The organism is Larkinella insperata (assembly GCF_026248825.1).
In the GTDB taxonomy this organism is placed as follows: Bacteria; Bacteroidota; Bacteroidia; order Cytophagales; family Spirosomataceae; genus Larkinella; species Larkinella insperata.
Genome location: NZ_CP110973.1, coordinates 3,274,282 through 3,504,967 on the forward strand (window position 1 = coordinate 3,274,282; position 230,686 = coordinate 3,504,967).

157 protein-coding genes, 1 tRNA gene and 1 riboswitch (2 of these 159 running past the window's edge) are annotated in these 230,686 nt (G+C 53.0%); of the genes, 90 read left to right on the plus strand and 68 right to left on the minus strand.

The features are described from left to right. From OQ371_RS13250 to OQ371_RS13260, 3 genes are all read left to right on the plus strand, one after another. A protein-coding gene (locus tag OQ371_RS13250) for an ABC transporter permease (protein WP_265994250.1) crosses the window boundary here: on the plus strand, nt 1-1,378 show its 3' portion. Its footprint begins 1,073 nt before the window's first position; the window shows 1,378 of its 2,451 coding nt (coding positions 1,074-2,451); its start codon lies beyond the left edge, outside the window; it ends in the stop codon at nt 1,376-1,378. Nucleotides 1,379-1,423: 45 nt separating this feature from the next. After that, complete coding sequence (locus OQ371_RS13255) at nt 1,424-3,850, plus strand: FtsX-like permease family protein (RefSeq protein WP_265994251.1); 2,427 nt, start codon at nt 1,424-1,426, stop codon at nt 3,848-3,850. Nucleotides 3,851-3,923: 73 nt separating this feature from the next. Next, nucleotides 3,924-4,220: a hypothetical protein gene (locus OQ371_RS13260; RefSeq protein WP_265994253.1), complete on the plus strand. Its 297-nt coding sequence runs from the start codon at nt 3,924-3,926 to the stop codon at nt 4,218-4,220. Between the two features lie 124 nt (nt 4,221-4,344). On the opposite strand, the gene OQ371_RS13265 is transcribed toward OQ371_RS13260, so the two are convergent. Together OQ371_RS13265 and OQ371_RS13270 are read right to left on the minus strand one after the other, a co-directional pair. Next, nucleotides 4,345-5,922, minus strand: coding sequence for a SusD/RagB family nutrient-binding outer membrane lipoprotein (locus OQ371_RS13265; protein ID WP_265994254.1), 1,578 nt, complete (start codon nt 5,920-5,922; stop codon nt 4,345-4,347). 56 nt (nt 5,923-5,978) lie between these two features. Continuing rightward, nucleotides 5,979-8,957: a SusC/RagA family TonB-linked outer membrane protein gene (locus OQ371_RS13270; protein ID WP_265994255.1), complete on the minus strand. Its 2,979-nt coding sequence runs from the start codon at nt 8,955-8,957 to the stop codon at nt 5,979-5,981. A gap of 879 nt (nt 8,958-9,836) precedes the next feature. Here OQ371_RS13270 and OQ371_RS13275 point away from each other — a divergent pair. The 4 genes from OQ371_RS13275 to OQ371_RS13290 all read left to right on the plus strand — a co-directional run bounded on the left by OQ371_RS13275 (nt 9,837) and on the right by OQ371_RS13290 (nt 14,861). Continuing rightward, complete coding sequence (locus OQ371_RS13275) at nt 9,837-12,245, plus strand: ABC transporter permease (RefSeq protein WP_265988417.1); 2,409 nt, start codon at nt 9,837-9,839, stop codon at nt 12,243-12,245. 119 nt (nt 12,246-12,364) lie between these two features. Further along, on the plus strand, nt 12,365-13,522 hold the full coding sequence (gene lepB, locus OQ371_RS13280; protein ID WP_265988418.1) for a signal peptidase I: 1,158 nt from the start codon (nt 12,365-12,367) through the stop codon (nt 13,520-13,522). A gap of 113 nt (nt 13,523-13,635) precedes the next feature. Continuing rightward, complete coding sequence (locus OQ371_RS13285) at nt 13,636-13,857, plus strand: DUF1330 domain-containing protein (RefSeq protein ID WP_265988419.1); 222 nt, start codon at nt 13,636-13,638, stop codon at nt 13,855-13,857. Between the two features lie 143 nt (nt 13,858-14,000). Further along, nucleotides 14,001-14,861, plus strand: a complete 861-nt coding sequence (locus OQ371_RS13290; RefSeq protein WP_265988420.1) for an alpha/beta fold hydrolase — start codon at nt 14,001-14,003, stop codon at nt 14,859-14,861. Between the two features lie 19 nt (nt 14,862-14,880). Here the strand turns inward: OQ371_RS13290 and OQ371_RS13295 are convergent, their stop codons facing one another. The 5 genes from OQ371_RS13295 to OQ371_RS13315 form a co-directional block, all read right to left on the minus strand. Further along, entirely contained in the window at nt 14,881-16,179 is a 1,299-nt protein-coding gene (locus OQ371_RS13295) for a vanadium-dependent haloperoxidase (protein WP_265988421.1), read from the minus strand. Nucleotides 16,180-16,265: 86 nt separating this feature from the next. After that, a complete protein-coding gene (locus OQ371_RS13300) occupies nt 16,266-19,628 on the minus strand; it encodes a VCBS repeat-containing protein (protein WP_265988422.1) in 3,363 nt (1,120 codons plus the stop codon). A gap of 92 nt (nt 19,629-19,720) precedes the next feature. Next, nucleotides 19,721-20,431: a hypothetical protein gene (locus tag OQ371_RS13305; RefSeq protein ID WP_265988424.1), complete on the minus strand. Its 711-nt coding sequence runs from the start codon at nt 20,429-20,431 to the stop codon at nt 19,721-19,723. 88 nt (nt 20,432-20,519) lie between these two features. After that, the gene (locus OQ371_RS13310) at nt 20,520-22,382 is read right to left on the minus strand and encodes a RagB/SusD family nutrient uptake outer membrane protein (RefSeq protein ID WP_265988425.1); all 1,863 of its coding nucleotides are present in this window, start codon (nt 22,380-22,382) and stop codon (nt 20,520-20,522) included. Nucleotides 22,383-22,396: 14 nt separating this feature from the next. After that, complete coding sequence (locus OQ371_RS13315; protein WP_265988426.1) at nt 22,397-25,600, minus strand: SusC/RagA family TonB-linked outer membrane protein; 3,204 nt, start codon at nt 25,598-25,600, stop codon at nt 22,397-22,399. A 735-nt stretch (nt 25,601-26,335) separates the two neighbouring features. On the opposite strand from OQ371_RS13315, the gene OQ371_RS13320 reads away from it, so the two are divergent. Both OQ371_RS13320 and OQ371_RS13325 read left to right on the plus strand, forming a co-directional pair. Then, the gene (locus OQ371_RS13320) at nt 26,336-28,795 is read left to right on the plus strand and encodes an ABC transporter permease (RefSeq protein WP_265988427.1); all 2,460 of its coding nucleotides are present in this window, start codon (nt 26,336-26,338) and stop codon (nt 28,793-28,795) included. Nucleotides 28,796-28,912: 117 nt separating this feature from the next. Beyond that, nucleotides 28,913-31,318 carry an ABC transporter permease gene (locus OQ371_RS13325; protein ID WP_265988428.1) on the plus strand — a complete coding sequence of 802 codons (2,406 nt, stop codon included), beginning with the start codon at nt 28,913-28,915 and terminating at the stop codon, nt 31,316-31,318. A gap of 21 nt (nt 31,319-31,339) precedes the next feature. Here the strand turns inward: OQ371_RS13325 and OQ371_RS13330 are convergent, their stop codons facing one another. Further along, on the minus strand, nt 31,340-31,783 hold the full coding sequence (locus OQ371_RS13330) for a hypothetical protein (RefSeq protein WP_265988429.1): 444 nt from the start codon (nt 31,781-31,783) through the stop codon (nt 31,340-31,342). 38 nt (nt 31,784-31,821) lie between these two features. On the opposite strand from OQ371_RS13330, the gene OQ371_RS13335 reads away from it, so the two are divergent. The 3 genes from OQ371_RS13335 to OQ371_RS13345 all read left to right on the plus strand — a co-directional run bounded on the left by OQ371_RS13335 (nt 31,822) and on the right by OQ371_RS13345 (nt 37,559). Beyond that, nucleotides 31,822-34,191: an ABC transporter permease gene (locus OQ371_RS13335; protein WP_265988430.1), complete on the plus strand. Its 2,370-nt coding sequence runs from the start codon at nt 31,822-31,824 to the stop codon at nt 34,189-34,191. A gap of 138 nt (nt 34,192-34,329) precedes the next feature. Then, nucleotides 34,330-34,929 carry a hypothetical protein gene (locus tag OQ371_RS13340; protein WP_265988432.1) on the plus strand — a complete coding sequence of 200 codons (600 nt, stop codon included), beginning with the start codon at nt 34,330-34,332 and terminating at the stop codon, nt 34,927-34,929. A gap of 164 nt (nt 34,930-35,093) precedes the next feature. After that, a complete protein-coding gene (locus OQ371_RS13345) occupies nt 35,094-37,559 on the plus strand; it encodes an ABC transporter permease (protein ID WP_265988433.1) in 2,466 nt (821 codons plus the stop codon). A gap of 53 nt (nt 37,560-37,612) precedes the next feature. Here the strand turns inward: OQ371_RS13345 and OQ371_RS13350 are convergent, their stop codons facing one another. Next, nucleotides 37,613-38,911, minus strand: coding sequence for a M20/M25/M40 family metallo-hydrolase (locus OQ371_RS13350; protein ID WP_265988434.1), 1,299 nt, complete (start codon nt 38,909-38,911; stop codon nt 37,613-37,615). Between the two features lie 240 nt (nt 38,912-39,151). Between OQ371_RS13350 and OQ371_RS13355 the strand changes: the two genes are divergently transcribed. From OQ371_RS13355 to OQ371_RS13385, 7 genes are all read left to right on the plus strand, one after another. Beyond that, a complete protein-coding gene (locus tag OQ371_RS13355; protein WP_265988435.1) occupies nt 39,152-41,590 on the plus strand; it encodes an ABC transporter permease in 2,439 nt (812 codons plus the stop codon). 133 nt (nt 41,591-41,723) lie between these two features. Further along, a complete protein-coding gene (locus OQ371_RS13360; protein WP_265988437.1) occupies nt 41,724-44,102 on the plus strand; it encodes an ABC transporter permease in 2,379 nt (792 codons plus the stop codon). Between the two features lie 108 nt (nt 44,103-44,210). Then, on the plus strand, nt 44,211-45,248 hold the full coding sequence (locus OQ371_RS13365; protein WP_265988438.1) for an OmpA family protein: 1,038 nt from the start codon (nt 44,211-44,213) through the stop codon (nt 45,246-45,248). Nucleotides 45,249-45,408: 160 nt separating this feature from the next. After that, a complete protein-coding gene (locus OQ371_RS13370) occupies nt 45,409-47,760 on the plus strand; it encodes an ABC transporter permease (protein WP_265988439.1) in 2,352 nt (783 codons plus the stop codon). Between the two features lie 78 nt (nt 47,761-47,838). Further along, nucleotides 47,839-50,256 (plus strand): ABC transporter permease, encoded by a 2,418-nt coding sequence (locus tag OQ371_RS13375; protein ID WP_265988440.1) that lies wholly within the window; start codon nt 47,839-47,841, stop codon nt 50,254-50,256. A gap of 24 nt (nt 50,257-50,280) precedes the next feature. Next, a complete protein-coding gene (locus OQ371_RS13380) occupies nt 50,281-52,662 on the plus strand; it encodes an ABC transporter permease (protein WP_265988441.1) in 2,382 nt (793 codons plus the stop codon). Nucleotides 52,663-52,718: 56 nt separating this feature from the next. Continuing rightward, nucleotides 52,719-55,127, plus strand: a complete 2,409-nt coding sequence (locus OQ371_RS13385) for an ABC transporter permease (RefSeq protein ID WP_265988442.1) — start codon at nt 52,719-52,721, stop codon at nt 55,125-55,127. Nucleotides 55,128-55,185: 58 nt separating this feature from the next. Here the strand turns inward: OQ371_RS13385 and OQ371_RS13390 are convergent, their stop codons facing one another. Next, nucleotides 55,186-56,877 carry an alpha/beta hydrolase-fold protein gene (locus OQ371_RS13390; RefSeq protein WP_265988443.1) on the minus strand — a complete coding sequence of 564 codons (1,692 nt, stop codon included), beginning with the start codon at nt 56,875-56,877 and terminating at the stop codon, nt 55,186-55,188. Between the two features lie 192 nt (nt 56,878-57,069). On the opposite strand from OQ371_RS13390, the gene OQ371_RS13395 reads away from it, so the two are divergent. Beyond that, on the plus strand, nt 57,070-58,215 hold the full coding sequence (locus OQ371_RS13395; protein ID WP_265988444.1) for a mannonate dehydratase: 1,146 nt from the start codon (nt 57,070-57,072) through the stop codon (nt 58,213-58,215). A 203-nt stretch (nt 58,216-58,418) separates the two neighbouring features. Next, nucleotides 58,419-59,864, plus strand: a complete 1,446-nt coding sequence (gene treF, locus OQ371_RS13400) for an alpha,alpha-trehalase TreF (RefSeq protein ID WP_374761417.1) — start codon at nt 58,419-58,421, stop codon at nt 59,862-59,864. 15 nt (nt 59,865-59,879) lie between these two features. On the opposite strand, the gene OQ371_RS13405 is transcribed toward treF, so the two are convergent. Beyond that, nucleotides 59,880-61,115 carry an alpha/beta hydrolase family protein gene (locus OQ371_RS13405; protein ID WP_265988446.1) on the minus strand — a complete coding sequence of 412 codons (1,236 nt, stop codon included), beginning with the start codon at nt 61,113-61,115 and terminating at the stop codon, nt 59,880-59,882. 213 nt (nt 61,116-61,328) lie between these two features. Between OQ371_RS13405 and OQ371_RS13410 the strand changes: the two genes are divergently transcribed. The 7 genes from OQ371_RS13410 (at nt 61,329) to OQ371_RS13440 (ending at nt 75,648) form a co-directional block, all read left to right on the plus strand. Beyond that, a complete protein-coding gene (locus OQ371_RS13410; RefSeq protein ID WP_265988447.1) occupies nt 61,329-61,667 on the plus strand; it encodes a PadR family transcriptional regulator in 339 nt (112 codons plus the stop codon). A gap of 103 nt (nt 61,668-61,770) precedes the next feature. Then, complete coding sequence (locus tag OQ371_RS13415; protein ID WP_265988449.1) at nt 61,771-64,392, plus strand: ABC transporter permease; 2,622 nt, start codon at nt 61,771-61,773, stop codon at nt 64,390-64,392. A gap of 211 nt (nt 64,393-64,603) precedes the next feature. Continuing rightward, on the plus strand, nt 64,604-67,222 hold the full coding sequence (locus OQ371_RS13420) for an ABC transporter permease (protein WP_265988450.1): 2,619 nt from the start codon (nt 64,604-64,606) through the stop codon (nt 67,220-67,222). Between the two features lie 221 nt (nt 67,223-67,443). Beyond that, nucleotides 67,444-67,782 carry a PadR family transcriptional regulator gene (locus OQ371_RS13425; RefSeq protein ID WP_265988451.1) on the plus strand — a complete coding sequence of 113 codons (339 nt, stop codon included), beginning with the start codon at nt 67,444-67,446 and terminating at the stop codon, nt 67,780-67,782. 88 nt (nt 67,783-67,870) lie between these two features. After that, nucleotides 67,871-70,510 (plus strand): ABC transporter permease, encoded by a 2,640-nt coding sequence (locus tag OQ371_RS13430; protein WP_265988452.1) that lies wholly within the window; start codon nt 67,871-67,873, stop codon nt 70,508-70,510. Between the two features lie 274 nt (nt 70,511-70,784). Then, nucleotides 70,785-73,169, plus strand: a complete 2,385-nt coding sequence (locus tag OQ371_RS13435; RefSeq protein WP_265988453.1) for an ABC transporter permease — start codon at nt 70,785-70,787, stop codon at nt 73,167-73,169. 52 nt (nt 73,170-73,221) lie between these two features. Next, nucleotides 73,222-75,648, plus strand: coding sequence for an ABC transporter permease (locus OQ371_RS13440; protein ID WP_265988454.1), 2,427 nt, complete (start codon nt 73,222-73,224; stop codon nt 75,646-75,648). A gap of 163 nt (nt 75,649-75,811) precedes the next feature. Here the strand turns inward: OQ371_RS13440 and pfkA are convergent, their stop codons facing one another. The 3 genes from pfkA to OQ371_RS13455 form a co-directional block, all read right to left on the minus strand. Continuing rightward, the gene (pfkA, locus tag OQ371_RS13445; RefSeq protein WP_265988455.1) at nt 75,812-76,786 is read right to left on the minus strand and encodes a 6-phosphofructokinase; all 975 of its coding nucleotides are present in this window, start codon (nt 76,784-76,786) and stop codon (nt 75,812-75,814) included. A 213-nt stretch (nt 76,787-76,999) separates the two neighbouring features. Next, nucleotides 77,000-77,659: a phosphatase PAP2 family protein gene (locus tag OQ371_RS13450; RefSeq protein WP_265988456.1), complete on the minus strand. Its 660-nt coding sequence runs from the start codon at nt 77,657-77,659 to the stop codon at nt 77,000-77,002. 105 nt (nt 77,660-77,764) lie between these two features. Further along, nucleotides 77,765-78,514, minus strand: coding sequence for a glycosyltransferase family 2 protein (locus OQ371_RS13455; protein WP_265988457.1), 750 nt, complete (start codon nt 78,512-78,514; stop codon nt 77,765-77,767). A 58-nt stretch (nt 78,515-78,572) separates the two neighbouring features. On the opposite strand from OQ371_RS13455, the gene OQ371_RS13460 reads away from it, so the two are divergent. After that, the gene (locus tag OQ371_RS13460; protein WP_265988458.1) at nt 78,573-79,310 is read left to right on the plus strand and encodes a class I SAM-dependent methyltransferase; all 738 of its coding nucleotides are present in this window, start codon (nt 78,573-78,575) and stop codon (nt 79,308-79,310) included. On the opposite strand, the gene OQ371_RS13465 is transcribed toward OQ371_RS13460, so the two are convergent. The 3 genes from OQ371_RS13465 to OQ371_RS13475 all read right to left on the minus strand — a co-directional run bounded on the left by OQ371_RS13465 (nt 79,297) and on the right by OQ371_RS13475 (nt 82,324). Continuing rightward, entirely contained in the window at nt 79,297-80,565 is a 1,269-nt protein-coding gene (locus OQ371_RS13465) for a glycosyltransferase family 4 protein (RefSeq protein WP_265988459.1), read from the minus strand. The two genes, OQ371_RS13460 and OQ371_RS13465, sit on opposite strands and share 14 nt — an antisense overlap. Beyond that, nucleotides 80,562-81,302, minus strand: coding sequence for a class I SAM-dependent methyltransferase (locus OQ371_RS13470; RefSeq protein ID WP_265988461.1), 741 nt, complete (start codon nt 81,300-81,302; stop codon nt 80,562-80,564). The genes OQ371_RS13465 and OQ371_RS13470 overlap by 4 nt, the downstream gene beginning before the upstream one ends. A 125-nt stretch (nt 81,303-81,427) precedes the next feature. Further along, complete coding sequence (locus tag OQ371_RS13475; RefSeq protein ID WP_265988462.1) at nt 81,428-82,324, minus strand: glycosyltransferase; 897 nt, start codon at nt 82,322-82,324, stop codon at nt 81,428-81,430. Nucleotides 82,325-82,641: 317 nt separating this feature from the next. Here OQ371_RS13475 and OQ371_RS13480 point away from each other — a divergent pair, with 317 nt between their 5' ends. The 4 genes from OQ371_RS13480 to OQ371_RS13495 are packed head-to-tail and all read left to right on the plus strand — an operon-like array spanning nt 82,642 to nt 86,877. After that, the gene (locus tag OQ371_RS13480; RefSeq protein WP_265988463.1) at nt 82,642-83,367 is read left to right on the plus strand and encodes a class I SAM-dependent methyltransferase; all 726 of its coding nucleotides are present in this window, start codon (nt 82,642-82,644) and stop codon (nt 83,365-83,367) included. Continuing rightward, a complete protein-coding gene (locus tag OQ371_RS13485) occupies nt 83,364-84,464 on the plus strand; it encodes a glycosyltransferase (RefSeq protein ID WP_265988464.1) in 1,101 nt (366 codons plus the stop codon). The genes OQ371_RS13480 and OQ371_RS13485 overlap by 4 nt, the downstream gene beginning before the upstream one ends. Then, complete coding sequence (locus tag OQ371_RS13490; RefSeq protein ID WP_265988465.1) at nt 84,461-85,354, plus strand: class I SAM-dependent methyltransferase; 894 nt, start codon at nt 84,461-84,463, stop codon at nt 85,352-85,354. The genes OQ371_RS13485 and OQ371_RS13490 overlap by 4 nt, the downstream gene beginning before the upstream one ends. A 14-nt stretch (nt 85,355-85,368) precedes the next feature. After that, nucleotides 85,369-86,877, plus strand: coding sequence for a lipopolysaccharide biosynthesis protein (locus OQ371_RS13495; RefSeq protein ID WP_265988466.1), 1,509 nt, complete (start codon nt 85,369-85,371; stop codon nt 86,875-86,877). Here OQ371_RS13495 and OQ371_RS13500 read toward each other — a convergent pair whose 3' ends face one another. Both OQ371_RS13500 and OQ371_RS13505 read right to left on the minus strand, forming a co-directional pair. Next, on the minus strand, nt 86,878-87,840 hold the full coding sequence (locus OQ371_RS13500) for a GNAT family N-acetyltransferase (protein WP_265988468.1): 963 nt from the start codon (nt 87,838-87,840) through the stop codon (nt 86,878-86,880). 47 nt (nt 87,841-87,887) lie between these two features. After that, nucleotides 87,888-88,775, minus strand: coding sequence for a Ppx/GppA phosphatase family protein (locus OQ371_RS13505; protein WP_265988470.1), 888 nt, complete (start codon nt 88,773-88,775; stop codon nt 87,888-87,890). Between the two features lie 171 nt (nt 88,776-88,946). On the opposite strand from OQ371_RS13505, the gene OQ371_RS13510 reads away from it, so the two are divergent. The 6 genes from OQ371_RS13510 to OQ371_RS13535 all read left to right on the plus strand — a co-directional run bounded on the left by OQ371_RS13510 (nt 88,947) and on the right by OQ371_RS13535 (nt 97,906). Next, nucleotides 88,947-90,809: a carbamoyltransferase family protein gene (locus tag OQ371_RS13510; protein ID WP_265988472.1), complete on the plus strand. Its 1,863-nt coding sequence runs from the start codon at nt 88,947-88,949 to the stop codon at nt 90,807-90,809. Nucleotides 90,810-90,835: 26 nt separating this feature from the next. Continuing rightward, on the plus strand, nt 90,836-91,198 hold the full coding sequence (locus tag OQ371_RS13515; RefSeq protein ID WP_265988474.1) for an SxtJ family membrane protein: 363 nt from the start codon (nt 90,836-90,838) through the stop codon (nt 91,196-91,198). Between the two features lie 80 nt (nt 91,199-91,278). Then, a riboswitch (SAM riboswitch) is annotated at nt 91,279-91,385 on the plus strand. 164 nt (nt 91,386-91,549) lie between these two features. Continuing rightward, nucleotides 91,550-95,278 (plus strand): methionine synthase, encoded by a 3,729-nt coding sequence (gene metH, locus OQ371_RS13520; protein WP_374761450.1) that lies wholly within the window; start codon nt 91,550-91,552, stop codon nt 95,276-95,278. A 133-nt stretch (nt 95,279-95,411) separates the two neighbouring features. Continuing rightward, nucleotides 95,412-95,765 (plus strand): PadR family transcriptional regulator, encoded by a 354-nt coding sequence (locus OQ371_RS13525; protein WP_111627017.1) that lies wholly within the window; start codon nt 95,412-95,414, stop codon nt 95,763-95,765. 36 nt (nt 95,766-95,801) lie between these two features. Continuing rightward, nucleotides 95,802-96,326 carry a hypothetical protein gene (locus OQ371_RS13530; RefSeq protein ID WP_265988478.1) on the plus strand — a complete coding sequence of 175 codons (525 nt, stop codon included), beginning with the start codon at nt 95,802-95,804 and terminating at the stop codon, nt 96,324-96,326. A gap of 422 nt (nt 96,327-96,748) precedes the next feature. Further along, nucleotides 96,749-97,906: a zinc-dependent alcohol dehydrogenase gene (locus OQ371_RS13535; RefSeq protein WP_265988479.1), complete on the plus strand. Its 1,158-nt coding sequence runs from the start codon at nt 96,749-96,751 to the stop codon at nt 97,904-97,906. Between the two features lie 122 nt (nt 97,907-98,028). On the opposite strand, the gene OQ371_RS13540 is transcribed toward OQ371_RS13535, so the two are convergent. Next, nucleotides 98,029-100,761, minus strand: coding sequence for an FtsX-like permease family protein (locus tag OQ371_RS13540; protein WP_265988481.1), 2,733 nt, complete (start codon nt 100,759-100,761; stop codon nt 98,029-98,031). Between the two features lie 2 nt (nt 100,762-100,763). Then, nucleotides 100,764-101,090 (minus strand): PadR family transcriptional regulator, encoded by a 327-nt coding sequence (locus OQ371_RS13545; RefSeq protein WP_265988482.1) that lies wholly within the window; start codon nt 101,088-101,090, stop codon nt 100,764-100,766. A 283-nt stretch (nt 101,091-101,373) separates the two neighbouring features. On the opposite strand from OQ371_RS13545, the gene OQ371_RS13550 reads away from it, so the two are divergent. After that, nucleotides 101,374-102,372, plus strand: a complete 999-nt coding sequence (locus tag OQ371_RS13550) for a glycosyltransferase family 9 protein (RefSeq protein WP_265988483.1) — start codon at nt 101,374-101,376, stop codon at nt 102,370-102,372. Between the two features lie 56 nt (nt 102,373-102,428). Next, on the plus strand, nt 102,429-103,307 hold the full coding sequence (locus OQ371_RS13555) for a mechanosensitive ion channel family protein (RefSeq protein WP_265988485.1): 879 nt from the start codon (nt 102,429-102,431) through the stop codon (nt 103,305-103,307). Here the strand turns inward: OQ371_RS13555 and OQ371_RS13560 are convergent. The 3 genes from OQ371_RS13560 to OQ371_RS13570 all read right to left on the minus strand — a co-directional run bounded on the left by OQ371_RS13560 (nt 103,304) and on the right by OQ371_RS13570 (nt 106,857). Then, nucleotides 103,304-104,140: a hypothetical protein gene (locus OQ371_RS13560; protein ID WP_265988487.1), complete on the minus strand. Its 837-nt coding sequence runs from the start codon at nt 104,138-104,140 to the stop codon at nt 103,304-103,306. The two genes, OQ371_RS13555 and OQ371_RS13560, sit on opposite strands and share 4 nt — an antisense overlap. Before the next feature lie 101 nt (nt 104,141-104,241). Next, on the minus strand, nt 104,242-105,645 hold the full coding sequence (locus OQ371_RS13565; RefSeq protein ID WP_265994307.1) for a tetratricopeptide repeat protein: 1,404 nt from the start codon (nt 105,643-105,645) through the stop codon (nt 104,242-104,244). Between the two features lie 180 nt (nt 105,646-105,825). After that, complete coding sequence (locus OQ371_RS13570) at nt 105,826-106,857, minus strand: SDR family NAD(P)-dependent oxidoreductase (protein WP_265988488.1); 1,032 nt, start codon at nt 106,855-106,857, stop codon at nt 105,826-105,828. A gap of 250 nt (nt 106,858-107,107) precedes the next feature. Here OQ371_RS13570 and metG point away from each other — a divergent pair, with 250 nt between their 5' ends. Beyond that, nucleotides 107,108-109,189, plus strand: coding sequence for a methionine--tRNA ligase (metG, locus tag OQ371_RS13575; RefSeq protein ID WP_265988489.1), 2,082 nt, complete (start codon nt 107,108-107,110; stop codon nt 109,187-109,189). Between the two features lie 62 nt (nt 109,190-109,251). Here metG and OQ371_RS13580 read toward each other — a convergent pair whose 3' ends face one another. From OQ371_RS13580 to fdhD, 5 genes are all read right to left on the minus strand, one after another. Beyond that, complete coding sequence (locus OQ371_RS13580) at nt 109,252-109,686, minus strand: nuclear transport factor 2 family protein (protein WP_265988490.1); 435 nt, start codon at nt 109,684-109,686, stop codon at nt 109,252-109,254. 98 nt (nt 109,687-109,784) lie between these two features. Beyond that, nucleotides 109,785-112,343: a glycoside hydrolase family 95 protein gene (locus tag OQ371_RS13585; protein WP_265988491.1), complete on the minus strand. Its 2,559-nt coding sequence runs from the start codon at nt 112,341-112,343 to the stop codon at nt 109,785-109,787. Nucleotides 112,344-112,409: 66 nt separating this feature from the next. Then, the gene (locus tag OQ371_RS13590; protein WP_265988493.1) at nt 112,410-113,096 is read right to left on the minus strand and encodes an SDR family NAD(P)-dependent oxidoreductase; all 687 of its coding nucleotides are present in this window, start codon (nt 113,094-113,096) and stop codon (nt 112,410-112,412) included. Between the two features lie 159 nt (nt 113,097-113,255). Beyond that, the gene (locus OQ371_RS13595; protein ID WP_265988495.1) at nt 113,256-114,446 is read right to left on the minus strand and encodes a M48 family metalloprotease; all 1,191 of its coding nucleotides are present in this window, start codon (nt 114,444-114,446) and stop codon (nt 113,256-113,258) included. Between the two features lie 250 nt (nt 114,447-114,696). Next, nucleotides 114,697-115,533 carry a formate dehydrogenase accessory sulfurtransferase FdhD gene (gene fdhD / locus OQ371_RS13600; protein WP_265988497.1) on the minus strand — a complete coding sequence of 279 codons (837 nt, stop codon included), beginning with the start codon at nt 115,531-115,533 and terminating at the stop codon, nt 114,697-114,699. A 256-nt stretch (nt 115,534-115,789) separates the two neighbouring features. On the opposite strand from fdhD, the gene OQ371_RS13605 reads away from it, so the two are divergent. The 8 genes from OQ371_RS13605 to OQ371_RS13640 all read left to right on the plus strand — a co-directional run bounded on the left by OQ371_RS13605 (nt 115,790) and on the right by OQ371_RS13640 (nt 127,840). Then, nucleotides 115,790-117,925 carry a bifunctional aldolase/short-chain dehydrogenase gene (locus tag OQ371_RS13605; RefSeq protein ID WP_265988499.1) on the plus strand — a complete coding sequence of 712 codons (2,136 nt, stop codon included), beginning with the start codon at nt 115,790-115,792 and terminating at the stop codon, nt 117,923-117,925. A 77-nt stretch (nt 117,926-118,002) separates the two neighbouring features. After that, entirely contained in the window at nt 118,003-119,292 is a 1,290-nt protein-coding gene (locus OQ371_RS13610; RefSeq protein ID WP_265988501.1) for a sugar isomerase, read from the plus strand. 114 nt (nt 119,293-119,406) lie between these two features. Continuing rightward, the gene (locus tag OQ371_RS13615; protein ID WP_265988503.1) at nt 119,407-120,804 is read left to right on the plus strand and encodes an FGGY-family carbohydrate kinase; all 1,398 of its coding nucleotides are present in this window, start codon (nt 119,407-119,409) and stop codon (nt 120,802-120,804) included. Between the two features lie 174 nt (nt 120,805-120,978). Beyond that, a complete protein-coding gene (locus tag OQ371_RS13620; protein WP_265988504.1) occupies nt 120,979-121,455 on the plus strand; it encodes a MarR family winged helix-turn-helix transcriptional regulator in 477 nt (158 codons plus the stop codon). Nucleotides 121,456-121,532: 77 nt separating this feature from the next. Then, nucleotides 121,533-122,861: a TolC family protein gene (locus tag OQ371_RS13625; RefSeq protein WP_265988505.1), complete on the plus strand. Its 1,329-nt coding sequence runs from the start codon at nt 121,533-121,535 to the stop codon at nt 122,859-122,861. 38 nt (nt 122,862-122,899) lie between these two features. Then, nucleotides 122,900-123,955: an efflux RND transporter periplasmic adaptor subunit gene (locus OQ371_RS13630; RefSeq protein ID WP_265988506.1), complete on the plus strand. Its 1,056-nt coding sequence runs from the start codon at nt 122,900-122,902 to the stop codon at nt 123,953-123,955. 11 nt (nt 123,956-123,966) lie between these two features. After that, nucleotides 123,967-127,098, plus strand: coding sequence for an efflux RND transporter permease subunit (locus tag OQ371_RS13635; protein WP_265988507.1), 3,132 nt, complete (start codon nt 123,967-123,969; stop codon nt 127,096-127,098). Nucleotides 127,099-127,300: 202 nt separating this feature from the next. Then, nucleotides 127,301-127,840 carry a DUF3267 domain-containing protein gene (locus tag OQ371_RS13640; protein ID WP_265988508.1) on the plus strand — a complete coding sequence of 180 codons (540 nt, stop codon included), beginning with the start codon at nt 127,301-127,303 and terminating at the stop codon, nt 127,838-127,840. Nucleotides 127,841-127,930: 90 nt separating this feature from the next. Here OQ371_RS13640 and OQ371_RS13645 read toward each other — a convergent pair whose 3' ends face one another. Further along, entirely contained in the window at nt 127,931-128,641 is a 711-nt protein-coding gene (locus OQ371_RS13645) for a head GIN domain-containing protein (RefSeq protein ID WP_265988510.1), read from the minus strand. A gap of 474 nt (nt 128,642-129,115) precedes the next feature. On the opposite strand from OQ371_RS13645, the gene OQ371_RS13650 reads away from it, so the two are divergent. After that, complete coding sequence (locus tag OQ371_RS13650) at nt 129,116-129,391, plus strand: hypothetical protein (RefSeq protein ID WP_265988511.1); 276 nt, start codon at nt 129,116-129,118, stop codon at nt 129,389-129,391. 6 nt (nt 129,392-129,397) lie between these two features. Here OQ371_RS13650 and pyrR read toward each other — a convergent pair whose 3' ends face one another. Further along, entirely contained in the window at nt 129,398-129,937 is a 540-nt protein-coding gene (gene pyrR / locus OQ371_RS13655) for a bifunctional pyr operon transcriptional regulator/uracil phosphoribosyltransferase PyrR (protein ID WP_265988513.1), read from the minus strand. A gap of 117 nt (nt 129,938-130,054) precedes the next feature. Here pyrR and pth point away from each other — a divergent pair, with 117 nt between their 5' ends. The 11 genes from pth (at nt 130,055) to OQ371_RS13710 (ending at nt 145,253) form a co-directional block, all read left to right on the plus strand. After that, nucleotides 130,055-130,615 carry an aminoacyl-tRNA hydrolase gene (pth, locus tag OQ371_RS13660; protein WP_265988515.1) on the plus strand — a complete coding sequence of 187 codons (561 nt, stop codon included), beginning with the start codon at nt 130,055-130,057 and terminating at the stop codon, nt 130,613-130,615. Nucleotides 130,616-131,178: 563 nt separating this feature from the next. Further along, entirely contained in the window at nt 131,179-132,381 is a 1,203-nt protein-coding gene (locus tag OQ371_RS13665; RefSeq protein ID WP_265988517.1) for a sensor histidine kinase, read from the plus strand. Then, nucleotides 132,360-133,082 carry a LytR/AlgR family response regulator transcription factor gene (locus OQ371_RS13670; RefSeq protein WP_265988519.1) on the plus strand — a complete coding sequence of 241 codons (723 nt, stop codon included), beginning with the start codon at nt 132,360-132,362 and terminating at the stop codon, nt 133,080-133,082. The genes OQ371_RS13665 and OQ371_RS13670 overlap by 22 nt, the downstream gene beginning before the upstream one ends. Before the next feature lie 156 nt (nt 133,083-133,238). Continuing rightward, complete coding sequence (locus tag OQ371_RS13675; RefSeq protein ID WP_265988520.1) at nt 133,239-134,354, plus strand: DUF3500 domain-containing protein; 1,116 nt, start codon at nt 133,239-133,241, stop codon at nt 134,352-134,354. A 16-nt stretch (nt 134,355-134,370) separates the two neighbouring features. After that, entirely contained in the window at nt 134,371-135,735 is a 1,365-nt protein-coding gene (locus OQ371_RS13680) for a HupE/UreJ family protein (protein WP_265988522.1), read from the plus strand. Nucleotides 135,736-135,904: 169 nt separating this feature from the next. Beyond that, complete coding sequence (locus OQ371_RS13685; protein ID WP_265988523.1) at nt 135,905-138,163, plus strand: TonB-dependent receptor; 2,259 nt, start codon at nt 135,905-135,907, stop codon at nt 138,161-138,163. A gap of 37 nt (nt 138,164-138,200) precedes the next feature. Continuing rightward, entirely contained in the window at nt 138,201-139,694 is a 1,494-nt protein-coding gene (locus tag OQ371_RS13690) for a capsule assembly Wzi family protein (RefSeq protein WP_265988525.1), read from the plus strand. Between the two features lie 165 nt (nt 139,695-139,859). After that, complete coding sequence (locus tag OQ371_RS13695; RefSeq protein WP_265988527.1) at nt 139,860-140,006, plus strand: hypothetical protein; 147 nt, start codon at nt 139,860-139,862, stop codon at nt 140,004-140,006. Nucleotides 140,007-140,034: 28 nt separating this feature from the next. Next, nucleotides 140,035-143,991, plus strand: a complete 3,957-nt coding sequence (locus tag OQ371_RS13700; RefSeq protein ID WP_265988529.1) for a S8 family serine peptidase — start codon at nt 140,035-140,037, stop codon at nt 143,989-143,991. 291 nt (nt 143,992-144,282) lie between these two features. Next, a complete protein-coding gene (locus tag OQ371_RS13705) occupies nt 144,283-144,552 on the plus strand; it encodes a hypothetical protein (protein WP_265988530.1) in 270 nt (89 codons plus the stop codon). 269 nt (nt 144,553-144,821) lie between these two features. Continuing rightward, entirely contained in the window at nt 144,822-145,253 is a 432-nt protein-coding gene (locus tag OQ371_RS13710; protein ID WP_265988531.1) for a chemotaxis protein CheB, read from the plus strand. 128 nt (nt 145,254-145,381) lie between these two features. Here OQ371_RS13710 and OQ371_RS13715 read toward each other — a convergent pair whose 3' ends face one another. The 3 genes from OQ371_RS13715 to OQ371_RS13725 all read right to left on the minus strand — a co-directional run bounded on the left by OQ371_RS13715 (nt 145,382) and on the right by OQ371_RS13725 (nt 152,453). Then, the gene (locus OQ371_RS13715) at nt 145,382-149,095 is read right to left on the minus strand and encodes a T9SS type A sorting domain-containing protein (protein ID WP_265988533.1); all 3,714 of its coding nucleotides are present in this window, start codon (nt 149,093-149,095) and stop codon (nt 145,382-145,384) included. A 97-nt stretch (nt 149,096-149,192) separates the two neighbouring features. Further along, the gene (locus OQ371_RS13720; RefSeq protein ID WP_265988534.1) at nt 149,193-150,713 is read right to left on the minus strand and encodes a DUF1501 domain-containing protein; all 1,521 of its coding nucleotides are present in this window, start codon (nt 150,711-150,713) and stop codon (nt 149,193-149,195) included. 102 nt (nt 150,714-150,815) lie between these two features. Further along, nucleotides 150,816-152,453 carry a DUF1800 domain-containing protein gene (locus OQ371_RS13725; protein ID WP_265988536.1) on the minus strand — a complete coding sequence of 546 codons (1,638 nt, stop codon included), beginning with the start codon at nt 152,451-152,453 and terminating at the stop codon, nt 150,816-150,818. Between the two features lie 868 nt (nt 152,454-153,321). On the opposite strand from OQ371_RS13725, the gene OQ371_RS13730 reads away from it, so the two are divergent. Next, the gene (locus OQ371_RS13730; protein ID WP_265988537.1) at nt 153,322-154,689 is read left to right on the plus strand and encodes a site-specific integrase; all 1,368 of its coding nucleotides are present in this window, start codon (nt 153,322-153,324) and stop codon (nt 154,687-154,689) included. Between the two features lie 179 nt (nt 154,690-154,868). Here OQ371_RS13730 and OQ371_RS13735 read toward each other — a convergent pair whose 3' ends face one another. After that, nucleotides 154,869-155,816, minus strand: a complete 948-nt coding sequence (locus OQ371_RS13735; RefSeq protein WP_265988539.1) for a hypothetical protein — start codon at nt 155,814-155,816, stop codon at nt 154,869-154,871. Nucleotides 155,817-155,820: 4 nt separating this feature from the next. Continuing rightward, nucleotides 155,821-156,126, minus strand: a complete 306-nt coding sequence (locus OQ371_RS13740) for a hypothetical protein (RefSeq protein ID WP_265988541.1) — start codon at nt 156,124-156,126, stop codon at nt 155,821-155,823. A gap of 557 nt (nt 156,127-156,683) precedes the next feature. Here OQ371_RS13740 and OQ371_RS13745 point away from each other — a divergent pair. The 15 genes from OQ371_RS13745 to OQ371_RS13815 all read left to right on the plus strand — a co-directional run bounded on the left by OQ371_RS13745 (nt 156,684) and on the right by OQ371_RS13815 (nt 171,486). After that, entirely contained in the window at nt 156,684-158,183 is a 1,500-nt protein-coding gene (locus OQ371_RS13745) for a hypothetical protein (RefSeq protein WP_265988542.1), read from the plus strand. Between the two features lie 66 nt (nt 158,184-158,249). Next, nucleotides 158,250-158,540 carry a helix-turn-helix domain-containing protein gene (locus OQ371_RS13750; RefSeq protein ID WP_265988543.1) on the plus strand — a complete coding sequence of 97 codons (291 nt, stop codon included), beginning with the start codon at nt 158,250-158,252 and terminating at the stop codon, nt 158,538-158,540. After that, a complete protein-coding gene (locus tag OQ371_RS13755; protein WP_265988545.1) occupies nt 158,537-158,968 on the plus strand; it encodes a VRR-NUC domain-containing protein in 432 nt (143 codons plus the stop codon). Before OQ371_RS13750 ends, OQ371_RS13755 begins: the two co-directional genes overlap by 4 nt. A gap of 64 nt (nt 158,969-159,032) precedes the next feature. Next, nucleotides 159,033-160,286, plus strand: coding sequence for a hypothetical protein (locus OQ371_RS13760; RefSeq protein WP_265988547.1), 1,254 nt, complete (start codon nt 159,033-159,035; stop codon nt 160,284-160,286). A gap of 102 nt (nt 160,287-160,388) precedes the next feature. Next, nucleotides 160,389-161,552, plus strand: coding sequence for a BT4734/BF3469 family protein (locus OQ371_RS13765; RefSeq protein ID WP_265988549.1), 1,164 nt, complete (start codon nt 160,389-160,391; stop codon nt 161,550-161,552). A gap of 114 nt (nt 161,553-161,666) precedes the next feature. Further along, nucleotides 161,667-164,456: a DEAD/DEAH box helicase gene (locus OQ371_RS13770; RefSeq protein WP_265988551.1), complete on the plus strand. Its 2,790-nt coding sequence runs from the start codon at nt 161,667-161,669 to the stop codon at nt 164,454-164,456. Then, nucleotides 164,453-164,818: a type II toxin-antitoxin system VapC family toxin gene (locus OQ371_RS13775; protein ID WP_265988553.1), complete on the plus strand. Its 366-nt coding sequence runs from the start codon at nt 164,453-164,455 to the stop codon at nt 164,816-164,818. Before OQ371_RS13770 ends, OQ371_RS13775 begins: the two co-directional genes overlap by 4 nt. After that, the gene (locus OQ371_RS13780) at nt 164,818-166,887 is read left to right on the plus strand and encodes a site-specific DNA-methyltransferase (RefSeq protein WP_265988555.1); all 2,070 of its coding nucleotides are present in this window, start codon (nt 164,818-164,820) and stop codon (nt 166,885-166,887) included. Before OQ371_RS13775 ends, OQ371_RS13780 begins: the two co-directional genes overlap by 1 nt. 287 nt (nt 166,888-167,174) lie before the next feature. Then, entirely contained in the window at nt 167,175-167,951 is a 777-nt protein-coding gene (locus OQ371_RS13785; RefSeq protein WP_265988557.1) for a PDDEXK family nuclease, read from the plus strand. A 172-nt stretch (nt 167,952-168,123) separates the two neighbouring features. Continuing rightward, complete coding sequence (locus OQ371_RS13790; RefSeq protein WP_265988559.1) at nt 168,124-168,408, plus strand: hypothetical protein; 285 nt, start codon at nt 168,124-168,126, stop codon at nt 168,406-168,408. Between the two features lie 243 nt (nt 168,409-168,651). Beyond that, nucleotides 168,652-168,921 (plus strand): hypothetical protein, encoded by a 270-nt coding sequence (locus tag OQ371_RS13795; protein ID WP_265988561.1) that lies wholly within the window; start codon nt 168,652-168,654, stop codon nt 168,919-168,921. 6 nt (nt 168,922-168,927) lie between these two features. Next, nucleotides 168,928-169,410, plus strand: coding sequence for a hypothetical protein (locus OQ371_RS13800; protein ID WP_265988563.1), 483 nt, complete (start codon nt 168,928-168,930; stop codon nt 169,408-169,410). 289 nt (nt 169,411-169,699) lie between these two features. Next, nucleotides 169,700-169,882: a hypothetical protein gene (locus tag OQ371_RS13805; protein ID WP_265988564.1), complete on the plus strand. Its 183-nt coding sequence runs from the start codon at nt 169,700-169,702 to the stop codon at nt 169,880-169,882. 87 nt (nt 169,883-169,969) lie between these two features. Beyond that, entirely contained in the window at nt 169,970-170,293 is a 324-nt protein-coding gene (locus tag OQ371_RS13810) for a hypothetical protein (RefSeq protein ID WP_265988565.1), read from the plus strand. A gap of 143 nt (nt 170,294-170,436) precedes the next feature. Continuing rightward, nucleotides 170,437-171,486: a hypothetical protein gene (locus OQ371_RS13815; protein WP_265988566.1), complete on the plus strand. Its 1,050-nt coding sequence runs from the start codon at nt 170,437-170,439 to the stop codon at nt 171,484-171,486. A 178-nt stretch (nt 171,487-171,664) separates the two neighbouring features. On the opposite strand, the gene OQ371_RS13820 is transcribed toward OQ371_RS13815, so the two are convergent. The 3 genes from OQ371_RS13820 to ubiE all read right to left on the minus strand — a co-directional run bounded on the left by OQ371_RS13820 (nt 171,665) and on the right by ubiE (nt 173,297). Next, nucleotides 171,665-171,739 (minus strand) — tRNA-Val (locus OQ371_RS13820). A gap of 146 nt (nt 171,740-171,885) precedes the next feature. Then, the gene (porT, locus tag OQ371_RS13825; RefSeq protein WP_310586576.1) at nt 171,886-172,560 is read right to left on the minus strand and encodes a type IX secretion/gliding motility protein PorT/SprT; all 675 of its coding nucleotides are present in this window, start codon (nt 172,558-172,560) and stop codon (nt 171,886-171,888) included. An 11-nt stretch (nt 172,561-172,571) separates the two neighbouring features. After that, nucleotides 172,572-173,297, minus strand: coding sequence for a bifunctional demethylmenaquinone methyltransferase/2-methoxy-6-polyprenyl-1,4-benzoquinol methylase UbiE (ubiE, locus tag OQ371_RS13830; protein ID WP_265988569.1), 726 nt, complete (start codon nt 173,295-173,297; stop codon nt 172,572-172,574). 278 nt (nt 173,298-173,575) lie between these two features. Between ubiE and OQ371_RS13835 the strand changes: the two genes are divergently transcribed. The 4 genes from OQ371_RS13835 (at nt 173,576) to OQ371_RS13850 (ending at nt 177,562) form a co-directional block, all read left to right on the plus strand. Continuing rightward, entirely contained in the window at nt 173,576-174,874 is a 1,299-nt protein-coding gene (locus OQ371_RS13835; RefSeq protein WP_265988570.1) for a Gfo/Idh/MocA family protein, read from the plus strand. 148 nt (nt 174,875-175,022) lie between these two features. Then, nucleotides 175,023-176,126, plus strand: coding sequence for an LBF_2804 family protein (locus tag OQ371_RS13840; RefSeq protein WP_265988572.1), 1,104 nt, complete (start codon nt 175,023-175,025; stop codon nt 176,124-176,126). 34 nt (nt 176,127-176,160) lie between these two features. After that, nucleotides 176,161-177,156, plus strand: coding sequence for a nucleoside hydrolase (locus OQ371_RS13845; RefSeq protein ID WP_265988573.1), 996 nt, complete (start codon nt 176,161-176,163; stop codon nt 177,154-177,156). A 79-nt stretch (nt 177,157-177,235) separates the two neighbouring features. Next, complete coding sequence (locus OQ371_RS13850) at nt 177,236-177,562, plus strand: hypothetical protein (RefSeq protein ID WP_265988574.1); 327 nt, start codon at nt 177,236-177,238, stop codon at nt 177,560-177,562. Nucleotides 177,563-177,593: 31 nt separating this feature from the next. On the opposite strand, the gene OQ371_RS13855 is transcribed toward OQ371_RS13850, so the two are convergent. From OQ371_RS13855 to mutY, 5 genes are all read right to left on the minus strand, one after another. Beyond that, nucleotides 177,594-179,144, minus strand: a complete 1,551-nt coding sequence (locus tag OQ371_RS13855) for a M20/M25/M40 family metallo-hydrolase (protein WP_265988576.1) — start codon at nt 179,142-179,144, stop codon at nt 177,594-177,596. A 104-nt stretch (nt 179,145-179,248) separates the two neighbouring features. Continuing rightward, nucleotides 179,249-179,611, minus strand: coding sequence for a hypothetical protein (locus OQ371_RS13860; protein ID WP_265988577.1), 363 nt, complete (start codon nt 179,609-179,611; stop codon nt 179,249-179,251). 50 nt (nt 179,612-179,661) lie between these two features. After that, entirely contained in the window at nt 179,662-180,990 is a 1,329-nt protein-coding gene (gene gldE / locus OQ371_RS13865; protein ID WP_265988578.1) for a gliding motility-associated protein GldE, read from the minus strand. A 31-nt stretch (nt 180,991-181,021) separates the two neighbouring features. Next, the gene (locus OQ371_RS13870; RefSeq protein WP_265988580.1) at nt 181,022-181,573 is read right to left on the minus strand and encodes a single-stranded DNA-binding protein; all 552 of its coding nucleotides are present in this window, start codon (nt 181,571-181,573) and stop codon (nt 181,022-181,024) included. Between the two features lie 51 nt (nt 181,574-181,624). Beyond that, a complete protein-coding gene (mutY, locus tag OQ371_RS13875; RefSeq protein WP_265988581.1) occupies nt 181,625-182,713 on the minus strand; it encodes an A/G-specific adenine glycosylase in 1,089 nt (362 codons plus the stop codon). 140 nt (nt 182,714-182,853) lie between these two features. Between mutY and OQ371_RS13880 the strand changes: the two genes are divergently transcribed. The 3 genes from OQ371_RS13880 to OQ371_RS13890 all read left to right on the plus strand — a co-directional run bounded on the left by OQ371_RS13880 (nt 182,854) and on the right by OQ371_RS13890 (nt 186,052). Next, nucleotides 182,854-183,159: an HU family DNA-binding protein gene (locus OQ371_RS13880; RefSeq protein WP_265988582.1), complete on the plus strand. Its 306-nt coding sequence runs from the start codon at nt 182,854-182,856 to the stop codon at nt 183,157-183,159. A gap of 82 nt (nt 183,160-183,241) precedes the next feature. Beyond that, nucleotides 183,242-184,084 carry a tetratricopeptide repeat protein gene (locus OQ371_RS13885; protein WP_265988584.1) on the plus strand — a complete coding sequence of 281 codons (843 nt, stop codon included), beginning with the start codon at nt 183,242-183,244 and terminating at the stop codon, nt 184,082-184,084. A gap of 405 nt (nt 184,085-184,489) precedes the next feature. Further along, nucleotides 184,490-186,052, plus strand: a complete 1,563-nt coding sequence (locus tag OQ371_RS13890) for an Rne/Rng family ribonuclease (protein ID WP_265988585.1) — start codon at nt 184,490-184,492, stop codon at nt 186,050-186,052. A 59-nt stretch (nt 186,053-186,111) separates the two neighbouring features. Here OQ371_RS13890 and OQ371_RS13895 read toward each other — a convergent pair whose 3' ends face one another. The 4 genes from OQ371_RS13895 to OQ371_RS13910 form a co-directional block, all read right to left on the minus strand. Then, nucleotides 186,112-186,591, minus strand: coding sequence for a YdeI/OmpD-associated family protein (locus tag OQ371_RS13895; protein WP_265988586.1), 480 nt, complete (start codon nt 186,589-186,591; stop codon nt 186,112-186,114). Nucleotides 186,592-186,663: 72 nt separating this feature from the next. Beyond that, on the minus strand, nt 186,664-186,795 hold the full coding sequence (locus OQ371_RS13900; RefSeq protein WP_265988588.1) for a hypothetical protein: 132 nt from the start codon (nt 186,793-186,795) through the stop codon (nt 186,664-186,666). A 257-nt stretch (nt 186,796-187,052) separates the two neighbouring features. Then, nucleotides 187,053-189,950 (minus strand): M16 family metallopeptidase, encoded by a 2,898-nt coding sequence (locus tag OQ371_RS13905; protein WP_265988589.1) that lies wholly within the window; start codon nt 189,948-189,950, stop codon nt 187,053-187,055. Nucleotides 189,951-190,093: 143 nt separating this feature from the next. Beyond that, a complete protein-coding gene (locus OQ371_RS13910) occupies nt 190,094-190,804 on the minus strand; it encodes an SDR family NAD(P)-dependent oxidoreductase (RefSeq protein WP_265988590.1) in 711 nt (236 codons plus the stop codon). A gap of 390 nt (nt 190,805-191,194) precedes the next feature. On the opposite strand from OQ371_RS13910, the gene rhaT reads away from it, so the two are divergent. The 4 genes from rhaT to OQ371_RS13930 all read left to right on the plus strand — a co-directional run bounded on the left by rhaT (nt 191,195) and on the right by OQ371_RS13930 (nt 194,935). Beyond that, complete coding sequence (rhaT, locus tag OQ371_RS13915; RefSeq protein ID WP_265988592.1) at nt 191,195-192,232, plus strand: L-rhamnose/proton symporter RhaT; 1,038 nt, start codon at nt 191,195-191,197, stop codon at nt 192,230-192,232. 141 nt (nt 192,233-192,373) lie between these two features. Next, on the plus strand, nt 192,374-192,628 hold the full coding sequence (locus OQ371_RS13920; RefSeq protein ID WP_265988594.1) for a CBU_0592 family membrane protein: 255 nt from the start codon (nt 192,374-192,376) through the stop codon (nt 192,626-192,628). Between the two features lie 169 nt (nt 192,629-192,797). Next, a complete protein-coding gene (locus tag OQ371_RS13925; RefSeq protein WP_265988595.1) occupies nt 192,798-193,676 on the plus strand; it encodes a metallophosphoesterase family protein in 879 nt (292 codons plus the stop codon). Nucleotides 193,677-193,681: 5 nt separating this feature from the next. Further along, complete coding sequence (locus tag OQ371_RS13930; RefSeq protein WP_265988596.1) at nt 193,682-194,935, plus strand: alkaline phosphatase family protein; 1,254 nt, start codon at nt 193,682-193,684, stop codon at nt 194,933-194,935. 20 nt (nt 194,936-194,955) lie between these two features. Here the strand turns inward: OQ371_RS13930 and OQ371_RS13935 are convergent, their stop codons facing one another. The 20 genes from OQ371_RS13935 to OQ371_RS14030 all read right to left on the minus strand — a co-directional run bounded on the left by OQ371_RS13935 (nt 194,956) and on the right by OQ371_RS14030 (nt 230,264). Next, nucleotides 194,956-197,727: a DUF1553 domain-containing protein gene (locus tag OQ371_RS13935; RefSeq protein ID WP_265988598.1), complete on the minus strand. Its 2,772-nt coding sequence runs from the start codon at nt 197,725-197,727 to the stop codon at nt 194,956-194,958. A 99-nt stretch (nt 197,728-197,826) separates the two neighbouring features. After that, nucleotides 197,827-200,001 (minus strand): c-type cytochrome domain-containing protein, encoded by a 2,175-nt coding sequence (locus tag OQ371_RS13940; protein WP_265994308.1) that lies wholly within the window; start codon nt 199,999-200,001, stop codon nt 197,827-197,829. A gap of 40 nt (nt 200,002-200,041) precedes the next feature. Beyond that, complete coding sequence (locus OQ371_RS13945) at nt 200,042-201,496, minus strand: DUF1501 domain-containing protein (protein WP_265988599.1); 1,455 nt, start codon at nt 201,494-201,496, stop codon at nt 200,042-200,044. A gap of 4 nt (nt 201,497-201,500) precedes the next feature. Then, nucleotides 201,501-203,822: a PSD1 and planctomycete cytochrome C domain-containing protein gene (locus OQ371_RS13950; protein WP_265988600.1), complete on the minus strand. Its 2,322-nt coding sequence runs from the start codon at nt 203,820-203,822 to the stop codon at nt 201,501-201,503. 120 nt (nt 203,823-203,942) lie between these two features. Further along, complete coding sequence (locus OQ371_RS13955; RefSeq protein ID WP_265988601.1) at nt 203,943-204,878, minus strand: sugar ABC transporter substrate-binding protein; 936 nt, start codon at nt 204,876-204,878, stop codon at nt 203,943-203,945. A 21-nt stretch (nt 204,879-204,899) separates the two neighbouring features. Further along, complete coding sequence (locus OQ371_RS13960; protein ID WP_265988602.1) at nt 204,900-205,886, minus strand: ABC transporter permease; 987 nt, start codon at nt 205,884-205,886, stop codon at nt 204,900-204,902. Between the two features lie 18 nt (nt 205,887-205,904). Further along, entirely contained in the window at nt 205,905-207,398 is a 1,494-nt protein-coding gene (locus OQ371_RS13965) for a sugar ABC transporter ATP-binding protein (RefSeq protein WP_265988603.1), read from the minus strand. A 79-nt stretch (nt 207,399-207,477) separates the two neighbouring features. Beyond that, entirely contained in the window at nt 207,478-208,641 is a 1,164-nt protein-coding gene (locus tag OQ371_RS13970; RefSeq protein ID WP_265988604.1) for a Gfo/Idh/MocA family protein, read from the minus strand. 103 nt (nt 208,642-208,744) lie between these two features. Next, the gene (locus OQ371_RS13975; RefSeq protein ID WP_265988606.1) at nt 208,745-209,776 is read right to left on the minus strand and encodes a sugar phosphate isomerase/epimerase family protein; all 1,032 of its coding nucleotides are present in this window, start codon (nt 209,774-209,776) and stop codon (nt 208,745-208,747) included. Nucleotides 209,777-209,861: 85 nt separating this feature from the next. Further along, nucleotides 209,862-211,085 carry a class I mannose-6-phosphate isomerase gene (locus tag OQ371_RS13980; RefSeq protein WP_265988607.1) on the minus strand — a complete coding sequence of 408 codons (1,224 nt, stop codon included), beginning with the start codon at nt 211,083-211,085 and terminating at the stop codon, nt 209,862-209,864. Between the two features lie 27 nt (nt 211,086-211,112). After that, the gene (locus OQ371_RS13985) at nt 211,113-212,168 is read right to left on the minus strand and encodes an aldose 1-epimerase family protein (RefSeq protein ID WP_265988608.1); all 1,056 of its coding nucleotides are present in this window, start codon (nt 212,166-212,168) and stop codon (nt 211,113-211,115) included. Nucleotides 212,169-212,180: 12 nt separating this feature from the next. Continuing rightward, entirely contained in the window at nt 212,181-212,972 is a 792-nt protein-coding gene (locus OQ371_RS13990; RefSeq protein WP_265988609.1) for a 3-keto-disaccharide hydrolase, read from the minus strand. A gap of 91 nt (nt 212,973-213,063) precedes the next feature. Beyond that, the gene (locus OQ371_RS13995; RefSeq protein WP_265988611.1) at nt 213,064-215,760 is read right to left on the minus strand and encodes a c-type cytochrome; all 2,697 of its coding nucleotides are present in this window, start codon (nt 215,758-215,760) and stop codon (nt 213,064-213,066) included. Nucleotides 215,761-216,121: 361 nt separating this feature from the next. Next, a complete protein-coding gene (locus OQ371_RS14000) occupies nt 216,122-217,630 on the minus strand; it encodes a RagB/SusD family nutrient uptake outer membrane protein (RefSeq protein ID WP_265988613.1) in 1,509 nt (502 codons plus the stop codon). 46 nt (nt 217,631-217,676) lie between these two features. Further along, nucleotides 217,677-220,883 (minus strand): SusC/RagA family TonB-linked outer membrane protein, encoded by a 3,207-nt coding sequence (locus tag OQ371_RS14005; RefSeq protein ID WP_265988614.1) that lies wholly within the window; start codon nt 220,881-220,883, stop codon nt 217,677-217,679. Between the two features lie 344 nt (nt 220,884-221,227). After that, complete coding sequence (locus OQ371_RS14010) at nt 221,228-222,661, minus strand: DUF1501 domain-containing protein (protein ID WP_265988615.1); 1,434 nt, start codon at nt 222,659-222,661, stop codon at nt 221,228-221,230. A 22-nt stretch (nt 222,662-222,683) separates the two neighbouring features. Further along, nucleotides 222,684-224,987, minus strand: coding sequence for a DUF1549 domain-containing protein (locus OQ371_RS14015; protein WP_265988617.1), 2,304 nt, complete (start codon nt 224,985-224,987; stop codon nt 222,684-222,686). Nucleotides 224,988-225,173: 186 nt separating this feature from the next. Beyond that, the gene (locus tag OQ371_RS14020) at nt 225,174-226,673 is read right to left on the minus strand and encodes a RagB/SusD family nutrient uptake outer membrane protein (RefSeq protein WP_265988618.1); all 1,500 of its coding nucleotides are present in this window, start codon (nt 226,671-226,673) and stop codon (nt 225,174-225,176) included. Nucleotides 226,674-226,684: 11 nt separating this feature from the next. Then, complete coding sequence (locus tag OQ371_RS14025; protein WP_265988620.1) at nt 226,685-229,813, minus strand: SusC/RagA family TonB-linked outer membrane protein; 3,129 nt, start codon at nt 229,811-229,813, stop codon at nt 226,685-226,687. Between the two features lie 208 nt (nt 229,814-230,021). After that, a complete protein-coding gene (locus OQ371_RS14030) occupies nt 230,022-230,264 on the minus strand; it encodes a hypothetical protein (protein WP_265988622.1) in 243 nt (80 codons plus the stop codon). A 395-nt stretch (nt 230,265-230,659) separates the two neighbouring features. Between OQ371_RS14030 and OQ371_RS14035 the strand changes: the two genes are divergently transcribed. Continuing rightward, a protein-coding gene (locus OQ371_RS14035; protein WP_265988623.1) for an RNA polymerase sigma-70 factor crosses the window boundary here: on the plus strand, nt 230,660-230,686 show its 5' portion. Its footprint extends 489 nt past the window's final position; only the first 27 of its 516 coding nucleotides appear in the window; the start codon lies at nt 230,660-230,662; its stop codon lies beyond the right edge, outside the window.

Genomic DNA, 230,686 nt, shown 5'->3' on the forward strand with positions numbered 1-230,686 from the left:
CGTTTTGATTGCCGCGCTAATTCCGGCGCTCAACAACCTGACGGGTAAAGAATTAACCTTCCGGTATTTCCTGTCCGACGCCGGGTTGATGCTGCTGTTTGTCGGAATTGCGCTCGCAACGGGCTTGCTGTCCGGCACGTACCCCGCTTTTTTCGTGTCTGGTTTTCAGCCCATTGCTACGCTCAAAGGCAGCTTCGTGAGTGGGAAAGCCAAAGGCGGACGGATGCGCCAGGTGTTGCTGGGGGCGCAGTTTGTCGCATCGATTGCCTTGATTATTGGTGCGCTGGTGGCGTTTCGGCAACTTCATTACATGCAAAACCAGCCGCTGGGTTTTGAAAAAGACTTTATCATTACCGCCAATACCCGCAACGAGAAAATTACCAATGTTTTTGCCGACCGGTCCGACAGCACGTATTTCCGGCTGCGGACGTTCCGGGAAATGCTGCTGAAGAACCCCCGTGTCCGGCAGGTGACGCTTTCGACCCAGCCCATGGGTTCGGGGTCGGTCCGGCGGAATGTCGTGGCGGAAGGCCACACGGCGGATGAAAATATCTTCATGGGAACGATGGGCGTCGATCACAATTTTGCCGCCACCTACGGCCTGAAATTCGTGGCCGGACGGGATTTTTCCGAGTCGTTTCCGACGGACCGGACGACGGCTTTTGTCATCAACGAAACGGGCGTGAAGCAACTCGGCTGGAAGTCGGCGGCCGTCGCCGTCGGCAAGTCGATCAATATGGAAGGAAAGCAGGGCAAAATCATTGGTGTTCTGAAGGATTTTCACAACCAGTCGCTGCAACGCCCCATCGAAGGAATGATCATGACCATCGACCAGCCTTTGCTGCGGCTGTTTTCCATCAAAATTCAGTCGCAGAACCGGGCGGAAACCCTGAAGTTTATTCAGCAGGAGTGGGACCGGTATTTCCCCGAAAAAGGCTTTGCCTACACGTTTCTGGACGAAAGTTTGTCCCGGTTATACGAAAGCGAGCAGCGGCTGAGCAAGCTGATCGGTTATTTTGCCGGGCTGGCGGTTCTGATTTCGTGCCTGGGTTTGTACGGGCTGGTGTCGCTCGTCACGCAGCAGAAAACCAAGGAGATTGGCATCCGCAAGGTGCTGGGCGCCACCGTCAGCAGCATCGTCGGGCTGTTATCGCGGGATTTTGTGATTCTGGTGGTGATTTCGCTGGTCATTGCTTCGCCGGTAGCGTGGTGGGCCATGAACAAATGGCTGTCCGAATTTGCGTACAAAATCGACATGGAGTGGTGGATGTTTGCCCTGGCGGGTATTCTGGCGGTGGCCGTAACCCTGTTGACGGTCAGCTTCCAGAGCATCAAAGCCGCCCTGATGAATCCGGTCAAGTCGTTACGCAGCGAATAAAACGTTCTAAACCTGAACCATCCCTGCTCTGATTATACCTTAACGATGAACGCTCTCAAAACCACCCTGCGCCATCTTTGGCGAAACCGTTTGTTTACGGCCCTGAACATCATTGGCCTGTCGATTGGTATCAGCGGCTGCTGGGTCATCTACCGGATTGTGAGTTACGAGTTTAGCTTTGATCAGCAACAACCCAACCGCGAACGGATTTACCGGGTGGTGAGCCGGTTCAAATACGACGGAACCGAGAGCGGTAACGCCGGGGTGCCCAAACCGTTGCCCGAAGCGATCCGGCGGCAGGTGCCGGGTGTAGAGCAGGTGGTGCCGGTGTGGGATCAATGGACGCAATCCGCGCGAATTCCGGGGGGCAAAACCGGTGCAGACCGGTTTTCGGAGCCGAAAAACCAGATTATGACCAACCGCCCGTATTTTGAGCTGGTGCCGTACCGCTGGCTGGCAGGGAGCGTGGCTACGGCCCTGGATGCGCCGGATAAGGTGGTGCTGACCCAAAGCCGGGCTGAGGAGTATTTTCCGGGTGTGGAAGCCGCGAACGTGCTGGGCCGGACCATCGTGTACGACGACACGGTGGCCGTGCGGGTTTCCGGGGTGGTGGCCGATCTGGATTTTCCGAGCAGTTTCAACGCCAAGGAAATTTTTCCGCTCGAACCGAAAGGCGATGTGGCCGCGCAGTGGGGGGGAGTTAGCTCCAACAACCGCCTGTATCTCCAGTTAGCCCCCAAGGCATCTTCCCCGACGGTGCTGAAACAAATCAATGCGATATCGTATCAGCACGGCCAGGAGAACATGAAGAAATACCACTTCGAGCGGTGGCACGCCCTGATGCCGCTGGCCGATGTTCACTTTTCGACGGAATACGGCGAGAACATGCGGAAAGCCAACCGGAACGTGCTGTACGGTTTGATGGGCATTGCGGCTTTTCTGCTGGTGCTGGCCTGCATCAATTACATCAACCTTACGACGGCGCAGGTGCCGCAGCGGGCCAAAGAAATCGGTATCCGGAAAACGCTCGGCAGTTCGCGCTGGCACCTGATCCGGCAGTTTCTGGGCGAAACGCTGGTGATCACGTTTCTGGCGGTTTTGCTGTCGTATCTGCTGTCGATCTGGGTGCTGGCAACGTTCCACGAACTGATTCCGGAGGGGATGGAAAACCACGTGAGTTACTGGAAAATTGCGGCTTTTCTGCTGGGATTGATGCTGGGCGTAACGGTCTTATCGGGCGTGTATCCCGGCTGGCTGATCACCCGGGTGCAGGCCGTGAGCATCATGCGTGGACAGGCCACGGGATCGGTCGGGAAAAACCGGCTGACACTCCGTAAAAGCTTGATTGTGTTTCAGTTTGTGGTGGCTCAACTGTTTGTTGTCGGGACCATGCTGGTGGGGCGGCAATTGCATTATCTGCTGAATAAAGACCTGGGGTTCAACCGGGAAGCGGTTGTGCTGGTTCAGGTGCCCTGGAAGTTGTGGAATGACCCGGCGTATCAGGGGCGGCAGTTTACGATGCAGCAGGAACTCGCCAGACAGCCCGGCATTGCCCGTGTTGCGCTGGGCGAATCGCCAATGAACACGTCGTTCAGCAGCGATAATTTTCAGTATAGAAATAGCCGGGGGCAGGTTACCGAGCGATCCGTGTTCTACAAGACCATCGATACAACGCTGCTTGCGCTGTATAAAATACCGTTGCTGGCCGGACGAAACCTGTCGGCCGCCGATACCGTTCGGGAGTATGTGCTCAACGAAGCCGCCCTGCACGCGTTCGGTTTCCGGTCTCCGCAGGAAGCCATCGGCAAATTCATTCAGAAGCTCGACGGCCGGGCGATTCCGGTGGTGGGCGTGGTGCGGGATTTTCATACCGGGACGTTTTACCAGAAGATTGAGCCGCTGATTCTGACGAGCGAAAAGCAAAGTATGCGAACGTTCAACATCAAATTGAAGTCGTCGAATCCCGAACAGTGGCAGGCGGCCCTCCGGCAAATCGAACCCGTCTGGAAAGCGTTTTACCCCACCGAACCCTTTAAATACAAATTTTACGACAGCACTCTGGAGGAAATGTACACCAGCGAGCGAAATACGGCCCGAATCATCAACCTGGCGACGGCCGTGGCGTTGGTGATTAGTTGTCTGGGTTTGTTTGGCCTTTCGACCCTGATTGCTTACCAGCGGGTGAAAGAGGTGGGCGTTCGGAAGGTGCTGGGCGCAACGGTCCTGAGTATTGTTGGCCTGCTGACCAAAGATTTCCTGAAGCTGGTGCTGGTGGCAATTCTGATTGCATCGCCGATTGCCTACTATTTCACCGACCGATGGTTGCAGAATTTTGCGTACAAGATCGATATCGAATGGTGGATTTTTGCCGCCGGAGCCGTTATGGCCATTCTGATTGCTTTCATCACGGTCAGCTTCCAGAGCATCAGGGCGGCTTTGGCCAATCCGGTGAACAGCTTAAAAGATTCTTGATCGAACGGTTTGAATCCTGCCGGTTCTTCCATTCAAAACGGTTTGAAGTTATCAAAACCAATCTTCCATAACTATGGCCCATATCGCTATTCCCATCCCAACGATGCCCGGCAAACAGGACATCGAGATTGAAGTGACCATCAACGGTAAACGGCAGGAATTGCATTACCGTGTTGAACTGTTTTACTGGGAAGACTGCAACATCCCGACTATCGACCGCGTGGACTGCATCCGGCAGATGCTGGCGGGCTACGATCAGGACTGGACGCTCTACTACATCGGTTCGCCCACCGAGCAGTTTGTTCCCATCACGTTCGTGAAACGGGAAGACCTGGCGAAGCAGCGCCGGTTGCTCGTGGAGGAATCATGAGAAAGGGTTGCTACAACCGGAGTTGATCCGAGATCATCCGAGGCACCCGGAGCGCTAACTCCGATAAACCCCGATGTGCTCGGATCAACTCGGTGTAACAACCCTTTTTTACGACTCTTTCCGCTTAGTTTTTATCCCACCACAACGGCGTCGAAGCCTTGTCCGGCCCGTTCAGCAAAGAAGCAGCGGCTTGAACGGCTTCGGTGTTGGATTGTTGTTCAAGCAGCAGGAACGGAATCCGGCGCGGATACGAGCTGGTCGGCACATCCGTATTCACCGAGTTAACGACGGAGTACAGTTTCGGGAAACGGCTCCGGCGAACTTCCGCCCAGGCTTCAATACCGTCGGGATACAGAGCCAGCCACTTTTGGGTGCCCACCTGTTCCCGCTGGATGGCTTCGGTAGCGCCCCACTTCACGGTAATGTTCGACAGCGGGGGTGATTTTTGCTGATCCTGCGGAGCAACGGGCGTTTTCGTGCTGGCGATGTAGGCGTCAACCGCTGCGCCCGTAATGCCCCAGCCTTCCATCGAAGCCCGGATGCCGTTTTCGTAAGCCTGCTGCGCCGTAACGCCCCCGGTGTTCCAGCCGTTCAGGGCTGCTTCGGCCAGCAGAAAGTGGGCTTCAGCCGTGTGCATGATGTCCTGCCGGACCGCCAGCTGACGGTCCCAGGCCGAACCCGCGCCGGTGTTGCGAATCCAGAGCGTACCAATGTTTGAATTGTTGTCGTTCGTGTTCAGGGGATCGGTCAGCTCCGTGGGGCCGAGACCGTTCCGCAAACCTTCGTACGTTTTCGTGTTGAAGGCCGGTTGGAAATAAATGCCAATCCGGGGATCTTCGAACCCTTTCAGAACGGACTCCATCGCGGCACTCATCCGGAATTCACCCCAGCCAGAAATCGTGGCCAGACCGTTGTTGTCGCCACCCGCCAGGTTTTTCACCATGTAGGCGTTGTCGGTAGTTGCCGTCAACAGGCCACCGGCAATGGCGGCTTCCGCTTCGGTTTTGGCCCGGGCCGGATCCACTTTCGAAATCCGGAGCGCCAGCCGCAGCCGCAGGGTGTTGGCAAACTTGATCCATTTGTTTACATCGCCCGCGTAGATGATGTCGTAGCTGCCGTACGGTTTTTCGGTTGTTTTACCTTTTAAAACCTGGGTAGCCGCTGCCAGACGCTTGAAGAAGTCGTCGTAAATTTTGTCCTGCGGATCGTACTTAACACTGTTAGCCGGAATCCCCGCATCGAAGTAAGGTACCGGACCGTAGTAGTCCGTCAGCCGGTGGAAAGCAAATACCCACCAGATGCTGGCCAGCGCGTACTGCGACGAAGCGGGGTCGGTTTGGTCAAACAGGGTTTTCAACTGCGGCACCACCTGCGTGTAGATCGGGTTCCAGTGGGAGTTGATCCAGGTGGGGTGCATGAAATACCGGTCCGACTGGAAGTTTGGCGTCGTGGTGGCGAAGTACTGAGCAAACAAGTCGGCGTACAGGTTCTGGGCGGTTTGGTACGTTCCGGCCGCATACGAAGCCTGCTGCTGGGCCCGGGCAAACAAGTACGGGAGTTCGGTGGGCGTCAGCGTGGTAATGGCGGTTTTGCTGGTATTGATTTCGTCAAAATCGCCGGTACAGCCGCTCCAGATTCCGGCCGAACCCGCAAGCAGCCCGACCATCGACATTTTAATGAATTTATTAACTGGCATTTTCATGATACTTTCTAGCGTGTTTTGATTCTAAAAATTGAGGTTTCTCAGGTGGGCTATTTTCAGAATCCTAATTTCAAATTAAGACCAACGGTGCGGGTTGAAGGCAATGCGCCGTATTCAGAACCCTGGTAGTTGGCAGCACTGATGTTAACATCCGGATCAAACGGCAACTTACGGGTTTTCAGACCAGGAATGTCCATCAGGGCATCGCCCCGGTAGAGGAAGAACAAGTTGCGGGCCGTCAGCGACAACCGGGCATTTTTGATGAAGAAGTTCTGCGGGAACGGAATGTTGTAGCCAAACGACAACTCGCGCAGCCGGACGTTGGTGGTTGAATACGCGAAGAATTCACCCCAGGTATACCGTCCCTGCGATACGGTTTGCCAGAATTGCTCGGCTGTAACCGCTTTGGTGTTGGTTTCGCCGGTAGCCGTTACGCCCGGCAGTACCCAGCCTCCTTCGCGGTGTTCGAGCGTGTATTCGGCCGTTCCGTCATACGCCAGGTTACCGTCCGTTCCGGATACCATAATGCCGCCCACCCGGCCATCAACCAGGAAGCTCAGCACGAAGTTTTTGTAGGAGAACGTGTTGTTAAGGCCGAGCGTCAGTTTGGGGTTGAAGTTGCCGATTGTCTGGAACGCGCTCACGACGGGCAGACCGTTGGCGTTTACCAGCCGACGTCCTTGTTCGTCTTTAGCCCAGCCATACGCCTGCAGATCACCGTATGATCCGCCAGGGGCCACGACAGCCGTAGTGGTCCGGGTGTTACCACCCAGCGTCGCCGATTTGATGCCCGGATACAGCTCGATAATCTTGTTGATGTTGCGGGCCATGTTAAACGACACATCCCAGGTCAGCGCGTTGCCTTTCAGCGGAGAAGCCGTCAGCGTCAGCTCAAACCCTTTGTTGTTGATCTTTCCGGCGTTTACAAACTGGGTGGCAAAACCCGATGCCGGGGCCAAGCCCAACGACAGCAACTGGTTGACCGTGTTGCTGTTGTAGTAAGTGAAGTCGACACCTAACCGGCCATTCAGGAAACGCAGGTCCGCGCCAATTTCGGTCGATGACGAAATCTCGGGCTTCAGGTTTTCCGCTGGGCGCTGGGTGCTGCGCGAAATGAAACCACCGGTTCCCCCTTGCGAGAAAACGTACGTTTGCGCCAGGCTGTACGGTGCGGCATCGTTACCCACCTGCGCCCACGAGCCCCGAACTTTGGCAAAACTGATCCAGCTAGGCAGCTTCACGGCGTCAGACAGAATGAAGTTGGCTCCGAACGACGAGTAAATATACGAATACGGTGGCGGCAGCGTGGATGACCAGTCGTTCCGAACCGATGCATCAACCGTCAGGTAGTCGCGGAACGAAACCGAAGCTGTTCCGAAAACGTATTGCAGTTCTTTCTGGCTGAAACCGGTAATCTGGGTCAGCGCGGAAGCAAAGGACAGGTCAAAGCGGTTGGCGACCGACAGGCCGTTGGTGCTGGCGCCGACCTGCGAAAAGCGGTTGTATGTCTGACCCGCTCCGGCGTTGTAGGTAATGGCGAAGTCGTTGCTGATCTTGTTGTTTCCGGAAATGATCACGTCCATGTTACGCTCCAGCTGGTCGAGCGAAAACTCCTGGTATGAACCACCCGCACCGGCAAACAGCAGCGTATTGTTGGAGTAAGACTGTGAGTTGCGGTCGGTGTACCAGTCGTAGCTGAGCCGTCCCTGCACGTTCAGCCAGTCGGTGATGTCATATTTGGCTGATCCGAGGGCCGTTACCCGGTTGCGGGTTTCCTGGGCAAACGTCCGGTTGAGGGTCCAGTACGGGTTCATGTAAATCCCGGAGCTGGTCCAGTAAGTGGGTTTTCCGTTTGCATCTTCAAACGCGCTGTACTGGCCGATCAGATCCACGCTGCGGGGCACTTTGTAGAGGTTCATCGTCACGGAGCTTTCCTCACCCGACCGCGGTTTGTTATCAACTTTCTGGTTGATGTAGGTAATCTTGGCGTCGGTTGTCAGGCGTTTTGTGATCTGCGAATTGAGCCGCAGGTTCAGCGTGTGACGCACCAGGTCGTTGTTCGGCAGAATGCCCTGGTTGTAGTTGTGGGTATACGAAGCGTAAGTTTGAACCTTGTCGGTACCCCCCGCGATTCCTACCGAATTGTTCGTTGAGATGGCATTCCGGAAGAAGTCCTTGACGTTGTTCGGATAGGTTGTGGCCGGTGCTCCCCAGCTTGCGGCTGCATTTTCGCTGGATTTACCGCCCGCTCCCTGTCCGTAGGTATTTTGCAGTTTTGGCAGCATGAAAGGGCTTTCGGTCTGTACGCCGGAGTTGACATCTACCGATACTTTTCCGGCTTTCCCTTTTTTGGTGGTGATCATAATGACCCCGTTGGCCGCGCGCGAACCGTACAGCGCCGAAGCCGCCGGGCCTTTCAGCACGTTCATGGATTCGATGTCGTCCGGGTTGATGTTGTTGGCGCCGTCGCTGCCGTTAATCCCCCCGAAGTCACTGCTTACCTGACCCCGAACGGTGTTGTCCACCGGCACGCCGTCAATCACGAACAGCGCGTTGTTGTTACCCGTAATGGAGCGGTTTCCGCGCAGCACCACCCGCGTGGCCGAACCCGGACCCGATGAGCCCTGCGTAACCACCATACCGGCCACTTTACCCGAGAGCGTGTTCACGAAGTTGGCATCCCGTACATCCACCAGCTTCTTACCATCAATCTGCTGGGTGGCATAAGTCAGCGTTTTAGCATTCCGCTCAATACCGAGGGCCGTTACGACGACCTCGTTCAACTGCTTGGAGTCTTCCTGGAGCATCACGTCGATCACCGAACGATCGCCCACGACAATTTCCTGCGTGATGGACCCGATGAACGAGAAAATCAAAACCGTCGCGTTGTTGTCAACCGTGAGGGAATACTGACCGGCGCTGTTGGTCGTCGTACCCTTGGTGGTTCCTTTGATCACAATGTTTACACCCGGAATGCCGGCGCCGTTTGCGTCTTTCACCGTTCCGGTAATGTCTTTGGCAAGTGGAGCGTTCACTTCGTCTCCCTTCAATTTAGCATGGGCGGGTGGTTGAGGAGTTAGAAATGCCGTGCAGGTAGCCGCAAGCGCCAAAAGCGTGCATCGGCGTAAACTGCGGGAAGTCGACATTTTCTGCGTTAGAAGATGTACTGGTTTTTGCATAAGGGTAATTGTGATTTAGAAATGGTAATTTACGGTTAAGTACATATTTTCGAAGAGGAGGTGTGGAAAGGATAATTGTTTTGTGGAAAAGTTATATTATATAATAATATTTCTTTTCAGTGGCTTAAAATAGCATTTACTTGGGTAAATGGTCGGGTTATTAGTAGAAAAATTTGTTTTTTAAAACTTTTCTAAAGAACGGGGCTTCTTCCAAAAACCGCAGAGCACGGGCAAAGTAGAGGTAAAATACATAAGCATAGTTTAGAGATGGTAGCAACCTAATGTAGGTTGTTTTATGGGAAAAGTAATAATTTTTGCAATTCATTTACAAAAACGCGCAGCGTTTTTTCTACTCTCAGAAACAGGGGCGCTCCCTTTGATTCATTATTCAGGCTTAAAATGAAGCTTCCCCTGCGTAATCGCTGGATGATCTTTACACGGCTGAGGATTTTAACGGTACTGCCCGGACAAAGAAGGCCCCATCTGCAACGGGCGCCGAAACCCGGCAGCAGGGTAGCCAGTAAGCAGAACCTCCGCTAACCTCTGATTTCCTCCGCTCAACTCTGTGATACAACTTTTTTCCCTGTCCGGCAGCGAACGAACGACCGTCCGCAATCGGACAAACAAGAAGTATGTATGCTTAATAAAGTTCTGATTATTAGAGGTTTAACTTTGTTGGTATACAGTTTGATCGATTGCAGCCGTACCTTGACTGGACAGTGAACGACGAATCTTATGCTGAGCAATTACCTGAAAATCGCTTTTCGGAACCTGCTGAAACACAAAACGTTCGGCTTTATCAACATTGTCGGTGTGGCCATCGGTCTGGCGTGTTTCCTGCTGATTGCGCTTTACGTGCGCGACGAAATCAGCTTCGACCGTTTTCACACCAAAGCCGACCGCACCTACCGGGTGTTGCGGACGTTCCTCAATGCCAACGACGGAACCGTGGAGCTGAAGCTGGGAACGGTGGCTCCTCCGTTCGGGCCGCTGATCAAACAGGAGTTTCCGGAAGCGGAGCAGGTTGTGCGGACGCGTAACAGTAGCGCTTTAATCAAATACGGCGAGCACACCTACAATGAAAGCCGGGTGTTGTATGCCGAGGAAACCATTTTCAAGGTGCTGGATTTTGAGGTAGCCAGCGGCAATCCGGATCAGGCGCTGGCGAACCCTTTTTCGATTATGCTGTCGCAACCGATGGCCGAAAAATACTTCGGTAAGGAGTCGCCGATGGGCAAAAGCGTTCGGCTGGACAACCAGTTTGATTTTTTGGTAACGGGCGTTTTCAAACCGTTGCCCACGCAGTCGCACATTCATCCGGATTTTCTGGTTTCGTTCAACACGCTCAACGACAACCGTATTTATGGAGCTGAAAGGTTGCGAACCAATTGGGGCAACAACTCCTTTTTGACGTACGTTCTGCTGGCCAAAGGGGCCGATCCGGCGAAGATGGTGAAGGCCTTTCCGGCGTTTCAGAACCGGCGCATCGAACCCAAAGCGTCGACTTACTCGGTCCTGAACCTGCAAAAACTGACGGACATTCACCTGCGTTCAGATACGGACGACGCCCTGGATGCCGACGGCGATATTCGCTACGTGTACCTTTTTTCGGCTATTGGTCTGTTTATTCTGCTGATTGCCTGCATCAATTACATGAACCTGGCAACGGCCCGTTCAGCCATGCGGGCCAAGGAGGTCGGGATGCGAAAGGTGGTGGGGGCCCACCGGGGGCAACTGATCGGGCAATTCCTGAGCGAATCGCTTTTGCTGGTCATCTTCGCGCTGGGGCTGGCCGTCGCGCTGGTCGTTACCTGTTTGCCCCTTCTGAACAATTTTACGCAGAAGCAATTGACGCTAAGTCAGTTGATTAGTCCGGGGTTTCTGAGCATTGTAGCGGGTATCACGCTGCTGACGGGTCTGGTGTCGGGCAGCTACCCGGCTTTTTTCCTGACTTCGTTTCAACCCGTTAGTGTGCTGAAAGGCAAGATTGCTTCGGCCATGCGGACGGGCCGGCTCCGGCAGGTGCTGGTCGTTAGCCAGTTTACCATTGCCGTAGCGCTGATCATCAGCACGGTGGTGGTCTACAACCAGATGGATTACATTCGCAATTACAAGCTGGGCTATCAGAAAGATCAGGTCGTGCTGCTGCGGGCGGTGGAAGATTCCACGGTCGATTATGAAGCGCTGAAACAGGAACTCAAGCGGAACAGTGCAGTGCTGGCAGTTGGGCAGTCATCCCGAATTCCATCGGGGCGGCTGCTGGACTCCTGGGAAGCTTACATGGCGAAGGGCGACAGCATGGCACCTGCCAGCGTAGTCCTGAAATCGCTGTCGGTTGATCACGACTTTATTCCGACGTACGGTATGAAAATGGCCGCCGGGCGCAACTTCTCCCGGTCGTATACCACAGACGATACGGCGGCTTTTATTCTGAATGAAACGGCCACCCGGACGCTGGGCTGGAAAAGCCCCGATCAGGCCATCGGCAAAGCATTTGGCTACGGGCACCGGCGCGGGCAGATCATCGGCGTAACGAAGGACTTTCACTTCGAATCCCTGAAACAATCAATCCCACCCATTGTCCTTTTTATCGAACCCGGGCACAACAACTGGCTTTCCGTTCAGGTAGCGGGCGGGGCGGGTCTGCAAAACGGGTTGGCCCATCTAGAAGCCGTCTGGAAACGGCGCTTTCCAGAGCGGCCGTTCTGGTACGAATTTCTGGATCAGCGGTTCGGACGGCTTTACACCACGGAACAAACACAGCAGACGTTGTTTGGCATCTTCGCCGGTGTCGCCATCCTGATTTCCTGCCTGGGGCTGTTTGGGCTGTCGATGTTCATGGCCGAGCAGCGAACCAAGGAAATCGGCATTCGCAAGGTGCTGGGGGCCACAACACCGGGTTTGGTGGCGCTGCTTTCCAAAGACCTGCTGAAGCTGGTTTTGATTGCCCTCGTGCTGGCGTCGCCGGTGGCGTGGTGGGCCATGAGCCAGTGGCTGGAAGGGTTCGTTTACCGCACCACCATCAGTCCCTGGGTGTTCATTATTACGGCGCTTATCGCGATGCTCATTGCTTTCCTCACGGTTTCATTTCAAAGCATCAAAGCGGCTTTAATGAACCCGGTGAAAAGCTTAAAAACGGAATAATCTTCGGGGAAACGCGGTTCGGAAACCGCTCAGCGCACGAGTTGACCAATCCTGTAAAATCGGTTCTCGGGATTGGGGCAAGGGCTTAATTTGGGTTGATTGCCAAAACCCCTTCCACCATGCGCAAAAATTATCCTTCTTCAACCCGTAAGAAAAAATCCTTCCTGCGGGAATGGTTTGATTCCGTTCTGTTTGCGGTCATTGCGGCCACCCTCATTCGGTTTCTGACGTTCGAAGCCTACGCCATTCCCACACCGTCGATGGAAAACAGCCTGATGGTGGGCGATTTTCTGTTTGTCAGCAAGCTGCACTACGGCATCCGGACGCCCAAAACGCCTTTGCAGATACCGCTTACTCACCAGACCATCTGGGGCACGAAACTACCGTCGTACACCAACCTCATCCAACTGCCTGCTTACCGGCTGCCCGGTTTTACGGAGGTGAAAAACGGAGATGTGGTGGTGTTTAACTTTCCTCCGCCGAAGCCCGGCGAGCCCGATCATCCGGTCGATCTGCGCACGAACCTGATCAAACGCTGCATCGGGATTCCGGGCGATAAGCTGGAAATCCGGCGGGAAATGGTGTACATCAACGGCAGGGCGTTTGCGGCCCCGGCCCGCTCCCAGACCAGTTATTTCATCCGAACGGCGGAGGTGCTGAACGAGCGGTTTTTCCGGAAATACAACATCGTCAACGATTACAAATCGGCGGAAGGGCCGTTCATCAACTGGCAACCCGTTGAGCAGTACAGCGAAGCAACCAGAACCTCGGAGCTGGTGGGGTATCAGGTGACCACTACGGCCGAAACCATCGCCAAAATCAAGGAGCTCGACTGGGTAAAAGCCGTTGAGCCGCTGACCGAACCCGCCGGGCAACCGGAATCTGGAATCTACGGCGGAACAGCTTTTTCGTGGAACCGCGACAATTTCGGGCCGCTCACGGTTCCGAAAGCAGGCCAGACCATCCCGATCAATCCGCAAACCATTGCCGTATACGGACCGATCATTAGCCGGTACGACGGTAATGAAAAAGTGGAAGTAACGCCAACCCGGATTAAAATTGACGGCCAACCCATTCAGTCTTACACCTTCCGGCAGGATTATTACTTCATGATGGGCGACAACCGCCACAACTCCGACGACTCCCGGTATTGGGGTTTCGTGCCGAAAGACCACATCGTCGGCAAAGCCGTTTTCGTCTGGATGTCGATCGACCCCGCGCCCGCGACGGTCTGGGCCAAAATTCGCTGGAACCGGCTGTTCCGGGTAATTGAGTAACGGTTTTCACCATTCGTAACCCATACAATCCGATGCTTTATTACACCCAGGTTTTGTTTGTAAAACCCGGTCAGGAAACGGTATTTCACTCGTTTGAAGATCGGGTGTAGCCGTTGCTTCAGCGCCACCATGGCGAATTGCTCTACCGGGTCAGGCCGCCGGCGTCTTCGGTTGTTGCGACGACGCTCGGCTATCCCTACGAAATCCATCTGGTCACGTTTGCGACCCGCGCCGATTTTGAAGCGTACCGCGATGACCCGGAACGGCAACGCCATCTGAGCCTGAAAGATCAATCCATCGAGCGGGTCCTGTTCATTGAAGGAGCGGCCTTATAACCGGACCCGTAGCCGCAAGCACACTTCAATTCCGATTTTCGACAAATCAACCGCTTAATCCGACGTGCTAGTCCGGCTTTATTTCCGGCTGCTCGTTCCCTTGCTTTGCTTTGTAAGGATAGAAGCAGATGAGCACTGAAAACATGGAAAAAGAAGGAGTTATTGACATCGACGGTTTTAAGCTGGGCTATAAAGTGGAAGGTGAAGGCATGCCGGCGCTGGTCATTGGCAGTACGGTTTACTACCCCCGGACGTTTGCGGGTGATCTCCGGCAGTCGTTGCAGCTGATCTTTATCGACCACCGGGGTTTTGTAGCCCCGCCCCCCGGCGATTGGAAGGATGAAGATTTCGAACTGGCGGTCCTGCTAAACGACATCGAAACCATCCGGAAGGCGTTGGGTCTGGAGCGGTTTGTGGTCGTTGGTCATTCCGGGCACGCCTTTCTGGCCCTCGAATACGCCAAAAACTATCCGCAATACGTTGCGCAGGTTGTTATGATCGGGGCCAGCCCGGACTACAGCGCGGCCACTACGCAGGCCCGCTGGACGTTTTTTGAACAGGATACCACCCCGGAACGCAAAGCGGCTTTCGAAGCCAGCATGGCCCAACTGCCGGAACGACTTGCCGCCGACCCCAACCGGCGGTTTGTGCACCTGTGCCTCAGCGCGGGGCCGGCCAGTTGGTACGATTACCGGTATGACGCCATGGCTTTGTGGGAGGGGGTGTACACCAATAGGCAGGTCTTCGACTATGTCTGGGGCGTGGTTTTTCGCGACATCGACATTACCGCCGGATTGGAGACGCTGGATGTTCCGGTGTTTCTGGCGCTGGGGCGTTATGACTACCTGACGGGGCTGCCGTTTCTGTGGGATGCGGTGCGGCACCAGTTCAAAAACCTGACCATCCGAATTTTTGAAAAAAGCGCCCACACGCCCCAACTCGAAGAACCCGACCGGTTCAATCAGGAACTTGTACGTTGGCTGCATACCGGACGGGCGGACTAATCTGGTTCCAAAGACCGCTTTACGGGAATTTCTTCACCACCCAGTTGCCCACGTTCAGGCCCTGCTCGCGCCCCTGCTCGATGGCGTCCATGAAATGAATCCCGCCGTAAAACCGCGAAAGTCCTGCTTCAACAGCGGCTTCCCGGAACGATTTGAACGAGCGTGCTTTCAGGCCGTAGCGTTCCTCGACGGTATCGGTATACCCAAAATTGTCGCCGAAAAAATGGGTCAGAATCACCTCCGATGCCGATGAAATGGTGGAGTGGCCGCTCAGGTATTCCGGGAACGGGGGCGTTTGCAGAAACGGCTTCCAGGCGGGGTCCATAAGCTGACGGATGGCGGTTTCGGGCCGGACGCGGTCGCTGCGGTATTTTTCGTCCCAGCAAGCCAGAAAGCCGTCCATCAGGCCGATGGCAACCGCCGTGTGAATTTTCAGCGACTCCGCAAAGCTTTTTTTTGCCTTGGCACAGGCAATGCCGGTAATGCCCATCCAGTGAGCGCCGGGGGAAATTTTCTTCAGACCCACCAGCATGTGGCCGTTGTTTTCGAGCGCAAACGGGTTGCAGTCCCAGAAAGCGGCAATCAGGCGGTGTTCGTCGCTGATCGTGCTGGCGCTTTCCCGCTGATTTTGCTGGAGCAGCCGGTAAAAAGCCGACGACTTGTCTTTGGAAAAAGCCACCGGCGGCACGGGTTTAAACTGGGCCGCCGAATCCAGCATAAAGGGCCGGACGGTATTGAAATACGGTTCGACGGGCGCGAAATAACCCGGCGGGGTGGGGTACCAGGTTCCTTCTTTGCCGGAAGGAGTATAGCGCGGGTAATTGCTGATTTTGTTATACCGGTCGGCTTTGGCGTATTTCAGAATTTGCTGGCTAACCTGCTGAGCGTACGCTACGGAACCCTCAATGGCGTCGTCGGAAAAACCCGCCGTCCGGCACGAATCCACCAGTTGCTTTTCCAGGGTTTCCAGCCGTTTGCCCGACGGTTGCATTTTCTGGGCGGTTTTGAGCATGGCCAGGACGGCGCTCAGGTCCGGGGAGTACTCGTCAACATCGCCGGGCTTTTCAATAACCGGGTACTCGTTCAGCACACCGTGCATACTCCGGTAGCCCTTGTCGTTCTGCGACACCACTTCGTAGCCCGCCAGGCAGGCGTAGGTGAAAAACCGGGCGGCCAGGGGCGGGTTGGTCACGTCGTGAATCATCACCTCGGTCATTTCATCCACGACTTTGGTTATCTCCCGACTGCTGAGTTCCGGCGTTTTTTCCGACCGGCACCCTATGAAGATGAAAAGGAAAAAGAAGGTAAACTTTCGCATAATCCCTTAAAATGCTATTTCGCGGAGTTGAGCGGAGCCTTTGCTAAACTCTTTTTTGCTCCGCTCAACTCCGCGAAATAAGTCTTTCAATATTGATACGCTTTTATGCCCAACTGGTTGATTCCGAACAAAACCGTATTGCCAAGCGGCAGAATACTCCGCACATCGCCTTTGAGCTGGAAGCCGGATTGCCGCTGCGGGACGTAGGAAAATTGCCCTTTGCCGTTGCCTTTCAGCAAAATACCGTAGTTGGCGTCGGATTTGCCAAACCGCAGCCGCGCCCGGTTGATGTTACCGCTCACCAGCAGGTCCTTCTTCCCGTCGTGGTCGTAATCAAAAGCCGTCAGTGCGTAAACCGGCGAAACCTGCACTTCCATCGGCAACGGTTTCTCCTGGAGTTTACCCTGGGCGTTGCTCTCGAAATAAGCGGTTTTCAGGTAATTGGCTTCCAGTCGGCTGGCGCCTTTGAGTTCTTCTTCCGTGAAAATATCCTTCATCGAAGCGTTGGCGTAGCTTTTGTAATCGGGGAAGCGCGTGCGCATGATGCTGAGCTGGTCAAGCAGTTCGTCGCGGGAAACGTACGGATACGTTTTGCCCTGGATGTAAAAGCACAGAATCGGGTCGATGGAGCCGTTGTCGTCAAAGTCTTTGTAAAACAACTCGGCGGGTTCCTGATCACTCACTTTGCACTGGGTGTTCAGCCCCTGATTGCCAACGACAAAATCCGGTTTGCCATCGCCGTTCAGGTCGTCCACCAGCAGTTTGTTCCACCAGCCGCGGTATGGCTTCTCAAAATAGGTTGGGGACTGATCTTCCCATTTACCGTCGTTGTTTCCGAAAACCGTCACCGGCATCCACTCGCCGACCACCACCAGGTCCGGCTTTTTGTCGCCGTTCAGGTCGGTCCAGGCGGCATCGGTTACCATCCCGATCCGTTGCAGTTGCGGGGCCAGATTGGCCGTCTGATCCTTGAAATTGCCCTTGCCGTCGTTGATCAGCAAAAAGCTCGGGGGCGTTTCGGGATAGCGCCCCGGAATGACCCGGCCCCCCACAAACAAATCCGGTTTGCCGTCGCCGTTGGCATCGGCCACCCGAACGCAGCTTTTGCTGGTGCGCATCACGGGCAGAGCCGCCGGGTTTTTGGTGAACTTACCCGTGCCGTCGTTCAGGTAAAGCCGGTCCTGCAACTTTGCATCGTCGGGCAGGAAGTTGGCGTATCCACCGCTGCACACGTACAAATCGGGTTTGCCATCGCCGTTGGCGTCGAAGAAAACCGCGTCGGCATCGTCGCTGGCTTTGTCGGCTTCGAGGGCGGGTTGCGGGTTCGGCCGAAATTGCTGGTTAGCCTGTTGCAGATAAAGCATTCCGGCCTGGCCGTTTTCCCCGCCCACAAATACATCTTCCAACCCGTCGCCGTTGACGTCGGCTTTCGCCAGGCAGGGGCCCACAAACGACTGCGGATTGACCAGCAGCGGCTGGCGTTTGAAATCATTGACGGTGTTTTTGACGGCCTGATACGCCACGGGCGACTGGATTTCCGTAAATACTTGCCGGGGGGCGGGTTGCGGGCGGTCCGAAGCCTGGGCATCTTTTTCCGAAAGCGTCAGCCGTTGGTTGGCTTTTACCCCCGTCAGCAATTGCTGTTGACCACTTGGCCAGACGATCCGCAGCGAGTCGATGGTCGGGTTTTTACCCAGGCCAAAATGCAGTACCGGCGACACGCTTGACTGGTAGCCCCGCGACGGCATTTGCTCCAGAAACTGTTTTTGCCCTTTCTGGTAGAGTGTTACTTTGGCACCAATCCCGAACCGGTTGACGCCTTTGCCGTCCAGCTTTAGGTCAAGGAAATTGTTTTTGAGTTGCTGGTTGGCCTCATTCTTGTAAATGAACGCTGGTTTGTTGAGGTTGCTAACCACCAGATCCAGGTCGCCGTCGTTGTCCAGATCGGCGTAGGCGGCCCCATTGCTGTTCGACGGCAGGTTCATGCCCCAGGCTTTGCTGACGTCCGAAAACGTCAGGTTTCCGTTGTTTCTGAAGATGTAATTGCTGACGTCCGACGACGGAATCTGGTACACCAGTTCGAGGATGTTCTGCCGCCGGACGTTGCTCTGGTTGTTCTGCAGGTAATCGTTCATGTACTTCATGAAGTCCATGTTGGTAAAATCCCGCACGAAGCCGTTGGTTACAAACAGGTCTTTCCAGCCATCGTTGTCGTAATCGGCTAACAGCGGAGCCCAGCTCCAGTCGGTATTGGACAGCCCGGCCAGTTGCCCGATCTCGCTGAACGTGCCGTCGCCGTTGTTGACCTGCAGCATGTTCCGCATGTACTGGTAGTGAAAACCGGTGCGGAGGTTGAGGTCAAATTTCTCGTAGTTGTCGGGGGCAAAGAGCAGTTTCTGCCGGCGGTTGTCTTCGGGCAGCATGTCCAGCACAAACACATCCGACAGGCCATCGTTGTTGATGTCGGCCACGTCGTTGCCCATTGAGAAGTGGGAGAAGTGGCCGAGGCTGGTTTGAATTTTATCCGAGAAATACGGCCCGCCTTTCCGGCCGTTGTTGATGTATAAATAATCCGGAATGGTGTAATCGTTGGAAACGTAGAGGTCCGGCCAGCCGTCGCTGTTAACGTCCGCAATACCGGCCCCCAAGCCGTATGAGAGCGAGGTGTTTCGCAGGCCGGCTTGGCGGGTGATGTCCTGAAAATACGGTTTTCCGGCTTTTAAATTGTTCCGGAAAAGCCGGATACCGGTTTCCAGACCCGGTTTTTTGAGCAGATCGGCCGTGCTGGCTTCGTCGAGAACGGGGAGTGATTTGGGGTTATGATTCAGCAGAAACAAATCCAGGTCGCCGTCTTTGTCGAAGTCGAAAAAGAAGCCCTGCGTGCCGTTGACGGGGTGGTTCAGGCCGTATTCCGCCGTTTTCTCGGTGAACCGGGGAATCCCACCCGCTTGGGCGCCCTCGTTGATAAACAACTGGTTAACCCGTTTTTCGGGTGACAGATTGCCCGAGTAGCAGACGTAAAGATCCAGTAAACCATCGCCGTTCACATCGGCCATCGTTACGCCGGTTTTCCACGGTCCCTCGCGTCCGGCCACACCCGCCGAGTCGGTAATGTCTTGAAATTTCAGGTTGCCCCGGTTGAGGTACAGCTTGTTCGGCACCATGTTTCCGGTAAAATACAAGTCGTCCAGGCCGTCGTTGTTGACATCCCCGACGGCCACGCCACCGCCGTTGTAGAAGTATTCGTACATCAGGACGTTGGTGTTCAGGCCCTCGGTCAGGTTGTTGGCAAAATCGACATGGGTTTCGTCCGACGACAGCAGCGTGAACAGGGGCGGGCCGGTGTTTTCCACGGCCGTTTGTTCTTCCCGGGAGGAAGAATCCCGGCAGCCGGTCAGAACAAACAGAAAAAAGAGGGGATAGAAGAGAGTGGCAAAGGGCAATTTCATACAATGGTACAACGAGACGGTATTGAAACAATCAGTTTACAGTGGGCGGTAACATTCGGTTGAATGCCTTATAAACTGTAAATGTAAGAAGGCTAACTACTTAATTCACTGCAAAATTGCAGCAATTTTCTCAGATCTCTTTCCTTTTTGAAATCGATCGATTCCGTTTTTAGATACGCTTCGATGGCGGATTTGTTTTTTGAGAATATTTTCAAAATGGTGCCCTTACTGAGTCGGTGGAAGCGATTGTTCTGATCGATCACCAGGTAAACGACATCCTTCTCCAGCAGCAGGTCGCCTTCCTGCCCAAGCCGGGCCAACTGACCGGTGCTCCCGACAAAAGACTTGTATTGGGTGATCGACGAGGTTCCGGACGATTGGTTGTATGCGCCATTCTTCTCGGCCCGGACGGTTTTGAAAATGGGTTTCATGGCCAGTTTAACGGGCAGGTACTCGGCGGTAACTTCCATAAAGCCGTATTTCTGATCATAAAGAAACGCCACTTCCGCGACCTGAACCGACCGGATCGTGGTTTCGTTGGCCAGGGCCAGCGTATCACCCCTGGGGTCGATGAACTGCATTTCCCCGATCAGGATGTTGTAGTTGAACCGCCCGGTTGCTGTCAATCCGTTGAGGTACGTTAGGGTACCGGTTCGGAAATCCGGGTACCGATACCGTTCCGGAAACGGTACGGATCGCTGCCAGTTGGGTCCACCTTTTACCCGGATCGTGGGCAAAGTTTGCGCCCACAGACGTACCGGATTGAAAAATCCCATTGCTACAATCAACAGAATCGTTTTCATGGTTTTGCGGTTCGGGTGCTTTCAAAAAATCTGTGCCAGCCCAAAATGAGCTGGCACAGGTCTATTGCGCGAATGGATGCACCGGTTCTTAGTAGCCCGGATTTTGCACCAGTTTGTTGTTCCGGTTCATTTCATCGCGGTGGATCGGCAGATAATACTGCTTATCGGCCCAGTTCCGGTTTTCCTTCCCGGGGTCAATCTCGGTTACTTTGTACGAGTAGTCGTAGCTCGTCGGGTCGTACTTATACAGTGTGACCGTTTTACCCGGCTTAAGCATTCCCGTGATCGTGATCCCGTTAGCTTTCCGGCCGAGTGTAGTCGGAGCGATCATCCAGCGACGGGCGTCGTGATAGCGGTGTTCTTCGAAGACCAGTTCAATCCGGCGCTCATTCCGATACCGCTCGCGCAGGGCTGCGCCTGATTCGGTGATGGCGGGCATACCGGCCCGGAAACGAATGCGGTTCAGCCAGAGTCTCGCTTCGGCATCCTGCCCCAGTTCGATACACGCTTCGGCGTAGTTCAAAGCGGCCTCCGTATAGCGGAAGAAAGGCCAGGGAATCTGCTGATACGTGTTCTGATCAACAATGGCCGGGTTCGGATCGATGAATTTGCGCATGTAATAACCCGTGTAGCTACCATTCCAGTCTTCCACCGAACTCTTCCGCGTATCCAGACCGGGAATCATTGCTTTGGCGCCGGATGCGTTTACAACTTCGTACGTTCCCGTTTGGATCTGGTTAACCGGATCTTTGGCAGCAACGTCGGCGGTCCGGGGTTTCCAGGTAGCGCCGTCGTACATGATGCTGGCGTAGAAACGGGGATCACGATTAGCGTAAGGCGTAGTGGCCTTGGCTGGATCACTCCAGCTAAACTTACTGCCATCCATCATTTCGTAGTCGTCGACCAGTAAGGAAATCGGCGTATTACCCGCCCAGTTGTGGTAGCCGTTCGGGCCGTTGTACAAGCCCTGTTGACCACCTGCTTCCTGCTTCTCGTTGATAAAGGAACGGGAGAAGAGTACATCCCGATCGCCACCGTTGCGCGACAGCGCAATGTTCATGTAGTTGGCCGTACCTTCTTCTTTGGTGGCCGGGGCCGTCATGTTGAACATAAAACCGTAGCTCGTCTGATCCAGGACGGCTTTGGAGGCAGCCTGGGCTTTCAGCCAGCGTTCGTTGCGGGTGCCGGTGGTGTAGCCGAGCAGCTCCGGTTTGGCGTAGGCCGCGTGCGTCGACGATTTGGCTTTGGCCGTCGGAACGTCGTACAGATCGCTGGCGGCATACGTCAGGATGCGAGCTTTCAGCGCCAGAGCCGCCACTTCGTTGGCCCGACCTTTCGCCATCGACATTCCTTTCAGCAGGGCCGCAGCATCTTCGCAATCTTTCACGATAAAGTTGATACACTCCTCCATGGTGTTCCGGGTAACCGTGTAATCGGCTTCACCCAGTTCATAAGGACGATCAACAATGGGAACTCCGCCGTAATATCGTACCAACTGGTGGTAGTAGTAGGCGCGCAGAAACTTAGCTTCTCCGGTTAGCCGCTCTACAATTTTGCCGGTATTGGCAAATTTGGGCTGAGCCAGGTTGGCCAGTGCGAGGTTGGCCGCCCGGATGCGCAGATACATCTGGTTCCACTCAATCGTTTCATTCACCCAGCCCGGATCAGCCGGGTTAGAACGGCCTTCGGTGATGGTGGTAATGTTCCGACCGGGGTGGGTAAAGATGGTTTCGTCGGTCAGCGAAGCCAGTTGCTGTTCGTTGAAACCGCCCTGTCCTAAGCCCGCATAGATTCCGGTTACAAAGGCTTCGGATAAAGCCGCGTCCGACCAGACAGCCTCTCCGGATACCTGATCCAGCGGCTGGGTGTTCACAAAATCGTCGTTACAACCCGTTACGGAAAAAGCTGCAATACCGACGGCTAATGTTATGGTTTTAAATTTTCGTAGCATGTTGAATTAAAAAATTAGAAACGAATCGACGCACCCACGTTGATAACCCGAGCCTGTGGATAGTATTGTCCAGTTGCGTTGTCAGCTTCCGGATCAAATGAGCCCAACTTGTTGAACAGAGTCGCCAGGTTTAAGGCATTGGCGTATAAACGCAAGCTGCTAACGCCTACTTTCTTGCCGATATTGTCCGGAATGGTGTAACCCACTTCCAGGTTTTTCAGACGGATATAATCCGCCGACCGCAACCAGTAGGTGTTGTTGTTTGAGTAATACTGGTCGCTCCGGTTGGCGATACGGGGGTGAACACTGCTCGGGTTTTCAACCGTCCAGCGATCCGTGTAGATCTCTTTCAGGAAGTTACCGATGTTACCTGATTCGCCCAGGCTGATGTATTGCTGCGCACCGGCAGAGCCCTGGAACAGAATCGTCAGGTCAAAGCTTTTGTACGTGGCCGAGATGTTCATACCACCCTGGAACAGCGGCAAATTGGTCCGTTTGTTCCGAACTTGATCTTCGGGGGTAATTTTTCCATCAGGACCTGAATTGTTCGGACCACCGATGTCTTTGTACTTCATGTCACCCGGGCGCAGCGTTTTCACGATGGCGGAGTAGTCGAGGGTGTTGGCATCAATTTCGGCCTGATCCTTGAACACCCCGTCGTACTGGTAAGCAATGTACGAGTTGATCGGCATACCCGTAGTCCGTTGCCAGGCCGGAGCACCCGGTGCTTCATCCCAGAAGATGATCTTGTTCTGAGCGTAACCACCATTGACGCTAACCGTAAACTTCAGATCCTTCACCTGACCGTTGTAGCCAATCTGACCATCGAAACCGCTGTTGCGAACTTTTCCGATGTTTTCCGGAGGCAGGACCAGACCCGTGGTACGGGGGATGGATGCATTCCGGGGGTAAAGAATCGAGGTCCGCAGGTTGTTGAAGTAGTCAAATTCAAAGTTAACCTTGCCGTTGAACAACTGACCTTCCAAGCCGATATCGGCGTTGTTGGCTACCTCCCACGTAATGGTCGGGTTCGGAATCCGGGCCTCCGTCAGCGTCTTCTGCTGCTGGTTGTTGATGATGTACGTGTTAAAGCCGTACGTTGCCAGGTACTGGTAGGTGGCCAGGTTGGTTGTGCCGGGCAGATAAATCTGGTCGTTACCCAACTGACCCCACGAACCGCGCAGTTTCAGGTAGTTGATGGCCGGGATGGAGTTTTTCAGGAAGTTTTCTTCTGAAATGACCCAACCTGCCAGGAAGCCGGGGAAGAAACCGTACCGGGTTGCCTGCGGGAAAATGTCGGAACCGTCATACCGCCACAGGAACTCCGCCAGGTATTTCTCTTTGTAGTTGTAGGCTACCCGACCGAAGTAGTTGATCCGGGCGCGTTCGTAAGCACTACCGTTGTTGTTTTTCTCCAGGTCACCACCGGCGAAAAGCTGATCGATGGCCGGAGAGATAAAGTACCGACGGTAGGCGTCAAAGCCCTCACCCGTGATCGTTTCGCGGTTAACCCCGGCCAGTACCGTCAGGCCATGATCTGTACCAAATTTGCGTTCGTAGTTCAGGATACCGCCCAACAGAATGTTCAACTGGTTTTCGCTGTAGAGGTTCAGACGGGGTTCGGCGGGTCCGCGTCGGCTGGCAATCAGGTTCGGGATACCGTTGGCATCAACTCCTGTTCCGCGCTCGTACAGCGTCCAGGGCGTCTGCCACAACCGACGGGTACGCAGTCTTTTATCAACAGCGGCTGTACCACTGAATTTCAAGCCTTCAATGCCCGGGATTTTGATGTCCAGCTGGCCATTGGTCTGGAAATAATCCTGTTTGTCTTTGTCGTAACCCGTATCGTTTGTGGTGATCACAACGGGGTTCTCACCGTTTTCGATGTCTGGGCCCGGACGACCGTCGGGCCAGAAAGCCGGTTGGTTCGGTTTACCGCGCATCTGCATCCGGAAGATCGCGCCAGCGCCCCGCGTCGGATAGAACCGGAACTCTTCGCGGCCCAGTAAGCCAACGGCTACGTGCACGTACTTGTTGATGTCGGCGTCGAGGTTTACGCGCAGGTCATACTGTTTGTAACCCGTTGCCGACCGTTTGTAGTACGCATCCTGATCCTGGTAGCCCAGCGAAGCTAGGTATTTAACCGATTCGGTACCGCCTGTGATTTGCAGGTTGTGCTGCTGCTGCGGAGACCAGGTTTTCAGCGTCGATTTATACCAGTCGGTGTTCGGGTGGCCCCAGGGGTCCGAACCGTCGTTGTATTTGGTAATGTCGTCCGGCTTGTAAGGCGCGGAGCGAACCGTTCCGTCGGGACGGGTATACGATCCGGTCGTTTTGTACGCCTGGGTAGCAGCCGCCCATTCGGATACCGGCAGTCCGTAGACATCCAGGTCGTTCAACATTTGGGCGTATTCAGCAGCGTTGGCCAGCTTCGGAATAACCGTCGGCTGCGAGAAACCCTGGTTGAAAGAATACGACAATTGTGGTTTACCCGTTTTGCCCCGCTTGGTGGTGATCAGGATAACCCCGTTGGCCGCCCGTGAACCGTAAATGGCTGCCGAGGCATCTTTCAACACCGAAATGTTTTCGATATCGTTCGGGTTGATCCGCTCCAGACCCCCTGAACGGGCCGGAACACCGTCGACAACGATCAGGGCGCTGTTGTTACCCAGTGTGTTCGTACCGCGAATCCGGATGGCTGAACCGTCGTAACCCGGTTCACCACTGCGGTTAACGGCAACTACACCCGGCAGACGGCCCGCGATGGAGTTGGACAGGTTCGTCGTTGGCGATTTGATCAGGTCGGTTCCTTTTACCGAAACAACCGAACCCGTTACGGTTTCTTTCTTCTGAACACCGTACCCAACGACCACAACTTCATTCAATTGGCTGACGTCATCGAGCAGTTTGACATCCAGGTTGGAGCGGCCGTTAAGAGCAACTTCCTGGGTAACGTACCCAATAAATGAAAACACCAGTGTAGCGCTCTTATTCGGAACGTTGAGCGTGTATGTGCCTTCCGAGGTTGTGGTTGTTCCCTGGGTGGTACCCTTGACAACAATGCTCACCCCCGGCAGGACATCACCGGCCGAACCCGTAACTTTTCCTTTTACGGTTGTTTGAGCCAGCGCACCAGTCACGGAAATAAGCATTAAATACAGCACTAACAGGTACCTTTTTTCGGGAGGCACCGGTACCTGATGAGTAGAATTTTTCATACAGATAAAGAAGGATTGGTTTTAATTAAGGAATTAACTAGGGACTAAGTACTCAAAACGTTTCAAGCGAAAGCGTGGATAGCAAGAGCGCAAGCGCAGTCAACTCCGGTTATCGGCTGATACCGGATGGCGCTTTTGAAAAACGAAAGGGAACTACTAACATGGGGAAGAAGCGTACTCGATTGTAGTAGTTTTCTGTCATAAGTGATAAAATTAATAGAGATGGTTTGATGGAAAGTTTACTCGTTTAAGGAAGTGCTGGTTCGGGACAATCGACCTGTTGGTGCATTTCTAGTAAAAGATTGCAACATTTTGTTACTGATAATTGGTCAACTAATTGGCCTGATACTAGCATTTATGGTTAAGGGTTTTATTTAAATAATACTATTTAATACTCGGGTACTTCCAAAATTATACTGTTAAATTAGTAAGAGAATAATAAATATTAAAATAATTTAACCTTGATAGTTAAAAAAAAGTAAAAATTGGTTAAAAAGTAGTCAATTCGACCGCAAATACCTGTGTTTACCGCAGACAGCTCTACCAAACAGGAGGGCGCCACGCTGCTCCGTCCGGTACCGTACGAAAACCGTCCGCAATCGGACATTAATAAAATGTAATACGTTTATACCGGTTTGTAAATCAATGCATTACCGATGTGGCACACGCTTGGTGGGTTTGCTGGTAGTGAGTTAGTGCGTACATGATAGGATAAAACCTCATTCCTTTATTCTGATGCTGCTGAATTACCTCAAAATTGCCATCCGAAACCTGCGGACGCACACGGTTTATTCGTTTATCAATCTTTTTGGTCTGGCGGTGGGCGTCGCAAGTTGTCTGCTCATCGTGCTCTTTGTGAACGATGAGCGGGCCTACGACCAGTTTCTACCCAACGCCAGCCGGATTTACCAACTCAACACCGCAGGAAACTTTGGCGGAAGCGATTTTACCGCCAGCGGCACCCCGCCCCCGCTGGGCAAAACGGTCATGCAGGAGCATCCGGAAGTGGAAGCCTATACGCGCCTGTTTAAAGTTATGGATGCGGTCGTGCAGCGGGAGCACAACGGAAAAGTCAATCGGTCATTTACTGAAGCACAAATTATGGCCGCCGACTCCAATTTTTTGCAGGTTCTGGGCTTCTCCACCCTTTTGGGCGATCCAGCCACCTGTCTGAAAGAGCCTAATTCCGTTGTTGTTACTGAAAAAATAGCCCGTAAATACTTCGGAAAACCGAATGTGGTGGGGCAGGTGCTAAAAATTAACAGCGACCCGTTCAAGATTACCGGTGTGCTGGCCGATTTGCCGTCGCAATCCTCGATTCAGTTCGACTTTCTGACGCCCATGAAAAACTACGGCGTGGTGCAGTATTTCGATTGGAGCTGGGTGTGGCTAAACGTTGCCACCTATATCCGGCTCAATGAGCGGGTTGCCAGCGATCCGGACCGCATTCAGGCGCTGGAAGCCCGATTCCCCGCGATGGTGAAAAAATACGCCGAACCGGCCTTTCAGCGCATTGGTCAGCCGGACTTCCTGAAAAACGGCGGGCGCTGGGCGTTTCTGATTCAGCCAATCACCGACATTCACCTCGGTTCGGGCGGAATGTCCACCCACTACCAGAATCTGGGCGACAGGCAGCAGGTCGATACGTTTACCGTGGTGGCGGTGTTTATTGTGGTGCTGGCCTGCGTCAACTTCATGAACCTGGCGACCGCCCGCTCCGTCAAGCGGGCCAGGGAGGTTGGAGTTCGGAAGGTTTTGGGATCCCACCGAAGCACGCTGATTGCGCAGTTTCTGACCGAGTCGCTGCTGTACAGCTTCATGGCTTCCCTGCTCGGATTGGGCCTGGTAACAGTGTTGCTACCGTTTTTTAATCAACTGGCGGGCAAAACATTTTCCGCCGACGTGCTGACATCCGCCGAGGTGTTGGCGGTTACGGGCGTGCTGGCCCTGCTGGTCGGGTTGCTGGCGGGCAGTTATCCGGCTTTTTACCTGACCTCTTTCAACCCGGTGCAGACGCTCAAGAACGGTATTCTCAAAACGTCGCTGGGTCAGCAACTAACCCGCAACGGCCTGGTTGTTTTCCAGTTTGTGGTTTCAACGGTCCTGATTGTTGGTACGATTGTGGTGTTTGCCCAACTGCGTTTTGCCCAGAATAAAGACCTGGGGTTGAATAAAGAAAACGTGCTCGTGGTCCGCAATGCCAACCGCCTGGGTCAGAACGAAGACGCTTTCCGGCAGGAGCTAACCCGGCTGGCCGAAGTTTCGAACGCCAGCATTTCGACCAGCGTGCCGTTGCAGGGCGGTTTCGGCGACTTTTATAACCCGGTTCAAACGGCGGAAAAACAGATTGCCAAAGACCTCCTGATGTATTCGTTCATGACGGATTATGATCTGGTGCCGACGCTAAACATCCGGCTGATCCAGGGCCGGAATTTTTCGCCGGAGTTTTCGGATTCGCTCTCGGTGATTTTGAATGAAACGGCGGTGAAGCAAATCGGCTGGAAAAATCCGATCGGGCAATCGCTGGTGTATCCGGGTGGGGTACGGCAAGCCTACAAAGTGATTGGCGTCATGAAGGATTTCGACATGGAATCGGTGCGGTCGGCCATGGTTCCGTTTGCCCTGTTTCATGAATCTTCCAAAAGTTTCGAGGAACTCAACTCGTACGTGGTGGCCCGCATCCGGCCGGGCAAGGTCGATGCGGCCGTCAAAAAAATTGAAGCCATCTGGAAACGGTTTAAGCCCGACACCCCATTTGATTACACATTTCTCGACAATGAATTTGCCAATGCCTACCGTACCGAGCAGCAAACCGGCCGGGTTTTCGGCGCTTTTACGGCGTTAGCCATTTTCATTGCCTGCCTGGGTTTATTCGGGCTGACCACCTTTGCCGCCGAGCAGCGGACCAAGGAAATCGGCGTTCGGAAAGTCCTGGGTGCATCCGTCGCCAGCATCGTGGGTCTGCTCTCCAAAGATTTTCTGAAGCTGGTCATCCTTTCCATTGTGATTGCCTCGCCGATTGCCTGGTACATCATGAACCAGTGGCTGGCCGATTTCAAATACAAAATTGACCTGGAATGGTGGATGTTCGTACTAGCCGGGGGGCTGGCCCTGGTGATTGCTTTTGCAACGGTGAGCTTTCAGAGCATCAAAGCCGCCCTGACCAATCCGACGAAATCACTGAAAAGTGAATAAAGCCGTTTTAAGCAACCGAATCTTTACTCGGATTAACTTTTATTAACAGGAGCCTAAAACGGTTCAATAGCGATTGCGAGTACCTTTGACGCAACACGAAACTTGCTGACGGAACGCATGTTAAAGAACTACTTTACAATCGCCTGGCGGAATTTAACGACGCAACGGAGCTACACGCTGCTCAACATCCTGGGCCTATCGGTCGGGATGGCGGGCGGCTTGTTGCTGTTTTTGTTTATCCGGTACCACCTGAGTACGGACCGGCACCACACCAAGTTTGACCGCATTTTCCGGGTCGTGACGGACATGCACCTCGACGACGGTTCGGTGGAATATTACCCCGAAGCCCCTTTGCCGATGGCGCTTGCCTTGCGAGCGGACTACCCGCAGGTTGAACAGGCGGCTTTTCTGATCATGAACCGCGAACTGGTCGTCAGCCAGCAGCAACCCGGTCGGACCGCTCCCCGGCGTTTTCAGGAGCACAGCGGCACGGGCCTGGCCGAACCCGAACTGTTCGAGATTCTGGATTATCAGTGGGTGCGCGGCAATCCGAAAACCGCCCTGCGCGAACCCAACACCGCCGTGATCACCGAATCGTGGGCTAAAAAATACTTCGGTGACGCCGACCCGATGGGGCAAACGCTGAACCTGAATCATAAGGTCGATGCCCGGGTTACGGGGGTTCTGGCCGATCCGCCCCGCACCACCGACGTAGACATCCAGTTGTTTATTTCGATGGCCACGCTCAAAACGCTGGACTCTCAGTTCAACCAGACCGATTGGGGACAGCTCAACTCCAACTACCGGCTTTTCTGCACGCTGAAGAATCCGGAAGCCGTTGGCAACCTGGAAGCGGCCATGCCGGCCTTGTCGAAAAAGCATTTTGGGGAAGGGGCTAAATACATTCAATTTCATTTTCAGCCGTTGCGGGAGGTGCATTTTGAGGTTCGGCGGCTGGCGACGGGCGTTACGGCCATTCGCCCGTCGTTGCTCTGGTCGCTGGGGCTGGTGGGCGTCTTTCTGGTGCTGACGGCCTGCATCAATTTTGTCAATCTGGCCACGGCGCAGGCCCTGCGTCGGAGCAAGGAAGTGGGCATTCGCAAGACGCTGGGCAGCACGCGGGCGCAGCTGGTCCGGCAATTTCTGCTCGAAACCGCCTTAATTGTCGTGACCGCGACGGTTTTTGCGCTGCTGCTGGCGTGGCTGAGTTTGCCGCTTTTCAATCGCTGGTCAGGCATTCCGCTGACGCTGCACCTCGACGGCCTGACGCTTGGTTTCGTTGCCTTGCTGCTGGGCGTTGTCATTTTGCTGGCGGGGGGCTATCCGGCGGGTGTTTTATCGGGTTTTAGCCCCTGGGCGGCTTTGAAAGGCAAATTGCCGGCCAGATCACCGGGGCAGCAGGTCGTTCGGCATTCCCTGGTGGTCACGCAGTTTGTGGTTTGTCAGGCGCTGATCATCGGGTCGCTGGTGGTGGCGATGCAGGTTCGCTACATTCAGAATGCCGATCTGGGGCTGGACAAAGAAAACGTGGTGGTGGTGCCGCTGCCGAAACCAGAAAAAGCCCTGCGCGAAACGCTCAAAAACGAGTTGCTTCACTATCCCGAAATCAAAACCGTCAGTGCCAGCTATCGTCCGCCGTCGGCCCAGGTGATGAACGGCGGGTCGTTCAAGTTTGGCGATCAGGCGGACTGGGCGGCTTTCCCGCTCCGGGAGCGCATTGGTGATGCCGGTTATGTGAAAACGTACGGTTTGCAGCTCGTGGCCGGTCGAAACATCTCGCCAAGCGACACGATTCGGGAATACCTGGTCAACGAAGCGTTCCTGCGCAAAATGAACATCCGGGACCCGCAGAAGGTCCTGGGCAAGACCATGCAGTATTACCTGTCGCCGGTTTCGTTGCCGATTGTGGGGGTGGTCAAAGACTTTCACCTGCGTTCGTTGCGGGACCCCATCGACCCCTGTTTCATTGCCAGCCACGGCGAATTTTACAAGCGCGTGGGCATCCGGATTGCGGGGCAGAACCCGGCGCAAACCGTACAGCGAATCCGGAAGGTATGGGAGAAAGTCTACCCGGATGAAGTGTTTGAATACGAGTTTCTGGACGATCAACTGGCGAAATTCTACGAAACCGAAAGCCTGCTTTTCCGGCTGGTCAACACGTTTGCCGGGATTGCCATGCTGATCTGCGGGCTGGGGCTCTACGGGCTGGTGTCGCTGGTGGTGGTGCAGCGGACGAAAGAAATCGGCGTGCGGAAAGTGCTGGGCGCATCGGTTGCCAGCATTGTGGCGCTGCTTTCCAAGGATTTCCTGAAACTGGTGATGGTTGCCCTGCTCATTGCCTCGCCGATTGCCTGGTACACGATGAACCAGTGGCTGACTGATTTTGCCTATAAGATTGCCATTCAGTGGTGGGTGTTTGCGCTGGCGGGTGGTTTGGCGATCGTGGTTGCGCTGGCAACGGTCTCGTTTCAAAGCATTCGGGCCGCTCTGGCGAATCCGGTCAATAGTTTACGGAGCGAATAAACGGGTTGTTGGTGGAGATACTCACAGGAAGTTGTTCAAATCCAACTGCAAAATGTCGGAATACGATGAGGGGGTAGCAATAGCCCCATCACCCCGGCGATACCGGTACCAGCGGCTGGCTTTATAATCATAAACGAAGCCTTCCAGAATACCGTACAAATCGTCATCAATGAGTTGAATCACTTTTTGCAGATCACCTTTCAGTCCTTTGGTATGACAGATTTCAATGATAATCGGCGTTTGGTCCGTCTCATCGTCCTGAAGTAAAATGTCGGGCACTGGACTGGCTTTCCCTTCGTCCAGCATCGCTTCGGGCAACGGTTCCAGCGAAATGGCGTGTTCACGATAAAAGAGCACACCCAGGCCAACGGTTAATTTAGCAATAACCCGTTGGTGCGCAGCAGGAGCCCAGACACCCCAGTCTTCATGGACAACCGATGGGGGATTGGTAGGAGGGAAGTACATAATTCATCGTGTTTTAATCAAACTTACTACAATAATCGATGCTTCGCAACTACGTCAAAATCGCCCTGCGTAACCTCTGGCGCAACCAATTATACACGGGTTTGAACGTCGGGGGGCTGGCCATTGGGTTAGCCGCCTGTCTGCTGATGGCGCTGTATGTAGCCCACGAATTTTCGTACGACGGTTTTCACGCCAACGCCGACCGGATCGTGCGCGTCACCAGCCTCATGACAACGCCCGAATCACCCCTGGTGCTGGCGTCGAGCCCCGTTCCACTGGCAACAACCTTAAAGCAGAATTATCCGGAAGTAGAAACGGCCGTGCGGCTGACGCCTTTTGAAGGGATCGTCCGGCACGGGGAAAAGCTGCTCAAAGAACCGGATGTGTATTTCGCTGACCGGGACATAGTTACGGTTTTTTCGTATCCGTTCCTGGCCGGGAATCCGGCAACGGCCCTGGCCAGCCCAAACAGCGTGGTTCTGACGGAACGGCTGGCTAAAAAATATTTCGGGAAGACCGACGTGCTGGGCCAGACCATCGAATTTGATAAACGGCTTTACCAGGTTACGGGGATCATGGCCGATGCGCCCAGCAACACCGACCTGCCCGTAAGCGCCCTGTTAGGACGCGAATTCAAGGGCGTCCGTTCGTGGGTAGACGACGATTTTCCGTGCTACACCTACGTCCTTTTCCGCCAGCAGCCCAATCTGGCCGATTTTAGCCGGAAACTGGCGCAGATCGCCGACAAATACGCCAATCCGGAACTGAAGAAAATGGGAGCGGAAGGCTATTCGCTCCGCTTCCCGGTGGAGCTTCTGAAAGACGTGCATTACAGCGAGGGCAAAATGGTCGATACGCCCAAAGGCAACAAACAGTACGGGTATCTATTCGCGTTTCTGGCCGTGTTTGTGCTGGTCATTGCGCTTCTGAACTACATCAATCTGCTCACCGCCAAAGCCACCGAACGGGCCCGGGAAGTGGGCGTGCGGAAGGCCAACGGAGCGCAACGGGGGCAGCTCATCCGGCAGTTTTTGTTAGAATCGTGGCTCCTGAGCGGGCTGGCGGTTGGCGTAGCGGTGTTTTTGGGGCTGGCGGCCGTGCCGTTTTTCAACGAACTGCTGAGTATGCGGCTGCAAATAGCGGCTCCGGATGCGGTTGCCCTGCTTTTCGTTACGTGGGGGCTCATCACGCTGGCGGGCGGTCTGTATCCGGCGTTTGTTCTGTCGAATTACCGGCCCGTCGAAGCGCTGAAAGGAAGCGGACCGGCGTTCCGGCTCGGAACCTACGGCAAAGGAGCCTGGCTGCGCAAATCGGTCATCGTTTTTCAGTTTGTCCTGGCCGTCGGCATGATCGCGGGGGTGCTGGTGATCCGGCAGCAGATGAACTTCCTGCAAAATCACGATTTGGGTTTCACGAAAGAACGCATTTTGATCGTCTACCTGCCCGACGATTCGACCGCCAGGGCGGGAGCCGTCGCTTTGGCCAACAGCCTGAAAAGCCGTACCGAAATAGACCGGGTCACGCTGGGGTCGGGTATGCAGGTGGGCGGTTTGTTGCCAATGGCTTCAACAAACATCGCCAGCAACGGACGGAAGCGCGAAATCATGACCAATTACCTGTTTGTCGACGACCAGTTTTTGCCCTTGCTGAACATCCGGCTAAAGGACGGCCGGAACCTTTCGTCGCAATCAAAAGCTGACCTGAACGGCGGCTTCATCGTCAACGAAGCGTTTGTCAAAATGGCGGGCTGGAAGCAGGGCGTCGGGCAGACCATCAGCGGTTTCGACCACAAAGGGAAAGTGATCGGCGTGGTCAAAAACTTTCACTACCGTTCCCTGCACAACCTGGTGGAGCCGCTGGTCATTGTTTACAACACATTCCCGGCCAGCAGCCTGATGATGAACATGCAGCCTGAGCACCTGGCGGTGGTCAAAGCAATCTGGCAGCGGCATTACCCGGCGCATCCGTTCGACTATAAATTCCTGGATGAATCGGTCGAAGCGCAATACGCGAAAGACCGGCTGATGACGACGGTTTTTAACGGTTTTGCGGCATTAACTGTGCTGGTTTCTTGCCTGGGACTGTTTGGTTTAGTTACCTTTACAACGGGACAGCGAACAAAAGAGATCGGGATACGCAAGATTTTGGGTGCCTCCGTCGTTAACGTGGTGTTATTGCTCTCCAAAGATTTTCTCAAGTTAGTTTTCATTGCCATTTTCATTGCTGCGCCGGTTGCCTGGTATGCGCTGGATCGCTGGTTGCAGGATTTCGCGTATCGTGTGGGATTGGAAGGATGGAGTTTCGCATGGGCGGGTGGTTTGGCCGTTCTGATTGCGCTGCTGACCGTCTCGTACCAGTCGGTGAAAGCCGCGTTGATGAATCCGGTGAATAGCCTGAAAGAGCCCTGACGCTGAAGGCTCCAGAAACCGGCTGAATGACGCTGAATAGAGGAGTAAAAGGTTATAAAAAATACGCGATTGCGCTGGCCGTTCCGGTTAGTCGTTTAAGCTTCCATCGTTCCACTTCAAGGTATAACAGTAAACACAATGAAAACAGCAATTACCCTCGCACTTTTGGGAATCAGTGTCGTGGCCGTCGGACAGGAGCGCTCGTCGGTCAGCCGGAGCATTAGCGATAATGGAAAAACTGTACGTATAAAGATCGATGTCGAACAGGCCGGCCGGGAGGTTCATTACGACGAAGAATTCGATGCGACGGGGATGAGCAAGGAGGAAAAAGACTATCTGGTGAGCCACATTCAGGATTCGCTGGGTGTGCATGTGGCCGTAAGCCCACCGCGCCCGCCGAAAGCCCCGGGCACCCTTCGCAGCACCCGGCCTCCCCGCTACGAATCGGGTGATGTCGCGGTCGTGAACCGAAACGCCAGCACCGCCAACCGTTCGAAAAATGACGACGGTAATTTGCCTAAAAACGTCATTGTGGCCCCGGACGGAACACCGTACACCAAAACCATCACCGAAGATTCGGAGAACAACCGGCTGAAACTCAAATACGAATACAAACTGGACGGGGAAGAACACGTCTTCGAGCGAACGCTCAACGTCCAGGGCAAATCCGAAGACGAGCGGCAGCGGCTCATTGCCGACACCGAGCGGAGCCTGGGTCTGTCGAACGCCCGGAAATAGGCAGTAATAAACTGACATTGGAAGAACCCCGTCGGGATGCCGTAGCGCTTTCGCCGGGGTTCTTGTTTTGCGCTACGTCGTGATGCAACGTCGCTCTGCGAAGTGTGTCTTTTCACCGTGTTGCCCTCCTGCAATTCTAACGTCCCTGCAAATATTCCTGAACCATGCTCCAAAATTATCTCAAAGTTTCTCTGCGCGGCCTCCGTCGCGACCCGGTTTATTCTGCCATCCACCTGGCCGGTTTGTCCGTTGCGCTAGCCTTTGGTCTGCTGACCTACGCGTTTGTCAATCACGAACGATCCTTCGACCGTTTTCATGCCGACGCCGACCGGATTTACCGGTTTGAATCGACCGATTTTTTTGATTTTGAAGGCAAACCGGCTTTACGCCCGCTGAACCTCCCTTTCTTTTCGGCCGAAGAAAACCACAGTTTTGTTTTTCCGGTGATTTTTGGGTTGGAAATCAAGCAGCAGCTGCCCGAATTTCAGGACGTTATCCGAATGACCCGGCCGTACGAAAGTGTGGTGAAATACGGGGTAACATCGGTTTATGAAAAGGCGATTCTGCACACGGACGCCAATTATTTCACGTTCTTTTCGCTTCCGCTCACCCTTGGCCGACCCGAACAGGTGCTGGCCGGATTGCACAATGCCGTCATTTCGGAAGGGCTGCGGCAAAAACTATTTGCGGGCGAAAATCCGATTGGAAAAGCCATTCACTACGACGGGCGGGTTTATACGGTGTCGGGCGTGATGCAGAATCCTCCGTCGAATACCACCCTGAATGCAGAACTGGTTGTGCGGCTGGAAAGTGATCCGTCGTACCGCGAGCAGCTCGAACGGCGCTACAATACCAGCAACGTTTACACCCTGGGCAAACTGAGAGCAACGGCGTCGCTGCCGCAAACCACGGCCAAACTGGCCGCCGTAGGCCCGCAGCTTTTCAAGGAAATGATTGATGACGTACAGAAATATGCTTCGCCCGAACAGAAAAGCCGTCTGGCCCATAAGCCGTTCCTGCTCACGATTCGTCCGCTGGTCGATACGCATTTTTCGTTCAACGAGCGCTGGAACTGCACGGTTTCGCCCACCAACGTCTACCTGCTGGTTTCCATCAGTGTTTTGATTCTGCTCGTTGCGGGACTTAATTATATCATTATCTCGCTGTCAAAACTGGCGGGTCGCCTGCAGGAGGTGGGCGTGCGGAAAGTGGTGGGGGCTTCTCCGCAGCAACTGGCGGTGCAGCTCTGGCTCGAAACCGTATTGGTGGTGGGGCTGGCTGCGGTAATCAGCCTTTTTCTGGCGCTGGTCCTGTTGCCCACGTTCAACGCCCTGACCGACCGCACGTTGTCGGTTTTTGACGTGCTGCAAATCGGTAACCTGCTGGGCCTGCTTGCCATGATCGGGGCGGTTAGCGTGCTGGCGGGAATTTACCCGGCGCTGTTATTTGCGCGGTTTCGCCCCACCTTGTTTCTGGGCCAGAACCGTACCTACAAAATCAATCCGCTGGTCATTCAGGGAATGATGGGCGTGCAGTTTGTGCTTTCCCTGATGCTCGTGATGGCAGGCATTACCATGCACCGGCAACTGACGTTCATCCAGGAAAAAGACCTGGGCCTGACCAAAGATCTGGTGCTTAAAATCAAGAATTTACAGCCGTTCGGGACCGACCGTGGTTCGTTGGTGTATGAACGGTTGTTGCGTTACCAGGCCACCAACCCGGATGTCGTAATGATCGCCAGCAGCGCCGGAGCCTACGGCGAAGACGGTTTTAACCGGAACGGAACCACCATCAAAGGCCAGAAATACTGGGCGCTGGAGCAGGCTATCGACTATCATTTCTTTGACCTGATGGGCATCAAGCTCCGGCAGGGGCGGCTTTTTTCGCCAAAAATTAGCTCAGACAGCGCCAAAAGTGTGAAAGCCGTGGTTGTCAACGAGACGCTGGCGAAGCTGCTGGGTGACGAACTGGTTTTTAACCAACCGCTGGAAGCGCTCAACGGGCGGACAATTATCGGGGTGGTGAACGACCACAACATCGAACCGCTCACCAAAGCCATTCTGCCCGCTTACTACAAAATTGCGCTTTGGTACCAGGGCGTATTTTACCTGAAACTGACCCCCGGCAACCTGCCCGACAAAGTGGCCCGCATCGCCCGGGACTGGCCGCAACTCTCCGACGGACAACCGTTTGAGTACTCTTTTCTGGATCAGGATCTGGCGGCCCGTTACCGCGACTATGAGCGCTGGACCACGCTGACGCAACTGGCTACTGGCATTGCCCTGCTGATTGCGGCTCTGGGCTTGTTCGGGCTGGCGGGCATTCAGGCCATCAACCGGATCAAAGAAGTGGGCATCCGGAAGATCATGGGCGCGACGGTTGGGCAGTTGTGGCTGCTTCTAAACCGCCGGACGTTGGCGCTGGTTGCCGTGTCGTTTGGTCTGGCTATCCCGCTATCCACCTGGCTGATGAACCGCTGGCTGGCTAATTTCGCCTACCGCATCGACTTAAACTGGACCATCTTTGCGCTGGCGGGCGGTCTGGGCTTTCTGGTGGCGCTGGCGGCTGTCAGTTACCACACCATCCGAACGGCGTTGATGAACCCGGTGGAAAGTTTGCGAACGGAGTAACCGCCAGGGGCTACGGACAACAATGTGCTTCTATTGTTATTCGCGGCCCCAGGTTATTTTATCCCCGCTTCGGCCAGCAGCACGAGCAGCACGTTTTGCAGTCCGAGATACCCTTTGTCATTCAGCCACCACTCCTTTAGGGAATGAACGTTGCCGCCCGTGCCCCCGCTGCCGATGGTGATGGCCGGAACGCCCAGCGAAATCGGCGTGTTGGCGTTGGTCGAGGAAACCTCCAGCCGGGGTTTCGCGCCCAGATACGTAGAAACCGCCATAGCCCGCTGAACGAGCGGAACCGTCGGTTCGATTTTGCCGGAAGGACGGTCGCCGATTTTTTTGATGTCTACCGTCAAATCCGGGCCGCTGCGCTTCAGGCCGTTTTCTTCTTTCAAGGCCCGCTGAACGGCTTTTTGCAGCAACTGGTCGATGCCGTTGAGCCGCTCGGGGCTTTCGGAGCGCATGTCAATTTCCATCCACGACTCAAACGGGATGGCGTTTACCGAAGTGCCCCCGCCAATCACGCTGACGCTGTAGGTGGTTTTGATTCCCTGGCGGGTAAATTTGTCGGCCTCGTCTGTGAAGTAATGAATCGCTTTACCCAGCGCGCTGTGCGGGTTCACAATCCCGAAGGCGCCGTACGAATGTCCGCCGGGACCCTTGAATGTAATCCGGTAGCGGTAGGAGCCTAGCCCCCGGTGCACAATTTCGCTGATGCCGTCGCCATCGACGGCGATGTAGGAATTGATTTTGGAACCAGCCGTTTTAAACAGGTGCTTGACGCCCCGCAAGTCGCCCAACCCTTCTTCGCCCACGGCCCCAACAAACCAGACATCGGCATCGGTCTCGATCTTTGCTTTTTCCAACCCCTTCAACACCGTCAGCAGGGCGACCAGGCCGCGGGTATCATCCCCGACGCCGGGCGCGTAGAGTGTGTCGCCTTTCTGCTTCACTTGCACGTCGGTGCCTTCCGGGAAAACCGTATCCAGGTGCGCTTCCACCACAACGGTGCGTTTGCCGGAGCGGCCTTTGCGCTTGCCAATCACGTTGCCCACGTCGTCGATCCAGACCGAATCAACCCCGGCTTCTTTCAGCATGGCGGCATATTTTCGGGCTTTCACTTCCTCTTTGAAGGGGGGAGCCGGTGTTTCGGTCAGCGTAATCAGGTCCTGTTTGGTTTGCGGTTCCAGGTCCATCAAGGTCTGAAAAGCCGCCTTCACCGCCGGACGATTCGCCAGTGCCTTGATTTCATCGGTGTAGCGTTTGTCGACCGGCACGGTTTCCTGAGCGCGGAGATTCGTAAAGCATAAGCCGAGAAGTACGAAATGGAAAGCCGTGGATCTGAGCAGTTGAATCATGGATTTTGATGAAGAGAATGGCGAATGTCGGCTAAAAATAGCGATTTCGGTCAAGAAATGAACACGGCGGGTTTAGCCTATATACGTTTCCGCCGGATTGTCCGAAAGTAAAATGATAACCGTCCGATTGCGGACATTTTAGATTTACGGTATCATTAACCGGTTGATTATCAGGGTAACTTTCTTTTTGGTGCATCGTTTGCGTTAATCCTTCTGTCTGTCTCTAGCTCTATAACCCGTATGCTCTACAATTACGTTAAAATTGCGTTTCGAAACCTCCTGAAAAACAAGCTTTTCTCGGGCGTAAACGTGGCGGGCCTGGCGCTCGGTATTGCTGCATTTCTGCTGATTCTGGAATACATCAGCTTTGAAAAAAGCGTCAACGGTTTTCACCGGAATTTACCGACGCTGTACCGCATGGTTTGGCAGAACAAGCAGGGCGATGTCTGGGCGGATATGGCTCCGGCGGTGGCTACGGTGATGAAGCAGGAGTTTCCGGAAGTCCGGCGCTTCTGCCGGATTGTCGATAACTCCATTTCCGGCATTGTCAGCACCACCAATTCGAAAAATCCGCAGGATACAAAGGCTTTCCGGGAAACCAGTCTGGCGTTGGCCGACGCCAGTTTTTTTGAACTTTTCACGTTTCCGTTGCTCGAGGGCGATGCCGCTACGGCCCTGACCCGCCCGAACACCGTAGCCCTGTCGGAATCCTACGCCCGGAAATATTTTGGAGCGGCAAAAGCCATCGGTCAGGTGTTGATGCTGAACAATCAGTTTGGGCAGACGCCCTATACCGTAACGGGGGTTTACGCCGACATGCCCCAGAACTCGGATTTGCAGTTTGGGCTGGTGTTTTCGTTGCAGACCCTGGCGAATCCGGCCAACCTCAACGGCAACGAGTGGGCGCGGCTCGACAGCTTCGATGGCGCTTATCTGACCACTTTTCTTCAGCTTCCGGAAGGCACAGATTACCGCTTACTGGAGGAGAAGTTTGATCAGTTGAAAAAGAAAATCCGGCCCCAGGACGAAAACCGGATGCACCTGCAACCGGCCGCGCAGTTGCACCTGGGCGCATCCCTTAGCGATCCGTACCCAACCACCGGCAACCTGGGCGTCATCTACCTGCTGGGCGGTATCGCCGGGCTGATTCTAATAATCGCCTGGTTTAATTACGTTAACTTATCGACCGCTGGCGCCTTGAAACGGGCCAAAGAAGTGGGCGTTCGGAAAGTGGTGGGAGCGGGCCGTGGGCAGTTAGTCGGGCAGTTTCTGGGCGAGTCCTTCTTGCTGAACCTGCTCGGTTTTGGGCTGGCCCTGCTGCTGGTGAGCGGTCTTCAGGCGGCTTTCAACGGGTTGGTCAACAAGGAGTTGTCGTTGCGTATGCTGCTGTCTAACCGGTTCTGGCTGGTGGGCTTGGGCCTGCTGATTTTCGGGGCGGTGGCGTCGGGCGGTTACACGGCTTTTGCGCTGTCATCGTTCCAGCCGCTTCAAACGCTGAAGGGAGCTTTCGGCAAGAGTGCCAAAGGCGGCTCGTTGCGTAAATCATTGGTTGTCTTTCAGTTTGGGGTTTCCTTGGTGCTGATGATTGGTACGTTTGTGTTGTACCAACAGTTGCAGTTCATGCAAAATCAGAAACTTGGATTTCAGTTGGAGCAACGGGTGGTGATTCAGGGGCCGGAGGTCGGAAAGGACGCGTCTTTTTCGTCGCGCATGGCGGCTTTTGAGCACGAACTGGAACAGCGTCCGTACGTAAAAAACTACTGCAATACAGGAACCGTGCCCGGCAATTATTACAACTTTTCGACCGACGGGATTACCCGGCAAAACCCGCAGCCCGGCGACGGCAAGAAAGTGTATTCGATGGGCTTTATCGACCACCGGTTTCTGGCTACCTACGGGATCAAACTGGCCGTTGGACGAAACTTTACCGCCCCGGAATCGGAAGTGGGCTGGGAGAAAAATACCAAACTGCTGGTGAACGAGACGGCGGCCCGGCACCTGGGGTTTGCTTCGGCGACTGACGCGCTGGGCAAGGTTGTGAGCTGGGGAAAACCGTTTGAAATCGTCGGCGTTGTGAAAGACTACCACCACCAGTCGCTGCGGGAAACCATCGCCCCCATTATTTTTCTGCCCCAGAATCACGGCAACTGGCTGACGATTCAGCTCACCACGGATCAGGTTCAGGCTAAAATGGCGGAACTCGAGCGGCTGTACAAAGCGGCTTATCCGGGTAACCCGTTCGAATTCTTTTTTGCGGACGAAAACTACAACCGGCAATACCAGGCGGAGCAGCAGTTCGGCGCGATTTTCATGGCGGCATCCCTGCTCGCGATCTTCATCGCCTGCCTGGGTTTGTTCGGGCTGGCCACCTTCATGACCGAGCAACGCACCAAAGAAATTGGCGTGCGGAAGGTCCTCGGCGCATCGGTGGGCAGCATCGTGGCGCTGCTTTCGACGGATTTTCTGAAGCTCGTTTTGATCGGCTTTTTGATTGCCTCGCCGATTGCCTGGTATGCGAGTCAATACTGGTTACAGCATTTTGCCTACAAAATGGACCTGACCTGGTGGATTTTTGCCAGTGCCGGTTTGCTGGCTACCCTGATCGCCCTGGTGACCATTTCCTTCCAAAGCATCAAAGCTGCTCTGGCCAACCCGGTGACTTCCCTGCGGGCGGAATGAGTTAGGAATGAAGAGTGATGAGTTAAGAGTTGGCTACCGCAGCGCTACTCTTGACTCTGCATTCTTAACTTTTTTTAACGGACTGAATTAGTGGGCTGTACGTACCTTGGGCTGCAAATCAAGACGGACAACCATGTTTCAAAATTACCTGAAAATCGCCTGGCGCAGTCTGCGGAAAAACCGTGGGTTCAGTTTTATCAACATCCTGGGGCTGGCGGTCGGGATGGCCGTGGCGACGCTGATCGGCCTGTGGGTGTGGGACGAACTGACTTTCGATCGGTTTTACGAAAACGAAGCCAATCTGTACCGAATCATGCAGAACCGGACGGCCAACGGCGCAACCACGACCCAGGCCAATGCAGCCTTGCCGCTGCGGGATGTTTTACGGACGGAAATGCCGGAAATCAAACGGGTGGTGGAAAGCTTGCCGTCGAGGATGCAGAGCGAAACGGCCTTGCAGGTCGGCGAACGGAAAGTGCTGCGGAAAGCGCAGAATGTCGGTGAGGAATTTCTGGCGATGTTTCGGTTGCCGATGCGGTCCGGTGACTGGAAGTCGGCCCTGCGCGACCCGAATTCGGTGGTGTTGACCGAGGAGACGGCCCGGGCGCTTTTTGACGAAGCCGATCCGGTTGGAAAAACGGTGCGGCTCGACAACCAGTTTGATCTGAAAGTGAGTGGCGTTCTGAAAAAACTACCGGCCAACACCGCCTGGGATTTTGATTTTCTGGTTCCTTTCCGGCACCTCGAACTGAATCTGCCCTGGGTGCAGACCGCCCGGACCGACTGGAACAACAACCTAATCGATTATCTGGTTGAACTGCACCCAAACGCCAGTCGGGCCGCAGTCGACGCCAAACTGAAAGGCATCATCAAGCGCCACAATCCGGAATCGATCTTCGAAGCGTTTCTGCACCCGGTGGCCCAATGGCATCTGTACGGCGAATTTCAGAACGGGCACAATACCGGCGGCTTCATCCGGTATGTGCGGCTTTTTGGCTTCGTGGGGCTGGCGGTCCTGCTGATTGCCTGCATCAATTTCATGAATCTGGCCACGGCCCGTTCCGAAAAACGCGCTAGGGAAGTGGGCGTACGGAAATCGGTGGGCTCGTTCCGGTCGCAGCTCATTGGGCAGTTTCTGAGCGAATCGCTGCTGGTGGCCGGGCTGGCGTTTGGGCTGTCCCTGGTGCTGGTGCTGCTCCTGCTGCCGGTCTTCAACGGGATTACGCAAAAACAACTCACCTTCCCGTGGTCCAAACCCGGTTTCTGGCTGCTGGCATTGAGCTTTACCTTCATCACAGGTCTTCTGGCGGGCAGCTATCCGGCTTTTTACCTGTCCGGGTTCAATGCCGTGCGGGTGCTGAAGGGCCGTGTTCACGCGGGTCGGACGGTCAACTGGCCGCGCAAAGTGCTGGTGGTGGTACAGTTTACGGCTTGCATTGCGTTTATCATCAGCGCTATTCTGGTTTACCAGCAAATTCAGTACGCAAAAAACCGTCCGATGGGTTATGATTCGGATCGGCTGCTGACGGTTTCGCTGAACGCCGATTTACAGCGGAATTACGAAGCCGTGCGGAATGCACTGCTTGGGTCAGGGGCGGTCGAAAGCGTTACCAAAGCGTCGAGCCCGGCCACGACCATTTCGAGCGATACGCGGGTGGACTGGTCCGGCAAAGCGCCCGACGAAATCATGCGGCTCAACCTGATCTCGGCTTCGCCGGAGTACCTGGCAACGATGGGCATCAAGCTCAAACGTGGGCGCAATTTCAGCCCTACCGGTGCCGATTCGTTGTCGGTGATTCTGAACGAAGCGGCCGTGCGGGCCATGCGGCTGAAAGAACCGCTGAATCAGGAAATGAGCCTGGTTTGGGACCCCGGCCGCAAGCTGCGCGTGGTGGGTGTGGTTGAAAACTCGATCATCGATTCGCCTTACCTGCCCGTTCATCCGCTCATGCTGCTGACGGGTCTTCCGTATGAGGAATACCTCATCTTCCGGCTGACCGCTCACGTCGGCACCGCCGAAGCCCTGTCGCGGATTGAACCGATTTTTCAAAAATTCAATCCGGCGTATCCGTTTGATTATCAGTTCGTCAATGATGAGTATAGCCGAAAGTTCGGGCAAGAGGAGCTACTTGGAAAACTTGCGGGCGTCTTTGCCATGCTGGCGGTTTTCATTGCCTGTCTGGGGCTGTTTGGGCTGGCGGCATCGCTGGCCGAGCAGCGAACCAAAGAGATTGGCATCCGGAAGGTATTGGGCGCCAGCGTGGTCAGTTTGTGGAGCTTGCTTTCCCGCGAGTTTGTCGGCCTGGTGGTGGTGGCCTGTGTGTTGGCATCGCCCCTGGCGGCCTATTTCCTGAACGACTGGCTTCAGCAATTCGACTACCGAATCAGTCTGCATTGGTGGGTGTTCGCGCTGGCGGGTGGGCTGGCCGTTGTCATTGCCTTGTTGACGGTTTCGTTCCAAAGCATCCGGGCCGCCCTGCTCAATCCGGTGACCTCGCTGCGGTCGGAATAAAGGACGTAGAGACGGAGAATAATGAGCGAAAAGTCGGGGCGTAAACGCTTCATTATTACCTCATAAAGTTTAACTTTACACTATCCTGAACCTGATAACGGATTGGCTATGATCACGTGGTGTTTGATAGGAGGAATGATGGGGCTGTTGATCATGCAAACCGCCAGCGGCCAGCCGAAATCAACGACGGTAAACGGGTTGAAAGGAGAGTATTTCGACGGAACCAACTACCAGCGGAAGGTCCTCACCCGGATGGATTCGCAAATCGATTTCGACTGGGAGTGGCGGTCAACGCCGGGGCCGGGAATCGGGCACTCCTTCTACTCCGTCCGTTGGACCGGAAAACTGTACGCACCCACAACCGGCGTCTACAGATTTACCGCGACGGTCGACGACGGTATTCGGCTTTGGGTGGGCGGTAAAATGGTCATGGATGTCTGGCGTCTGAACGACTCAAGAACGTTCCAGGGCGAAATTAGCCTGAAAGCGGGGCAGTATTACGACTTCCGGGTCGATTATTTCAACGATGTGCACGGGGGCAGCATCCGGCTATTCTGGGTACCGCCCAAACAGACCACCTATACGGTTCTTTCCAGTAACTTTTTATTCCGGCCCAACTACCAGCCACCCAAACCCGTCGTGGCCAAAGCGACTCCGAAGCCCGTTGCGGAGAAACCCAAACCCCGGCCCGTTATTGTCGCCCGGAGCCCGTTGGGGGCCGCAGCGGTTGCGGACAAAACACCGGCTGTGACTGCCAGTCTTCCGGCGCCGGTTATCACTCCAGAACGGTTTGAGGGCTTGAAAACGGGGGATAAGCTGGTGCTGAAGGAGGTGTTTTTCGAACAGAGCGAATACCGTCTGCTGCCCGAATCGTACGCGGAACTGAACCAGCTGGTCCGGGCCATGACCGGCAACTCTGCCCTCCAGATTGAGATCGGTGGGCACACCGATAACGTGGGTGACCCGCGGCTGAATCTGGCCTTATCCGAAAACCGCGCGAAGGTTATAGCTTCCTACCTGACCCAGAACGGTATTGCCAGCCAGCGGCTCGAAACCCGGGGGTACGGCGGCACCCGGCCCGTAGCCGACAATTCAACCGAAGCGGGCCGGTCGAAAAACCGCCGGGTTGAGTTTGTGGTGAAGTGAAGGGCTGAAACAGCCGTTGTCCGCAGGTGTCCGCAGAACCGTCCGTTTGCGGACAGTTTATTTCTTTGACTTTCGGTTAAGATATTGGTAATTAGAAGCTTGTTATTTCTGGTATACCGTTTGGGATACGGAGGGAAAGGATTCTTTACCCTTCTTAACCATGCTGCAAAACTACATCAAAATTGCCTGGCGGAGTTTACTGAAAAACAAGCTTTTCTCCTTTATCAATATTTTTGGGCTGGCCCTGGGCATGTCGTGCAGCCTGCTCATCGGGCTCTGGGTCAAAGACGAACTGAGTTACGACCGATTTCTGCCCCAAATAGAAGACGTGTTCTTCGTACGGCTGAACAGCACGTACGAGGGTACAACGTACACCGGAACGCTGACGCCGGGGCCGCTGGCGGAAGTAATCAAACGCGAGGTGCCGGAGGTGGTGTACGCTACGAAAGTGCAGTTTCCGGAGGAAATCCTGATCAAAGTGGGCGATAAGTCAACCAAGGAACGAGGGTTTTACGCTACCAAAGACTTTTTTCAGGTCTTCGATTTTCCCACGCTGGCTGGCAGTCCTCTTATGGCGCATTCCAGACGGGATCAGATCATCATCACCCGCAACGTAGCAGAGAAGTATTTCGGGACCGCCAACGCCGTTGGCAAGCGGCTGCAATTCAACAACGCAACGTACTACACCGTGGGGGCGGTGCTGGAAAACATTCCCGGTAACTCGACCTTTCAGTTTGACTGGATCATCAATTACGATGTCGTTGACGAGACCTGGAAAAATAAGTGGGGAAACAACTCCTTCATGACCTACGTCCGGCTGAACAAGCAGGTGGAACCGGCAAAAGCCGAGGTCAACATGAAAACTATTTACCGCCGGAATACCGACTGGAAGGAGTTTCCCGTGCCGGTTCTCCAGCCGATGAAAGATGTGTATCTGTACGCGGAATACGAAAATGGAAAAGCCGTTGGCGGTAAGATCGAGTACGTCCGGATTTTTACGCTGGTGGCTGTTTTTATCCTGCTGATTGCCTGCGTCAATTTCATGAACCTGGCCACGGCCCGCTCGGCCATGCGGGCCAAGGAGGTGGGCGTCCGGAAAGTGGTCGGCGCGATGCGTACTTCGCTGATCGGGCAGTTTATGAGCGAGTCGGTGATGACGAGTCTGCTGGCGGTTTTTCTGGCGCTGGCCATCGTGGCGCTGGTGCTGCCGGTTTTCAATACGGTTTTTTCGAAGCAACTCAGCCTGAACCTGACGGACCCGGTATTCTGGCTCGGAACGGTGGTACTGGTGGTCATTACCGGCTTTATTTCGGGGAGCTATCCGGCGCTGTTTCTGTCGTCGCTGCAACCGATCCGGATTTTGAAAGGAACCCTGAAGTTTGGCGCGGGCGCAACCTGGTTTCGCCGGACACTGGTGGTATTTCAATTTACGCTCTCCATTTTCCTGATCATCGGGATACTGGCGGTGGCGCACCAGATGGACTATATCCGCACTAAAAATTTAGGAATCGACCGCGAAAACGTCCTGTATGTTCCGCTGGAAAGCGAAACCTACAACCGCATGGAGGTTTTCCGGCAGGAATTGATCCGAACCCCGTCCATTTCGTCTGCTTCGGTAACAATGAGTTTACCCATGAACATTCAGGCTACGTCGGGCGACCTGACCTGGACCGGTAAAAAACCGAACGTGCACTACCAGGATGTTTCGACCATGTCGGTGGGTTACGATTTTCTCAAAACCATGAACATCAAGCTGGTGGACGGCCGGGATTTTTCGAGCGCCCGCAAAGCCGATTCCGCATCGTACATCATCAACGAAGCTGCGGCCAAACTCATGGGAATGAAAAATCCCGTTGGGCAGCAAGTGGGTTACTGGATGGGCAAGGGGCCGATCATCGGCGTCATGAAAGACTTTCACCTGCAATCGCTGCACAGCCCCATCACCCCCCTGGTGCTGACCCTGATTCCCATGAATACGAGTTACTTGCTCATCCGCACGGAAAAAGGCAAAACCACCGAAGCCATCAGTGAGTTGGAACGGATCACCAGGCAATTCAACCCGAATTATCCGTTTGAATACCATTTTCTGGACGAAGCTTACGAGCGGATGTACCGCAGCGAACAGCAGGTTAATACGCTCATCAATTACTTCGGAACGCTGGCCATCTTCATCTCCTGCCTGGGTCTGTTCGGCCTGGCGGCTTTCACGGCCGAGCAACGGAAAAAAGAAATTGGCGTTCGGAAAGTGCTGGGCGCGTCGGTGGGCAGCCTGGTGGCGCTGACCTCCCGCGATTTCCTGAAGCTTGTGCTGGTGGCGCTCCTGCTGGCGTCTCCGTTCGCTCAGTGGGCCGTCACCAAGTGGCTGAGTACGTTCGAATACCGCGTCGAATTATCCTGGACGCTTTTCGCAATGGCGGGCGTTCTGGCGGTGCTTATTGCCTTCCTGACGGTGAGCTACCAGTCCATCAAAGCTGCGCTGGCCAATCCGGTAACTTCCCTGCGGTCGGAATAAAGAATGAAGCGTGATGAGTTAAAAATGCGCCCCCGCCAACTCATCACGCTTGACTCTTCCTTCATAACTCAAACAACAATGCTAAAAAATTATCTTCTCACGGCGGTCCGCGCGTTTCGGCGCAACTGGAATTACTCCCTGATCAACGTCATCGGTCTGACGCTCAGCCTGGCGTGTTGCCTGCTGCTGTTTGTGGTAATTCGGTATGAACTGAGCTTCGACCGGCACCACGCCAACGCCGACCGAACGTACCGACTATACCGGCATTTTACGAAACCGGAAGACGGCTATAATGTGGGCATTCCGCTGCCGGTGCTGTCCGCCCTGCGGACGGATTTCCCGGCCTTGAAGCAGCAATTGACCTTTATTCACGATGTCCGAAGCCCGATGGTGGCGGCCGAAGATGTTCGCTCAAAGGGCAATCGGCGCCGGTTTCAGGAAGAGAACGGAACGGTTGCTTTCGCCGAACCGGAGTTGTTTCGGGTATTTGATTACGACTGGGTCAACGGCGATCCGGCAACGGCTTTAAACCGGCCGGGTACGGTGGTGCTGTCGGAAGCGCTGGCGCACAAATATTTTGGCGAGTCCGACCCGATGGGCCGGTCGCTGCGGGTCAACAACAAGATGGATTTTCTGGTCACCGGGGTGGTGAAGAATCCGCCGGTAACGTCCAGTATTCCGTTCCAGGCGTTGCTTTCCTTTTCGTCCCTGAAACAATTTGGGGCCAACACCAACTGGGACGACTGGGGTTCTTCCTACAGTGGTGCTCAGCTTTACCTGACGTTGCCCGAAACGACCTCCAAAACCGCAATGGAGCAGCAGTTGGTGCCTTTTTTGCGAAAATACCTGAACGAAGAGCAAGCCCGCGATCAACGGTATGAATTACAACCGCTGACGGCAATTCATTACGCGACGGAAATGGCGAGCTTCAACGAGCGGACCATTGGCAAGGAGATGATTTGGGCGATGGCGCTGATCGGCCTGTTTCTGCTGGTGACGGCCTGCGTCAATTTCGTCAATCTGGCGACGGCCCAAGCCATCCGGCGGTCGAAGGAAGTGGGCGTCCGGAAAGTGCTGGGCAGTTCGCGGATGCAGTTGGTGCGGCAGTTTCTGGGCGAAACCGGCTTTCTGACGGGCCTGGCGGTAGTGCTGGCCCTGCTGATCGCCCATTTCTCGCTGTCGTCGGTGGCTCAACTGCTCGCGATCAAGCTAACCATTTCTTTGTTCAACGATCCGGTGGTGCTGGGCTTTCTGGCGGTGCTGGCCGTGTTGACCACGGTGCTGGCGGGTTTCTATCCGGCGCTCGTGTTGTCGGGCTACCAGCCGGTGCTGGCGCTGAAAGGCAAAATTCGGGGCACCGGCAGCGGGCAGTTGACGCTCCGCCGAAGCCTGATTGTTCTGCAGTTTACCATTTCGCAGACGCTGATCATTGGTACCGTGATTGTCTACAACCAGATGGATTACTTCCGGAACGCCGATCTGGGCTTCCGCAAGGAGGCCGTCGTCATGATTCCAATTCCCGAGAAAAACCCGGGCCAGCTTGAATCGCTGCGGGCCAAACTGACGGGATTATCCGGTGTAGGCGCCATGAGTTTCGGTATTTCTTCGCCCTCCGCCCGCGGCAACTGGTGGACCGGCTTCCAGTACGAAAACCGCGAGAAAGAAGAAGATTATTCGGTGGTGATGCGTCCCGCCGATACGTCCTACATCCGGACATTCGGACTGAAACTAATTGCGGGCCGGGTCAACTTACCGGCGGACACCATGCGCGAAGCCGTGGTCAACGAGCGGTTTATCGCCAAACTCGGCCTTCGGCAACCCAGCGAAATTCTAAACAAGACCATTCTGCTGAACGGTCGGCGCTTGCCGATTGTGGGGGTGGTCAAAGACTTCAATACGTTTTCGCTGCACCAGCAAACCGAACCCTGCATCCTGACCACGCACCGCGACGCGTACGGAAACTTGGGCGTTCAGATCTCGGGTAATTCGGGGCAGGTGAAGCAGACGCTGACGGCCGTTGGAGCGGCCTGGTCGGAAACCTTCCCGGATTTTCTGTTCAAGTACGAATACCTCGACAAAACCATTGCCAACTTCTATGCGGACGAAGAACGGCTGTATTCGCTGTTCCGGCTGCTGGCGGGGATTGCCATTTTCATCGGCTGTCTGGGTTTGTACGGGGTGGTGGCCTTCATGGCCGAGTCGCGCACGAAGGAGGTCGGCATCCGGAAGGCGCTGGGCGCTTCGACTTCGCATATTTTCGGGTTGTTCTCGCTGCAATTCCTGAAGCTGGTGTTTGTGGCGCTGCTGCTGGCGGCACCCATCGCCTGGTATTTTACCGACAAATGGTTGCAGGATTTCGCCTACAAAGTAGACATTCAGTGGTGGATGTTTGCGGTGGCCGGGTTGCTGGCGGGCGCCATTGCGTTGGTGACGGTAAGTTTCCAAAGCATCCGGGCGGCCCTGATGAACCCGGTAAAGAGTTTACGGACGGAATAATAGGAGAACATACCGCAAAGACTTATGCTTCAAAACTACCTCAAAACGACCTGGCGCGGCCTGCTCCGAAACCGGAATTATGCGCTCATCAATCTCACCGGCCTAACGTTGGGATTGGGTGTCGCCGTTGTGTTGTTCTGGATTGTCCGGTTTGAGTATAGTTTTGATCGGTACCACACGAAGGCCGACCGGATGTACCGGATCATTTCAAAGAACCGCTACGGCGAGCAGAGTACGTACGTTCCGCAGGGCGTCGTCAAGGCGCTGAAAGAGCAGGTTCCGGGGGTGGAGGATGCGGCCAATGTCTACGGTACGGAGTCCAGCGGCTTGCGGGTTGGGCCGACTATCTTTGACGTAAAGAACGTCTTTTTTTCGCCCCCGCAGTTTCTCGAAATGATTGATGTGGAGTGGGTCGCCGGATCGGCCCGGTCTTCGCTGGACCAGCCCGGTCAGGTGGTGATCGACGAGCCCACGGCCCGGCGGTTTTTCAAGACCGGCGATGCGATGGGTAAAACCATCCGGCTGAATAACCAGATCGACCTGGTGGTGTCGGGGATTATTCGCAAAATGCCCGTCAATACCGAATTTCAGTTTCAGGTAGTGGCTTCCCGCGAAACCCTGAAACGCATCCGGCAGGAGTTCAACAACGAAGAATACTGGGGTGGGGGCGACTCGATGCACCACGGCTATGTGGTCCTGCAACCGGGAGCTTCGGCGGCTGCCGTCGAAACGGCGTTGGCGAAGCTGGCCCGGCAACGCAAGGACGACGCGGCTGCAACGGGCTTTCGTTTGCTGCCGCTTTCGGACGTTCATCGCAACACGGAAAGCGATCCCGACCCCTTCAATTACGTGATTGCGCAGTGGATGCTCAATACCCTGACCGTTATCGGTTTGTTTCTGGTGCTGCTGGCCTGCATCAACTTTGTTAATCTGGCTACGGTGCAGGCCGTTCAGCGGAGCCGCGAAATTGCCGTTCGGAAAGTACTGGGCAGTAGTCGGAAGCAACTGATGGCCAGGTTTTTCGGTGAGACGGCTTTGCTGGTGTTTGTCGCTGTCGGGTTCGGTGGTTTGCTGGCTACGCAGTTAATCCGGTATGCCGACCAGTGGCTGAATACACAGGTTGCGCAGTCGGCGGTTTGGGACGGGAATATCGTGGTGTTTCTCCTGATTCTGGGGGTTGTCGTAACGGTGCTGGCGGGCTTCTACCCGGCCCTGATCTTGTCCGGTTTTCAGCCCGTAAAGGTGTTGCGGGGGCGGTTTGCCCTGGTGCGGCCCCGGGGTGTTTCGTTACGGTCGTCGCTGGTGGTCGCGCAGTTTGTGATTGCGCAGGTGCTGGTGATCTGCACCCTGATCGGCAGCAAGCAAATTCGGTATTTTTACGAAACCGATCTGGGTTTCGACAAAAAAGCCGTCGTGACGGTCGATGTGCCGGATTGGGGGAAAGGTGTTCTGCGGGAACGGTTCCGGCGGCAATTGCTTCAGCATCCGGAGATAAACGACGTGGCCTTTGCGCTGACCACGCCGTCGAGCAACCACAATTGGTGGTGGCGAACCGTTCACCACCCCAACCTGCCCAACGGCATGAGCGAATTTCGGATGCAATATGTCGATACGAATTACTTCCGTTTTTTCAAAATTCCGCTGGTGGCCGGTCGGTCGTGGACCCGCGCCGATACCAATACCGTTGCGGTAATCAACGAGAAAGCCGCCCGGGATTTTGGCTACCAGAATCCGGAAAAAGCCCTGGGGGAGCGGATCAATCTGGGCGATAACCAGCTGTTTACGGTCATGGGTGTCGTGAAGGATTATCATTCGCAAAGCCTGCGGTCGTCCATTGTGCCGCACGTCTTTCTCTACGCCGACTGGAATTTTCAGCAGGCCAGCATCCGCATTGATCTGCGGCAGCAGCCCCTGGCTTTGCGGCACATTGAAGAGGACTGGAGAGCGATTTTCCCGAACCATTATTTTGAGAGTCGATTTCTGGATCAGGACATTCGGGCTTTCTACGACGACGAACGCAAAATCACCAACTTCCTGACGCTCTTTGCCGCCGTCGGCATTCTGATCGGTTGCCTGGGTTTGTTTGGGCTGGTGTCGTTTGTCGTTACGCAGCGAACCCGGGAAATCGGTGTCCGCAAGGTGCTGGGAGCAACCGTTACCAGCATCGTTTCGCTCTTGTCGAAAGACTTCCTCAAACTGGTTCTGATTGCCTTTGTCATTGCCGCGCCGATTGGCTGGTACGCCATGCACCGCTTCCTGCAGGAGTACACGTACAGGATTGAGATCGACGGGTGGATTTTTGCGTTAGCCGGCGGTCTGGCCGGACTGGTTGCCCTGCTGACGGTTTCGGTGCAGTCGGTAAAAGCCGCCCTGACGAACCCGGTGAACTCCCTCCGTTCGGAGTGATTAATGAACGTACTCACTACTCATCATCCGCTACTCACCTTTTATCTTCCGACCCCATGTTAAAGAATTACCTCAAAATTGCCTGGCGCAACCTGCTGCGCAACCGGGTTTTTTCGGCCATCAACATCATTGGACTGGCGGTCGGCATGGCGGCTTGTATCCTGATTATGCTGTTCGTAACGTACGAAAACAGCTTTGACGGCATTCACCAAAAGAACATCTACCGGCTCGATGAAGTCCAGAAGTTTCCGGGCATGGTCGCCCCGCAGAACGTGGCGCTGTCGATGTTTCCGATGGGTCCTACGCTCGTCAAGGAATACCCGGAAATTCGCAGTTTTGTGCGGGTCAGGCCATTCGAAAAGGCTCCGCTGACGTATGGAAATAAAAAGATTATAGTGCCCCAGATGTTGTGGGCGGATTCGTCTTTTTTACAGCTCTTTGATTACAAATTAATCAAGGGGGATAAAGCGAGCATTTTGAAGAATCCGGGCAGCGTAGTGCTGACGGAGGAGAGGGCCAGGGCTTTCTTTGGAAACGATGATCCCATCGGGAAAACGCTGGTGGTCTATGATTCGGATACCACCCATTTTAAAGTAACCGGTGTGCTCGAGAATACACCGAAGAATTCGCATCTACAGTTCGACGGTTTGTTCTCGTTTAATACGTTTGCCAAAGCCGATTTTATGAACAATTGGGGCGGCAACTGGCTGGTAACTTATCTGGAACTGGCGGACAATGCGGACGTTGCCTCGCTGGAGAAAAAATTTCCGGCTTTCCTGAAAAAACACATCAAAAACGAAGGCTGGAAATTCTATGAATTATTCCTTCAGCCGCTGCGCGATGTGCACGCCAATTCCACGAATATCACCCACGACTACCTTAATTTTCACAAATTTGACCGCACGTATACGTACATCTTCTCGGTGATTGCGCTGATCGTACTGCTGATTGCCTGCATTAATTTCATGAACCTTTCCACGGCCAAATCGGCTGGGCGGGCGAAGGAAGTCGGGATTCGGAAATCAGTCGGGGCCGAGCGAACGCAGTTGTCGTTTCAGTTTATTGGAGAGTCTATTCTGCTGTCGTTTATTTCCCTGTTTTTTGCGCTGGTGCTGGTTAAATTATTTCTGCCCTACGTAAACGATTTGAGCCAGCGTAGCCTGGAATTATCCTTGTTTAGTAATCCCTTGCTGTTGCTTTTATTTTTCGCTTTCGCGGTTGGTATCGGCATCCTTTCGGGTATTTATCCGGCCTTTTTTCTTTCTTCTTTTCAGCCGGTTAAAGTATTAAAAGGCGTGCTGGAAGCCGGTCGAGCCAAAGGCTCTTTTCGAAATGTACTGGTGATTGGTCAATTTACCGGCGCGGTATTTCTGATCATTGCAACGGCGTTTGTCGTCAAACAGCTGCAATATATGCAGCAGCAGGATCCGGGCTTTACCCGCGAACAGGTAATGGTTATTCCGCTGAATGCACTGACCAACCCGAAGTACGACGCCCTCAAACAGGAACTGCTGAACAGTCCGCTGATCACGGCCGTGACGGGGTCGCAGCAGCGCCTGGGAAATAATCTGCATCAGACTGGCGTACGGTTTCACGGCGACGGTCCGGTGCGCGAAATGGCTACTTCCCAGGTCATTGTGGACCCCGACTACCTGACGCTTTATAAGATTCCGATTCTTTACGGACGGAATTTTACCAAAGACAGCCAAACCGACAACGGAAAAGCCTACATCATTAACGAAACGCTGGCGAAAGAACTGCTGAAAGACCAGCCCAAAGCCACCATGCAATCGCTGATCGGGCGGAACTTCGGCTTCGGCGGACTGGATGCGCTGGGCCGGATTGTGGGAATCGCGAAAGACTTCAATTTTAATTCGCTCCACCATAAAATTGAAACGCTCTGTATTTTCAATCAGAAGGATTGGGGTTACAGCGAGCTTTCGGTGCGCATCAACGGGAAGAGCGCTCCGGCGGCTGTTGCGCACGTACAGTCCGTCTGGAAAAAAATCGCGCCCGACCAGCCGTTTGACTACACGTTTCTGGATGAGCACTTTGCCGAACTCTACCGGGCCGACGGGCAGGTGAGCGAAATCGTGGGCATTCTGGCTTCGCTGGCGATCCTGATTTCCTGCCTGGGCCTGTTTGGTCTGGCGTCGTTTTCCGCCGAACGCCGGGTTAAGGAGATCGGGATTCGGAAGGTGCTGGGCGCTTCGGTGGGCGGCATTGTGGCCCTGCTTTCCCGCGATTTTCTGAAGCTGGTGCTGGCCGCCATCCTGATTGCGTCGCCGATTGCCTGGTATGCGATTCACACCTGGTTGCAGGATTTTGCCTACCGGATCACCATCGACTGGTGGGTGTTTGCGCTGGCGGGTGCGCTGGCCATTCTGATTGCCCTGCTGACGGTTTCCTACCAGTCGATCCGGGCGGCTTTGACCAACCCGGTAAAATCGCTTCGTTCGGAATAAGTGTGGGGGCACCCAACTTTTTCAACAACAGGCTATTTTTCCAAAACAGCAACCGCTTTTACTTTCCGGAAAAAAGCTCAATACCGTCTTCGAACGAAGGAACGGCCGTGCCCATGTGTTCCAGTTGTTTGTAGGCTTTATAACGAACTCGTACGGCGTCGGTCTTTTGAAGGCTTCGAATCAGGTCGGAGAAGGTGTCGGGCGAGTATTCGGCCATTTCCAGCTCGCCCGTGGTTAAAAAGAGTTTACAGTTTTTACGGGCTGAATTGGACACAGAAGCGGTCTCAAACTGTTTCAAAAGATACGTGTCGTGATACCACAGGGAAGGGCTGGCGGCCACCAGCTGATCAAAAACGGGCGTGCCCGTCAGGTTTTTATATAAAGCAAACAACGCGAAATACCCCCCGAACGAATGGCCCATCAGAGTTCGGTGGGTCGTATCTACCCGGTATCGTTTCTCGATCTCGGGTAGCAATTCGTTGGTAATGAAGCTGTAAAACCGTTCGCCCCCTCCGCTAACCGCAAAGCTATCGGCGGGTAAAGCCGTCGGGTAGGTGTAGTCCCGAACCCGGAGCGAATCCATCTGGTAAGCATCCCGGTAGCCGATTCCCACTAGGATGGGTTCGGTCTTTCGTTTTTTCTTTCTGGTAACTCGCCGGAGTGAAGAACGGATATGGTCAAAATAAGCGTTTCCGTCGAGATGATACAGTACAGGAAACCGTTTGGCGGGGTTTTGATTGTAGTCGGACGGCAACTGGACAAAAATGGAGAACGTGTCGTTGACCATTCTGGAGTGATAGCTGAACTCAGGTCTGGCTTCCTGATCGTCGGCGTCTTCGGGAGTCGATTGATCCACTAAGGCGGTTACGTAAATACAGTAATGATGCGGTGGCGTATTCCAGCGGCCGAGGCTATTTTTCCGGTAAAAACTGCGGGAAGCACCACCAAGCTTCACTTCATAAGCGATCGGTGTGGACGGTGGTGAATCGGCTTCCGGAATAAACTCGATAGCCGCCAGAAAATTCCCCTTTAAGAAGATACGGTACGCTTTCAGATCAAACGTTAACCAGCCTTCCTTGATTGGATGGCGCTGAATGATACTTTTTTCGATAACTCGTTCACCGGGCTGGTCGCCATCCATGCGGTAGAAATTGATTCGAAAACTGGCGCTATCCTTTCTGTTTGCATTCAAGTGCAGGTTGATCGAAGTGACTTGCGCGGGAGCATCGCCCAGTTTAATCAGCTGCCCAATCTCAAAAATGTCTTTTTGCGAAAACATTCCATCGGTAAAGTGTAAGAGGAGGTTGCGTTTTTTAATACCGAATTTCTTCTCAATGGGCTTTTTCGCCGTGATTTTTACTTCATCCAGAGTCGATATGCGTTCGGTCAGTTCAACCGTCACGGATGAATTGGTCGTTAGATGATTGATGGAAATGCGTTTTTCCGAGTAGCCAACGAGTGAAAAAGTGAGTGTGTCGCTCAGGTGGTCGTTTGGAAGCTGCAGGGAAAACGTGCCGTCGGCCCGGGAAACCGTTCCTATGTTTTTCTTCTGAATACCGATGTTGACGTAAGCAAGCGGTTTTGCCGTGGACGAATCAACGATACGGCCTCTGATGAGGGATTGGGACTGACCGGTTATACCCGATCCTAAAAAGGCTACGGTGAATGCGATCGACCAGTAGTGCAGCCGAAAATCAAACCGTTTTGCCGTTTGGATGAGCCGGGAGGGAAGATTTGTAAACCAAGTCATGCCCAAAAGTAAGCGCGTTGCCCAACACCTACGAACCAATTAATATTTTTTAACAATTGGTCCTGAGCGCATCTGGAAGGCCAAAAGGAGCTAAAGAAGGATGGCACGGATTAAAAAGGAGCTATAAACCGTGCGCCAGGAGTATTTTGCTTCCCGCCAATCCTTTCATCGGCATCACCTCCGTTCAAGACAATGAAGCCGAATTCCCGCAGAACCTTCCTTCAGAAAAGCACTTCTTTGGCCGCCCTGACCATCGGCGGGATCAACGGTGTTCAGGGCCGTGCCGCTTCGCCGGCCGCCGACCCAAGTCTGGACCGTAAGAAATCGGCCGAACTCGCGAAGGATGCGGGTATGCAGCTCTGCGAGGCTTATTTCTGGGGAATGGAAGAACAGAAAATTGCCCTGACGAAGCAGCTGGACGTGTTTGGGGCGGTGGGCGGCATCAACCCCGGTATGGTCAGCCTGAAAGACATCAAACCCTGGGAACTGAAAGCTGTACAGGCGGTGAAGGCAGCCTGGGATAACGTCGGACTGAAGCTGCGGGTTATTGAAGGTCCCCCGGCGCTGGGTGAAAAAACAAAGCTGGGTCTGCCGGGCCGGGATGAGGAAATTGCCAACTTCATCACCCTGATGAAGAATCTGACGCAGGTCGGAATTGATACGATTTGCTACAACTGGATGCCGGTTATTGGCTGGTACCGCACCCAGAACGACAAACCCGGCCGGGGCGGAGCGCTGGTGACGGCTTTTGATTACGAAGCCATCAAAAACCTGCCGCCGACTCAATACGGCGAGGTGTCGAAAGAAACGCTCTGGAAAAACCTGGAATACTTTCTGAAAGCCGTGGTTCCGGAAGCTGAGAAAGTCGGCATGAAGCTGGCGATGCACCCGGACGATCCGCAGGTGGACAGCATTCGGGGCATTGCCCGCATCATGAATACCGTCGATTCCTTCAAGCGCCTGCTGGAAATCCAGCCCAGCCCGAGCAACGGCATCACCATGTGTCAGGGAAATTTTGCCCTGATGGGCAACGATGATATTCCGAGCCTCATTGAATACTTCGGCAAACGGAAAAAAATCCATTTCGTCCATTTTCGCAACGTGCGGGGCGGCAAGTTTGCCTTCGAGGAAACCTTCCACGACGAGGGCATCATCGACATGTACCAGACCATGAAAGCCTACTATGAAATTGGTTTTAAAGGCCCCATCCGGCCCGACCACGTACCGACGATGGCGGGTGACAGCAACCAGCATCCCGGTTACAGCACCATCGGGACCTTATACGCGCTGGGCTACATGCGGGGGCTGATGGAAGCCGTCAGCAAGCGCAGGGTTTGATCGGAGATCAGGCTCTTTCCCGGTAGTTGGGGCATTAGGAGGGGAAAAAAACGTAAACTAACCCCATCGCATTGGGTTTACTTAACTAAACCTGATGTGATTTTATGGCCGACGCAACGCAGAAGTCTCCCCAAATATACAGTATAGTACCCGCCATTTTACCCCCTGACCAACTGTTTGGTCCGCTGTTTCATGATGTACAGATGAAGCCGGTTTTTGCCGATTCCATCACATTTGCCGACTGCTATCCCAAGCGGGCGCCGGAAGAAATCCTGAGCCGGTATGAAATCGAGAAACACCGGGATGGGTTTGAGTTGGAGGAATTTGTCTATACCTATTTCCACCTGCCGAAAAACCTGGAGACGGGCCACGTCAGCGATCAGTCGTTGCCCACGGCCGCGCATTTAAACCAGATGTGGCCGGTTTTTAAGCGGCAGTCCGAGCCTTTATGTTCGATGTTGCCTCTTCCCAGGCCCTACATTGTTCCGGGCGGGCGGTTTCGGGGGCTCTATTACTGGGATAGTTACTTCACGATGCTTGGGCTACGGGTCTCGGGCGAAAATGAACTGATCCGGGACATGGTCGAAAATTTCGCTCATTTGATTGATACCTACGGCCATATTCCGAACGCCAACCGCAGCTATTACCTGACCCGGTCGCAACCGCCGTTTTTTGCGCTGATGGTGCGGTTGCTTTCTGAAATTGACGGTCCGGACGTGCTGGTGCGCTACCTGCCCCATATGCAGAAAGAATACAATTACTGGATGGACGGGTATTTTCGGCTCAACGATCACGAAGGGGCTTTCCGGCGCGTGGTCGTGTTGCCCGATGGCGGCATCTTAAACCGGTACTGGGACGATTCGTCGGCCCCCCGCCCTGAATCGTACCGGGAGGACGTTGAACTGGCGCATGAAGCGGCTCCCTACGGCGTCTCACCCGGTGCGTTGTACCGTCATATCCGGGCGGCCTGCGAATCCGGCTGGGATTTCAGTTGCCGCTGGTTTGGCGATCCGGAACACCTGGCCACCATTCACACCACCGACATTATTCCCGTAGACCTGAACTGCTTGCTGTACGATCTGGAAATAACCCTGTCGGATGCCTATCTCCAGAGTTCGTTTCGGGAACCGTTTGAGCACTTCCGACAAAAAGCGGAGGCCCGACGAAAAGCCATCATGACGTATCTCTGGGACGAACAACGGCATTTTTTCATGGATTACAACATCGTTTCCCACAAATCAACACCGGTTTTGTCGCTGGCGGCTGTGTTTCCCCTGTTCTTCGGGCTGGCCTCCGACGAACAAGCGGCTCATGTTCACAAGCACATTGCGAAAAGCTTTTTAAAAGAAGGCGGAGTGGTTTCAACGGTTCTGGAAAGCGGGCAGCAATGGGATTTTCCGAATGGGTGGGCACCCCTGCAATGGATCACCCACCAGGGCCTGATGAAGTACGGCTTTACGGACACGGCTACTGAAATTAAAAACCGCTGGATGGCGCTCAATGACAAGGTATTTCGGGATACCGGTAAGATGATGGAAAAATACAACGTCGTAGATACCAGCTTACCGGCGGGTGGTGGGGAATACCCCAACCAGGATGGTTTTGGCTGGACCAACGGCATTTATCTGGCTCTGCAAGCTGCTGACTAATACAGCGTAAAGGCTTCAGTTAACAAGAAATGGACTCGAAACCGACACGTTCCGGTGGTCTTTCAGGTAGAAGAAACCGTACTGAAACCCTTCCTTCGGCATCGGACTGGTGACGGTTCGGGTTTTCGGATCAACCGTTGCTTGCTGCTTCGACCAAACCCGCTGCTCGTTGAGCGAAGTGGTGTCGTTGGAATAATGAAACTCGGCGGTGAGGATGGATACGGGCGACTGGTACGCCAGGCGGAGCGTCGAATCGTCAGCAACCACCGGCGCGACCTGCACCAGCGGAACCCCGTCGTTGAGCACGCTTTCGAAAAAATACCGGATTTCGTGCGGTATCCAGCCCGCTTCGTGGCCGTGCGCCATGTTTGGAATCAGGCACATTGTCCGCTGATTGGCCGAAACCAGGCTGTAGGTTTTGTGGTACGGGATCACGTTGTAGAAGCGATCCGTATTGCCGTTAACGAACAGAAATTTCGGCTGGGCATACGGCAGGTAGGCCGACGGATCGAAAAATTTCATCCATTTCCGACGGCTACCCGCCGAAAGCTGGCTGATCGGTTTTTTGAAAATGTCGGACTCGTCGTAGTAGCCACACCCGTAGACCGGGGCGGCTGCCTTGAACCGATTGTCCAGACTGGCGACGAGGCAGGTCAGGTAGCCACCCCAACTGATGCCCGTGACCGCCGTTTTTGACGCGTCCACTTCCGGCAGAGCCCGCAGCAGCGAGTGGGCCAGAATGGCGCTGGATACGGCCTGATACGTCCACATATCCTTTAAAGCGGCTTTTTCCAGTTTTAAAAACTTATCGACATCGCCCTGATCGGGTCCGGCCAGCGCCAGTCGCTGGCCGTCGGCTCCCTTGCCCGCCAGATCCATCGCGATGGCGGCATACCCGTCAGCGGCCCATTTTTCGACCCACTCTTTAAACGCCTTTCCACCCCCGCCGTGGATCAAAACGACGCCCGGAAACGTCCGTTTGCCCGTGGCCTTGCCCCGAATTAGATCGGGATTGGAATAATACGCGAACACCCGGGTGGGTTTCCCTTCGTAATCCGCACTCTGATAAAGCAACGAGTGAACCGGGCCGGTTTGATCCAGCCATTCCACCGCCGGAGCTTTACTCAGGGCGTTCAGATCCCACGGCAGCGAGTCCGTTTTTATAGCGCTGGCGTCGATGCCGGGAACGGTTTTGTTTTGGGCAAACCCCGCCGTAAGGCTGAGCAGAAAAAACACGAGTAACGCTTTCATCAGTTGAGGGGAGGAGTTTTGGAATCAAAAACAAAAGACCCATTCTGCGCTAAAATACTGTTCATGAACGGCTTTAAGCCACGTTCGCAACCGGACAAAAACTGTCCGAAATCGTACAACGGTTTTCGGCTAACCTGCCCAGAAAAGCGATTCAGGCATCTTTATCACCTTGGCAGGACATTTGATCAGCAAATATGGAACTAATTAATCGCGATGAAACGCAGCTACTTAGGGGAGTTTGAGGAGATCGTACTGCTCACGGTTGCCGTGCTGGAAGGGGGAGCCTATGGTGTCGCCATTACGCACGAAATTATTGAGCAAACCGGCCGTTCGGTGCGGCTGAACCAGATTCATTCGGCGCTGGAACGGCTGGAGGAGAAAGGCATGGTGAAGTCGGAAATGGGCGAACCCACGGCCGAGCGCGGGGGCCGTCGAAAGCGGCTGTTCACCGTCACGGCCTACGGTCGGCGGACGCTGGAAGAAATTCAGGAAGTACGCGCCAGCTTCTGGACCCGCCTGCTAAACCCGTTCAAACCCGTAACCAGCCTTTGAGGAGCTGAGCGTTAAATGGGAAGAATCAAAAGTTAATAATAAACGCATTTTGAAACTCGATTATACCGTAAAACTCATCATTCATAACTCTTAACTTTTCCTTATGCCCCCGCCCCAATTGGCCGACCGACTTCTGAAGCTTTTCTGCGCTGCCGACCGGCTCGAGGAGGTGCAGGGCGACTTGCACGAAGAGTTCGCCTGGCAGGTTCAGCGGGTGGGTGAACGGCGGGCCCGACTGCGGTATTGGTGCGACGTGCTGGGGTTTCTTAAACCGTTTGCCATCAAGCGTAAATCGAATGATCATTCCCCCAATCCTTTATTCAGTCCGTCTATGTTGCAAAATTATGTCAAAATCGCCTGGCGGAACTTGGTGAAAAACCAAACCTATGCCTTGATCAACGTTACCGGCCTGGCCCTGGGCATCGGCGCAGCGCTCCTGATTTTTGCGCTGGTTCGCTACCATTATTCCATTGATAAACACCACCAGAAGTACGATCGCATTTACCGGGTAACCACGCGGTTTGTGACCCCCGAAGGTAATTTTGATATCGCTGGCGTACCTTATCCGCTGGGAAAGGCGCTCGGGAATGACCACCCCGACATTGAACAGGTGGCAATGATTGACCAGTATCGGGACCTCTTGGTGACCCTACCGATGCGCAATGGTCCCGACCGGAAGTTCAAGGAGGCTCATCAGGTGGGGGCTTTCGTCCAACCGGCTTATTTCCGAATTTTCGATTACCGCTGGCTGGTGGGCGGACCGGCGGAACTGACCCGGCCGAATACCGTGGTGATCAGCGCCGAAAACGCGACGAAATACTTTGGTACGACCCAGGTAGTCGGAAAAGTCATCCGGCTCAACGCGATCCTGAATGCCCGGATTGTGGGCGTTTTTGAGGATTATAAGGATAATACCGATTTCGCTTACCCGATTATGGCTTCCTGGGCCAGCCTGAAGGAATTTCAAGGGCGTTCGTTACCCGACGATTTTGATGGAATCAACGGCGATACCCAGTGCTTTGTGAGTCTGGACAATCGCTTCACCGCAGCCGACTGGGACCGGCAGATGCTGGCTTTCGTAAAAAAATACAAACCGCACGGCGTGAAGGACACTCAGTTTCTGATGCAGCCGCTGTCGGCCATTCACTTCGCAACGGATACGGGTGGGGTTAGTCGGGGCCTGATCGGGTCGCTGGTGGCCATTGGCTTTTTTCTCATCCTGACGGCCAGCATCAACTTCGTCAACCTGGCTACGGCGCAGGCCCTCAACCGATCGCGGGAGGTGGGCGTGCGGAAAGTGCTGGGTAGCACGCGGGTGCAATTGTTCTGGCAGTTTATCGGCGAAACGGCTTTGCTGACCCTGGCTGCCACGGCTCTGGCGCTGCTATTTTTTCAGATTGGGCAACAACTGGCGCAGGAAAAGCTGCACGGCGTTTTCAGGTTTACCTTCTACTACGACCCAACCGTGCTGGGCTGGCTGGTGCTGCTCATCATCACCGTCATTGTCCTTTCCGGGCTTTATCCGGCCCTGGTGCTGGCCGGTTTCAAACCGGTGCTGGCGCTGGCAGGCCGGATCACGACCCGGCAGGTGGGCGGGTTTTCGGTCCGGCGGAGTCTGGTCGTTACCCAGTTCGCGATTTCCCAGATGCTGATTGTGGGCATGGTCGTCATTGCCAATCAGTTGCAGTATATTCAGAACAAAGACCTGGGTTTCCGTCAGGAGGCTATACTGACGGTCAATCTGCCTGATTCTCCGTTGCAGGATGTCGGGAAAATGAACGCATTCCGGAACCTGACTATGGCCATTCCGGAGGTAAAGAACGTGAGCTACTCCGTCGGGGGACCGCCCCAGTCGGGCTGGATTAGCCAGACGATGATCAAATTCGACACCCGGCCGGAGCCCGAAAAATTCACCACCCAGCAACGCTTTATTGATGCCCACTACCTGGACGTCTACGGTCTGAAGCTGGTGGCCGGGCGGAATCTCCAACCCGCCGATACCTCCCGCGAAGTGCTGGTCAACGAAGCGTTTGTCAAGGCGCTCGGGATAAAAAATCCGACGGAGGTGCTGGGCAAATTCGTGCACAACGGGCGCGGACTCGAAGTGGTGGGGGTCTTGAAAGACTTCAATCAGAATAACCTCAAAAGCGGCATTGCGCCCCTCTTCCTGACCACCCAGGCCACCAGCTATCACACCGCCAACCTGCAACTGCACAACGGAAATTACAAACGGGTGATCGATCAGCTGGAAAAGCAATACAACCAGCTGTATCCGGACAGTTATTTCAGCGCGCAGTTTGTGGACGAGCAGTTGCAGGAAAACTACGTTCAGGAGCAGACGATGGCCAAACTGGTCAATTTCTTCGCGGGCATTGCGGTCGTTATCGGTGGCCTGGGTTTATACGGACTCGTGCTGTTCATGGCGGCCCAGAAGACAAAGGAAATTGGCGTCCGGAAAGTGCTGGGTGCCAGCATCGGCGATATTCTGTGGCTATTCGGCCGGGAGTTTTTCCGACTGATCTTCGTGGCCTTTCTGGTGGCGACACCGGTGGCGTGGTGGGTCATGAACCACTGGTTGCAGGACTTCGTGTACCGCATCGACATCGGCCCCGGCATTTTCGGCCTGGCGCTGTTGGCAACGGTCCTAACAGCCGCGGTGACGGTCAGTTTCCAGAGCATCAAAGCCGCCCTGATGAACCCGGTTCGCTCGCTGCGCTCGGAATAAGGAGTGATCAGTTAAAAGTGAAGAGTGAAGAGTTAAAAATAAGCTGCCGCAGTGGAACTGCCGCAGTTCCACTGCGGCAGCCATTGGATGACAAAATGACGAATAAATCAGGCCCGTTCACCTACGTATTTACGCCTTAGTGCAGCCACGAGGTATGAATCCTGCGGTAGCTTATTCTTAACTTTTAATTTTTAACTCTTCACTCATCACGATGAAACCGCCCCGCCTGGCTGACCGATTGCTCGAACTGTTCTGCGCCCCCGACCGGCTGGAGGAGGTGTTGGGCGATCTGCACGAGGAGTTTGCCTGGCAGGTCCGGCGGGTGGGGGAGCGCCGGGCGCGGATGCAGTATTGGCAAGAGGTGCTGGGTTTTTTTAAACCGTTTGTCTGGAGATCCAAGTCGCCGTTTTCTTCTATTCCAACCCAAATCATGCTAACGAATTACTTCAAAATTTCGCTGCGCACCCTTTGGCGCAACCGCCTTTCGAGTGCCCTCAGTACGGTTGGCCTGGCCGTCGGACTGGCCAGTGGCCTGCTGATTTTTCTGCTGGTGAGCTGGCTGTTCAGCTTCGACCGCTACCACGCCAAGGCCGACCGCATCTACTGGATTGTAACCGATGTGAAGCACGACAACGTGGTGCCGAGCGATGCAACGCCCCGGCCCCTGGGCGATGTGCTGCGCCGGGATTATCCGTTTGTGGAAAGTGCCGTTCGGATGGAACTGGCATCTGGAAAAATAATTGGCGTGCCGGATGGCAAAGGCGGTTTGGCGAAGAAATTTGAAGAGTCTCGCAACGTTGGTTTTGTGGAACCGCAGTTTTTCGATGTGTTTGATGTCGAATGGGCAAAAGGCAATCGGAAAGCCGCGCTGAGGGCACCGAACACCGTCGTCTTATCGGAACGGTACGCCCAAAAGTATTTCGATGGGGCCGAACCGATTGGCCGGACGCTGCGGCTTGATAACCAGGCGAGTCTAACAGTTACCGGTGTGATTAAAAACCCGCCTTCCAATACCAAGCTGGGCCTGGAGATGCTGATTTCGTACAGCACCTTGCCTACGTTGACGGGGAATCCTGAGCTAATGCAGCAGTGGAGTGGACCGAGTACGCTGTGTTTTGTGGCGCTGCGGGAAGGAACGCCCGTGGAGCGGCTCGTCCAAACGTTCCCGACCGTTCGCCGGAAGTACATGGCCGCCCAGGAGGCTAAACTGCTGAATTTCCACGCCCTGCCGCTCAGCGATCTGAACCATAATCCGCAATACGGCGGACGTGCCCCCCGGCCAATTTTGTACGCACTCATCATGGTTGGGGTGTTTCTGGTGGTGGCTGCCTGCATTAATTTCATCAACGTGGCCACGGCCCGCGCCATTAGACGGTCCAAAGAGGTGGGCGTGCGGAAAGCCGTGGGCAGCACGCGCCGGCAACTAATCGGACAGTTTTTGACGGAAGCTACGCTGGTTACATTGGTGGCTGTCGTGGTGGCCCTGGTGCTGACCCAACTCAATCTGCCCCTTTTGAATAGCGCATTGGCGGTATTACACGCGGATCTTTCCATTCTGGATATATTTCGGCCCGATTCGCTGCTGTGGTTTGGCGGCCTGATCCTGGGGGTCATTTTGATGGCGGGGTTTTATCCCTCGGTGGTGCTGTCGCGTTTCAACCCGGTGGCGGCTCTGCGCGGACGCCTGACGACCCAACAGGTGGGCGGTTTGTCGGTTCGGCGGGGGCTGGTCATCGTGCAGTTTTTCATTACGCAGCTTTTTGTAATTGGCGCCATTGTCATGACGCGGCAGGTGCGGCACCTGCAACAGGCCGATCTGGGCTTCAATAAAGAGTCGGTGCTGACGGTTCCGGTCCCGACCAAAAATCCGCTGAAGCAGCAAACCCTACGCGAACAACTGGCCCAAATCCCTGGCGTTGAGCAGGTGGCGCTGGGTGGCGATCCGCCCGCTTCGCACCGGCGTCCGCCCGTTCCGTTCACCTACGACCGCCATGCCGAGCCGGAGAAGTTTCCGGTCAGTGTGAAAGTTGGAGACAAAGCGTATGGGCCGCTGTTCCGACTGAAACTGGTGGCCGGGCGAAATTTTAGCACCAACGATTCGACGAATGCGGAAGCCCTGGTTAATCAGGCCATGATCCGACAACTGGGGCTGCGTACGCCCGCCGAGATTTTGGGTAAACGGTTGACGGTGTTTGGCCTGGAAAAAACCATCGTGGGGGTCATCAACGATTTTTCGCTGGGCGAAATGCACGGCAGTATTCCGCCCACGGCGCTGCTCAACCTCCACACCGAGAACACGATGGCGGCTCTGAAAGTGGCCCCGGCCAACCTGCCCGCAACGGTCGCGGCTGTGGAAAAAACGTGGAATGAACTGTTTCCGGAAAACGTCTACCGGGCTTCGTTTGTGGATGAGCTGGTCAATCAGTTTTACCTGACCGAACGGATTCTGCTGGTGCTGATCCAGGTTTTTTCGCTGGTCGCCATTCTGATTGGCTGTCTGGGCATTTACGGGCTGGTGGTTTTCATTGCCGAATCGAAAACCAAAGAAATCGGCGTGCGGAAAGTGCTCGGCGCCACCCGTTCCCAATTGCTCTGGCTGTTTGGTCGGGAGTTTGGCCGACTGGTTTTGTTCGGCTTTCTGGTGGCCGCCCCGCTGGGCCGGTGGCTCATGGGCAACTGGCTGCGGAGCTACGAATACCGCATTGAACTTGATTGGTGGATTTTCGCCCTGGCCATGCTGCTCACGTCCCTGATCACCTTGGTCACGGTTTCTTACGAATCCATAAAGGCTTCCCTCGTAAATCCAGTGAAGAGTTTGCGGAGCGAATAATCTATAATGGAATGACGCGGATTGAAACTAGTCCGCGTCATTCTGCTTTAAGACGGTTTACCATACGTCAAGACGGTGTCCGCTTTGGTACGTCCGGCTGTCCGCTTTTGGACAAATTTTTCACACAATAACTTGAAAATAGTGACTTAACGCCCGCCAAAGGTCGTTTGGCTTCCTTGGCACTCCATTTGTTCGGCATTATCGTATAAAATACCAACGCCATGAAAAGGGCTTTTTTGGGGGAATTTGAAGAAGTGGTTTTGCTTACCGTGGCCGTCCTCGACGAAAGCGCCTACGGCGTGACAGTCACGCAGGAGATTGAACAGAAAACCGGTCGGGCGGTGGGCTTCAGTACGGTTCATACCACGCTGCAACGGCTGGAAGAAAAAGGCTATCTGTCGTCGCGAATGAGCGGAGCTACGGCCGAGCGCGGGGGGCGTCGCAAACGGTTTTTTACCGTCACAGCCGCCGGTCGGCGGGCATTGGTGGAGGTAAAACAGGTTCGGGAGCAGCTGTGGGATGCGTTGCCCCCGCAAACGCTGCAACTGATGGGACATTAAGAAGAACGGAACCCGTGACCCTCATCGCCTTCCCACCCGACATCTGAATTTTTAATTTTTATCTATAACGCATAATTCTTAACTCCCAATGAAACCACCCCGCTGGGCCACCTGGCTGCTGGAAGCATTCGGTCATCCCGATTCACGGGAGGAAGTGCAGGGCGACTTGCTGGAATTATATGCCTATTGGGTCCAAACCGTTGGGGAGCGCAAAGCTCGCTGGCGGTACGGCCTGAGTGCCTTGAAATTATTGCGGCCCCTGGCCCGGCGTAAGTCCGCAACGGAATATTCAACACCCTTTTTTCTAAGTCCCGTCATGATCCGAAATTACCTGAAAGTCGCCTTCCGAAACCTCGTTAAAAACAAGGTGTATTCGTTCATCAACATCGGTGGATTAGCCGTGGGAATGGCTGTGGCAATGCTGATCGGTCTTTGGCTGTACGATGAACTGTCGTTCGACAAGTACCATAAAAATTACGACCGGATTGCGCAGGTGATGCAGCAGCAAACGTCAAATGGCAAAATCTACACGCAGACGGCGATTCCTTTTCCGCTCGGCAGCGAACTGCGGACCAAGTACGGCAATGATTTCAAGTACCTGTCGATGGCGTCCTGGGAAGGGGAACATATCCTGACGTACGGCGACAAGAAATTCTCGAAATCGGGTTGTTACATGGAGCCTGATGCGCCCAAGATGTTCTCGCTTACCCTGCTGAAGGGCTCGGAGGAGGGGCTGAAAGAACCCAATTCCATTCTGCTGTCCGAATCGGTCGCCAAGGCCGTATTTGGCAAGGCCGATCCGCTGAACAAGTTGATGAAAATCGACAATAAACTGGACGTGAAAGTAACCGGGGTGTACGAAGATATTCCCTACAATGCGTACTTCAGAGACCTGACGTTCATTGCGCCCTGGGACTTGTATACTACGTCGGAGCCGTGGATTCAACGCTCCCGGGACCAGTGGGGCGATAATTCTTACCAGCTTTTTGCGCAGATCAACGACCAGACCAGTTACGAATCGGTCAGCAAACGCATCCTGCGGGCCAAGTATAACAACGTCGAGGAAAGTGACAAAAAATACAATGCCCAAATTTTTCTCCATCCCATGCGCGACTGGCACCTGCGATCCAACTGGGAGGAGGGCGTGCAGACGGGCGGACTCATTGAATATGTCTGGCTCTTTGGGATTGTCGGGATTTTTGTGCTGCTGCTGGCCTGCATTAACTTCATGAATCTAAGCACCGCCCGGTCGGAAAAGCGGGCCAAGGAAATCGGTATTCGGAAGGCGGTAGGGTCGGTGCGTAGTCAGTTGATCGGTCAATTTTTGAGCGAATCGCTGCTGGTCGTTGCCGTGGCCTTTGTCCTGGCCCTCCTGCTGGTTCTGCTCAGTTTGCCGTGGTTCAATGAGGTGGCCAACAAACGGATGACTATTTTATGGACGCATCCGGGATTCTGGTTGCTCGGAATCGGTTTCACCTTGCTGACGGGCCTGATTTCCGGCAGTTACCCCGCCCTGTATTTATCTTCCTTCGAACCCATTAAGGCCCTGAAAGGCAATACCGTGGCATCGCGGCTACAAACCGTTCGTTTCGTCTCCATCCCCCGCAAAGTTCTGGTTGTCTTGCAGTTCACGGTTTCGGTTTCCCTGATCATCGGGACCATCATCGTATACCGCCAGATTCAGTTCTCCAAAAACCGCCCCATCGGGTATAGCCGCGACGGGTTGATGATGATTCAGATGAAATCGCCGGAATTTTACGGCAAATTTGAATTGCTCCGGTCCGAACTCAAAAAATCCGGTGCCATCGTCGAAATGGCCGAATCGTCCAGCCCGATAACCTCCGTCTGGTCAAACAACGGGGGCTTTGAATGGGCCGGGAAGGACCCCAACCTGGATGCCGATTTTTCGACCATCTGGGTGACGCACGAGTTTGGGAAAACCGTCGGCTGGCAGTTCAAGGAAGGCCGGGATTTTTCGCGGGTCTTTTCAACCGACTCCGCTTCCCTGGTGGTCAACGAAGCCGCCGTCAAATTCATGGGCATCAAGGATCCCGTCGGTACCGTTGTGCGGTGGGGGGCCGACAGTAACGCGCGGGCGTTTAAGATCGTCGGCGTCATCAAAGACATGATCATGGATTCGCCGTATGATCCGGTTAAGCAATCCTTTTACCTGCTGGATTACGATAATGTGAACTGGATTGATCTGAAGCTGAACCCCGCCAAAAGCGCGAGTGAGTCCGTGGCTCAAATAGAAGCCGTTTTTAGACGGGTTATCCCCTCGGCTCCCTTCGATTACAAGTTTGCGGATCAAGAGTTTGCGGCCAAGTTTGCGGCCGAAGAGCGAATCGGCACCCTCGCTACGGGTTTTGCGGTGCTGGCCATTTTTATCAGTTGTCTGGGCATGTTTGGGCTGGCCTCTTTCGTGGTGGAGCAGCGGACCAAAGAAATTGGCGTGCGGAAAGTGCTGGGGGCGTCGGTGCTTAATTTGTGGGGGCTGCTGTCGAAAGATTTCGTATTTCTGGTCCTGATTGCTTTCGGAATTGCGACGCCCATTGCCTATTATTGTCTGCATGGCTGGTTGCAGAAATACGAGTACCGGACGGAAATTTCCTGGTGGGTTTTTGCCGCATCGGGCGCGGGCGCCCTGACCATCACCCTGCTCACCGTTAGCTTCCAGAGCATCAAAGCCGCCCTGATGAATCCGGTGAAATCGTTGAGAAGTGAATAACTGGTCCCGTCAGGGGTATGAGCTATCGTTATGCCGTCTCTGACCAATACAGGAGCTGTCTTCGTCTTCGAACAAATGGAGCGTGTCAACAAAGAGGTGTCCTTACTGATCGGGTGGGCAGTTTGTGATTTTTGTTCATCCGCGGACAGTGGTTTGTCCGAATTCGTACATAGGCGTACTGTTTCATTTGATAAATTGCTGTAAATCAATGGTATACTTTCGTCGGCATAGAAGTTGAACGACCGTTTTGACCTAACCTCCTCGGACAACTTGTATGCTGCGAAACTACCTGACCATCGCCTGGCGGAATATTCTGAAAGATAAGTTCTACAGCCTGATCAATATTCTGGGACTGACCATCGGCGTCACCTGCGGGTTGCTGCTGTTGCTCTACGTGACCGATGAGCTGAGCTTTGACCGGCACCATGAAAAGCGCGACCGGATTTACCGGATTGTTTCAGACATCACGGAACCGGATAAAATTAATCACTGGGTGAGCACGCAGCCCCCGCTGGTGAAAACCTTGAAGCAGGATTATCCGTTTGTCGAAAACTACGTCCGGTTTTTTCCGAACGGCCGGGTGATGTTCCGGCAGGGCGAAAAGCGGTTTTATGAAACGGACGTCTACGCGGCCGACTCGACGGTTTTTGAGGTATTTACGCACAAATTCATAGAAGGAGACCCCAAAACCGCTCTCGATCAGCCGGGGAGTGTTGTTCTTACGCAGACAACGGCCCAGAAATTCTTCGGGAACCGTCCGGCACTCGGTCAGTCGCTGCAAACCAGCGATACGACGTTCTACAAAGTAACCGGTGTGATCGAAGATGTTCCGAAAAATTCGCATTTCACCTTCAATGCGCTGTTCTCGCTCAGCACGGATGCGCGTCAGGCCAACGGCTGGGGCGGTTTTTACATTGTCAGTTATCTGCTGCTGCCTGAGCATTTCGATACGAAGATCCTGGAAAGCAAATTTCCGCAGCTTTACGACAAGCATATGGCGTCGATTTTCCAGCGCATGGGCATCAAAATTACGTACGAGCTGCAACCATTGACTGACATTCACCTGCACTCTAAAATGGACGGCGAAGCGGGGGGCGATATTAGTTACGTGTACATTTTTAGTGCCGTTGCGTTTTTTATGCTGCTGATTGCCAGTATCAATTATATGAATCTGGCCACGGCCCGTTCTGCCAAGCGCGCCAAGGAAGTCGGTTTGCGGAAAACGATGGGGTCGCTTCGTAACGCTTTGATGGGCCAATTCCTGACCGAATCGGTCCTGATGACGGTTTTAGCGTTGACCGCCAGCTTGGTTTTTGTGGCGTTGTTGTTGCCGTTTTTCAATACGGTTTCCGGAAAATCGATTCAGTTCCGCGAATTACTCCAGCCGCAATTTCTTCTCATCGCGCTGTCCATTGTGGTTTTTACCGGTTTTGTGAGTGGCAGTTATCCGGCCTTTTACCTCTCTTCGTTTGAGCCTGCAACGGTCTTGAAAGGTTCGTTCAATACCAAAGGAGGAAGTTTTTTCCGGAAAACGCTGGTGGTAGCGCAGTTTTCCATTTCGCTGATCATGCTCATCTGCACCTGGATTGTTTACCAGCAACTCAATTACATGCGCAGCAAGGATCTGGGTTACAACCGGGAACAGGTACTGACGGTCGATTATCAGGGAGGGCAACCCAGAGCACGTTACGATGCCCTGCGGAGTGCCCTGCTGGCGAACCCGACTATTCGGAGTGTGGGCACGGCTTCGTCGCCCACCAGCAACATCGGTGGACGGATCATTTTTGCGGTGGAATCCAACGCAGGATTGAAAGAAATGGGTTTCAAACCGATGGGAATTGACCACGATTACCTGAAAACGATGGGCATGAAGGTGGTCAGTGGCCGCGATTTTTCCGCCGATATTCCGGCCGATACCGCCAACGGCGTATTGGTCAACCAGGCCGCCGTCAAGCGGATGGGCTGGAAAGAGCCGCTGGGCAAGAAGGTGCTGCTGGGCGGACTGCCGCAAGCCGGCCAGCCTGCTCCGCCCACGGCGAAGGTAGTGGGCGTGGTGAAGGATTTTCACCAGCAATCGCTCTACAGCCCCATCGAGCCGATGATTATGCTATATCGACCGAATAATTCCGTGGTACATATTAAAATCGACCCGAAAAATGCCGAAAAAACCGTGGAATTTATCGGGAAGCAATGGCAGGCAACGTACCCCGACCGCTTGTTTGAGTACCGGTTTCTGGATCAGGATTTTGAATCGGCCTACCGCGCTGATGAGCTTCGAGGTCGGGTTTTTACGGCGTTTTCGGGCCTGACGATTCTGATTGCCTGCCTGGGTCTGTTTGGGCTGGCAACGTTCACCACCGAGCAGCGGGTGAAAGAAATCGGTGTCCGGAAGGTGCTGGGGGCGTCGGTTTCGAACGTGGTGCTGCTGCTATCCAAAGATTTCACGAAACTGGTGCTGTTCTCATTTCCTATTGCCATTCCGGTGGCCTGGTATTCCATGGACCGCTGGTTGCAGCATTTTCCGTACAAAACCGAAATCGGCGTCGGCGTCTTTGTGGCAGCCTGCTCGCTGACGTTACTGATTTGCTGGATGACGGTGGTTTATCAATCGGTAAAAGCCGCCGTGGCCAATCCCGTGAAATCACTGCGGAGTGAATAACACGGTCTAAATCATCTTGAACCGCCCGGTCGCTTAAGTCTCTTAACAGCATATGCTACGCAATTACATCAAAATCGCAATTCGTAACCTCCGCAAGCAGCGGGGTTTTACGTTCATCAACATCTCCGGACTGGCCGTGGGGCTGGCCTGCTGTCTACTGATTACGCTCTACGTAGTCGATGAGCTGAGCTTCGACCGCTTCCACGAAAAAGCCGACCGCATTTACCGGATCAACGCCGACATCAAGTTTGGCGGCAATGACATGCACATGGCCGTATCGCCCGACCCGATTGGCCCCACGTTGCTCAAGGATTATCCGCAGGTGGAAAATTTCGTGCGGTTGCACGGGCGGGGCACCTGGCTGGTCAAACGCGCCGGGCAACCCAATAACCTGCAGGAAAGAGACATCATTTTTGCGGATTCGACGCTCTTTGACGTCTTTACGTTGCCGCTGGTAGCCGGAAATCCGAAACGGGCGCTGACCGAGCCCAACACCATTGTCATCAGTGAGTCGGCGGCAAAACGGCATTTTGGCAGCCAGAATCCGATGGGGCAGTCGCTGGTGCTCGACAATAATTTAACCTGCCGGATAACGGGAATCATGCGGGACATGCCCACCAACTCGCATTTTCGGACCGACTTTTTCGTCTGCATGCGGAGCGACAATTACCAGTGGGGCAACTGGCTGAGTAACAACCACCACACGTACATTGTGCTGAAAGAAGGAGTTGATCCCCAGTCGTTTAGTCGTAACTTCGAAGCCGTTATTCAGAAATACGTCGGACCGCAGGCGGTGGCTTTTCTGGGAACAACCGTTGAACAGTTTCGGCAGGCAGGCAACCGGATCAATTACTGGATGATTCCGCTGACCGACATTCACCTGCATTCAAAACAGAACATCGAACTGGCACCCAACAGCGACATTCAGTACGTGTACGTCTTCTCGGCGGTGGCGGTTTTTATCCTGCTCATCGCCTGCATCAATTTCATGAATCTTTCGACGGCCCGCTCGGCCAACCGGGCGAAGGAGGTGGGCGTGCGGAAAGTGCTCGGGTCGGTGCAGCGGCAATTGATCGGCCAATTCATGACCGAATCAATTCTGATGGCAGTGCTGGCCCTGGCGTTGGCGCTGGTGATCGTGGCGCTGGCCGTGCCGTTCTTCAATGAAATTTCGGCCAAGCAACTGACCGTCGACAGCCTGTTTGTTCCGCAGTTTCTGCCGGTTTTGCTGACTCTGCCCCTGATGGTGGGTTTGCTGGCGGGCAGTTATCCGGCTTTTTTTCTGTCTTCGTTCCGGCCCATCAGTGTGCTGAAAGGAAAAATCAATCTGGGGTTGAAAAGCGCCGGGTTGCGCAGTGGTCTGGTGGTTTTTCAATTCATGATGTCGGTGATTCTGATTGTTGGTACACTGGTGGTCTACCGGCAGATTAACTTCATTCAGACGACCAAACTGGGTTTCAAACGTGATCAGGTGCTGACCGTCAACGAGGCTTACGGACTGGGCAATCAGATACAGGCGTTCAAGGAAGAGGTGCTCAAACTGCCGGGGGTGGTATTGGGCTCATTATCGAGCTACCTGCCGGTGCCGTCGGATCGGAGTGATAGCGCGCTATTCCCGGAAGGCCAGATTGATCAGAGTAAGGCGGTTTCGTCGCAACAATGGGCGGTCGATCACGATTATATCCCTACGCTGGGCATGGAGCTGGCGCAGGGCCGGAATTTCTCGCGGGAGTTTGGGGCGGATTCTTCCGCTGTTATTCTAAACGAAACGGCCGTCAAAATTTTTGGCTTTAAAAATCCGATTGGCCAGCGGGTGGCGCGAATGGTGGACAACGAAGGCAAAGTTTTCAAAACCTACACCGTCATTGGCGTTGTGAAAAACTTCCATTATGAGTCCCTGCGGCAGAACATCGGTTCGGTGGCTTTGTTCATGGAACCTTCCCGGGGATCGATTTCATTCCGGCTCGGTGGTCAGGATATTCCGGGGCTGGTGAAACAGGTGGAAGCGAAATGGCGGCAAATGGCGCCGGGTATGCCGTTTAATTACTCGTTTCTGGAAGACAGCTTCGATTCGATGTACCGCGCCGAACAGCGGGTCGGTCAGATCGTACTGACGTTCTCGGTGCTGGCCATTCTGATTGCCTGCCTGGGCTTGTTCGGGTTGGCGGCTTTCATGGCCGAGCAGCGGACGAAGGAAATCGGTGTCCGGAAGGTGCTGGGGGCCAGCACGACCAGCATTGTGGGCCTGCTGTCGAAAGATTTTCTCAGACTGGTTCTGATTGCCATCCTGATTGCCACACCGATTGCCTGGTACGGGATGAATCAGTGGCTGGAAGACTTTGCGTACAAAATTGATGTGCCCTGGTGGGTGTTTGCCGTTGCTGGCGTTGCCGCCGTGGTCATTGCGTTTGTAACGGTGTCGTTCCAGTCGATCAAAGCCGCTATGACCAATCCGGTGAAGAGTTTGCGGAGTGAATAAGGCTGCACGGGACTTGAGCGGTTTTTACCGGGATTCCGGGTAATACGCAACCTTACAACCGCCTGGTTTTACAATACACCGTAAATAAAAAGGGAGCTGTTTTCAGCTCCCTTCTTGCTTATCCGTAGTTTGCACCACGTCCAACGGTATTGACCGCTGAGCTCTAGACGCTCAGAATCCGTACCATCCGCAGCAAATCCTCGTTGATCGGCTTGGGCAATTTGATGGTGTCTATGAAAGGGGTATAAATCAGTTCGTTGTTGACGATACCCGCCATAACGTTTTTCTGTCCTTCCAGCAGTCCTTCCAGGGCTCCCAGACCCAGGCGGCTGGCCAGAATCCGGTCGTAAGCGGTGGGAACGCCCCCCCGCTGAATGTGGCCCAGTGTGGTCACCCGCATATCGATATCCACCCCAACCTGTTCCCGAATCTGCTCCGCCAGCACCACGGCATTGCCTTCTACGTCGCCTTCCGCCACGATGATGATGGACGACGATTTAGACCGGCTCCAGCCCTGTTTCAACGTTTCGACGACTTCCGGAATGGGCGTCAGGACTTCGGGGACCATCACCAGTTCGGCTCCTCCCGCAATTCCCGACTGAATGGCAATGTAGCCGGAGTCACGGCCCATTACTTCGATAAAGAACACCCGGTCGTGGGAGTCGGCCGTATCCCGAATTTTATCGATGGCTTCCAAAGCCGTGTTGACGGCCGTGTCGTAGCCGATGGTATAATCCGTTCCGTAGAGGTCGTTGTCGATGGTTCCCGGCGCTCCGACGGTTGGAATCTGATATTCTTCAAAAAACTTTAAAGCTCCGGTAAAAGTCCCGTTCCCGCCAACGGCGATCAACCCTTCAATGCCGTGGCTCATCAGTTGATCGTAGGCTTTTTTACGGCCTTCGGGGGTCATAAACTCTTTGCTGCGAGCTGATTTTAGAATAGTCCCTCCCCGTTGAACAATGTTGCTAACCGAGTGGGACGTCATGGGGAATATATCGCCGTTAATCATTCCGTTGTACCCCCGACGGATGCCGAACACTTCGACGCCGTGGTAGACTGCTCCCCTGACAACCGCCCGAATGCAGGCATTCATGCCGGGGGCGTCACCGCCGGAAGTAAAAACAGCTACGCGCTTCATGATAAAAGTCTATTTTAAATTTTCAGTGTGCAAAAAGATAATCGTTTGCCTTTCGCTTGCGAACCGCAAATTTATTTTCATTTTCGGACAAACCGACAAATGTGCTCAATGAAAAACGAATTTAATACTTCCATAAAGTCCAAAGTCGTTCTTTCAAACCGAATTACTTATTCATAAACGCTTAATAAGCGATTGGTTATTAACTGATTGTAGTCAATTATTCGGTCGCCTGCGGTGGCGTTGTAACTTTCGTTTTACCAACGGATAAACCGCATACGTAATCTTTACCGACGCGATTCCGATCCCTGCCCCGGTCAAAACATCGGCCCAATGGTGTTTTTCGTTGGCAACGCGCAACACCCCCGTGGCCGTGGCCATGGCGTAACCGGCAATGCTGATCCAGGGACTTTTGTGTTTGTAAGCCTGGTGCAACAGCTCGGCACCCGTGAAAGCCACGGCGGTATGCCCGGAGGGAAACGAACGCCGGTCGGAACCGTCCGGGCGCGTCGATTGCACCGTCCGTTTGAGTCCTTCGGTTACAACGCCCATCACCCCGTTCGACACCACCGTCACCATCAGTTCATCACCCAGGTTGACCGCCGGTTTAACGCCCGCTGCCTGCAACGCCACCCGCAACCCGTAGGGGCCAAACCGCAGGTAATCATCCGCTGCACTAACGTGGCCGGTCGAGGTGAACGGTTCGCGGGTAGGATGCCCGAGCAGGGCTGTTCCTGCCCCGGCCAGGGCCGCCGGAACGATAAAAGCTTTCAACGGATACCGTCGTTCGGTCGGAATGGAATCACCCGCTGTCTGCGCAAAAAGCCGGAAAGCCGTTAGCCAGAGTAAGAAAAGAAGTCGCAAGCGTTGAGCCATAGGATGCACATCATTTAGACGGTTGAAACCGTTTGGGTAACTTCAAAAAAGGTATGTCCGCGACCACGACCACCATCATGGGCTTTTAAAATAGGATTCATATTCTCATCTGGCAAAGCGAAACCGGACCGCCCTCGCCAGAATTCGGGCGTGATTCCACAAGGCCGTTGCGGTTCCAAAATGAGTTGCCAACACCTTAAACCGATCCGCCAGCGACTGCCGGTGGCGCTGCACGGACAGACCGCCAACCAGGTATTTACACAAAATGAAATCGAGCCAGACCACTTTTCGGGCGGCTTTCAGGCATCGAATTTCCCAATCAATGTCCGCGCTCAGGTTTTCTACCCAGAAATCGGGAGCCAGACTGCGCCGGGCAATAAAGGCTTGGTGGCACACTTTCATGCCCATGGCCATATCGCGCCAGGTCAGGTGGTGCGGCAGGGTATGGGGTGTTATCCGCGAGCGCAGGCCCAACGATTGACCGGTATCATCCACAAACAGGGCGTCGCTGTAGTAGACATCGGCGGGGTTCGTCCGAATCTGGTTCAGCAGGTTGGAAATCGTCGTGGCGTCGTAAAGCTCATCCCCGGCGTTCATAAACCAGACGTAGTCGCCCGTAGCCAGTTGCTGACCCTTGTTCATGGCGTCGTACAAACCGCGGTCCGGCTCCGAAACCCAGCGGCTGATGTGCTTCTCGTAGTTCCGAACGATGCCGAGTGTGCCGTCTTTGGAGTGCCCGTCGATGATCAGATATTCCACTTCGTCGCCCGGTTGATTGGCGAGCAGGCTCCGGATCGTGCGTTCCAGAAACCGTTCGGCGTTGTAGGTGACAGTGATGATTGAGAGTATGGGCATGGTTGCGTGGCGGCAATTTGCAAAAAAACGGTAATTTTACGTGCTAACCAACGGCTGAATGGAAACGAATTCAACAACTTCGTCGGCACTTCAGGATGCATACCGGTCGCAATACGCTGATGCTGACCGGACCTGGCGGAATATGGGCGCGCGGATGAAAGCCAAAACCATTCGTCGCCTGTGCCAGTCCCACAACTTTCCCAAGATGCTGGACGTAGGTTCGGGCGACGGCGCGGTGTTGCAGCAGCTCGATCAGGCCCGGTTTTGTCCGGCCATGCATTCGCTGGAAATCTCCGAAAGCGGGGCCAATCGAATCCGGGAGCGCGGGTTGACCACGTTGCAGAGCGTGCAGCTTTTCGACGGCTACAAAATACCGTACGGCGCCCGGGAGTTTCCGCTGGCAACCTGCTCACACGTCATCGAACACGTTGAACATCCGCGGCTGCTGCTGCGCGAAATTGCCCGGGTTTCGGAGTATCAGTTTTTCGAAGTGCCGATTGACTTCAGCTTTTTTGTTGACCGGAAAACCGATCATTTTCTGTCGTACGGCCACATCAACATTTTCACGCCCTCGCTGTTTAAATTTCTGCTCAAATCCGAAGGGTTCGAAATCCTGGCGGAACACAGCGTCTTTTACGATACGGCCGCCATCCGGCATTCAGCGCCGAACACGCTGACGTTCTGGGCCATCTGGCTCAAAACGCAGGTTTTGAAATCCGTGCCGACGCTGCGGAAAATCAAACCGAGCGCCTTTGCAGTTTTGTGCCGGAAAAAAAGCGACATCACGATTTTTTAACCTGCTCGTACAGGTCAATGTAGCGCCGGGCAATGACCGTTTCGTCGTAATTCGCGACCACGTGCTGGCGGGCGTTGGTGGCCAGTTGATTATACGCCGTTTGGGGTTGCTCCAGAATCCACTGCATCCCATTTGCCAGATCGTCCACCGACCGGTATTGGACGAGGTAGCCATTCTGCTGGTGCTGCACCATTTCCGGAATACCGCCCACTTCAAAACCGACGACCGGCGTTCCGCAGGCCATCGACTCCATGATGGTGTTCGGCAGGTTTTCTTCCAGCGACGGGATCACGAACAGGTCGGCGGCACTGTAAGCGGCCACGATTTGCCGCAGGTTGCTCAGTGATCCCAGGAAATGATACCGGAACGGCAGCTCCTGCAACAAACTTTCATCACCTCCGCCAAAGATTAGCAATTCGACCTCCTCAGGTTGGGCCAGTTGTTGCTGCAACAGGGCCAGGGCTTGCTGGAAGTAGGCAAAACCTTTGCCCAGCGCCGACACTTTGGCGGCTGCAAATAGAATGAGTCGTTTATCCGTCGAAACCTTCAACTCCTGCCGGGCTGCGGTTTTTTCCAGGGGCGAAAATAACTGCGTGTCGAGCGGATTGGGAATGGACTGGACCGCCAGCTTCCCGAACAGGCTGCTCTGCCGGGCGCGATTGGCCAGCCATTGGCTGCAACCCACGGGCGTCAGCCGGGCGTTGTCGTAGGCGCGTTGTTTTCGGAGCCAGTCGCCGTGGGAGAGGTCGTCTGAGGACGGTTTTCGCAGGAACGGGCAGTTGCCGCACTGCTGCTGATACCGCTCGCAGGTGCCGCTGTGGTGACAGCCGCCGGTGAACGCCCACATATCGTGCAGGGTCCAGACCACCGGTTTTTTCAGGGCAAACAGCCTGCCCAGCGACCGGGTTGATAGAAAGCCGAAGGTAGTCCAGTGCAGGTGCAGAATGTCGGCCTGTTGTACGAGCGGATGGGCGCTGATATCCGTCCCGATCAGGGCGGGTGAGAAGGCAAACCGTACGGCGCGGCTGTGTTCAAACGGCACAAACGTCAGGCGGTCGAGGGCAAAGCGGGCGGTGGCCCAGCGTTTCTGCCACCCCGACCGGGCCAGCGAAACCACCGACGGTTCCTCCACCGACGTTTCGGCCACCAGCATCTGCGACGACAAACCCGCCCGGTTCAGGGCCTGATTGAGTCGGTTGGCGGCAATGGCCGCTCCGCCCGCCCGGTGGTAGGTGCTCAGGTGAAGAACCCTCATTTGGTGGCCGTCAGAACAATGTAAGGTGAAAACGCTTTGGTTTCCACCGGAACCAGCTTGAAAAACACCTTGAGTGGTAACCAGAGTACTTTCCGTAGAATCCGGCCCAGTAGCGGCTTTTCGTGTTCCCGTTCCAGCCAGAGCATAAACCGCCCGTCGTAATAAACCTGGATGTTTTTCAGCCCCAGGCGTTCGCCCGCTTTTCGCAGCCGGTCCAGGTCCATCGACTGGATGTTGTGCTTGGCGTAGTTCTCCGGGTCAAAGGTTTTCTGAAACCAGCCGTTCAGCCCGCGGAAGTTGGGCAGCGTAATGAGCAGCGTACCGCCGGGGGTCAGCGATTCAACGTGCTTTTCAATAATATTTTCTGTGTCGTCGAAGTGCTCAATCAGACCGTTCGACATCACTAGGTCAAATCCTTGCCGGGGGGTATACTGAAACAAATCGGTTTCGATCACGCCCACCGAGCCTTCCGGCAGTCCGTTGGCCCGTTCCAGATCGTGCAGAATTTTTGGGTGCACCACGTAATCGAGCAGCGTGGTGTCGGTGTTCAGGTGCTTTTTCATCCAGACCGAATAATACCCCGGAAAGCCGCCCAGTTCCAGCGCCGAACGGGTGGGGTGGGTCGCTACCAGTTGCCGAATGAGCGGTAAGAAAGGATATTTGTTCGGTACCTTAAAAATCAACCCTTCTTTCGATTCCCAGTAATTAAGCCAGAATGTGCGGTCGGTTAGTGTCAAAGCCGTAGTGAATCAAGGCGCGGGCAGTGGTCCCGCATCCCGACAAAAATAGTTACTCTCGCACAGAATCGAAACCGCCAGCCACTAAAGTCATCTCCAATGTCCTTCGGGGTTGCAGAACGACGCTAGATGCCGTATTTGTACCAGTTGATCGCCTGGCGGATTAGGCTGGGGCGGAAGTATTGTTTCAGGTTACGGACCATTTCCGGCTCGGGTTGCACGTCCGCCGTTAGCTGAATTTTTCCTTCGTGCAGCGCCGTGTTGTGGTGGCGGCTGAACCGGCCGAAGTTGGTTCCAGCGTCGTAGCCGATGTGTTCCACTTTCGACCGGATGGGGTAGAGGCAATACCGTTTTTGCTTGAAATGCGTGTAACTCCAGCGAATGGCCCAGGAACTGATCAAACCCTTCTGCTGCTTTTCGAACATCGGAATCAGGTCGCTGCCGCTGGCCGAAAACGCCCGGCGCGCTTCCGGATTGCGGATGAACTCGGCGTAGTCGGGTACCAACCAGTCGGCCAGCTCCCAGCGGTCTTTCCAGGTCGACCAGCCCAGCGACGACGCGCGGGGCAGCAGCAGAACGTCTTTGGAATAGGGCGACGGAATCGTGAACGGATACAGATACCCGGAAATTGAAAAAACCAGCGGGTGATTTTCGTAGAAGTCTAAAGCCGCATTTTGGAATTCGAGAAAATCGGTTGTACAGATAATGTCGTCTTCCATGACAATGACGCGTCCGTGCTGCGCAATCACCTCCGACACCCCCCGGATGATGGAATTGGCCAGACCCTGATTGGTTTCGGCGGCTTTGATGCGAACGTCCGCGAACCCTTCGATGGTGGGCAGGTAATCCCGGACTTTCTGCACCCGTTCGGCATCTTCTCGGGCGGTGTTCGTTTTGGGGCCGTCCGAAAAAACGTACAGGATGCTGTCTTTGGCCAGCGGGTTGGCCGCTAAGTACTGAATGGTTTCGCGCAGGTGATCAACGCGGTTATAACAGAACAAAACAATGGGAGCGAGCGTCATTTTCAATTGTGGGTATCCCGTTTACGCCCGGCGCCAATGGACCGGGCCGTCGGTACGGGGTTGGTGCCGGCTGCTTCAGCGGATGTTACCCATTGCTGAAACGAAAACCGCCCCGTGTACCTTCTAAACTAATTGCAAGATTACTCAATTATTTGCATCGTCTCTGCTTTCTTTGTGATCAGGATTCCGATCCGCGCCGAAAAAGCAATCGGGCCAACTTGCACAAAAGTGGTATCTTTGCACCGGGCTTACCAGCAAGTGCCCATGAAATCAGTTGATTAGCAACCCGGGCGGTACCACGACGATTAGACTTTATTATGACAACAATCCGCGCTGAAGCGATGCCGGACGACCCGTCTGAGCACTACCGGATTAAACCTCCACTGACCAATCCCCGACGGTATTACCTCATGAAACTGAGGGAGTTGGTGCAGTATGCCAAGACTACGTTTATTGACCCGATGACGAAAGCGGGCCGGATCAAACTGGCCGATTACGGCTGCGGTACCAAACCATACGTCTCGCTTTTTCCGCCCGAACAGGTGCAGTACATCGGCATCGACCTCGACTGGAACCCCCACGCCGATGTTTACATTGGGTCCGACAGCCGCATCAATATGCCCGACGCGCAGGTGGACGTGGTGCTGTCGACGCAGGTGCTCGAACACGTCGAAGATCCGGAAGGCTACTTGCAGGAAGCCTGCCGCATTCTGAAACCCGGCGGTTTGCTGCTGCTGACCACCCACGGCTACTGGATGTATCACCCCGACCCCACCGACTACTGGCGCTGGACCTCGTCGGGTTTGCAGAAGATCGTGGCCCGCAACGGCTTTGAAATCGTTTCGTTCCGGGGCATTATCGGGCGGTCGGCAATGGGGCTGCAACTGTTTCAAGACGGTTTTCTGTTTAAAATACCGCGCTGGCTGTGGCCGCCGTTCGCGCTCGTCATGCAGGCGTCGATCAGTTTATTTGATAAAACGACCTCGCAGGAGACGAAGGACAAGGACGCGTGTACGTACCTGGTCGTTGGGAGGAAACTATGAAGCTCTGCATCGCCTATCCGAATAAAAACAGCTTTTCGGAGACGTTTATTTATAATCATCTTGCACACCTGCAGCCGGAACTGACGCTCTCCGGCGGCTGGCGGCCGTACCGCACCAAAGACGGCGATACGATCATCCGGATGCCGCTGGCCGAGCCGATTCGGGTGGGGGTGAAGCGCGGATTACCGTTTCTGTACCCGGCTTTTTATACCCATTTCCTGACGCGGTACCTGAAGCAACACCGTCCGGATGTGGTGCTGGCCGAATACGGTCCGACGGGCTGCGCCGTGATGGCGGCTTGCCGGAAGGCCGGGGTGCCGCTGGTCGTGCATTTTCACGGGTTTGACGCGGTGGATAAAGAGACATTACGGAAGTACGGCGAACCGTACCGGCAGCTGTTCGCCCAGGCCAAAGCGGTGGTGGCAGTTTCCAACGACATGGTGGAGCAACTCGTCCGATTGGGTGCCAATCCGGCCAACGTTCACCGGAATCCGTACGGGGTTGAAACGAAATTCTTCTCCGGGGCCGAACCCGAGAAGGCGGATAAAGTGATTGTGTCGGTCGGACGGTTTACGGCGAAAAAAGCCCCGCAACTGACCATTCGGGCGTTTGATAAAGTACTGGACCGCCATCCCGACGCCAAGTTGGTGATGATTGGCACCGGCGAATTGCTGGAAGAATGCAAAAAGCTGGTGGCTGAGCTGCAACTGAAATACGCCGTTAATTTGCTGGGGGTAAAACCAGCCGAGGAAATTGCCGAATGGCACCGTAAAGCCCGGCTGTATGCGCAGCATTCGATGGTCAATCCGGTCAACGGTGACTCGGAAGGGACGCCCAATACCGTGCTGGAAGCGTCGGCGGCTGGTCTGCCCATCGTCAGCACGCGCCACGCCGGAATCAAGGAAGCCGTTGAGCACGGTGTGACCGGTTTTCTGGTCGAAGAAGGGGATTTTCAGGCAATGGCGAACCATATGGTGCAGTTGCTGGATGATCCGAAATTGGCCGGTGAACTGGGCCGGAACGCCCGCCGGAAAATGATTCATGAATACGAAATGAGCGACCGCATCAGCGCTCTCAAACAGATTTTGGAACTATGACCGTACGCTCGCCACTCACCAATTCCCCGGATGTTTCGCCCGTTCGGAGTCTGAACGCCCGGACCATCGAACAACGGTATCGGGAGCAGTTCGGGATGGATGTGGGCCGGTATTTCACCGGGCTGGATGAGGTGATGATTTACGAATGCAACCAGTCGAAACTGCGATTTTACTATCCGTTTTCGCTGGCGGGCGATGCGGCTTTTTACGCCGATCTGGGTCAACACTACAAAGGGTACTACAGCCCCTGGAAGTGGGAACATGAGCTGGTTTTTCAACGAATCAAGTCAGGGGATCAGGTGCTGGAAATCGGCAGCGGTAACGGGTATTTTTTAAAGCGGTTACCCGAAAAAGAAGCCGTCGGACTGGGGTTGGAACTGAACGATGATGCAATTGCGTACGGGAAAAAAATCGGCGTCAATATCATCAACGAAGACTTGAAAATCCACGCGGAGCAGCACGCTGGGCAGTATGACGTAGTCTGTGCGTTTCAGGTGTTCGAGCACGTCAACAACGTGGGTGAATTTTTCCGGCAGGCGGCTCAGTGCGTCAAACCGGGCGGTTTGCTGGCCATCGGGGTGCCGAACAATGCCTCTTATTATTTCCGCGAAGACCCGTATCACACGCTCAACCTGCCGCCCCACCACACGCTGCTCTGGGACCCGACTTCCCTGCGGTATGCCGGGGAACTGATGGGCCTGACCGTGGTGGAAACCCGCAACGAACCCGCAACCATCACGCACCGGAGCCTGGGCTACCGGTTGTGGCTGGAGAAAACGCTGGGCCGAAATTTGCTGACCACGCTGGTGTACAAAAGCACCCGCTTCCTGGCCAAACGTTTGCCAATTATGTCCGACGGCGCGACGGTGGTGGCGATTTATCGAAAGTGAGATTAACAGAATAGATGGGAATAGTTATTCGTCAGAGCCTGAAAGCCAGCGTCGGTTCGTACATCGGCGTCGGCATCGGGATCATCAACCAGTTGTACGTTTCACTCGCTTTTTTGTCGGAGGACCAACTGGCCATTTCGCGGCTGTTGCTGGAAAACAGTATGCTTTTTGCGGCCTTTGCCCACCTGGGAACGCCATTCATTGCCGACCGTTTCTTTGGCTATTTTCGGGATGATAAAACCAGAAACAACGGTTTTCTGGGCTTTTTGCTCGCCTTTCCGCTGATTGGGATTGGTTTATTCGTAGCGGTCTATCTTGGGTTCGAACAGCAGATTAAAGACTATTTTGCCGAAAATTCCGCCAAGCTAATCCCGTATCATATTCTGGTGATTCCGTTTACCACGTTCTGGATTTACATCTCCGTGCTGGAAGCCTATTGCCGCAACAACGCCCGGATTGCCATTCCAACCTTTGTCCGCGAAGTGTATCTGAAACTGGCGAACGTGCTGGTAATTCTGATGTTTGGACTGGGCTGGTATAGCTTTGACTGGATGATCTATCTGGTGGTCGGAATTCACGGTTTGGCCGTCGTGATTCTGCTGTTCTACATTTATCAACTGGGTAAATTTTCGCTACAGTTTGACGTTAGTCAATTAAAGGGCGGACTATTCCGTCAGATGCTGTATTTCGGTTTGTTCATTGTGATGGGCGGGGTAGGCACGCAGGTCGTCTATTTTATTGACCGAACGATGCTTTCCGGCGGAGTAGGGCTGAAGGATGCCGCCATTTTTATCATCGCAACCTACATTGCCGGAATCATTGAAATTCCGCGCAAAACCATTACACAAATTGCGACTCCACTGGTTTCCAATTCACTGCGGCAGAACGACATGGCGCACGTTCAGGAGCTCTACTACAAATCGTCACTCAATCAGTTGCTGGCGGGCGGGCTAGTGTTTCTGCTGATCTGGGCCAACATCGACGGTATTTTCAGCATCTTACCGAAGGCGGAAGTCTATAGGCAAGGCAAAATGGTGGTGTTGCTGCTGGCATCGGCGAAACTGTTTGAAATGGCGACCGGCGTAAACGGCGAAATCATCAACTATTCCAAGTATTTCCGTTACGCAACGTTCCTGATGATTGTGATGGCCTGCCTCGCCATCGGAGCCAATTCTTATTTTATTCCCCGCTACGGCATCGACGGGGCCGCCATCGCTACCACGCTGACCACGCTGGTTTTCGCCCTGAGCAAGGTAGCAATGGTCTGGATCTTTTTCCGCATCCTGCCGTTTACATTTTCGGGCGTGAAAGCTGTTGTTGTCCTGGCGCTGGTCTACGGCGCTTCGCTGTTGTTGCCCGAATGGGGTGGTTCGCTGTGGATAACCCTCCTGAGCATCGCGCTGCGCTCTCTGATTCTGGCTGGGCTGTTTGCCGGGCTGGTTTTGTGGCTACGGGTGTCGGAGGATGTGAATGGGCTGGCGGGTTCGGTGTGGGAGCGGGTACGGACGTTCCGGCAGCGCTGATCAAAACCGCATTTCGTAGATAAACTTTGACGTTTCAATCGCGCCCAGTTGCCGCTTGAAGCGAATCAAGCCCTCGTTCCGGACGCCCCGGCTGGTCGAAATACCCAGGTCGAGCCACGGCATACCGTGTTGCTGGCAATAGGCGTACAGCGATTCGATGAGCAGCACCGAAGGACTAAATTGCTGATAATCTTCGTGGTCGGCGGGCAGGAAATAGTACAGGATGTCAGGGGTCACCCGAATGCCGATGCAGGCAGCAACCAACTCCTCTCCGTTTTGAACGGTAAAAACCGGACAAACATCCCTAAAATTACTTAGTAAGCTGGCAAGATCTTTGCTCTGTATGGTAACAGGCAGGCCTTTTCTATGGCGCGCTTTTTGAATAAGCGTAAATAATTTGTCAACATCCGGCTTGTCCCAAATTTGAGTTGTAAATCCGGCCTGCTGGCATTTTCGTAACCGTCGGCGCTGCGCAGGCTGAATTTGCTCGGCAAACGGGCGGCTATCGACCAAAACATGCTGGTTTAGTTCCTCGTAACAAACCGTAAAACCGGCTTTAAGGAGCAGACGACGAAGCCGCTGCGCCTGATTGGGTGAGTAAAAGTCCGGATAATTGACCAGACGAATGCCAGAATCTGGTAACTTATTATCAGCGTATAGTAACTTTTTACTAGACATTACTACGGCTTCAAGCAACTGACCGACTGCGGCATCCGGTACGTTCTCCGAAAATTCAACCGACCCAAACGAAGCCGTACAGGGGCTCACCACCCAACCGTCGCGGATGTAGACCGCGCAACGCGCGTCGGCCAGGCCCGTTTCGGTGTTAATCAGCGCCAGGTAATGAAGCGGTCGGCAGGGTTGGTGGAGCAGATGCCGGGCCTGTAAAAACAGAAAACCGTCGCGGTAAAACGACGGGAACTGCTCCGGAAGCGGATTTTCAAGAGAAAGCAGGGTGTACACGGCGCGTGGAAAAGGGGGGAAATAAAAGCCGTCGCAACGCCACGTTGTTATTTCTTTTTCTGCTGTTTTTTAATCCAGCGTTCGTAAACCAGTTGGATAATCCCGTCTTTCAGACCGAGATCGGGAACGATGATGGTATCGGCACCGGCCCATTTCATCACCGAAATATAAATATCAGCCGCCGGCACAATCACGTCGGCGCGGTCGGCGTTCAGGCGTAGTTTATTGATCCGGTCCTCGAGGCTATACCCCGAGATGTAATTCCGCATCCGCTCAATTTCAGCCAGCGAAGTTGTATCGTCTACTTTCGAAACAAGATTAAAAATCTTGTTGATGTTGCCCCCCGTTCCAACGGCGACCAACTCCTGGGAGCGCTGCACATTTTCCTCCACCCATTCCCGCATTTTATTCCAGGCACCCTTGGTTTCTTTGCCTTCCAGCAGCCGCACGGAGCCAATTTTAAACGACTTGGAATTGACTTTTTGCCGGTTTAGGTACAGGTTGAGTTCCGTGCTGCCCCCGCCCACGTCGATGTGCAGAAACTGGCGCTCGTCGAGCGCCTGAACCACCACGTTGTTGATCAGTTCGGCTTCTTTCTGGCCGTCGATGATGTGAATGTCAATGCCGGTTAGTTCCTTGATCCGGGTTGCCACTTTCTGGCCGTTGGCGGCTTCGCGCATGGCGGACGTGGCGCAGGCCATGTAGTCTTCCACTTCATGCAACTCCATCAGCAGTTTATAAACCTGCATCAGTTTGTTGGTGCGCACTTCGCTCTCCGGCGTAATTTCGCCAAAGTTGAACACATCGTGTCCAAGCCGGAGCGGGAAACGAACGTACTCAACTTTTTTAAAGCTAATTACGTCGTCGACGTGCAGAACGGTAGAGATCTGGAGACGGGCCGCGTTGGAGCCGATGTCGATGGCAGCAATTTTCAAGGTAGCGTTGGGGAAAGTAGTACCAAAAGGCCCAAATATAGTCAATTTACGTTTTTTAGGCGCATTTAGACGGCTTTTCTACGGTACGGGATTTCAGAACGCACAAGCTGTTAAATTCAGCTTCGGGATGGTTACCTTTGCTGCGAATCAATCCGACTACCGACCCACTGCATGACAATTCTGGGAATATCAGCTTTTTACCACGACTCGGCTGCGGCTTTGATCGAAGACGGGCGAATTGTGGCAGCTGCGCAGGAGGAGCGATTTACCCGGAAAAAACACGATGCCCGTTTTCCGGCGAATGCCGTTCGGTTTTGCCTCGAATACGGCGGAACCACGCTCAATGCGCTGGATGCGGTTGTTTTTTACGACAAGCCGTTGCTAAAGTTTGAGCGGTTGCTCGAAACCTACTACGCCTTTGCTCCGCGGGGGCTGCGGTCGTTTCTGACGGCCATGCCGGTTTGGCTAAAAGACAAGCTGTTTCTGAAACGGCTTTTGCGCGACGAACTGACCAAGCTGGGTTACGACCCCAAAAAGCCGGTCAAGCTGCTGTTTCCCGAACACCACCTGTCCCACGCAGCCAGCGCCTTTTACCCCTCCGCGTTTGAAAAAGCCGCCATTCTGACTATTGACGGCGTGGGGGAGTGGGCAACGGCTTCCATCGGTTTGGGCGAGGGCAAGAGCATCACGGTATTGAAAGAACAACATTTCCCGCACTCGCTGGGCCTGCTGTATTCGGCTTTTACGTATTTTCTGGGTTTTCGGGTCAATTCCGGCGAGTACAAACTGATGGGTCTGGCGCCGTATGGCGACCCCCGTTCACCGGAGGTCGATCGGTATGTGGATTTGATTAAAACCAAGCTGGCCGAAATCAGGGACGACGGTTCAATCTGGCTCAATCAGGCGTATTTCGACTACGCGACGGGCCTGCGGATGATCCGCGAAAAAAAGTGGGAAGCGCTGTTCGGCCTGGCCCGGCGGAAGCCCGAGGAGGAACTGCGGGCGGAGCACGGTAACCTGGCGCTGGCCATCCAGCGCGTAACGGAAGAGGGGGTTCTGAACATGGCCCGCGAAGCCAAGCGGGTGACCAGTGCCGAAAACCTGGTCTTGGCGGGGGGCGTGGCGCTCAATTGCGTTGCGAACGGCAGGCTGCAAAAAGCCGGTATTTTTAAAAATATTTTTATTCAGCCCGCATCCGGCGATGCGGGTGGGGCGTTGGGGGCGGCACTGGCGGCTTACCACATTTACTTCGGGCAGGAACGCGTAATTGATTACCCGGACGACGCCCTGCACGGTTCGTACCTGGGGCCGACGTTTTCGGATCTGGAGGTGGAGTTGATGGCGAGAAAGCACAAAGCCGTTTATACCCATTACGCCGATTTCGGCGAATTGTGCGATGAAACCGCCCGGCTGCTGGCCCACGAAGACGTCGTTGGCTGGGTACAGGGGCGGATGGAGTTTGGCCCGCGGGCGCTGGGGAACCGGAGCATTCTGGGCGATCCGCGCAGCGCCGACATGCAGAAAAAACTGAACCTGAAAATCAAATACCGGGAGTCGTTCCGGCCCTTCGCGCCCTCGGTGCTGGCCGAGGAGTGTGCCGATTACTTTGACTACGACGGTCGTTCGCCCTACATGCTGCTGGTGCACCCGGTTCGGGAAAACCGTCGCAAGCCGTTGCCCGCCGGTTATTCCGGATTTTCGTTGCGGGATAAACTGTATCACCAACGCTCGGATTTGCCCGCCATTACGCACATTGACTTTTCGGCCCGGCTGCAAACCGTTGACCGGCATACCAACCCGCGGTACTGGCAGCTGATGGACGCGTTCAGGAAGCAAACGGGCTGCGGGGTGCTGGTCAATACCAGTTTCAACGTGCGGGGTGAACCCATCGTCAACACGCCCGCCGATGCCTACCGCTGCTTCATGCGCACCGAAATGGATTACCTGGTCGTTGGCCATTACCTGTTTGACAAAAAACAGCAACCCGACTGGCCGGAAAAGCAGGAGTGGCAGAACGAATTTGTGCTGGACTAAACGCAAAACCGTAATTCAACGAAACCATGACCCCAGTAGACCGCCTGAAGGCCCAGTTAGTAATCGTAACGGGGCTGGTCGTCCTGTATTTTGTGTTCCACTCGGTTTACTGGCTCTATGCCGCAGCGGCCGTCGGGCTGCTGAGCGTGCTGGTTCCAAAGGCCGGAAACGGCCTGGCTTGGCTTTGGTTTCAACTCGCCGAAGGGCTGGGATGGATCAACAGCCGCGTTTTGCTGACGGTCTTGTTCGGGCTGGTTCTGGTGCCTATTGCGTGGCTTTACCGGCTTTCTAAAAAAAATCCGCTGGCGATCCGACAGCCGAAAAACGCATCCCTTTACCACGAACGAAACCACACCTATACCAAAGACGATCTGGAACATCCGTGGTAGCGGAATCTTTTAACCCGTGCGGCTGTTTGCCTGATCAAACCGGTTTGGCGAAAACCGGCGGTTTTTTTATTTTTGTCAAATGCTTATCGAGAAAGACGGAGGGATTGGACCCAATGAAGTCTTGGCAACCATTCAGACCCTTGAAAAAGGTGCCAAATTCCGCCCCGGCGACGGGGGTAGATAAGTTGAAAGCTGCACCCTGCTTCCTTTCTTCGATAAGCTGACGTTTCGTATTTGCACCATTCCGTTACCAACGGCCCAGGGGCGTTGGTCCGTAATAATAACTGATACAATAACTTGGAAAAAATAACCGACCTCCTTCAACAGCGCATCCTGCTACTGGATGGTGCCATGGGTACCATGATTCAACGCTATAAGCTGGGGGAAGAAGAGTATCGCGGAACCCGGTTTGCCGACTGGCCGCACGAACTGAAGGGCAACAACGACCTTTTGTCGATTACGCAGCCGCAAATTATCAAGGAAATCCACCGCCAGTACCTCGACGCCGGATCGGATATCATCGAAACCAACACCTTCAGCGGTACGTGGGTGGCGATGGCCGACTACCACATGGAAGAACTGGTGTACGAACTCAACTACCAGTCGGCGAAAATTGCCAAAGAGGCAGCCGAAGAAGTAACCCGCCTGACGCCCGACAAACCCCGGTTTGTGGCCGGGGCGATGGGGCCTACCACGCGGCTGGCATCCATGTCGCCCGACGTAAACAACCCAGGTTACCGGGCCATCACCTTCGATCAGTTGGTGGAAGCCTTCTATACGCAAGTTGCCGGTCTGGTCGAGGGCGGGGCCGATCTGCTGCTGATCGAAACCATCACGGATACGCTCAACGCCAAAGCCGCGCTGTTTGCCATTGATAAATACTTCTCGGACAAAGGCCAGCAACCGCTGCCGATCATGGTTTCGGGAACCATCACCGACGCTTCGGGCCGGACGTTGTCGGGCCAGACGACGGAAGCGTTTTTGTACTCGGTATCGCACCTGCCGCTGCTGAGCATCGGTTTGAACTGCGCGATGGGGGCCGAACTGCTGCGCCCGTACGTGCAGACGCTTGCCAAAGAATCGCCGTTTTTTACCTCGGCGTACCCGAATGCCGGTTTGCCCAACGAAATGGGGGAATACGATCAGTCACCGGATGAGATGGCGGCCCAGATCGAAAGTTTTGTTCAGGACGGTTTTGTCAACATCGTGGGCGGTTGCTGCGGGTCGACGCCGGATCACATCCGGGCCATTGCCCAGGCCGTGGCCAAATACAAACCCCGCCCGAAACCGCAGCCCGAACCGTACCAGAAACTGAGCGGACTGGAGCCGTTGAAAATCACGGAAGTAACCAACTTTGTGAACGTGGGCGAACGGACCAACGTAACCGGTTCGAAGGCGTTTGCGCGGTTGATCAAAGCCGGGGATTATGACGCAGCCCTGACCGTGGCCCGCCAGCAGGTGGAAAACGGGGCGCAGGTGATCGACATCAACATGGACGAAGGAATGCTGGATTCGGTCGAGGTAATGACCACCTTCCTGAACCTGATTGCGTCGGAACCGGACATTGCCCGCGTGCCCATCATGATCGACTCCTCGAAGTGGGAAGTAATCGAAGCGGGTCTGAAATGCGTGCAGGGAAAAGCCATCGTGAACTCGATTTCGCTGAAAGAAGGCGAAGAAATGTTTATTGAGCGGGCCCGGCTGATTAAGCGTTACGGAGCCGCAGCGGTGGTGATGGCGTTTGATGAAACCGGTCAGGCCGATAATTACGAACGGCGGATTGAAATCTGCGAACGCGCCTACCGGATTCTGGTTGATAAAGTCCAGTTTTCGGCGCAGGACATCATTTTCGACCCCAACATCCTGACCGTAGCGACCGGGATTGAGGAGCATAACAACTACGCCGTTGATTTTATCAATGCCACCCGCTGGATCAAGGAGAATCTGCCGCTGGCGAAAGTAAGCGGTGGGGTGTCCAACATTTCGTTTTCGTTCCGGGGCAACGAAGTGGTGCGGGAAGCCATGCACTCGGTATTCCTGTATTACGCCATCAAAGCCGGAATGGACATGGGCATCGTGAACGCCGGGCAGCTGGCCGTTTACGACGATATTCCGAAAGACCTGCTTGAATACTGCGAGGATGTGTTGCTCAACCGCCGTCCCGACGCGACGGAGCGGCTGGTTGAATTTGCCGAAACCGTCAAGGCCAAGGGGAAAGCCGTGGTGCAGGACGAAAGCTGGCGGCTGGAGCCGGTGGCTGAACGGCTGAAACACGCGCTGGTTCGCGGCATTACGGATTACATTGACCAGGACACGGAAGAGGCCCGTCAGCAATTTGAACGTCCGATTGAGGTGATCGAAGGGCCGCTGATGGACGGGATGAACGTGGTGGGCGATTTGTTCGGTGAGGGTAAAATGTTTCTGCCGCAGGTGGTGAAATCGGCGCGGGTGATGAAAAAAGCCGTGGCCTATTTGCTGCCGTTTATTGAAGCCAGTAAATCGGAAGGGGCCAAAGCCGCCGGGAAAATCCTGATGGCAACCGTCAAAGGCGACGTACACGACATCGGAAAAAACATCGTTGGCGTGGTGCTGGGCTGTAACAATTACGAAATCATTGACCTGGGCGTGATGGTGCCGACCCAGAAGATTCTGGAAGAAGCGAAAAAACACAATGTCGATATCATTGGTTTGAGCGGTTTGATTACGCCCTCGCTCGACGAGATGGTGGGCGTAGCCAAAGAAATGGAGCGGCAGGGCTTCAAGTTGCCGCTGCTGATCGGTGGGGCCACGACCTCGCGCATTCACACCGCCGTCAAGATTGACCCGCACTACTCCGGGCCGGTGATTCACGTGCTGGATGCCAGCCGGAGCGTACCCGTAGCCGGACGACTCACCAGCGAGCAGGAAAGTACGCGCGATCAGGTTTTTCAGGAAATCAAAGCCGAATACGTCAAGCTGCGCGCCGATCACGCCAAACGCAAGCAGGACAAAAATTACCTGACGATTGAAGCGGCCCGCAAAAACAAAACCGCCATCGACTGGTCGGCATTTGAGCCGCTGAAGCCGCAGTTTCTGGGCAATCGGTATTTCCCGGATTATTCGCTGAAAGAAATTGCGGAGTATATCGACTGGACGCCGTTTTTCCAGACCTGGCAGTTACACGGCAAATACCCGAAAATTTTCGACGATGCCGTGGTGGGCAAAGAAGCCCAAAAACTGTACGACGATGCCAACCGGCTTTTGCAGCGGGTCATTGACGAAAAATTGCTGAAAGCCAAAGCCGTCGTTGGGTTCTTCCCGGCCAACTCGGCGGAAGACGATGTCCTGCTGCACGAGTTCGAGGAAATTGCCCACGAAGTTCCCTGCGAACGGCACGGCTCGCACACGCATATCGAATACAAACTCAGCCATCTGACGGAGGCCAAAGAAGCGCAGAAATCCGTTGGAGAATTGATGTACGACACCAAAACCGTGTTGCACTTCCTGCGGCAGCAGAACCAGAAAGCACCGGGGTTGCCCAACTTCTGCCTGTCGGATTTTGTGGCCCCGCTGGAAACGGGTCATACGGATTACATCGGCGGTTTTGCCGTGACGGCCGGAATTGGTATTGAAAAATTGATCGAAGAGTTCGAGAAGGACCACGATGATTACAACAGCATCATGATCAAGGCCATTGCCGACCGGCTGGCCGAAGCCTTCGCCGAGCTGATGCACAAGCGGGTACGGACCGAATTCTGGCCGTATGCCACGGGAGAAAAGCTGACCAACGAGGAACTGATTAAAGAAGAATACCAGGGAATTCGTCCGGCGCCGGGTTACCCCGCCTGTCCCGATCACACCGAAAAAGCGACTTTGTTTGAACTGCTCAATGCCGGAGAGGTTGGGATCGAACTAACGGAAAGTTTTGCGATGTACCCGGCTTCGTCGGTAAGCGGTTTTTACTTCTCGCACCCGGCTTCGCGGTATTTTGCCGTTGGCAAGATCAACAAGGATCAGGTGCTCAACTACGCCCAGCGCAAAAACATGAGCGTTGAGGACGTGGAGCGCTGGCTGGCCCCGGTGCTTTCGTACGACGCATAAGCGCACTGCGCAGTCGGTAATCCTACAAAAAAGAAGAACTTTCACCTGAAAGTTCTTCTTTTTTGTAGGATATATTGGAATCTTTTATATATTTGCTCAGGACGAATCAATTCACAATTTAGCTTTTCAGCCAATGGAACCATCAGGCAACGAATTTTTGCGGGGAACCCTCAAAACGATCGTGTTGAAACTGCTGACTGAGCGGGGCCGGATGTACGGTTATGAAATAACACAATCCGTTAAGGAACGTACGCAGGGCGAGGTGATTCTAACCTTTGGGGCGTTGTATCCGGTTTTGCATAAATTGCAACAGGAGGGTTTATTGATTACGGAATCGGTGGAAGTAGATGGGCGACTGCGCAAATACTATACGCTGACTCCGCGTGGCAACGAAGCCGCCATTCAGAAAGTTTCTGATTTTGAGCGGTTTGTTGAAGTGATGAAGCACCTTCTCCAACCCGCACCGGCTTTATCGCTGGGGCAGTAACATCCCGAATGACTAACTTCTAAACCGGCTAGAAACATGGAAAAGCTCAGCCCGCAGCAAATAGACACCCTGTACAGTCACCTGCTTCGGAACGGCACCGACGAAGCCTTGATTGAAGAACTCCTCGATCACCTGGCTTGTGAGGTGGAGCACTACATGTGGATCGGCCTTCCGTTTGAAACGGCGTTGGAAAAAGTGCAGCTTGAAGCGAGCCCCAAGGCGTTCAAGTACCTTCGCAAAACGTACCAGATTGAGCTGACCCTGGCCGACAAGCAGCTTCAGCAGGCCGACCTGGACGATATTGTGTTCCAGTTTCGCAACAAAGCCTACGGAGCCTACGATTTGCGGCAGGAATACCGCTATTCGCTCCTGATGGCGATGCTGATGACGGTCGGGCTGGTCATGATGCTGATGTCGTTCCTGGCAAGTGCCAGCGCCGGTCAATGGAACTACCTGAGCGTCTGGGGAGGAGCCTGGACGGCGGGACTGATCAGTTTCTCGTACGCCCTCGGCTCCTGCATTTACCAGAATATTCAGCAAAAATACCGGATTGCCCGGTAGTAACGCAGCCGACGGTTGATGTGTTTTCCGAAGGACTTATGCATCAACTGCTCATTTTTTTTGCTTGGAAGCCCTTTACATCCGACCGTCTGAAACACGGTTTCAGGTATGGGCAGGGGGTGCCGAATGCCAAAAGAAGCACGGCAGGGTGCTTATGCATCAGCCGGTTACCAGACTAATTGCCCCCTATTTTATCCAATTCTGCGGGTTTGTGTACCGCAGTTCGGGAACACCGCACCGGTTGTTCGCAGGGCCGCAGCTGATTTCTTTACCTAATTTTTCGATTGCCGGGGACGAGCGCTGTAAAGTCTCGGCTTGGCTCTGGCTGAAGTTTCCTGTTGGCAGCGCATTTTCTAACTATTTAACCGCACACGGGTTAAGGAAAGAAATATCTAATTCAAAACCAGATACTGTCTTACCCCATGAAAGCAGCGGTGTTTCACAAAGTTGGCGACATTCGTGTCGAAACCATCGACGACCCTAAAATTGAACATGGCCGCGACGCCATCGTCCGGGTTACCTCTACGGCTATCTGCGGCTCGGATCTGCATATTTATGACGGGTTTATTCCGCAACTGAACAACGAAGTCCTGGGCCATGAATTCATGGGTATCGTCGAAGAAGTCGGGTCGGGGGTGAGTCGCCTGAAGAAAGGCGACCGGGTGATTGTGCCCTTTACCGTTGCCTGTGGCTCCTGTTACTTCTGCCAGCACGGCTTTCAGATGCACTGCGAAAATTCCAACCCCGAACACTACGGTCCCGACGGCGGACTGCTCACCGAAAAAGGGGGCGGTTTGTTTGGGTACACCGATCTGTACGGCGGCTACAATGGCGGACAGGCGGAATACGTGCGGGTGCCTTACGCCGACTACGGGTTGCGCCAGGTGCCCGAGCAGCTCACCGACGAGCAGGTGTTGTTCCTGACCGATATTTTTCCAACCGGCTGGAGCGCCATTGAGTGGGGCGAGTTGAAAGGCGGGGAAACGGTGGCTATTTTCGGTTCGGGTCCGGTGGGGCTGATGGCCCAGAAAGCCGCCTGGTTGCAGGGTGCCAGCCGGGTTATTGCCGTCGATCCATTGAATTACCGACTGGAACGGGCCAAGCGGGTCAACAAGGTGGAAACAATCAATCCGAATGAGGTGGATGCCGTTGAAGCCATTCGGCAAATGACCGGGGGCCGGGGCGCAGATGTCTGCGTGGATGCGGTGGGAATGGAGGCTGAGCGGAGTTTTCTGGAAAAAGCCAAAGCCGTTATAAACCTGGAAAAAGGTACGCCGAAAGTCATGGAGCTTTGTTTTCAGGCCGTACGCCGGGGCGGTATTGTACCGGTCGTGGGTGTGTACGGGAGCCCGTACGACAACTTCCCGATTCACCGCATCTTCGACAAGGGTATCACCATGCGGTTCGGGCAATCGTTTGTCCATGAACGAATCGACATGCTGCTGGATCTGGTAGTGCAGGGGAAAGTGGTGCTGGACGATATTATTTCGCACACCCTGCCGCTATCGGAAGCCTCGCGCGCCTACGATATTTTCAAAAAGAAGGAAGACGATTGCACCAAGGTGGTGCTCAAGCCGTAAGGGCCGTCCACCCAATAAACAAGCCTAAAAACCGGCTCGCTGGCCGGTTTTTTAGTGCGTAAACGTTCAATGAGGACAAGTTCTCAACCCTTTCAGGAAACGGGCACGGTCTTAAAGAGCGTTTATTCGCTCCGCAAGCTCCGCACGGGGTTGACCAGTGCAGCTTTGATAGTCTGGAAGCTAACCGTAACCAGGGCAATCAGGATGGCAGCCAGGCCAACGCCGGCGAAAAGCCAGAAACTGATTTGAATGCGCTCCCGGTAGTTGTCCAGCCAGGTGTTCATTAAAAACCAGGCCAGCGGAATGGCGATGAGCAACGCCACGACCACCAGTTTGACAAAATCGCGCGAAAGCACCACGATGATGCTGCCCACGCTGGCACCCATCACTTTCCGGATGCCAATCTCTTTGGTGCGCTGTTCGATCATCATCAGGGCAACGGCAAACAGACCCAGGCAGGACAGCAAAATGGCAATGCCCGAAGCCAGGCTGCAAATCTGGGCCAGCCGCTCCTCGTTTTGATACCAGGCATCGACGTTCTCGTCCAGAAACGAAGCGATAAACTCCGACTGTGGAGCAATTTCCCGCCAGACGTTTTTGAGCTTTTCCATCGACCCCGCCAGGGTTTGCGGAGCGACGCGGACGAAAATGTAATGAATGGGTTCCGAGTAGGAAAGATGCATCGTAATGGGCCGGGATTCGTCCGCCAGCGAGTACAGATGAAAATCCGGAATGACGCCGATAATCTGCGATTTGGCGTCCGATGAGTCGGTATCATCGCCCAGCAACTGGCCCACCGGATTGGATACGCCCAGCATTTTGGCCATGCTTTCCGTGACAATCACCCGATTCACCGAATCTGTGGAATACGCCCGGTCGAAATCCCGTCCGGCCAGTACTTTCATACCAAGAGTTTTGAGGTAATCGTAATCCACCAGCAGCCAGTCGGTCAGGACGTCTTTTCCTTTGCAGGTAAAACCCACAACCGACCGTGAACTGACGCGGTCTATACCCCGGCCAATGTTGACGTTCGTGCCGGTTAGGGCCAGCACCGACGGGTCCGCTGCCAGCTTGTTCCGGAGCCGGCCGAGCACCTGCCGACCGTCTACCTGGCTGCCCACCGGAATGCTGATGACCTGCTCTTTCTCAAAACCGAGCGGCCGGCTGCGCAGAAAATCAACCTGCTGCGCGGCAATCAGCGTGCAGCAGGCCAGCAGACAGGCCATCGCAAACTGCGTTACGATCAGCGAATTACGCAAAACGCCGGGCCGTTTCATCGAAAGTTTGCCTTTCAAAACCTCCACGGCATTGAACTTCGCCATTTGCCAGGCCGGATAACCGCCCGCTGCCAGCGTTACCAGCAGAAATAAGCCCAGAAACAGGCCGATAAAGCCCGGCTGGATCATGGTGTCAAGTTTCAGACGGGCGTCGAAGGTGGCATTAAACTGGGGCAGCAACAGATAAGCCAGCAGCAGACCGGTGCCAAAACCGATGAAGCAGATCACCGTCGATTCACCCCAGATCTGGAGGAAAAGCTGATTTTTGAGCGCGCCCAGCGACTTGCGGACGCCCACTTCCCGAGCGCGGGTGAACGAGCGGGCGATGCTCAGATTGATGAAATTGATGCAGGCAATCAGCAGAATGAACAGGCCAATGCCCAACAACGTATAAACGATGGCGATCGGCGTACCCCGGCTGCCGGAAATTTCCCGGTCGAAATGAACGCTTGACAGTTTTTGCAACCGCACCGCAAAAAGATCGCCCGCCGGATCGGGCCGGGCACCCTTCTTTTTGAGATCGGCCAACGTTCCCGGAAAATACTTTTGGGCAAACGGTTTTAGGCGGCTCTCAAACGTAGCCTGATCAACCTGGGGCGCCAATTTGATAAACACCCGGTGCGAATGATTGCTCCAGTTGTCTTTGTCGTTTTGGTAATGAGCGGTGTTTTCAATCCGCATCAGCGCGTCGTACTGAATCGACGAGTTGTTGGGAGCATCTTCCAGGATACCGCTCACCATGTACGGTTTCTGTTCGCTGGCACTGCCAACCAGCACGGATTTTCCGATAACGTCGGTGGTGCCAAATACCGTCAGGGCCATGTTCTCGCTGAGGACGATATTGCTCAGGCTGCGCAGCGCCAGATCCCGGTTGCCTTTGAGCAGGGCAAACGAAAAAATGTTGAAAAAGTCCGCATCGGTGTGCAGCACCAGTTTGTCAAAGTATTTCCCGTTTACCTGCACCAGGCTCTTCCGACCCGACAGAATCCGGGCAGCGGCCTCCACCTCGGGGTAGTCGGCCTTCAACGCCGGCGTCAACGGAAGGGGCATATCTCCTTTGCGAACGGTTTTTTCCGGATCATTCGCGAAAAAATAAGGCTGAAAAATGCGGCTGCCGTCTTTATGAAACGAATCGTAGGTCATTTGGAGGTAAGCCGTCAGGAACAGAAATGTGCAGACGCAGAAGGCCACGGAGAGGCCAACTACATTGATGGCGGCATACCCCCGGCTTTTCCAAAGGCTACGGAAGGCGATTTTGAGGTAGTTACGAAGCATGTCCGGATGCAGAAAAAAGGGTTGAGAATCGTTCGAAGAAACGCCGGGCTTCCAGCCGGGCTGGGTCAAGCTTCCAGACCGGCTGGAAGCCCGGCGTTTCAGGAAGTAAGGGCGGCAGAATTTAAATACTTCCACCACGTAAAGCCGACGCGCTTTCGTCGGGCCATACTCGGCCACCTGGTCGGCAAATTGCTCGTGCAGATCGCCCAGCAGTTCTTCCTGCAAATACGGCGGGCACACCGCACTCAGCAGGCGATCGGCCCAGGCCGGGGGCGTCGGAGGATTTTGATGCGGCTCTTTCATGGTTACGACCAGCTTGGGGTAGGAATGGCGTCCCAGAGTTCGTTGCGAATCTGCCGCATGTCGCGCAGCGTTTCCTTGCCAGCCGCGGTAATGGCAAATAACCGCTTCCGGCGCCCTCCGCGGGCGGTAGTGGCTCCCCCGAGCGTCGAGGAAACGAAGCCTTTTTCTTCCAGGCGGTACAGGGCAATATGAATTCCGCTCAGGCTTATGCTGCGGTCGGTGCGATGCTTCAGTTCGGCGGCTATGCTAACTCCGTAGGCGCTTCCGTCCAGCACCGCGACGGCCAGCAAAACCAGCTCTTCAAACTCGCCCAGATAAGGTCGGCCCATGATCAGATGGATTTGATTATTATTTGCTAAACAAATGCCTTGCCAAAGAGAGAAAAGCCCGTTTCGAGTAAGATAAGGATAGTTCGGGCCGAGCTTCTGTCTCTAATTTGTCCAGAAACGGACAGGGGATGTACTATTATGGACAAGGCCAAACCGGAAGAAAATAGCCGGTGGAAAATTCGGGGAGCGGTATTCTGAGGAACGGTTTTGGACTCCCGGTTTTTTTGCTATAATATTGATGTAATTACGCTGAGATGTAGACTTTGTCCTGAAATTTTGCTGAATGTACCCGCATCAACGGTTTCTTATTGTCCAAACGGCTTTCATTGGCGACGTTATTCTGGCGACCTCGCTTATTGAAAAACTTCATTTTCACTTCCCGGAAGCAACCATCGATTTTCTGGTGCGAAAAGGCAACGAAAGCTTACTAAAGAATCACCCGCACCTGAATGAAGTCCTGATCTGGGATAAAAAAAACGGCAAATACCGCGATCTGTTCCGGCTCATCGGACTGCTTCGGCAGCGTCGTTATGACAAGATTATCAACCTGCAGCGGTTTGGGGCCACGGGCCTGCTAACGGCCATGTCGGGGGCCATCGAAACGGTGGGGTTCAGCAAGAATCCGTTTGCCCGTTTTTTCAATCACCGCATCGAACACCGCATTTCACCCGGCATCCACGAAATCGACCGCAATACCGAACTCGTCAGCTGGTTTACCAACCGGGCGGTTTTTAAGCCCCGGCTTTACCCATCGCCCGAAGATTTCGCGCAGGTGAAACCTTACCAGACCGGGCCTTACATTTGCGTAGCGCCGACTTCGGTCTGGTTTACAAAACAATACCCGGAAGAGAAATGGATTGATTTTGTGCGGCAGCTCCCCGCTTCCCTGACGGTTTATCTGCTGGGGGCTCCATCGGATCAGGAGGCCACGGAACGCATTCGGCAGGCCGTCGGCAGCGAACGGGTCGTGAACCTGACCGGGAAACTACCGCTGCTGGCATCGGCGGCTTTGATGAAAGGGGCGCAGATGAATTACGTCAACGATTCCGCTCCGATGCACCTGGCGTCGGCGGTCAACGCGCCCACCACCGCCATTTTCTGTTCAACCATCCCGCAGTTTGGCTTCGGTCCGCTGGCCGATGCGTCTTATCTGGTTGAAATCGAGGAAATACTGGAATGCCGGCCCTGTAGTTTGCACGGGCGCAAGGCGTGTCCGCTGGGGCATTTTCAGTGTGCCTACGGAATTCGGACGGACCAGTTGCTGCAACCGCTGCTGGCCTGATACCGCCGACATTGATTCGCCTGACAGCGGTTTTGAACGGCCCAACCTTTTTGCTTATGCTCAATCTGGAACAAATAGCGCGCCTGATTTTTGGACAACTGGAAGGCTGGGCGACAACCGCCGTGGCGTTGGTACCGAACCTGGTCGTGGCGCTGCTGGTGATTTCTTTCTTCAACGTTTTTTCCCGGTATTTCCGACGGCTGGTGGTGCGGAGTTTCGGCCGCTTCAGCACGAACGTCTCGCTCATCAATCTGACCGGCACCGTTGCCCAATTGCTGGCGCTGGCCCTGGGGCTGTTTATCGCGCTGGATGTGCTGGGGCTCGAGAAAACCGTCACCTCGCTGCTGGCCGGGGCGGGGGTGCTGGCGCTGGCGGTTGGTTTTGCGTTTCAGGATCTGACCGCCAACTTTATTTCGGGAACGATCATCGCCATTCAGCGACCCATCGAAGTTGGTAACATTGTGGAAACCAACGGTTTTCAGGGGCGGGTGGTTAACATCAAACTGCGTTCGGTGGTCCTGGATAACGGCGCGGGGCAAACCATTGAGATTCCGAGCAAAGACGTTTTTCAGAAACCGATCATCAACTTCTCGCGCACGGGTCTGCAACGGATCGAGCTAACGGCGGGTGTTTCGCACCTCGATGATTTGGGAAAAGCGCAGAACGTTGCCACCAATGCCGTCAAAGCCTTGCCGTTTATCCGGAAAGACAAACCGGTAGAAATGCATTATAAGGGCGTTACGGTCGATATGGTGCAGTTCCTGGTCTGGTTCTGGATTGATCCCACCAAGAGCGATGCTACCAGAGCGCTCAGCGAAGCCATCAAGGCCGTTAAACAGGCTTTCCGGGAAAACGACGTGCTGATGATGTTTCCACCGCACACCTACGACCTCAAGAAGCGGGCGAGCGAATCCTCGGAAGGACCGCCCGCTTAGAGCGTCTCGTACTCGTACTGCTCCAGAACCGTTGAGTTGCTGGCCTGTACCCGTCTGACGGGCAGGTTGTTGCTGTAAACGTAACGGTATTCGCTGACGGACGGCTTGGCCGGGTTGCTGCCCGCGCCGACCAGATACGTAGAAGCCCGGATGCAATTGTTTTTCGACCAGCTCATCTCATCAAAAATCGGGCAGTCGGGCAGTCGGTAGGGGTTGGGTTTGTTGTCGTATTCGTAAACAATCCGGCGGGTTTGCGAGGAGGCAGCCGCGCTGCGTTGCAGCGGTACGGTGGTCACGGTTTCTTCGACCAGATTTCCCCGGTCGTCGTAACGGTACTGGTTGTTGGTCAGCGTCACCGGCGACTTACCCGTCAGGCCCTGGGCGGCTGCGTAGGTGTAACGCTGGCGGGCCACAATCTGCCCACTGGCGTTGTAAATCAGCGAGTCGGAGAAAAAGACGGATTTGTCGGTCTTGCCTTCCGTCGCGCTCTTGCGGAGCAGGTAACGTGTTTTGGCGCTCAGACGGCCCTGCGGGTTGTAAACGTATTGTTCGGCATAGCCAACGTTCCAGGGAGTTTCGGGGTGCACGTACTGCATGGAATACGTGGTCAGTTTGCCGGCTGTGCCGTAGCCGTGCTGCACCTGGCCGACGGCTTCTTTGCCGCGCGTGAGTTCTTCTTTGCTCAATTTTCCGTTCGCATCGTAAAAAAACTGCCGTACGCTGCCATCCGAGTAGGTGATTTTCTTAAGTCGGCTCTGGGCGGCCGATAGCTGGGTGGTTGCTAGCCCGACTAAAATGCTGAAAAAGAGGAGAGGTAAGAACTTTTTCTTCATAACGTTAGGGTATTGATGGATCGTAGGAATTGGGCGCAAAAACTATGCCCGTAAAAAAAGCTACGCTGAGTAGAGTAGCTTTTTTACGGGAACGGGTCCAGTTAGTTTTTGCGATATTGCTCAATAATCTTGTACAATGCCTTCTGTTTTTCCAGTTCCGGGAAAAAGTCGAACAACTGGGCGTGCTGGTCGTAATTGAGTGTCAGGGCGGCTTCCAGGCTGACAAGTGCTTCGCGGTATTGGCCCGCGTGAATGAGGTAAATCACCGCGCGGTAGTACAGGTCGGCTTCCTGCGGCAGTTCCTCGATGCCCATTTCAATGATCTCGTGCGCCCGGGAAAAATCACCCTGATCGAACATTACCAGCGACCATTGCAGGTAGATATCGATGTTGGCCGGGTCGGCTTCAACGGCTTTTTCAAACGCTTCGATGCTCGACACGCCGTTGCCCAGTTTATACTCGGTTTCGGCTAACGCCAGCCAGTATTCGGCGTTTTTCTCGTTTAGTTTAACCGCTTTCCGCAGAAACGGAATGGATTCGTGCCACTTGCCCAATTCGCTCAGGCAAACGCCAATGCCGTAATAGCCTTCGTCCCACAGATTATCCAGCCGAACGGCGTCGCGGTAGCGTGTGATGGCTTCACCGTACCGGTTTTGTTTCTCCAGACTGGCCCCCAGGTAACAATAGGTTTCGGCGGTGGCTTCTTCGTACTTCAACGTGTTGCGGTAGGCTTCCTCGGCCTTGACAAACTCGTTGAGGTTCATGTACGTATTGCCCAGGTTGAAATACGCCGACGCGAAATCTTCCTTGATGATCGTCGCGTAGTCGTAGGCTTCGGCCGCTTCCTTGTACCGACCGAGCTTGCTGTAGGCAATGCCGATGTTGTACCAGGCGTTGTGCGAATACGGGTCGCGGTCGATCAGTTGCTGGTAATAATCCAGGCTGTTTTCCAGTTCCCCCATCAGATCCAGGCAGAACGCCAGTTCGTAAAGGGAGTTTTCGTTGTTGATGTTGTGGTGAATCGACGCCTTGTATTTCTCAATGGCCTCTTCGTATTTGCCCCAGTTCTGGTAGGTCTGTCCAAGCTGAAAATAGATGTCGTCTTTCTCGTCGGCGGTTTCCAGCAGGTCGGTCAGGATCTCGATGGATTGTTCATAATTACCGGCTAGGTTACTGATGGTTCCCTGCATGTATTGAATATCCACATCACTGGGGTTGTAGAGAGCGGCTTTATCGAGAAGGCTCAGGGCCTGTTCAAACTTCCCGTTGGTCGCCAGCAACTGGGCTTTGTCCAACATTAACTCCAGGGAGTAAGGGAAGTTTCCGAGACCGGCGTCGCAGGCCATCATGGCTTTTTCCAGATCGCCTTCTTCCATGTAATGCTCGACCATTTGCTCGTAAACATCCAGGTCGAAAAATTGGGTTTCAGTACCTCCCAGCATACTTTCAAACCGCTGTATAGAGGCTTTTATTTCGCTTTCTCTTTCCTCAAACTCTTGCTCCATATTCACATCGTTACAGGGGTTACGTATATCCTATACACCACTCTTGTGCGTGGAAATGTAGTAGAAATATACAACTAATATTCTATTTCGCAACCATTCCGGCGAAAAATGTAGCCACTGGCTGTGGCGCTTTTCCGGCAGGAATTGGCGGTCAGGTTTTTACCAAAAAAGCTCGGCAGATTACCCCTTGTTCTGTTTGAAGAACATACAAATCCGCTGAATCGTTTCGTCAATGTTTCGATAACGGAAGGGCAGGGTGGCTTCAATCTTCCGGCCATCGAACTGGTAGAGGCCCGAAGCCGAGCGGGCCGTTTCGCGGGTGATGAGGGGGGGCTTGCCCGTAAACCAGGAGCGGACGGCTTCGAGTGGCCACAACAGTTGCGTCAGTTTCGGCGGGATGCGGTATTGAGGCCTTTTTTTACCCAGCGCGTCCGCCAGCTTATCCAGGAAGGTTTTGTAGGGCAGGGGTGTGGCCGCCAAGATGAACCGTTCGGCGGTGATTGGGCTCTGCATCAGTTGAAAAACCGCTTCAGCCACATCCCGAACATCGACCAGGTTGACAATACCGGCCGGATAAAACGGTTTTTCGTCGAAGGCGTATTTAAACAGTTGCGTGCTGCTGCGGGTCCAGTCGCCCTCACCCAACACCAGCGAGGGGTTGACAATCACGGCATCCAGCCCCTCAGCCGTGCCCCGCCAGACTTCCAGTTCGGCCCGGTATTTGGTCTGCCCGTAAAACGAATTTTGCGGTGACTCCTCCCAGCGCTGCTCCTCGTCGATAACAACGGTTTTATCCGCATTCCCTTTGATGGTTGGCCGGCCAATGGCCGCTACCGAGCTGACGTAGCCCAGCTTCCGGACTCCCTTCGCCAGGCAGACGTTGACCACGTTGGCCGTCCCTTCCACGTTGACTTTATCCATGCGGGCGCGGTCTTTAGGCTGGTAGGAAATCATGGCCGCTACGTGAATCACATCCACGGTGCCGCTGGCCTGGACGGCTTGCACGGCTTCTTCCAGCGCCGGAATGTCGAGAATATCGCCTTCGAGCCAGGTAATCCGGTCCTGAATGTCGGCTAGCAGGTGCAGATCGCTGCCGGTTCGCCGGAGGGCGGCCACGTTCCGGCCCGCGTCGAGATACCGCCGAACAATGTGGCTACCGATCAGGCCATTGGCGCCGGTAATGAGCGTAATGTCAGGTTGTGAGGGAGTCATTCAGTGATTCAGCCCAGTTCAGGAAATTATTCGTGGTTTCCTTGTTGTTATCCATAACCGGCCCGTTGTTCAGCGTTTGCTTTGAACGAACCCTATCATCCAATTTGTAAACATAACAACGTTTGCCGCCGATTTGCTAATTTCGCGCCAAAATTAGGTTTTGGGTTCAAGGTTCAGACACGGGTCAACCGCCGTTCTGGCCCCGGCTCACGTGTCAGAACCATCAATCGCAAACCGTAAACCGAAGCACATGTCACTAGAAAATCCGCAACGCTATACCGTCACGGCGGCCCTGATTTACGCCAACGGTCCGATCCACATCGGACACATCGCCGGTTGTTACCTGCCCGCCGATATTTACGTGCGGTACCTCCGGGCAACGGGCAAGGATGTAGCCTTCATCAGCGGTACCGACGAACACGGCGTTCCAATCACCATCCGCGCTCAGAAAGAAGGCATTACCCCGCAGGAGGTCGTGGATAAATACTACGTCCAGATCAAGCGGTCGTTCGAGGAGTTCGGGATTTCGTTTGATATCTATTCGCGCACGTCCAAACCGATTCACCACGAAACGTCGCGGGAATTTTTTCTGAATCTGTACAACTCCGGCAACTTTACCGAGGAAATCACCGAGCAGTACTACGACGAAACCGCCAAACAATTTCTGGCCGACCGGTATATCATCGGCGTCTGCCCGGTCTGCGGCAACGAAAACGCGTACGGCGATCAGTGCGAACGCTGCGGCTCAACGCTCAGCCCGACGGAATTGAAAGAACCGTTGCGCTCGATGCTCTCCGGCTCCAAACCCGTGCTGAAAGCAACCAAAAACTGGTATTTGCCCCTCGACCGGATGCAGCCGCGCATTGAAGAATACGTCAACAGCCACCCGGAATGGAAAACCAACGTGATGGGCCAGTGCCAGTCGTGGCTGAAGGAGGGACTGAGGCCCCGCGCCATGACCCGCGACCTCGACTGGGGTATTAAAGTGCCGCTGCCCGACACGGAAGGCAAGGTGCTGTACGTCTGGTTCGACGCGCCGATCGGGTATATTTCGATGACGAAGGAGTGGGCCGAGCAGCAGGGCCGCGACTGGGAACTGTACTGGCGCGACAAAGACACCAAGCTGGTGCACTTCATCGGGAAAGACAACATCGTGTTCCACTGCATCATTTTCCCGGCGATGCTGATGCACGAAAATAACTATATCCTGGCCGATAACATACCTGCCAACGAGTTCATGAACCTGGAAGGCGACAAAATTTCGACCTCGCGGAACTGGGCGGTCTGGCTGCACGAGTACTTGGACGAGCTACCGGGCAAGCAGGACGTGCTGCGCTACGTGCTGGCGGCCAATGCCCCCGAGACCAAGGACAGCGAGTTTACCTGGAAGGATTTTCAGACCCGCAACAACAGCGAACTGGTGGGGGTGTTTGGCAATTTTGTGAACCGGGCGATGGTGCTCACCCAGAAGTTCTGCGAAGGCAAGGTGCCCCCCAGAGGGCCGCTGACGGAAGTCGATCAGGCCGTGCTGGACGAGTTGGCGCAGTTTCCCGACCGCATCGGGCAGGCCATCGAACAATACCGTTTCCGCGAAGCCCTGGCGCATTTGCTGGATCTGGCGCGGCTGGGCAACAAGTACCTGGCCGAAACCGAACCGTGGAAAGTGGCCAAAACCGACCAGCTCCGCGTCAATACGATTCTGAACCTGGCCTTGCAGATTTCGGCTAACCTTAGCATCGTTTGCGAACCGTTCATGCCGTTTACCGCGGAAAAACTGCGCAACCTGCTGAATGCCGCCAACATAACGCGGGAAGATGCTACCGGTACGGCCTTCCACTGGATCAACGCGGGGAAATCGGATTTGCTGCCTGCCGGACACGAGTTGGGCGAAGCCGTCTTGCTGTTCGAGAAGCTGGAAGACGAGGTGATCAATGGACAAATCGCTAAACTGCACGAAGCCAAACGCATGAACGAACTGGCCGTTAAAACCGTACCGGAAGCCAAACCGGTGATTCAATACGACGATTTTGCCAAAATGGACATCCGGATCGGCACCATCCTGGAAGCCGAGCGTGTGCCGAAGAGTGACAAACTTCTGAAACTAAAAGTGGACGACGGCACCGGCCAGCGCCAGATTCTGAGCGGAATTGCCAAGCATTTCGAACCCGAGAAGCTGATCGGTACGCAGGTAACGTTCCTGGCGAACCTGGCCCCCCGCAAGATGATGGGCCTCGAATCGCAGGGTATGATCCTGATGGCCGAAGACCGCGACGGCAGTCTGGCGCTTATCAGCCCCGACAAAGCCGTCTGGAACGGTGGAACAGTTAGCTGATGCTCCATTAGTTATAAACAAAAAAAGGAGGCCACGGCCTCCTTTTTTTGTACCAGAACGCTTTAAATCTTGACGGCCTGCCGCGCCAGCAGTTTCCAGTCACCTTTCTGCTTTACCCAGACCATCAGAACCGCCAGCTTGGCCGTTCCCGGAACGCCTTTGTTGTTGGTGTTGCCCGCCAGCTTGTGCCGCACCCAGGCGGTGTTGTCGACTACCGTAACGGTTTGGTCGGTTAAGTCGATGGACGTGAAATCCGACTCTCCGCTCACCAGCGCTTTGATGAAAGCGGCTTTGTCTTCCAGCAGACCGTTTGAATGGCCGTAGGTCAGTTGGTCGGTGGTCAGCGCTTCGAGGGCGGATTTGTCGGCGTCAATGATGGCTTTCCGCAGCTTTTCAACGGCCTGCTCCACGGCTTGCTTTTCATCTTTGGTGGGGTTGGTTGCCAGCACGTTTCCCGCAACAAACAACAGCATCAACAGGCATTTCAGGGTTTTCATGGATAATCAGATTTGAGTTTTAAGAAAGAAATGAGCGGTAAGACAAAAGAGGTGAGACCCGACTCTTTTTTCTCTTGTCTTACCACTTTTGTCTAGAATTAATTGGCCCCCAGCAAGACGTACGTTTTACCGGGTTCGGTTTTCAGATCATACAGCCAGACGCCGTTGGCGGGCGTTTCCGGCGAGTTGGTTTGGTACTGGTTTTCCGGTTGCTGGTAGAAGGAATTCGGATTCTTGCCGCTGGCGGTTTGCAGCCGGGTTTTGCCGTCGCCTTTCAGTGCGTTCGCCACCCGTAACCGGCAGTTGCCGCCCAACGCTGAGCGAACGGCCACGCGGGTTAGTTTTCCGGCTTTCCAGCTCATGTCCAGTTCGTAACCGCCCCGCGCTTTGAGTCCTTTCACCTCGCCGTCGGCCCAGGCGTCGGGCCGGGCGGGCAGCAGGTTCAGCAGACCGTCGTGGCTTTGCAGCAGCATTTCGCCGATGCCCGATGTGCCGCCAAAATTTCCGTCGATCTGGAACGGCGGGTGGGCGCAGAACAGGTTCGGATAGGTGCCGCCCCCCTTGGCGTAATCGGTGCCTTCCATACCCGTCAGTTTCAACAGTTCGCGCAGGAGTTTATAGGCGTGGTTGCCGTCGTGAAGCCGGGCCCAGAAGTTGATTTTCCAGGATTTGCTCCAGCCGGTGCCGCCATCGCCCCGGATTTCGAGCGTTTTTCGGGCGGCTTCGGCCAATTTGGGCGTCGTCAGGGGCGAAACTTCCCGGCCCGGATGCAGCACGTAAAGGTGCGACACGTGGCGGTGTTGCGGGTCTTCGTCCTGCCAGTCTTTGTACCACTCCTGCAGATTGCCCTGTTTACCGATCTGCAACGGAAACAACTGGCGTTTTTTCTCCGCAACGGTTTTCCGGAAATCGGCGTCGATGCCCAACTGTTCGGATGCCTGAATGACGTTCGAGAACACATCCCAGATGAGCCCCAGGTCCATCGTAGTCGCAACGGAGACGGATTGCTTGACGCCCTGTTCGGTGATAAAAATATTTTCGGGCGAGGTGGCCGGGGCGGTAACCAGACGGCCCTGTTTGTCGGGCACCAGCCAGTCGAGGCAGAACTGAGCCGCGTCTTTCATGAGCGGATAAGCGTATTCGCGCAGGTATTTTTTGTCACCCGTAAACAGGTAATGATCGTACAAATGCTGGCACAGCCAGGGCCCGCCCATCGCCCAATTGGCCCATGACGGACTACCTTTCCCCTTGTCTCCCACGGGGTTGGAGGTGCCCCAGAGGTCGGAGTTGTGGTGAATGGTCCAGCCGCGGGCGTTGTAGAAGTTTTTCGTTGTTTCGCGACCCGTTGCCGCCATGTAGCTGATCCAGTCGAGCAGGGGCGTGTGCAGTTCCGACAAGTTGACCATTTCCGCCGGCCAGTAGTTCATCTCGGTGTTGATGTTGGTCGTGTAGTTGCTGCTCCAGGGCGGGCGGACCATCGGGTTCCAGAGGCCCTGCAAATTGGCCGGAATACCGCCGGGCCGGGAACTGGAAATGAGCAGATACCGTCCGAATTGGAAATACAGCGATTCGAGTTCCGGGTCGGCAGCTCCCTCGGCGTACCGTTGCAGACGCTCGTCCATTGGCAGATTAACCGGCGATGCGTTGCTTAGGGTGAACGAGGTTCGGTTGAAATACCGTTGGTAATCCGCGATGTGATCCCGGCGCAGGACGTCAACGGTTTTGGCAACGGCTTTTTTCAGGTAACCGTCGGCCAGTTGTTTTTCGTTGCGGCCCTCGCGGTCGGGGCATTTGTCAAAACCGTTGAAACTGGTGGCCGCCGTTAGCAGCAAAACCGCTTCGGTTGCGTTCTGAATCCGGATTCCGGCGGTATCAGCCGAAACCGTGCCGTCGGTCGAGCGGACTTTCACGCGCCAGTCGAACCGCATCCCCCGGCAACCTTCGGCGTCGTCGTAAAAAACCGGTTTGGGGTTGTAATTCACGTAATTCGGGTCGGCGTGGGCGGGGGCTTTACCGCGAATCACCAGTTCATCGCGGCCTGTTACGGTTTTCGTAATCGGGTGAACGCTCTGGGCGGCTGCCGTCACGTTCAGCGTGCCTTTTTTGTCGGCCGTTAGCCGAAGCACAATCACCTGATCGGGCGCAGACGCGAAAATTTCCCGGGTATACGTAACGCCATCGGCCCGGAAGCGGGTGGTCGAGGTCGCGCTGGTAATGTTCAGATCGCGGTAATACTCCGTCGGCGGACCGGAAAGGGTTTGTTTCAGCCGCAGATCGCCCAGGGGCTGGTAGGCTTCCGTGTACAGACCCTGCAGGTTTTGCGTCAACTTCTCGGCTGCGTTGTAATCTTCGCGGAAGAGAGCTTCCCGGATTTCGGGCAGGTATTTGGCCACGCCGGGGTTCGGATTGCGGTTGACCGGCCCACCCGACCAGAGCGATGATTCGTTTAATTGAATCAGCTCGTCGGTTGCCCGGCCAAATACCATTGCCCCCAGCCGCCCGTTGCCGACGGGCAGGGCTTCGTTCCAGTTGCGGGCGGGTTGCCGGTACCAGATAGCCGACGGCTTTTGCGCCGAAACAGAATGCGTAACCAGCCAGAACAAACCCGCCCAGACGGCTTTTGGGAGAAACGGACGGGATTTTCGCGAACAGAACATAAGAAAGTGCATGGTTTTAAAAGCGACTCGGCCAAAAAAGTTACTCTAAGTTGCGCGGGCTCCGTGTCAGGCCTTGTTGTACACTTTCAACACCGGCTCGCGCAGTATTTTCCCGGGGCCAAAGGTCACGAAATTGACCAGCTCGGCAATGTCTTCGGGCTTCACCCATTTGTCCGGGTCCGCGTCGGGCATGGCTTCCCGGTTGGTGGGGGTATCGATCGTGCTCGGCACCAGGACGGTCGATACAATATTCTTGTCTTTTCCGGCGGCATTGAGAATTTCGGACAACTGAATCACCAGCGCTTTGGACAGGGCGTAGGCTACCATGTGCTGCCCGGCCGACGGTACTAACGCGGGCCGAGCCCCCACCAGCACCAGCCGCCCCCCGTCGGGTTGCTGACTCATCTGCTCAAACACCGGTCGGACGACCTGATAGGTCGTCTGGAAGTTCAGGCGGTACATCTTGTCAACGGCGGCAAAATCCGTCTCGCTGAGCGAACCCATCGCGAAGCCGCCCACCAGTAACACAGCCGCATCGATTTTGCCGTACTCGGTCACGACCTGCTGCACCAGTGCCTGACAGCCCGCTTCGTCGGTCAGGTCGAGTTCGTGGGTAAACAAATTGGGTTGGGCATCCAGTTTATGGCCGCCGGGCTCGAGGGTTGCCACAACGGTATAGCCACTTTTGAGTAGATTCTGGGTAATGGAGCGGCCTAAGCCACCGGCCCCGCCGGTCAATAAAACGGTAGACATGCGATCGTGATCAGGGTGAAAATTCAAAGTAAGGAAGGGAACAAACCTATTCCAAAAAAAACAGGATTGAAATAGCGGGAGGAAATGATGCGTTAGGGTATTAAAAAAGGGTGAACCGAAATTCACCCTTTTTGGCTAAAAAATCCACGGAATAAGGCCTTACTGAGTAATAAGAGAGGGAAGTTGGGCTTCGAAGAGGGCCGTAAATTGCTGAGCCGTTAGAATATGCCCCTGTTTCTGCGCGTTATTGGCCACGTTGTAGCCCCAGGTAGCAGCCGCCATGCGTTGCGTGGGGGTTCCGTGGTGACCGTCGCTGGTAAATCCGCAGTCGCCGATGTTGTAAAACACCTGAAGAAACTGTTGAACGCGCTTCCACTGCATAGACGCTCCGCGGGCGTGTGAGAGGTAATAAGCCGAATACGCATCCGCCATCAATTCCGTCCGGCGGGTTTCTTCCGGGCTGGCTTCGCTACCAAACAAACCCAGCTGGAATTGAATATGATGCCCGAATTCGTGCGCCAGAATAGCCGGAACGGCCACATCACCGTAGCCGATGGCGGTATAGGCAGCCATGATGCCGTCACCCATCACAATCTTGTCAGGAATCAGGCCAACGCCGGGTAGCTCGAACGACGGCTGGGCAAAGGCGTTGAAGGTGAAAATGGGGTGGTTGCCGTTTCGGTATTGCGGAATATAAGTAAGAACCTCGATGACCAAATCGGCATAAGCGCCCGCCAGCGCCGGCGACAGACCGAAAACCACAGTATACGTCTTGATGAGTTTGGCCCGGTCGCTCAGCATACTTCCGTGCATGGCCACTAACTCGATCTTACCGGAATTAATGTTCCAGAACCGTTTCAGGTCCTTGAAGGTTTTTGTCAGTTTTTGCGTGTACTCTCCCTGGACGCCAAACGTCTGGTTGGCAGAACTGTTCTCAAAAACCAGGGCGTAATAAGTAGGCAGATCGAGCATCCCCAGTTCATAGGCGTAAAGGATCGTTTCACTATCCCAGTCGGCCAGTTGCTCATCCAGCCACAGGTTAATTTTCGTATTGGCATCACAGGGCGTGGCTTCAATGGCTCCCAACGCCCGGGCAACCAATTCCCGGTACTGCGGGTGCAGGTCCACTTTGTCCGAAAGGGACGGAATAGGCTTTAGTTTCCCTCCGTAGCTGGCGGGCAAGGATGCCTTCAACTTGGTAAGTTTGGCTTTCAGCGCGGCCGTTGGCGGAGCGGCTTGCCGGGCAGAAGAGTGGATTTGCTGCGGGACGGTCAAGGTGTCGGTCTCACAAGCGGTAACCAGAAAAACAAGCAGGGCAACAAGAGGGGTTAACAGGTTAACGTTTTTCATAAAGAGAGATAAGAAGTTTGCCGGGTAAGATAGAAGATTATTGTCTGGTAAAAAGGTTTAGGGCAAACTTTTTATCTATTTTCTAATTCTAACCCATTTCTCAGTAGGGTTTAAGTGGCTGGGAGCAGACCGTGAATTCTGGAGAATAAGGATAGTTTCCAGAGCGGACGGTCGGCCTGGTTTCAAAAGATGGATCACTAACTTTTGGCTAACTGTCATTGGAAGAGAGAAGTGCCTTATTGTCTGTTATTTAGAGGGCCGGGGTCAGCGTCGGGGTGTAGTTATTGAAACGGTTATCGCGGACGAAGCCAAGCAACGTTATTCCGGCTTCCTTCGCCAGATCGACCGCCAGACTCGACGGTGCGCCCACAGCCGCCAGCAGGGGGACCCCTGCCATCCAGCATTTCTGCACCAGTTCGAACGCAACCCGCCCGCTGACCAGAACTCCGTACTGGCTCAACGGCAACCAGCCCTGCCAGAAAGCCGCACCGATGAGTTTGTCCAGCGCGTTGTGCCGCCCGATGTCCTCCCGAACCAGCATCAGTTGCCCGGCTTCATCGAAGAGAGCCGCTGCGTGCAGACCGCCCGTGTAGGCGAAAGTTCGCTGCGTTTCCCGCAGCTTATCGGGCAAACCGTGGATGATTTCTGCATCAATATGAAAGCGGGACGACAGGCGGGCGTGGCAAACGGTTTGGACCGCTTCAATGGAGGCTTTGCCACAAATTCCGCAGCTGGATGCCGTATAGCTGTGCCGTTCAAGCCGTTGCCAGTCGACCTCAACGTCCGGTTGCAGTTCTACCCGCAAAACGTTGCCCTTTTTCTCGGCATTCGAAACGCAGTGACGGACGGAAATGAGCTGCGACGGGTGGTGAATAATATTTTCGGTGAACAGAAAACCCAGCGCCAGCTCTTCGTCGTGCCCGGGCGTCCGCATGGTGACGGCTACGCTGCGTTGCTGGCGGTCGCCGAGCGGACCGAAGCCAAGCCGGATTTCCAGCGGTTCTTCCACGGCCAGCAAATCGCTGTGTTCCTGAGGCTCATGCGATTGAATAATCTTCTGAATGGTTACGGGGGCGACGGTCAGCATAAAAATTTCTTACTATTTATTCAAATAACTCAATTTTGCAAAAAGGGTTCAAATGCGTCAGAATGCCATTTTTTCGCAATTTCTGGGTGAAGCAGACGGATGCGAAGTTTATTTTTCAGACTTTAGATAGGACAGTGCATGAAAGTCAGCCTGTCATTCACTTTTATCTTTGGGTATAAATTAGCTAAATCTTCTTTTAGAGAAGAGTGTAAACTCTGAAGATTCAATCGCGTCGGCGTTCCGACATCAATTCGATATGCTCAGTACGAACAACACACGGCAGGCGAACGAGTTTCGTCATGTAAGTTACTTGTGGGATGAAGCCAAAGCCGCCCAACTGGCCGGTGACGAAGTGGCCCTCCTCATTTATCGTTCTAACCTTCTAGGTGCCGATCTCCGGCTGACCAACTACGGCGGAGGAAACACGTCCTGCAAAACCATGGCGAAAGATCCGCTGACGGGCAAAGAAACCGAAGTGATGTGGATCAAAGGATCCGGGGGCGACCTGGGAACGATGAAACGGAGCGGGTTGGCCGCCCTGTACGTCGACCGGCTGCGGAGTTTGAAAAACATCTACCGGGGTATCGAATTTGAAGATGAGATGGTCGAGTTGTTCAACCACTGCATTTTCGATTTGTCGTCCAAAGCCCCGTCGATTGACACGCCCCTGCACGGCTTTCTGCCGTTTGCGCACATCGACCACCTGCACCCGGATGCGGCCATTGCCATTGCTGCGGCCAAAGACGGCAAAAAAATCACGCAGGACTTATTTAACGGTACCATCGGCTGGGTCGACTGGCAGCGTCCCGGTTTCGATCTGGGGCTGAAGCTGGCCGAATGTCTGGAGCAGAATCCGGGCATCCGGGGCATCATGCTGGGTTCGCACGGGTTGTTTACCTGGGGGGACACGGCGTACGAAAGCTACATCAATACGCTGGAAGTGATCGAGCGCTGCGCCGAATACCTGGAAGAAAACTACGGTAAAAACCGCCCGGTTTTCGGTGGGGCCAAATTGCAAAGCCTTGAAAAAGAAGCCCGTCTGAAACAAGCCTCAACGCTGGCTCCGGTGCTGCGGGGTTTCTGCTCGAATAAAACATCGATGATCGGCCATTTTACGGACGATGAGCGCGTGCTGGAATTCATCAACTCGAACGACCTGGAGCGCCTGGCTCCCCTGGGAACGTCTTGCCCCGACCACTTCCTGCGGACCAAAATCAGCCCGCTCGTACTCGATCTGCAACCGGACGAAGACGTAACCAACACGGCAGCCATTCAGGAGAGACTAACTCCGGCGTACGAAGCCTACCGGACCATGTACGAAGACTATTACGAAACCTGCAAGCACCCGAACAGCCCGGCGATCCGCGACAAAAATCCGGTCGTGATTCTGTGGCCGGGCGTGGGCATGTTTGCCTTTGCCAAAGATAAGCAGACGGCGCGGGTGGCGGCTGAGTTTTACACCAACGCCATCAACGTAATGAAGGGGGCCGAAGCCATTTCGGAGTATACTTCACTGCCGCGTCAGGAAGCCTTTGACATTGAATACTGGCTGCTGGAAGAAGCGAAATTGCAGCGGATGCCGAAACCAAAGCCGTTGTCGGGCAAAATTGCGCTCGTAACCGGCAGCGCGGGCGGGATTGGTAAAGCCATTGCCAAGAAATTTGTCGCCGAAGGGGCGGTGGTTGTCATCAACGACAACGACCCTGAGCGGCTGAAAGGAGCCGATGAAGAATTCCGCCAGCAGTACGGACGGGATACCCACACGGCGGCTACCCTGGATGTGACGAGTGCCGAAACGATCAGCAAGGCGTTTGACGCGGCTGCGCTCACCTTCGGCGGGGTTGATATTGTGGTTAACTGCGCGGGTCTGTCGATCTCAAAACCGATTGAGGAACATACCGAAAAAGACTGGGATTTGCTATACGACGTTCTGGTTAAGGGGCAGTTCCTGGTGACGCAGAAGGGCGTTGAAATCATGCGCAAGCAGAAACTCGGTGGTGATGTCATCAACATTGCGAGCAAAAACGGCCTGGTTTCCGGTCCTAACAACGCCGGGTACGGTTCGGCCAAAGCCGCTCAACTGCACCTGAGCCGACTCAATGCCGCCGAACTGGGCAAAGACCATATTCGGGTCAACGTGGTGAATCCGGATGCGGTCATCTCCGACAGTAAAATCTGGGCGGGAGCCTGGGCGGAAGGCCGGGCCAAAGCCTACGGGGTGACCGTGGAAGAATTGCCGGCTTATTACGCCAAACGCACGTTGTTGAACGAAATTATTCTGCCGGACGACATTGCCAATGCCTGTTTTGCCTTCGTGGGCGGTTTGCTAGGCAAATCCACCGGCAACGTCCTGAACGTCGACGGCGGTGTTGCGATGGCGTTTGTAAGATAAAATTCAGTTGTTTCGCGGAGTTAGGCAGAACCTCCGCTTGACTCCGCGAAACAACTTACCTAAACCCCTAACCTGCTATGCAGCTCGAAGCTTATCAGATTGCGGATCATAACAACAAGCTCCAGGAAGCACACCAGCGCAAGCTTTCCTACTGGACGGATGAAATCGCCAACGCGGAAACCGTTATCCAGAAACTGATTGATTTTCAGATTGCGATTCCGAGTTGGGCGCTGGGCACGGGCGGGACGCGTTTCGGCCGGTTTCCGGGTGGGGGAGAGCCGCGTTCGCTGGAAGAAAAGATCTCGGATGTGGGGCTGCTGCACGCCCTGAACCAATCGAGCGGGGCCATCTCGCTGCACATTCCTTGGGATATTCCCAAAGACGGTGAAGCCATCAAAAGCCTGGCCGCCAGCTACGGGTTGCGGTTTGATGCGATGAATTCCAACACCTTTCAGGATCAGCCCGACCAGCCGCTGAGTTACAAGTTTGGCTCGCTGCAACACGTTGATCGGGCGGTACGGCAACAGGCCATCGAGCATAACATTGAGGTGATTAAACACGGGGTGGCGCTGGGGTCAAATTCGTTAACGGTTTGGCTGTCAGATGGCTCGTGTTTTCCCGGGCAGTTGAATTTCCGGAGAGCGTTTGAACGCACGCTGGAGAGTTTGGAGGAAATCTACGCGGCTTTGCCCGACGATGGCGGGACCGCCCCGTGGAAAATGTTTGTGGAATACAAAGCCTTCGAACCCAACTTTTACTCGATGACCGTGGGCGACTGGGGTTCATCGCTGCTGTTTGCCAACAAACTGGGGCCCAAAGCGTATACGCTGGTTGACCTGGGTCACCACCTGCCGAATGCCAACATTGAGCAGATTGTCGCGTTGCTGCTGATGGAAGGCAAGCTGGGCGGCTTTCACTTCAACGATTCTAAATACGGCGATGACGATCTGACCGTCGGCAGCATCCGGCCCTACCAGCTTTTCCTGATCTTCAACGAGCTGATTGACGGCATGGACCGCAAGGGCATGAACCACGCAACGGACCTGGGCTGGATGATCGACGCGAGCCACAACGTCAAAGATCCGCTGGAAGATTTGTTGCAATCCGTCGAAGCCATCCAACTGGCCTATGCACAGGCGTTGCTGGTGGACCGTGCCGCCCTGGAAGAAGCCCGGGAGGCCAACGATGTGGTGCGGGCGCAGGAGATTCTGCAGGAAGCTTTCCGGACGGATGTTCGCCCGCTGGTGGCCGAAGCCCGTCGGCGGGCCGGTGGCGCCCTGCAGCCGCTGACGCTGTTCCGTCAGTTAAACATCCGCCAGCAACTCATCGGCGAACGAGGACATAAAACCATCGCAACAGGATTATAAATTGTGAATGAGTGAATGAGCGAATAACCGGGCCGCCGGCGCAGCGAATAGCGGCCGCTATAAAAAGCATGATCTTCGATCCTATTCACTCATTTGCTCATTCACTCATTCACTATGAAGACGCCAGTTATTGCCATTTTTGACATCGGGAAGACGAATAAGAAGCTGTTTCTGTTCAACGAGCGGTACGAGATCGTCTGGGAGCGATCGGAGCCGTTTACCGACATTGTGGATGAGGACGGCGATCCCTGCGAAGACCTGAACCGGCTAACCACCTGGGTGCAGACGCTGCTGCGGGAGGTCATGGAATTGCCCGAATTTGATATCAAAGCCCTGAACTTCTCGACCTACGGGGCCAGTTTTGTCTATCTGAGCGAAGAAAGCCGTCCAATCGGACACTTGTATAACTACCTGAAACCGTTCCCGGCGCCGGTTCGGAAGAAGTTCTATAAAACGTACGGCGACGAAGCGACGCTGGCGATGGAAACCGCATCCCCGGCGCTCGACAGCCTGAATTCGGGCTTGATGCTCTACCGCATCAAGTACGACAAACCGAAATTATTCCGTAAAATCTGGTATTCGTTGCATCTGCCCCAGTACCTGAGTTTTCTGTTTACGGGGCAGGTACTGACGGATGTAACCAGCATTGGATGCCACACGATGCTGTGGGACTACACCAAAAACCAGTACCACGACTGGGTGATGAAGGAGAAGCTGGACAAACTTTTCGGGCCGATTTTTACGTCCGACAGCGTCTTGAACGCCATCTGGCTGAACCACCCGTTGAAGGTTGGGGTTGGGTTGCACGACAGCTCGGCGGCTCTGATACCGTATCTGGCTTCTTTTCAGGAACCGTTCGTGCTGATTTCAACCGGTACCTGGTCAATTAGCCTGAACCCGTTCAACACCATCCCGCTGACGGCCGAAGAATTGCAGTATGACTGCCTTTGTTATATGCACTACAAAGGGCAGCCCATCAAGGCGTCGCGGTTGTTTGCGGGGTACGAGCACGAACAGCAAACCAAGCGGCTGGCGGCTCACTTCGACACCGCCGATAATTACTACAAACAAGTCGATTACGACCCGGATCTGGTGCAGTACCTGCGGGATTCGCGGCCCAACGCCGACAACCGATTTGAGGAAGTGAAAGCCCCCCCGCTCCAGGAGTCGCTGTTCCGGCACCGCGATCTGTCGGTATTCCGCAGTTACGAAGAGGCTTACCACCAGTTGATGCTGGACATCGTGGCCCAGCAGTTGATTTCGACCAATCTGGTAATGGACAACTCGCCCGTCAAGCGCATTTTTGTCGACGGGGGCTTCAGCAAAAACCCGATCTACATGAATCTGCTGGCGGCTGCTTTTCCCCAAACGGAAGTATTTGCCGCTTCGATGGCGCAGGCCACCGCTCTGGGGGCGGCCCTGGCCATTCACCACCACTGGAATTCCAAACCACTCCCGGGCGATACCATCGAACTCAAGCATTACACGACCGCCGGCCGGTACGTCGTATAAATTATTTCAGTACAACAAGAAGCCGTACGCACAGAAGCTTGGTTTTGCTCTGTGCGTACGGCTTTTCTGTGCATCCTGACCGTTTATCCAGCCTATTGACCGCATCCTTAAAAAATGCAAAACTTTTTTTGTGAATATTTGGTTGATATATCAACGTAATATAAGTTTGTGACCATGATTGCGAAGGAAGAAAGTACCATAAAGGAAAAGATCTTTAGCCAAATGAGCCAGTTTGTGGTGTTTAACATCACGCACGTCTCGCACATATTTGCCAAGAAGACCAATCGTGACTTAGCCAAATCCGGAATTTCTCTGCAGTTGGAACAGCTTCCGGTCCTGTTCGTCGTCAGTTGTTCAACGGACGGTTCGCTATCGCAACAAGACATTGCCAATTTGCTTCAAAAAGATAAATCGGGCATACAACGCTCTATTCGCACGTTAGAGCGGGATGGTTACCTCCGGGTTACCCCTGACGTTACGGATCGGCGGAAGAATTTGATTCAGATGACACCGGCGGGCAAGACCATCATTAACAAGGTTATGGAGACAGCCAAACAACTGGATGAGGAAGTAACCAGCCAGCTTGAGCCCGAAGAGGTTGCTACGTTGCTCAAGTTACTGGGGAAAGTAACAGCCTTACTTGAGAACTGATTTTTATTTAGATACATAGTTGACATATCTACTGTTGACATATCCACAATTTAAGTTTTTCTTTTTTTAGTACAATTATGAAAAGGCTATTTAGTTTTGCTGCCTCCTTGCTGCTCACAGCCGCTGCTCCCGCCTGGGCGCAGACGGACTGGACGCTGAAAAAATGCATCGACTACGGGCTTCAGCACTTCGGGACTGTACGGATTGCTCAGTATCAGGTTGAAAATGCTAATCAGCAGGCTCGTCAGGCGCTGGGGCTCTACTTACCGCAGGTGTCGGGTTCGGCCACCTTCACCGACAACGTCAAGCTGCAAACGTCGATCATACCAGCGGGGCCGTTGACGCCGGAACCGATTCGGGTTGTTTTTGGGCAGAAGTACCAGAATAATGTTGTTGCTCAGGCGAGCCAGCCGATCTATGACCGTTCGCTTCTACTGGGTTTGAAAGCCGCCAAGCCTAATCAGCAACTGGCCGAGCTGAACACGCGCCAAACCCGGGAGGACGTTATTTATAACATCGCCAGTAACTACTACCAGGTTTTTATCAGCCAGCAGCAAATTGCGCTTTTAAAAGACAATCTAGAGCGGACCCAGCAGGTGCTGAACGTCCTGAAGCTGCAACGGGATAACGGCGTGATTCAACCCGTCGACTATACCAATACGGAGGTAAGCTTCAACAACACGCGCTCGCAGCTGACGCTGGCCGAAAATGACCTGAATCTGGCCCTGAACCGCCTGAAATACCAGATGGGTCTGTCGCAGGATCAATCCCTGACACTGTCGGACTCCTTGCTGATGAAAGTGGCACCGGCGTTTGAACAAAGCCAGTTTGATGCGAAGAACCTGGTTACTTTCCAGCAGGGCGAAAAAAACCTGGAATTACAGCGCCTGCAATTGCAACGCATACGGGCCGGTTACCTGCCAACCCTGAACTTCTCGGCGAATTACGGTACGCTCAACTTCGCCAATCAGTTTGAGAATGCGTTCAAGAACTTCCTTGGTTTTGGGAGTATCGGTTTGCGGTTGAACATCCCCATCTTCGACGGTTTCCAGCGGGATGCGCAGGTGCAGCAACAAAAATTAACCGTACTGACGCAGGAAGAACAGCAGCGTCTGAATACGGCGGCCTACCAGCTTCAGTTTAACAATGCGCAGTCGCAGATTCAGCGCGCGCAGGCCAACGTGCAGAACGACGATCGGAATGTGAAGCTCGCTCAGGAAGTATACAACATTACTACGTTGCAATATAAGCAGGGAACAAAACCGTTGACGGACCTGATCAACGCCGACAATTCGTACCGGCAGGCTCAGTCGAACTACATCAATTCGCTCATTAATTTTTACCAGGCCCGGCTTGATCTGGAACAATCACAGGGCACGTTGTTAACCTTTTATAATCAACTCTGATTTAATACACCATAAAGAGAATACAACTGAAAAACACCATGAAAAAGTCAACTATCCTCGTTGTAGTGGCCTTCCTGGCCGTTACTGCGCTCATCGGCTTCCGACTGGCTTCGAATAAGAAGACCATCGATGAGAAAAACAAGCAGCCGACCAACACCAATGTTGCCATTCCGGTGACCGTGACGCAGGTTGAAGAAGGTGAGGTTAGCCAGCAGCTGGTGAAAACCGGTAACCTGATTCCGTTCAAAGAGGCTAACATTACGGCCACGACGGCCGGTCGGGTTACGCAGGTTAATTTCGATCTGGGCTCGCAGGTTCGCCAGGGGGCGGTTCTGGTTCAGTTGGACAACAAACTGAGAGAACTTTCGCTGGAAGCCACGCAGCTGAACATCGATAAACTCAAAAAAGACGTGAACCGCTACAATACGCTGCTGGCCGGTAACGCCACCACCGAAATTCAGGTGAACGAAACGAAGTTCAATTACGAGAATGCCGTCAATCAGGCCGAGCAGATCCGGAAGCAGATTCTGGATGCCAACGTGAAAGCGCCGATTAGCGGTCAGATTGTAAAGAAAGACATTGAACCGGGTGAGTACATTTCTCCGGGCACGGTATTGGGCACGGTCCTGGATGTAAACCGTCTGAAAGTTAACGTACTGGTGAACGAAAGTGACGTATACCAACTGCGTAAGGGCCAGCCCGTCCGGATTACGGCGGATGTTTTCCCGGGCAAAACCTTCAGCGGTCAGATCTCGTACATCGCTCCGCAGGGAACGGATGAGCACAACTACCCGGTCGAAATCACGCTGACGGCAGCGAACGGTCTGAAAGCCGGAACGTTTGTCAATGCGGATTTCTCGCAGAAATCCAATCAGAAAGCCTTGCAGATTCCGCGTATTGCGCTGGTGGAAAGCATCAAAAACCCGTACGTATACGTAGTGGAAGGCAATGTGGCTAAACAACGTAAGATTAAAGTAGGACGCGAGTTTGGCGATACCATTGAAGTGCTGGAAGGCCTGTCGGCTGGGGATCAGGTGGTGGCCACCGGTCAATTGAACCTAAGTGACGGCAAACCCGTGCAAATCACTAAATAAGGAAGAAAATCATGTCTATATCCGAAATAGCCGTCAAACGACCGCTGCTGATCCTTACGGTCTTCATCGTACTGATTCTGTTCGGTGCGCTGAGCTACCAGCAGTTGTCTTACAACTTGTTGCCGAAGTTTGAAGCCAACGTGATCAGCGTGGCCACAACCTATCGGGGGGCTTCGGCCGACGAGGTAGAAACCAACGTAACCAAGCGAATCGAGGATGCCCTGTCGTCGCTCGAAGGGCTGGACCGCATGACGTCAACGTCGCAGGAAGGTGCTTCTATCGTTATTGTTCAGTTGAAAAATGGCGTTAGTACAACCCTGGCCCAACAGGATGCGCAGCGGAAAGTAGAGCAGGTTCTGAACCTGTTACCTGACCAGGCAGACCGGCCAATCATTAACAAGTTTTCGACCGACGAACTTCCGGTTCTGCGGATGGGGGTGACGGCCAACCTGTCGCCAACCGCCTTGTATGACCTCATTGATGACAACATCAAACCGCAGTTATCAAACGTAGCGGGGGTGGGTCAGGTGAACGTCATCGGGGGCAACGAGCGCGAGATTCAAGTAAACGTTAACCAGGAAAAACTGCGCGCTTACGGTCTGTCAATCGGGCAGGTGTCGCAAGCCATCGCAGCGGCCAACACCAGCTATCCAGCCGGTCAGTTGGAAACCCGGGAGTCGCAGCTTTCGATTCGCTTTGATGCGTCGGTCGAAACGACAAACCGGATGCGGAACCTGATCGTTGCCCGCCGGACCAACGGCAGTGAAGTATTGCTGAAAGATGTAGCGGAAGTGGTGGATGCAACCACGAAACCGACGGCCATCAACCACATCAATGCCCAGCCGTCCATCGGTTTGCAGATTCAGAAACAATCGGATGCCAACGCGGTATCGGTGAGCCAGCTGACGCAGGAGCGCATCAAGCAGCTCGAAAAGCAGTACAGCAACATCAACCTGAAATTCAACATTGCCGCTGACCAGTCGGTTTATACACTGGCTTCGGCGGATGCGGTAGTGTTCGATATGGGGCTGGCTATTGTGATTGTATCGGTGGTGATGCTCCTGTTCCTGCACAGCTTCCGGTCGGCTATGTTCGTTCTGGTGGCGCTGCCTTCGTCCATGATTCCGACGTTTGCGCTGATGTACCTGATGGGTTTCTCGCTGAACCTGATGACGTTGATGGCCCTTTCGCTGGTGGTGGGTATCCTGGTCGATGACTCGATTGTGGTCTTGGAAAACATCAACCGCCACCTCGAAATGGGGAAAGACAAGCGTACGGCGGCCCTGGACGGTCGGAGTGAGATCGGCTTTACGGCCCTCGCCATTACGCTGGTGGACGTGGTGGTATTCGTGCCGCTGGCGATGACCGGCGGTTTGATCGGGAACATCCTCCGCGAGTTTGCCCTGGTGGTCGTGTTCTCAACCCTGATGAGTTTGTTGGTATCGTTTACGCTGACGCCCTTGCTGGCTTCGCGGTTCGGTAAAATTGAAATCCTGAGCCGGAACTCCCTGTGGGGCCGCCTGAACCTGGGCTTCGAAAACATGATCAGCCGCTTAACGGAATGGTACGGACGGGTGCTGGCGTGGGTGCTGGGCCATAAACGGTATATTTTCCTGGCAACGATTGCCCTGCTGGTCGGCTCGATTGCGCTGGTACCCGCCGGTTTTATCGGGGGAGCGTTCATGCCGCAGAGTGACATGGGTGAGATGGCGGTTAACATTGAACTGGCGCCAACGGCTTCGATCTACCAAACCAATGCCGTAGCGCAACGGGCGGAGCAGATCATCATGAAGCACCCGGAAGTGACCAATGTCTTTACGAACGTGGGGTACACCAGTAGCGGTATTGCCACTTCGTCAAACAGCAACATCGCCGATATCAACGTAAAATTGATTGATAAGAAAAACCGTACGATCTCGACGGAAGAGTTTGGTCAGATTCTGAAAGATGAAGTTGGCCGGATTCCGGGAACGAAAGTAACGGTAAGTCCGGTCGGTATCGTAGGGGCGCAGCAGGCTCCAATCCAGATTGCGGTGAAGGGAACCAACCTGAAAGACATTCGGGAAGCGGCTGCCACGGTTCTGAACGTGACGAAATCCGTACCGGGAACGCAGGACGTGAAGTATTCGGTGAAAGATCCGAAGCCGGAAGTGACCGTAAACCTCGACCGGGAGAAAATGGCCCAACTGGGAATCAATGCTTCCGACGTGGGGATTGCGCTGCAAAACGCTTTCCGGGGTAATGATCAGTCGAAGTTTAAACAAGGTGGTAACGAGTACGACATCCTGATTAGTCTGGACCGTTTTGACCGGACCAACGCCAACGACATCAGCCGCCTGACGTTTGTGAACAACCAGGGTAAATCCTTCGAACTGTCGCAGTTTGCCCAGGTGCAGGAACAAATCGGGGAGAGCGTTCTGGAACGGATCGACCGGCTTTCGTCGGTAACGGTTAACGCCCAGGTTGTGGGTCGTCCGGTCGGTACGGTGGGGACCGACATTCAGGCCAAAATGGCACAGGTGAAACTGCCGGAAGGCGTTTCCATCCAGTATCTGGGTCAGTTGCAGCAACAATCCGATGCCTTCGGTAGCTTGGGTCTGGCGTTAGGCATTGCCATTCTGCTGGTGTACTTCATCATGGTGGCGCTGTATGAAAGTGTGGTCTATCCGTTCGTCGTCCTGTTCTCGATTCCGGTGGCCCTGGTCGGTGCCTTGCTGGCCCTGGCGCTGACGATGGAAAGCCTGACGGTGTTCTCGATTGTCGGTATGATTATGTTGCTCGGTCTGGTGGCGAAAAACGCCATCCTGATCGTCGACTTTGCCAACCAGTTGAAAGCAGAAGGACACGACGTTATTCATGCCCTGATTGAAGCCGGTAAAGAGCGTCTGCGCCCGATTCTGATGACGACGCTGGCGATGATTTTGGGTATGTTGCCGATTGCACTGGCCAGCGGGGCCGGTGCGGAAACGAAAAACGGTATGGCCTGGGTTATTATCGGTGGTCTGACCTCTTCGATGCTCCTCACGCTGTTGGTGGTGCCGTCGATGTATCTGGTCATCGACCGTCTGATTGCCCGTTTCAGCGGTAAAAAAGTAAAACCGAAAAAACCGCAGGAACTCGAAGTCGCGAAAGCCATCGACTAAGTTTGCCCATGAATAACTGAAACGCCCGAAACCCGCAATACAAGCGGGTTCCGGGTGTTTTTTTTAGGAGAAGAGGGTACGGTGTCATTCTTTGTTAGAACGCCTTAAAATGCTGCATCTCACGCGTAAATTGAGCAGTATTGAGTACTTTAGTTTTTATAACCGGGTAAATGCCCCACAACTAATGTCGACTCAACAGCTTATGATTCCCACGTTAAAAGCTCAGCTTTACGGAGGACTCGCTTTTCTACTGGGCCTTCCTCTACTGGTTTTGCCTTTCTATCTGCTCTGGTCCCTAGATTTTGAAACCTTGAAACCGTCGACGCTCACGGAGTATGCTCTGCTCATCGCGGGATTTTTGGTGGGCAGCGTCATTCATGAATTGATTCATGGACTCACCGCATTTTGGTATGGGCGATTAAACTGGTCGGATATTCGGTTTGGCGTTCAGTGGAAGAGTCTGACGCCTTATTGCCATCCTATCAGGGCATTACCCGCCAAGACGTACCGGGTGGTGGTGGCTATGCCGTTGATTGTGCTAGGGCTGATACCGTATGCCGTGGCCCTGCTTTCCGGTAGCGTCATCCTGTTAGCGCTGGGGGTGTTTTTTACCCTGGCTGCCAGCGGTGATCTGATGATCCTGTGGTTGATGCGCTCCCTAGCCGACGAGCAACGGGTGCAGGATCATCCTTCTCAGGTTGGCCTGCTGGTGAGTGAAGCCCGGGCCGCTGACCAAATTTAGCCCTGCCGCATCCCGAAGCTTCAATAAAAAAGCGTTGCCCCGCCTGGGAAGAGCAACGCTTTGGTTCACAAAAAAATTATTAAAACGGGTTTAATCCTGCCGCACGGTGCTGGACCCCGACAGACGGGACCGCAGTTCGGGGGTTCCCCGGTACCGTACGCTGCTGGCGCCACTGGCCGTTATATCTAGCCGTTTGGCTACCCGAACCCGGGCCGAGCTGGCGCCCGACAAATCCAGTTCCGCTTCATCGACGGGGTAATCAAACGCTTCCAGTTTGCTGGCGCCCGACAACTCGCCGTTCAGAATTCCGCTGGCCCCCATCAGATCCAGGTCCGACGCCCCCGACAGGTCGATATTTGTGCGGTCAGCATCCACATCAAACTCCGCGCGGGAGGCTCCCGTCAGTTTAATATCCAACTCGCGCAATCCCTGGAAACCGTATACTTCCGAACGGGAGGCTCCGGAGAAATCGACCCCGCGGAGCGTCGGCATGACGATCGTGATGCGCATATCGTACCGGCGGTTTCGGTGGTTATTACGGTAGTTGGCGTGAAGCGTACCGTTGCTGGTGTAAATATCGAGATCGTCGAGATCCCGGCGGTTTCCGCGGGCTTCAATGGTAAAATTGCTTCCTTCCCGAACCGTCACATTAAAAGCGCTGCCCATGTCGAGCCGGTCAAAATTAGTCAGGCCGTAAGTGCGATCATCTTCTTCGTATGGCCCGACGCGCTCAAAGTCGCAGGAGGTCAGTACAACCAGCGTAGCAATAAAGAATACGGATAAGAGGGTGGAGAATTTCATAGCTGTCATAGCAATGGGTGAACGTATCTGTTGTTGTATGCTGTTATGACCCGCATCCGGCGAAAGACCCCTACGCGGTATTAAAAAAACTGAAAAAAAACTGGGAGCCCGTGGTTCGGGATTGCCTTGGCTAGTAACCGTATTTTAAAAGAAGAGTGAGTTAGTTTACTCAATTATTTAGTTCGGTAACTACTTAAGTATTGAAATCTGTGTGCTCCACTAAAAAGCCGTTTCCAGCTCAGAAATGGCCTAAAATGCGCTAAAACGATTAAAGCAGGATTAAGGCAGGATCGGAGCGATTAGAATATGATTAAAATCATGCCTTTTAGGGGTATTCCGTTTGGTGTTGACAAATGATTTACCCAATTTGGTATCACAATTCAACAGCAACACCATTTAACAACAGGCAGTAACGCTCCCCCGGGGCAGCCGAATTAACAAAACTAGTTTTAACCATTCTTACCCACCGTAACCATGACTTACTTAATCGTTTCCCTGATCGTTCTGCTGGCAGCATTCTCCGGTATCATCATCGACAGCTTGGTGCAATACCATATCCGGGTAAAAAACAACGTCATCAACGGACTAACACTGGCCTTTATTGAGATGGAGGCCGATCCCGAATTGCTGGCTACCCTGATTCAACGGGGCACGACCCTGAATGACGAACAAATCTCGAACGGTGTTAACGTCTGGTTAAAGACCAACGAAAGACGCTTCTCCCTGGAAGCCATGAGCTACGCCGACTAAGCGGATTTATTCCATCAGCCAGATGCGGTCGGTTTCAGTGCCTTGCTCGGTCCATTCAACCAGCACCCGCTGCGATTCGAGTGTATTCACGCGTTTGCCGATGTAATCAGCTTTAATCGGCAAGTCACGGTTGTACCGCCGGTCGATCAGCACCAGCAGTTCCACGGACCGGGGCCGCCCAAAAGCCGTCATCGCGTCCAGCGCAGCCCGAACCATCCGGCCCGTCGCAATTACATCGTCAACCAGAATAACTTTTTTATCTTCAATCAGGAAGGGGACGTTTGTCGTGTTAGGCCGCAGTGGCAAGTCGCGACGGCGGAAATCGTCCCGGTAGAAGGTAGCGTCCAGTGAGCCCAGCGGAATATCGTTCTGTAAGGTTTGATTGAGCTCGGCTACAATGCGTTTTGCGAAATAAATACCGCGCGGTTGCATGCCCAAAACGACGGTATCAGTAAAATCCTGATGATTTTCAATCAGTTCCTGGCACAACCGGCTGATGACAATTTCCAATAGCGGGCTGGCGAGGATAAGACGTTTCTGGTTCATGAACGAAAGATAGTAGTCGGTTTCCAGTTTTCGGTTTTAGAGGGGTGTTTTTTGTTGAATTGTTTCTGCGAACTTTGCATCCGGTAAGGATCGACAGACATTTTAACGCAGTTTTCCATGAAATTCCTCATTACCGGGCTTGGCAACATCGGTCCGGAGTATATGCTGACTCGCCACAACGCCGGTTTTATGGTGTTGGACCGTCTGGCAGCCCAACATGGTTTTAGTTTCTCCCTCAACCGGCTGGCGTATACAGCGGAGTGGCGATACAAGGGAAAAATCATTCACCTGATCAAACCAACTACGTACATGAACCTGAGCGGACGGGCCGTTAGCTCGTACCTCAAGCAATTAAACATACCAGTTGAAAATCTGTTAGTTATTACGGATGACAAAGATTTGCCATTCGGTAAGCTGCGTCTGAAGCCTAAAGGGTCGCCGGGCGGGCACAACGGACTGCGGAATATTGATGAGGTGTTGGGAACCCAGGAGTATGCCCGGCTTCGGTTCGGAATCGGGAACGCTTTTTCGAAAGGTCGTCAGGTTGATTTTGTGTTGGGCCAGTTTCCCGAAGAAGAAATGCAGGAACTGCCCCAGCACCTTGACCGGGCGGGAGATGCCGCAATCAGTTTTTGTACTTCTGGGTTACAGCATACGATGAATTTTTTCAACCAATAATATAATTTATTAAAGATTTTTTCAATTTTGAAAATAAAAATTTCCTTTGGTCAAATTGCGTAATTTGTAGTATTTTGTTTTACTATACCGCTCAAAAAGTGTATACAGACTAATATAACCAATTACAAATCAATAGCATACCCCCTAGCGGTATAGGAAATTTTTTAAAATAAAATTTGTACTCTTAAAATTTATTGCGATATTTGCATTGTCCTTCAACAGAAGAGCAATTGAACAAAATCAGGAAATATTAAGTTAACTTAGTGAATTCTGATTTTAGTTTGTTACTTCCCCAACGACACCACGTCTTAAAGACAATTGCTTCAGAACTATTCTGGCAAACGGGTCAGTTGAGAAGGTAAAATCTTAAAAAAAGAAAAGGTTAAGGGTTTAGGAATAGTCAGTATAAAGCCTCTCGCAATGATCGGGAGGCTTTATCTTTTTTAGCCCATATCATTGCCTATCTCGCTCTTCTTTATTGACCCCAACATTCAGCCCATCAACCACTTTTGTTCCGGCCTGTGCGAAGGTTGTATTACTTTTGTAACTCATCTTCTTCAGGAATGGCAGGCTGGTTGAAAAAGTATGGGATACACCTATTGGTTGGGGCGGCTTTAGCGTTTCTTCCTCTGCTGTATTTTGCGTACATGGGCGTAAGCTGGCGGCCGTTGAATCCACACGACCACCTTATTCAGAACGGTTTAGCGTATCTGTTTCTCCTTCTTTTCTCGTACTTTAACCATACCGCGTTCGTTCCCAGCTGGTTTTTGGACAAACAGTACCGGCGGTATATTTTTGTTGCGATTAGCTGCGTGTTCGGAGCGGCTTACCTTCCTTACCGGATTGAGCAGTGGTTTTTCTTTAAACCGCCCCAGGAAAACACCCCGCTGGCCTGGGCCCGTCAGATTTTTGTGGAGGAAATGATGTTAGAACCTCCTTACGGGCGTCCAATCGATTTACGAACCAGCCAACGCCAACGCTTGGTCAACCCATCGGATGCGCAGAGAAGACCAGCTTCGCCGGACGGCCACTTTTCGGCCAGGCGGCCGGGAAACCACCGGCGCAACCAGCCATTTACCCTGCTGTTACCGGTTAAATTAGCCATTTTTTTCCTGCTTGGCAGCGTGAGTACCCTGATTTCGATCTCGGTCCAGACGGCCACCCGGCTTCGTCAGGTCGAAAACGATCAATTGCAGGCCGAATTGCGGCAGCTCAAAGCGCAGATACAGCCCCACTTTCTTTTTAATACCCTCAACAGCATTTACGCGCTGGCCATCCGCAACGATGAGCGCACGGCTGACACGATTGTGAAGCTCTCAGAATTTTTGCGGTACATTATTCGCGATGCCCACCGCGACAGGGTGCCGCTGGCGACCGAGATCAATTACATGGCCAATTACATCGATCTGCAGAAGGCCCGGCTGCGCGACGCCGTTGAGGTCGACTATCAGCTGGAAGGGGAGGTGCAGAGCTGGCAAATCGCCCCGTTGCTGCTGTTTTCTTTTGTGGAAAATGCGTTCAAGTACGGCGTCAACCCCGAGGAAGATTCGCGGATTGTCATTCACCTCCGCATCCAGGATAACCAACTGCGGCTGTATGTTGCCAACAATAAGGTGCAGGTTAGTCCGCTGGAAGAATCCACGGGCATCGGACTGCAAAATACCCGGGAGCGGCTACGGCTTCTGTATGCGGATGCGCACGAGTTGACCATCGACAACACACTAACCCATTTCCGCGTCACCTTATGTCTCTCGCTGTCCCGATGAAAGCCATTGCCCTGGATGATGAGCGCCCCGCGCTGGATGTTATCGATGCCTTCTGTGGCCGCATCGATTCGGTAGATCTGGTGAAAACATTTACCCGTACCGGCGAAGCCCGGCTGTATCTGGAAGACCATCCCGTTGATTTGATCTTTCTGGATATCAACATGCCCCGCGAGTCCGGACTGGCGTTTTTCAAGACCATCAATCAGCAAACACTGGTTATTTTTACCACGGCTTACAGTGAGTTTGCCGTCGAGAGTTACGATGTGGAAGCCGTTGATTACCTGCTGAAACCGTTTACTTATGAGCGATTCAGTCAGGCGGTGCAGCGGGCCCAGACGCGGTTGCGGGCGCTCCGGCAATCCACCAACGAAGGACGCGAAGGTCCGGAGTTCCCCCAGCTCTTTTTCCGGGTCGATTACGGATTGGTGAAAGTGGCGGTAGCCGACATTCTCTTTGTGGAAGGACTGGACAATTACCTGAAAATTCATCGAAGTCAGGAGCGGCCCCTGGTCGTACGGCTTACCATGAAAGCCATGCTGGATAAACTGCCCGCGGGAAGTTTTGTCCGGGTTCACCGCTCTTACATCGTAGCGCTCGACAAAATTCAGGCGGTTCGCAACAAGATGGTCCTGATCGGGGAGGAGGACATTCCCATCGGAAGCAGTTACGAAAAAGATTTTTTTACCCGCTTCCGAAAGTAGGATTCACCCCTGTTTTTACCCCATTCGCCACAAAGGCAGCAGTGTCGCCCCGAAAACAGAACGCTTGACCACACATTTTCCCGGTTACCGGGGCTTTGAGCGAACTTTGACTATGTGCGAAGGCTTTCTCTTTGCGCGTTCATTCAAATAAAATTTATGAATACGATTGGTAAAGCCGCGAGCGGCATTCTGTTATTCACCTGTCTTCTGGTGGGCTGCAACTCAAGCGATGATTCCGATGTGACGCCCGACACGGGGGAAACTTCGTCGGGCATCACCGAGGTATTATCAGCCACGACCACAGCCACCAGTTGCGCCACCACGACCGGCGTGGCCAAAGTGGTTTGTCTGGCCGAAGCCTTTAAAACAACGCTCGATGCCAGCCAACTGGCGAGCGTGCAGCTAACCTACAGCAAATCCAACGCGCAGCGCTGGTCGAATTTACCCGAGGGACTTTACCGAAACCGGGTGGGCCTTGCTCTGTCTTCGCTCAGCGACACCCAATTGGCGGCTTTCCGGGCCTTGATGCAGGCCGTGCTGGCGCAGGGGACCACCAACGAGGGCTACGACGAAATGGTGGGCGACCTGGCCGCCGACGATTACCTGAACGCCAACGGGGGAGGTTCGGAGTACGGAGCCGGCAACTTTTACCTGGCTTTTCTGGGTACGCCCAGCACCTCGGGATTGTGGGAGTTGCAGTTTGGCGGCCACCACTACACCTTTGCCAATACCTACAACGGTGGGCAGGTAACCGGGGTAACCCCTTCGTTCCGGGCTGTGGAACCGATGGCGACGGTAACGGCCAACAACCGGACCTACCAGCCCATTGAGCAAGAACGCCAGGCTTTTGCCGCTATGCTGGGCGGTTTGAGCAGCAGCGAGCAAACCACGGCCAAACTTTCGTCCACGTTTTCCGACGTTCTGCTGGGGCCCGGCCAGGACGGAAAGTTTCCAACCGCCAAACAGGGCCTGAAAGTAGGTAGCCTGACGGCGGCTCAGAAAACGCTGGTGCTCAACGCCATCAAGCTCTACGTCAATGATCTGGATAGTGAAACGGCCGCGACGGTATTGGCCAGATACACCTCGGGGTTGGATAATACCTACATCGCGTATTCGGGTACAACGTCCGTGACGGCCCAGAACGATTACATCCGCATTGACGGGCCTGATGTATGGATCGAGTTTTCGTACCAGGGCGGTATTGTGATTCGGGGGGTACCGCATCCGCACTCGGTCTGGCGGGATCGTACCACGGACTACGGTGGAAACTAAGCAAAACTCAGTGATTGTGAAACACTTGCTTCGTCGCATCGGCCGTCCGACCGGATGGCTGATGCTCCTGCTGACCAGTCTGGTCGCGGGCCTGCTGCCCAACACGACCCGGGCGCACCCCATGCCTAACTCGGTAGTCCTGCTGACGGTCCATGCCGACCACATTGATGCTGAGGTGCAAATTCCGCTGAGCGAGCTACAGGCGGCTATTGGGCAGTCGGTTCATGATTCCGCTGTGCGGTTGGTGGAGCGGCTGGGACCTTCCCTACGGACTTACCTGATCCGGCACGTTCGTCCTCAAACGCCCGCTGGCCAGCCCTGGAAGGTGTCCATCGGGGCTTTGCAGGTTCAGGAAACCCGGAATCCAATCAACGGCCTGTACCGCGAGCTGACGGCTAAGCTTCAGTTTTTTCCGCCGGGCCGTTCTGCCCGGTCGGCGGGAGAGGTTCGGCGGTTTGTGCTTCACTACGATGCGGTGCTCCACCAGGTAATTACCCACAAGATTCTGGTTTCGGTCCAGCAGGATTGGGCGCGCGGGCAGTTGGCCGAAGAAACGCCGGCGCAGGTGGGCGTCATTGAATTGGATATTGTCCATAACCGGGTTGAACCCCTGGTTGTCAATCTGGGACCCGGCAGCAATTGGACTGGTTTTCGGGCGATGGTCCAACTCGGCATCCACCACATTGGCGAAGGCACCGACCATCTGCTGTTTTTGCTGGTTCTGCTGCTGCCCGCTCCGCTCTTGATCCACAACGGGCGATGGAGCCGGTTTGGCGGAGTTCGTTACAGCCTCAAACGCCTGCTGCGGGTCATAACGGCTTTTACCCTCGGGCACTCGCTGACGCTGCTGCTGGGAACGCTGGGTTGGGTGCGGCTGCCATCACAACCCGTTGAAGTGCTCATTGCGGTTTCCATCCTGGTGTCGGCCAGCCACGCCGTGCGACCCCTGTTTGCCAACCGGACGGCGATCGGTCGGGAAACGGGGATAGCGGCTGGTTTCGGACTGGTGCACGGGCTGGCTTTTGCGGATACACTGGCGAATCTGCACCTGGAAACCGGTCTGCTGGCGCTCAGCATCCTGGGTTTCAACCTGGGCATCGAACTCATGCAACTTTTCGTAATTGTCCTGACCATTCCCTGGCTGATGCTGCTCAGTCGTACACCGGCTTATCCGGCGGTTCGGCTGACGGGCGCCCTGCTGGCGGCAGTGGCAGCCCTGGCCTGGGTGGCTGAACGCGTGTCTGGTCGGGTTAACCCGCTGACCCGGGGGATTGAACAGGCTGCTACCCAAGCTCCTTGCTTGCTGGCGCTGCTGGCCCTGCTGGCTTTATTTTGCACCTGGCGAACAAATTCGGCCGGAAAACTGCCTTTTTCATCCTAACTTACGGCCCGGTTCGCTGGGAGCTTCCAATCCTTTACTTCTTATTGTTGAACCCCAGGCTCCTACTCCGGTAGCTTGCCGATCACGGACTGCTTCAGCTACTATAGGGCCTGATTGAAGTGGTCGTTTACACGCCATTGCCACGGTTGGGTCATCAAACGGATTACACATGAAATCACCATTTCTCGCGTTTTTCCTGCTGCTCATCACGCGGGTTGCATATGCCCACCTCGGAACCCTCACCGGTACGGTTGTCGACGGAACAACCGGCCTGCCCTTACGGTCGGTAACGGTTCAACTGGTGGGACTTGGAAAAGCCACCCTCACCGACGAACTGGGGCGCTACCGGTTTCACGGGCTGGTCGCTTCTCCTTACAAAGTCGAATTTTCGCACGTAGGCTACGGGCCTTTCGTGCAGGACGTTACGGTTTTTGACGACCAGACCACCCACGTCCAGACCCGCCTGTCGACGGCACCGGTGACGCTGAACGCCGTAACGGTTTCGGCCCTGAAAGCCCACGATCAGCAACTGATCAGCAGTCTCGACATTCGGTTGCGGCCCATCACCAACTCACAGGAAATTTTGCGGATGGTGCCGGGCTTGTTTATCGGCCAGCACGCGGGGGGCGGAAAAGCCGAACAGATTTTTCTGCGCGGCTTCGACATCGACCACGGGACCGACATCCGTCTGACGGTTGATGACATGCCGGTCAATATGGTTTCCCACGCCCACGGTCAGGGCTACGCCGATCTGCACTTTGTCATTCCTGAACTGGTGGAAGCCGTCGACTTTAAAAAAGGTCCTTACTCGACCGACAAAGGGAATTTTACCACTGCGGGCTGGGCCAACTTCCGAACCCGCACCACCTTGGACAAAAGTTTTGTCAAACTGGAGGGTGGGCAGTACGGCACTTTCCGGGCCGTAGCCGGGCTGGACTTGCTGGGGCAGGCCGGTCGGGCTAAAAATCAGTCGGCTTACCTGGCTTCGGAGTACTCTTATTCGGACTCGTACTTCGAGCACCCGCAAAACTTCAAACGGTTTAATATTCAGGGTAAATACCACGGGCACCTGTCGCCGAACACCCACCTGACGCTGACGGGTTCGACCTTCTGGAGCAAGTGGAATCATTCCGGCCAGATTCCCGACCGGGCGGTAGAATCAGACCTGATCGGATGGTTTGGTTCCATTGACCCCTCGGAGGGGGGCGAAACCAGCCGGACGAATGTCAATGCACAACTGGTGACGGTAACGCCCCGCAACCACACCATTAAAAACCAGTTTTTTTATAGCAACTACAACTTTGAGTTGTACTCCAACTTTACCTTTTTCCTCAACGACAGCCTGAACGGCGATCAGATTCGGCAGAAAGAAAACCGAAACTTGTTTGGTTACAATGGCAGTTATTCGACCCAGACCGCCGTTGGCCGGAGCCAGTGGACAACGACCCTGGGAGCCCAATACCGCCAGGATCTGACGCGGGGAACCGAATTGTCGCACACCCGAAACCGGGTGGAGACGCTGGATCGGATTCAATACGGCAACATCAACGAAATCAACGCGGCCCTGTACGCCGACGAACTCGTGCAGGTAACCGACCGGTTTAGCGTGAACGCGGGCGTGCGGTACGACTTTTTTCGCAGCCAGTACGAGGATTTACGGGCCGCGCCCGTCACGGTCAGACACGCCACTCAGGGAGTTCTTTCGCCCAAACTAAACCTGTATTACACGGCCAATCCCGGTTTGCAGTTGTACCTGAACACGGGCCGGGGGTTCCATTCCAACGACGCGCGGGTGGTTGTGCCGCAGAATGGCCGGGAGATTTTGCCCCCGGCGTACGGCTCTGACCTGGGCGCTATTTTCAAACCGTTTCCCAAACTGCTTGTCAACGCGGCTGCCTGGTATTTATGGTTGCAACAGGAGTTCGTATACGTGGGCGACGAAGGCGTGGTAGAACCCAGCGGCAAAACCCGTCGCTTCGGCTTCGACCTGTCGATGCGTTACCAACTGACCCCAAAGCTGTATGCCGATCTGGACCTAAATACGACCCGGCCGCGCGCCATCGGGGCCGAAGCCGGTCAGGTGTATCTGCCGCTGGCGCCCACGTTTACATCCGTGGGCGGGCTATCGCTCCAGAACGCTGGCCCCTGGAGTGGTTCGTTGCGGTACCGCTACCTGGCAAACCGACCGGCCAACGAGGACAATAGCATTGTTGCCAAAGGCTACTTCGTCAATGATTTACAAGTCAACTACAGCAAGCGCCATTACACGCTGGGACTGACGGTTCAGAATCTATTCAACGTACGTTGGAAAGAAACGCAGTTTGCGACCGAAAGCCGGTTGCAGGGCGAAGCCGAGCCGGTGGAAGAAATCCATTTTACGCCAGGCACACCCTTTTTTGCCCGGCTGAGCCTGACGTATTTTTGGTAAGCCGATGCCGTTCGCTTGTCCTGATCCCTCCGTACAGATGCCACAACGGCGCAGAATCATCATCGGACTGGTGGCTGGTTGGCTGGCCGTGGGCCTGATAAGCTCCTGCGGGCTTGCTCAGCGAGTGGATAGCAGCCGGAGCATCCGGGCGCAGGTTGATGTGGGTGCTTGGGTGGGAACTGCGCGTAGCCAGCCGTTCTGGCTGCGCGCGAACCAATACGGCACGGCCCCGTCAAACACGCCATCGGCTACGGTCCGGGCGGCCGTCTGGAAAGAATATTCCCGTTCCGACACGGTTCACAGACGCCGATCGCGGCTCGATTGGGGGTTTGGCCTGAACCCGGTGGTCAATGCGGGGGCACCTTCGCGGGTGTTGCTGGGCGAAGCGTATCTGAAAGGAAAATGGGGGTGGCTGGAGCTTTTGGCCGGACGCTGGCGGCAACCCATCGGTCTGGGTGATTCGACGCTCTCTTCCGGCTCTGTCGTTGTTTCCGACAATGCACTGCCCATTCCCAAAGTGCAATTAGCAACGCGGGGGTACGTTCCTTTCGGATTTCTCAGAAACTGGGTGGCGATCAACGCGGGTTACGCGCACGGCTGGTTTAATGTGCCGTACATCCAGGGTTCCTATCTGCATCAGAAATACCTGTACTGGCGGTTCGGTAAACCAACTGGCCTGATACGGGTCCATGCCGGGTTAAACCATCAGGTTCAGTGGGGCGGCCGGGCCGATTATCTGATCGGATCGAACGTGGCGGTTAATGGAAAGCTGCCTTCGCAGTTTAAATACTACGACGATGTTATTCTGGCCATCAACCCAACGGCCTGGGACAACGACGACTTTACCAGCTTTGACGGGGCCTACCGAATCGGTAACCACCTCGGCAGTATGGACTTGGCCGTTGAAATCAGCACGCGGGCCGGCGAGTGGTTTCTTTACCACCAGCACCTCTACGAAGATCAGTCCGGCCTGCTGTGGATAAACGCACCGGATGGGCTGACGGGCCTGAGCTGGTCGAGAAGCAAGCCGGGCAGTGGGGTGGTCCAGCTCAATCGGGTGGTTGTGGAGGTGCTCAGTACCCTAAATCAAAGCGGGCCTACGTTTGATCTGGTGGGCGCCCGGTTTCAGGGCAACGACAATTACTACAACCACGGGCAATACCGCGAGGGCTGGTCGTACCTGGGCCGGAGCCTGGGCACCCCGTTTGTCGCGCCGGGAGGGGAGTTGGTGCCCCGTGCGCAGAGTGGCGCTTTCTTTCCCAACAACCGCGTAAGAATGGGGTACGTGGGAGTGAGCGGTCGGCTTTTTCGCTCCATCAACTGGACCAGCCGACTGGCCTACAGCCGGAATTACGGTACTTTTTCAACCCCGTATGCCGTGCCGCCCGGTCAATTCTCGGGTTTGATAGCCGCGCAGGCCCCCATAGGCAACTGGCCCGGTGTTCAGCTCCATGTCTCGCTGGCGGTCGATCAGGGAAAGCTGCTGAACAATACCGTGGGCGGGTACATCGGTCTGACCAGGCGCTGGTAAAAGCACGCGTTTCAATTGGATCAGCTTTGGCTTTCAGCTTTTTAACCCATCTTCTCTTCTTCCTTTGAGCGGGCGGTTCCTCCAAACTATTTTAAAGTAACCGCAACGACGAGCCCCTGAATAAGCGTATTGAACATCGGACGGGCGCGGTTGTTACACGGGGGAATGGACCCTTTCTGCGCTTTCTATTTAAGGAGTGGAACAGCTTCGGGCAACCTCATTCCGATTGTAACCCCGAACCGCTTGCGTGTGCGGATTTTGCAGACCACGGTTATTCCGGCGGGCGATCCTGTCGGCCTGAATGACGACTGATTGTACATTGATAGATTTGATGGTACCTATGCTTAAACGGCTATCCCTTCTTTTTTTTGCTTTACTGCTTGTCGGATCATCCATCGGATACGCCCAGCGCATTCCGCTGTACCGCCCGGAGCAGCAGAAAAGGCTTCAGAGTTTATCCAAATCGCTTAAAAATAGCTCCGACGAAAATTACCGGCTGGCTACCCGGCAGGCTCGACGGCTGGCCTGGCCCTTGGCTTTCCGGCATCCGCAGGGCGGGAAAGTCGTTTTGTTTGGGATCAGCGAAACCGGCGAACCGCTGTACCTGCGTAGTTTGTCGAATGTATCGGCCGCCCGCACCACCCACACCACTGACCTTCGCGCCGGAGGCTCGCTGAACCTCAACTTAACCGGCGGCAGCGAAGCGATGAACGGCCGGCTGGGCATCTGGGAGGTGGATGGGGTTCGAACGACTCACCGGGAGCTGACGGGGCGCGTTACCCAGCAGGATAACGAACGAACCGCCGACGACCACGCCACGCATGTTTCGGGAACACTCATCGCCAGCGGGGTCAATCCGTTGGCGCAGGGGATGGCACCCGGCGCAAACCTGAAAGCTTGGAATTCCACCAGTGATGCGTCCGAAATGAGTGCCGCCGGGACTACCATTCTGCTTTCCAATCACTCTTACGGGAGTGTGGCGGGCTGGGATTACGACGAGTCGGGCAACCTGACCTGGTACGGCGACGATAATGTTAGCCAGACGGAGGATTACAAGTTTGGGTTTTACAATTCCATAACCAGCAATTACGACCGGGTGGCGTACAATGCACCGTATTACCTGCCGGTTTTTTCCGCTGGCAATTCGCGGGGCACATCCGGCCCTACCAACGGGCAGTCGTACCGTCTGGCCAACGGCCGCACCAGCACGCTGCCCCGGCGCTCAAACGGGGTTTACGACAACATACCGTATACGGCCACCGGGAAAAACCAACTGACCGTCGGGGCGGCCAACCTGGTGCCGGGCGGGGTGGAAGACGGCTCCCAGGTGCAAATTGCTAGCTTCAGTAGCACCGGACCTACCGACGACGGGCGCATTAAACCCGATTTGATGGGCGCCGGTGTCAACCTGTTTTCCAGCATCGCAACCACCGACAGTGCCTACGCTACCTACAGCGGTACGTCGATGGCTTCTCCCAACGTAACAGGAAGTTTGTTTCTGCTTCAGGAGTTGTACCAGCAACGCAACAACGGGCAGTTCATGCGGGCTTCGACCCTCAAGGGGCTGGCGTTGCACACGGCCAACGATGCCGGAAATGCGGGTCCGGATTACACCTTCGGCTGGGGGATCCTGGACGATCGGCGGGCGGCTCAGGTGATTCTCAACGACGCTACTAACCATCTGCTGGCCGAAAATTCGCTTCAGCAGGGCGCAACTTTTACCCGCACTGTAACGGCCAGCGGCAATGGCCCGCTGGTGGTCACCATCTGTTGGACAGACCCCGAAGGAACGGTATCCACCGCAACGGCGGCCAACCTCAACAACCGGACGCCCAAGTTAGTCAACGACCTGGATGTGCGGGTCACCGATGGACAAACCACGTTTCAGCCCTGGGTGCTGGACCCCAGCAATCCGTCAAATGCGGCCACCACCGGCGACAACATTCGCGACAATGTCGAGCAGGTTTACATTCCTTATGCCATTCCGGGAAAGACGTACACCATCACCATCACGCACAAAGGAACCCTCCAGAACACGATGCAGGACTATGCGCTGCTGGTGAGTGGGATCGGACCGAAAGCCTATTGTGCTTCAACGGCTTCGTCGGATCAAGATTCCCGGATGACGGGGGTAGTTTTTGGGGCATTGCGGAACACGACGGCCGCCGGGTGTGCGGCTTATAACGATTTTACAAACCAGCATGTCGATGTGTCGCCCGGGCAAACCGTGCCGCTTGACGTGACGCTGGGAACGTGCGGAGGTGCTTATCCGAAAAGGGTAAGAGCTTACCTGGACTGGAACGCCGATGGCGATTTTGACGACGCCAACGAACTGCTGGGAATCTCGCAGGTGATTACCGGCACCGATACGTACCGAACTACGGTGACGGTGCCCGGTACCGTACCGATTGGCAGCCTGACCTTGCTGCGGCTGGTAGCCGTTGAAACGACCGAAGCGGCCACTATCATCCCTTGTGGAACCTACGGGAAGGGAGAAACGCAGGATTACCTGGTTCGTTTTGTCCGTCCGGTCCGGGATGTGGCCGTAACGGGGTTGCTTTCGCCCGCCGACGCCTTCTGCCAGAACACCGGTCAGGTGGAAGTAACGGTTAGAAATCTGGGTACAGCCGTGCAGACCGCTGTGCCGGTGCGCGTACGAATCACGGATGCGCAGGGAGCGCTCGTGCAGGAATCAACCAGCACCGCAACGGTTCAGCCCTTCGAAGAAACCATTGTCGTATTTCCCGGGAGCTTGAATCTGCCCGCTGGCCAGACGTATACGTTTACGCTATCGACCGACCTGCCCGACGATCAGAACACGTCCAATAACCAGTTGACGGTGGCCCGTTCGACGGCATCCGGGATCTCGGCCAATGCAACGGCGTACACCTGCGGAACAGACCCGACGGTCAATCTGCGGGCTACCAACCCGGACGGGACGGTATTTTGGTATACTACACCAACGGGCGGCCAGCCGGTGGCGGTCGGCAGCTCCGCATCCTTGACTTCCGTCACGGGGCAGACACTCTACGCGGGTTTGAATGATTTTTCCGGAACGGTCGGCCCGGCTACCAAATCGGTTTTTCCGGGGGGCGGTTACAACCAGTTTACACCTGCCGTGACGGTGACGACTTACGTGCCGCTCCGGCTGGAAAGCGCCCGGTTGTATATCGGTAATTCGGGCCGGATCACGTTTACCGTTACCAGGGCCGACGGAACCACGGTGAGCCGTGTCACGATTCCGGTTACGGCCACCCGGACCAGCCCGGCCGCCGGTATTCAGTCCGACGATCCGAACGATCCGGGGGCGGTCTACACGTTGGGGCTGGACATTCCGCAGCCGGGCCGCTATCAGATCAACATCAGCTACGCCGACGGGGCAACAATTTACCGCAACAACAGTGGTGTTACGGGGTATCCCTTCACGATTCCGGGCATTGTCGCCATTACCGGCAATACGGCCGACGAGAATTCAGCGACGTACTATTACTATTTCTATGACCTTCACGTGACGTCAACCGGCTGCGGATCGGTTAGCCGGACGGAGGTGCCGGTGCAGAACCGGGCGGTGTTGGTGCAGGCCCGCGTGACGCCCTCCGACAGTGCATTTGTCTGTGCAGGCAGTACCCTGACGTTGTCGGCACCAACCGGCGTAGACCTGGCCTACCAGTGGCAAAGAGACGGACAGGTGCTTACGGGCGCCACCAGTTCGACCCTGGGCGTAACAACCGGCGGGACTTTCCGCGTTACGGTGACCGAAGCCAGCGGGTGCCAAACCACCTCGTCGCCGACGGCCGTTGAACTGCGGACACCCGAACAGCCGACCGTCGACCGAAACAGCCTGTTGCTGACCTCCAGCCTGCCCGGTGCCAACCAGTGGTACCTGAACGGTAATCCCGTCGCGGGAGCCACGGGGCAAACCTATTACATCACTCGATCGGGAACGTATACGGTGCAAAATACCCAGCGCGGGTGTGTGGCTGAAGCGCGGGCGCTGGCAGTTCAGTTGACGGCGGCTGAAGAAGAAGCCCTGGGCCGTTCGGTTGTAACGCTGACGCCAAATCCGTCGCCCAGCCAGATGACGGTAGTGTATCAGGCTCCGGATGAAACCGACCGAACCATTGCCGTAACGGTTTATTCGATGCTGGGGCAACCGATGATCACCCGCCCGTTAAGTCGGCGTAACAACCGGCAACACACCTACAATTTTGATTGTTCAGTGTGGGCGGTGGGTACGTACATTATCCGCGTCACTGACGCCGGAACGACCCTGACCCAACGATTCATGAAGAAGTAGCAAACTGCGGGCCGGGGACTGTCCATGAAAACAAGGCAGTGATCTTTACTTGTCTGGTAAGTTTGCGGTAAGATTATTCCCCAAAGAGGCCATTTACTCATTACTGTTTTCCGGTAAGTACACAACCTCCCGGTTAGCAGGTTTTAGCAGAAGCTCTAACCAAAAGGGCTTTTGACGATAGATCGTAAACGGCTCGACTTCTGGTTGGGCCTTTTTTACACGAATTGATTTTGAGGCAGTTCGTCACTTTTACGGGATAACTTGCGGTGGGTTTTTTGGGTATAGACTGTCATGGGTAGAGATAATCAATCGCATCAAAGCTGGCTGCGGCATCACATCGACTCGCTTCAGGAACATATCGACAACTTCGGGCAGATTTTGTCCACGCTAAGTAATGAATTGGAGGTTGCCAAGGACTCACAACACCTGAACTCTAAATCGGTGCTGATTCCCTATTATAAGACCACCATCGAAAACCAGAAAAAGGCGCTGGAACGATTGGAATCCCTCAAACAGCAGGCTGTAGACCACTTAGAACGCCTTGAAAAGAGCCGCAGATAGACTCTTTTCCTGTCGGTTTGGGAGTGATGCGGCAACCCGCTGATGAATTCAATCGCATCGGGCAGGAGTGGACCATTGACTCATTAGATTTCGGTTGTTTCAGTCAATTCGCTTTTCCGATTGTCTACCCTAGCAGTGTTTCAAACAACGGTATCCGTTACCACTTGGTGCGGCTTAGGAGTAAACCGTGTGGTTATTCCTTTGATCTTCTGCGCGTTTGACGAGTTTCACTGAGTCCACGGAGATAGCGGCTCATTGGTTTGCTTTGCATGAAAAAAGAGCCTCAATATATTGTAGTCATCGGTGCTTCAGCGGGCGGGTTTACTGCTTTAATAGAACTGATAAGTCAGCTGAAGCCTGAGCTGGACGCGGCCTTTTTTATTGTTTTGCATTTGTCGGCGAAAAGCATCAGCGGTTTTCTGGCTCAAAAGCTTCAAGAGCATACCAAGCTTAAATGCATTCTGGCCATGGACGGTCTGCCTATTCAAAAGGGATATGTTTACGTGGCCGTACCGAATCACCACCTGATTATAAGTCGGGAGGAAGTAAAACTGGGGCACGGACCCAGCGAAAACCGCTGGCGCCCTTCCATTGATCTGTTGTTTCGTTCGGCAGCGGCCCATTATTCCACCCGGGTGATCGGGGTCGTGCTGACGGGCCTGCTAAATGATGGAACCAGTGGAATGGGATCCATTAAATGATCTGGAGGGACGACCATCGTTCAGGACCCCAAGGAAGAAGGTTATAAAGTAGTCAGGCCCTGACGAATGTTTTCTAGTTTATAAACATTCATCAGGGCCAACTTTCTGTATTCATCAAAGGTCTGATGCTACTTCGTTACCATAACCCGCTTTGACTCACTGTAGTCTTCTTTCTTTAGCTGAAAGAAATAAACTCCCTCAGCCTGTTGACTCAAATCAATCGTCTCCTGGTATTGCTGCCCGGTACCAATGACTGTATTTTGCCAGATCACTCTTCCCAGCACATCCACTACGGATAGTTGGGCTGTCTGTTGATGGCCGATTGTAAACGTGGCTGTTAGTTTACCGGTTGTGGGGATTGGGAAAACCTTCAGTTCCCAATCCGTTTTTCTTTCGCTACTTACAGCTAACCGACGCGGTGATGCACAAGTCAACGTCTTGGGGGAGTTGGTCAGCAGCAGGCTGGAGCCCTTCACCCGCACACTCAGGGCATGGGCCTTGCCATCCTTGAGGCTGCTGGGGGTGGGCAGGCTGAAGACATAGTTGCCCGTGCTGCTGGCCCCCAGGGTCTTGAGGCTTTCGCGGTAGCCATTAGCCGTGGCGGTAGCCAGCACGGTGGTGCCCTCCAGCAACTCAACGGTCTGGCTGGCGGCAGGGTTGTTCTTGTCCCAGACAAAGCCACCAATGGTGTTGCAGGTGGCTGATTCGAGGTAGCCCACATAGTCGTTGACCGCACAGGTCAACGTCTTGGGGGAGTTGGTCAGCAGCAGGCTGGAGCCCTTCACCCGCACACTCAGGGCATGGGCCTTGCCATCCTTGAGGCTGCTGGGGGTGGGCAGGCTGAAGACATAGTTGCCCGTGCTGCTGGCCCCCAGGGTCTTGAGGCTTTCGCGGTAGCCATTAGCCGTGGCGGTAGCCAGCACGGTGGTGCCTTCCAGCAACTCAACGGTCTGGCTGGCGGCAGGGTTGTTCTTGTCCCAGACAAAGCCACCAATGGTGTTGCAGGTGGCTGATTCGAGGTAGCCCACATAGTCGTTGACCGCACAGGTCAACGTCTTGGGGGAGTTGGTCAGCAGCAGGCTGGAGCCCTTCACCCGCACACTCAGGGCATGGGCCTTACCATCCTTGAGGCTGCTGGGGGTGGGCAGGCTGAAGACATAGTTGCCTGTGCTGCTGGCCCCCAGGGTCTTGAGGCTTTCGCGGTAGCCATTAGCCGTGGCGGTAGCCAGCACGGTGGTGCCCTCCAGCAACTCAACGGTCTGGCTGGCGGCAGGGTTGTTCTTGTCCCAGACAAAGCCACCAATGGTGTTGCAGGTGGCTGATTCGAGGTAGCCCACATAGTCGTTGACCGCACAGGTCAACGTCTTGGGGGAGTTGGTCAGCAGCAGGCTGGAGCCCTTCACCCGCACACTCAGGGCATGGGCCTTGCTATCCTTGAGGCTGCTGGGGGTGGGCAGGCTGAAGACATAGTTGCCCGTGCTGCTGGCCCCCAGGGTCTTGAGGCTTTCGCGGTAGCCATTAGCCGTGGCGGTAGCCAGCACGGTGGTGCCCTCCAGCAACTCAACGGTCTGGCTGGCGGCAGGGTTGTTCTTGTCCCAGACAAAGCCACCAATGGTGTTGCAGGTGGCTGATTCGAGGTAGCCCACATAGTCGTTGACCGCACAGGTCAACGTCTTGGGGGAGTTGGTCAGCAGCAGGCTGGAGCCCTTCACCCGCACACTCAGGGCATGGGCCTTACCATCCTTGAGGCTGCTGGGGGTGGGCAGGCTGAAGACATAGTTGCCTGTGCTGCTGGCCCCCAGGGTCTTGAGGCTTTCGCGGTAGCCATTAGCCGTGGCGGTAGCCAGCACGGTGGTGCCCTCCAGCAGCTCAACGGTCTGGCTGGCGGCAGGGTTGTTCTTGTCCCAGACAAAGCCACCAATGGTGTTGCAGGTGGCTGATTCGAGGTAGCCCACATAGTCGTTGACCGCACAGGTCAACGTCTTGGGGGAGTTGGTCAGCAGCAGGCTGGAGCCCTTCACCCGCACACTCAGGGCATGGGCCTTGCTATCCTTGAGGCTGCTGGGGGTGGGCAGGCTGAAGACATAGTTGCCCGTGCTGCTGGCCCCCAGGGTCTTGAGGCTTTCGCGGTAGCCATTAGCCGTGGCGGTAGCCAGCACGGTGGTGCCCTCCAGCAACTCAACGGTCTGGCTGGCGGCAGGGTTGTTCTTGTCCCAGACAAAGCCACCAATGGTGTTGCAGGTGGCTGATTCGAGGTAGCCCACATAGTCGTTGACCGCACAGGTCAACGTCTTGGGGGAGTTGGTCAGCAGCAGGCTGGAGCCCTTCACCCGCACACTCAGGGCATGGGCCTTACCATCCTTGAGGCTGCTGGGGGTGGGCAGGCTGAAGACATAGTTGCCTGTGCTGCTGGCCCCCAGGGTCTTGAGGCTTTCGCGGTAGCCATTAGCCGTGGCGGTAGCCAGCACGGTGGTGCCTTCCAGCAGCTCAACGGTCTGGCTGGCGGCAGGGTTGTTCTTGTCCCAGACAAAGCCACCAATGGTGTTGCAGGTGACGGATTCAAGGTAACCCACATAGTCTGGTACTGGACAGTTTATAGACTTGGGTGAGTTGGGCAGGGTATAAGAAATATTTTGTATCCGTACGCCCAGTTGGTGCGCTTTGCCATCTCTCAACTGGACCGGTATTGGCAACCGGAATCCGTACTGGCCTGTCCCCGTACCCGCCTGTTGCAAGTCTGCTCGGTATTGGTTGGCAGTGCTGCTGGCGTGCACCGTGTTGCCTTCGATTAACTCAACAGTCTGAGCAATCGCAGGGGCATTCTTGTCCCACACCCAACCCGTGACTTCTACACAGTTGGCCATTTCCAGGTTACCACTGTATCCGCAGTTGATGACTTGATTAGCACCGTCGAGGATGTAGTGGCTGCCTTTGACCCGAACACTCACCTGATGGGACTGTCCATCAATTAGACTGGTGGGTAAGGGTAAGCCAAATCCATACTTTCCTGTCCCTATACCGGCCTGTTGCAAGTCGGGCCGGGACTGATCGGCCAGGGCGGTTGCGTGTACCGTGTTGCCTTCCATGATTTCGACGGTCAAGGTTGAACTAGGGTAATTTTTATCCCAGATCCAGCCCTGAATTTGGGCACAACTCACTTTCTCTAATTTCCCGTTGTAACTGGCTGGCAGGTTGGCTGAAGTGCGGGACGCCAGGGTATAAACGCTGTACGTATTGGGCACAATTCGTTCAACGGTAGTAATCGAACCGGAAGTTAATGTACTTTCTCCACCTAAGAGCGCTACTGGGTCAACCAAGGAAGAAATAGCTTCCCAGCGTGAATTGGCGGGGTTCCAGCCTGCAATGCTTAACAGGGCTAACTGGGCTTGAGTCAATTCCGAAACAGCGCTCGTTTGGTTCCAGGTTAAAGTCAGTTGCGTAGCGTTCGTGCCTTTGATGTGCCAAAATTCGGTGGGGCTGATCTGTGCAAGAATGCCCTCTTTATTCAGAAGTGCGAATGGCGCTCCGGTGGGGTTCGACGCCGTAGCCGGATTTTGCTGATAGTAAGCCCCCAACGTACCATCGGCGTGGGCACCGAAGGGACGGTATTGTCCCTGATGCCCGACCGGGAAGACGAATGGTGCATTGCCATTTTGCTTTACGTAGCCATCAATGTGGTTGGTGTTGCTAATGGCGCTGAGCTTAAAGGTTGCCGGAAAACTAACTACACCCAGGGGAGCGGAGCGATCAGTGAAAATAATGCCACCCGTTTGTCCATATCCCAGACAGGAGATGCTTATCAATAAACAGCTCAAAAAGAGTTGTTTGTAATTTTTTTTCATAGTTCAAACGTTAGCAGGCAACTGATGGCAAACAAACCCAAGTCTTACACCGCAGGGTGGATTTACGGGTTTGAATTGCCAACAATGCCCGCGTGTGTTAATTGGTCATACGGACATTGTAATCACCTAAAAACTTCAATTCTCCGCCAGCTTTGACCGATATGTTTTTGGCGATGATGTTTTGCCCTACTTCCACAACATGCCCCGTGTTGATCTGCACAATGTCTTTTGAAGTAGGCACCCGTCCGTTCGACCAGATCTCGGGGTTTGGCCAGGCACCGGAACCAACCGTGTGAACAGTATCCGAGAAGAGCGACGTAGTATTGAAGTTTTTAAATAAAAGAGCATCGGTTTTGGTTTTTTGCGTTCCAAACCAATCATTTAGAATATCAGAATAGACCCGTCTGAAATCGATTTGCATTTTAATATCCCGATTGGTTTCCTTGGCCGAGGGCGAAGCCGGTAGTAACCCATTAACAAGGTCAGGATTGACGCCGATGAGCTGCCTTTTTACGCCCGTTCCGAAGACAAACATTGGCGCGCCAATACCGTGATCGGTTCCTTTGGAGGCATTGGAGTTCGCCCGGCGACCGAAGTCAGAAAAAGTCATTCCCAAGACTTTATCTTCAGTGCCCTGCAGTTTTAAGTCGTTCTGAAAAGCGGCAATGGCGTCGGATAGTTTCTTTAAAAGTTCGGCATGTGATCCTTCCAGGCTGCTGGTTCCGATTTGGTTGGCGTGGGTATCAAAACCGCCCAGTTCTACGTAGTATATTTTTGAGCGTAAGCCACCATGAATCAGACGGGCAACGATTTGTAAGCGCTCGCCCAGTTCGTTCGCTGACGGATAGGTCGCCAAATTTTTTCCGGCATCGGCTGCCGCCTTGATTTCCGAGGCATAGTCTACGGACAAGGCTTGTTGCTTACGAATAAAAGCCACGAGCTCACCAGCGTCGCAACAGGGCAGATCCTGCTGCGGAGCGGTGTTCGCTGACCCAATAAGCTGATAAAACGAACTGGGGTCTTGTAGGGTAACTCCCATTGACTGCTGGTTACCCAGTAAAGCGGTCGTACCGATCTGGCCGATCTGAACAGCCAACGGATCTTCCATTTCACTGTTCGGATAATTTTCCGGATAATTTGGAAAGCGGTCCGACAGGTAACGGCCTGCCCAGCCGGATGTTGAATATTGCGAGGCATCTACCCCCGTCATCCAGATGTCGGTGGAACGATAATGGGACAAATCCGGATTGGGGTAGGAAACGGAATTGACAATCGCCAGTTTTCCCTCATTATACAGATCGCGCAGGCCCGTCATGGCGGGGTGCAGACCCGTCTCTGGTGTTCCGGCGAGCGGTAAAACTTTGTTTTCAGGAATAGAAATGTTGCTTCTTAACTGGTTGTATGCTGAATAGTGTTCCAGAGGGATAACGGTGTTAAGACCGTCGTTTCCTCCTCCCAAATAAACGATGACTAGGATTCGGTCGTTGTTTAAGGCCGCAGTCGTTTTCAAGGATTGGACCAGGGCTGAGTTTTTCGTAAAAGATTTTACCGGAAATTTTCCCAACATGACCGGTACCATAATCGATGAAGAAGCTTTAAGGAAATCTCGTCTTTTCATATCGGTTATGTATTATATAAATACTGTAATTTTCTTAGTTTGATAATCGGGTACATTCTTACGTCGCAGCGGATTTATTCTGAACGGCTGATGGCAGATGGATTAAAAGAGTTGATATTCCGCCATTCTGAACATGTATTTCAACAAAGCCCGGCACCGCCACAAAATCGTGTTTTGCTTCGTTGTATCGGTCGGATTGGATCGATACGCGTTCCACTCTCTGATCCAGGTCGTTCGGGCGCTGCTGTTCATCATCATGATGGAATCAATCAAAAAATCTTTCTGAGTTTGAGATAACTCAACCGCAAAGAAGTTCTTCGAAAACTCCGCCAGCACCTCTTCGCAGGTAATGGCTGGCGTACCGGAGACATCATCGAAGCCGGATTGAATTGACCTGAGCCGGGCCAGAACATCAATTCCTAATTTATAATCTGGTTTGATCTGCAAGTAGGGATTGACCAGCGCATCGGTACGACTAGCCCGTAGCCCCAGTGTCGTACCATTAATCCAGTTTTTAGAATAACCGGTCTGGTAGTACGGAATGGATCCAAAAACGGAAGGCTGATTCAGAAAATTGAGTTGCATGGCCGTCATGCCAGAACTCAAAAAATTCATCATGGTGCGGAAAGGAGCATACTCCTTTGTACTATCCGGTACGGGCTGATTGAACAGCCGAAGCGTTCCAATCATGAATTCAGCCGGCGATTTTACAATAGCGCCAATATTTCGGTTGTCGAAGAATATATTACTGGTTAACAGCTTTTTGAGTACAGGAGCGATTGCGTAGTTGTTGTCTGGGCTGGCAAAAAACGCAGCCAACGGAATGACGACCTGATCTTCAATTTCCTGGGTCACGTTGGGGTTAACATACCAGCGGTATAGCTTCCGGCAAATAAATTTAGGGGTCTCCGGATGGCTCAGCATCATAGTTACCAGATCGGTTAATTCAGCATCGCCCGCCGTGGCCCCACTGCGCCCGGTAATCGTTGTGTTGTTGTATTTGGAGGAAAAGAGTTTGTCGGAAGTGTCATGCCGGTCAGGGTTGAAAACTGCTCCTACACCTATTGTTCCTGTTTTTCTGTGGTTGTTAACCTGCCATCCGGTCAATACCTGAGCAGCGGCTTTAACATCCTGTTCGGTGTAATTATAGTTTCCGGCAAAATCCTTCTGGCCTACTGTAAACAGCTCCTGTAGCTCACGACCGTAATTTTCGTTGGGTTGTTCTTTGCTGTTATCCTTTCCATTCAGGAACACGAGCATGGCCGGATCTTTGGTGATTCCGGTAACCAGGTTTCTAAAGTTACCCAATGCATTGTCCCGTAAAAACCGCAGGTACTGATCTGTGCAGCGGTAATCGACCACTTCCCGATGGGCCGTCACAAAGTGATTCTGCCAGAACGCGGTCAGTTTTTCCAAAACGGAAGGACGACCAATTTGCTCAGTCATCAGGCCAATCCACCAGTATTGAATATAAGAAGAGTAACTAGAGGACCGGTCTTCGCTATAGGGTTTGGTCAAAAAGGGCTGCCCGGAATCCGCCCGGCCTTCTTCCAGTTCGACAGGCGGTGGTGGCGTTGCCCGATAAGACGCATTTGAAACTAAAAGTTCAACTGCTTGTGCGGCCGTCTTGCCGGTAAAGTCATTAATTTCTTCGTGAGTGGGTCCGAAGGTGGCTCTTCTTAATAGATGGGCGGCAGCGGCAGTTGTTAATGGTTTTGAGTAAGAATCTAAAAGGGCCATGAAACTTGGCTGAAGCGTTGATGAATTATGGTTATCGGTTGTTGTTGTTTGGAAGAGTAGATGACCCTATCAAACAACAATGTAACTGTTGATTAACAAATGTTTATTTATTGTTATTTGTTGACTAATTAAAGGCAAAAAATATGCCATAACGTATAGCATAGACCTAAATAGGAATGTAGAAATGAGACTGTGTGCGATTCATTGAAGAGCACGGGGAGCAAGCTTTTCAAATAGCTGAAAGGTGTTGTTGCGTCATGGTGAACCTGACGTTTATGGTGCCAATTCTATGGCACTCGATACTTGAGGTGCTTCTTTTATCAACTAACTTCTCGCTTAGCGGCTGGATAAGACACTGCGGCTCTTCTGTGGTAAAAGCCAATTGCTTTTAGGTATCTACAAACCCATACGTCTAATGTCTTTACCGCTGGGCAACTTAAAGCACCGCAAAAGACGGAGTAGGTGACATATCAAGTTAGTTCAGAAGGGAGCCAAGCTTTGCCCTGTGGTGAAGAGTTTCAATCCTCTTTAACTCAGTTGGTTAAAAGGACAACATTTTGGCCACAAATGGAGTGTAAAAGGGATTACTTCTAGCGGTAGATAAACCATAGTTTTACCCAAAAACAAAAAAGCACTTACCGTTTCTGATAAGTGCTTGATTTTCAACGTGGGAGTTGACGGGTTCGAACCGCCGACCCTCTGCTTGTAAGGCGGTGTGAAGTGTCTTTGAATAGATTGTTGTTGTTTGTTTAATATATTGAAAATCAATCAATTGATAGGTATATTTTTGTTGTTACTTATTGTGGATATAGCTTAATTTGTTATATTTGTTTTACCTAACGCTTTACCTAAAAGCGGGTAAAACACAATGGCAAGAACGACCGAACACAAAGAAGGCAAAGCTACCGTAAAGATTATCTACCGTGTTGATAAGACTCTTAAAGACGGGTCACATCCTTTTTGGATACGCATCACCAAGAACCGCAAAAGCACCTACATTGCAACCGGCTTAAGTCTACATCCTAAATACTGGAATGAAAAAGCGACCGGCTATAAAGAAGCTATTCGCCGTAAATATCCTGAACCAGTCCGTGAAGAGCTATTGGTCAAATTAAAGCAATGGGAAGATAAATATGTCAACGGTGAAAAAGAACTTGCAAACACAGATGAGGTTTACGACTCAAAAGATGTTGCTTCCAAAGTAGCTGAAGGCCGGAATCAAACCCGTCGTATCGGGTTACTGGCTTATATTGATGAGTTGGTAACCGGAATGGTAGCCGCCAAACAGACGGGTAATAGCATTATCTACCGTGATTTGAGAAACCAGCTTGCCGACTTTTTGACCGATGAATATAAAAGCCGTGGTGCTGACCTGCCCTTTATTGAGGTAACAGTACGGTTTTGTAATCAATTAGAGACTTTCTTCCGGCAGCGGGGCAACTCTGACACTACCTTAAGCAATCGTTTTAGAACATTGAGGGCTGTGCTAAATAAAGCAATTGCTGAAGGGGTAGCCAAAGCCGAACATTATCCCTTTGCCCGTAACGTATCTGAAAAGCACAAATTCAGTATCGGCAAATTTGATACCTCAACCCAAAAACGGGCCATCAACCGGGATGATGTACGGAAGCTGGAAGCTTACCAACCTGTCGGAACGGCTACGGGAGCTTGGTCTAGTCAAAAGAACACTGCTGAAGTGGAGCGCCTTCAACTGGCTAAAAACGTATTTCTATTTTCTTTCTATTGTGGAGGGATCAACTTTGTTGACCTGGCAAAACTTCGTTGGTGCAACATCAGCGTGGAAGCAGATGGAAATTTGCGGCTATCCTACATACGCCAAAAAACAGGCGGGAAGTTTGCCGTTAAGCTGCTGCCTCCAGCGGTTGCTATTGTTGAGTCTTACCGCTCTTTCACTTTTAATACTCTTGATAGTTACATTTTTCCGATATTAGAGACAACGGCACACATTACGGAAGTGCAGATCAATAACCGGCTTCATAAGGTTTTGGGGCAGGTGAATAAGGAATTGAAGACGCTTGCTGGCCGTGCCGGAATCAATACACCATTGACCACTTATGTGGCCCGTCACTCCTTTGCTACTACGTTAAAACAGAAAGGAACCGCAACGGCGGTGATCAGTCAAGCAATGGGACATAAGACAGAGGCCGTTACCGCTGTCTATTTGGATTCGTTTGCGTCAGAGATTGTAGATTCAGCTTATGATTCTCTGTTGTAATAACTTTAAATTAAGCTATATCAAGGTTATAAAAACAGAAAAATAAGTTTCACAAAACTTATTTAATGAGGTATGCGCTTACGGGCATATTTTATTTTCAAAAAATATTCAATAATATACACCCAAAGATAAGTAAGATAGGAAATATATAATTTAACTGGAATAGGATGGATATTATGCTAATTCACAAGTGTGAATACGGAAGTTAAGCCTATTGATAATCTATTATTAAGACCATTATTTTTTTTCTGTATATCTCCAAAGTCATTTGCCTGTAAGGTTAAACCAATAACAGGTACCCTAGTCCCGCTATTGTTATCCTTGGTTAAGAAAAAGGTGACTCCAAGGTCGACAATTCGCTTATCAATTGACGAGTCTTTTTTTAAGTAAACGCTAAAGCCAGGTTTTATATCACTGCCTCCATCTGCTGGAAGGTAAGAGTAGGCTACTCTAAATGGGTAGCTATCAAACTCTTTAAAGACACCTTCTTTTGCTTGAGTTATCTTTGCTCTAATACGTGTTACCTTCGAGGTTGAGTCGAAGTAAGTGGTTTGATCTCGAAGTTCAATAGAAGTTAAATCGTTATAATTGCTTCTTCTTTGATATCCATAAGAAATACTAAACAAATGCTCGCCATTTAATAACCCGTTGTAGCTTAGACTAAAAGAGAATGGATTGAAATTCCGAGTTTGAGTTTGGCTTTTGAAAATTGTATCTCCTTTGAACAATGTATACTTATTCGCTTCAACTCCTACATTAATGTTTAAGAAGTCGATAAATCTTCCCCTGCCTGCAAACAACTTAATCTTTGTATAAGCACCAGAGAAGTTAGCACCAACATTCAGCTTTCCAGCATTAACTAATGTTGCTATTCCATCAGTTGGCTTTGCCTTGACGCCAAGAGATAGAATTTTAGATGGAAGTGCCCCATCATCATCAGGGAATCCAAAGAAGAATCTTAATCCTAAACTTTGTTCGGTGGCATTAAAAGTACCAAATAATGACTGTTTATTGAGGTCAGTAGGGTTTAATACAATTGGGTCTCCTTGAGGAGATTCTAAAAGCACTTGAGAAAAGCTTATAGAACAATTGATTAATATGAATATTATAAGATATAAGTATTTCATTATATTATACAGGTATTTTAATGCTGTTTTTTCCTACTCCACCAGTAATTGTAGCTGAAAGAGGTACTTCAGCTTTATCGTCAATTTTGATAGTCATATCGGCCTTAGCTCCGTTTTTGCCTTGAATAAGTAATGCGACACTTAAGCTATCATCTTCAATTTGATAGTCAGGTAGCGATTTCTCGAATCGTTTTTTGCTTGAGTTAAACCTCCATCTTCCTCCCACCTTAAATACCTCTTCTAAGGTAACTTCATCATCTAATACTGCGCCGGTGAACTTGATTGTAAGCTCTAAATCAAATTCTTTCATAGTTTTTGATATTTTTGTTAAGTATGATATGAAATAAAAAGTTAGCAACCAAATTAACAATGGGAAAAACCCCTTTCTTAAGGAGAATGTAGAATTAAGCGATTCGTAAAGGAGTATTGATCTGTGAATGAGATAGTTATTGATGAATTCTATGCAAGGATGAAAAGGTTGACGCTCGGAAGAAAGTGCTTGCCGACACTGAATAACCTTTAAAAATAAGGCTGTGAAAGCTGAAATGACTCAATCATTGGTTTTGACTCTTGGATTGGGATACTGTAAATTAATCTGGCACTTGCTAAATTAGGGTAAGGTAGCTTGGCAAAAAACTCTTTACTGCTAAGTTGATTGGTTATTAATTGAATCAATTGATTGAAAAGATAGATAAAAGTGCTGTGCATCACAGAAGTTTAATGCATATTCTGCCCGAATCGTATGAATGGAGGTGTTAAATTATCTTTAGGGTTGACTATTATACTACCTAATTAGAACATTTGCCTAGGATGTAGGACGATTTTGTCAATGGCCTCAGCCTAACTCTAACGGCAGCAGATACACAAATGAAAAAATGGTTTGATATTACTGACAGTGATGGTATAAAGAAGTCCTTACGAGAAGATATACGAAAGCGAGGTATGGCTTTTTATGATGGGGATCCGGAAAAGGGAGGAAAGAGAATACCCCGTTCAGAATCGCCATTATGGAATGACCTTGTTGAGATACTAACCGAAGTAACGGGTAAGCCGTATGTGCCTACTGGAAATGTAGAAAAAATGAAAGATGTTAGGGCGGAACTATATCTTAAGCATCTTAAAGAGGCTGTTGATAGGAGGAAATGGAATGCGAACTTAGAGGGTGATAGGCAGTTTATTAATGATTTCCGCCAACACTGGCTTGAAGAAGAGGCTAAAAATATTGATCGGTGGAAGGCCGAGATCCCTTCGGATAGACCAGAGGAAATTATTGAAATTGAAAAATACTTTAAAATTGTCAATGATGAACTTGTCACTATTCGGGAAGGCACTCCATATAAAACATATAATCAGTGTACTTCAAAAACCTTCAGAGCCGACCTGCTAGAATTATGCCCTAAATGCCCTCATTTTGAATCAATCCGAACTAAGATTCAAGATCAAATAGTATTTCAGGCAAGGCAGAACAAGGATATTCTTACTGAAAAACAATTTGATGAATATCTTGATGCTGAAATAAAGAATGCTCAAGAGGCAATGACGAAAACCCACCTATTTGAACTCCAGAGTGAAAGTAAAGAAGATCCATATCGTTCAGGAAGAATATTGAGTTTTATCTGGAATAAAGAGAGAATCAAGGCGCTGAATAGCTTTAAGATTGAAATAGAATCGAAAACGACTATGGCAGAGGAAAAGAACTCAGATAAAATTCAGACGTGGGAGAATAGATTGCGTGATTTCATTTATCAGGCGACTCGTTATTCTATTGATTCTGTTTATGCTGAAGTAAGGCCAGGATTCAAATTTTCGGTATACTTCCAAGATCATGTTACATCAGCCAGGACATTATATGAAGAATTTAGATTTGCTTTGAAGAATGAGTTAGGAAAGCTGGCGAATCCAAATTTTTATGGGATTGATTTGAAAGACAGGTTTTTACCCATGATTAACCAGTATAGAGAATGGTATGGAAAGAATAAAGCTGAAACCGAGAGATTTGGAGAATATAATCCTTACGCTTCAATGCTGAATGTGATTGAAAGTACTGAGAATGAAATATTAAAATACTTCCCTCCGCAAACGGATAATAAGAATAGTACTATTGAAAGTCAGCTATTAACGGAAAGAGAACGAGTTTTAATTCACTGTTACCAACAGAAACCAGCAATTGTTAGGGGGCAAACAGGGTATGCCGACTATATGAAATTTGCCCGCCCTGGTGACCGGATACGTTATCCGAATGATTCCGAAAGAAAAGCTAACTCACTAATTCGGTCAATCGAAAAAATATTGCCCTACCTTACCGAGACGGAGAAGAAACAAGCTCAGAGCGAAATAGAAACGATTCGCGCTAATTTCCGTAACTAGGTATAACCGGTTACACACTTGGACCCCGAATAACCTTGCTACCGTCAAACCAAACGACGGTAAGCAATGAACAATCCATTTGAGCCGATCAACGCCCGGCTGAATAATTTGGAAGCGTTGACATTAGAAGTTCTTCAGCTACTGCGGAGTCCCAATCAGTCTGCATCTGACCAAATCGGCGGCATAGAGCTAGCTGCACAGATTACCCGCCTGAGCAAAGCCCGTATCTACACACTTGTATCGGAAAGGGCTATTCCCCACAAGAAACGCGGAAACCGGCTTTACTTCAACCGCACCGAGCTAATAGCCTGGGTAGAGCAGGGAAACCGGCAGGAGAGAGGAGGGCTGGAATCGTGACCGCCTTTCAACACCTCAACGCCCTGGCCGACCAACACAAGGCCGCTAGACACCCCAGCTTTCCGGCTAAATACACACCATCAAGCAAGTACAGTGACCGCGACGCCAATGGTTTGACGCGGTGCATTGTGGATTACCTCAACTTATCAGGCCATTTTGGCACCCGCCTTGCCAGTACGGGAACCTACCGCGCCGACCTGCAAAAGTTTGTCCATTCTCAACAACGGGCTGGATTACCGGATGTGTTTGGAGTGGTTGACGGTCGAGCCGTTTTTGTCGAAGTGAAAGTTGGAAAAGACCGGCTTTCCGATGTGCAAAAACAAACCATTCATCAGCTTGAGCAAGCCGGAGCCTGGGTGTATGTGGCTGATAGCTTTCAGGGATTTTACGACTGGTTCAAAGTCGAATTTCTAACCCCGCCTTTTTGAATCCCTCCACTAACTAACAGGGCCGATACCCCGCAGCATCGGCCCTGTTCAAAACTTTTCTGAAATGCCTATAGAACAGAATAAAGATACGAAAAAGCCGCCAATTTTCAACATGACTGATGAGGAGTTGGCCCAAACCGCTGACATTCCCTTTACGGCAGAAGAACAAGAACCTGCACAGCAGCAACCCGAAGCAAAAACACCTCTTTTAGAGCGGTTGTTAGCTAAAGAACAGGCTTTGGCAGAAGCTGCTACTAAATCCGTGGTGTTTAGCCCTCCGCTGATTAGCCGGGACGAACTAGGAATTATTGGGCGTGGTACGGTCAATATTATTCAGGGGGCTTTTGGCTCACATAAATCCCGGTTTGCTGAATTATTAGCTTCTCTAATGCTAACGGCCAACGAGATCAGCGACCCCAAATTTTTGGGTTTCGTTCGCGCACCCCTGGAGCGGTTTTGCGTCTGTTACATTGATACCGAACGCAACCAGAAAGAAGAACTCCCCTTTGCCATTCAGGGGATCAAACAACGGGCGGGCTATCAGTTAGACGAAATGCCAAAGGAGTTTCGGGTTACTTCCATCAAAGGAGAAAAACGCAGCGACCGGTTCAAAGCTATCGAAACGTTTATCCATAACGTTCGCAAAAATGCCTCTTTGCATTTGTTCTGCCTGATTGATGTTGTCACCGATGCCATTGGAGATTTCAACGATCCCAAAGAATCCATGACATTATTCGATTTTTTAGGCAACCTCTGTGATAATTACGACGCGACGTTTCTTTTAGTCATTCATCAGAACCCCGGCACCGAAAAAGCCAGAGGGCATACTGGAACAGAAGCCGCCAACAAAGCCAGTACGGTTTTTCAGATTGGGATTGAGAAAGATGCCAACAGCAACGACACGGACTTGATTAAGCTTCGTTATCTCAAACTGCGTTACGGGAAAAAACCTGAACCCCTGTATTTGCAATTCAGCAAAGAATGGAACGGGCTGCGGTTAGCGGACACGGATGCTATCGCCAGTCATATGAACTACCGAAAATATAAAGCCGACGCTGAGGATATTGCCGACCGCCTGACGAGTTTATTGGCTGATGGTCCTATGACAAAAGGAGAGGTGATTAAAACGTTGGAAGCGGAGTTTGGGGCCAAAAATGCCACGATTAGAGAACGCCTGAGACAAGTGATCACCGAGCAGCCCTTTATGACCGACGAACAGGGCGTCTCCGTGAAATTGGGCGAATACCGGGAAGGCAAACAGCAGTTCTACCGTCTGGAGCCTTTGGAGGAAGTCCAGGAGGCCGAAAGCGCCGATTAACGTTAGTGCTAACTGCTAAACCCCTTTTAGGGCTGCTGGCAGTTAGCACTAAACTCTATCACTGCCAAAATCATTTCAGCACCTACTTTAGCAGTTACCAGCATGGAAACGAACGCCCTACGTCCGAATCTGTTGGACGTGCCGATTAGCTTTTTTGAGTACGATCATCAGCGCAATCACTTTGCCAATACGCCATCCCAGGAAACTACCTTACGGAGAATTATAACCACAAGATATTACCGTTCCACTATTGAAGCTATCCGCACCGAAACCGATCCGACCCGGCAGGACCAGCTAAAGAAGCAGTTACCCGCCATTACGCCCGTAGCTCTGCTTTATCACCGCCGACGCGATACGACGTTTGCCCAAAAGATTAAACAGCAATGGCCTATGCTAATGGGGGATATTGACCGGAAAGATAATCCCGGTATTGATATGGGTGAATTGAAAAAGCACATGGCTCGATTGCCGTATGTGCTGCTTTGTGCCTATTCGGTGCGAGGAGGACTCTGGTTTGTGGTACGGTTGCTGGAAGCCCAAACGCCGGAAACGTTGGCGACTCACTTCCGGTATTTACAAAAGGTTTTCCGGGACCGGTTTGGGATTAAGCTTGATGCCAGCAAAGGAGGCAACCCAACTGATTTACGGTTTGTCAGCTATGATGTCGAACCGTATCTCAATGAAAACGCTACCGTGATGAAAGGGACTTACACCCCTTCCCCAAAACCGGCTTGCCGAACGTTTTTGGACCGACCAACGAAATCCGTTGATCAAAATGATTTAGTAACCCGCCTGGTTCGCTACACCCAAAATGCCGCTGAAGGCCAGCGACACGAAACGCTTTTGAAAGCCGCCATTCTTGCGGGCGGATATGTAGCCACCGGCCAGATGGATGAGCAAACCGCCGTTTACGCCCTGGAGACCGTAGCAAGTGAGTGGCCTAACTTTGGCAAGTCCCAAAAAACCATTCGTGATGGTATTGGCTATGGATTGGCAAAACCGATAGATGAGCCGCAAGACCTACCCCGTTCCGTCGTAACTGAAATCAAACCAGATAAGACAACGAAAGCCAATTTTATTCGGGATGCCGCACCGAGAGTTCAGATCATTCAAAAAGAAGATCCTCACGTACCGGCTGATTCTGGTACGCCGTTTAATCCAATCAACTTCTTTGAATGGCAGCGATCCTACCCGCCGTTCAATCAGCTTGGTTTAGCGTCGCTACCAGAAACAAAACGGGAGAACGGAAATGAAGATGAAAGTTAATTCATCCGAGAGGTACCGGAAAAGTCGCGTAAAATTTTAGATTTGTAACCCTACTACCTGATTGGTGGACAAAGTTACCTCTACGAAGTATAAAAATGAATTCAAAATAAGTAAATGAAGTTTTCAGATCCGTTTAAAATATTGTCACCCAACGAAAGGTGGGCACCGACACAAAGCCAATTGGACGCTTTTCAGAACGCCTATGAAAAGTTGTTGCCGCCTTTGGTTTATAAAATCAGACTCGCCGTTGCAAAATGGCGTGACGACAATTATATAGGTGCATCCGATACTACAAAATCACTTTTGAATTTTTGGTTTAATGAAGAGCATTTAATCGGACAGACCAAATTCAGTTTTTTCTTTTCTCAACGGGAAGCGATTGAGTCCATTGTTTATCTGTATGAAATAGCCAATGCAAAGGACAAATACGAATTGATGAAATTTGACTCATCAGGTCGTATCAGCACGGGTATGTTTGACGAAAATTGGACCCGTTATGTAGTGAAAATGGCGACTGGTGCGGGTAAGACGAAAGTTATGGGTTTGACTTTGGTTTGGTCATACTTTCACAAACTCTATGAAGCCGACAGCACATTGTCACAAGACTTTTTGGTGATTGCACCCAATATAATTGTATTAAATCGTTTGAGAAAAGATTTTGATGGACTGAAAATGTTTTTTGACGAGCCATTCATTCCTGATAATGGCTTTGACGACAAAGACTGGAAAAACGATTTTCAATTAACACTTCACATTCAGGACGACCTTAAACCTATTACAGAATCGGGTAATATTTTCCTGACCAATATTCACCGAGTATTCTTCAATGAAGACCCTGAACAGAGTTTTGAAACAACCTTTTTGGGTGTGAAGCCAAAACCTGATGCGGACAAATCAAAAGGCTTAGACCTTGGCAAAATTTTAAGAAGCGATAAAGTTAAAAATCTGGTTGTGTTGAATGATGAAGCCCATCACATTCACGATAGTTCATTGGCTTGGTTCAAAAGCATAGAAGATATTAATAACAAAATCAAACTGAAAACTGGCAATGGAATCAGTTTACAGGCTGACTATACAGCAACACCCAGACATAACAACGGAGCAATATTCGTTCAGACCATTTGCGATTATCCGTTGGTAGAAGCTATAAAACACAACGTTGTAAAGTCGCCTGTTCTGCCTGACGAAGCTTCAAGGCAAAAAATCCAGGAAAAAGACAGCAACGATTTTGTTGAGCGATACCGTGATTACATTCATTTGGGCTATTTGGAATGGGAACAACAATATGAAGAACTTAAAAATCATAAAACCCCAATATTGTTCATTATGACAATGAACACTAAAGAAGCCGACCATGCGGCAGCTTTTTTGGAAGCCAATTACCCGAAAATGAGAAATTCAGTGTTGACCATTCACACCAATACATCAGGTGAAATCAAAGAATCAGCATCAAGCAAAAAGGACAAAGAAGAATTAGAGAAATTACGCAAGGCAGCAGACGACATAGACAAAGACCATTCTCCTTACAAAGCTGTTGTTTCGGTTTTAATGCTCCGTGAAGGCTGGGACGTTAGAAATGTTGCCACCATTGTAGGACTTCGCCCTTATGGTGCAGATTCAAAAGTTTTACCCGAACAGACCATAGGTCGTGGATTGAGAAAAATGTTTTCACTTGAAACACCAGAAAAATTGGTAATCGTTGGAACGCCTAAGTTTTTGGAATTTGTAGAAGAACTGAAAACCGAAGGCGTTGAATTCCAATACAGCCCAATGGGTAAGGGAACAAAAGGCAAATCGCCAATTATTGTGGAGGTGGATAAAGAGAATCCAGACAAAGATTTGGACAAATTAGACATTCCCATTCCACAAATGAGTCCAAGAATTTACCGTGAGTTTAAGAATTTGGAATTCATTGATGTGAGCAAGTTCCAAAACGAAAAAGTTCCGATAAAAAAATTCAGTTCAGACGAATTGAAAGAGATTGTATTTAATGACATTGAAGGTAATCTTTCTCACAAAACCATTTTCAAAGACACTGTTCCCGACTATCGAAATGTAATCGGATTTTTCACTTCTTCTATTTTAAAAGATAGCCGACTGGTAAGTGGCTTCAGTATCCTTTATCCAAAAGTGGAAAGCTTCATCAAGTATCAACTTTTTACCAATGAAGTTGAATTGAGCGACCCACAAACATTAAGAAACCTTTCGGAAGTAAAACCAAAAGAAGTTTTACGAGCTACTTTCAAAAAAGCTATTGATGACCTGACTGTTACCGACAAAGGAACCGCAGAAGTGAAAAACTACATATCGCTGAAACTGACAAAACCGAAGGTTGCCGAAAACCAGCCTTTCCTTGTTCCGAAAAAATCGGTATTCAACAAAATCATTGGTGATAGTCCGTTTGAAATGGAAGTGGCATCATTTCTTGAAAATCGTTTTTCAGATGTAATTGCCTATGCCAAAAACACAATGGGCGAAGGTGGGATAAATTTCAAAATTGAATATCAAGCACAAGACGGAAATATTCGCGAATATTTCCCTGACTTCTTTGTAAAAACAGGAGCTAATACTTTTTACATTCTTGAAACTAAAGGCAGAGAAGATTTAGATGACTTATTAAAAATTAAACGCTTGTTAACTTGGTGTAAAGACATCAACAATGTACAAAGTGAATACACTTACAACTCTGTGTATGTAAAGCAGGAAAAATGGGATGACTTGAAGAACAATCTGAAATCATTTAAGGACCTTGTTTCTGTGTTTTTCATAAAGGATTTCGGCAAGAAACTTTCTAAAGAAGAAGCCATTCAACTCATTAAAAAAGGTGCTGATGTATCAAGCTTTGGCGACCCGATAGAATGGCAAAAGAAAGACAGAACGGAGCGTAAAATCAATGGGCTATGAGACTGATAGATAGCAATATATTGATTTACGCTGCAAAGCTTGAATATACAGTATTAAAGGAATTGTTGGAGCAAGACGACTTAGCTGTTTCTGAATTGACCAAACTTGAAGTATTGGGCTATCACGGTTTGACTGATGAAGCCGAAGAATATTTTAATGCTGTTTTTTCATTGGTTACAATTTTACCTATTACAAGTACCGTAATTAACAGAGCCACGGAATTAAGGCAACAGCGGAACATGAAATCCGCTGATGCAATTATAGCTGCAACATCTTTATTGCACTGCACTGAACTAATCACAAGGAATACGGGTGATTTTGACCACATTCCTGACTTAATTATAAATAATCCAATTGATTAATGAACTTGAACGATAACGATAAAGGCAGAATCATTGAGCTAATAAAGGCAGGAGAAAAACTGCCTAAGGAGTACATCTACAAACTTTTTTCAGATGAAGAAGATGTATTCCTATTTTGGAACGGAAGGAAAGAAGATGTTACCAATGTAGCTCTACCCTTTCATAGTATCGAGCATATTGACGAGCCACGCAGAGAAGAAAAAAAGGTGGGTGATATGTTTGAAATGTTTGACACTCGTGGACGACAACTCAAAGGCTGGACAAACAAACTGATTTGGGGAGATAACAAACTCATCCTATCATCTTTGGCGAATGGACCAATCAGAGAAGAAATTGAAAAGCAAGGGGGCATCAAACTAATTTACATTGATCCACCTTTTGCCGTAGGTGCTGATTTTGGTTTTGAAATTGAAATAGGCGGAGAAAAAGCAGAAAAAAAACAAAGTATAATTGAAGAAATTGCGTACCGGGATACTTGGGGCAAAGGGATTTCATCCTATTTGTCAATGATGTATGAGCGATTGAAATTGATGCATACTTTATTGGCAGAAGATGGAAGTATTTATGTGCATTGTGATTGGAGGATGTCCAGTTATTTAAAAATTATCTGTGATGACATATTTGGTGTTGAATCCTTCATAAATGAGATTGCTTGGCATTACAAAAGGTGGCCCTCAAAAAGCCGCAACTTCCAGAAAATGCATGATATTATACATCTTTATGGGAAATCCGATAAAAGAATTTTCAATGTTCAATTACAAGAGCTCACAGAAGGTACTAACAAAAGATGGCAAGGAAAGAAAAGCAAAGTAGAGTTTTTGAATGGAATTAGACAAGTTACTCAAATGACAGAGGAGCAATCGGAAGGCACACCACAAGATGATGTTTGGGATATTCCAGTTGTAAACAGTCAAGCTATTGAACGATTAGATTATCCTACCCAAAAACCCGAAGCACTTTTAGAACGCATTATTAAAGCAAGCAGTAATAAAGGTGATTTAGTAGCAGACTTTTTCTGTGGCAGTGGAACCACGGCAGCAGTGGCAGAAAAGCTGGGCAGAAAGTGGATAACTACTGATTTAGGTCGTTTCTCTGTCCACACGGCCCGTAAACGTCTAATTGGTGTGCAGCGTGAATTGCAGGCCAGCGGAAAAAATTTCAGAGCATTCGAAATTCTCAACTTAGGCAAGTATGAGCGACAGTTCTTTATGGACGACCTGAGCAATGGGAAGCGAAAAGCCAAAGAAGCTTTGTATGTAGACTTGATTTTGGAAGCCTATAAAGCCAAACGAATAGACGGGCATACTGCTTTGCACGGTCAAAAAACAGGCCGGTTTATTCATGTTGGCCCTCTAGATGTTCCGGTTACTCAAAGCCGTTTGGCGGAGATTTTTGCAGAATGCCGCAAAAATCTCTATACACAGGTTGATGTATTGGGCTTTGAGTTTGAAATGGGCTTAACACCACAATTTATTCAGGATCTCAAGGAAAAAGGCGTTGCAATTACGCTCAAATACATTCCTAAGGATGTGTTTGACAAACGAGCAGTTGAAAAAGGTCAGGTGAAATTCTTTGATGTAGCGTATTTGAACACTAAAGAGAAAATTAACGGAGAATCTATCACCATTGAACTTACCGACTTTGTTACCCACTACACCCAAGATGACATTGAAGAATTGCAAAAGTCAGAGAGACCGGTTAGCAAAGTAGTCATTGAAGATGGTCAAATCATCAAAGTAGAGAAAGACAAAAGCGGCATCATAAACCGGACACTACTTACTGAAAACTGGTATGACTGGATTGACTATTGGGCAATTGACTTTAACTACGAAGACAAGAAAGAAATCATCAAAGTAAAAAACGAAGAGGGCGAAACCGAAGAACACTGGACAGGCAATTACCTGTTTGAAAATGAGTGGCAGAGTTTCCGCACCAAGAAGAATCCAAAGCTTGAATTCACAAGTATTGCTTACAAATACAAGAAAGCAGGTAAATACAAGGTAATGGTAAAGGTGGTGGACATCTTGGGAATTGATACTAGTAAAATAGTTGAAGTGAACATTAAATAGTAGACAAATGCTTTTAAAGGCTCATTTACAAAACTGCATATTTCAAACCTCAAGTTAAATTTTTAAAATAGCTTCCATGCTTTCGCACGGAGTTATCACAAAGGACAGATAGCCACATGAAAAACAGAGGAGTAGCTGATAATTAGGTTCTTCCGCAATGGAGGTTAACAAGATTCTATACAGTTTTTTAATTAAAAAACTGTTGTTTTCTATTGAAAATTATTACCAAAAGTCCTTTCTGCGGGGTGTGAAACTGTTAACAGAAACCTTTATATACTTAACGACAAATGACAAATAAAGAAAAGTCAACAATTCAAGAACAACTTGCCGCCTTATACCTTCGTCTAAATGGATATTTTACTACTGGTTACATAATTCATTCTGATGAAAAAGAAATTGAAGGTGAAATTGATATTGTAGCTGTACGTTTTCCATTACACAAACAAGATGACACAGAACATAACTCGTCAAACTTTCTAGAACTTTCTTCAAATATTGACATCATTATAGCAGAAGTGAAAAGCATAGGAAAACCTTTACAATTCAACGACTGCTTAAAGCAAAGAGGTAGTCTTGAACCTCTGCAGAAGCTTCTTCGATGGACAGGCTTCTTCTCTGACAACAATATTGACGATATAGCAATTGAGCTAAATATACTTGTTCAACCTGTAGAAAATTCGCAGCTAAAGAATTTTCGTTCAACAAAAGTTTTAGAAACAAATTTTGGAAATGTGAAAATTAGACCAATTCTTTTTAGTCCAGAACGTAATAATATAAACAATACAGATAAGTTTATAAATTGGACAGAAATCAATGATTTCATTTGGCTTTGCCTCTGCCCTGCGGATGTAAGGGCAAAATGCGGAACTCGTTACGATTTCACAGCTTGGGGGCAAGGTTTCAATGAAATAGTAAAAGCTTATAAAGACAGACAAAGAAATCAGAAAAAATTCGCAACTATAACTGAATTATACCAGGATATTGAAAATTTGCGAAAAAAATATGGTATCTCTAAAGACGAGGCTGACTCAATATCTGGGCTGACGGAAGTAATTGAGCATTAACAATTCTATTGAACGGTAGCGCCGGGAATTCCTGCCTTTGACAATCCCTAAAACCGTATATTATCATTTAAAATGAAATACTTTTAAAGTATTTATCTGTAATATACTGGCTCTCCGTTTAACTTCTTTCTTATCCTTATATTCTCTAAATTAGAGTAAAAATAGAAGGGTTATGAAATTTGAAAAAGGACGCGAAAAAACCGGGGGTCGCAAGCTGGGAAGCACCAACCGAACCAGCACGGATTTAAAAAATCGGATAGCTACTCTTATCGACAATCAGTTTGATTCGATTCAAGCTGATCTAGAATTGCTCGAACCAAAAGACCGAGTAATGGCTTACCTAAAATTTATCGAGTATGTATTGCCCAAACAGCGGGAACAGAAAATAGATCTATCCACGCTGACGGATGAGCAGATTGACGCGCTATTAGACAAGGCAATGGCTAAGCTAGATTAGGCATGAGATTAGCACAGGTTAGCCGCTCGCAAAAAGTGAAGATTTTGCATGAATTGGTGAATGGGAGATCTGCCCCGATACGCAGCCTTTACCAGAACCGGATACGCGATTTCTCCAAAATGACGGATGCGGAAATAAAAGCAGAGCACGAACGAATCAGGAAAAAGATATATCGAGAAACCGGTATCATGCCTCCGCCTTTACCTGACTTCGAAGCAATGACTGATGAGGAACTAAGAGCACATGCAGGTAGATACCGCCATGCCATTGCTAACTAGGTCCGAAAAGATTAAGCTGTTAGCTAGCGCATTGCAAGGCACGATGACGCCAAAGCAGATTTCTGATTTTCGCCAAAGCCAGGAACCCATCTATCTGACCTTAAATTTAGGCGATGAGGCCCGTCCACAGCTGCAAGACCCCGACCAGCCGACATTTCACATTGAAATCTATCGCGACGGCACTAGCAAGAGTTATGACCGTTACCCGGATGGACGAATCGTTTACCGTACGTAACAGACTATGAACCGGACCGAAAAACTAAAAGTCCTGGAGAACCTTTTGGAGGGAAACAATGAAAAGTTGAGAGAATTGCACTGTGAACGTCAGAAGAAGGCGATGCCATTTCTTGAGGTTTACGGGTTCGTTAACATTCACCAATGTTCTCCGCTTCTATTAGATGTGTTGGTGATACCAACCGCAAGTATCATAAATCATAACCGAAAGGATTATATACCACTAAGGGACTGCTTACGCCGATTTGATGAAATTGATACGATCAAGTACCCTTGCTACCCTTATAGCGCTGTCGGGAGTATCGATATTGATGATTATAGGTTCGATGCGGCAGTATTAGATTCTATTCAGATCCGCTATCGTAATTATTCAAACCGCTACCTGAAAGGCGGCACTGTCGCTGACCTCCGCCTTTATTTTAATCAAAGTGCATCAGCCTTTGATTTGTACCCTTTGCTTCTGCTTTCCTTTGAATCGAACCCTTCTTGATAAGACTGATCAGCCAGACAAAAGAGCATTGTATGAAACGAGTTGAAAAGATTACCCTTCTTTCAAAGTTGATAAATGGGAGACCAAGCCAGCAAGCTATAAAACAGCTAAGGGAAGAAAAGCGCGACGCCTGGTTTATGGTCGTTACAGATGGAAGAGACCCGGAACCAACGGATTGGGTTGAGGTCCGGCCACGGCATGGAGGGAGCGTCAAAAAGATACTCTATAGAGATTTTGTAAACGATCCAATTTACTACGGCTGTAGCTGTATTGTCTTAGACATTTAACCATGAAGCAACCGGACAAACGTGCTTTGTTAAGCCAGCTTTTACAAGGACAGACAAATGGCTTATGGGCTTTAAAGGAGGAACAGCGACGTATTACCGGGATTGTAATCGTTGACCGGATGCCTGATGAGTTGAGCGCTGAACCTGTTCAAGCAAGCTATACCCCCTTAGAAGTGGAACCATGATAACAGAGCTACTTACCTACAGCGAAATCTTGGCAAAAACAGAAAGCATATTAATTCTCATACCGGATAACTATCGAGATTAACCCCATGAACTACGCTAAGATCAACAGTAAACGCCAACTCCTTGCAGATTTCTTTATAGGTAGAACAGAGTCATTACAGGCATACAAAGACAAACAGGAGCAAATTCAGTCTCCTTACCGCTGGGCGGTTTACAATACTGTAGAAGCGGTAAAATATCTGATTACTTTGGATGGCACCCGTAAGCCAATGACTGATGAAGAGTTTGATCAGGTACCCACTGTATCTAAATTCATATTGGTTGATTATGCGACAGGGGCAAGAGTTTCGGCTTTAAAGGAGCTTCAAGATAATTTCCCTCCTGATATGTTCAATGAAGTTTGTGTGTGATTTTTTAGCCCTTCCGGTATATATACACTCGGTTACAACTTAAGAGCTAATTATTACACTTTTAATGACTTGTATTGAGGAGATGAAGTATAACCAACCTTTTATAAGTTAAGATTAATAAGCAAAATTAAACTGCAAAAAATATGGAAAGACAAGAGAATCCGATTGACTATAACCTTCGTAAAATAGCCGAGTGTAATAAAGAACTTAAGCACCTGTCTGCCAATCCTGACGAAGCCAACCAAGAAGTAAACGCTCCCAATTATGAAGGGTTTACAATTACATATAAGAACAAGGTTGAATTAGATAGGGGCCGATATGTCAGCCAGTTACGAAGATGGTTGGAGCCCTATAACATAGGTGTGCTTTCCAGCGTTCCTGTCTCTACTAACAGAGCAGGTTTAAAGTATATAGCCTTTCTAGATATTTTGGGATTTTCGGATATAGTTGAGAACAACACACAGGAAGAACTGGACACATTTGTAGATTTTTTAATTAGGGACATTCAAAATAGCATGGTTTCAACAGAAGTGGGGAAAACAAAAATGCGATTATCTCATTATGGCTTTACACCTGATCTTTATGAAGCGAAGCTAAATTCATTATTGCTTTCTGACACTTTGATTTTCTGGTCAAATGACGATTCAGAAGAGAGCTTTCATGAAATAGTTAAAACCGTTAGCTTTTTGATGAATTTCGAAGCTTATTATTCTCATGTAGCCTTGAGGGGTGCTATTACAGTCGGCGAGCTTTCGTTTGTGGATTACCGAATCACACACCCCTTATTAATGGTAGACCAGTCTACGATTTATGGAAAGGCAATAGTTGAGGCTTACAGGATAGAAAAAGAACAACAATGGATGGGCTGTGTGGTCACTCAGAGAGCACTTGGTCATTATATGACTCAGCAGTCTTCTCAGGAAAGGACGGACAGCCTGCTTGCCGATTATTTGATTGAATATGAGGTTCCATATAAAGCAGAAAGTCGTAAAGAATATGTGGTGAAATGGCCTCGAACTTGGTTACACGATAATTATCGGAGTGATATTGAAAAGTGCTTTACTGAGCGCCAAAAACTTAAGCAACTTCCTCAGAAGGATGATGTTTTACTTAAACATGAAAACACATTAAGATTTGTAGAATATGTAGGAAACCAGACAGATAGAGAAAAAATAGATGATAATTCAATATAAAGCATTTTTGTGATTGCTTTATGGCATGAGAGTGTCTAAAGAAATCCTTCTCATACACTATAGAAAAAGTTAGTTTTCAGTTTTCCCGAACAATGAATGTTCTTAATTGTTTTACCTAACGCTTTACCTAAAAACAAACAAGCACTTACCATTTCTGATAAGTGCTTGATTTTCAGGGTGGGAGTTGACGGGTTCGAACCGCCGACCCTCTGCTTGTAAGGCAGATGCTCTGAACCAGCTGAGCTAAACTCCCTTTTTCTATTTTCCCGCTGACTATTTTCCGTCGTTTGGGAGTGCAAATATAGATAGCTCTGGAGGCTTTATGCAAGCTTTTAACCAAAAAAAATCAAAATATTTTTCAAGGCGTTCAGCTTCAGTGACTTTTGAATGCAAACTTTTTTACTCAAAATTCAGATAAAGCGTGACCGTGTGGGTACGCAGTTTTTGCAGGCCAATATTAGCCGTATTTCCCTGAACCGGTTCAAATAAATTGACCAGGCCGTGCGAAAACCGAATTTCTGGAGCGAACTTGAAGAATTCGAAGAATTGCTCAAATCCGATACCGTACTCAACCGCCAAGTCCTTGTTTTTGGTTAGCAGCCGGCTCGAACCGGCTACTTCGCGTCGGCGAACGTTGGTTTCCAAGCCGAGCGACGCGCCCCCCACCATGTACATTCGTGAATTTCTCCGGCGTTTCGACTTATATTTTAACAAAACCGGGAAGTCAACCCAGGTTGATTCGCGTACTTCACTTTTAGTAGCTCCGCCTGGGTATCTGGACTCCACCGAGCGGGAATACAGCGATACGGCGGGCGTTACTCGAATATCGAAACGCTCGCTCATGATGGTGTTCAGGATAAAACCAACCCGAAACCCGGCTTTGTTGGGAGAATAAAGCTGGTACGCCGAATCGGCATTCACGTAGGCATCGCTGTATTTAATGTTGAAGCGCGTGATGGGAGCCGCAAACAGAAAGCCGTATCGAATGGTCCTGTCTTCGTAGTCTTCCAGGTGAGTCCGGCGGTAACGCATCGACGACTGCGCCCGCAGGTCGGGGATGAGTAACGTCAGCAACAAACCAACCGCTATACTTTTTTTCCGATGTAAATAGAGCAAATGCCAAATGTAAGAGGTATCCATCGTGTTTGCGTAAATCCTGCCTGTTCCAGAACCCGGACAAAATCCGGGCCATCCGGAAACGCCTGCATTGACTCGGGCAGATACGTGTAGGCCGAAGTATCTTTCGACACCAGCCGACCGATCAGGGGCAGCAGGCGATTGGTATAAAAACTGAAAAATTGCTTAAACGGAAATTTGCGCGGCTTCGAAAACTCCAGAACCATACACGTGCCACCCCGCCGTGTCACACGGTGCATGTCGGTTAGTCCTTTGAGCAGATTTTCGAAATTGCGTACACCAAACGAAACGATCACGGCGTCGAAAACATTGTCTGAAAAGGGTAATCTTTCCGAATCGCCGGTGCGCAGCTCTATTTTGTCTTCCACGCCCAGTTTCCGAATTTTCTCCCGGCCAATCTTCAGCATTCCTTCCGAAATGTCGACGCCGGTTATTTTTTCGGGATTGAGTTTCAGGGCTTCAATGGCAAAATCGCCCGTACCGGTGGCGATATCCAGAATTCTGCGGGGCTTTTCCGGCTGCAGCAATTGGATGGCTTTTTTTCGCCAGATGATGTCGATACCGGCACTGAGCAGGTGATTCAGCAGGTCGTACTTGGGCGAAATCGAGTCGAACATTTCTTCGACCTGCTCGCGCTTGCTGGTATTTTTGTCTTTATAAGGAACAACGGCCATGGTAATTCTTGGATGGCTGGATGGTTGAAAATGGGCTGAGATGGTTACAATGGTTAAACAGTTAAACCGCTAAAAGGATTGAATGACTCAACACTGAAGGGTAGCCGAGCCTCATGCTACTACTTTTCAATTCTGCAAAGCTACCTATCCCACCTAACCATTTAATCCTCAAAACCATTCAGCCCTTTCGTTACGCAAAGGTAGGGGCGTTTGGTCAGAAAGTTTGTGATTCCCTGCCATAATCCGTAGTTTTCAGCACTATTTCTTCCCTTGCGCGTATGAATCGTTCCGACTTTTTGAAAACATCGGCCTTGGCCGGTGCTGCGGTGATGAGCCGCCCCTTAATAACGCTGGCCCAGCAATCCACTTACCGAACGGCCCTGATTGGCGCCGGTTGGTGGGGCAACAATATCCTGCGCAGTGCCATGCAATCCGGGCAGTCGAAGCTCGTGGCGCTTTGTGATGTAGACCAGCGCCAACTGACCAAAACCGCCCAGGAATTTTCCAAACTCACTAGCGACAAACCGAAATTATACCGAGATTTCCGGGAATTGCTTTCCCGCGAAAAGCCCGAAATTGTCATTGTAGCCACCCCCGACCACTGGCATCCGCTCATTGCCATCGAAGCCATGAAGCAGGGCGCGCATGTGTACGTCGAAAAACCAATCGGCCACACGATCAATGAGGGGAAAGCCATGGTAAAAACCGCCCGGCAAACCGGTAAAGTGTGTCAGGTGGGCACGCACCGGCGGGTTTCTCCGCATAACGTGTCCGGAATGGAGTTTCTCAAATCCGGCAAGGCGGGTAAAATCGGGATGGCCCGGGCGTTTGTGCACTACGGCGGTGGTCCGGGGCAAATGGTGCCAGACGAGGAAGCACCGAAGGAAATGGACTGGGATCTCTGGTGCGGACCGGCCCCCCTGCGTCCTTACAACCGGACCATGCATCCGCGCGGCTTCCGGCAGTACCTGGATTACGCCAACGGAACCCTGGGCGACTGGGGTATTCACTGGATGGATCAGATCCTGTGGTGGACGGAGGAAAAATACCCGAAAAAGGTCTTTACCGCCGGTGGCCGGGCCATTAAAAAAGATAATACCGACGCCCCCGATCATCAGGTCACCAGCTTTGAGTTCGAAGACTTTACGGCAGTTTGGGAGCACCGCACGTTTGCGGCCAACAACGCCGAGAAAACCCACCCGCAACAGGCCGTCGGCGTTTATTTCTACGGGACGGAGGGAACCTTCCACATGGGATGGCTTGATGGCTGGACATTTTATCCAACTGACCCCAAAAAGCCGGTTATTCACCAGGACGCCCAGCTTAACAAACCCGACGATCAGAACATTGCCCAGCTGTGGGACGATTTCCTGAAAGCCATCAAATCCAAAAGCCTGCCGACCTGCGACATCGAAATCGGCCACCGCTCAACCAACATGGCTCTGCTGGGTATGTTATCGTATAAGCTGGGCCGTAGCATCGAATGGGACGGCAAAAAACAAGTGATCAAGAACGACGCCGAAGCCAATAAACTCCTGAGCCGTGAGTACCGCGGGGAATGGAAATATCCGGTTTAAGGCTCCCGGCGGGCCAGTCCATACAAGCTTTTGTCTGTAAAGGTCCTGATACTCAGCTTCCGCATCTTAACTTATGGGTTAAAGTCCGTCAGGACGTAAACAGCTTACCTTTTTTATCAGTTATACAAAGAGCAAGCTGTTTACGTACATGTCCGATTCCCCCGATTCTACTGGCGATTTTGACCAGGCCACCGCAGGCCGGACTGCTCTTCGTTATCTGGCTCGTGCTATGCATACGGTCCATCCGTCAGACGAGCCATTTGTGATGAGTCGTCCGGAAAAGCTTGCGATCCAGCGGCTTAAATTTTTTACCATGCTGGCGGCTGCGGCCGTCGTCGTGCTGGGCATCTGGGTATTCTACCTGCCACACGTTTTGTGGACCAGCTGGTTTATGGAAACGCACACCGCCCTCGGTGACTGGCCCCTGATCAGCATTCTCTTTGCGGCTTTACTCCTGTATCTGGTCGTTCACGCCCTGATTTTGATCCATAACGGGGCCATTCGGCTCGTGGAGGTAACGTGTCAGTTCCCGCGTTTTCATGATACTTCGTACAACCGTCATTTGAATCAACTGGCGGAGAATTGCCCCCAGCGTAGCGTATTCCGGCTTCGTATGCACCCGCGCCCTTTACTGCCCTGGACCATGCCCGGCTATCTGGTAATGGTTTTGTTGCTGGCCTTCCTGAGCGATGCACTCGTGCAATTGGGGCTTCGACTCTGGTACGGGCAGCCGGTTTCGCCGGTCGTTATGGTGCTCAGCAGCACCGTCGTAGCGGCTCTCTGGGTCGGCTGGGCTACCCACCGGATCTTGCTGCAAGCCCAGATTCGGGTGATGGTTCCGCTCACGATCCGGCAATTTACCAACGATCTGGTCGAGGAATTTGGGCGTGAACCTGCCTTCCGGCGGTTACTCCCGGGGATTATGCGTCAGGCGGGGGTTTCGTCAAAACCGGGTAATTATCCGCATTTGCTGCTTTTTGAGGCCCTGGTGTCGCGCTTCGCCATGGATCCGGATAAGATGCGCGTGGTCAGAACCGACGGTTTTACTGAACAACTGGCCGGTTGTCCCAGTCAGATTCGGCAGGGCGTGGAACGGCTTTTTCTCTTCACGCTTCTCATCGATGGTCATTTATCGCCCCTGGAGCAAATCCGACTCCGGCAGTGGCAAAATGCGGGTGTGGTGAAAACGTCGGCCGCTGATGTCGAAACCATGCGCAGAAATTTTGTGAAAGGAGAAGGGTTATGGGTGTAATTTCGGAACTTGATCCGAAATAGCATCTATTCCTATGAAGCCCTTTTTGACGCTCTTCTTACTGGCCTGCGCCCTTTTTTCGTTTGCCCAAAAAAGCCCGAAACAACCCGTTCCCATTATTTTAGATACCGACATTGGCCCGGATTACGATGATGTCGGGGCAATGGCGGTGCTGCACGCCCTCGCTGATCGGGGAGAAGCCCGACCGCTGGCCGTTATTTCGTCCAATAAGCACGAACTGGTCGTACCAACCATCGACGTCCTGAACACGTATTTCGGCCGTCCTGAGCTGCCAACTGGCGTCCCGAAAGGTCCCGGCGTGACGGACGGCGCCTGGCAGAAATGGCCGGAAATGCTGGTGGCTACTTACCCGCATACCGTACGCGCGAGTTCCGACGCGCCCGATGCCGTAACGACGTATCGCCAAGTGCTGGCCCGGCAACCCAACGGGAGTGTTACCATCGTAACCATCGGTTTTCTCACCAACATGGCGAATTTGCTCGACTCGAAGCCGGATCGGTATTCACCCCTGAACGGAAAAGAGCTGGTCAAACAGAAAGTAAAGGAACTGGTATCGATGGCCGGACTTTTTCCGGAAGGCCGTGAGTTCAATGTTTTCAAAGATTCGGTTGCTGCCGAAAGAGCTTTTACCAACTGGCCCACGCCGATTGTATTCAGCGGTTTTGAAATCGGAAAGCAGATTAAAACCGGCTCTCGGCTGGTGGCGGATCAGACGCTGAAAAGTCCCGTCAAGGATGTGTTTGCCCGTTGCCTGCCCCTGGCGAAGGAAGATAATGACGGTCGGATGAGCTGGGATCAGACGGCGGTACTGGTCGCCATTCGCGGGGCCGAACCGTATTATGGCATGAAACGTGGACGGTATATTGCCAAAGGGGGAAACAATGGCTGGCAGGATGACCCAAGCGGCACCCATTACTACCTGACTGAAAAAATGCCGGTGGCGCAGATTACTCAGGAACTGGAAACGTTAATGAGGCACCAACCAAAAAACAGAAAAAAAGTTAAGTAATTGCACTTTTTTGTGAAAGAAGTCAGAGTATCTAGCCCGATATTTGCTATATTTGAGTTGCTCATCGTATAACTCTGCCATGATCAGACAACTTTTTATCAATCTCGCTGGCCGCGTTCAGGTTCGTGTAACTCAATTTGGCATCAAAGAATGGCTTCTGCTTTTCTACTTTTTAGTGCAGCCCCTCGTTTGGCAACGCTGCGTTGACGGGTTTGAGTATGCCTGGCATCTGCTGCAAATCGCCAGTTTGTTTGCTACGGCCGACATTGTCGAGCACATCGTAGGGTCTTTCCAAAGCCAGGTTGAACACCGGCAGTTGCTGACCCGCATCAAAGAATGGGGGCTGATCATTACAACCGTAGCCTTCGTAATTTTATTTATAGAAAGCGTAACAATCGGCTTGTAAGCTGACTAGCCGATTGTTACACCTCCGTTCATCAGCGACCGGACTCCGCGGTCGTGGTTTTCAGCGGTATTTTCTGGTCACGCATGGCTGCGTTATAAACGAATGATGCTACAATGGTTGATGCCTGTTTCAGATCATCGGCCAGAAGGTGGTCGTAGGTGTCCATGTTCGTGTGGTGCGTGCGAGTGCTGTACTCAATACCATCCTGAATAAAGCCAAAACCGGCCAGACCTACCTGGTCAAAGGGTACGTGGTCGGTGCCCCCACTGCTTTTGGGCGCAACCGTGGTGGCTCCCAGGTCGTGGAACGGTTCCAGCCACTGCGCAAAAATGAGTCCGGCAGCCGTGTTGTTCTGCAAATAAATCCCCCGAATTTTTCCGGTTCCGTTGTCAACGTTGAAATAAGCTGCCAACTGCTGCCCTTCTTTGGATAATTTGTTGGTCGCCGGATCCACAAAATGCTTGGTTACGTAGTTTTTCGAACCGTGTAACCCTTGTTCTTCACCGCTCCACAACGCAATCCGGATCGTCCGGCGGGGTTTCAGCCCCAGCGTTTTCAGAATTCGAACGGCCTCCATCATCACCGAACAACCGGCGGCATTGTCGGTTGCTCCCGTAGCCGCGTGCCAGGAGTCGAGGTGGGCGCCCAGCATGACAACTTCCTCTTTCAGTTTCGGGTCGGTGCCCGGAATTTCGGCAAGCACGTTGTAGCCTTTCGTATCGGTCGTGTGAAACTTGGTTTTCACGTCCAGTTCCAGCTTGATCGGGACGCCCGCTTTCGCCATCCGGCTCAGCGACAGGTAATCTTCCACCGAAATGGTCAGGTCGGCCAGCTCATCGTGGGCCGTTCCGCTGGCGGCATTGGCAAAGTCTCCGCTGACAAACAGGGTTCCGTCTTTGCTGAGTTGGCTGGTATTCAGAATCGCCAGCGCCCCGCCCTGTTTGGCCAGCTTCCGCATTTTTTGGTTGAAAGCATTGCGGGTCCGCATAGCCTGGATCATGCTGCGGTAAGAGGAGTCGCGGGGTGCCGCATCGTCCTTGGCCATTTTTTCGAGGTCCGCTTCCGTAAACCGTTTGGCATCCGGATTGAACGATGGCCTGATGGCGAAAGGCTGATGAATCAGAATTACCTTGTTTTTGAGTTTGTCGCGGTATCCCTCCAAAGCCGTTGTATCCGACTCATCAATGTACAGCACTTCGGCCTGCCGGAGTTTGTCGGTTCCGCCACTCCAGGCCCGAGGTACGGCAATAATGGTTTTGTAATACGGCGCCGTCATAGCGATGTAGCTGCGTTCAACCTCCCAGCCTTTGCCCCACTCGCCCCAGGGCTCCAGCCGGGCGTTTTGCAAGCCCCATTCTGTCAGCTTATTTTTCGTCCAGTTGGCGGCTTTCATAAAACCCGGTCCCTGCAAACGGGGGCCGTTTACGTCCGTCAGGTAAAAGGCGGTCTCCATAACTTTGGAACGGTTGAGCCCTTCTTCCCGGATTTTTTTGACTACGGCCGGATCCGGCTTGTCGTTTTGGCCGAACGAAGCGAGGGAAATGCCGGTCAGGACGCTGAAAAGCAACAGGCGTCTTCTCATGGTTAGTAACGTTTAGGTTGAGTTACTAATGTAGCGATTTGGTACCCGTAAGCCTATGAAAGTCTACCAATTGTTCGTTAATTACAATCGGATCTATAAATAAGTTAATAACCGTGGATCAAGGCCAGAACCGTCAGCAGCTTTCCATATTCTTCCACCATACCGGCACTCGAAGCGGCCAGCCAACTCGATAAAAACTGACGTTGCTGAAGAACAGCCGCGAAATCAGAATGGAGAGAATACCGCCCGTAAATAGAAGTTTGACGGTTTGGTAAAGCAATACATTCTGGGGCGTTTATTTCACAGAAGAAAATCAGGCAGGCAAACGGAACTGCACCACGCCAATGTACAATCCCCAGAGAACCAGCCTGGAAGCCGAGGCATTCGGCCAAACAGTCAGGGCTGTGGCCAGCGGGGGCCGATGGGAAACGCATTTTCGATATGGCCGTCACTTCGTTTTTTGCCAAGTCGCGAAAAGATGGTTTTCTGCCTGGTAAACGGGCTATGACCTGGCTAGCTAGGCGGCTGCTTCCTGCCTTACAATTTCCACGCTCTGAATCCGTTTACCGTCAGACGAAAGAACTTTAAACGTAAAGTCTTCATAACCAACTTCTTCCCCGGTTTCCGGAACGCGGGTAAACAGTTCGAGCAGTAACCCGCCCAGCGACTCACTTTCCCCTTTAACGGCATCAAAATAGGTCATATCAAGGTTCAGAACGCGACAAACGTCCGTCAGGAGAATCTTGCTCTCCATGATAACCGTCTGCTCATCGATGCGCTGGAAAGGCACCGGTTCGTCGTCGTCAAACTCGTCGTTGATATCGCCAAAAATCTCTTCAATGATGTCCTCCAGTGTAATCAATCCGCGGGTTCCGCCGTATTCATCAACAACAATGGCCATGTGAACCCGTCGTTTCTGAAAATCTTGGAGCAGATCGTCGATTTTTTTGGTTTCCGGAATGAAAAAAGCGGGCCGGATGAGCGTCTGCCAGCGAAACGAATCGTCACTGTCGAGGTGCGGCAGCAAATCTTTCAAATACAGAATGCCCTCAATTTCGTCCAGCGACTCCTTATAAACCGGCACCCGCGAATAGCCGGACTGATTGATCTGCGTTAGTAGTTCTGTAAAGGCCAGATCATCGCAGAAAGCCGTTATGTCAACCCGGGCCCGCATGGCCTGCCGGGCGGTCAGGTTGCTGAAGTTGACAATGCCCTTGATCAGCTCACGCTCTTCCTGCGTGGATTCCCGGCTGGTCAGTTCAACGGCCTGGTTGAGTTCCTCCATCGACACCTTGTAGCCGCGTCGCTGAATACGCTGGTCGATCACACTGGTCAGGCTAACCAGCAGGATTGATAAAGGGCGAAAGAGCGCCGAGGCCAGGGCGACGAGCGGAGCCGTTCGCCGGGCCACCGTCAGGCTGTTCTGGCTGGCGTACACTTTTGGAATAATTTCCCCAAACAACACGATGGCTAGTGTTACGATAACCGTCACACTGGCCAGCACCCATCCGGAGCTGGGGTCGAGCTGGCTGAGTTTCCAGACCAGGTACGTCACGATAACGACGATGGCCAGGTTCAGCAAGTTGTTGAAGATGAGCAGGGAGGCCAGCAGCCGCCGGGGGCGGTCGAGCAGGTGCATGATCCGGCGTTCGGCGGCATCGTCGCTAACGCGGCAGACCGCCCGATCGTCGGACGAAAGGGAGAAGAAAGCGGCTTCGGAAGCCGATACAATGGCCGCCATAGCCAGTAGTACAATCAAAATGGCGGCATAAGGGCCGTAAAAACCAAGATAGGTGCTCCAGACATCAGCCTGGAGCACCTTACCCGAGAGTGGATCGCTATCCATGTAGTTATTTCTAAGTGAACAAAGCGCAGGCTTAGAACGGTAGATCGTCGTCGCCAGCGTTACTCATATCGTCGGGAACGGGTTCCGGTTTGCGGGCTGCCGGTGCTTCGGCCCGCGGAGCCGTCGGCCGGGCTGGTGCCGGTTGGGGGGCCGCCTGACGGGGTGCCGGGGCTGGAACGGGTTGCGGAGTTGCCTGCTGACGGGGCGCCGGCGGTGCATCCTGGTAATCACCGCCTTCAGCACCATCCTGACGACCACCGCCCAGAAACTGGAACGTAGTGGCCCGAACCGTCAGCGAAAAGCGCTCCTTGCCTTCGCGGTCGGTGTAGGTTTCGGTTTTTAAACGGCCTTCGACATAAATCTGGTTGCCCTTGCGGACATATTTTTCAACGGTTTTAGCCTGGTCATTCCAAACTTCAACGCGGAACCATTCTGTTTGATCCACTTGCTCTCCGGTGCGGGTGGTGTAGCGTTCGTTAGTGGCAACGCTAAATTTGGCAACAACCGACCCTCCATCAAGGTAGCGGACTTCAGGATCGTTACCAACATTGCCAATCAGAATCACTTTGTTCATGCTTGCCATAAAACGGTAAATAAGATGATGAATTGATATTATCTAAGCAAGTAAAGTTAGTCAAAAATAGAGACTTTTCAAATAGTCTACTACTAAAATTGGCTTTGGTAACCGTTCTGTATCAGATGGTTTACAAAAAAATAGGCCATCGGGGAGCGACACGTTTCGACCTTCCGGAACCTCCACCAGCCAGAACCGCGCGCGGATGCGCTGGTGCGATAAAACCTGCGTCCGTTCGTCGGACAACCCCCTCAGAATTCCTTCCTGAAGAACCCAGTTCAACAGGGCCCCCTCCGGTAATTCCCGAAACGCTTCCATAGGTTCTTCGGTTTCAATCAGGCAAAAATCGTACAGGTGTTGCCAGATATCTTTCTGCGTGCGTTCCTTCATGGCAATGCGGTCGCCCTGCCGGATGACAATGTAATTAAAATACCGTTCGCGGACGGCATTCTTCTTGCTTTTAACCGGCAATTCGCGCTGGCGGCCCGTCAGATACGCCTGACACCGCTGCTGCATCGGACAGAGCAGGCAGTCGGGCGAAACCGGTGTACACTGGATGGCCCCGAATTCCATGATGGCCTGGTTGTACGTCGCCGGGTTGTCAGACAGTTGAATGAGCCGGTTGGCGAGGGTGGAAAATGTCTTCTTGGCCTGCGTGGTTGTGATATCCTCTTCAAGGCCGAAAACCCGCGCCAGTACGCGGTAAACATTACCATCAACAACGGCGGCTTTTTCGTTGAAGGCAAATGAGGCAATGGCGGCAGCCGTGTACGCACCAACCCCCGGAAGTTTCAGTAATTCGTGGTACGTTTCCGGGAATTGACCACCCAGCGGACCGGCTACATGCTGGGCCGTTCGGTGCATGTTCCGGGCGCGCGAGTAATAGCCCAGGCCCTGCCAGAGCCGTAGCAAATCCCGTTCATCAGCGTCTGACATCGACTGCACGGTAGGGTAGGCGGCTACGAAGCGTTCGTAGTAGGGGCGGCCCTGTGCCACACGGGTTTGCTGCAGGATAACCTCTGATAACCAGATGAAATAAGGATCGCGGGTATGGCGCCACGGCAGATCGCGCTTGTGGTATTCATACCATACCGTTAGTGGGTTGACAAAACCGTCTTTTAAGTCGTCTGAGTCTGAAAACCAATCCAAAATAATTTGTAACTAGGTGTCGTTGAGAAGAAAAAACCCGAAATAGTGTTTTTTCTCTAACAGGAAAAATCTACCTTTGTGCTCCAATTTGAAGAGACTTTTTTTCAACAACTGATTGAACCTTAAAGTTTAGTACGAACGTGACGAAAGCAGACGTAATCGCAGAAATTGCCGAGAAGACAGGAATCGACAAGGCAGATGTTCAACACACCATTGAAACATTCTTCACCGTAATTAAGAACAATCTGGCGAAGAACGAGAACATCTACGTGAGAGGGTTCGGTAGTTTCATTAACAAGAAAAGAGCCCGTAAAGTGGCCCGGAACATCTCCAAAAATACGGCGATGGTTATTGACGAGCATTTCATTCCCAGCTTCAAGCCGGCAAAAGTGTTTGTTGAACAAGTAAAAACCCAGGTTAAGCACAGCGAGAACGTTTCGGCTTAATCTTTTGTAAGACAAGAGAGATGAGAGATTAGACAAGAGAACAATTCTCACCCCTCTTACCTAATCTCTCATGTCTGATACGATGAACAAATCCATTCTTCTCGTCATCGGCCTGGGCGTACTGGCGACGGCAGGTCTGTACAGTCTGCCAAACGTGGTGGTTCGAAACGAAGATCGGACATTGACCAACGAACGGACTACCGACCCAGAAACCGCCGTTCGGGATACGGCAGTGTTGCGTACCGATCGTTCCGACCTGCACACGGTTAGCCTGACGCCCGAACAGCAAAAGGAACTTAACCGTTTAAGCGGCCGTTTTGATGCCGTTGACGATAAACAAAAACCGGCCGTTGGGGCTGATCTGATCCAAGCTTATCGAAAGGTAAGTCGTTACGATAGTGCAGCTTACGTAGCCGACAAACTGGCTCAAGCCGCTCCGACCGAAGCGAATGTGCTGCGGGCCGGAGATTTGTATTATGAAGCCTACGGGTTTGCCGCCGACAACCAGAAAATGGTGACTCTCGGCAAAAAGACCCGGGAGTTTTATCAGAAAGCCCTCGACGGTAATCCGAATCTGCTGGCGGCTAAGGCAAACATGGCGATGACCTATGTGACGACCGAAACGCCCATGCAGGGAATTATGCTGCTGCGGGATGTGCTGAAGGAAGACCCAACCAACGAGTTGGCGCTCTTTAATATGGGGCTGCTCTCGATGCGTTCAGGACAGTATAACCGGGCGGTCGAACGGTTCCAGGCTATTCTGAGCAGTCATCCGGAAAATACCAAAGCGCAGTTTTATCTGGCCATCAGCTTAAGCGAAATGGGCCGGAAACAAGAAGCACGGGAGTTGCTGGCCAAGGTGAAAGCCCGGGAGAAAGACCCGACAATTCAGGCGGCTATCAAAGAACTCGAGCAGAATTTGTAACCTGAATGGCTTGCTGATTTGAATGGCTACCGGGGTTATGTGATCCAATGGTGGAAAGGCGTGAGGGTTGAAAAGACCGTTAAGTCGTTCCACCGGGCAAACAGCCTCCAGCCGTCTAACAGGGAAGCGATCAGTCATTTTTAAAACCATTTAACATACTTACCATTATGCCTTGCGGAAAGAAAAGAAAACGCCACAAAATTGCTACCCACAAGCGGAAGAAGCGCCTGAGAAAGAATCGCCATAAGAAAAAATAAGGTAGGCCACCTGCGGGTGGATTCTACCATACAGGCCGGCCAATCGGAGGACTTATTCGCTTGTGCAGCGGGCAATTGCCTGATTGCCAACGAACCGATTGCCCGGCCTTTTTCTTTATCTCGGGCCTCTTAACCGCACATTCATCTTGTGAGTAACGAATTAGTAATTAGTTCGACTCAGAAAGGTGATCGGATAGCACTTTTGCAAGACAAAAGACTGCTGGAATATCACGTTGAAGAGTCGGACAGCAGCTTTACCGTCGGCGATATCTATTTAGGTACAGTTAAGAAGTTAGTGACGGGCCTCAATGCCGCATTTGTCGACATTGGTTACGAAAAAGATGCGTTTCTGCATTATCTGGACTTGGGCTCCAACATTAATTCGCTTAACAAATTTACCAAAGATGTCATCGCCAAACGGGTCAATACCGGCAAGCTGAACAATTTCAAGCTGGAACCCGAAATTGACAAACTCGGGAAGATTGACAAGGTATTGAACAAGAATGCACCCATTCTGGTGCAGGTTGTCAAAGAACCCATCTCGACCAAAGGACCGCGCTTATCCTGCGATATCTCCATTGCGGGGCGGTATCTGGTGTTGGTACCCTTTGCCAATACGGTCAATATGTCCAAAAAAATTACGGATAAAGCCGAACGCACGCGCCTGATGCGCCTGATGTCGTCGATTAAACCGCAAAATTTTGGCGTAATTGTCCGGACCGTTGCACAGGGTAAAGACGTTGAAGAACTGGACCGCGATCTGACCAATTCCCTCGAAAAATGGGAAAAAGGAATTGCGGCCCTGCGCGACGCCAAACCCCGCGACCGGATAATTGGCGAGATGAACCGGGCTTCATCCATTCTCCGCGACATGCTGAACGAATCATTCGACAGCATTACCGTCGACACCCGGGAGATGTATGATGAAATTAAAACGTACATTCACACAATTGCCCCCGAAAAAGAAAAGATCGTTAAGTTATTCAACAACAACAAGACGAAGGTTTTCGAACAATTCGGGCTGGAAAAACAGATTAAATCGCTATTCGGCCGGTCAGTGAGCCTACCCGGTGGCGGTTATCTGATCATTGAACACACGGAGGCTCTCCACGTCATCGACGTCAACAGCGGTAACAAATCGAATTCTGAGGAAGATCAGGAAGCTACGGCTGTAAGCGTTAACAGGGAAGCTGCCAAAGAAATTGCCCGCCAGCTCCGGCTGCGCGACATGGGCGGAATCATCGTCGTCGATTTTATCGACATGAAGAAGCCCGACAACAAGAAAATGATTTTCGACGTGATGCGGGAGGAAATGAAAGCCGACCGCTCGAAGTTTACCATCCTGCCGCTGACCAAGTTTGGACTGATGCAAATTACCCGGCAGCGGGTTCGTCCGGAAATCAACATTGTTACCAAAGAGGTTTGCCCGACCTGTGGCGGAACCGGTACCATCCAGGCTAGTATCCTGATTACCGACGTTATTGAGCAGAACGTGGAATATATTCTGACCCGCCAGAACGAGCGCGGTGTCCAAATTATGCTGCATCCGTACCTCTTTGCCTATTATACCGCAGGCTGGTGGTCGAAGCAGATGCAGTGGTTTATGAAATATAAGACGTGGGTTACGTTGATAAAAGACAGCTCGTTTGGCATCAATGAATTCAAGTTCTACAACAAACAGGGCGAGGAAATCGAAGTAACGGCGGGTTAATCGCTGGCCAGACTTCGAAACCAGAATGTCAAAAGCCACCTTTTCGGGTGGCTTTTGATTTATCCATCGGACAACTTTCTCTTTTTCACCAAACGGTTGACGGTTTCGGCCAGGCGTTCAATTTTGGCCTCCTCGGTTTTCGCCGAATCAATCCAGTCGATGTACGCTTTCTGCTCATCGGAAGTAAACTCCAGAAAGACTTTATGGGCCGCGGGTTCATCTTCCAGACACAGCAGTAAATCCTGCTGCGTATCGACCGGAGCCTGTTCCGGATACAGCGTGATATGCACCCAATCGCCTGCCTGTTTCCCAATCTGTTTCCGGATTTCAGCCTTCACCGCCAGGAAAAGCCGTCCGTTCCCCATCGGCATCAACTGGCAATGGACCAGCTCATAATCATCAATCTGGCCTTTTACTTTTACCCAATTGAAGTACGACTTTTTATCGGGCTTTACCTCCGGCAGGGCTGCGTAGGTCCAGCCCCCTTTTCCCTGGAATTTTTCGAGCCGATACGGGCCATCGACCAGCGGTTTTTCCATCGCAATGCAAAGGTTGTTCAACCGCTAAAGATATGGATAAACTGCTGACAGAAAGACAAGAACCGGCTTCTTTCAGCGCCGGTCGTTGATCGCCAGCAACGCTTCGGCGGCTGAGGACAGAAAAAGTTTGGACAGATTGGCGGTGTTACCAACGTAGATTTCGTACGTGTCACTTTTCAGCTCCGGCAATAACGCATCCGCCACGATGGCGGGCGAAATACCGTTACTACCACCGATTTCCTTCGGAAAATCTGGCCATTTAAACTCGATTCGGCACTCCTGCTTACGAATAATACGGTGTTAAGGTGCGTTTTCATAGATTCGATTAGTGAATCTATTTATAAGTTGTGCATACCGACGGTGCATAGAAAGCACATGATCACTCTCTTTTTGGCACTGGCACAAAAAAGAAAGCCGCTCGTCAGCGGCTTTCTTTATGAAAAACTCAATGCGAGCGAATGTCATCGATTTTGTTTCGTCGACGAGGCACCGCCCAGAGCGGCTGGCGTCGCGGTTCCTTCCGCTACGGCCGGGTTGCCTTCTTTGTCGAGTTCGACAACCTCGTAACCCAGTTTTTGCAATCCCGGCTTGATGGCCGATTTGTTACCAACAACGGTGATGATCATGTTGTTGATGGGCAGGCGTTTTTTAGCAATCGCGTCGATGTCTTTCTTCGTGATGTTTTTCAGAATCTGGCTTTGCTGCTCCACGAAGTTGCCCGGCAGATCATAATCAATGATCTGATTCAGGAAAAGCGCTTTCTGGAACGAGGTTTCGTACCGCAGGGCATCCCGTTGACCCACTGAGCTTTTCAGGAACGCCAGTTCGGACTCGGTAATCCCGTTCTTGCCGTAGTTGGTAATTTCTTTCATGAACTCAACCACCGAGCTATCCGTGGCCGCGGCTTTGACACCGGCCTGGGCCGTGAACGGTCCGGGTGTCTTGGTGCTGCCGAACGCCGAGCGGGCGCCGTACGTCCAGCCTTTGTCTTCACGCAGGTTCATGTTGATGCGGCTGTTGAAAGCTCCGCCCAGAATGTAGTTGGCCAGCCCCGTTTTGTAATAGTCGCCCGTGGCATCAAACGGCAGATCCGTCAGGTAGCCAATCCGAATTTCCGACTGGGCGGCTTTGTCTTTGTCGATCAGATAGATCCGGGTTTTATCAACCTTTTTAGCCATTGCCGGTTTGGGCAGGGTGACGGGTTTGGCTTCCCATTTTTTCAGGAAATCGAGCTTCGGCAAAATCGCAGCTTTGTCGACATTGCCCACCACAACCAGGTTCGTGACAGAAGGGGAGAAGTTTTTCCCGTAAAACGCTTTAACATCATCCAGCGTGATGCTTTCAACGGTTTTAGCGGTTCCGCTGGTTGGAATGGCGCGGATGTTGTCGTTGCCGTACAGCAGTTTGTTGTACGCTTTGTTGGCAATGACAACCGGCTGCGTGCTCTGGCTGGCAATCAGTTCGAGTTGCTGTTTTTTCAGACGATCGAAATCGGCCTGGGCAAACTTGGGGCGGAACAGTTTCTCTTCCACCAGCGCCAGCGTTGCGTCGAGGTTTTTGGTCAGCGACGACACCGACACCTGAATTTCTTCGGTGCTGGCGTAAATCTGAATGCTGCTACCGAGTTTTTCGAGTTTTGCATTGATCTCTTCGTTGCTGAAATTCTGCGTGGCTTCGTTCATCAAAGACGCCGTAAGCTGGGCAATGCCCGCTTTGGATGGATCGCTGGCCGACAGCGTATGACCGCCTTTGACGGAAAACACCAGCGTCACTTCGGGCACTTCGTCGTTTTTGGTTCCGATCACTTTCAACCCATTCGGCAGTTTATCGGTCCAGAACGGGGGCACTTTAACGGCCGGGTTGGGGCCGGATGCCGGTTTTTTGCTGCGGTCAAACGAGTCTTTGGCCTTGGCATACTTCAGGCCGGTATAGCCGTAGTCGGGCGATTTGTAACCGGTTGTGTCAATGGAGTAATTGTCCGGATGGGCTACAATTTCTTTCTGATCTTTGGGATATACCGTCAGAATAACGGCTTTCTTATCCTTGATGTACTGGTTGTAAACCCGCATGATGTCCGCTTTTGTAACATCCTGATACCGTTTCATCTCTTTCGGCAGGTAGTTGGGTGAGCCGGTAAACGTCTGGAAGGAAGCCAGTTGGGAAACCTTACCGGCTACACTCGACAAATAATTGATGATTTCGGCCTCGCGGGTGGCTTTGAATTGCGCCAGATCGTCGTCGGTGACGCCCCGTTTTTCAAACTCGGCCAGCGTGTTGCGAATAATCGTTTCGGTGCTGTCCAGCCGCATGTTCGGGAAGGGAAGGACGGTAAAGGTGATTTCGCCCGCCAGTTCCTGGGCCGGATGGCCGACATTAGCCTGCACGGCTTTCTCGGTTTTAACCAGATTTTTGTAGAACAGCGAGCTTTTGCCGCCCCCCAGAATCTGCGCCAGCGCATCCAGCGGAGCTTCGTCGGGGTGGAAACGCGGTACCGTTGGGTACACCATCCGCAGCATCGGAAAACGAACGTTGTCTTCGTAAGAAACGTACCGGTCTTTATCAATCACGGCGGCTGGTACCTTGGTTTTGGTGACTTCCGGCCCTTTCTGAATACTGCCGAAGTATTTCTCCACCAGTTGCACAACCTGCTTGGGATTGACGTCCCCACCCACGGTCAAAACCGCGTTGTTGGGGCCGTACCAGCGCAGAAAAAAGTTTTTCAGGTCATTGACGTTCACCCGGTTCAGGTCTTCAATGTACCCAATCGTGAGCCAGGAGTAGGGGTGGCCGTACGGGTAAAGGTTTTTGGCGGTGTATTCGTACACCAGACCGTACGGGCGGTTGTCGTAGTTCTGACCGCGCTCGTTTTTGACGGTGGCGCGTTGAATTTCAAATTTTTTCTGGGTAACGGCATCTAGCAGAAAACCCATGCGGTCGGCTTCGAGCCACAGCGCCCGTTCCAGTTGGTTGCTGGGTACGGTTTCGAAGTAGTTCGTGCGGTCGGCGTTTGTAGTTCCGTTCAGCGTTCCGCCGGCTTCGGTGACGATCTTAAAGTGTTCATCGTCAGCCACGTGGTCGGACCCCTGGAACATCATGTGCTCAAAAAAGTGGGCAAAGCCGGATTTGCCAATTTCCTCCCGGGCTGAGCCAACGTGGTAGGTCACATCGACGTGCACAATCGGGTCCGAGTGATCTTCGTGGATAACGAGCGTCAGACCGTTGGGCAGGATGTACTTCTGGTACGGAATAATCAGTTCGCCGTCCTTACGGGTTACGGTTTCAACGAGTTTGGTTTGCGAAAAAGCCAGGTGGGCAACCATCAGGCCCAGGAACCCCAGGCAATAGCGTATTTTTTTCATTGTATAGCTGATGAACTATACAAATTAACCAAAATATGACCACGTTTAAAAGGCGCAACGAACAAATCAACGGGGATAAAGTGCGGTCAGATGACCCGACAACGGATTGAGCCAGTGCGTAAATTTCCACAAAGGACAGTTATTTACTTGAGGGTGCTTAGTCCACCATCGACGCCCAGGATCTGGCCTGTCACCCAGTTGCTTTCGTCCGACAACAGAAAGGTAACCATCCGGGCAATGTCTTCCGGGGAGCCGATGCGGCCCAGGGGATGACGTTTGCCGGCGGCCTGGATTCGGTCGGGGGCTACCAGCCCGGCGGAACTCGCCAGTGGGGTGTTGGTCAGCGAAGGCGCCACGGCGTTGAACCGGATGCCATAAGGCGCGTACTCGGCTGCCAGCGACTTGGTTAACCCTTCAACGGCTGACTTGGAAACGCTGATGGACGAATGAAGCCCGAAACCCAACTGGGCCGCCACCGTGCTGAACAGCACAACGCTGGCCGATTTGCTTTGAATGAGGGACGGTACGGCGGCCTTCAACAAAGCGATGGCACCCAGGACGTTTACGGAAAAGTCGTCCCGAAAGTTTTCGAGCGTCAAGCGGCCAAAAGGGGCCAGCCGGATGGTACCGGGCGCATAGACCAGACCGTGCAGCGTTGCGGGCAACTGGCTTTTGTCCGGTTCGGTCGCTGTGCTGGCGTCCCAGGTGATGTGTATGGATTGAATTCCTTCCGGCTGTCGGCGGCCCAGGGTAAACAAATTTGCCCCCTCAGCTTGAATCAACTGGGCCGTTGCCTGACCGATGCCCGACGAAGCACCCACAATCAGGATATTTTTTCCATCGAATGTTCTCATACAAAGAGAAACCTGTAAAAGTCGGTGGTGTTTAATTAAAGTTAAACAAAAGGAGGAGTGAGACGAAAGGGCGATAACGGGAGCTGACTGAAAAGAGACGGTATTGCAGTCTGGATAAAACAAAATAAGCCCATTAGAAATCTAACAGGCCTATCCTACTAACCTATGATGAAATAGTATTCTACAGGACAATACTATTAAATTAGTTTGATCCAACTATACCGTGCTCTCCTGCTCTTTTAAAATAGTTAGGTGGCAAAATCGTTAGAAACAGCTCTTCTACCGCTTTAAGGTTCAGGAGAGAGCAGGAAAGTATTTCTCAGCAAACTACACTATTTTGTTAAAATTAGACTATTGTACCTACCCGCAAACGTTTTTATTCCGTAACCAATGGCTGTAATTTGGGGTGTTGTTCTGCACGCAATCGGAGGGTTCGCTTCCGGCAGTTTCTATTTGCCATACAAAAAAGTCGAGGGCTGGGCCTGGGAAAGCTATTGGCTCGTCGGGGGGGTTTTCTCCTGGGTGCTGGCGCCCCTGATTTTTGCCCTGGTTACCGTACCGAACTTGTTTGAGGTACTGGCGGCCGCCCCAACCGAAACCAAATGGTGGTCTTACTTCTGGGGAGTACTCTGGGGATTTGGGGGGCTAACGTTCGGGCTCACCATGCGGTATCTCGGCCTGTCGCTCGGCATGGCGGTAGTCATGGGGCTTTGTGCGGTATTCGGAACGCTGGTACCGCCCATCTGGCTGGGGCAGTTCGGCGACCTGATGCGGACTACCTCGGGACAGGTGATTGTGCTGGGTCTGGCCATCTGCGTGTTGGGAATCGCCATTTGCGGCATTGCCGGGATGATGAAGGAAAAATCGGTAACGGAGGAGAAAAAGAAGGAAGCCGTTGCTGAGTTCGACCTCAAAAAGGGGGTACTGGTTGCTATATTCTCAGGCGTCATGAGTGCCTGTTTTTCGTTCGGCGTAACGGCCGGACAACCCATTGCCGAACTGGCCGTGCAGAACGGTGCCGACCCGCTTTTTATGAATTGTGCCCCTTATGTTTACATTCTGCTGGGCGGTCTGACTACCAACGCCCTGTGGTGTATTTACCTGAACATCAAAAATAAAACCTACGGTGATTACCGCAACGTTTCGGCTCCGGCGGTGCGGAATATTGTCTTCTGCGCCCTGGCTGGCATCACCTGGTATCTGCAATTCTTCTTTTACGGCATGGGCGACAGCAAAATGGGTGAATACCGTTTCTCGGGCTGGACGCTGCACATGGCCTTTATCATCGCTTTCAGCAGCTTCTGGGGGCTGTACCTGCACGAGTGGCGGGGTGCCAACCGCCCGACCATGCGTACAATCACCATTGGCATCGCGACGGTGGTGTTTTCCACGGTTGTTGTCGGAATTGGTAATTACCTGGCGGAGTAAGAAAAGTAGGGATTGGGTATGCTCGGATGATGCCTGCGTGCGGTTAATTGGCCACCTGGTGAAAAGATGGGATCAATGCTACGGCGGTCGGGATGAAATGAGTATCTTCAAGCCGTTTCTCAACGACCGTCCTGTTTTATCATGATGTTTTACTGGATTGAACTGGCTGGATGGCTGGGGGTACTGTCTTACCTGGCGGCCTACCTACTGCTTGCCCTGCGAATCCTGCGCGCCGATACACTGGCCTACCATTTTCTGAACGTAGCTGGAGCCATCGGGTTAATTATCAATTCACTACACACCCACGACCGGCAGAGTATTGTGGTCAATGTGGCCTGGTTGCTGATCGGGCTTTGGGCCACCTACCGCATCTACCGGCCCCGGCAAAGCTTTTGACCGTTGCAGAAGCTGCAGCGCCCGACTTTTATACGCTTCAAGTTTCGGGCCGTAATCCGATGTTCCCGGGTAGTCGAAGTCACTCAATCCGGGCAACAGGAAACTTCATAAACCGCAGAAAGCTGACCAACGCCCGCCGGACCGGTTTTTGGCTGGCAGTAACTACCGTATGAACCGACGAAATTGGATAAAAAGTGCCGGTGTGGCCGCCCTGACCGCATCGGAAACCCCAACCGTCCGCAACCGGCCCGTTCTGACGGTTGCGCACATGACCGACGTACACATCCGTGCGGGCGACCGGGCACCGGAACGGTTCACCAAGGTCCTCGGAGATATCCGGAAACGGAAGGTGGATTTTTTCCTGAACGGGGGCGACTCCATCCACGCGGCTGACTACAAGGACGTGACCCGCGAACAGATGCTGGCGCAGTGGGCCATCTGGGACGACTGCATGAAACCCGTCCGGGCGTCGTACGATGTCTACAGTTGCATCGGAAACCACGATCCGTGGTGGGCAGCCCCGTCGAAAGACGATGCAATGTACGGAAAAAACTACGTGGTGAAGCGCCTGAACATTCCCGGTCGGTATTACAGTTTTTCCCGCAAGGGCTGGCATTTTGTTGTTCTTGACGGCAATAATCCCAACGTCTCGCTGGATGCCGAGCAGTTCGACTGGCTCAGAAACGATCTGGCCCAGCTGGCGCCCAATACGCCGGTGCTGCTTATGTCGCACTACCCGATACTGGGCGTAACGCCCCTGCTGGCGGGCGGTGGTCATTCGGATTTCAAGGCGTTAAAAGCGCTTTTTTACCAACACAAAGACAAGGTGAAAGTCTGCCTGAGTGGTCACCAGCATCTGCTCGATCAGGCGGTTTACAACGGCGTTCAGTATTATTGCAACGGGGCCGTGAGCGGTTTCTGGTGGGAAAAAGGCGACGCCGAATCCGCCGGGCCGTATTATTACCAGGAAACTCCGCCCGGTTACGCGATTCTGGAGTTATTCGCGGACGGCACCGTGACGAACACCTATTACCCACATTTCTACTAATCCCGATGTTTTCTTCCAAAACCGTATGGCTGTTTGTTGCCAGTTTCCTAGTCGCTCAGATGAGTTGGGGGCAGACCGATAAGAAAAAGGCCCTTTTCGTCATTGTCGACGGTATTTCGTCGGATGTAATCGAGAAAATTGCCAAGCCGAATCTGGACGCAATTGCCAAAGAAGGAGGGTACGCCCGGGCGTACGTCGGTGGGCAGAAAGGGACTTATTCGCAGACGCCAACCATTTCGGCAGTGGGCTACAACAGCCTGCTGACGGGTACGTGGGTGAACAAACACAACGTTTGGGACAACAGCATCAAGGCCCCGAATTACCACTACTGGACGATCTTCCGGTTTTTCAAAGAACAATACCCGCAGAAGAGAACCGCCCTGTTCTCGACCTGGCTCGACAACCGGACCAAACTGGTGGGCGAAGGGCTGGCGGCCACGGATCACCTGCGGCTGGATTATTCCTTCGACGGCTTTGAACTAGACACCATTCATTTTCCGCACGACAAACAGGTGGAATACATCCACAAAATTGACGAAAAAGTGGTCGATGAAGCCGCGGCTTACATCCGGCGGGAAGGGCCGGATCTGTCGTGGGTGTACCTGGAATATACGGACGACATGGGGCACAAATACGGCGATAGCGAACAATTTCACCGCGCCATCCGGATAATGGACGATCAGATGGGCCGGTTATGGAAAGCCGTCAAGGAGCGGCAGAAAATGTACGGTGAAGACTGGCAGGTGTTTATCACAACCGACCACGGTCGGAGCCCTGAAAACGGCAAAGGTCACGGTGGGCAGTCGGACCGGGAGCGGAACACCTGGATCGTGACCAACGCCAAAGACCTGAACCCGTATTTTAAGAAAGCCGTTTCCGGAACGGAGGTTCCGGGCGTGGTGGACATCATGCCGACGATGGCCCGGCACCTGAACGTTTCCATTCCCAAAGAACAGGCGTTCGAAGTTGACGGTATTCCGTTGACGGGCAAATTGTCGATGACCGACCCGACGGCCAAGAAAGAAGCCGGAAAAATTGCGCTGACCTGGCAGGCCGCCGACCCGGAAGGCACCGTCAAAATCTGGCTTTCGACCACCAATCATTTTGAGGAAGGTGGTCGCGATCTGTACCTGTTGATGGACGAACTGCCCGTTAAAGCCGAAAAAGCCCTGCTCGACGTCTCAAAACTGCCGACCGGTTTTTACAAAATTGTACTGGAAGGTCGTTATAACAACCTGAACCGCTGGATTGTGGAGTAGACCGCTCGATTACCGCCGGTTTATTCCTTCGTCACTACCTCGTCCAGATTCAGCAGGGTGTTGGCTGCAACGGTCAGGGCCGCCAGCTCCGGCGTCGCTTCCGTACAGGCCAGAAGCTGCACGGCTTCCTGTGGATGTTGCCGGTAATGCGCCACCGTGTTCTGATAAAGCCGGTTCAGAACCGTCAGTTTCCTGGGGTGTATTTCCTGTTGCAACACCAGCCGGTAGCCCGCCCGCAACTGTTGTTCGGGCGTTTTACCGCGCAATTTCATGGTTTCCGCCAGTCGCTGAGCCGCTTCCACGTACACCGGGTCGTTGAGCGTCACCAGCGCCTGCAGGGGCGTGTTGGTCCGCAACCTCCGTAACTGGCAAAACTCCCGGCTGGGGCTGTCGAAGGTAATCATGGACGGGTAGGGGGCCGTGCGCTTCCAGTAGGTGTACAACGCTCGTCGGTAACGTTCCTCACCCGAACTGAGTTTCCAGCTTTCCCCGCTGTAGGGCGACTGCCAGATGCCGTCCGGTTGCGCGGGCATCACGCTCGGACCGCCCACCTTCGGACTCAGCAATCCCGCCGTGGCCAGTGCCTGATCGCGCACCTGCTCGGCCGACAGCCGCACCCGCGGCCCGCGCGCCAGCAGTTTGTTGAACGGGTCTTTGGCTACCAATTCGGGCGAAGCCGCCGATTGCTGCCGGTAGGTCGCCGATAACACCATCTTTTTGAGTAACTTCTTGATGCTCCAGCGGTCGGTTTGGCTAAACTCAACGGCCAGCCAGTCCAACAATTCGCGGTGTGTCGGCGGGATGCCCTGTGTACCAAAATCCTCGACGGTTTCGACAATACCGCTGCCGAATAACTGCTCCCAGAAGCGGTTGACGGCTACGCGGGCGGTGAGCGGGTGATGGGGGCTAACCATCCACTGCGCCAATCCCAGGCGGTTTTGCGGTACATTTGGGGGCAGCGAGGGCAGTGATTGGGGCACATCGGGCCGGACCGGCTTGCCTTTGACCAACCAGTTGCCGCGTTCAAAGACGTGGGTTTTCCGGGCCAGATCGCCGGTTCCTTCGTACATAATCGGCACGACCTCGGCTTTGGCGTTCAGGATTTCGCCCAGCTTCTGGTCCATCGGTCCGAGCGCGTGGGCGGGCTGACCGGGCAGGGCGGGTTGCAGCGCCACCCATTTGACCATCACCCATTCGAGGGGCATCGCCGGACTGTCGAGCGTCAGGTACAGGTGGTGCCGCCCCGAAACTTCCGGCAGCGCAAAAATCAGGGTGGTATCTTTCCACGGGCTGCCGGTTCTAGCGACCGGCTGCGTCAGCAAGACGGGTCCGTTGGCGCTATCCCGACGAACGGACATCACGGCTTTTTCGGCTTTGGTGCCCCAGGCAATCAGCAACCGGTTTTTGCCCGTCAATTCCATGTTTTTGATCCGGGCCGAACCGCCGTGCTGGATGGCCGTATACATGGCCCCCATCAGCGAGGCTTTGACGTATTGATCAAAGCTGTGCGAATTGATTTTCGGCTCCACCACCCGAACCAGCCGCATCGTCTCCCGAACCGTCGGGCGCGGGACCGACTGACTAGTGAGCCACTGTTGCAATTCCTTCACCTTCAGCGAATCGTTGCCTTTGTAAAACCGCAGTGTGGGCGTATCGCTGGGCACATCTTCGTCGCGGGTGTTGTTAAAAAAAGCCAGGTACTTGTAATAATCCTCGTGCACAAACGGATCGTAGGGGTGGCTGTGGCACTGTACGCACGAAAAGGTGGTTCCCTGCCACACATCCCAGGTCGTATTCACCCGGTCGATGACGGCGGACACCCGAAACTCCTCGTCCTGCGTTCCGCCCTCGTCGTTGGTCATCGTGTTGCGGTGAAAACCCGTAGCCACCAGCTGATCGTCGGTTGGTGGTCCGCCGTTGGGAGTAGTCAGCAGATCACCCGCCAGTTGCTCAATGGTGAACTGGTCAAACGGTTTGTCTTCGTTGAAGGCGTTGATCAGCCAGTCGCGGTAGCGCCACATGCTGCGCGATAGGTCCGCTTCGTAACCTTTGGTGTCGGCGTAGCGGGCCAGGTCCATCCACATACCCGCCCAGCGTTCGCCGTAAGCCGGTGAAGCCAGCAAACGATCCACAGCTTTCTCGTAAGCATTAACTGAGGTGTCCCGCTGAAAACCTGCAACGTCCTGTTCCGTGGGTGGCAACCCCGTCAGGTCGAGGGATAACCGGCGCAGCAGTGTGGCCTTGTCGGCTTCGGGCGACGGTTTCAGGTTTTCTGCTTTGAGTTTATCCAGAATGAAATGATCAATTTCGTTTTTCGCCCACGTCAACTCGTCGCTTTCGACCAGCCCCAGCCGTTCCCAGAACGTACCAAGCTGCGGTACATCCGGTTTTTCAACGGGTTGATAGGCCCAGTGGTCCCCCCATTCGGCCCCCTGATCGATCCAGTTTTTCAGTAGCTCGACTTCTTCCGGTTTGAGCGCGGGTGCGTCCAGCGGCATCCGTTCTTCGGGGTCGGTGAGTGTCAACCGGCGGATAAACTCACTGGCGTCGGCATCGCCGGGCACGATGGCGTGTTTGCCGGATTTGGCCGGCGCCAGGGCTTCGTGTTTAAAGAGCAGGCTGAAGTTGGCGGCCTTTTTGACCCCGCCGTGGCAGGCAATGCAATGCTTGTTGAGCAGCGGTTTGATCTGCGTGTTAAAATCGACTTTGTCCTCAAACAGCCCCACCCACAAAAAGGAGGATAAGACCACCACGGCCAGGAGGGCGCCCACCAGATGGAGTTTGTAACGCATGGGATTCCGGAACGGTTTTATCGGGTCATTAGGAAACGGAATGTACGCAAAAAAGCGGACTTGTCCGCTTTTTCTACCTGCGATGTGTTGATTTTCAGGCTAATTGATAAACATCTCGTCCACCAGCACCAGCCCCGGTTTGCCTTTGCCGCCGTGCCATTCGGGCAGGGTACACGGTTTGGCGACGACTTTGAGACAGGCTACGGTTTGCGGTTTAAACGTACAGGTTACGTTGGTCAGCGAGTGTTCTTCGCCCTTGACCGGCATCTTTGGTTTAACGGTCGAGAGCAGTTTCATCTGATCCGGGCTGGGACCGCCCCAGACTTCAACCGTGCCCGGCGGGAAAATGCCGGTGGCTTCTTCAACCATGATGCGCAGGGCGACCGACGAGGCCGTTATCGGTTTTTTGAACTCCGAAACCACCACCATGTCGTTGTTGCGAACGCCAGTCCAGTTGTTGGCCCAAGCCGGGCTGTTGGCGTTAAACGTGCCCAGCTTCTGGTCAAAGAATGATTTGGGACCCTCGGCCTGGTGAACCCGGTTCAGCGGCTGCAACAGGATGATGCTGTCGGGTTTGTAGGCGGACCGAAAGAAGTCGAAGGTAGCGACGCTGCTGCCATACCAACCGTCTTTGTAGGCTCGGGCCTTGATGGTTGTCCGGTCGGTCAGCACGGTTTTGTTGTTGAAAACCGGCGAGTAGATGCTGTCGGGTTCGGTACCATCGGTGGTGTAGCGGATCTGAACGCCCTTGATTGGGTGCCGCAGGTCCAGCGGCAGCGTCTGCGCGAAAACCATCGAACTGTTTTTTACCTCCGGCGGATTCAGCGTGAGCGGATTGCTGCCGTCGTCTTTGAAACCGGCAATAAACGTGATGTTTTTGTGCGCTTTCTGCAGCTGCTGAATTTCTGAGGGGCTCAGCTTGGTTTCCCACAACGACACGGTCTGCAGATTTTTAAAATCCCGGATCTGGCTCTGCAAGTCGGCGTAGGTAACCTTCGTGCCGGAGAGCGTCAGGCTTTTCAGGTGTTGCAGTTTGGCCAGTTCCTTCAGGTCTTTGCCCGTCACATCCGTGAAATTTAAATCCAGTCGTTGCAGGTTTTCAAACTGGCTGATTGTTTTCAGGTCGGCATCCTTCACCGGCAATTTGGTTAGATTCAACGACACAATCTGGCTTTTGATGTCGCTCAGTTCCTGCAATTTTTCGGCGGAGTAGGTGCTTCGGTTGTAGAGGTTGACCGCCAGCGCCGGAGATTCTTTAGCCAGCGGGGCAATCGTGCGGTAGTCGTTGTTCAGTTTCTGAACGGTTTCTTCGTCAGCCGCGGCAAACTGGTAAACCTCTTCGGCCTGATCGGCAGGTCTGAACCGGGTCGATGCGATGCGCCGGAGGGAATCGGTGGGCGGCAGATCAACGACCTTCTCATTAAAATCCGGGCGGCCTTTAACCCACAGCGCCAGCAACGTGATTTCGTCGGTGGTCAACTGCGTTTTGCCTTTGGGCGGCATGTGCTTTTTGTCTTCTTCCGACAAATGAATTCGCTGGAGCAGCAGGCTCTGATCAGGGTCGCCGGGTTTGAAGAGCTTGCCGGATTTGCCGCCTTTCAGCAGCGCTTCCTCACTGGCCATGCTCAGTTGACCCTTCAATTTTTCGGAATTATGGCAACTGATGCATTTCTGCTCAAATATCGGTTTGATGACGTCTTTGTACACCATTGCCTGATCCAGCGCCACCGGTTCTGGTTCAGTTTCTTGGATAATCGGTCCGGAAATGAAGTTGTCGCCGTGGGTCAGCACCGCGCCGTAATGGCCCGCACCCACCAGCAGAAAGACCGTCAGGATGGCTGTGGATTTGGCCAGCGGAGCCTTGTACCAGTTTTTCGTGCGGCTCCAGTAGATGAAAGCGGAAAGGTAAAAAAGCCCGACGCCCGTCCATTTATGCCATTGCAGGACCTCGCCCGTATAACCGTCTTCCTGGGACAGAAACAGACCCATGATCACCGTAATGCCGGCCGACAGAATCCCGATCAGCAGCAGGTTGGTCAGGAAACCCCGGTAAAATTCGTTAGTCGCGTAAGTAGCATTAAAACGAAAAAGTTCCATCGCCATCGCCAGCAGCAGAATGACAATCGGGAAATGAAGAAACAACGGGTGCATACGCCCAATGGACTGCACCCAGGCCGGAACGACGATCCGGCTCTCGAAAAGCAATAGAAATAGTATGAAGACGGCCGAAGCAAACAATGCCTGCTCGGCCAGACTTTTGACCTTCTTAGTCATCACAAAAACAATCCAGCGGGTTTAGGAATGGGGTACTTTTTCAGGCAATAAGGTCGCGCACGACTTTTCCGGACACATCCGTCAGCCGGTAGCGACGGCCCAGGTGTTTGAATATCAATTTTTCGTGATTGAGGCCCAACTGGTGCAGAACCGTTGCCTGAAAATCGTGAACGTGTACCGGATTCTGGGCGATGTTGTACCCCAGTTCGTCGGTTTCGCCGTAAACGATGCCGGGTTTGATGCCGCCACCCGCCATCCAGATTGTGAAGCAGCGCGGGTGGTGGTCGCGGCCGTAGTTGTCGGCGGTTAGCTTGCCCTGCGTGTAGCTGGTCCGGCCAAATTCACCACCCCAGATCACCAGCGTTTCGTCCAGCAAACCGCGTTGTTTGAGGTCGGTTACCAGAGCTGCCGACGCCTGATCCACGTCTTTGGCCTGCTTGGCGATCTCGAACGGCAGGTTGCCGTGCTGGTCCCAGCCCTGGTGGTAAAGCTGCACAAACCGGACACCGTTTTCGGACAGCTTGCGGGCCAGCAAACAGTTGGCGGCATAGGTACCCGGTACCAGACAGTCCGGGCCGTAAAGCTTGACGATGTCGTCCGATTCTTTCGACAAATCCATGACTTCCGGCACCGCCATCTGCATCCGGTAGGCCATTTCGTACTGCTTTACTTTGGCCGAAATCTCCGGATCGCCGAACTCCTGGTAGGCCATGTCGTTGAGTTTAGCCAGGTTGTCCAGCATATCCCGGCGCGCGTGCCGGTCCATGCCTTCCGGATCGCGCAGGTACAAGACCGGGTCTTCGCCCTTGCTGAACTGCACGCCCTGGTGAATGGAATCCAGAAAACCGTTGGACCACAGTTTCGAGTAAACGCCCTGCCCGTTGCCGACCCCGCGCGACAGCAGCACCGTGAAGTTGGGCAGGTTTTTGTTTTCGTTGCCCAGACCGTAGCTCAGCCACGCGCCCATGCTGGGGCGGTTGCCCTGCTGCGAGCCGGTTTGCAGGAAGGTCAGCGCCGGGTCGTGGTTGATGGCTTCGGTGTACATCGACTTAACAATGCAGAGGTCGTCCACGATTTTGGCCGTATACGGAAACAGGTCGCTCACCCAGGCCCGCGACTGCCCGTACTGCTTGAAATCGACGAACGAGCCCACCAGCGGAAACGATGACTGGTTGGCCGTCATGCCGGTCAGCCGTTGGTTGCCGCGCACCGAGGGCGGGATTTCCTGCCCCAGCATTTCGCGTAGTTTGGGCTTGTAATCAAACAGTTCCTGCTGCGAGGGGGCGCCGTTCTGGAACAGGTAAATAACGCGTTTGGCTTTGGGTGCAAAGTGCGGAATGCCGGGCGTAAACCCTTCTTCGTCGGCGCTGTTGCCCCCAAACAAATCCGGAACCATGAGCGACCCCAAAGCCGCGCTGCCGAGTCCTAAACTTAACCGGGACAGGAACCGACGCCGGTTGAAATTAAAGCCGTGTTCTAAGATTTCCTTTTCCATGAAATTAAGTTTTCGTAATGGTTTCTTCCAGGTTGTAAATGGTCGAGACGACCCGCATCAGGGCGGCCAGTTTCGTCCGGTCAATTTTTTCGGGAACGGGGTATTCCCCCACGGCGAGGGCTTTTTCGGCCACCGGTTTTTTGATTTCCTTCGCTTCTTTTTCGTAATACGCCGTCAGCGTTTCGACTTCCTGTTCCCGCGGTTTTCGGCCCACAATCAGGCGAAACGCCTTGGTGATCTTGTCCTTGTCCGCGCTATTTTCCTGCAACAACCGGGCCGCCAGTACGCGCGACGCTTCCAGGACCGTGGGGTCGTTCATCATCACGAGCGCCTGCAACGGCGTATTGGTTTTCAGGCGTTTGACTTCGCACAAATCCCGGTTGCTGGCGTCGAAAATCGCCATCGACGGGGGCGGAACCGTTCGTTTGATCAGGGTGTACATGCCCCGGCGGTAAAGGCTGGGGCCGTGGTCCTGGTTGTAGGTCGAGAGCAAGCCCCGGCCCGAGGTGGCACCTTCCCACAAGCCCGCGGGCTGGTACGGTTTTACGCTGGGGCCACCGATGGAACGGTTCAGCAAACCGCTGCTCGACAGCACCAGATCCTTGACAAACTCGGCGTGAATGCGGTAGCGCGGGCCCCGCGCCAGGTAGACGTTGTCCGGGTCGTTTTTGAGCTTTTCCGGTGAAATAACTGCCGATTGCCGGTAGGTGGCCGACGTGACCATTTGTTTCACCAACCGTTTGATGTCCCAGTTGTGGCTCATGAAATCGACGGCCAGCCAGTCCAGCAGTTCGGGGTGGGTGGGCAGGTCGCCCTGCATTCCGAAGTCGCCGGAGGTTTTGACAATGCCTTTGCCGAAAAATTCCTGCCAGAGCAGGTTAACGTACACCCGGGCGGTCAATGGGTTTTTCTTGTCGAACAGCCACTGCGCCAGTCCCAGCCGGTTTTTGGGGTAATTTTTGTTGAAGGGCAGAATCGATTCGGGCGTTCCGGCCTGCACTTCGTCGCCCGGCGCGTCGTAATTTCCGCGTTGCAGAATGTACGTTTTCCGCATCGTATCCGGCTTCATGTCGCCCATGACCGATACGATCAGCCGGTTGGTGTCGGGTTTGTTTACGAACGTCAGAATGTTTTTTACGTCCGCGTCGCTGATTTCCATCAACGGTTTTTTGGCGTACGTTTCGGGGCCGCCAATCACCGACTCAATGCCCACTTCTTCGACGTTGTTGAAGAACGCGAAAAGCCGGTAGTATTCTTTCTGCGAGAAGGGGTCGTACTTGTGGTCGTGGCAGTGCGCGCATTCCATCGTCACGCCCAGCAGGCCCTTGCCAAACAAATCCGTCCGGTCAGTGACGTACATAATCCGGTATTCTTCCGGGATGACGCCCCCTTCTTCCGTGATTTTGTGGTTGCGGTTGAAACCCGTCGCCAGCAGTTGCTCTTTGGTCGAGTTGGGCAACAGATCACCCGCCAACTGCCAGGTAACGAAGTCGTTGTAATGCATGTTTTTGTTGAACGCGTGAATCACCCAGTCGCGCCAGGGCCACTGCGTTCGGTAGCCGTCGTCCTGGTAGCCGTGCGAATCCGCGTAGCGGGCCAGGTCCAGCCAGTGCAGGGCCATTTTCTCGCCGTAGGCCGGGTTTTTCAGCAATTGATCAACGGCTTTTTCGTACGCGTTCGGGCTGTTGTCGGCCAGAAACCGATCCATCATTTCCAGCGTCGGCGGTAAACCCGTCAGATCGAGACTTGCGCGTTTCAGCAACCGCTCTTTGTCGGCTTCCTCGTTGGGGGCCAGCCCTTTCTGCTCTTGCTTATGGAGAACAAAATAATCAATCTCGTTTTTGGGCCAGTCTTTCTGATCCACTTCGGGCAGCGCCGGTTTTTTCGGAGCCACAAACGCCCAGTGTTTTTCGTATTTGGCGCCCTGTTTGATCCACTTCTCAATCAGCTTGACTTCGCGCTGGGTCAGCTTAAGGTTGGACGAGGGCGGGGGCATCAGCAGGGACGTATCCTGGGTGGTGATGCGCAGGAATGCTTCCGACAATTCGGGTTTTCCCGCCACCAGCGCGTGGGCCGACGGGTTTTCCTGCAAGGCTTTGAAGGCGCTTTCGGCCACATCGAGCCGCAAACCTGCTTCGCGTTTGTTGGCATCGGGGCCGTGGCAGGCCAGGCATTTGTCGGAGAGAATGGGCCGGATGTCAAAATTATAACTGACTTCATCCGGCAGTTTGGCGTCGTCGGTCTTCGTAGTGGAGTCCGTTTGACAGGCCTGAATCATTCCCACAAAGCCGGTCAATGCACCAATCAAATAAGAGAACCGCTTCATTATTTACTATTCAGGTTTAGGAATTCGCGGGGTTACAGTCACTAGGCTGTTTCCCAAAATAAAGAGCAATTAACAAAAAGAACGCGTTAAGGACTGATATGATTCCACGGGATAATAATACTATTTCATAAATTTAGTCAAATTGTCCTTGGTAACCAACTGAAACGGGATCAAGACCTGCTTTTCGTAGGGTTGGCCTTTGGCAATTTTGATGGCCGTTTCGATGGCTTGCGCGCCCTGCTGCTCGGCATTCTGGAAAACCGTCGCGTCGAGCGTGCTCTTCTGAACGGCCTGCAGGGCATCCGGAATGGCGTCGATACTGACCACCACCACTTTATCCTTCAAACCGGCATCGGTCAGGGCCTTGACGGCTCCCAGGCCCATCTCGTCGTTCTGGGCGAAAACCGCGTTGATGGTGTTGCCGTACGACTGAATCCAGTTTTCCATCAGGGCCATGGCCTTGGCTCGGTCCCACTCGGCGGTCTGGTGGGCGATCAGTTTCAGGCCGGGGTACTGTTTCAGGATTTCGCGCGCGCCCTGTTCGCGTTTGATTTGAGCCGCCTGACCCATGTAACCATGTATCATCAGCACATTGCCTTTGCCGTTCAGTTTTTCGGCAATGAATTTCATGGCAATCCGCGCCGATTCCACGTCGTCGGAACCGATGAAGGCCGACGGTTTGGCCGTGGTTTCGGAGTTGACGTTGATGATGGGGATGTTGGCGGCCAGGGCCTTGGTTACGGCGGGGGAACTGGCTTCTACTTCGCAGGGGTTCATGATGATGGCGTCGACACCCTGCGCAATGAAGCTCTCCACCTGCTCGATCTGTTTTAGGGCCGACCGCTCGGCATCGACGGTGATCAGTTCCACATCCGATGCCTTCGCTTTTTTCTCAATTTCGTCGTGGACATTGACGATAAACTCGTTCTGCATACTGAGCATCGAGACGCCCACCGTTAGTTTTTTCTCGCCGTTTTCGCCCGACGAGGATTGGTTGCAACTGGTTAAAACGCTGGCAATTAGTAAGGAAAAGGAATAAAAAATAATTGGTTTCATAAAATAAATATAGGGAATCGGTTACCCGTTCTTGTGTTGATTTAAACTATCCAGAACCACCGCGCCGATGATGATAATGCCCATTACGACCTGCTGGTAGTAGGAGGTGACGTTCATTAAATCCAGCCCGTTGCTGATAACACCGATCAGCAACGCACCGATCAGGGTGCCGGTCATGGTGCCGGTACCGCCCGAGGTGCTGGTGCCACCGATGATGGCGGCCGCAATGGCATCGAGTTCAAAACCGACGCCCGCGTTCGGCTGGCCGGTGGTGATGCGGGAAGTGAGCAGGATTCCGGCCAGAGCCGCCAACCCTCCGCAGAGTGTATAGACCACCATTTTGACCTTGCTCAACTGGATGCCCGATGCTTTGGCGGCCTGTTCGTTGCCGCCGACCGCGTACATGTAGCGGCCAAGAACGGTTTTCCGGAGCAATACGGAGCAGATGATGAAGAAAACAATCAGGATGATGATGGGCGTCGGGATGCCCAGGAGTTGACCACCGCCGATGAAGTTGAACGAATCCGAGAGGTTCGAAACGGGCCGACCTTTGCTCAGAATCAGGGCCAGGCCCCGGCCGATGGTCATGGTGCCCAGTGTGACGATGAACGGCGGCACTTTGCTTTTGGTGATCACCAGCCCGTTGAACGCGCCCAGCAGCAAACCGGCCGCTAGCCCGGCCAATACCGGTACGATGACCGGGTACGTGTCCGGATGGGCAAACATAGCCGCTACGACCCCCGTTACGGCCACCGTGGAGCCGATGGAAAGGTCGATGCCGCCGGTGATGATGACAAATGTGACGCCAAACGCCAGCAGCGCATTGATCGAAACCTGCGTAACGATGATCATCAGGTTGGAAACCGTCAGAAACCTGGGTGTAATCATCGACAACACCACGCAGACAACGAGGAAAGCGATCAGAAGGCCGTACTGGCCCAGGCCGCGCAGGCGCCTGGGTGACGCTTTTTCAGGAGTAGTCAGTTCAGGTTTAAAAAGGGTCTTCATTCGGGTTGTCAAGCGTAATTAGTGATGCACCGCGTAGTGCATGATCGTTTCCTGCGTTGCTTCTTCCTTGCTCAGCAGCGCGGTTTGTCGGCCCTGCGACAGCACCAGAATCCGGTCGCTCAGGCCCAGGATTTCGGGCAATTCGGACGAAATCATGATCACCGCAATACCGTCGGCCACCAGCCGGTTGATCAGTTTATAAATCTCGGACTTGGCACCAATGTCGATGCCCCGCGTCGGTTCGTCGAGAATGACCAGCTCCGGCGACGACAACAGGACTTTGCCGATCACTATTTTTTGCTGGTTGCCCCCGCTCAGAAACCGGACCTGCTGATCCGGACCGGCGGTTTTGATCCGCAAATCCGTAATCATCCGGGTCGCGGTGGCCGTTTCGCTCTGGTCCTGAATAAACGGCCCCCGGGCGTGGTTCGACAGGCTGCCCAGCGTTAGGTTATGCTTCACCGACAAGGCGGGAATGAACCCCAATCCTTTCCGGTCTTCGCTAACATAACCAATTCCGTGCTGAATCGCATCCTGTGGAGTCTTGATAATAAGTTGTTTTCCTTTTAAATAAATTTCGCCTTCGTCGAGCGGGTCCAGTCCGAAGATGGCGCGGGCAATTTCGGTGCGACCGGCGCCCATCAAACCCGCCAGCCCCAGCACTTCCCCGGCATGAACCTCAAAATTGATGTCGACAAAATTCCCTTTCCTGCGCAGATTCCGCACGGCCAGCACTTTTTCGCCTTTTGGCGCGACGGATTCGGGGAACAAACTGTCAATTTCGCGGCCCACCATCAGCCTGATGAGGGTTTGGTTGTCCAGGTCAGCCGCGGGTTGGGTGGCGATGTATTTGCCATCCCGCAACACCGTTATGGTGTCGGAGATGGTAAATATTTCGTCCATTTTGTGGGAAATGTAAATGATGGCGACCCCCTGCTGCTTCAGATCGCGGATGATGCCGAAGAGCGTCGCCACTTCCTTGTCGGAGAGGGCGGAGGTGGGCTCGTCCATGATGATCACCTTGGCGTTGTTCGAAATGGCTTTGGCGATTTCCACCATCTGCATTTCGGCCACGCTCAGGTATTTCATTTTCGTCGTCGGTGAAATCGTAACGCCCATTTGGGTCAAGAGCGCTCCCGCTTCCTGATTCAGTTTTTTCTCGTCGACCCAGCTAAAAAAGCCCCCGCGCGATTCGCGGCCCAGGAAGATGTTTTGCGCAACGGTCAGTTCCGGCACGACCAGCAACTCCTGATGAATCATCGAAATGCCTTTTTTGAGCACCTCGCTGACGGCCCCGGTTTTCAGTTCCTGCCCCTCAAAGAAAATTTCACCCGCATCCGGCTGGTGCAGCCCGACCAGAATTTTCATGAACGTTGACTTTCCAGCCCCGTTTTCGCCCATCAGTGCATGAACCTCGCCTTTCCGCAGGGCCAGCTGAACCCCGTCCAGCGCCTTCACGCCCGAAAAGGTTTTGATGAGTCCGCGAACGGTAAGAATGGAATCTGGATGCATAATTGATTTCAGAACGAATTTGGGGATAAACAACAGCCCACGGTTGTAACCGTGGGCTGTCCATTGGTATCAGTACGCCTTACTTCTCGGTCCACTCGACGCCGGTATCCTGCCAGCTTCTTGCTTTGGCCGAGTTGATGACGGCTTCGCAGACTTTCTGGGTTTCCAGCGCGTCTTTGAACGTGGGCGAGCAGGGTTCTCCGGTTTCCAGGCTTTTCAGGAAGTCGGCTACCTGGTGGATAAAACCGTGTTCGTAGCCGATGCCCAGACCCGGCACCCACCATTTGTCCATGTAGGGCTGATCCCCATCCGTGACGTGAATCGAACGCCAGCCGCGCACCACCGACTCATCGCTGTGGTCGAAGTATTCCAGGCGGTTCAAGTCGTGCAGATCCCAGCGGATCGAAGCGTTTTCGCCGTTGATCTCCAGCGTGTACAGGGCCTTGTGGCCGCGCGCGTACCGGGTTGATTCAAATAGACCCAGCGAACCGTTTTCGAAGTGGCAGTGGAAAATACAGGCGTCGTCGATGCCCACCGGCTGCACTTTACCCGTCACGGCGTGCATCCGTTCTTTCACGAACGTTTCGGTGACGGCCGACACGTCCGTGATGCCGCCGTTGATCCACATGGCCGTGTCAATGCAGTGCGCCAGCAAATCGCCCGTTACCCCCGAACCGGCAGCTTCCACGTCCATCCGCCAGGTACCCGCACCACCCTGCGGAACGTCGGCGTTGATGGTCCAGTCCTGCAAAAAGTTGGCGCGGTAGTGGAAAATCCGGCCCAGTTTGCCCGAAGCCACAATCTGCTTCGCCAGCGTGACGGCCGGGAGACGACGGTAGTTGTACCAAACCGTGTTGGCAACCCCGGCTTTGTTGACGGCATCGACCATTTTCTGGCCTTCAGCCAGACTGCGGGCGAGCGGTTTTTCGCAGAGAATCATTTTGCCCGCTTCGGCCGCGGCAATGGCGATTTCGGCGTGGGTATCGTTCGGCGTACAGATATCGACGGCGTCGATGTCGTCGCGGGCAATCAGGGCTTTCCAGTCGGTTTCGATGGATTCGTAACCCCATTGGTCGGCAAAGGCCTGTACTTTCTCGGCGTTGCGTGAGCAAACGGCTTTCAGAACCGGCGTGTAGGCCAGATCGGGGAAGAAATTAGGAACGCGATTATAACCGTTGGAGTGCGTGCGGCCCATGAAACCGGTTCCGACCAATCCAATTCGTATTTCTTTTTTAGCTGCCATTGTTAGAGGTAACGGGTTTTACAGATGTACGGTGTTTCGTTTCGGTACCCATGGCCTGCAGGGGGCGCCCGCCGGTTTGTGGGTACCGAAACCGAAAAGGTAATTATTCACTCCAGCCGTGCTGCTCGCGAACTTTGATCATGGCCGCCAGAATGTCATTCCAGGTCTGTTGTTTATGCATGACCTCATTCGGGAACATACAGCCATCCCAGCAAATGTGTTTGAAGGCTTTGGTGAGGTTGCCGTTTTCGTCGCGCAGCCAGTAGCCGGCGTCTTTGGTGATGTCGAGTTTACCGTTCGGATCGGTGGCCAGGCAGTGGCGACCGGTTTTGTCGTGCGAGCCGGTTCCGTGCACGGTTCCGTCGTTCTGGGCAATGTGGAAGTCGATGGTCCAGGGGCGCAGGGCGGCCGTCATTTTTTTCAGACCCTCCTCCAAAGCCGCGCGGTCGCTCCAGTCGAAGTCGGCGGGCAGGATGCGGTCTTCGGGGCTGTTGTAACCCAGCATATACAGCAACGTGTGCGACATATCAGCCTGGAAGCCCATGTTCGGACGATCCACCGCCACTAGTGTGTCAATCATCGCTTTCCAGCTATGCATACCGCCCCAGCAGATTTCGCCCTCGGCCGCCAGCTTCTCGCCGTATCCGGCGGCAACATCGCAGGCTTCACGGAACGTGTCGGCAATCAGTTTGGTACTGCCCGCCGGGTCTTTCGACCAGAGTTCCGGTGAACTGGCCGAGTCGATCCGAATCACTCCGTACGGACGAATTCCGCTTTCTTTCAGCAACTGGCCGTATTCGCAGGCTTTGCGCACCATGTCGATAAACACGGCCCGGTCTTCTTTGCTGCCCAGGATGGGGCCGCCCCAGATTGGCGCCACCAGCGAACCGATGACCAGATTGTGGGCCGCTACTTTGTCGGCTAATTTTTTAGCGCCTTCCTTGGGGTCGTTGATGTCGATACTGGGGTCGAATAAGCCAACATCGACGCCGTCGAACTTCACACCGTCGACTTCCGCACCTGCCGTCAGTTCCAGCATCGTATCAATGGGAATCAGGGGTTCGGAGTCAGGGCCTTTACCCACGACACCCGGCCAGGTGGCGTTGTGGAGCTTGGGGAATGTATTTGCGCTCATGATGATTTTTTGGTTTAAGGTATTAGTGGTTGATTGGCAGTTTCGGGTAGCTGACGTGCATTGATCCGCTACCCGAAACCAGACATTATAAAACTAAATCCGGATTGCTCGGACCGAAGTGTTTCAGAATAACAATCGGATCGTTTTTAGACGGGTTGACGATGGTAACGCCTTCTTTCGCTGCTTTTTCGCTAACGAAAAATTCATCGTCTGTCAACTGGCCGTACCGGATCAGGGCGGGTGTTTCGATGTCCCAAACCCCCAGTTTGCCGTGGCCCTGCATGACAATCAAACCGTAGGCTGCGCTGTCTTTGATGGTGACGGTCTGGCCGGGCAATACCGTCAGTTCCTTGGCGCTGAAGGCGTCGGATTTGTAGCAAACCCACACTTCTCGGTATCCTTCGGCGGCCATTTCGGCTTCATCTTTTACCGGTTTCGGCACCATATACCGGTTTTTCATCATTTCCGGGTCGACGTTCAGATCCCAGTCGATGGCTTCCATCAGTTGGTCGTAATCGCCAATGCGGTCTTTCGGGGTACCGTTCCAGAGCAGTTCTTCCGGAATAATGGCTTCGTTCACCAGCGACTGGTACATGGCAAACACGTCGGACGCTTTCTGCGGCTCGTACGTACAGAGGCTGCCCGGAGCGTGCAGCAGGCCCGGCGGAACATCCCAGCCCGTTCCCGGTTCGAGCCGGTAGGCCATTGAGTAGTTCGTGATTTTGTTATCGCCTTTGGTGAAGTTTTGCAGGCATTCCTTGATGGTCTCCTTGCTGGTGCCGGGGGCGATACCGATAAAAGTGTACGGGAAATCACCGCCGTGGTTGTTCAGCTGCGGGGGGAAGTAATAAGCTTCCGGTTTGCCCAGCTGCCCAATCTGAGCCGCCTGCTCGTCGTTGTGGTGCAGGTGGTGGGGCAGAGGACCCATGTTGTCGAAAAATTTGGAATACATCGGCCAGCTACCGTATTCGTTCCACAGCCGGTCGCCGATCAACTCGCCTTTCAGTTCGTCAACGGCGTCTTTTAGCAGAAACTGCACTTCCTGGTCGCCATCCTGGAAAACAACCTGGCTCAACCCTTCGTTTTCGCCGGTCAGCGGACCGTTTTTGGCGGGCGTGGTGGACGATAACCAGCGTTCGTCGATACCACCGCGCTCTCCCCCCAGGACGTAATAATCATCGGGGTGTAACTTAATCCGGCGTCCGGGAACGCAGAAGGAGCGGGGCACCCAGGTCGGGGCCAGCCGTAAAATACCTTGTCCTTGCTCTAGTGCTTTTTCAGCTAAACTTACTTTCTCGGTTGTTTCCATGAAGGGTTCACTTTTAATCGGCTAAACTTATTTTCCTAAAAAGGACTGAATGGCGTCTTCCATACTCAAAATCTGGATTTCAACTTCATAACTCCGGCTTTCGCCCGGTTCCAGAAACAGCAACGTTTGCTGGGCGCGGGCGGCTGCCTGACCAATGGGCGGATGCGTACCCGGTTCAATGCCCGTCACGTATTCGCCTTTGCCCCAGTGCTGCCAGTTGGTCAGCCACGGTAGCTGGTCTTTCCGAAACCGCAGGGCCAGCGCAAAACCGAGGGCCGCGTTGTATAAACCGGCCGTACAGACCCCGTCCGAATCGGCGGTGGGATCGATGATTGCCACTTCCTCGCCCGCGCCGTTGTGGTCTTCCAGCGGGGCCGGGCATTTACGGAAGTCGTTGCCTTCGATAAAAATCGTGTTGTTCGGTCCCGGGTGCCGGGGTTGCCAGCTTCCCTGCCAGACGATGTCGGTTCCTTCATCGACCAGCGGCCAGCCGAAGTTGAAGTGGTACAGCAGCATGTGCGGAGCCGCCGTGTTGGCCCGGTTGATCACCTCGTCGTGAATCCGGATCGTTGGCTGACCGAGCGTGCCCGAAATCGTGCGCCGGAGTTCCAGACTGGGGCCGAACACGCGCGTCTGCCGGATGATGCCGGTAATGCTCATGTCGAACTTGCCCCGCAATGGGTCGGGCTGGATGATGGATTCGATTTCGGCCGGGAGGTTGCTGATCTCGTCGTGCAGACCACGCTGGCCGTATTCGTCGGATTCGGGACCGCCGACGTGGGTCAGGCCGCAGGTGGTCAGCAGACCGCCGGTGAAGGTACGGAGCCAGTCGATCCCCCGGTCCGACAAGGGTTGCGGGGCTGTAACGCCGATCTGGCTGATCCAGGCCAGCCCGTGCTGGTTGTAAAACGCATCGGCGATGTCCATCGCCCGGTCAATGACTACTTTGTAGCGCAGGCCCGTTCCGGTGTTGATCCAGGCAATTCGGGTGCCCCGGCCGGAGCCGTTGTCGAGAACGGCGGTTTCGATGCCGCCCCATTGCGACGGGTGGGAGAGTTTATTCTGCCAGGTTGGGGGTGTCAAATCGATACTTTTTTACAATTGCTTCAACATCAGGTTCCGGTATTGCACTTTCATCGGCGGGCCAACGTGTACCTGAACGCCCAGCATCCCTTTGGCGGCTCCGTTGACGGTATCTTCGTCGGTAACTTCGCTCATCAGCACGCCGTTGATGTAGTGTTGCAGTTTGTTGCCTTTTATAATCAGATGAAACGAATTCCAGTCTCCGCTCTTGATCAGGGTTTTCAGCGAGTCGGAGCTGCCCAGCGAACCCGTCACGTTCAAGCCGTTCCAGGCGTTGCGGCTGACGTTGGCGCGGATTCCTTCGGGCGTTGCCTGTCCGGTAAACGGTTTGATGGTGGTTTTCTGACCGCGGTAGGCCAATGTGGTTCGTTTGCGTTCTTCGTAATTCTGGCCGGTGTAATTGTTCTTGCCGTCGATGTCGGCCTGGTAACCGCGCAGGGCAAACGGAATGTCGGTAAGCTGTTCGCTACGGTAGTTGATGCCGGAGTTGCCGGATTCGGTAATGTTGAATTCGCCTTTCAATTCGAAATCAGCGGGTTGTCCGCCTTTCCAGATAATAAAGTTATTGGTTTTGAGGAGGGTTGTTGGGGTGATTTCGCCCACCAGTACACCGTTTTCGGCCCGCCAGTAGGTGGGGTCGGCGTCCCATCCATCCAAGTTCTTGCCGTTGAAGATGGATACAAACCCTTTCTCTTTTTTACTCTTTTTCCCCTGTGCCAGGCTGGTCGTTGTGACACCGCTCACTAGCAACGCGGCCAGTGTCAGCCCGACTGGAAGGAGTTTTAATCCTGTTTTTGTCAACATTGTACTGTTTGATTTTTAGCGCGTGAACGTTTGCAAAAACGAAGAACCGTAACCTCCGGCCGAAGCGGAGAGTTACGGTTCTGTTCGTTACTTATTTGCCTTTAGCGGCACCTCCATTGGTTTTATAAACTTCGTTATCCGGGTTGCCACCGGCTTTCAGGTACGCCATTAGGTCCTTCAGTTCATCCGGGTTCAGGGCGTTGATCAGGCCGGGTAACATGATGGATTCCGATGAATATTTGGTTGAGGTTACGTCTTTCTTCGGAATCTTACGGGTTTGGTCGGTTGCAAACGGGTTTTGCGAGATCGTATAGCTTACCTTATCTTCCGACAACTGGCGACCGACAACGGATTGACCGTTTTTCAGGTAATAGATCGTAGAAGCGTATTGATCAGAAACTGCTTTGTTCGGGTTGATAATGGCATCCAGAATATCCTTGTTGGAAAACCGGGTGCCGAGTTGCGTCAGATCCGGACCAACGTCTCCACCTGAACCCTGAACAGAGTGACACCGGCTGCACAGAATGGCCCCGTAGATTTTCTTACCCTGCTCGAAATTCCGGCCATTGAGGTCGTTGCCAACGGCGGCCACGGCATCATCCAACTGCCAGCGCCGACCCGGTCCTTTTGGCGCATATCCCATGGCCAGATCGTTGCCCGAAGTAGTCAGCAGCTCCGATCCTGACATTTTGTTGTATTTTTCAAACTGGTCTTTCGGAACGTGCGCTAAGGCCAGTTTGCGGGCACGGTCGATAAAACCGACGTAGCTACGGCCACCCTGGTATTTGAAGGCGTTGCCAAACCAGGTGAAGTATTTGTTCCGCAGTTCGGGCGTCCAGCCGGTTTCCTGACGGCTCAGCATCACGGCATAGTAGGTTTGTTGCAGCGGTGGTACTTTTTCCAGCATTTTGGCGATGTCTAAGCCGTACTGCGGGTTGCGCAGGATCAAGTCGGAAGAAGCCGTCGAAGGCGTTAGATTGAGCGCGTCCATTCCAGGTTCTTCTTTTTTCTCCATCAGCGCCAGCGTTTTAGCAACAACGCCCGGTGCTTCCAGGTAGATTAGGACTTTACTCAGGCCCCGGTTCAACAAGGCGGTTTTGGCCGGATAATGCGGGTTCAGGTACGCAGTGATCTTCGATTTATCACCGGCTTCGGGCGCACCCATCCGTAGGAAAATCAGTTCAAACGCGCGCAGAACATCGAATTGTTGTGATTCGGGAAGTTGAGCATAGTTTATTTTCAGCAGCGTATTGATGGCACCACTTTTGGCGTCAGCTTTGCCTTGACGGGCCAGCGCCACAATGGCCTGCGTGGCCCGTTGCGGGTTGGTTTCGGCCAGGGCTTTGGCCTGCCACTGATCAACCGGCTGGTGTTCAACGGCAATTCGGGCTGCGTAGCGCACAAAACGATCGGGGTGGCTCAAGTTCGGCCAGGCGGCATCCAGAGCGGCCGGATTCGGTTCGCCGTGGTATTGTTCGAGGCTCGTTCTAAGTTTATGCTCCGGCGTGATGTTGGCTGCCGTTGTCGCAGCCGAAGCCGATTCAGAACCGTTGTAATACACCCGGTACAGGTCGGATTCCAGCCGACGGCCGCCGGTGAGGAAGTACATGGCGCCGTCGGGGCCAATGGTACCGTCGGTCAGCGGCAGCGGTGAACCCGAGATAAATTCCTCCCGTTCGCCTTCGTACGTAGCGCCTTTCGGTTTCAGGTGAACGGAATAAATAATTCCAAAGCTCCAGTCGAAGGCATACAGGGACTGACGGTATTTTTGCGGGAATTTGGCATTCGCTCCGTAAAAGACGTTGGTTGGAGACCCCTGGCCGATGTTTAGCAACGGTGGCAGGTTATCGGGATTGCCGGGCAGCCACTTGCTGTTCCCCGTGCGCCAGCCAAATTCAGAGCCGCTCGTGATGTGACAAATCCGGGTCGGGCGGTACCAGGGCGTACCAAAATCCCACTCCATGTCCGAATCATAGGTGAACATATCACCGGCTTCGTTGAAGGCCACATCAAACTCGTTCCGGAAACCGGCTCCGATCAGTTCCCAGCGCTTTCCTTCGGGGTCGATGTTTGCCACCCAACCGCCGGGTGCCATGCGGTCGTTAGCGTGGCCGCGGGGATCTTTGATCAGTGGGAACAGGTTATCTTCCTGCCAGTTGGACGGAAGCCGATAGGCGTCCATTTTCGGAACGTCGGTGTGATTTCCGGCCACAACGTAAAGCGATTTTTTGTCGGGTGACAACACGACGCTGTGCGGACCGTGTTCGCCTTCCCCTTGCAATTCCCGCAACAGCGTAACTTTGTCAAACTGATCGTCGCCGTCGGTGTCCTGCAAACGGTATAGGCCGCTGGGTTTTGGAAAACGCTGGCTGGCCCGGTTATTAACCATAACGTACAAGCTATTGAAGGCGTAGAGTAAGCCTTGTGCGTAGCCCATACTCACCTTGGCGGTGTCGGATTTGATGTTCAGTTTTTCAATCTTGGGTTTGGCACCCGACCCGATCGGCGGTAACTCCAGACGGTATAAAGAACCATATTGATCCGAGGTAATCATGCGGCCTTTACTGTCGAAGGTCATGGCGACCCACGATCCGTTTCCGTCTTCGGACGGGCTGTAGAGGTGCTCTGCCTTAAAACCAGGCAGCAGCTTTAGCTTGTCGATTTTGGATTTGTCGGCCAGCGGATTTTTATCCGTTTCCGAAACCTGCATCGTCACCCAGGATGCTCCGAGTAGCGCCAGTGCGGAAACTGATAAAAACAACTTAACCGATCGGTACGTTGAAAACATAAGTTAATTGGGTTTATACAGTAAAAAAATGCTCGTCGACCCGAAAGCTGAGAAAAGCTGTTAACGAGTAAGTGCTATAAATTCAATGAAATGGTAAAATAGTTGATATCCTTTGAAATCATTGTCCGGCGCTGTACTGACCCGGCTAAAGATTTTGAATCGATTGGCTAGAGACGGTTAACGGGTATGGGTTTGCAGATCATATAAAGGCTGTTGTTATTTAAATAAAAGTTGATTCATACGCCTGATAAGTTAAAAGGAAGGGCTTCTTACTGATTGCCTGCCAAAGAAAGGTTCGGGCAAACCGGGTAATCGTTTGAAACCCGGCTGGTTGCCAGAGGAGCCAGCCGGGTTCGGGTCATTAAAAATGCGGAGTCAGAGCAGACTCAACCGCCGGCAGACCGTAGTAATCGTCCAGAACCGTGAAGGCATTCGGCGGGGGAACGGCCCCATCCGGGTAATAATAAGCCGCCGGATTCGCTTTAACTTCGGCGCCGTAAGCCGTGATAATTTCCTTCACCCGTCCTGTCCGGGTCAAGTCAAACCAACGTTTGTTTTCAAACGCTAGCTCGACCCGACGCTCTTTGAAGATGGCTTCGCGCATGTCCGTCTGCGACGTTGCCGTTGTTGCGGGCAAACCTGCCCGGGTGCGAACCCGGTTGAGATACGTGGCTGCTTCGGCGGTCTTTCCCTGTTCATTCAGCGATTCGGCTAAGAAAAGCAGCACTTCCGCGAACCGGTAAACTGGCCAGTTCTGGCCGGTATTGCCGTGGAGCGAGTGAGTCCGGGAGTATTTCTTGATGTAGGGAAACTTCTTATCCGTCCGCAAGCTGGTGCTTAACGTAATGTAACCAATGCTTGCATCCTTACGCTTATCGCCGGTTTCGTAGGCTCTGATCAGGTTCGGCGTTGGAATGTTATTGCTTTCCTGCGACGTAGGCTGGGTGTTGGAGGTTCCCGTCAATGGTTTCAACTCGTCTATGGTAACAGGCGAGGGGATAAACTGGTACATGAAGTTCCCGTTAAATCCGGCGGCTCCTTCCATGTACTGGACTTCGAAAACCGATTCCAGGTTGTTTTTATTGCTGGTGGTGTTCGAAAAAGCTTCGCTGTAATCCGTCATCAACTGGTACGTGTCATTGTTGACCACATCCTTCATCAATGGTTCCACCTGGGGCCATTTCTTCTGGGTGATATACAGATTGGCCAGCAGGGTTTTAGCCGCACCGGATGTGGCCCGACCTGCTTCCTGAGTCGCCTTTTTGGGCAAAAGCGCAGCGGCTGCTTTGGCATCTTCCTCGATTTGTGCGTAGACCTGATCTGCCGTTGATAGCGGCAGGGCGGCTTCTTCGCGATTCGGAACGGGTTTTAAATGCAAGGGCACTTTACCAAACAAACGAATCAAATCGAAATACGCAAAGGCGCGTAAAAACAGCGCCTGTCCTTTCAGATTGTTCTTGGAAGCCTCCGCAAACTCAACACCGTCGATGGTGGTCAAGATCTGGTTGGCGCGGGCAATGATCTGGTAGTTCAAGCGATACTGCTGGAGTACGTTATCGTTGGCGGTTACGCCGTTTGCCGTTGGCACCGCAAAGTCAGCGAGGTTTTCAGTTGGATCCACCGCCCCGTAAAGAATGTTCCGGGCATAGTAAGCGTTATCGGAATGCAATTCCTGCAATTTCCAGGCCCGGTCGTTGAACATGGGGCGCAGGGGCGCGTAGGTGGCGTTGACGGCCTGCACAAAATCTGCTTCTGACTTGAAAAAAGTAGCGGAACTGAGCTGGGTTTCGGGGGTAACCGTTAAAAAGTCTTCTTTACAACCGGTCAGGGCTATTGCCAAAAGCCAAGTTGCTATGTATTTTATTTTCATACTTGTTAGAAAAGTCTGGTGAAATAAAGTGGACTGTCAACCTGATTTAGAAGTTAAGATTAACCCCAATCGTGTAGGTACGCGGAACCGGATAGTTGGAGAAGTCAACACCCTGGCTCAGGTTTCCGCCGTCGCCACCGCCGTCAGCCTGGGCGCTGGTTTCCGGGTTAGGTCCGCCCCAGTATTTGGTGAACACATAAGCCTGCTGAACAGAAGCGTACACCCGGGCCGATTGGAAGAACTTCTGAAGCTTGCCAAAGGTATAACCGAGGGTGATGTTCTTAATGGTGAAGAACGATGCGTCGGCCAGGAAGTGGCTGCTGTTCCAGTCGCGTTCGAGACCGGTGTAGTTTCCGCCTTCGTTGGTAGCGCCATACATGCCCTTGCCTTCCGTGATTACCGTCCTACTGGTGACTTTACCATCGGCGTTCCGGATACTTTGAACCCGGAAGCGATCTTTCACGCCTTCCACCATGTTGAATACCCCGTCGAGGTTAGCGGTACTGTATAGGTGGCGAACCCAAAGTTGATTGCCGTAAGAACCAGAGCCTACGATGGAGAGATCCCATTTGCCGTAGCTCAAGTTGTTGGTAATACCGTAGGTAAATTTGGGGAACGGACTGCCAATGATGGTCCGGTCGTCCATATCCCCACCGTTGGTGATTATTCCGTCGCCGTTCACGTCTTTAAACTTGATGGTACCGACGGCCGAACGGCCTGGAACGATGGGAGATGAGTCAACTTCCTCCTGGCTTCTATAAAAGCCGTCCTTCACCAGGCCGTAGAACATCCCAAAGGGTTGACCAACCTGCGTAATGTGGAAGGTTCCGTATACGCGGTCAATGCCCGGCGCCAGTTCTAAGACTTTATTGCGGTTAAACGAGATGTTGGCGTTGGTCGTCCATTGCAGTTTGCCTTCGGTATTACGCGTGGTAACGGCAAATTCGTGACCCCAGAACTTAATTTCACCGATGTTGTCCCAGAACGTACCAAATCCGGCTTCCTGCGGAATCTGTACGGCATAGAGCAGGTTCGTGGTCCGTTTGGTGTAGAAGTCGTACGTAAACTGAATCCGGTCATTGAACAGTCCAAGGTCGAGTCCCAGGTCGAGCTGACGGGTGGTTTCCCAGCCCAGATTGGGGTTGGCCAGTGTCGTTACGGCAGCGCCCGTCGCCACAGTGCTACCAAATACCGAGTTTACGGTGTTGTTGATCAGCGCGTATTGGGTGTAGTTACCGATGTTGTTGTTCCCGATAATTCCGTAGCTGGCCCGCAGTTTGGCAAACGATATTTCGGGAGTGCCTTGCAGGAACGCTTCATCCGAAACGACCCAACCCGCCGAAACGGACGGGAATGTTCCCCAGCGATTGTTGGACCCAAACCGGGATGAACCATCGCGACGGATCGCGGCTGTGAAGAGGTATTTTCCTTTATAGTTGTAGTTTAGCCGCGACAGCAGGGATGTCAGCGTCCAGTCGTTTACGCCGTTTTGCGTGCCTCCCCGGTTGATGTTGAGCGCTGCCTGAACAGTTGGCAGACGGTCGTCGGCATAGGTGTCGGCCTGAATGCGCGAAAACTCCTGCCGAAACCGCTGATTCGTATAACCTGCCAGCAACTCAAAGTTATGATCACCAAAACTGCGGTTGTAAGTAGCGGTGTTTTCGTTCAGCCAACCGACGTTTTCCAGCGCCTGCCGGATCGATACCGCCGTTGTCGGAATCGGTACGTTCATCGCACTCGTGGCCGTCGAAGGATTGAAGAAGAAAAACTTGTTGTTTTCAAACTCAATGTTGATGGTTGATTTCAACCGCAAACCGCTGATGGGGCTGTATTGCAGGTAGGCATTACTGAGCAGCTTGGTCTGCTTGTTCTGATTAACCAGTTCCGTAGCGGCTCGTACCCAGTTCGGGTAGTTGTAGATGTTACCGGTGCTGCTGGGGAAGGTATTGAACTTTGTCAGCTCGCCATTGGCATCGCGAATGGGCATCACGGGCCAGGTGTGCAGGGCGTTGAACAAAATACCCGTTCCACGGTCGCCGTCGGTGCGGGGCGTATTGTCGAACACGTACTGAGGAGCAATGTTGAATCCAACCCGTACTTTATCCGAAACGTCGTAATCGGTGTTCATCCGGAGGGAGTAACGCGTGTATTTCGTATTCAGAATAACGCCTTCCTGGTCAAAAATTCCCGCAACAATCGACGTTCTGGCCTTGTCGGTGTTCGAGGAGATGGTCAGGTTGTAGCTTTGGATCGGAGCCGTCCGGAGCAACGCACCAAACCAGTCGTTGTCCTTGTCGGCATACTGCGCCGGATTCTGAAATTCAGCAGGAACGGGTTTTGCATCGTCTTCGTAATACTCTTTTTTGAATTGCGCAAATTCCTGGGCATTCAGCATTTTAATACGGCCCTTTTCCGGTACCTGCTGAACGCCCGCGAAAGCATTGAAACTCACGCTGGTTTTGCCGGCCTGTCCGCGCTTGGTCGTGATCAGTACGACCCCGTTGGCCGCCCGCGAGCCATACAGCGACGTAGAAGAAGCGTCTTTCAGAACGGAAATGTCTTCGATCTCGTCCGGGTTGATGGCGCCAATGCTTCCGGTTATTGGAAAACCGTCGACAACGTACAACGGCTCGCTACCCGCCGAAACCGATAACTGACCCCGAATCCGGACGGACATCCCCTGACCCGGTTTACCGGTGGCCTGGTTGATCTGAACCCCCGCCAGACGACCCTGCAATTTTTGGGTGACCTGCGAAACCGGAATATCCTTTAGCTCTTTCGCCGTTACGGTTTGCACCGCTCCCGTTACCTCCTTTTTCAACTGGCTACCGTATCCTACTACCACCACTTCCGATAGCGTTTGATCGTCGGGGGATAGTTTGACGTTGATGGAAGTCTGACTACCTACAACCAGTTCCTGTTTCAAATAGCCGACAGAGCTAAAAACGAGTGTCGCCCGGGTGTCGGGAACCGAAATCTTATATTTTCCTTCGGCATCGGTAGTGGTGCCTTGCGTGGTACCTTTCACGACCACATTGACACCCGGCAGTCCAGTCCCGCTTTCATCGGTTACTGTACCCATAACATCCACTGCCAGCGGGGCCGTCGTAGTTGATTTCTTTTCCAATCCAGGGTTTTTACCGCCTGCGTAGGTCCAGGCGGGGCTAGTCAGCAAACTGAAAAGCAGACACGGAGTTAGTATCTGTTGGGCAATACGGTGGGAGCTACCCAGTCGAGTAATGCGTTTTTTCATGAGGTAATAATTGGTAAAGGTTTAGGAGAAGTCCTGCTTAAAACCAGTTGTTCTTCTTCAGGGAATGAATTAAAAGTTCGCTCACATTAATTCCAGCATTGTGAATACGTGATGGCATTACTTTACGGCATAATAGAGATGATTAAGTTGTAGACTACGGCCTGTTCGTGGATAGTTTTTCACAATTTAAAAGAAAGGGTTTAGGAAAATAGTATTTATTAATTTCTATTTATTATGAAATTAATTCAATTAACAAAAAGATGCAATAAGCACTGTCCTTTACTCTGCTGGTTTTAGCAAAAAAGGGTGCTTATTCGATTAAATGGATATATTTTAGGATTTTGTTAGGTTAACAGTTCCAGGACTGCTTTTCCTTTGCCATCCGGCGTTGTGTAGAAAGGTCGTTTCTCGATCTCGTACTGCGTGTCTTCCGGTACACCCAGCGCGTGGTAAATGGTCTGGTGAATACCGTCGATCTTAACGGGGTTTTCGATGGTTTTGCAGGGGCGCTCGTCGGCGGTTTTGCCATAAACAAACCCCCGCTTGATCCCCCCGCCGAACATCAGCATTGAACTGCCGTCGGTGAAGTGCCGGTGCATGCCGTAGAACTTCAGGTCGGAAAGAATATCCGGCTGGTTGACCTGCTCTTTCACCTTCTCGCCCGGACGGCCTTCCACCATCATGTCCCGGCTGAACTCGCTCGCCAGAATAATCATGGTACGGTCCAGGTGACCGGTTTTGTCCAGATCTTTTACCAACTGCGCCACGGGGCCGTCGATCATTTTTTTCATATCGACCAGGCGCGTATGGCCGTTTTCGTGCGTGTCCCAACCCTTGAAGGGTTCGTATTCCGTCGTGACGCTGATAAACCGGGCACCCTGCTCGGTGAGTCGACGGGCCAGCAGACAGCCCAGCCCGAAGCGGCCGGTGTTGTAGATGTCGTAAATCTCCTTCGGCTCCGTGCTCAGGTCGAACGCCTTGGCCTCCGGTGAGTTGAGCAGCATGTAGGCCTGTTCCATTGAGCGTTTGAGCGATTCTTTCTGATAATCGCTGCCAAATTCGCCAAACGGACTGTTGCTGATCAGGTCATTGTAGAGCTGGTTCCGGCGCTCAAACCGTTTGGCGTCCATCCCGACCGGCGGCCGGACGCTCTCAAGACCCTGGCTGGGGTCCGGAATGAAGAACGGGCCGAATTCATTGCCCAGAAAACCGGCGGTGTGGAAAGCCTTAAGTTCTTCAGCTTCGCCCACCGTAAACCGCTGACCGATATCTATAAACGCCGGAATCACCGGATTTTTGGGACCAAGTTCCTTGGCGATCCAGGAGCCGATGTGCGGAGCCGCTACGGTTTGGGGCGGTTCGTAGCAGGTGTGCCAGTGGTACTGGTGACGCGAGTGCAGAATGTGCCCCAGATCGGCCGAGACGTACGAGCGAATGAGCGTGCCTTTATCCATGACCTTTCCGATGGATTCGAGTCCTTCGGAAAAGTTGATTCCATCGAGCACCGTCGGCACCGGCTTGAACGTGCTCAGAACGCGGTTGCCCTCCATGTCTTTTTCGTAGGGCGTGTATCGCTTCGGATCGAAGGTTTCGGTATGAGCCATTCCACCGGCCATCCAGAGCAGAATCACCGTATCGGCGGTGCCGTTGGTCTGACCGATTTTCTTGGTTTTACAGCCTGACAGAAGGCTCGCCATTGGAGCACCGGCCGCCATGGCTGCCAGAGTCGCTGCGCTGGTGCGCTGCAGAAACTCGCGTCTGTTCCATCTGGGTTTCATATCGCTATTCGTCTTGGTTGTGCTAGTTGATCAATTGAAATTCAGGGTGCAGGCTGATGGCCCAAACCAGGTCCTGGATGCCTTCTACCTTCGGCGTTTTACCCACTATTTTCTCGGCTACGGCCAGCTCTTTGGGGTGCGGGGCGCGGCCCAGGGCCTTCCAGTACAACTGGGTTACCAACTGCTCGGAGCTTGGGTATTGGGCTTTCCACAGTTCGGCACCCCGTTTCAGGGTCGCGTTGAACTTGGCTCCGTTGGTCAGTTCCAATGCCTGCAAGAGGTTGGCCTGTGACGTCCGGCTGGTGCTGACGGTTTCGCGGTTCGGGCGGCCCAGCGCCGTCAGAAACGGGTCGTTTTTCACCAGCGAAGCCCGCGGAAATGGTATTTCCTGCTTGATGGTTTCGGGCAAAAGCTTGGTTGCCAGCGCCGAGTCGCCATAAATAGGGTTGAAGGCCAAACTAACGGCATCGGCAAACTGCTCGGCTGACATGCGCCGACGGACCATGCCCTCAAACACAAAGGTCGGAGCCGTCAGCAGAGCCGGGTCCTTCACGCTGATGGACGGCAACTGGTACGTTTTCGACGTCAGGATGGTGGCCATCAGTTTTTTGATGTCGTAGCCGTTGGCGGCAAAATCGGCGGAAAGCCAGTCGAGCAAATCCTGGCTCCAGGGCTCGTTGTCCATCATATCGACGGGTTCAACCAGCCCGCGACCCATCAACTGCGCCCAGATCCGGTTGACCAGCGTGCGGTAAAGCCGTCCGTCTTTGGGCTGCGTCATGAACTCGGCCAGTTCGCGGAGCCGTTCGGCCGTAGGGGCCTGGCCATTGATGGTTCCCAGTTCTTTGAACAGAATAGCCCGGCTGGCCATCTTGCCCGTCGGTTTGTCGCAGCGGTGAATTTCCAGGGTGGTGTCGGAAAAGACGTTGGCAAAAGCGTAGGCGTCGGCCAGTTTCCAGTCACTGATAAAGCTGTCGTGGCAGGAGGCACATTTCAGGTTCAGACCCATAAATACCTGCGCCACGTTCTGGGCCGCCTGCATTTCCGTGCTCTGGCTGGAGTTGATGGTGCCGCGCCACTTAATGCCTTTGATAAAGCCTTCCGATTCTTTGGTGGGGTTGATCAGTTCGCGCACAAACTGGTTGTACGGTTTGTTGCTCTTCAGCGACGTATACAACCATTTCGTAATGTCGAAGCGGCCGCCGGTGATGTAGCCCGTTCCGGAATAATCGTTCCGGAGCGCGTCGTTCCAGAACGTGAGCCAATGTTGTGCGTAGGCGTCGTCCTGGTTGAGCAGTTCCGTTACCAGCAACTCGCGTTTGTTGGGCCGGGGGTCGGCCGCAAAAGCCTGAATTTTCTCGGGTGTTGGCAGCAAACCCACTACGTCCAGGTACACCCGTCGCAGGTAGGTCCGGTCGTCGACAACCGTTTTCCAGGCAGTTTTGTGCTGCTGGAAGTAGACGTTTACAAACCGGTCGATGGGGTTGGTCAAGTCGCCGGTCGCTGCGGGAACGGCGGGCATCCGGGGTTCCAGGGCGGCCACCCGGTAAATGCTTTTTTGCGCCCCACTGGGCCAGGGAGCGCCCTGTTTGATCCAGAATTCGAGGAGTGCAATTTCTTTTTCGGTGAGCCGTTTGCCTTTGGTCGGCATGGCGTCGTCATGACCGGCGGGCAGTTTTACCCGGCGAATCATATCACTGTCTTCGGGGTGGCCTACTTTCAGGATCGGGCCGTTTTCGCCCCCTTTCATGAGTAATTCTTTCGTATCGAGCCGCAGTTCGCCCTTCATTTTGGTGGCGCTGTGGCAACTGTAGCAGTTGTGGGCCAGAATCGAGCGCACTTCCAGGTTGAGGTCCTCAATCTGTTTGGCGTTGAGCGGCTGGTTGCTGGTGTTGCTGATGAAAGCGAGGTTGGGATCGGAGGTGGTGGGAGCTTCTTTCTCTTTGTTGAAAGGCAGTACACTGGTCAGGTAATCTTCACCGTGGGTCAGGAGCGCCCCGTAATGACCGGCAATGGTTACGCCAAAAACCGTCAGAAACAGTAGACTGCGGTAGAAGACCAACCGCTTGGTTTGCACGGCAAAAACCGTCAGCAGGGCCAGCGCCATCGTTGCCAGACCCGACCACTGGTGAATCGTGACGGTATCGCCCCCGTACTCTTCCTGGTTGATCAGGATCAGACCGAAAATAGCCGCTACGACCGAACTGATGGCCCCAATCCAGATCAGGGCGGTAATGCCAGCGCGCATGTCGTTTGACTTGCGCGACCAGCCGATTATTTCCAGCAGCAGGGCCACACAAAGCAGCCCGACCGGGAAGTGGACCATCAGCGGGTGCAGACGGCCGAGAAATTGCCAAAGCCAAAAAGATTCTGTTAATACCGTCACTTTGTAATCAAATTAGTGAGCAAAAAGTAATCATCAATGCACCTTACTGGCATGGATCAATCCTAAATTTACATTAATCCGTCCAATAAGGTGCATTTTTTCTCATAAACTATCCTGCACTTTCCTTTAATAGCCCGGATTCTGGGTCAATTTGGCGTTGATCAGGATTTGCGGAGCCGGAATCGGCAGGTAATATTCATTCTCCGTAAAGACGTAATCCTGGGCGTTGAAGGCAATTCCACCCCGGTCGACCGTCGGTTTGGCTTTTTCCTTCGCCCCGTACGCGTTCATGAAAGCGGCCAGTTCCGCGGGCGTTTTGGTCCGGCGCAGGTCAAACCAGCGTTGATTCTCAAAGGCCAGTTCCACCCGACGCTCTTTCATTATGGCATCCCGTAGGGCAACTTTATCGAGGCCCGTTTTGGGAGCCAGCCCCGCCCGCTTCCGGACCTGGTTCAGGTAGTCGAAGGCTTCCGCCGAGGGGCCGGTGGCTTCGTTAATCGACTCGGCCAGCATCAGCAACACATCCGCGTAGCGCAGCACCGGCCAGTTGTTATCCGTTCGGCCGGTAATGGTGTGGGGGTAGGTGTATTTGATGATGTAGGGCATCTGAACAACCGTACCATTGAGCGTGTAGCTGGTTTTCAGGGAAACATCTTTCCGCAGATCACCGGTTTCGTAGGCCGCAATCAGATCGTTCGTCGGGATATTCCGTCCGGCAGGGGCCGTGTTGGCAAAGCCGGTGATGGCACCCGCCGAAAGCCGGGGTGCAAAGACGTAGGCAAAGTTGCTCCACTCGCCCAGGTCGTTACCGCCCTGGTATTGAATTTCGAGCAAAGATTCCGGGCCGTTCTTGCGGGCGGGATTGAAATTGTCGGCATAAGCCGGATTCAGGCTGTAGCCCAGCGGCAAAATCTCTTTCAGGGTCGAAACGGCATCGGTGTATTTTTTCTGGGTCAGATACACCTTCCCCAAAATACCGAGTGCCGCGCCTTTGGTAATCCGGCCCACCTGGGCTGCCGGATACGTTGCAGGCAGCAGCGCGACAGCTTCTTTCAAATCCTTTTCAATCTGGGCCCAGACATCGGCCTGCGGAGAGCGCACCAGATCAAACGCCTGATTGGGGTTGGCAAGGGTGGAGGTAACGAGCACCACATCACCGAAATACTGAACCAGGTGGAAATAGAAGTACGCCCGCAGAAACTTCAATTGACCTTCGATCGGCCCCTTTACGCCGGCGTCGAGGGAGCTGGTTGCCAGCTTCTCCAAGGTGTAATTGACGTTGTAAAGAGCCGAGTAGTAGAGGTTCCAGATGTTAGAGATCTCGCCATTTCCCTGGTTAACCGTCGAAAATTCGAAGGCTTCCCAACCGGCGGCTCCCCCGCGGTCGAGCGGGTTAAAATCGAGCGTGGTGTTGTCGGACGGAAATTCCTGGAAAATATAAGCCGAACTTGTAATTTGTTGTAACTGGCCATATACCCCACTAAGGGCCTGTTGGAACTGGGTTTCATTTTTATAGAATAGGTCCGTGCCGATCCGGGTCGGGTCGGTGGTTACCAGGAAATCGTCCTTGCACGAAAACTGTGTCATGCAAAGCAGAAGCGCACCTATGACGGTTATTTTTTTCATTTTCGTGACAATTAAAAGTTAAGTTTAATACCTGCAGCCATCGTTCTGGGAACCGGATAGGACTCGTCGTCATTGTTCAGTTCGTTGCCCCCTCTTACGCCCGCATCCGGGTTGTTGCCGGGGTATTTCGTGAACATGAACAGGTTGTTGCCGGTCACAAAAATCCGGGCATTGCTCAGAACCGACTTAACGCGGGGGAAGGTGTAGCCGATGGTGATGGTTTTCAACCACGTATAACTTGCATCGTAAACATACCGCTCGCTGCTCTCCCGTGACCATTTAAAGTAGCTTGTGCCGCCCTGCGAGTTTTTCGCGTTCGGGTTGGAGCCCGGGTTGGAGGGCGACCGCCAGCGGTCTTTGGCCTTGTCGAGTACGTTGAACACGCCATCCATGTTCATCGTTGACGCTTCGATGTTCCGGTACACGTCGAAATCGTGAGCGCCCAGGAACATGATGTTGAAGTCGAAGTTTTTGTAATCGGCAGCTACAGTCCAGGCCCAGGTAAAGGCCGGGTTTGGGTTGCCAATTTCCACCATATCCTGCGTATCGTACGAAATCTGACCATCGCCGTTGGCATCCCAGAACTTCATAGCGCCCGGAATGGCTCCATCCTGTTTCGGCCAGGCTTCAATTTCTTCCTTCGTATTGAAAATACCCAGTTTCCGGTAGCCGTAAATCATCCCGATCGGGCGGCCCACTTTCTGTACGTTGTAACCGCCGTAGAAGCTGCCGTACCAGAGCGCGTCGTTGGCCCCCTTGATTGCCAGAATCTTGTTGCGGTTGAAGGAGATGTTGGCGTTTGTGCGCACGTTGAGGGCCCCCAGGCTGATGCGGTAATCCGCCCCAAGCTCAATACCGTGGTTCTCTACTTTTCCGATGTTATCCAAACTGGTGGTAAAACCGGATACCGCCGGAATCGAGATCGGCAACAGCATGTCGTTGGTGATCTTCTTGTAATACTCAAAATTGAAGTTCAACTGGTTGTTGAACAGGGATAGATCCATACCAATATCCAACTGATTGGATTTTTCCCACTTCAACCCGGAGTTGGCAAACGAACTGACCACCTTGCCCGGAGCGAAGGCGTTGCCCAGAATGTAGTTATTAGCGGTGACAAAGGCTAAACTTGGGTAATTACCAATGTCGTTGTTTCCGGTTACCCCCCAGCTGGCCCGCACTTTCAGGTCCGTCAGCCAGTTGGGTTTGGGGATAAACGATTCTTCCGTTATACGCCAGCCCACCGAAGCCGCCGGAAAATCACCATATTTGTTTTGCGCGCCAAACCGTGAGCTGCCTTCCCGGCGGTACGAAGCCGAGAACAGGTATTTATCCTTGTAGGAATAGTTGACCCGGCTCAGGAAAGCCAGCATTGTCCAGCCAAACTCGTAAGAGTTTGCCGAGCGGATCGAAGCCGCCCCCAGATACGGAACCATATCGTCCGGGAAGGTATTCCCCGAACCCGTAAACCCACGGACCCGCTCCTGCTGGGCGGTGTAGCCTACAAGTGCGTCAAAGCTGTGGTTGTCCCCAATTTTAGGCGTGTAGGTCAGCAGTTGATCAAGGGCGTAATTGGTCAATTCTTCCGTATTATCGGATTGCGTGGCAATACGCGGGGGAGCACCCGCCGTACCGTTTGCTACCGACAAACCAATGGTTGAAGGGACAAACTCTTTGTAGGTGTTGTTGTTGAGCTTGATGTTGGCCGAAGTCCGGAATTTAAAGTTTTTCAGAAAAGAAACTTCGATAAAACCGTTGCCCAGCACATCTGCGATGTTTCTTCGCCGAAGAACGTTTTCCAGTACGAAAAGCGGATTCGGAAACCCAAAAACCCCGTCAACCCCGTTGATGTACGGGATGAGTGAGCCGTCTTCGTTGTAAGGCGTAGCGCGCGGGTCCATCAGCAAGGCTCCACCCACCAGGGCGCTCCGGCCGTTGGTGTTGGCCAGGTTATTTTTGGTATAGGAACCGTTGATGTTCAGACCGACATTGATGAACTTGTTGACCTGACCGCCCAGGTTCGTCCGCACGGAAATCCGATCGTAGTTAGTCTGTTTGATGGTTCCGTTTTCTTTGTAGTAACCAACTGACAGCAATGCTTTGAGCGGGCCCCCGCCCGACGATATGGTCAGGTTGGCGTCGCTATAGGGGGCATTTTTCTGCATGATCAGGTCATACCAGTCCGTCGAATATTTGGTTTGTTCGGGATACCGGTAACCAATGGGCACTTCTTCAATTGACGGTTCGCGGCCCTGCAGAATGCGAATCTGGTCCATGAAAACGTCTTTCTTGAACTGCGCAAATTCCGGCCCGTTCAGCATTTTCACGCGTCGCGACATTGGTACAGTCTGAATACCGTAGTCCAGGGAAAAGTTGATGTTGGTTTTGCCGTCTTTGGCATTTTTGGTGGTAATCAACACAACACCGTTCGAGCCCCGGGCTCCGTAAATAGCCGTCGAAGCCGCATCTTTCAGAATGGAAATGCTTTCAATATCGTTTGGGTTCAGGTTTTGCCCCACATCGGTGCCCACCGGAAAGCCGTCGATAACGTACAGCGGGTTACTACCCGCCCCCAGTGAACCAATTCCCCGAACCCGGACCTCAAACGAGCCACCCGGCGTTCCGGCTTTTTGCTTGACAACTACCCCCGGAGCCCGGCCCTGAATGAGCTGGTTGGTGTTGTTGGAAGGTTGTTCACCAATGTCTTTCATACTGATTGTGGATACGGCCGAGGTAATGTCCTGCCGACGCTGTGAGCCGTATCCTACCACCACCACTTCTTCGAGAGATCGGTCGCCGACGGTCAGTTGGACATCGACTTTAGTGCGACTGCCAACGTTGATTTCCTGCGATTGGTAACCGACAAATGAATAAATCAGGATGGCATTGTTCTCGGGCACATCGAGCCGGTAGCTGCCGTCGGCGTTGCTGGTGGTTCCCCGGGTTGTTCCTTTCAGAACGATGCTGACACCCGGCAGGGCTTCGCCTTTCTCGTCTTTCACCGTTCCGGACACCGGGCGGTCGATGGCCGCGTTGGCCCGAACCGACAGGCTCAGGATCGCCAGTAAAAGCAGGCATAGGCGAGTGAGCGAAACCTTCCTTAAAGTGCCCGGTAAAGGCCGTGTTGGTAAGCGTTTTTTCATTGCTCTTTTTGTTAAGGGATGGACTAAACAGATGATAGTTACAGTTGCACTGCCTGCTGGAAAGTAGGAAGCAGGGATGTTGCATGCGGGGAAAGATTCTCCCGACGCACTGTTGAAAAAGAGTTGGGTGGTTAGTCAGTCGGTGCTGTGGGAAGGCGCATAAGGGTTGAAAGTAAGGGTTAGGAATAAGTAAGTAATTCGATACGCGTTACGAGCCGTCGTGCTTTCGCCACGGCTTCAAAGTAGAATCCATTTTAGCCCGAAGCCGCCGTTGAATCTTGGCCCAGAGCAGGGCTTCCTGCTGATCGTCGGATAGGGCGTTGGTTTTTCCGGCAGGTTCTGAACCCAATAGGCTATACCAATAGTCCATCACCTGTTGCTCTTCTGCGGAACAGGTACCGTCGATGTAGCGTTGAAGCAACTCTGAAAATCCGTTGCGATTCGTTTGCATGCTTGGGGATAAAGCCGGGACTATACAGCTAAGTCAATTCTGACTGGCGAAACCGCAAATCGTTATGTTGAATCATAGAATGTTTATATATAAGGGGGCCGGATGTCGAAACTTTATGAGTTTTGTCTTATTTGCCTTAATTGGGCAGTATCGCAACTTGGTAATAGCCAGCCACTTGGAAACACCAATCTGTGGTTCGGAAATCAGGAGGGTTGCGGGTGCCGAACAACACGCACAGGTAAGTACAGGATGCTGTCGCCTTGGAAAATGGGAATCTTAGAATATAAAATTGTTTTCCGTCAGTACTTTTCATACTGGCGGGTACGTACCCTGACCCACTTTAGCGACCTTTTATGGAATACTCAATCTTGAGCGATGTTGTGTTAGTAAAGCTCTTGCAAGCAGGAGACACAGCGGCTTTT

Excerpts from the sequence above, each read along its gene's own strand:
- OQ371_RS14010 (WP_265988615.1), bottom strand. The coding sequence starts at position 222,661 with ATGAAACCCAGATGGAACAGACGCGAGTTTCTGCAGCGCACCAGCGCA.
- OQ371_RS13750 (WP_265988543.1), top strand. The coding sequence starts at position 158,250 with ATGAACAATCCATTTGAGCCGATCAACGCCCGGCTGAATAATTTGGAA.
- OQ371_RS13960 (WP_265988602.1), bottom strand. The coding sequence starts at position 205,886 with ATGAAGACCCTTTTTAAACCTGAACTGACTACTCCTGAAAAAGCGTCA.
- OQ371_RS13570 (WP_265988488.1), bottom strand. The coding sequence starts at position 106,857 with ATGACTCCCTCACAACCTGACATTACGCTCATTACCGGCGCCAATGGC.
- OQ371_RS14015 (WP_265988617.1), bottom strand. The coding sequence starts at position 224,987 with ATGGTCCACTTCCCGGTCGGGCTGCTTTGTGTGGCCCTGCTGCTGGAA.
- OQ371_RS13730 (WP_265988537.1), top strand. The coding sequence starts at position 153,322 with ATGGCAAGAACGACCGAACACAAAGAAGGCAAAGCTACCGTAAAGATT.
- OQ371_RS13690 (WP_265988525.1), top strand. The coding sequence starts at position 138,201 with ATGCCACAACGGCGCAGAATCATCATCGGACTGGTGGCTGGTTGGCTG.
- OQ371_RS13325 (WP_265988428.1), top strand. The coding sequence starts at position 28,913 with ATGTTAAAGAACTACTTTACAATCGCCTGGCGGAATTTAACGACGCAA.
- pyrR (WP_265988513.1), bottom strand. The coding sequence starts at position 129,937 with ATGAACCAGAAACGTCTTATCCTCGCCAGCCCGCTATTGGAAATTGTC.
- OQ371_RS14030 (WP_265988622.1), bottom strand. The coding sequence starts at position 230,264 with ATGCAAACGAATCGCAACGGATTTTCAGAGTTGCTTCAACGCTACATC.
- OQ371_RS13340 (WP_265988432.1), top strand. The coding sequence starts at position 34,330 with ATGAAAACAGCAATTACCCTCGCACTTTTGGGAATCAGTGTCGTGGCC.
- OQ371_RS13535 (WP_265988479.1), top strand. The coding sequence starts at position 96,749 with ATGAAAGCAGCGGTGTTTCACAAAGTTGGCGACATTCGTGTCGAAACC.
- OQ371_RS13530 (WP_265988478.1), top strand. The coding sequence starts at position 95,802 with ATGGAAAAGCTCAGCCCGCAGCAAATAGACACCCTGTACAGTCACCTG.
- OQ371_RS13410 (WP_265988447.1), top strand. The coding sequence starts at position 61,329 with ATGAAACGCAGCTACTTAGGGGAGTTTGAGGAGATCGTACTGCTCACG.
- OQ371_RS13740 (WP_265988541.1), bottom strand. The coding sequence starts at position 156,126 with ATGAAAGAATTTGATTTAGAGCTTACAATCAAGTTCACCGGCGCAGTA.
- OQ371_RS13435 (WP_265988453.1), top strand. The coding sequence starts at position 70,785 with ATGCTGCGAAACTACCTGACCATCGCCTGGCGGAATATTCTGAAAGAT.
- OQ371_RS13460 (WP_265988458.1), top strand. The coding sequence starts at position 78,573 with ATGGAAACGAATTCAACAACTTCGTCGGCACTTCAGGATGCATACCGG.
- OQ371_RS13945 (WP_265988599.1), bottom strand. The coding sequence starts at position 201,496 with ATGGAAAAGGAAATCTTAGAACACGGCTTTAATTTCAACCGGCGTCGG.
- pfkA (WP_265988455.1), bottom strand. The coding sequence starts at position 76,786 with ATGAAGCGCGTAGCTGTTTTTACTTCCGGCGGTGACGCCCCCGGCATG.
- OQ371_RS13450 (WP_265988456.1), bottom strand. The coding sequence starts at position 77,659 with ATGGCTCAACGCTTGCGACTTCTTTTCTTACTCTGGCTAACGGCTTTC.
- OQ371_RS13375 (WP_265988440.1), top strand. The coding sequence starts at position 47,839 with ATGCTAAAAAATTATCTTCTCACGGCGGTCCGCGCGTTTCGGCGCAAC.
- OQ371_RS13990 (WP_265988609.1), bottom strand. The coding sequence starts at position 212,972 with ATGTTGACAAAAACAGGATTAAAACTCCTTCCAGTCGGGCTGACACTG.
- OQ371_RS13490 (WP_265988465.1), top strand. The coding sequence starts at position 84,461 with ATGACCGTACGCTCGCCACTCACCAATTCCCCGGATGTTTCGCCCGTT.
- OQ371_RS13935 (WP_265988598.1), bottom strand. The coding sequence starts at position 197,727 with ATGCGTTACAAACTCCATCTGGTGGGCGCCCTCCTGGCCGTGGTGGTC.
- treF (WP_374761417.1), top strand. The coding sequence starts at position 58,419 with ATGAAGCCGGTTTTTGCCGATTCCATCACATTTGCCGACTGCTATCCC.
- OQ371_RS13495 (WP_265988466.1), top strand. The coding sequence starts at position 85,369 with ATGGGAATAGTTATTCGTCAGAGCCTGAAAGCCAGCGTCGGTTCGTAC.
- OQ371_RS13850 (WP_265988574.1), top strand. The coding sequence starts at position 177,236 with ATGATCAGACAACTTTTTATCAATCTCGCTGGCCGCGTTCAGGTTCGT.
- OQ371_RS13390 (WP_265988443.1), bottom strand. The coding sequence starts at position 56,877 with ATGACTTGGTTTACAAATCTTCCCTCCCGGCTCATCCAAACGGCAAAA.
- OQ371_RS13380 (WP_265988441.1), top strand. The coding sequence starts at position 50,281 with ATGCTTCAAAACTACCTCAAAACGACCTGGCGCGGCCTGCTCCGAAAC.
- OQ371_RS13555 (WP_265988485.1), top strand. The coding sequence starts at position 102,429 with ATGCTCAATCTGGAACAAATAGCGCGCCTGATTTTTGGACAACTGGAA.
- OQ371_RS13315 (WP_265988426.1), bottom strand. The coding sequence starts at position 25,600 with ATGAAAAATTCTACTCATCAGGTACCGGTGCCTCCCGAAAAAAGGTAC.
- OQ371_RS13565 (WP_265994307.1), bottom strand. The coding sequence starts at position 105,645 with ATGGAGCAAGAGTTTGAGGAAAGAGAAAGCGAAATAAAAGCCTCTATA.
- rhaT (WP_265988592.1), top strand. The coding sequence starts at position 191,195 with ATGGCTGTAATTTGGGGTGTTGTTCTGCACGCAATCGGAGGGTTCGCT.
- OQ371_RS13395 (WP_265988444.1), top strand. The coding sequence starts at position 57,070 with ATGAAGCCGAATTCCCGCAGAACCTTCCTTCAGAAAAGCACTTCTTTG.
- OQ371_RS13385 (WP_265988442.1), top strand. The coding sequence starts at position 52,719 with ATGTTAAAGAATTACCTCAAAATTGCCTGGCGCAACCTGCTGCGCAAC.
- OQ371_RS13780 (WP_265988555.1), top strand. The coding sequence starts at position 164,818 with ATGAACTTGAACGATAACGATAAAGGCAGAATCATTGAGCTAATAAAG.
- OQ371_RS13425 (WP_265988451.1), top strand. The coding sequence starts at position 67,444 with ATGAAAAGGGCTTTTTTGGGGGAATTTGAAGAAGTGGTTTTGCTTACC.
- OQ371_RS13700 (WP_265988529.1), top strand. The coding sequence starts at position 140,035 with ATGCTTAAACGGCTATCCCTTCTTTTTTTTGCTTTACTGCTTGTCGGA.
- OQ371_RS13290 (WP_265988420.1), top strand. The coding sequence starts at position 14,001 with ATGGAAAAAGAAGGAGTTATTGACATCGACGGTTTTAAGCTGGGCTAT.
- OQ371_RS13670 (WP_265988519.1), top strand. The coding sequence starts at position 132,360 with ATGTCTCTCGCTGTCCCGATGAAAGCCATTGCCCTGGATGATGAGCGC.
- OQ371_RS13685 (WP_265988523.1), top strand. The coding sequence starts at position 135,905 with ATGAAATCACCATTTCTCGCGTTTTTCCTGCTGCTCATCACGCGGGTT.
- OQ371_RS13710 (WP_265988531.1), top strand. The coding sequence starts at position 144,822 with ATGAAAAAAGAGCCTCAATATATTGTAGTCATCGGTGCTTCAGCGGGC.
- OQ371_RS13620 (WP_265988504.1), top strand. The coding sequence starts at position 120,979 with ATGATTGCGAAGGAAGAAAGTACCATAAAGGAAAAGATCTTTAGCCAA.
- OQ371_RS13760 (WP_265988547.1), top strand. The coding sequence starts at position 159,033 with ATGCCTATAGAACAGAATAAAGATACGAAAAAGCCGCCAATTTTCAAC.
- OQ371_RS13835 (WP_265988570.1), top strand. The coding sequence starts at position 173,576 with ATGAATCGTTCCGACTTTTTGAAAACATCGGCCTTGGCCGGTGCTGCG.
- OQ371_RS13975 (WP_265988606.1), bottom strand. The coding sequence starts at position 209,776 with ATGAGCGCAAATACATTCCCCAAGCTCCACAACGCCACCTGGCCGGGT.
- OQ371_RS13965 (WP_265988603.1), bottom strand. The coding sequence starts at position 207,398 with ATGCATCCAGATTCCATTCTTACCGTTCGCGGACTCATCAAAACCTTT.
- metG (WP_265988489.1), top strand. The coding sequence starts at position 107,108 with ATGTCACTAGAAAATCCGCAACGCTATACCGTCACGGCGGCCCTGATT.
- OQ371_RS13540 (WP_265988481.1), bottom strand. The coding sequence starts at position 100,761 with ATGAAAGAGCCGCATCAAAATCCTCCGACGCCCCCGGCCTGGGCCGAT.
- OQ371_RS13765 (WP_265988549.1), top strand. The coding sequence starts at position 160,389 with ATGGAAACGAACGCCCTACGTCCGAATCTGTTGGACGTGCCGATTAGC.
- OQ371_RS13800 (WP_265988563.1), top strand. The coding sequence starts at position 168,928 with ATGAACCGGACCGAAAAACTAAAAGTCCTGGAGAACCTTTTGGAGGGA.
- OQ371_RS13260 (WP_265994253.1), top strand. The coding sequence starts at position 3,924 with ATGGCCCATATCGCTATTCCCATCCCAACGATGCCCGGCAAACAGGAC.
- OQ371_RS13455 (WP_265988457.1), bottom strand. The coding sequence starts at position 78,514 with ATGCCCATACTCTCAATCATCACTGTCACCTACAACGCCGAACGGTTT.
- metH (WP_374761450.1), top strand. The coding sequence starts at position 91,550 with ATGGGTACCATGATTCAACGCTATAAGCTGGGGGAAGAAGAGTATCGC.
- OQ371_RS13815 (WP_265988566.1), top strand. The coding sequence starts at position 170,437 with ATGGAAAGACAAGAGAATCCGATTGACTATAACCTTCGTAAAATAGCC.
- OQ371_RS13625 (WP_265988505.1), top strand. The coding sequence starts at position 121,533 with ATGAAAAGGCTATTTAGTTTTGCTGCCTCCTTGCTGCTCACAGCCGCT.
- OQ371_RS13265 (WP_265994254.1), bottom strand. The coding sequence starts at position 5,922 with ATGAAAATGCCAGTTAATAAATTCATTAAAATGTCGATGGTCGGGCTG.
- OQ371_RS13720 (WP_265988534.1), bottom strand. The coding sequence starts at position 150,713 with ATGAAAAGACGAGATTTCCTTAAAGCTTCTTCATCGATTATGGTACCG.
- OQ371_RS13475 (WP_265988462.1), bottom strand. The coding sequence starts at position 82,324 with ATGACGCTCGCTCCCATTGTTTTGTTCTGTTATAACCGCGTTGATCAC.
- OQ371_RS13715 (WP_265988533.1), bottom strand. The coding sequence starts at position 149,095 with ATGAAAAAAAATTACAAACAACTCTTTTTGAGCTGTTTATTGATAAGC.
- OQ371_RS13810 (WP_265988565.1), top strand. The coding sequence starts at position 169,970 with ATGAACTACGCTAAGATCAACAGTAAACGCCAACTCCTTGCAGATTTC.
- OQ371_RS13895 (WP_265988586.1), bottom strand. The coding sequence starts at position 186,591 with ATGGAAAAACCGCTGGTCGATGGCCCGTATCGGCTCGAAAAATTCCAG.
- OQ371_RS13515 (WP_265988474.1), top strand. The coding sequence starts at position 90,836 with ATGACCCCAGTAGACCGCCTGAAGGCCCAGTTAGTAATCGTAACGGGG.
- OQ371_RS13370 (WP_265988439.1), top strand. The coding sequence starts at position 45,409 with ATGCTGCAAAACTACATCAAAATTGCCTGGCGGAGTTTACTGAAAAAC.
- OQ371_RS13955 (WP_265988601.1), bottom strand. The coding sequence starts at position 204,878 with ATGAAACCAATTATTTTTTATTCCTTTTCCTTACTAATTGCCAGCGTT.
- OQ371_RS13910 (WP_265988590.1), bottom strand. The coding sequence starts at position 190,804 with ATGAGAACATTCGATGGAAAAAATATCCTGATTGTGGGTGCTTCGTCG.
- OQ371_RS13590 (WP_265988493.1), bottom strand. The coding sequence starts at position 113,096 with ATGTCTACCGTTTTATTGACCGGCGGGGCCGGTGGCTTAGGCCGCTCC.
- OQ371_RS13430 (WP_265988452.1), top strand. The coding sequence starts at position 67,871 with ATGAAACCACCCCGCTGGGCCACCTGGCTGCTGGAAGCATTCGGTCAT.
- gldE (WP_265988578.1), bottom strand. The coding sequence starts at position 180,990 with ATGGATAGCGATCCACTCTCGGGTAAGGTGCTCCAGGCTGATGTCTGG.
- OQ371_RS13735 (WP_265988539.1), bottom strand. The coding sequence starts at position 155,816 with ATGAAATACTTATATCTTATAATATTCATATTAATCAATTGTTCTATA.
- OQ371_RS13405 (WP_265988446.1), bottom strand. The coding sequence starts at position 61,115 with ATGAAAGCGTTACTCGTGTTTTTTCTGCTCAGCCTTACGGCGGGGTTT.
- OQ371_RS13300 (WP_265988422.1), bottom strand. The coding sequence starts at position 19,628 with ATGAAATTGCCCTTTGCCACTCTCTTCTATCCCCTCTTTTTTCTGTTT.
- OQ371_RS13440 (WP_265988454.1), top strand. The coding sequence starts at position 73,222 with ATGCTACGCAATTACATCAAAATCGCAATTCGTAACCTCCGCAAGCAG.
- OQ371_RS14025 (WP_265988620.1), bottom strand. The coding sequence starts at position 229,813 with ATGAAAAAACGCTTACCAACACGGCCTTTACCGGGCACTTTAAGGAAG.
- OQ371_RS13415 (WP_265988449.1), top strand. The coding sequence starts at position 61,771 with ATGCCCCCGCCCCAATTGGCCGACCGACTTCTGAAGCTTTTCTGCGCT.
- OQ371_RS13925 (WP_265988595.1), top strand. The coding sequence starts at position 192,798 with ATGAACCGACGAAATTGGATAAAAAGTGCCGGTGTGGCCGCCCTGACC.
- OQ371_RS13705 (WP_265988530.1), top strand. The coding sequence starts at position 144,283 with ATGGGTAGAGATAATCAATCGCATCAAAGCTGGCTGCGGCATCACATC.
- OQ371_RS13350 (WP_265988434.1), bottom strand. The coding sequence starts at position 38,911 with ATGATTCAACTGCTCAGATCCACGGCTTTCCATTTCGTACTTCTCGGC.
- OQ371_RS13310 (WP_265988425.1), bottom strand. The coding sequence starts at position 22,382 with ATGCTACGAAAATTTAAAACCATAACATTAGCCGTCGGTATTGCAGCT.
- OQ371_RS13640 (WP_265988508.1), top strand. The coding sequence starts at position 127,301 with ATGATTCCCACGTTAAAAGCTCAGCTTTACGGAGGACTCGCTTTTCTA.
- OQ371_RS13305 (WP_265988424.1), bottom strand. The coding sequence starts at position 20,431 with ATGAAAACGATTCTGTTGATTGTAGCAATGGGATTTTTCAATCCGGTA.
- OQ371_RS13485 (WP_265988464.1), top strand. The coding sequence starts at position 83,364 with ATGAAGCTCTGCATCGCCTATCCGAATAAAAACAGCTTTTCGGAGACG.
- OQ371_RS13950 (WP_265988600.1), bottom strand. The coding sequence starts at position 203,822 with ATGAAGCGGTTCTCTTATTTGATTGGTGCATTGACCGGCTTTGTGGGA.
- OQ371_RS13930 (WP_265988596.1), top strand. The coding sequence starts at position 193,682 with ATGTTTTCTTCCAAAACCGTATGGCTGTTTGTTGCCAGTTTCCTAGTC.
- OQ371_RS13295 (WP_265988421.1), bottom strand. The coding sequence starts at position 16,179 with ATGCGAAAGTTTACCTTCTTTTTCCTTTTCATCTTCATAGGGTGCCGG.
- ubiE (WP_265988569.1), bottom strand. The coding sequence starts at position 173,297 with ATGGCCGTTGTTCCTTATAAAGACAAAAATACCAGCAAGCGCGAGCAG.
- OQ371_RS13355 (WP_265988435.1), top strand. The coding sequence starts at position 39,152 with ATGCTCTACAATTACGTTAAAATTGCGTTTCGAAACCTCCTGAAAAAC.
- OQ371_RS13420 (WP_265988450.1), top strand. The coding sequence starts at position 64,604 with ATGAAACCGCCCCGCCTGGCTGACCGATTGCTCGAACTGTTCTGCGCC.
- OQ371_RS13345 (WP_265988433.1), top strand. The coding sequence starts at position 35,094 with ATGCTCCAAAATTATCTCAAAGTTTCTCTGCGCGGCCTCCGTCGCGAC.
- OQ371_RS13595 (WP_265988495.1), bottom strand. The coding sequence starts at position 114,446 with ATGAAAAACGTTAACCTGTTAACCCCTCTTGTTGCCCTGCTTGTTTTT.
- OQ371_RS13360 (WP_265988437.1), top strand. The coding sequence starts at position 41,724 with ATGTTTCAAAATTACCTGAAAATCGCCTGGCGCAGTCTGCGGAAAAAC.
- OQ371_RS14020 (WP_265988618.1), bottom strand. The coding sequence starts at position 226,673 with ATGAAAAAAATAACCGTCATAGGTGCGCTTCTGCTTTGCATGACACAG.
- OQ371_RS13465 (WP_265988459.1), bottom strand. The coding sequence starts at position 80,565 with ATGAGGGTTCTTCACCTGAGCACCTACCACCGGGCGGGCGGAGCGGCC.
- OQ371_RS13275 (WP_265988417.1), top strand. The coding sequence starts at position 9,837 with ATGCTGAGCAATTACCTGAAAATCGCTTTTCGGAACCTGCTGAAACAC.
- OQ371_RS13480 (WP_265988463.1), top strand. The coding sequence starts at position 82,642 with ATGACAACAATCCGCGCTGAAGCGATGCCGGACGACCCGTCTGAGCAC.
- OQ371_RS13585 (WP_265988491.1), bottom strand. The coding sequence starts at position 112,343 with ATGTTCTGTTCGCGAAAATCCCGTCCGTTTCTCCCAAAAGCCGTCTGG.
- OQ371_RS13870 (WP_265988580.1), bottom strand. The coding sequence starts at position 181,573 with ATGGCAAGCATGAACAAAGTGATTCTGATTGGCAATGTTGGTAACGAT.
- OQ371_RS13365 (WP_265988438.1), top strand. The coding sequence starts at position 44,211 with ATGATCACGTGGTGTTTGATAGGAGGAATGATGGGGCTGTTGATCATG.
- OQ371_RS13795 (WP_265988561.1), top strand. The coding sequence starts at position 168,652 with ATGCAGGTAGATACCGCCATGCCATTGCTAACTAGGTCCGAAAAGATT.
- OQ371_RS13550 (WP_265988483.1), top strand. The coding sequence starts at position 101,374 with ATGTACCCGCATCAACGGTTTCTTATTGTCCAAACGGCTTTCATTGGC.
- OQ371_RS13725 (WP_265988536.1), bottom strand. The coding sequence starts at position 152,453 with ATGGCCCTTTTAGATTCTTACTCAAAACCATTAACAACTGCCGCTGCC.
- OQ371_RS13790 (WP_265988559.1), top strand. The coding sequence starts at position 168,124 with ATGAAATTTGAAAAAGGACGCGAAAAAACCGGGGGTCGCAAGCTGGGA.
- OQ371_RS13610 (WP_265988501.1), top strand. The coding sequence starts at position 118,003 with ATGCAGCTCGAAGCTTATCAGATTGCGGATCATAACAACAAGCTCCAG.
- OQ371_RS13560 (WP_265988487.1), bottom strand. The coding sequence starts at position 104,140 with ATGAAGAAAAAGTTCTTACCTCTCCTCTTTTTCAGCATTTTAGTCGGG.
- OQ371_RS13525 (WP_111627017.1), top strand. The coding sequence starts at position 95,412 with ATGGAACCATCAGGCAACGAATTTTTGCGGGGAACCCTCAAAACGATC.
- OQ371_RS13745 (WP_265988542.1), top strand. The coding sequence starts at position 156,684 with ATGAAAAAATGGTTTGATATTACTGACAGTGATGGTATAAAGAAGTCC.
- OQ371_RS13665 (WP_265988517.1), top strand. The coding sequence starts at position 131,179 with ATGGCAGGCTGGTTGAAAAAGTATGGGATACACCTATTGGTTGGGGCG.
- lepB (WP_265988418.1), top strand. The coding sequence starts at position 12,365 with ATGCGCAAAAATTATCCTTCTTCAACCCGTAAGAAAAAATCCTTCCTG.
- OQ371_RS13330 (WP_265988429.1), bottom strand. The coding sequence starts at position 31,783 with ATGTACTTCCCTCCTACCAATCCCCCATCGGTTGTCCATGAAGACTGG.
- OQ371_RS13805 (WP_265988564.1), top strand. The coding sequence starts at position 169,700 with ATGAAGCAACCGGACAAACGTGCTTTGTTAAGCCAGCTTTTACAAGGA.
- OQ371_RS13905 (WP_265988589.1), bottom strand. The coding sequence starts at position 189,950 with ATGAAAAAAATACGCTATTGCCTGGGGTTCCTGGGCCTGATGGTTGCC.
- OQ371_RS13840 (WP_265988572.1), top strand. The coding sequence starts at position 175,023 with ATGTCCGATTCCCCCGATTCTACTGGCGATTTTGACCAGGCCACCGCA.
- OQ371_RS13320 (WP_265988427.1), top strand. The coding sequence starts at position 26,336 with ATGCTGCTGAATTACCTCAAAATTGCCATCCGAAACCTGCGGACGCAC.
- OQ371_RS13335 (WP_265988430.1), top strand. The coding sequence starts at position 31,822 with ATGCTTCGCAACTACGTCAAAATCGCCCTGCGTAACCTCTGGCGCAAC.
- OQ371_RS13995 (WP_265988611.1), bottom strand. The coding sequence starts at position 215,760 with ATGTTTTCAACGTACCGATCGGTTAAGTTGTTTTTATCAGTTTCCGCA.
- OQ371_RS13845 (WP_265988573.1), top strand. The coding sequence starts at position 176,161 with ATGAAGCCCTTTTTGACGCTCTTCTTACTGGCCTGCGCCCTTTTTTCG.
- OQ371_RS13630 (WP_265988506.1), top strand. The coding sequence starts at position 122,900 with ATGAAAAAGTCAACTATCCTCGTTGTAGTGGCCTTCCTGGCCGTTACT.
- OQ371_RS13785 (WP_265988557.1), top strand. The coding sequence starts at position 167,175 with ATGACAAATAAAGAAAAGTCAACAATTCAAGAACAACTTGCCGCCTTA.
- OQ371_RS13980 (WP_265988607.1), bottom strand. The coding sequence starts at position 211,085 with ATGGAAACAACCGAGAAAGTAAGTTTAGCTGAAAAAGCACTAGAGCAA.
- OQ371_RS13855 (WP_265988576.1), bottom strand. The coding sequence starts at position 179,144 with ATGAGAAGACGCCTGTTGCTTTTCAGCGTCCTGACCGGCATTTCCCTC.
- pth (WP_265988515.1), top strand. The coding sequence starts at position 130,055 with ATGAAATTCCTCATTACCGGGCTTGGCAACATCGGTCCGGAGTATATG.
- OQ371_RS13695 (WP_265988527.1), top strand. The coding sequence starts at position 139,860 with ATGGACCCTTTCTGCGCTTTCTATTTAAGGAGTGGAACAGCTTCGGGC.
- OQ371_RS13940 (WP_265994308.1), bottom strand. The coding sequence starts at position 200,001 with ATGACTAAGAAGGTCAAAAGTCTGGCCGAGCAGGCATTGTTTGCTTCG.
- OQ371_RS13675 (WP_265988520.1), top strand. The coding sequence starts at position 133,239 with ATGAATACGATTGGTAAAGCCGCGAGCGGCATTCTGTTATTCACCTGT.
- OQ371_RS14000 (WP_265988613.1), bottom strand. The coding sequence starts at position 217,630 with ATGAAAATAAAATACATAGCAACTTGGCTTTTGGCAATAGCCCTGACC.
- OQ371_RS13580 (WP_265988490.1), bottom strand. The coding sequence starts at position 109,686 with ATGAAAACCCTGAAATGCCTGTTGATGCTGTTGTTTGTTGCGGGAAAC.
- OQ371_RS13615 (WP_265988503.1), top strand. The coding sequence starts at position 119,407 with ATGAAGACGCCAGTTATTGCCATTTTTGACATCGGGAAGACGAATAAG.
- OQ371_RS13920 (WP_265988594.1), top strand. The coding sequence starts at position 192,374 with ATGATGTTTTACTGGATTGAACTGGCTGGATGGCTGGGGGTACTGTCT.
- OQ371_RS13545 (WP_265988482.1), bottom strand. The coding sequence starts at position 101,090 with ATGGGCCGACCTTATCTGGGCGAGTTTGAAGAGCTGGTTTTGCTGGCC.
- OQ371_RS13970 (WP_265988604.1), bottom strand. The coding sequence starts at position 208,641 with ATGGCAGCTAAAAAAGAAATACGAATTGGATTGGTCGGAACCGGTTTC.
- OQ371_RS13645 (WP_265988510.1), bottom strand. The coding sequence starts at position 128,641 with ATGAAATTCTCCACCCTCTTATCCGTATTCTTTATTGCTACGCTGGTT.
- OQ371_RS13255 (WP_265994251.1), top strand. The coding sequence starts at position 1,424 with ATGAACGCTCTCAAAACCACCCTGCGCCATCTTTGGCGAAACCGTTTG.
- OQ371_RS14005 (WP_265988614.1), bottom strand. The coding sequence starts at position 220,883 with ATGAAAAAACGCATTACTCGACTGGGTAGCTCCCACCGTATTGCCCAA.
- OQ371_RS13605 (WP_265988499.1), top strand. The coding sequence starts at position 115,790 with ATGCTCAGTACGAACAACACACGGCAGGCGAACGAGTTTCGTCATGTA.
- OQ371_RS13885 (WP_265988584.1), top strand. The coding sequence starts at position 183,242 with ATGAACAAATCCATTCTTCTCGTCATCGGCCTGGGCGTACTGGCGACG.
- OQ371_RS13510 (WP_265988472.1), top strand. The coding sequence starts at position 88,947 with ATGACAATTCTGGGAATATCAGCTTTTTACCACGACTCGGCTGCGGCT.
- fdhD (WP_265988497.1), bottom strand. The coding sequence starts at position 115,533 with ATGCTGACCGTCGCCCCCGTAACCATTCAGAAGATTATTCAATCGCAT.
- OQ371_RS13650 (WP_265988511.1), top strand. The coding sequence starts at position 129,116 with ATGACTTACTTAATCGTTTCCCTGATCGTTCTGCTGGCAGCATTCTCC.
- OQ371_RS13775 (WP_265988553.1), top strand. The coding sequence starts at position 164,453 with ATGAGACTGATAGATAGCAATATATTGATTTACGCTGCAAAGCTTGAA.
- OQ371_RS13635 (WP_265988507.1), top strand. The coding sequence starts at position 123,967 with ATGTCTATATCCGAAATAGCCGTCAAACGACCGCTGCTGATCCTTACG.
- OQ371_RS13770 (WP_265988551.1), top strand. The coding sequence starts at position 161,667 with ATGAAGTTTTCAGATCCGTTTAAAATATTGTCACCCAACGAAAGGTGG.